Source organism: Neobacillus rhizophilus, assembly GCF_018343535.1.
In the GTDB taxonomy this organism is placed as follows: Bacteria; Bacillota; Bacilli; order Bacillales; family Cytobacillaceae; genus Neobacillus; species Neobacillus rhizophilus.
Genome location: NZ_JAGYPF010000002.1, coordinates 376,460 through 607,145, shown reverse-complemented (window position 1 = coordinate 607,145; position 230,686 = coordinate 376,460). Strand labels below are relative to the sequence as shown.

Genomic DNA, 230,686 nt, shown 5'->3' with positions numbered 1-230,686 from the left:
CGGCCGAGTCCCGACGACCCCATTGCCGTATTTTGGATGCAGCTCTGAAATAAAGACATGAACTAAATCCTCAATATCTTCCCTGCGTTCACGGAGTGGCGGTAAATAAATTTTTTGCTGCCCTAAGGTTTGGTACAGTTCCCGATCAAAAGTGCCGCTTTTGACCTTTTCTTCTAAATTACTCTCGGAAGACACCAGCCACTTTATCTTTGCAGATTTGTCATTCTTGATGATGTCAAATAACTCCTTTTGAATATCAGCGCTTAAATGATCAATGTTTTTTAAATAAATGACACCATTTGCATATTTTTGAAAAAAGTCTTCGACTATGAAATCCTTCAGCCGCCCTGTCCTTAATAATTCACCATGCAACACGATAAAGGGGTCATACAGGTTATTCCTTTTCGCATAAATCGCGTGGGCCGCTAATTCTTTTCCATTTCCCTTTTCTCCATAAATCCACACAGCTTTATCGTTTACACTGTATTGTTCAATCTGTTTTAACACCTTCTGAATCGGTTCACTTTTTCCAGAAACAGAGACATACGAAGCGGAAGTACGGAATTCGATGGCATTTTTCGCTTCTCTCTCCCCATCCTGAACAGCGGATTGGTTTGAAAGATTTTTTTCGAAAAATAGTGCAATCGCACCGTCTTGAGGACAAGCAGTGATGTTCCAGAATGACTGATTAATGTGAATAGTTCTTGTTTGCTTTTCCTTCGTTAAAGCCGTTTCTTGAATCAGCTTTTTTATATCGTTGGAATTTTCAACAATCATCCAATGAAATTCTTGATTGAAACGTTCATTCCGATAAACAAGTTTCTCTTCTATATTAAAAACACCGATTGGTTGTTCGTTACAATCGAGAATGGACTGAAATAGCGAAACATCCTGCTGCAGCTGCGAAAAGATACGATAGGATCTTTTCGCTTCCTCCAACGCATCCATAATTGCCTCCTTGCCAGAAGTGATTAGCACTCCCGTCAGCCCCAATTGCTTGGCAGTTTGGACCGTGACCACGTCACCAATGATTACTTCATAGCCATGTTTCTTTAAATTTGTTAATATTTCTTTAACCTCAGTATCTTTTGAAATTGTTAATGTTTTAATATCCAAATCAAGAATCTTACAGATTGTTGCAGCACCTTGAGTAATATTCGAAAATCCAACAATCGCCGATTTACGAGAAAATCCTTTTACAAGGGTGATGATGCGTAATACATCATAGCCGGTCACCTGAATGTCAATCACGGGTATCGAGACGGCCTCCTGAATCAAGGATGCTGTACCGCCGCGGCTGATAATGACGTGATAACCGTTATTTTCGGCTTCTTTTGCAACAGCCACACCTTCATACAGGTTCCCTATTTCGATATCGAGTTGAAAATCTTTTACTTCCTGCTGAATTTCTTTCATCATTTCGTATAGCCCCTCATACGGGACAATAACCAACGCTTTAATCATGTAACCCTCACCTACTAAATATCCTTTATTTTTTTGTTTCCATTAGGATTCAATTTTAGTAAAGCTTGGTGTTAGCACTTTATTCATGCTGCCGCTCATATAGCCTTGAAGATCAAGGGTGACATATTTATAGCCGAAGCGCTGCAGGTTTTCTTGAATCTCTTGATGGTTTGCTAACACTAACTGCATATCTTGAGGCTCTACCTCAATCCTGGCAATCTCTTCATGAGTCCGGACGCGCACCTGCCGAATCCCTAGTAATTTTAGATATGCCTCAGACTTTTCTACCTTTGTTAATTTTTCTTGCGTAATCCTTTCACCGTAAGCAATGCGGGAGGATAAACAGGCCAGCGATGGTTTTTCCCAGGTAGGCAGGTTTAATTGCTTGGATAGCTCGCGGATTTCTTCTTTAAAAAGGTTCGCCTCCTGAAGCGGCCCGCGGACGCCATGCTCTCTCGCCGCACGGACGCCGGGACGATGTTCGCTCATGTCGTCTGCAATCAAGCCATAGACCACGTTTTGGAATCCTTTCTCGCGCATGATGGGAACGATTTCTTCAAACAATCCGTTTTTGCAAAAATAGCAGCGGTTCCGGTCATTTTCCGCGTATCCCGGAATATTCAGTTCGGAGGTTTCAATCACTTGGTGTGTGGCCCCGATCAGCTTGGCAAGTTTCTTCGCTTCTTCTAATTCACTGGATGGGTATGTTTCAGAATCAGCCGTTACAGCCAATACGTTTTCCACTCCTAAAACATCAACCGCCACTTTTAATAATAACGTACTATCGACACCTCCAGAAAAAGCAACGACCACATTTCCCATCTCTTTTAAGATATCTTTCAAACGCTCGTATTTCTCGTTCATACAGATTTCCACCTATCTATATTTTTCATATATATTTTATTGATGCAAAACAAACCATTTTAAAAAACCTTTTCTTCTTTGCATTTTGCAACACATTTCAATTATAAGCGAATTTCTTTTAAAGTAAAAGAAATTACTAAAGCGATTTCATGAATTTATTTTTATAAAGAAAACTCGCCGATTGGCGAGTCCGATAGGACGAAGACAGAGGCGTAGTTGAATTTATGCGTTAAGAAATTATAAATTTTGAAAAAAATTTATAGTTTCCTATTAGCCAAAAAAAAGAACCATTTTATAGAATCTCTATAAAATGGCCCCCTTTTTGTTTTTTATAAGAACATATCTAATATTAAAGTAAATACTAATCCGCAAACACCAACGATAGTTGAAAGAATCGTATAGGTACCGAATGCTTCTTTCAAGGTCATGCCTAAAGATTCTTTAACCATCCAGAATCCCGCGTCGTTAACGTGTGATGCGATGGCACTACCTGCACCAGTTGCAAGTGCAACTAACTCCAAGTTAACATTCGGCATAGTTGCAAGTAACGGAAGAACCAAGCCAGGAGTTGTTAAGGTTGCAACAGTTCCTGATCCGAGACAGACACGAAGTAATGCTGCGACAATCCAAGCAAACAGAACCGGTGACATATGAGAACCTTCAAATAATTTAGCAACATAATCACCAACGCCGCCATCAACAATAACCTGCTTTAAGGCACCGCCGCCGCCGATAATTAATAGCAGCATACCTAATGCATTAACAGCTGAACCACAGGAATCCATCAACGTCTTCATTGGAATTTTTCTGCGTAATCCCATTGTGTAGATGGCGAATAAAACAGAAAGAATCATAGCCGTGTCAGAGTTCGTAATAAAGCGAATAACTGTGATGAACGCATTCTCTTTAAATCCTACCATATCGACAATGGCACCAATAGCCATTAAGATAACTGGAAATAATGCTGTAAATACGCTGATTCCAAATCCAGGTGTTTCTTCTAATTTAAATGATTTTGCAACACCAAAGGACGCACTGCCCTCTCTTGTGAATGCTGTTGGTACAATTTTTTGAGCAAGCTTAGGATACCAGATGCCTGCAATGATAACTGTTGGGATTGCAACAATGATTCCGTACAGTAACATTAAGCCAACATTTGCATGATATTCTGCTGCAACTGCGATTGGGCCTGGATGCGGCGGCAAGAAAGCATGCGCAGCGAGTGCAGCGGTTACCATTGGAAGACCTAATTTTACAATAGAAACTTTTAATTCTTTTGCGATAGAGTAGATAATTGGAATTAATAATACAATCGTAACTTCAAGGAATAATGCGATACCACAAATGAATGAAGCAATTAAAACTGCCCATTGGATTCTTTTTTCCCCGAATCTATTAATTAAGGTTGTAGCAATTCGATTAGCACCGCCTGAATCAGCGATTAATCGGCCAAGCATGGCACCAAGTCCAAAAATGATCCCGATATGGCCAAGTGTTCCGCCTAAACCCGTTTCAATTGATTTAACAACATCCTTCACTGGAATTCCCAATAGTAGGGCAACGATTAAGGAAACAATAATTAAGGATACAAATGTGTTCAATTTGAATCGCATAATTAAAAGAAGTAATAATAGTACCCCGATAGCAATTATGACTAAAGGCATAATGTCATCCCCCATGTAGTATTTTTTTGTATTTGTTAAATGCTGCAACCTATCGTTTTGCACATGATCCTTTAGATCTTTCATGCCTTCAAAGTTTCTGTACTTTCACCGAATTCTCTTATTACACATGCAAGTGCTTACAAATAAGAAGAAAAAATAAAGACTTGTTAGAATCGTTCTGTGAAAGTCTTTTTAAACTTTGGGACATTTTACCCAAATCATGGTAAATAGATAATATTTGCAACACATTTGCCCACTTTATGATTTCGATAATACCAAAAAATAAAAATCGTTGGTATTTGCATCACGTTGTGAACGTTATCATTTTATACTGTTTCGAATAATCTTGTCAATAGAATAAAATAGATTGATTTTGTTTATTTTTTCAACACTCACTACACAAGAATGGAAAAATACCACCTTTCACTTGCAACACTTTAATAAACCACGCATTCTCGGCCCTCGACAACAAGGTTTACATTCTATTTTTCCCATTCTGTTTTGATTATTCTCTCTTAAAAGAAAAATAGTTTTTCAAAAAAAAAAAAAAAAACGGATTAAGGGCTGACACCTTTATCCGTTTTTTGAATATTTTTTTTTAATCCTATCGCTTACTCTCCAATAATGACCCGAAGGACATTTGGACGGTCTTTGAAGGTTTTTGTACCGGCCCCATAGCCAATAGCTTTTACTTCAAATGATGGAATGGTGCAAAATTCTTCTGACAGTACGGCTGCAATCGCTGCACCTGTTGGGGTTGTGAGTTCGAATCTGACATCGCTTTGTTCGATTGGCACACCTTTTAAAATTTCTAATGTGGCTGGTGCAGGGACTGGATAAATACCATGGTCGATATGTATTCTTCCTGTACCGACAGGAATAGGTGAGGACTTTACTTTCTGTATATCTAGTTGATGAAGTAAAATTGCTGCACCAACAATATCAATGATGGAGTCGACGGCACCTACTTCATGAAAATGAACCTTTTCTAATGGCACACCATGAATATGCCCTTCTGCTTCACCAATTTTCCGAAAGATTTTTAACGAAGTTGCTTTTACTTCAGCTGCCAAATCAGATGATTCAATCATTTTTACAATATCACTGTATGAGCGGTGATGATGTCCATGGTCATGATGATGATCATGCTCGTGATGGTGGTCATGTTCATGATGATGGTCGTGGTGCTCATGATGATGGTCGTGCTCATGATGATCGTCATGCTCATGATGGTGATCATGCTCGTGATGATGGTCGGGCTCATGATGATGATCGTGTTCATGATGATGGTCATGCTCATGATGGTGATCATGTTCATGATGATGGTCGGGCTCATGATGATGATCATGTTCATGATGATGGTGATCATGCTCATGATGGTTATGCCCAGCTTGTGTTAACAACACATCAAACTTCGTACTAGTAATTCCGTTCTTCACGATTTTCTTCCAGTTTATATGATATTCATCTTCAAAATGAAGTTTTTTTAATTCTTTTTCTAAAATAGCTGGATCTGCACCTGCATCCAGGAGGGCGCCGATAAACATATCCCCGCTGACCCCTGAAAAACAGTCAATATAAAGTGTTCTCATCCCTTGTTTGCTCCTTTTTTCGCGATGTTATCAATCAGGACAGCGTTGTATGCTCCACCAAATCCATTGTCGATATTGACCACACTGATACCTGAGGCGCAAGAATTCAACATCGTCAGCAGTGCAGACAAACCATTGAAATTTGCACCATATCCAATGCTCGTTGGAACGGCAATGACCGGATGGGAGACAAGCCCGCCAACCACACTCGGCAGCGCCCCTTCCATGCCTGCAACAACGACGGAGACTGTCGCCTGTTGGATTTGTTCAATATTATCAAATAAGCGATGGATTCCTGCAACACCTACATCATAAAAGCGGCGGACGTTACTTCCCAGTGCTTCGGCCGTAACCGCGGCCTCTTCTGCCACTCTCAGATCGGACGTGCCTGCGCAAACAATAGCAATGTAGCCTTGATAATCATCCTCTTTAGTGGTGTTCTTTTTCCAAAAGAGAATTTGCGCTGTTTCATTATAAATAAATTCAGGATGTTCCCGAAGGATATAATCAGCCTTATCTTTTGAAATTCGTGTCACTAATACATCGTTATCTTTTGATCGGATTGCTTGGATAATGGAAAGGATCTGCTCTTGCGTCTTCCCTTCCCCATAAATCACTTCCGGGAACCCTTGACGATCCTTCCGGTGATGGTCGACCTTTGCAAACCCTAAATTCTCATAGGTGGCTAACTTTTCTTTCGCCTCAGCAACCGTTAATTTGCCACTTTGGACTTGCGACAATATCTCTTCTAACATAGTTTTCACACACCTTAAACAAACTTGTTCGAACCAAACCATATCATCTATTATTTTCCTCGGCTGGTCCAAACATACTTTGAAAGCCGCTACTTGCCGGCCCACCCAATTATAGAATATTCTTCTTTAAAAAGCACATGTGAGGCATAGGGACGGTTCTTGTGCCTCAATAAAAGGTTCGAGTGAGCCCTTTATAGGTATAAAGACCGAGGGAATTTAGAGGGATATTACTTTTGTCTTTCATTTCATAAAATACATATATGGGGGTTAGCAATATGTTCAAAAGACTAATTATCTTGGTTATTCTTTTATCAGTTTTATTGGCAATGGTTTTGCTGAAAAATAATACACCTTCTCCTGTGAACAATACGACAACGGAAAGCAGCGATTCCTCGGGGTTCACTACAATAGAATACGAAATTACCGATATTAAAGGTGAGCAATACTACGGTAAGGGTACCGACGGGACGAAAATCGAATTTTCTGCGGATAAAATCATCGAGGGTGAAAGGGTTCAAGTTCACGATACGGTCATTTGCTATTTTGATAAGCATAATTTCGGAAAAGGGTTAGTAAAAGTCGAAAAGAAATAAACAGCTGTAAACCCTAATGTAACAAAAAATGCACATGAGATTTGGGATGCAAACCGCATGTGCATTTTTTATTGGCACCATCAATAAAGACAACCTATTAGAAAGAGATTTCGTCCGTTTCCTTTGATAGATAGTCGGGCTTTTTTTTACTGTTTTTGCTGATGAAACGCAAGAACCGTCCCCGTGTTTCGTTTTTCACCCTTGGCAATGATGCGCAAGAACCGTCCCCGTGCACCACTTAGTAGATGGTACATGGTTGGGACGATGACGAGTGTGAGTAGGGTGGATGTTAGTAAGCCTGATATGACGACGATGGCGAGTGATTTGGAGATAAGTCCACCTTCGTTGGATAGGGCTAATGGCAATAGGGCGCCGATTGTCGCGAGTGCCGTCATCAGGATGGGACGTAGGCGTGTTTTTCCGGCCTCAAGCAGCGCGGCTTTTAACTCCATGCCCTTCTGTTCATTTTGCTTCACCCGGTCCATCAACACAATTGCATTGGTGACCACGATTCCGATTAACATTAAAAATCCAACTAAAGCCGGCATTCCTAGTGCCTGGTTCGTCAAATACAATCCCAGCAATCCACCGGAGAATAAAAATGGCAGCGACGAGAGAATCGCAACGGGCATTAACGTGTTGCCAAATGCAACAAGCATCACGATAAACACCAGTACAACAGCGACTGCCATGGCAATCATCATATTCGTAAAGCCTTCATTCATCGCCTGCGCCTGACCTTCTGAATGATAGGTGATCCCTGCCGGTAAATCCAACTCGGCCATCCGTTTATCGACCTCAGCCTGCACACCCGACGCATTATCAGTCGTGATACGGCCCGTCACCTGCACATATTGCTGCTGATTCAACCGGTATAACGCCGACGGACTTGGTGCCTTTTTCAATGTTGCCACTTCGGAAAGGGTGACCTGCTGTCCCATTGGATTCTCCATGCTTTGGCTCATAATCTTATCAATGGAGTCTAACGAATCCCCTGCTAATGACAAGTGAATGCTTGTGGTTTTCCCCTCCACCTGCATGTTAGCGACCGTGTCTCCGGAAATCAACTCTCTCACGTAGCCCGCCACCATAATTGGGTTTAACCCTTTTTCAGCAGCTTTTTTATCATCAATTTCCAGCTGCAGCTGTTCCTTCACTCCAGAAAGGTTGGATTCGACATTTTCCAGCCCATCGATACCTTTCAGTTTTTCTGTGATCATTTTTCCAGCCTTCTCTAAATCCTTGGCATTCCCGCCCTCGACCATTAACGCCAAACCGCTTGTTCCAACAAGGCCAACGGGACTAAGCGCTACTAGCATTTGAGGGTCCAGTTTTTCAACTTCATCCCTGACATTTTTCTCAAAATCAGTTGTTTGATTTTTTGTAGTGTTATCCTTCAGATCAATTGATAAGCGAATGTATTCACCATTTACAACAGTTTGGACATGTTTCACCTGTTTTTCCTGCTTAAGGATTTCTTCCATCTTCACAGCTATTTGGTTTGATTTTTCCAGCGAAATTCCAGCAGGTAAATCGCCTGTCAGACGGTACGATACCGCTTTTTCCTGCGGCAGGAAGTTCTTTGGAATCAGCGGAACCAAGACGAGTGACCCTGCAAACAGGACAACAGCCAGAATAATGGTGACTGCCCGTTTATTTAACACCCATGCAAGCGTATGTCGATAGGCTTTTTCAAAAATGGATTCCTTGACCTCTTTGTGTTTGATTCCAAGTAAAAATAATTTTGCCAACAGCGGCACGACGGTTAATGAAACAATCAGTGAGAACGCGAGTGCCACGATGACCGTAATACCGAACGGGGCAAAGAACCGGCCGATGATTCCAGGTACAAAGGAAAGCGGGCCAAAGACGGCAATCGTTGTCAGCGTTGAAGAAGTGATGGCTCCGCCCACTTCCTTTGCTGCTGTCAGCACCAGCTTTTCATTTCGGTTCGGGCTTGTTAATGTGCGGCGGTACACATTTTCGATGACCACAATCGAGTCGTCAATGACGCGGCCGACTGCCACGGCGATTCCCGCGAGTGTCATCATGTTTAGGCTATAATCAAAATATTTCAGCGTAATCATCGAGGCCAGGATGGACAGCGGGATGGAAAGCACGGCCACCAGCGTTGCCCTGATGTTACGCAGGAAAAGAAAAGTGACAATCACAGCGAACAATGTTCCCAGCAATACCTCACGAAGCATGCCATCGACGGATGTTTTCACTTCTTTTGACGTATCATATAATTTCGTTAAGGTGTAGCCAGCGGGAAGATCCAGTGCATCAAGCTTATCCTTTGCCTGTGAAACGACTTCAACAGTATTAGCGCCAGGCAGTGCCTTCATTTCCACAAGGACCGCTGGCTTTTCGTTGAGACGGGTATACACCATTTCTTGTTTGTTTGTGTAAGAAACGTCAGCAATGTCGGCCAGTTGCAGTTTTTCAATCGTGCCCGTTGGCCCTTGTGCTAAGACTTGAATTGATTTAACATCCTCAACCGAATCAAGCTTAAAATCGGCCTGCACGTTGAATGTTTTTTCATTGATATTGACCTGCCCAGCCGGGAATGAAAAATGGTGGGACTGCAGTGTTTGCTTGACCGTTTCATAGGTCACACTGTGCTGCTTCATTTTTTCCGGATCGAGCTTGATGGCGACTTCCTTTTCGGTTTCACCGGAAATATCGATTGAGCCTGCTCCGTCAATTCCGGTCAATGCCGGCTTGATCCGATCGTTGATATATTGCGTCAGGTCGGATTGATTGGCGGTTTCCGACGACAGCGCAAAGGTGAAGACCGGCATGGCGGAAGGACCATCCTTTAGAATTTCCGGTTTTTCTGCACCGGCAGGCAGCTTGATGGTTGAGGCTGCGGTCGTGACTTCCTTCTCCGCTTCATCCATATCCTTGCTCATCTCAAACTCCAGAACTCCGACAACCACATTACTGTGAGCTTCGATATATAAGTTATCAAGCTTCTTAATTCCCGACAGCGTTTCTTCCAGCGGCTTTCCTATATCCTCTAATCCTTGCTCCGGAGTAGCGCCGACATACGGAACCTGGACAATGATATATGGAATATCAACATTCGGCATCGACTCCATCTTCATCGTCTTGATGGAATAAATCCCCCCAGCAATCACCATCAACATGGCGATAAAAATAACCCCTGCATTCTTTAACGAAAACCTAATCCACGATTTCAAACTCCTCTTCCCCTTTATACTCAGATATATTTGGATGTATTTACCTTTTTTATTATAGGGTTTCCAACCCTCCATTAACCTCGGGCAGCTGCTGTAATTGTAACTAAGACCTCAGACCTAGAGGGAATGAGGCATGGGGACGGTTATTGTGTGTCAAAGTGGTGGACGAAAAAAAACTCCCCCAGCCCAAAGGCTGAAGGAGTTTAAGATGATTTTTTCAATTGCGGGATGTGCTAGGTGGGACGTGGGACGCGAGAACCGTCCTCATGCATCACTTAGCGCAGGACCATTGGGCCGACTAGGGCTTGTGGGTTTTCTCCTAGGGCTAGTTTGCTTATGTTTACGTAGCCTAATTGTTGGTGGCTTTTTAGGAGTTGTTTTAAGTCTAGGAATTTGTTGTCTGTTTTGAGTTTATCGATTTCCTTTTTGTAAACTGATAAGACGTAATCATCTTGGGACATTGGCTGGAATTGATTTGGATCTTCGTCCATGATTAATGAGCCCATATATTGATATCCATAATGGAATTGACGAGTCAGTTTAATGATATTAATAAATTTTTGATAAATCGATGCATTTAATTTTTCAATAGCTGTTTGTACATTTTTCAATTCGTTATAGCTAGAAACAATGACCATGCTATTTCTCCCCCTTGATTCGTATTAAATTAATCCCATGGCTTATCTACTGTCAATTTAGACACGAGTTCTTTGTTTTGCTGCCTTTTCAGCTTGCGGATTTGTTCGCGTTCTTTGCCTGTTTCAAACAGAAACTTCTCTTCCTCAGTCTCCGGAATCACCGCCGGCACTTCGATTGGCCGTTTATTTTCATCTAAAGGAACAAACGTAAAGAACGCCGTAGCCGCAATTCTACGGTTACCCGTTTCAAGGTCTTCGGCAACCACCTTGCAGAAAATCTCCATCGATCTTTTTCCTGTATAGCTGACAAAGGATTCGATGCAGACCGAATCACTGACGCGGATTGGTTCGATGAAATTGACGGAGTCAGTTGATGCCGTCACACATTCCTTGATCCGTGTATGCCTGCGGGCTGAAAGCACCGCACAGGCGTCCATTTTCTTCATTAGAACGCCGCCGAACAATGTATGATAGTTGTTTAAATCGTTAATAAGCACTTGGTCGGTTTGTACAACACGTGTTTCTTTCACTTTCTTTGCTTGCATTTCCATCACCCTATATATAAAAATGCCTTTCGAAGCGGTTGCCTCATTGTTGGCATTAAATTTTTTGACATGAAAATTATAATACGGCCACTGTGGTAATATACAATGCCGATAGAACATGGTGTTCATAACAAAATCGTATGAAGGCGCTTCCTGTCAGGTAGAACCAAAAAAAGCTTCCCCTTTTACAAGAGGAAGCTTTCTAATAATTGCCAGTGGAGGGATTTTCCTTCGACAGTTTTACCCTCGCAAAACGGATAAATTCTTTGGCAACCTTGGATAGGTGTTCATCCTTTTTCCAAATCAGCGCCAGATTCCATTCTATGGTCGGATTGGTGACGGGTATGGTTTTAAAATCATTTTTCAATTCCAAACAAGTGCTCTCCGGCAGTAACGTAATCCCGATATTATACGCAACCAATTCCTGAATAAAATCCAACTGTGAGGTTTCAGAAATAATCGTCGGTTGAAATCCCGCCTGCCTGCAGGCCGTAATGACGAGATTTCGCAGCTCAAAATCCTTGTTGAACATGATAAAGCTTTCTTCTTTAAGCTCGTGCAGTGACACTTCTTTTTTCCCTACCAGACGATGTGACGGAGGAACAACCAGTTTCAGTTTTTCTTTTACAAACATATATTTGTCTAGAAGGTCATTTTCCTCAGAAAGAACGACGACCCCAAAATCGAGTAAATCATTGATAATCTTCTCTTCAATTCGTTTCGACCCGTCCTCTTCCAACTGGAAGGTCACCTCGGGATATTCCCGATGGAACGATGCAATCAGCTGCGAGAAAAAAATCGAATTAGTGATTGTTGGAAGCCCGATGCGGACATGCCGTGTTTTTAACTTAAGCACAGTATCTAGCTCGTCGCTCAATAGTTGCAGCTGCTCCTCGACTTTTAATGCATGTTTAACGAGAACCCGCCCCGCATCCGTCAGCTCCAGCTTTTTCCTCGTCCGAATGAACAGCGGCGTCCCCAGTTCATCCTCCAACGACTTAATAATCCTGCTAAGGGCCGGCTGCGTAATAAACAAATTCTCCGCCGCCGTCGTAAAACTCCCCGTCCGTGTAACCTCAATAAAACACTCCAACTGTTTAAACTCCAAGCACATCAAACACCTTACATAAATTTAAAATATTATATAGTTTACCACAAATTGATGCATGGGGACGGTTCTTGTGTCTCAAAATGGCAGGTTCAAATGAAGCTGCCTAATGAAATCTAACCTATCTTTTACAGGTTTCCCGTTTTTCTATTCCGCCAATCGTTTGGTTGAATCCCTCAAAAACCCCGTTGAGATCACATTTTCCCTTGAATGCAATTGAAAAACTCGTCGAAAATTGCTTGGGAAATAGAGAATGCTTTTTCTTTAGACTTCCATAATGAAACATTTTTCACCAAAATCCTTCATGATTGTGATGTAGGGCTTTTCTTTAAAAACTGTCTAAAATTAATGTTGGAATTTGTATAGCAATTTTTCGAGTTTCCTTTGTGGAAAAAAGCAACCTGCCTGCGATGTAACCAAGCTGCTTTCAAGAGTGAGCCACGAGAACCGTCCCCATGACCTAATATAAAATTGCGGATGAGTACATAATAATAGTTGTGTGAGATCAGAAAAGTCTTCGGAACAGACCCAACCCAGGATTTCTTCTGTATATTCCACAAAAAAGGGATACTGATTTGCTTCAGTACCCCCTTTTTCTCATGCCTTATTTTGCGAATTTAAACAGACTAATTGGAAAGCGAGATGGAATGAATCGTGTCTAGTCAAGGAATGCAACGGGATCAAACGAGAGAACAAATTGAGAAACACGATAAAAGGAATGACATTGAATTAGGTAATGAATATCAAATCGGAAACACAAGTTCACAAAGCCAGAAAAAGAGCGGACGCCAAGCCAATAAAAAATAACATCATTTTTATGTAATAAACAAAGCAGCTTGCCCGTTACGGAGGCAAGCTGCTTTTGTAATTGAGGCATAAGAACCGACCATGTGCATCACCATGTATCATTGGGAAAACACTGAAAATGATGCATGAGAACCGTCCCCATGCATCACGTTCTATTTAATCGAAGGGCGTTTAGGACTACTGAGACGGAGCTGAAGGCCATGACGGCGCCGGCAAGCCATGGGGCTAGGAGGCCGAACATGGCGAATGGGATGCTGATGATGTTGTATAGGAAGGCCCAGAGGAAGTTTTGTTTGATGTTGGTCATGGTGGCTTTGCTGATTTGGATAGCCTCGACCACCTTGCTCAAATCTCCTTTGATGACGGTAATGTCGCCGGATTCGATGGCGAGGTCGGAGCCGGTCCCTATGGCGATGCCGACATCGGCAACAGTTAAGGCCGGGGCATCATTCATTCCATCCCCGACCATAACCACCTTCTTTCCTACCTTCTGCAGTGAGCGGATGATTTCCGCCTTTTCCTGCGGTGTGACGGTTGCTTTCACCTTTGATATTCCGGTCTTTTTCGCAATCGCCTTAGCGGTCTCAAGGTTGTCTCCTGTCAGCATGATGACTTCCAGTCCCATCCCTTTCAAGTCGGCAACCACAGCTTTGGAGGCAGGTTTTACCTCATCGGCAACGGCTATCATTCCGGCAAAGCGGTTCTGAATCGCAACCGCCATTACCGTCTTCCTTTCTTGTTCAAGCCTGGCAATCTCTCTGCCTGCTCTAACTGGGATGAAAAGTTTATTTTTCAAAAAATAACTTGGATTCGCAATCAACACTTCTTTTCCATCCACAAACGCCTTTATCCCATAGCCCGGGAAGGCTACTGCCCCGCTTGCCTTTGGAAAAATGGACCCTCTTTTCTTGGCTTCCCTTACCACGGCTTTTGCAATCGGGTGCCCCGAAGCCATTTCCACAGCGCCGACGATGGCAAAGAACTCCTCCTCGCTAAAATGCTCAACATACACATCCGTTACGTGCGGCTCTCCTTTCGTGAGCGTACCGGTTTTATCCAATATAACAGTGGTGCTCTTCCCTAGTAATTCAAGAAACTTTCCTTCTTTAAAAAGAATCCCCGACTGGGCGGCTCGTCCACTGCCGACCATGACAGAAGTAGGCGTCGCCAGTCCAAGTGCACAGGGGCAGGCGATAATTAACACGGCTATCATCTTCTCAAGCGCCTCGCTTAAAACCCCCGGCTGAAGCATCCAATACCACAGCACAAACGTAATTAACGCAATGATAATAATAATCGGAACGAAAATGCCGGTCACTTTATCGGCGATATGCTGAATTGGCGCCTTGGATCCTTGCGCCTCCTCGACAACCCGAATGATTTGCGACAACGTCGTCTCAGAATCCCGTTTTGTTACCTTTATTTTTAAAGTGCCGTTCTGATTGATGGTCCCGGCATAAACATCTTGGCCGTTGCTTTTTTCAACAGGGATGCTTTCGCCTGTTAACAAAGACTCGTCAACCATCGAGTTCCCTTCAATCACCTGCCCGTCAATCGGGATCTTTTCACCTGATTTCACGATAATCACATGCCCCGGAGACAACTGGTCCACAGGGGATAGAGATTCCTTTCCATTCAAAAACAACGTGGCGGTTTTCGTCTGCAATTGGTAAAGCTTCTTGATTGCCTGTGTGGTCCTCATTTTGGTTCTAGCTTCAAGAAATTTTCCTAATAAAATAAATGTAATGATAAAAGCACTTGTTTCATAATACAACACTGGATGTTCTGTAGCATTTAAATGCGTGAACGTTAAATAATGGCTGTAAAAAAAGGCGGCCGATGTACTTAACACCACTAAAACATCCATATTCGCACTGCCGCTTTTCAGCGCTTTCCATGCCCTTTCGTAAAATTTGAACCCGATGACAAATTGAATAGGAATAGTAAAAGCAAATTGGAAGAGGGGCTGAAGAAAAAGCTCTGGCACTTTGATAAAAGAAACCCATGTAAAGTGGGCAAACATCGCCCACGCTAAAGGGATCGTAAGCAAGGCCGAGACAAAAAAATGCCGCTTAAGAACCGTCATTTCTTTCCGTTTCTCGAGCTCGGACTGTAAATGATTCTGCCGGTCAATTTTTGCATCATAGCCAATTTTAATGATTCTATTAATAATTTCCTGAATGCTTGTCCGATTCTTGCTAAATATAACGCGCCCCTTTTCCGTTGTCAGATTGACTTGCACTTCCTCAACCCCGTCTATTTTGGAGACAACTTTTTCGATTCTGGCGGCGCAAGCGGCGCAATACATCCCACTAATCTCTATATGGGCTGTTTCCTTCATCCTCTATATTCACCACTTTCGGTTTCCTCAAATTAATATATTCTATTAAAAATAGGGACACTTTAGAATAAAGTAATGAAAAAGCCAAACTTTACTTTGAAGTTCGGCTTTTTTCATATTTCACCTAGGGTTTTGGACTCCTTCTTTGCTATCCGTGAGGTTACCATTAAACTCATTTTGTGAATTCCCAGCATCAGAAATCCTGCCATCGCTTGGTCATACTTTGTATTAAATAGAGGGGGGAGTATATGTAGGGAAGCGTCCTGAGAGGGCAGGCAAAGATGGGCTGTCAGCCTGGTAAGAAAAGGGTTGGTAATTCCATCTGTGACGGCGCTAAAAACAAATAATAAACATGCCGGCATTAAAAGCAAGCCACTAAGAACAGCAAATCGTTTCTTTTCCCCCTTACTGAGGCTTTGATTTGGGTCAGGCGACACAATCGGCCACCACATACCGAAGGACAACAGCAATAGGAACGATATATATCCATTGTGAATGAAGGGATTTTTTGAAAAAGTGTTTAAAACAACCGGCAAATGGTACATCAAAAATAATGCCGCAAAAACATATAACGCCAGCCTTGGGGAGAAAAACACTTTGCTCAATTTTGGGTATGGGCTATTTTTCAAAATCATTTGAAACAAGGGACCTGGAATCCCTCTTAACAGAATGGGCGGGGCAACAAAATATAAAATGCTCATTTGAATCATGTGCAAACTAAAGGAAAGATGACTGATGAGAGTTAACGGACTGCCGAGGACGAAATATAACAAACCCATACCAAGGAAAAAGAAGAGCGGTGGTCTATGATACAATTTGATGTCCGTAAACCGATGCAACAACAACGAATAAACAACAGAAATACCCGCTAGAATCACCAACAACGGAACATTCCACATTGATTGACCTTCAAGCAACAGCACCTCAATCAACAGAGTAATCCCTCCTCCTCCATGTATATATATATGATTCAATTGGCTTTGAATACTAAAAAAAGAGCACGACCAAAAAGTGCACGCTATTGGCGTGCACTTTTTTGATACAAAGGGACGGTTCTTTTGCCTCAAAATGGGCTAAAATGAGGCACAAGAACCGTCCCCATGATTACTTAATAGCGATTAAGGTCATTTGTTGGCCTCTTTTCGCTTCGAGGGTTAGGGTTGCTTGTTGTCCTTGGCGGTTAAATAATTCATTGATCATGTTACCTGATGCTTTTGCACTATAGGTGCGGCCATCAGGGGTGTTGAAACGAAAGTCTCCGTTTGGGTGTACCCCTCCGATTTGAGCGCTGACGCTTATTTGATTAGGTGCGGTGGCAGTTGTGTCAGGGATGTTGATGGTTTGGCCAATTTTCAACTTGACCGGGTCCACTGTTGGATTTAGTGCTTGAACGGATGCAACTGAGACCCCAAGTGCCTTACTGATTTTTGTAAAAGTATCCCCGCTCTTAATCACATACACAGATGAACTTGTCGTTGTGTTGTTGTTTTTACTAGGCTCATTATTTACATTTGCTGGTGCGTTATTAGATAAATAGGTGGCACTCACAAACGCGGTTTTGCCATTGTATTGAATTTGTGCCCAGCCATAAGAGGTTGAGATTACGGACACGCCTTCGTTAAATTTTAACGAACCGATTACAGCACTGCTCATTGATGCCCCTTCTCTAACTCTTAACGATGTGGCTGTCACATACATCGTTTTTGCTTGAGACGCAACGACTTGTTTTTGTGAAAGGTACGCAGCACTCACATAACAAACGCGTCCGTTAATCAGGATTGCCGCCCATCCGTTTTCGATGAATGCAACCTTGACCGTTTCCCCTCTTTTATAGGTTCCAAGAATGCTGCTTTCCGTGTTCGGCCGGGAACGGACATTCAGTGTTGTGGCGGTAACAGTCCTGTCTTCCACGATTGGCAATAGAATTTTCTTGCCTTCAATAGAAGAAATCCCATTGGCATCTAAAATTTCCTGAGCGGTGACGCCATGTTTTGCCGCTATCGTTTCAATGTTTTCTCCAGTTTTCACCTGATAGGTGTATTCTTGAATAAATGCCGCATTCGCCGCACTTGTATACAAGCCAAGAACAACGGTAAAAATGCCCGTCACGACGAGCCTTTTTACAACATTTCTTTGAATCCACTCGCTCACCTGTGACACATATGTATTCCAATTTGCCCTAATATCTTTTAAGAACCCTTTGACATCTAATACATTTCGAAGATCGAACTGTATGCTTTTATAATATTCTCGTTTTTCCATCCTTGAAGTGAAGGCAGGCACGTTTTGTGTTTTCTTGCTGTTTCCATGCGTTACTTTCCTGCTAAGTGCTATTTCCCCATTAAGAACAAATTCTTTTGTCAAAATCATCATATCTCCATTTCTCTCTCTAGATAGTAAAATCAACCGTTTTTGCCGGGGAATTTTCTCTATACCTTTTTTACTAAATGCACAACATTCAACGAACTCCCCCTCTATAGTAATCGTCATAAAGCATCATTTTCTGTCGCAAAACTGTCATAATTAGTCGTAAATAGATGATATTGGACTGATTGCCATGTTTTCTTAACAGATGGAGGCATGGGGACGGTTCTTGTGCATCAAAACGGGCTGAAAATGAGGCACGAGAACCGTCCCCATGTTTCATTTCGACAAATCTAGACAATTTCTTTAAAATCCTTTAATCTTGATTTAAGGGCAAAATCACTGAAAGGTGATGACGCAAAGCTATAGGGGCCTCTGTGATGGAGCAAGGCCAGCCAGCTGCCATCAATTCTAAAGGGGGAATTTTGATGTCAAAGAGTTACTGGCTTACGCCGGAGGAAGTACTGCGAAGGAAAAAGATGAAGAAAAACCTTGTATATACCTCTATTGTTTTCGCCACTATCATCCTTAGTGCATTACTAACGATAGTTTCGAATCAACTGTAGATACTCGATATCCGAAGCTAGGGCAGCATGTTATTGCTGCCCTTTTTTATTTGGAAAAATAGGTGGGGGACGGTTCCTTGTGCATTAATGAGGCACAAGAACCGTCCCCATGCCTCACTTCTGCCTTGTTTTAACCCAGTGAAGAATCGAAGTAATAACCGCTTCAAGTTCCTTGCCTCCTGGGGTTAATTCATATTCGACCTTCTTTTGCGAAGGGACAAGGACTTTTTTGCTGACCAATCCTTCTTTTTCAAGATCTCGCAGTCGTTCGGTTAAAAGCCTGTCAGAAATGCCAGGGATGTTCTCCACTAGTTCATGAAAGCGTTTAGGCCCTTTAAGTAATTGATAGATGATAATCCCCATCCACCGCTTTCCAATAAATTCAATTGTCCCATGGAAATCCTTACAGATTTTACTTATCTCATTTTCAGTACAGGTACAGTTTGATTTTTCCATTTTCTTACCTCATTTGCTTGTCACCAATATTTTCACATTATATCACAATAGTTTTCGCTTGACTCATTCACTTACTAATAGTAAGCTAAAACACGAACTTAAAAACTTACTTTTGGTAAGTTATTTTTCAAAAGGAGGCAACAAGAATGTCCACTTCAACTATGAATGCACAAAGTTTCAGCGATGTAATCAGAGAACGTCACTCTGTTCGAAAATATGATCCTACTTTTAAAATTGCCCGCGAGGAAATTGAGGAAATCTTAAATGAGGCTATCCTGGCTCCTTCTTCAAGCAATCTCCAGCCTTGGCGCTTTATCGTGATTGATGACCAAGAAAAAAAGAAAGAACTCCGTCAGATTGCAAACAATCAAGAGCAGGTCGAAACCTCTTCAGCCGTGATTGCGGTTTTGGGGGATAAAGAAATGTATCAAAACATCGAGAAAGTGTACAGAAGCAACTTCGAGGCCGGCTATATGGACGAAGCTAGCATGCACCGCCTAATCGCAGGTTCAAACAGCTTGTATCCTAACTTACCCGAAGAAGTCCGCAAAAATATCGCTGCCTTTGATACAGGCTTGGTATCGATGCAGCTGATGCTGGCCGCAAAAGCAAAAGGCTATGACACAGTCCCAATGGGCGGCTTCGACAAACAAAAATTCATGGACAAGTTCCAAGTATCCAACCGCTACATGCCAATGCTCTTGATCTCCCTAGGAAAAGCAGCAGCACCGGCATACAAAACCACGCGTATTCAATTGGAGGAAATCGTGGAATTTGTATAACGCAAAGCGAGGCATGGGGACGGTTCTCGTGCCTCATTCCTTTTTTCCTCTCCAAAAAGACCACTAGCATCCAAGGCCCTTAGCCCTCTGACATTGCTACCAATGGATAATCCCCCACGATGGTAACCGTTTCTAAAACCAAAATGGGGGATTTTCTTATTACAATTTCTTTTAAAATCAGTAGTCTAAATTACGAGCCTCGATTCTCCCCAAAATGATGCACCAGAACCGTCCCCGTGTCTCTATTTTCCAAAAAATGATGCATAAGAACCGTCCCCATGCCGCATTCCGAGTCTTGTTCGCTTCCTGCGCTTCTCTTTCTTGATGGGGGCTAGTTTTCTTTCTAGCCAGGCCATGATGAGGTCGGTGAGGACGGCCATTAGTGCGGTTGGGATGGCGCCTGCGAGGATGATGGGGGTTCCGTCTGTTACGTTGGTTCCGCGCAGGATGATGTCGCCCAATCCGCCTGCACCGATAAAGGTTCCGATGGTGGCAATCCCAATGCTGATGACCAATGCGGTCCTAAGCCCTGCCATGATTACCGACATCGCGAGCGGCAGTTCGACCATCAACAGGACCTGGAACTTGGTCATCCCCATAGCTTTTCCAGATTCCAATATTGCATGGTCCACATTACGTATTCCCGTATAGGTGTTTTTAATAATCGGCAATAACGAATAGAGAAATAAGGAAAAGACAACGGTGTTGGTTCCGAGTCCCATAACAAGCATAAGTACAGCGAGCATCGCCAAAGCCGGAATCGTTTGGATAATATTCGCAAGCGAGATTACCCACGTGCTTAGCTTAGTGTATCTTGCAATCAAGATGCCTGCTGGGATGGCGACAATCGCGGCAAATAAGACGCCGTAGGCAGACATAAGGAAATGCCGGTAAAATTGAACCCAGACATACGCCGCATTTTGGGAATAGTAATACAGAATATCATTGATGGTCTCCATGCTGTCACCTCCTATTTGTCATCTTCAAAGTAATCGTGTTCTTCTAAAAGTTGCTTTGCAATGATGGACGGTTCCTTCATTTTCCCGTCTGCTTCATAATTCAACTCCTGCATTTTTTCGGTATTTACTTTTCCGGAAAGCTTTTGCAGAATGCCCTTTAATTCCGGATGGGCCGTTAAGGCATCATTTCGGGCAACGACCGAGGTATCATAAGGAGGAAAGAAATGCTTATCATCCTCCAATACTTTTAAATCAAAGGCCTTGATACGCCCGTCCGTTGTATAAGCCAGAACGACATCCATTTTTCCATTCGCTGCCGCTTGATAGACTAAACCAATCTGCATCGGAAAGGTTTGTCCGAATTTAAATCCATATTCCTTGACGAAGCCTTCATAGCCGTCCCCTTTCCGCTTTAACCAGGAATTATCAAGGCCTAATTTTAAATCAGAAACCAATGGTTCTAAGTCGGAAACGGTTTTCAGGTTTTCTTTTTCCGCCAGTGTTCTTGTCACCGTAAACGCATAGGAATTGGCGAAGCCATACGAATCAAACCAGGTTTGATCAAATCGCTTTTGGAATTCGCTTTGGACAATGTTGAGCGCTTTCTTAGGGTCATTGACCGGTTCCATCCCCAATGCCCCCGCAAGGTCCGTTCCCGTATAACGAGTGGCGGAAATATCGATATCCCCATTCAGCATGGCCTGATGCTGAACAATCGACGATCCCAAATTATTCACCATTTCCACTTTGGCATCCGAGTAATGCTCAATCATCAGCCGAACTATGTTCCCCATAATCTGTGATTCTGATGTCCCCATGGTCCCTACCTTAATCGTGTTATCCGCGGCACCGCTCAAACCCGGAAGAGAGCAGCCGCCCATGAAAACGGTCAGCACCGACATGATCACGATTAGCAAATGTTTTCTTTTCAACATATGAGTACCCCCCTCCTAAGCAGCTTCCCGCATCTTTTTCATTCCTTTTGGGGTTACCCAGCCTTCGACTTTTCCTATAAGAAGATCCGTCAATAATGCTAACAACGTGACGGGAACTGCTCCGGCAATTATAAATTCAGGCTGATAAAGATTCAAACCGCTGAAAATGTAATCCCCGAGACCACCGCCGCCAATAAACGAAGCTAGGGTGGCCCAGCCAATCAAGTAAACGGTCGATAAGCGGATTCCCGCCATAATCACGGGAATGGCCAGCGGCACTTCTACGTCCCGGATCCGTTCCCATCCAGTCATACCCATCCCGCGTCCTGCTTCGAGCAGACTTTTTTGAACACCGCTCACTCCTGTATAGGTGTTCCTCAGGATAGGTAGGACCGAATAGAAAAATAAGGCAATGATAGCAGGTGTTTTCCCAACACCTAAAAGTGGAATAAAGAATGCGAGAACCGCAAAACTCGGGAAAGTTTGAATAACCCCTAATACTCCCATCACAATTCCGGCCCCTTTTGGGAAACGTGTTAACGCCACACCTGCGGGTACTGCGATGAGAATGCCTAACACGGCGGCAATCACCGAAATATATAAATGCTCCAACGTCTTAAACAGCATTTCACTCCCATATGTACTGAAAAATTGTAAGATGGTATCCAATTCTCTCCCTCCTAACCTATTTTTGTCATGTCATCTACACCCCAAATGGAATCATAGACAATATCTACTAAACTAGCTCTTGTGACAATCCCGGCCAGGCGATGCTTATCGTCAACCACCGGAACGTATTTCATACCGATTTTCAGGATTTTTCGGACCGTATCACGAACAAGCGTCTGTTTTTCGACGGTAAACAGCTCTGCTTCCACGATATCTCTTACCAGGCTTGCCTTTTTTCGCTTTTGGTCAATAATTTCAACATCAATAAATCCCTGCAAAACCTTCCTGTCATCGACCACAAGCAAGGAATCGACCCGATGCTGCTTCATTAATTGAATCGCTTCTGATAGTGTCCGGTCTCCCGTAATAGTGATGGGACTTGGGTTCATAATCTGTTCTACTGTTTGGATATTCGGCCTTGCCTGCACGAGACGGTCTTTGCCTATAAACTCCTCGACAAATTCATTGGCGGGATTGCGTAAAATTTCATCCGGTGTGTCACACTGAACAATTTTCCCATCACGCATGATGACAATCCGGTCCGCCAATTTCAGGGCCTCGTCCATATCATGGGTAACAAACACAATCGTTTTTTCCAACTTTTTTTGTAGCTTTTTGAATTCTTCCTGAAGGGAGTCCCTCGTGATCGGGTCTAATGCGCCAAACGGCTCATCCATTAAAATCAACGGCTGATCGGCTGCCAACGCCCGCAGAACTCCTATCCTCTGCTGCTGGCCTCCACTCAATTCATGCGGATATTTCTCTAAGTAGTCTGGGGTCAAATCAACAAGTGTTAATAATTCCTTGGCACGGACACGTCGTTTTTCTTCGGGGACCTTTAAAAGTTTTAAAACAAGGGAGATATTTTCCTGAATGGTCATATGAGGAAATAAACCAATCTGCTGAATGACATAGCCGATTTCCCGCCTGAGCTGGACCGGGTCGCGATCCATAATGTTGACATCATTAATATAAATGCTTCCCTCTGTGGGCTCGATTAAACGGTTAATCATTTTCATCGTCGTCGTTTTCCCGCACCCGCTTGGCCCGATAAAACAGATGAATTCTCCTTTTTCAATTTCAAGGGTCAAATCATCAACTGCCCGTTTCCCCCCTTTGTACATTTTTGAAACATGTTCAAATTTAAGCAAATCCGCGCACCTCCATTTTTTAAAATGAGAATAGTTTAAATTCTCTAAATTTAGTATATTGTAAAGTTTGTAAAATAAAAAGTTTATAAATTTTATATATTGCACGATATTTACGCAAATTATTTACTGTAGAAGACTTTTCCTGTCATTTTTCTAAAAATTCTTCCAATTCCTCCGTGTTTCTTGTTAATCCTCGTGTTCGAAATTTTTGCAAAATGTGATATAGTGGCAACGTACACGGGTAACTGGAAGGGTGAATTCTTTTGGATGAACAACCATTAGAGAGGATTAAACAGGTCGAAGAGCAATTTGTTGAGAAAATTGCCGATAATATGCATACATACGGAGTCTCCGCTACCGTCGGGAGAGTACTCGGTATTATCTATATGAATCGCCGGCCCATGACGCTTGATGAACTATCTCAGGAGACCGGGATGAGCAAAACCCGGATGAGTCAAGTCGTCCGCGAGATGGTCGATTTAAATATTGCGGAAAAGGTCTTTGAAAAAGGAATCCGCAAAGATTTATATAATGTAGAACAGGATTATTATCAAACCTTCGTGTCGTTGTTCACCTCCAACTGGCGAAAAACAATTCAGAAAAACAAAATGTTTGAAAAGAAGATGTCTGCTGAACTGAAGTTCATGCTTGAAAATGAAGCACTTGATGAAGAAATGGAACAAAAGATGAATATTCTCCTGAAAGAAACGAAGGAATGGCTTGATTATTATCAATGGTTAGCCCAGCTCGTTGAATTTTTCGACAGCGGAGAGATCTTTAAGCATGTCCCAAAGCCATAACATTTGTTAAGACCTGATTAGGGATAAAAAAGAAAATGGAAATCACCCCATTTTCTTTTTTTTATAAATTTTTAAGGAGGAAAATATATGCAGAAAAAAATCATCGTCACATGTGCGGTAACAGGTGCAGGAGATACAGCCAGGAAAAGCCCGCATGTTCCCGTCACCCCTGAGCAAATCGCCCAGTCTGCCATCGATGCAGCCAAAGCCGGCGCCACCATCGCCCATATCCATGTCCGTGACCCTAAGACCGGCGGTATCAGCCATGATCCCGCATTATTCCAAGAAGTGGTCGAACGCGTCCGTGAATCAGAGACAGACGTAATCCTCAACCTTACCTCCGGAGGGGGCGGGGACTGGATTCCCAGCGAGAATAATCCATCCCTTGGCGGACCTGGAACAGACATGCAGACACCGGAAGAACGCCATGAGCCGATTGGAAAGTTGCTGCCGGAGCTTTGCACATTAGATTGCGGAAGCATGAATTTTGGTGATCAGCTTTATATCAGCACAACCGATTGGCTCCGCAGGCAGGCCCGCCTTATTCAACAAAGCGGGGTCAAGCCTGAATTAGAATGCTTCGATACAGGACATCTGCGCTTCGCCAATCAATTGATTGATGAGGGACTGATTGATGGCGACCCGATGTTCCAATTCTGCCTTGGCATCCCATGGGGAGCGAATGCCGATGCGGAAACGATGATTTATATGCGTAATCAACTTCCGAAAAATGCCCACTGGTCCGCTTTTGGCATCGGCCGAATGCAACTGCCGATGGCCATCCAATCCATGCTGCTCGGCGGGCATATCCGAGTCGGACTGGAAGACAATCTTTATTTGGATAAAGGGATGCTGGCCACCAATGCCCAATTGGTTGACAGGGCCATCACCATCATGGCGGGACTCGGCGCCCAACCAATGACACCTGAGGAGGCACGAAAGCATTTAGGACTAAAAAATCCCCATCGAAAGGCCCTAATTTAATGGGCACCCGCTCTATTAAACAAGTCACTGTTGTCGGCACGGGAGTAATTGGGAACGGCTGGGCGGCCCGGTTCTTATCGCAGGGCTATGATGTCATCGCGACAGATCCAGCCCCAGGTGCAGAAGAGCGGATGCGTCTAAGTGTCCAGCGTGCCTGGCCGGCTTTGGAGAAGATGGGATTGGCTGCGGGGGCTTCGAAAGACCGGCTCCGCTTTGAACCAGATTTGGCAAAGGCGGTGGCGGTGGCCGATTTGATTCAAGAAAATGCACCGGAGCGGGAAGAACTAAAACGTCGGTTATTAGCCGAAATTGATCGGCATGCGAAACCCGATGCCATCATCGCCTCCAGTACATCTGGGCTTATGCCGAGCACCCTGCAGGCAGACTGCATCCGGCCTGAACGAGTTATCGTGGCCCATCCCTTCAATCCTGTCTATTTAATTCCTTTAGTGGAGGTAGTAGGCGGTGAGAAGACGGCACCAGAAGTGGTGGCAGTGGCGGAACAATTCTATCAATCTATTCAGATGAAGCCGCTCGTCGTTTCAGCAGAAATTGAGGGGCATGTGGCCGATCGGTTAATGGAGGCCATCTGGCGTGAAGCCCTGCACATCGTCAATGACGGGATTGCCACCACCGAAGAGGTCGATGCGGCTATCATCTATGGACCTGGATTAAGATGGGCCTTAATGGGTCCGTTCCTAACCTTGCACCTTGCCGGTGGAGAACAAGGAATGAGACACATGCTGGAGCAATTTGGCCCCGCTTTGAAATTGCCTTGGACCAAACTGGAAGCACCAGAACTGACGGAGGACCTGAGGAATCAAGTAATTGCTGGCTGCGAACGGCAGACAGCCGGCCATTCAATTGCCGGATTGGAAGTACGGCGTGACAGCTTTCTCATTGAGCTTCAGCGGCTGCTGGAGAAATATTGGCCTGGCGCTAATTTGAATGGGAATATTTAAGCCTGGTCGGGGCTCGACATATCTTTGGTGAATTCATTGAAATTTTGACAATAAACATATCAGGGGGAATAACATGGTGTCTCCATTTAAAAACCCTCTCATGGCCGAAACGGTCCATGAGGAGTGGATTGACTATAATGGCCATATGACCGATTCTGCATATGCCAAGGTATTTAGTATTGCAGTCGACCGGCTGATGGTAGGAATCGGGATTAGCGCGGACTTTCGGGAAACCGAACAATATTCTATTTACACACTAGAAACACATCTCTGTTATTTAAATGAAGCCCACAAAGGCCAAGAATTGCGGGTTAACATGCAGCTGCTTGACTATGATTCTAAAAGATTGCATGTATTTTTCACCATGGAAAATACGGATGGCGAGCGGCTTGCGACCAGTGAGCAAATGCTAATAGGCATCGACATGAAAACAGGACGCCCAGCCTCCTTCCCTCCCGCAATCCTAAATCAGATTGAAAAACTGGGGCGCCAGCACAAAAACCTGCCAACCCCCAACGAAGCCGGCAGAAAAATCGGGATCCGCAGGTGATGCATGGGGACGGTTCTCGTGCCTCACTGCGAGTGAGGTACAAGAACCGTCCCTCTGCCTCATTTGTATGTCGTAATGGGTATGTGAAAATATATGATTAAAAAAATGGTACATGCGAAACAGAGAAGCCAGGCTAAGATGGGCCTTGTGTGATGGAGGCGCAAACCAAAAAACATAAATATCCAGACCACTAAAGACCACCAGAAATTCCACCCATGATCATAGGTGATTAGGTTTGCAGCCTTAAAAAGGCTCTCCATTGCGATACCAAAAATGATCCAGATAGCTGCATAACCTATCTGTTTAAGCAGGCTTTTCTTAAAAGGGTATTTTGAAAGAAATATAAAGGCTATTTGGGGGAAAATCAGAAAAGCAATGATAAAATCAACAAGGGTATGGTTGGGAATAAAAAAAGATTCTTTATAAGTCCATAATGGGTATTCATACATAATAATGGAAATGAAAAAGTTCACGGTTACGAAAAAAAGAATGGTCGGATAGTACTCCTTCCGATTCCTCCAATCACCCCATCGCCAGGAACCAATCAAATAAAGAAATGGCAGCACAAACCTTAAATACGAAACCACAGTGTGTAGCATTACGTCCGCTCAAATCCTTTTCAAAAACACAATATTTTTAACCGCCACTTCTATTATTTGCTAAAAATCAAAAAATGAAACATGGGGACGGTTCTTGTGCATTATGATGCACAAGAACCGTCCCCGCGGCTCAAATTTAATTATCATCGTAAGCAATTAGCGCATTCACACTATGGGCCAGGGCAGAGCCTGCCTTTAAGGCGGTTGCGACAAAGATGGCTTCGACGAGTTCTTCCTTCGTAACATCCAATTGCTTGGCCTTTTTCGTATGAGTTTCAATACAGTAGGCGCAGCCTGTCACATGAGCGACAGCAACAGCAATTAATTCCTTTTCTTTACGGCTTAATAACCCTGCTTTCAGTGCTTGCGTATCAAACTTCACAAAGGCTTGAAAGGATTCTGGCCCTAATTCTTTGAATTCGCCAAATCGATTCATATTTGAGCGTTTGTAAAGCGCTTCTTCCCCATCCTCATCATAGGCATTCAATGCATTTAATCCATGTGCTAAGGCAGATCCTGCTTTCAAAGCAGTCGCGACCATAATCGCCTCCAGCATCTCTTCCTTCGAAGCCTCCAGTTTTTTTGCCATCGAAACATGACCATCAATGCAATAAGGGCAACCCGTAACATGTGCCACAGCAACCGCTATAAGTTCTTTTGTTTTTTGAGGAATCACACCTGGGGCTAAAGCCAATTGGTCAAACTTTACAAAAGCTTTAAACGTTTCGGGCGCTAGCTTTCCTAATTCCGGTAATCTACGAATATTTGACTTTTTATATAAACTTTCATCTATCAAATCTTTTACCTCCTTTTATTGGGTGCATGGGGACGGTTCTTATGCCTAATGAGGCATGAGAACCGTCCCCATGCATCACTTAGACTCCTATATTCTCCTTAGGGTTTTCGATTGTGTCTATGTGGCCGCCGAAGCCGAAGTGGCCGGGATCGTGGGTTATTTTTTTACCTACTATCATAACGTAAGCTGCAGCAGCTAATATATAGACAATCGTCCCGATAATGATCGGCATGGACAAAGATGACATTAGTAAATATCCTTGGAAAAATAATAGAGCAATTCCGATATAGACAACCGTATTTAAAACCATTGGCGGGAGTTTAAATGGTGCCGCCTGATACAGCTCAGGGTGTTTCTTTGGTAATTTGGTGGCAGCAAAAACCGGAATCATATTCGCCAGCAGGAATACGCCAGTGCCTAAGGCCGATATGATTCCTAAAGAAAGCCCTGTTACAATTGGAATTACTCCAATCACATAAAACAAGGTAAGTAACCAGTGCGGCGTTCCAAACTTTTTATTTACCTTCCCTAAGGATTTTGGCAGCCAGCCGTCTTCACAGGCAATCATAATCCCTTTAGTAACCCAGGAAAGAGTCGCATTTAATGTTGTTGCTAAGGCAAACATGGCTCCACCCACCATAAAGAAGATAAACAGCGGTTTTGGTAAAATCGTTTTTGCTACATCTGTTAAAGGCTTGTTCGCTACATCTGCAATCGGCAGCACCCCTGCAGCAATCGTCGCCATAAACGCATACAAGATCCCGACACCCAATGTGGTGGTAATAATCGTCAATGGGATATCTCTCCCAGGATTTTTCATTTCTCCACCTAGTTCGGCAATAACCTGAGCACCGCCGGTAGCAAAGGATAACAATCCTACAGCCATAAAAAATCCACCAAAGCCGCCGGTGAACATTTCACCTGAATTAAACACTGCGTAGTTCACCTCAGGCATTCCCCATACGACAAAAACAATCAAGGCAAGCAGTAAGACAAGAACCATTAATTTTTCAACAAGGGCTGCAAAATGTACGCCTACTAAATTCGCAATATAAAACACAGTCAGCAGCAAGAACGCGATCAGTTTTAGTGGTGCATTTGGCACCAGGCCTTGTACATATTCCGCAAAGGAAATCGCATACATGGCCAGGGTTAACTGTGCAAGAATAAATAACGTTAACCAAAAGAACCCGACCTTTGGGGACAATAGCCGGCTTGTATATCTGTACAATCCCCCTGTTGTCGGAATAGCTGAACCCATCGCAGCAATAGGAATAACCATAAATAAGGTAAAGATGGATGAAATGACAAAGGCCAACGAAACGCCGCTCCCAGTCATCCCAATGGCAATCCCGGTGAGGGCCATTACTCCAGCACCAATTATTTGTCCAATACTAATACTCATTACATCCCCAAGACCTAAAACCTTTTTTAAATTCGATTCTTGACTAGCCATTTCATTCACCTCTTATATGTTTTTTTGGGATTGTTGCTGCATCAGCGTGTGGTAACTGTATTATGGTTAGGAGACGCGAGGTCGGCAAATTCCCTTTCGATCCTTTCCAACGCTTCCTTAATAATTGGTCTTGGGGAAGATACGCAAATCCGCTGGAAGTCTTGTCCCTCTTCACCAAACATACTGCCATCTTCCAATAAGACATTGGCTTTGTTGTAAATGCGATCATGAACCTCATCTGGAGAAATTCCATAGGCGCTGAAGTCCATCCACATCACATACGTTCCTTCCGGAATGGATACCTTCACTTGCGGCATTTTTTCAGCAAAAAAGCCTTTAACGTATTCCATCGTTTCATCTAAATATTCTTTTAACTGTTCCAGCCATTCCTCGCCTTCATGGTAGACAGCGATTAAGGCTGATACGGTAAAAGGCGATGGTAATTGGAAACCCATTGCTCGACTGAAGATGTTCCTAAGCTCAGGGCTAGGAATGATGACATTGGTGCAATGGAGTCCGGCCACATTGAAGGTTTTGTTGATGGCCGTGCATGTAATAATATGCTGCGTGTTCGTTGCCGCTTTGGCGATTGGGATAAAGGTTTGATTACGGCGAATTAAGTCACCGTGAATTTCATCCGCAATGATAAGAACCTGATTTTTTTCACAAATATCTGCTAATCTTGTTAATTCTTCTGGTGTAAAAATTCTTCCGGTCGGATTATGCGGATTGCAGAGGATGAAAAGCTTCGTGTTTTCATTCTTTGCTTTCGCCTCAAAATCTTCAAAATCAATCGAATAGGAGCCATCCTGTTCGCGGATCAGGGCGTTATTGACGACTTGTCTTCCGTTTCCTTCAATCGCTGCTGTAAACGGAGGATAGACCGGTCTCTGAATAATGACCCCATCACCCTGCTCAGTAAAAGCTCGTACCGCCACATTCAAAGCATGGACCGTTCCCGGACTATAGACTATTTCTTCGGTTTGGATGTCCCAGTCATGTCTCTTTTTAAACCAATGCTGAATCGCCTCGAAGTACTCCTTTGGAAAAATGGAGTAACCAAATATCCGATGCTCGACTGTTTGATGCAAGGCATCGAGTAAAGGCTGAGGAACTGGAAAATCCATGTCCGCCGTAAATAAAGGCAAAGTTTCTTGATCATACCTCTGGGTAATTCCCAATTCCTTAATTAAATCGCCGCCGTCCCATTTCAAGGAATACGTATTTCTGCGGTCGACGATTTGGTCAAAATCGTACTTCACTTGAAATCAACTCCCCCTCTTTTGAATTAAAACGCTTACAAATATTTTTTGAAAAAGTCCTTTTAACGATAGTTTAGTACCTAAACCATCTAAATATAGTTTAGCAACTATACTATATTTAGTCAATAAAAATTCTGAAAATTAAAATAATTATATCGAAATATAATTGTTAAGTCTTTCTTCTCATTAATATTGAAGGCTATTCCATCTGATAAAAGTGACTGGAAAAATAAGTATTATGCTATAATAAAGATAAGAATCTATTAAATTTTTAAAAAGGAGCAGAAATGAAAAAGGAAGAGATTATTTATGAATTAATGGAATCTGTCTATGACCTTTCCAGACAAATTAGCTCCTACGAAAGTATACCTAGAAAGTACGGTACCGAAGATGAGCTTTATATGGTCGAAGCACATACAATCAATTTAATCGGAAACAAAACCCAAACGACTGCTTCAGAGCTTGCCAATCTCACAAAAAAAACAAAAGGCGCCATCTCACAAATGGTTAATAAACTAATCAAAAAAGGCCTAGTTTTAAAATCCAAAAACCCCATCGATAAACGAGAATACATCCTAGAACTAACAGAAAAAGGGAAGATGGTTTACGATTTCCATTACCAATTAGATAAACAGGAATATACCAAAATACTAAACAAACTACACCAATTTTCCGAAGAAGACCTATTAGTCTACATCAAAATATCATCCATTTTGTCTGAGAATACATCGAAGTGAGGCATGGGGACGGTTCTTGTGCCTCATTCTGTTTTCTCGCACAAAAAGGCCCAACTAGCGGACGATTGCTGGTTGGGCCTTTAGATTTTCTGCCGGCGGACTTTATTTATTTTTATTTTGGCTTATTCAAGTAGTTATTTAACCAATCATAAAAAGCCAAATGACATAGCTTAACCTTAACATGATGTTTTTAAGATAGGGGGGCTATGCATATGTACCATTATAAATATACGAAATTAGCGGAACAAAGGCAGTCATATAATAACCAAACTCAAATTTTTGCACCACCATTACACTTTCAGCAACAAATGCCTAAACCTAACCAAATAAATGGTCTTGGAAGTTCAGCAGGCTGGAGTGGTCCAGTCAATCCAGTAGGTTGGTGGAATCCGGTTGGTAATAACTCTGGACATCCAGTTAATTGGGCGGTGCATGTAAATCAGGCAGGTTTAAATGCTCATGGACAGCCAACCAGCTGGACGCCAGTGAATCAAACGGGTTTAAGCGCTCATGGACAGCCAGCCACTTGGGCGCCAGTGAATCAAACAGGTTTGAACACTCAAGGGCAAATGATGGGCTGGGGAGGTCCTGGACGTCTGCCAGACTGGGGTAATTATGGCTATCCAGCAGGCTGGGGTAATCCGAGAGTTCCGATGGGCTGGTGGAATAACGCGGGTCAAGGTCAACCGGGGATGTTCGGAGGTTTACTTAAGGTTGGAAAAGGAGCATTAGGCGGGCTGGGAATTCTCAGCAGTCTAATTAGTATCGGAAGGTTTTTATTTTAAAGTGAAAAATATGATTTAAAGTAACAGAAACATTAGTATTAAAGGCAAAAATGAAAGCCATTCGAATATGAATTGGCTTTCATTAATATTATGACCGAACCAAATTATTTAGCGGGATTATAACCTAAACTCCATCCCCTCTTCTGCAATATGAAAGCCATTCGCCTCAATTTGGCTCCGAATCTCCTGCTCCGAATCGATTGCAGGATTTGAATGATTTAAATGGGTGAAATAAATCTCAGTCGTTTTTGTTAAATCTTGCAGCAGGTCCATTGTTTCTGTCATGAGCGGATGGGGGATTTCGCGATAATCCCGCCCAATATTTTCAAGGTCTTTTTCAGAATGAAAGGTCCCATCGAGTAAACATATGTCTGCTTCCTCGCAAACGGAGTGAATATCATAGTCCCACTCGTGCCAGCGATCAATATCTGGAACGTAGAGGACTTTCTTATTTGGCCCCTTAATCCAAAAAGCAAATGTCTCCGAAAATTCATTTCGATGCGGTACTTCAACAGGTGTTACAGTAACACGAGGAGAAACCCGAATGTCCTGGCTATCCTGGATTTCTTGGACACTTATATTGCCAAGCTTGGTTAATTGGCTCCATGGAGCCTGTTCTTCTAATAAATACTTCATTTTTGACCCGGCCATTACCGGGATTCCCTTTGCGCCAATGGCTTCTCTTCCTAAAAATAATAGACCGGGGTAATGTCCCAAATGGGCATGAGTTAAAAAAATATGATCCATTAGCTTGGTTTGCAGGTTGTATTTCATTTGCAGCCTTGCCATTTGCTCCTTCAGATCAGGCGATGCATCAATCAAATGCCATGTTTGCTCATTGGGTTCTACAATCGCCAACGATGCGGCAAGGCGTCTAAACTGCGGGTTTCTGATTGCCTCTGAACAATTTTTACAAAAACAATTTGGATGGGGCAGCCCAGCATCTTGAGCAGTTCCTATTACGCTTAAGATGACCTCACTCATAGTGAAACACTCCTTTTGTGATTTGTTTCGCCTTCATAGTTTTTCTTTGTAATCGTCCAACCGGTAAATCCGAATAAAATATTCATGAGTGGGACAAGGAAGGCAAAGAACGCAAACGGAATAAATTCACCTGGACTAACACCGAGTATTCCCGCAGCAAATACAGCCGGTACCCCCCACGGAACAAGGTTGATTCCAACTGTTCCTGCGGCTTCTACACAGCGAGAAAGGTTCTTCGTATCAATCCCCATCTTTTTATAATTTTTGACAAATGTTCTTGCTGGTAAAATGATGGCTAAAAATTGTGCCCCGCTGGCAAATGCGACTATAAAGGTAGAAAGAATGGTGGTGCTGATTAAGGTGCCAGTAGAATGAACTTTTGACATCATCTTTTTAGTTAATACCTCGAACGAACCCGTCTCTTCTAAAATTCCCCCAAGTGCGGTTGCTAAAATTAACAAACCAATTGTCCCCAGCATCGACATAAGTCCTCCTCGATTTAACAAGGAATCTAATGCTTTTATTCCAGATTCTGCATGGAATCCGCTTGTCATGACTTGAATGACAGTAGTTACGGAAGACCCCTGAACGAAGATGGCGAGCACACCGCCTAAAATACCGACACCCATTAATGCCGGAATGGCAGGTATTTTTTTTACCATTAAAATAATGGTAAATACCGGCACCAATAATAGTAAGGGGTGTATGACAAAAACATCATCCAAACCTGTTTTCATTGCACCAATGACCTTTGTATCTGCCCCGCCATGGATCCCTGCTGACTGGCCCACTACCCAATACAATAGAATGGAAAGTAGAAAAGCTGGAATCGTATCCCAAAGCATGTGCTTGACATGACTAAACAAGTCGGTTTCAGCCATCGCTGGAGCAATGTTGGTGGTATCGGACAGGGGAGATAATTTATCTCCAAAATAGGCTCCTGAAATCACCGCTCCTGCTACAAGTCCTGGAGAGAAACCAAGGCCTTCTCCGATCGCCATGAAAGCAAGGCCAATTGTTGCAATAGAAGTAAACGAGCTTCCTAGTGTAATAGAGATAATTCCGGTAACCAGTGCCACAATCGGTACAAACATGGCAGGTTTAATAATGGACAATCCATAGTAAATCATCGTCGGAATGACGCCGCTCGCAATCCATGTGCCGACAATAATCCCGATAATAAGCAAAATAAATACGGCAGGCAACGCTCTTGAAACACCATTTACCATCATCTTTTGGACATCATCCCAACTCCACCCGGCCATAATGGAAACAATGGCTGCTGCGATCACTCCAATCATTAACGGAATATGCATCCCCGCTTTCCAAATGAAAATAGAAAGCGCAGCAGCGCCAATCAAGGCAATAATAGGAATGAGCGACTTCCCTGTAGACAGTTCTTTTTTCATGTACACCTTCTCCTTAGATAATTTAATAGAATTAAAAAAGCCCCATCCCTCAAAGGGAAGGAAGCTCCACGGTACCACCCTAGTTAGCAGATTAACCTTCTGCTCGCTTGTTTAGATAACGGCCGAAGCTGGCCCCTAGTTCCCTACCAAGCTCTGATTTCAAAGATGATATCAGTCGCTTTAACAATTAAACGCTTTTATGCTTTTATGCTTTTACGCAGTTAAGTATATGGATATATTAATAGAATGAATCATCATAGTCAATCTTTTTTAAATTGTGTAAGTGATGCATGGGGACGGTTCTCGTGCATCATTATAGGTATTTGCATGAAACAGAGGGACGGTTCTCATGCCTCATCTCAGGTTTTCGCACAAAAAAGCCCAACTAGCGGACGATTGCTAGTTGGGCTTTAGGCTGTGATATGACGGTTAAAGGTATTTTTTTCTATAAGAATTTAAGCAATCCCTCGCAGAAAATCTACCAATGCCTTTGTAAACTCTTTTGAGGTTTCGATATTGGAAAGGTGTGACCCTTCAAGTTCAACATAACGTGCACCCTCAATTTGGCCGGTTAAGTACTGACCGTCGCGTGGAGGAGTAGCCAAGTCATCTTTGCTCGAGATGACCAATGTCGGCACGGTAATATTTTCCACCGTGTCACGCTCGTCCATGTCCCTGACCGCGGCACAGGCCGCAGCATAGCCATCTGCAGCCGTTTCTAAAAACACCTTTTTGACTTGCTCCACTTCCTCCGGCCCTTGCTGCACGTAGGATTCTGTAAACCAACGCGCTATGACACCCTCAGAGATTGGCCCCATCCCGCTGTTTTGCACAGCAGAAATTCTGGTATCCCAAATTTCACGCGGCCCGATAAAGGCAGCCGTATTGCATAGTGCCAGTTTTCCAAGGCGCTCGGGAGCATTCAGCGCCAGCCACATGCCAGTCATGCCGCCCATCGAAACGCCGGCAAAGTGGGCAAGCTCAATCCCCAAACCGTCTAATAGGCCCACAACATCCTGGCCAAGCTGATCAATGGAATAGGGACCAGCAGGGACATCTGAAGCCCCATGACCCCGTGTGTCATAACGCAGCACACGGAAATATTTCGTTAACTCTTCTATTTGGGGATCCCACATGGTAAGGTCCGTTCCTAGCGAGTTGGATAGGACTACAACCGGAAGCTCCTCCGCCCCGTCAAAACGGTAATGCAGACGAACCCCGTTAACATCGATAAAATTCATGAAAAAACACCCCTGTAACTTATAATAGCCTTTTAAAAAGGGATGAAGCAGGAGAACCGTCCCCTTGCATCACCTACACATCACTCAACTTCTAAAAAATCGCTGCCTTCAAACCAGGCTGGGATGCCTGCAGTCAGTAGGGCGACTAGGGAGACATCGGCGATTTCGGCGTCGGTTGCTCCGAATTTTTTGGCTCCGTTGATATGGAGCTCGATCCCTTTTGGATACATTTCCGCGACGTTGATTCCGACTAAAACTAGTTCTTTCAATTTACGAGAGACGACATGGTCTCTTAGGACTGTTTTTCTTAAGTCAGCGTATCCTTCTAGACATGCCGGGTTATATTGATGTAAAACCTTCACCCAGCCAGGAAGCTCTCCGCCTGCTTCTTTTTCATAATATGCCAGGGCACTTACCTCTTCATCTTCCAAAAATGAGGAAGGAGAACCGTCCCCTTGCTTCACTCCTAATTCAGAAACTGCGTATTCTAGGGCTTTTACGCCGGTGAACCAGGCTGGGATGCCCCTGGAGATGATGCAGACGGATAGGATGTCTGCAAGTTCTTCGAGAGTCGCGCCTGAGTCGATGGCGCCCTTGGTGTGGTAGATCATGCTGCGTTCATAGCGCCGGGCCGCATTGATGCCGACTAAGATTAATTCTTTTTCTTTTTTGGAAAGGGCTCCGTCTACTAAAATTTCGCCCCGTAATTTTGTGTAATATTCAAGCGCCTTAGGAGCAAAATGATGCATTTTGGCTACCCATTCTGGAACCTGACCGTATACCTGTTCGAAAAATTCCAACCCATTAAATTCTGTTGACATGTCACCATCTCCAAACATTTATTTTTCTAAGGACCGTCCCCCATGCCTCAAAAAATGATGCATAAGAACCGTCCCCATGCCTCACCCTGAACCAAAAAGTGATGCACGAGAACCGTCCCTCTGCCTCAAAAAATGATGCATGAGAACCGTCCCCTTGCCTCACCTATGCCTCATACTGAACGAAAAACTGTGGCGATTCCTTGGCCGCCGGCGATGCATAGGGTGCCGAGGCCCCATTTTGCTTGTCTTTTGTTCATAGCGTGGATGAGCGATACGCAGATTCTGGCGCCGCTGTTGCCGATTGGGTGTCCAAGGGCGATGGCTCCGCCGTTGACGTTTACCTTTTCCATTGGCAGCTTCAATTCTTTCAAGCACGCTAGTGCCTGGGCTGCAAACGCTTCATTTAATTCTACCAAATCCAACTCGTCTTTGCTGATTCCAGCCATTTTTAACGCTCTTTCACTTGCTTCCACCGGGCCGATTCCCATCCGGTCAGGTTGTACGCCGGAAAGCCCGAGCGCCGTAATTTCCGCTAACGGCTCAAGATTATATTTTTCGACCATATCCCCGGATACCACTAGCAGCATTGAAGCTCCGTCATTCAATCCGGAGGCATTCCCGGCTGTCACCGTTCCGTCCTTTTTAAAGGCAGGCTTCAGTGCAGCCAATTTTTCCAAATTGGTTTTCCGAGGGTGCTCATCTACCGAAAAGACAATTGGCTCGCCCTTTTTTTGAAAAATCTTCACAGGAACAATTTCATCCTCAAAGGCGCCGCTTTCGATCGCTTCATGCGCCTTTACCTGGCTTTCATAGGCAAAAACATCCTGTTCCTCGCGGGAAATGGCGTAATCCTCAGCAAGATTCTCAGCCGTCATTCCCATCACGAGCCGGCCATATTTATCTTCTGGTTGTGAACCAGGCTGACTTTCTTTATTCGGGTCCAAAATTTCCGCGTTGCCGGACAAGAAGCCATAGCGGCCATTTCGGATGTAATAAGGGGCGGCACTCATGCTTTCGACACCGCCGACAATGTAGGCATGGCCGATGCCGGACCGGATTGCCATAAACGCATTATGGATGGCCTGCATGCCGGAACCGCAGGCGCGATGAACGGTGTAGCCTGGCAGTGATTCAGGCAGATCCGCCATCAGAAGCGCCTTCCTCGCAATATTGGATTGGTCCTGGCTTTGCTTTGCCTGGCCAATGATGACTTCATCAATTTCTTCAACTGGAATCAATTTTTTTGCCAGTAAATCCTCAAATAACGGTACCAGCAGCTCGTCAGGTTCTAGTCCCTTTAATGTGCCGCCGATTTTTCCAACCGCGGTCCGCTGAGCGCTGACCACAAATACTCGATTATCCATTCTTCCCATCTCCCTACCTTAAGACAATAATCTCTTCACTTATTTCAAAAGACGCCTCAGTCTTTTCCTTCACTTCATCCAAGCTCACACCCGGCATTAATTCCTTCAGCACGAGCTTTCCATCTTCAATCTTAAATACCGCTAATTCAGTAATGATGACATCAACTTTCCGAAGCGACGTGATCGGATAGGAACACTTCGCCACGATTTTGGACTCGCTGTTTTTTGAAGTATGATTGGTCGTAACAATCACCTTGCCGGCCCCGCTCAACAGATCCATCGCGCCGCCGACACCCATGATATTTTTTCCAGGAATCGCCCAGTTGGCAATGTAGCCTTCCTGATCGACCTGAAGCGCACCAAGGATGGCGACATTCACATGCCCGCCGCGTATCATGGCGAATGATTCGGCGCTATTAAAGTAAGACGCCCCAATACCTTCTGAAATAGGTAGCTTTCCGGCATTGACCAAGCTTGGATCAAGATCCTCTTCGCTCGTCAGCTCTTCCACCCCAAGCATTCCATTTTCAGTGTGGAAAAAGACCGAACCCGGCTCGACATATTTCGCGATAAGCGTTGGAATCCCGATTCCAAGGTTCACAACCGAGTTTGGCTTCAGTTCTGCTGCCGCGCGCTTAGCTATCAACTCTTGAATATCTTTGTTGGTCATTTGGAAACAACTCCTTCTTTGCTTAAAATCAATTGGCTTTGGACAATCGCATCTACGAATAAATGCGGGGTGACGATTTCTTCAGGTGAAAGCTCGCCCGCTTCGACAATCTCATCGACCTCGGCAATCACAAAATCCGCTGCCGTTGCCATTAACGGATTAAAATTCCGCGCTGTTTTGTAGTAAACCAAGTTTCCTAGAGTGTCAGCTTTTGCCGCCTTGACAAGAGCAACATTGGCTTTCAAAGGATTCTCAAGCACATAAAGCTCGCCGTTGATTTCCCGCGTTTCTTTCCCTTTTGCCAGCTCCGTTCCGGCGCTTGTTTTTGTAAAATAACCGCCAATCCCGGCACCGCCTGCACGAATCGATTCCGACATCGTTCCCTGCGGCATCAATTGAATCTCAAGCTTGCCTTGATTATAAAAATCACCGACCTCGCGATTGCTGGTAAAATAAGAGCCAATCGCTTTTTTGATTTTTCCCTGGCGCAATAATATCCCCAGGCCTTTGCCAGCCTCTCCAAGATTATTGCTGATGACAGTCAGCTGGTTGACATCGTGGCGTGTCAGTTCGTCAATCAATGTTAACGGCGCCCCGACAAGGCCGAACCCGCCTACCATTAGGGTGTGTCCCGATTGAATTTTTTGAATTGCCTCTTCTGGCTTCATTTGTTTTTGCATTTCGATCACCTCTTAAAATTGATCCGCCTAAACTATTCTGGCGTTCATTTCCGACATTTTTTTTCAAACAAAAAGCCCAGCCATCCCAAAAGAAGGCGCAACTCTAGTGCACTTCTTTTAGAAAGGCTGGGCTACCCTCATTATTGTGAAAACGGGGATGCCGTTCTCACCGTGAAGATCTCAACTTTCTATCATCGCAGTCAACTTGTGACCCGATTTCTTCTATTATATTATACTATTTTATTTTTACCCAAAGAATCCCCAAAGTAGAACAGCACCACAATAGATAATCCCAACCCAGAACATCATGACAACGGTGTAACCCATAACGTCTTTTAACTTAAGATTTGATAGAGCCAGCGCCGGCAAGATCCAAAACGGCTGGACTAAATCGTTCCAGGCATTTCCGAGCATAACGGACATGGACGTATGGGCGATGGATGCGTGCAATTCCTTCGCCGCATCGATCATGAATGGCCCTTGAACGACCCAGTGTCCGCCGGCAGATGGAGCAAAGAAGTTGATCACGAACGAGCTGACCAGTCCCCAGAATGGCAGTGTATGGGCTGAAGAGAATTGCACAAACCAGTGGGCAATGGTATCCACCAAACCAGACCCTGCCATAATCGCCATGATCCCGGCATAGAACGGATATTGCAGGATGATGCCGGAAATCGTCTTAATTCCGTCATTTAAACTAGAAACATAGTTTGCTGGAGTTCCTAAAAGGATAATGCCAAGGAAAAGAATAATAAAGTTGATCATGTTTAAATCTAATTTGCCACCCTTTGAAAAGAAGGACACGACATAAATGATACCGATAATTCCAATTGCCAGTGAAAGCAAACGGCTGTTGTTTAACTTGGTTGCAAACGTCACTTCTTCATTACCCAGGGCAGTTGCTGCTGCCACCTGTTCACGCGCTTCAATCTCAGGATTGATTTCAATGACATTTTCTTTCTTCTTCGGATGCAGCCAAGCGTTTAATAAAGGAAGAGTGATGATCACGATCAAGCTGGTAACTAGCATTGGTATTGAAAAAATGGTCTCCGATAGCGGCACGACGCCCATTGCTTTTTCCATCGGGTGGCCAGGTGTTGAAATCAACACTGGAATACTAGCAGAAAGACCTAATCCGTATAACGTAAATCCGCTGTACGCTGCTGCGATAATCAGCGGGTAGTGAACCCCTTTAACCTTTAAAGCGAGTTTCTTGGCGATGATTCCCCCAATTACCAAACCAAAGCCCCAGTTCAAGTAACTGCCGATTCCCCCAACCAATGTTGCAACGATAATGGCCATTCGAGGAGTATGAACGAGTGAAACAATTTTGTTTAAGAACCGGTCAATAATCGGCGCCTTTGCCAGCACATAGCCCATCGCCAGGATGACAGCCATCTGGGTCGTAAAAGATAACAGATTCCAGAAACCTGCTCCCCAGCTGGTTGTAGCAGCCACGAATCCCTGTCCTTCGACAAGAACGGCCAAGATCAGCGTCAAAATGGTCAATCCAATCGCAAACACGAATGGATCGGGAAGATACTTCCTCATCAGATTCGTGAAAAAACCAGTAATTTTCTCCATGCTTTCGCCCCCTTGTTGTTTTAGAAAAATAGTTTAAGGTTAACGCTTTCATTTCATTTGAAAAAAAATCCCCTTCGGTAAAGCTTCTATCATTATTGTAAAGGAACCGAAAAGGTTTCCTCATTAACAAATAATGGGTAACGTGTGTTCAGTGCTGCCGGGTCACCTCCATAAAGCCAATAAAAATACCCAGCTGTGCCAAAAGGAATAAGAAAACACAAGGGTTCCCTATTGTCTTTTGGAAAAGCTGGGTATTCTTAATTTAAGGTGGAATGGGTAATTCCAGCGTTAAGAAGACGCTTTTCGAAAGGTATTTATTTTATAAAAAAACTATAATATATCCTTCGTTTAGTTGTCAAATTATTTTTTATTTTCCAATTGATTTATTTTTTCAAAATACCTTTTATGAGCAGCTTTTAACGCGACAATCACGGAATTAACCGAAGGTGCAAAGTAATGCTCTTCAATCCGTTTGACAAGCTCGTCTACACCATTCGACAAATTGTAGCCGATCACAAGCCGCTTGATAAAGTCCTTGGCCAAATCGGTAATAAACGTAAACTCAACGTCCACAATGGAATGGTTGGTCGGATCAATTTCCAGAACAATTCCTGCATGCTTATAAATCTCGTACATCGCACTTCCTGTCGGCGCCTTCGCATAGGCAGTCACTAACACCGTATTCATCTCATGTTGTGAATTCAAGTTGGACCCTCCCTTAATTTTACTCTTATTATACCAAATGTGAGGCATGGGTGAGGCATAGGGACGGTTCTTATGCATCATTTTGAGCAAGGGAACGGTTCCTGTTCTTGCAAACGGAAGGAAATGAACTGAGGCACGAGAACCGTCCCCACGCCTCATTATGGTTTTAAGATCACTTTGACCCCTTGTTTTTGGATGCCGACTTCGAAGCCTTCAACGGCTTTTTCTAGCGGAAGGACATGGGAAACCAGCTTCAGATACGGGAATTTTCCGGATGCCGCCATGGCGATGGTTCGCTTCAAGGTTTGCTCGGTTACGCCGTATACCCCTTTGACCGTTACTTCGCCACGGACAATTTCATTTGATGGCAGCACAGTTTCCTTAGCGGAAATGCCAACCAACAACAGTTCGCCGCCTTTTGTGCACATTCTGACCCCAGACACCATTGATTGATGGAAGCCGCTTGTTTCAAACACATGGTCGACGCCCTGGCCATTTGTCAGCTCGGAGATGGCCTCAACATCGTTAACCTGGTCGGCATACACAATATCCGTTGCACCTAATTCGTTGGCCAGCTGCAGTCTTTCTTCATCGATAGACAAGCCTGTTACAATCAGCTTTTTCAAGCCGAGGCTGGATAAGGATGCGATTAGGGACAGACCGATAGGACCCGGTCCGATAACAACAGCCGTGTCACCCGGCAGAATGTCAGCGCGTTCAAGCGCACGAACGCCAATGCCAAGCGCCTCGAGCATGCCGGCCACCTCAATCGGCATTGTTTCCGGAATCGGCAGGACGTTTTTATAATGAATCGCTGCGTATTCGGCCATTCCGCCATTTTGCCGGAAACCATATTGCAGGGATTTCGCCGGCACCTTATCCATCGCGCCTTTGCCGTGATCACAAAGATTCGTTCTGCCCCGCTGGCAATTCGCACATTCGCCGCAGGCCACATATGGATTGATGATGACCCGGCTGTCCAACAGGTGCTCATGTTCGGGATTGTTCACGCCAACGACTCTTCCAGCAAATTCATGGCCGAGAATGACGGGCGTCGCCACCCACTCATAGGCGCGCATCCCCTCGTACATGTGCAGGTCACTCCCGCAAATGCTAACGGCCTCGACCTTTACTAGCACTTCGTTATCTTTCAGATTAGGAGTTTCAACGTCTTTTACTTCTACGCCGTGGTCTCTTGTGGCTTTGACAACTGCTTTCAATTTTTCTCACCCTTCCTGGATTTATTTTTCTAAAAAAATATTTACCACTCTTCCACCGCAATCGCCCTGATCGGAGAACCTGTTAACCCCTTTAAATTCAAAGGAGTTCCAATAAAATAGAAATGTTTTTTGGAAAGTTTTTCGAGATTGACGATATTTTCCATAATTAATATATTTCTGCTCAGCAGGGCCAGGTGGACATCCCTTTGCATATTTTCATTGATATCAGCATTTGGCAGGTCCAGGCCGATTGCTTTAATTTTATTTTCGACAACCCAATCCCCGACTGAAGGAGCAAGGGATTTGCACTCATGGAAGCCTTCGGCATTCCACTCCCCGTCCCAGCAGCGGAACAGAACAATGCTATTCTCTTTAATTTCAAGCTGGTCCCTCTCAACCACCGCTTCTACCATTTCCCGCGTTACCGGTTCTGCAGGATTTTTATCCGAACAATCAATTAAAACAGCGTCCCCCATCGTCGCATCAATCGGAATCTGCTCGATCGTTAAACCATCTTTGAAAAAATGATAGGGAGCATCCATGTGCGTCCCGCTATGGTCGGACATCATGAAAATCTTGCTAGCATAGCCTTCACAAGGCGCCGTATATCTTGGTTTGGAAAAATCGTGCGTGATATGGTCCATAAACACGACTTTAGGATGGGATGGAAAAGAAACTAAACCGTCATATAACAATACTGATAAATCTACTGTTTTCATCTTTATGCACCTCTGGTAGTTTTTTTAAAAAAAGGCTCTTTTCTAAAATATTGTTGCTATTAAGGGATCGCAAATAAAAGGGTTGAGTTCGCAAATAAAACTCGTAAAATCGCAAATAAAAAGTGATGGATTCGCAAATAAAACCTGTAAAGTCGCAAATAAATGTTGCTGAGTTCGCAAATAAAACTCGTATAATCGCAAATAAAGGTGCTGGATTCGCAAATAAAATCTGAAATCACCACGAAATAGGTGTAATTTTGCTCTTTTCTACGTCAATTCTATAGAAAGAAGCAACAATATTTGCGAAAGCGGCCTAAAATAATTAGGGCCGCTCTACTTCCGGATCCATTTCATCAACTGAAGCAGCTGGGCATTTTTCATCTGAAGGGCGGCCGCCTGGGAGTCCTTGTCCCAATCATAAAACCCTTTGCCTGTTTTTGTTCCGAGCTCGCCATTTTGGACTTTTTCCGAAAGCAGGCGGGAAGGTTCGGTCCTGTTTTCCAAATCCTTATAGAGGTAGGAAGCAATATGGTGGTGGACGTCCAAGCCGTTCAGGTCTCGCTGCTCGAGTGGACCGGTGAAGAGTAGCCGGACACCAAGACTCCAGCGGACAACCGTATCGATTTCCTCCGCAGTCGCAATCCCTTCCTCCAGCAGCGATATCGCCTCCCGCGCCATCGCATGCTGAATTCGGTTGCCGATGAAGCCCGGAATGTCTTTTTGGATTAAGACAGGTTCTTTATGGATTTTTTTGAAAAATTGCATGACTTCATCACAGACTTGATTCGAAGTCTCGTCCCCGCGAATGACTTCCACTAACGGAATAATCGCCGCCGGCATGAAAAAATGCGTGCCGATGAAGCGCTCACGGTGCATTAGCTGTACGCTGATTTGATTAATCGATAACCCCGAAGTGTTCGTTGCAAAAATTGTCGCTGGACCGCAAAACTCTTCCAGCGTTTGAAAGAGAGTTTGCTTTAACTCCAAGACTTCCGGAATGGCCTCAATCACCATCCAGGAGTTTTGCGCATCTTGAAGGCTGTCTGAAAGTGAGATCCGGCCGAGTGCCTCATTCATTTCATGTTCAGTGATAAACTCATATTCTCTTAAAATTTCATACTGACCCCTGATTTTCTCCTTCGCTTCGCCCAGGATTGTCTGATTCTGTTCTACCATGTGAACGTTTACATAATGTTGCGCAAGTAATTGAGCAATCCCCCTGCCCATCGTTCCCGCACCAACAACCGTAATTTTTCTATCTTCCATATGAGCGTGGGCCCTCCTTAAACTGAAAATAAAAAAACCCAGCCCCATAAAAAATAAGAATACTAACATCTTATCTTTCAATGGAAAGCTAGGTATCCTAAATTACATGAAACGGGTAATTTCACCATTAAGAAACTGCTTCTCATTAACTATTAAAACTGTTTATATTATTATGATATTTCTAAATTTAGTTTTCGTCAAGTGATGCATAGGGACGGTTCTCATGCCTCATTCTTTGAATGAGGCAGAAGAACCGTCCCTTTGTTTCATCCATTTTGAAAATGAAGCACTAGAACCGTCCCCATGCTTCACTTAATGATCGGCAGTACCACATGTGATGGGTAGGTTTCCTGGTGGTAGATGGTTTGGTTTGCCGTGTTAAAGTTGCTGCTGGTAATCATGGTGTGTCCGGTATTTAGGTTTGTGTCGAAGCGCGGGAAGTTGCTGGATGAGATTTCGATTCGGATTTGGTGGCCTGGGAGGAAGACATTGCTGGTTGGCCACAGTTCAATCTCGTATTGCATAATTTCATCCTTGATAGATTCATAGGATTCCTGAACCTGAATCTCCCCATTTCGATAGGATGCGCGAACAATCCCATCTGTTAAATTAAATGCCGTTCCATCCGGCAAGACATCGATTAACTTTGCCGTAAAGTCCGTATCGACGGCATCCGTTTTTGCCCACAAGATCACCTTAACAGGGCCGGTCACTTCAAGCGCTTCTGCCAGCGGCTCAGAGGTGTAAACAAGTACATCGCCTCTTTCCTCCAACTGCCGTTGATCCTTAGGACCCATCGTTTGGACACCTGCATACAGGGTGCCTCCACCATTGGTCGGGACCGGGTTTGAAGGATCATAAACAAACGTATCCTTCGGTTCGTCCTTCGTCGGCAATTCCACACTCAAGCGCCCATCGCCAAAACGGGAATTAGCCTTGCCGTCGCTATGCAAATAGTAGGGAACATACGTGGTCCTGGCCAACGGCCATTCCTGCTCGTCCCGCCACTCATTGACCCCCATCACAAACAGCTTGATCGGCGCTTCATCCTCTACAATCGTGTGTTCACCCTTTAACCAATAATCAAACCAGCGAATGTGCAGCCCCGTCAAATCTTCATGCCCGTCAATCCAGTCACCGGAAGCTTGAAGCCCGAAATTCCGTTCACCGATGACAGAACTGAAGACCCCATGCCCCCACGGCCCAATGATTAATTTATTCACCCCCCTGCCCTGTTTGTGCAGTTCCGAAAAGTTTTTTAAGGTAGACTGCAAAAGATTATCGTACCAACCGGCAATATGATAGGCAGGGACTTGTATCTGCTTATACTTGTTAAGAATACTCATCCGCTCGCCCATTTCCTCTGTTACGTTTCCTTCCAGAAGGTCAAAGAAATAGCCGGCCGCATCAAGCTCCTTCAGCGGCGGCCATTGCTGAATCGGCTTATACGAATACCACTCTTCAATCCGGTTATAGGTATCTGCCCATTTTTCCATCATCACTGCATACTCTGCTGAATCACCGTATTTCCTTCTCAGATACTCAGGGGCCACGGACTCTAGCGCCCATGTTTCCGATGAGGCAACGAGGAACTTTCCGCCCTTGTCCAGTGAATTATTCCGCCAGTCATTTAACGTCATCGCTGGAACAATCGCCTCCAAATGCGGCGGCTGTTCGGCGGCAGCCAGCAATTGCGTATAACCATAATACGACAGCCCAAACATGCCTACTTTTCCATTTGAATAGGGCAAAGCCGCGGCCCATTCAACGGTATCATAGCCATCTTCCGCTTCATATAAAAATGGATAAAATTCGCCTTCCGAGTTGAAGCGGCCCCTGACATCCTGGACAATCACGACATAGCCATGCTGCACCAGACGATGGGTATCCAGATAGCGATGGGAATAGAACGGCAAATCTTTATTGTAGGGAAGCCGTGTCAACAGCACCGGAAACTTCCCTTCCTGGCTTGGACGATAGATATCTGCATAAAGCGTACTCCCATCCCGCATTCTACAAGGTACATTTTTCTCTACTACAATCTGTTCGATCTTCATTTTTAAAAATTTCATCCTTTCCCCTTCAAAATCATAATCACCTGTCTTAAAAGCCTAAAACGATTTCCCAAGATCCCATCAAGAAAAAAATCCACCCGCATTTAATCGGGATGGACTTCTTCAAAAAGATGAGCCTAAGCAGCACGTTCGGCTATATTTTTCTTCAGACTGCCTTTTCGCTTTTTAATTGGCGACAGGTTTCTTTCCAGCCAGCCCATCACCACATCAGCAATCACAGCCATCAACGCGGTTGGGATGGCACCTGCGAGGATAATCGGTGTTCCGTCCGTTACATTCGTGCCACGCAGGATAATGTCGCCCAAGCCTCCCGCACCAATGAAGGTTCCGATTGTGGCAATCCCGATCGTGATGACCAATGCCGTCCTAAGCCCTGCCATAATCACGGACATTGCCAGCGGCAGCTCAACCATCCAGAGAACCTGAAACTTGGTCATCCCCATCGCTTTTCCCGATTCCAGCAAGGCATGGTCGACGTTCCGGATGCCGGTGTAGGTGTTTTTTATAATCGGCAATAACGAATAGAGGAATAAGGAAAATACGACCGTATTGGTTCCAAGTCCCATGACAAGCATGAGCACAGCCAGCATCGCCAAGGCTGGAATCGTTTGGATAATATTAGCAAGCGAAATCACCCACGTGCTTAGCTTATTGTAGCGGGCAATAAAGATGCCTACCGGGATCGCGACAATTGCGGCAAATAAAACGCCATAGGCAGACATGAGGAAATGCCGGTAAAACTCGACCCACACATACGCCGCATTTTGTGAATAGTAATACAAAATACTACTGATCGTCTCCATGGTCTCACCCCTCCCCTTCGAAATACTTGTGCTCTTCTAAAAATTCCTTTGCAATAACTGCCGGTTCTTTCATTTTTCCGTCAGCTTCATAATTAAGCTCCTGCATCTTTTCGGTACTAATTTTTCCAGCGAGCTTTTGCAGAATCTCCTTTAATTCCGGATGGGCCTTTAACACGTCGTTTCGTGCCACCGGTGATGTATCATAAGGAGGGAAGAAATGCTTATCATCCTCCAACACCTTTAAATCAAAGGCACTGATGCGCCCATCGGTCGTATAGGCGAGGACAACATCCATTTTCCCGTTCGCTGCCGCCTGATACACTAAGCCAATCTGCATCGGGAAGGTCTTGCCGAATTCAAATCCATACTCTTTTACAAAACCTTCATAGCCGTCCCCTTTCCGCTTTAACCAGGCATTGTCGACACCTAATTTCAAATCCGAAACAAACGGTTGTAACTCGGAAACGGTGTTCAGGTTTTCTTTTTCCGCCAGCGCTCTTGTCACTGTAAACGCATAGGAATTCGCAAAGCCGTACGAATCAAACCAAGTTTGGTCAAATCGCTTTTGGAATTCGCGTTTAACAGTAGTAAGCGCTTCCTTCGGGTTTTTGACCGGGTCCATGGCAAGCGCCCCCGCCAGGTCCGTTCCCGTATAGCGTGTTGCCGAAATATCAATATCGCCATTCAGCATGGCCTGATGCTGGACAATCGAAGACCCTAGATTATTGACCATTTCCACCTTAGCATCAGTATAATGTTCAATCATCAGCCGAACCATATTCCCCATAATCTGTGATTCCGATGTCCCCATCGTTCCTACCTTAATCGTGTTGTTGGCCGCCCCGCTCAAGCCGGGCAGTGCGCAGCCGCTCATCAAAACCGCCACCGTCATGACAATGGCAATCAGTAAATGATTTCGTTTCAACATATCCGTGCCTCCCTTCCTATGCAGCTTCTCTCATCTTTTTCATTCCTTTAGGCGTTACCCAGCCTTCGACTTTGCCTAAAAGAAGATCGGTCAATAAAGCCAACAAAGTAACAGGAACCGCACCGACAATAATGAATTCAGGCTGATACAGGTTCAGACCGCTGAAAATGTAATCGCCGAGGCCCCCGCCGCCAATAAACGAAGCTAAGGTCGCCCAGCCAATTAAATAAACCGTTGATAAGCGAATACCTGCCATAATGACGGGGATCGCCAGCGGCACCTCTACGTAGCGGATTCGTTCCCATCCAGTCATACCCATCCCGCGTCCTGCTTCAAGCAGACTCTTTTGCACGCCGTTCACTCCCGTATAGGTGTTTCTCAGGATAGGTAGGACTGAATAGAAAAATAAAGCAATGATAGCCGGTGTTTTTCCGACACCTAGAAGAGGAATGAAGAAAGCAAGAATGGCAAAGCTTGGAAAAGTTTGAATAATACCTAATATCCCCATCACCACTTCAGCCCCTTTTGGAAATCGCGTTAACGCTACTCCAAGAGGTACCGCGATGAGAATGCCGAGCAGTGCTGCAACCACCGAAATATATAAATGCTCCCACGTCTTATACAGCATTTCACCGCCGTATGTACTCAAAAATTGTAAAATGGTATCCATGTCATCTCCCTCCTAACCTATTTTTGTTAGTTCATCCACGCCCCAGATTGAATCATAGACAATGTCTACCAAACTAGCTCTCGTGACAATCCCAACAAGGCGATGTTTGTCATCGACAACCGGAACGTATTTCATGCCCATTTTTAAGATTTTTCGGACCGTATCACGAACAAGCGTCTCTTTGTCGACAGTGAATACCTCTGCTTCGACAACATCTCGTACCAGACTCGCCTTTTTCCGTTTTTGGTCAATAATTTCAACATCAATAACCCCTTGCAGAATCTTCATTTCATCCACGACAAGCAAGGAATCCACGCGATGCTGCTTCATTAATTGGATCGCTTCTGATAAAGAACGGTCGCCCGTAATCGTGATCGGATTTGGGCTCATAATTTGCTCGACCGTTTGGATATTCGGTCTTGCCTGGACAAGACGGTCTTTTCCAATAAACTCTTCAACAAATTCATTGGCTGGATTGCGCAGGATTTCATCTGGTGTATCACATTGGACGATCTGACCGTCCTTCATAATGACAATCCGGTCCGCCAATTTCAGCGCCTCATCCATGTCATGGGTCACAAACACAATCGTTTTTTCCAGCTTCCGTTGCAGCTTTTTGAATTCTTCCTGGAGGGATTCCCTCGTAATCGGGTCTAATGCGCCAAATGGTTCATCCATTAAAATCAGGGGCTGATCCGCTGCCAATGCGCGCAGTACACCAATCCGCTGCTGCTGGCCGCCGCTTAGTTCATGAGGGTAAAGTTCTAAATAGTCAGGTGTCATATCGACAAGTGAAAGTAATTCCCGGGCACGAGCGCGGCGTTTATTCTCTGGAACTTTTAATAATTTTAGGACGAGGGAGATATTTTCTTGAATGGTCATGTGAGGAAATAAGCCGATCTGCTGAATGACATACCCGATTTCTCGTCTAAGTGTCACCGGGTCGCTTTTCATAATGTCTACACCATTGATAGAAATGGCACCCTCTGTCGGTTCGATCAACCGGTTAATCATCTTCATGGTCGTCGTTTTCCCGCAGCCGCTTGGGCCGATAATACAGATGAATTCTCCCTTGGCAATTTCCAAGTTCAGATCATGAACCGCTCGTTTCCCCCCCTTATACACTTTTGAAACATGATCAAATTTAAGCAAAGTAAGCACCTCCATATTTTATGCAAAAATCTAAATTCTCTAAATTTAGTATAAAGTAAAGTTTGTAAAATAAAAAGTTTATAAATTTTATAAATTACATCAAATTTACAGACTATAAGTTTTTTAGGTTTGTTTTTCCAAGTATTTCTTAAAAATCCTCCTAATTCCTCCCTTTTACAACCTAATTCCCCTTTTCGTTTTTTTCAAAAAATGTGATATAGTGGCAACGTAATAGGGTAACTGGAAGGGTGAATTCCTTTGGATGAAGAACCATTAGAAAAAATTAATCATATCCAAGAGCAGTTTGTTGAAAAAATCGCCGATAATATGCAAACGTTCGGGGTCTCAGCTACTGTCGGGAGAGTGCTAGGCATCATTTATATGAACCGCAGGCCTATGACACTGGATGAACTATCTGAGGAAACGGGAATGAGCAAAACCCGGATGAGCCAAGTCGTCCGCGAAATGGTGGATTTGAATATTGCGGACAAGGTCTTTGAAAAAGGAGTCCGCAAAGACTTATACAATGTTGAGCAGGATTATTATCAAACCTTCGTTTCGTTGTTCACCTCCAACTGGCGAAAAGCAATCCAGAAAAACAAAATGTTTGAAAAAAAGATGTCTGCTGAACTGAAGTCCATTCTGGAACACGGAACAATCGATGAAGAGTTGGAACAAAAGATTAATGTTCTCCTCAAAGAAACAAAGGAATGGCTGGATTATTATTATTGGTTAGCCCGATTGGTAGAATTCTTTGACAGCGGAGAGATTTTTAAATATGTTCCAAAGCCATAAGACTAGTTCAAGAAGACTTGCCGAATAGCGAACCTCGAAGACAGAGGCATAGTCGCGTTTATACACTTCTATTAGCTAAAAAAAGAAAATGGAATCCAAGCCATTTTCTTTTTTTTATAAATTTTTGAGGAGGAAAATATATGCAGAAAAAGGTCATCGTCACTTGTGCGGTCACTGGCGCAGGAGATACAGTCAAGAAAAGCCCTTATGTTCCCGTTACCCCTAAGGAAATCGCCGAATCTGCCATTGAGGCAGCAAAGGCTGGCGCCACGATCGCCCATATTCATGTCCGCGACCCCAAAACCGGGGGAATCAGCCATGACCCGGCATTATTCCAAGAGGTGGTCGAACGGGTCCGTGAAGCAGAAACCGACGTCATTCTCAACCTCACTTCCGGAGGGGGCGGAGACTGGATTCCAAGCGAACAGAACCCGGCCCTCGGGGGACCTGGAACAGACATCCAGACCCCGGAAGAACGCCATGAGCCCATTGGTAAGTTGCTGCCGGAGCTTTGTACATTAGACTGCGGAAGCTTGAATTTCGGTGACCAGCTTTACATTAGCACCACCAATTGGCTCCGCAAACAAGCCCGCCTTATTCAGCAAAGCGGAGTCAAACCTGAATTGGAATGTTTCGATACCGGACACCTCCTGTTTGCCAAGCAATTAATTGAAGAAGGTCTGATTGACGGCGACCCGATGTTCCAATTCTGCCTGGGCATCCCATGGGGAGCAGCGGCCGATGCGGAAACGATGATTTATATGCGGGATAAACTTCCGAACAATGCCCACTGGTCTGCCTTTGGCATCGGCCGCATGCAAATGCCGATGGCGATCCAATCGATGCTCCTGGGCGGCAATGTCCGGGTCGGATTGGAAGACAATCTCTATTTGGATAAAGGAGTGCTGGGAACCAATGCCCAATTGATAGAAAGTGCCGTTACCATCATGGCAGGGCTTGGTGCCGAACCGATGTCACCTGAAGAGGCCCGAATCCATTTAGGCTTAAAAAATCCTCATAGAAAGGCTGGGATCTAGTGCACAATCATTCTATTAAACAAGTAACCGTCGTCGGCACAGGAGTAATCGGCAATGGCTGGATCGCTCGTTTTTTAGCGCAGGGCTATGATGTCATCGCGACAGATCCAGCCCCAGGTGCAGAGGAGCGGGTGCTTGCAAGTGTCGAGCGTGCCTGGCCTGCTTTGGAGAAACTGGGATTGGCTGCGGGAGCTTCGAAAGACCGGCTCCGCTTTGAACCGGACCTGGCAAAGGCGGTGGCTGACGCCGATTTGATTCAGGAGAACGCACCGGAGCGGGAAGAACTAAAACGGCGTTTGCTGGCGGAAATTGATTTGAATGCAAAACCGGATGCGATCATTGCCTCGAGTACATCAGGGCTTATGCCTAGCACCCTGCAGGCAGACTGCGCCCGGTCTGAACGGATCATCGTGGCCCATCCTTTCAATCCCGTCTATTTAATTCCATTGGTTGAACTGGTGGGCGGTAAGCGGACGGCACCAGAGGTCTTGGCGAAGGCGGAACAATTCTATCAATCTATTCGTATGAAGCCGCTGGTCATTTCCGCTGAAATCGAAGGTCATGTCGCCGACCGGTTAATGGAAGCGATTTGGCGTGAAGCTCTGCACCTTGTCAACGACGGAATTGCCACAACCGAGGAGGTCGATGCGGCCATCATCTACGGCCCTGGATTGCGGTGGTCCTTAATGGGTCCCTTCCTAACCCTGCATCTCGCCGGCGGTGAACAAGGAATGAGGCATATGCTGGAACAATTCGGCCCGGCCTTGAAACTGCCTTGGACCAAACTGGTCGCACCCGAACTGACGGAGGAGCTGAGCAATCAGGTGATTGACGGGTGCGAACGGCAGACCGCCGGCCATTCCATCGCTGGGCTCGAGGAACGGCGGGATCACTTTCTCATTGAGCTTCAGCAGCTGCTGGAAAAATATTGGCCGGGCGCTAATCTGAACGGGAAGCTATAAATTTTTAAAAAGTTAATCTGGAACTGGGGGATGTAGCCAAATGTCGCAAATCAAAAACCCTCTCTTACTTGAAACCGTCCATGAGGATTGGATTGATTATAACGGACATATGACGGATTCTGCCTATGCAAAGGTGTTTAGCATCGCAGTCGACCAGCTGATGATGGAGTTAGGGATTGATGCGGACTTCCGCGAAAAAGAACAATACACCATTTACACGTTAGAAACACATCTCTGCTATCTAAAAGAAGCCCACAAAGGCCAAGAACTGCGGATTGCCCTGCAGCTGCTAGATTATGATGCAAAACGGCTGCACGTATTTTTTACAATGGAAAACACCAACGGCGAACAGCTCGCCACAAGCGAACAAATGCTCATGGGCATCAGCACCAAAACAGGACGGTCAGCCCCCTTCCCTCCCAGCATCCTCGCTCAAATTGAACGAGTGGGAGAACTACATAAACATAGGTTGAGACCGAAGGAAGCTGGGAGAAGAATAGGGATATGAAGTAGGGGGGACGGGAGAGGTGTATCCGAATCGATTAATTAAATAGTAAGATCATTGTTTGAGGATTTGAACTCGATGTTTCACAAAACTGCACTAAGGCACAGCTAGCTATGATCCACTAGCTGTGCCTTTTTCCGTGCAAAACTTCCGATTGCCTTATAAAAACCTTCCCTATTCATCATTCCAAATGGAACCCTTTGCCTTCCATAAATTCCTTCATGTGTACTCGTCTCTTACCCTGCATGAAGTGGGCCATTGATTCAGTCCAGTTGGTATTTTTGTTATTAGTAGAACGCTGCTGATAGTAGTTACTCATGGTTTGATCATAATCATCGAGCAAACCTTCGTATTTTTCCTCGTCATAGACATTTTCATGGAGAATAGCGTCTAATGGCAGTCGTGGTTTTACCTCGTTCTTTTCGGCAGGGACTCCTAAGCATAATCCAAATAGCGGAAACACTTTGTCTGGAAGACCAACCAGCTCGCTGATCGGACCGGGATTATTCCGGACGCCGCCGATATAGCAGCCGCCGTAACCAAGTGACTCCGCAGCCGTGATAACATTCTGGGCAATGAGGGCGGTATCAACAGTGGCGACGATAAAATTTTCTAAATTATCATGTTCAATCACAATCCCGTGCTTACGGCCGGCAGCTTCCAAGCGCTTTAAATCCCCGCAAAATAATAAAAATTCGGAAGCGTCACTAATATGCTTATTTTTAGCAAGCTCGGCGATTTGATCCCTTTTGTCTTTGTCGGTGATGCGGATAATCGAATACGCTTGGACAAAATGCGAGGAAGCTGCACTCTGTCCAGCCTGAAGGATTTCCACCAAATGTTCTTTCGAAATCGGTTCTGCCGAATACTTCCGAACGGAAACATGACTTTGCATCACTTTCATTGTTTCAGATAATGTACTTGTATCTTTCATCTAGTTCTTCCTTTCTTGAGGCAGAGGGACGGTTCTCTTGCATCACTGTGATTGGGTGAGGCACAAGAACCGTCCCCATGCTCATCGTGCATCACTGTGATGAAATGAGGCACGAGAACCGTCCCCATGCTTCACCCTTCTTTGATCTGGTTGCGAAGGGTTCCGAGTTTGCTTACTTCCACCTCTACTACGTCGCCGGCTTTCATTAGGACTTGCGGGTTGCGTTTGAAGCCGACTCCGCCTGGTGTGCCTGTGACGATGACGTCTCCCGGCACTAGGGTAATGAAGGAGGAGACGTAGTGAATCAGTTCGGGTATGGAAAAAATCATTAAATCGGTTGTAGTATGCTGCAATGTTTCGCCATTTAAACGTGTTTCAAGCGTTAAAATCTCATTGTCTTCGATTTCATCGCGAGTGACCATCCATGGCCCAAAAGCTCCCGTTCCTTCAAAATTCTTTCCAGGGCCCCATTGGTGGGTATGGCGCTGCCAGTCGCGGATCGTGGCATCATTATAACAAGCATAGCCGGCTACATGTTCATACGCTTGCTCTTTCGGAATCCGTCTGCCTGGTTTTCCAATGATGACTGCCACTTCGCCTTCATAATCCAGTACATCCGATTCCTGTGGCAGCAAAATCGCTTCATTGTGGCCAATCTGCGAATCAGCCAGGCGGAAGAAAATCACCGGTTTTTCCGTTTTATCGCGATTTACTTCTCGTCGATGATCATCGTAGTTGACTCCGGCGCAAAAGATTTTATTAGGCTTCGGAATGACCGGCAAAAAAGTCACTTCTTCGAATGTATAGTCCACAGGCTCACTTTCGAACTCCGAGACCTGCGCTAGATCGGCGGCCAATAAAGACTTTAAGTCTGCAGCATCTACGCGCTTCGTTAAATCAACAATCCCGTTATCCTTCGCAATACCAAACTTGTTTTGGTTCTCAACTTGATAGCTTACTAATTTCATTACTAACACCATCCTAATCTATTAATCATGTATTTGTGAAACTAAACGATTATTAAATTCTACTTTTTGTAAAACAGAGTCGATAATGTCACGCTCTACTTTTGGATACCATTTGCAATTACGCGGCCACTCTCTTGGACGTAATGGCAGCTCACTATGATAGGGGCGCGGTTCAAAATACCCGAGTTCCGGAATATATTGGTCCATTTCTGTGTACAATTCGATTAAATTCAGCTCCGGGTCCTGATGATAGGATGCGAGATTGTGTCCGGCTGTATGTCTAAATGGTCCCCAGACAAGCGGAATATTTTTACTGGCTAGAAAATCGGCACTTAACGTATGGTGACTCGAATCTTTTAATTGAAAGGCAATATGGTGCATGATTTTATGGCCGAAGTTTGAAATGTTCAAAACATGGTGATCGGAATTACAGGTTAAAAAGGCTGCCCGGTTGCCGATTTTATCGGTTTCGAGAAACCCTAAGATTTCTCTATAAAAATCAACCGACTCCTGCTGCTTTTTTGAACCTAACGCAATATGGCCTAACTTAAAAGGAGAAATCGAATCACGCTTATACCCCGGTGCTGGCATGTCGATATGGTGGTATAAGTGGATCGTGTAGCCATCCGGATCGTTCAGCTCCAATAACTTCCGTATCCCCGGCTGATAATCAGATTTTAGCTCTGAATGAATTCCGGCCTGGGCAAGGAATTGTTGAATATTTTCCAAAGAATCAGTTTCTGCAATTTGAAAGCCAAGAGTTGATAATTCACTTTCGCGGCTGCTTCTTAACACAATATTATGATGGTCTAAGCTGCTGCTAAGATATTTCTCGCCTTGGTCGCCTTCTTCGACAAGCGTCAAACCGATAACGTTTTCATAATAGTCCGCCATCCTGGACAGGTTCGTACAGTTAAAATCGGCATACCCTAATTGAATCGTTTTAATCACACTATCCACTCCTATCCGCAATATTGCTTTTTTTAATGTTAGCTCATTACCTTAATCCCAAAGCTTTTTGCCAAATCCTCCAATAGATCCCCAGCCACTTCTGCTGCGCCTTTTGCATAGACATATCGGTCAGGACGAACAATGGCTGCGTCAACACTATTTTTGTCGAACCACTCTGAAAAATGCGGTATTTCCTCCAGGACTTCCTCAGCCTTGACCGGCTGTTGCGTAACGACCTGCAGGCAGACAAAAAAGTCAGTTAAGTGAAGAGCGGCTAATTTTTGCTTTAATTCCTCGATTTTATTCTCTAAAACATTTGCTGAAACAATCAGGGCAAACCTGCCGCCAATGACATTATCTGATTTAGCTTGAGTCCCATCAGCTAGTGTTACAGTCGTTTGCGGGAACAAGGTGGTTTCATCGCTTTTGATAGTAGGATGATGAAATCCTATACCAATCGGGGAAGCCGCCTTGACCAAGTTGCTTAATGCTTCTCTCACATTTGGAATGCTGTTTAAATAGTTAAATAGACGATCTCTGAAGTCCGCTATTTCTTGGTTGTTTGTTTGAATAATCTCCCCAAGCAGAACGGCATGGCGCATAATTTTTTCTACATGTGGCATTCTTTCTTTTTCATAGGAATCTAGGATGGATTCATTGACATCGTATTTGAGGATATGGGCAATTTTCCAGCAAATATTCACGGCATCGCGAATTCCCGATGAAAGCCCTTGGCCTAAAAATGGCGGCATTTGATGAGCGGAATCGCCGGCCAGGAAAATCCGTCCTTTTCTGCCCTGCTTCGCCAGCAAGGAGCGAAACACATAGATTATTTTTCTATCAACCGTGATGTCTTCCGTACTCATCCAATTAGACAGCAGTTCTTTGATCGATTCATCGGTTTTATACGTGCTCTGGGTTTCGTGTTCATGGAGGGCAATTTCCCACCTGTACATATCATTGCCCAGATAAATACAAGTAGCTGCCCGAGATGGGTGGCAATATTGCTGATTAATAGTCGGCAAATCTAGCTCCTTCGGTGCCTTAATGTCCACGATTAACCAAGGGTGGTTAAAATTCATATCTTCCCGTTCGATTCCGATACATTCTCTTACTTTACTCCGGGCCCCGTCTGCAGCGATTACATATTTTGCCTGAAACGATTTCTCCTCTTTTGCCGCCAAATCTTTTACTTTTACCGTTACAAGATCGTTTCGTTCTTCCACGTCCAGGACTTCATGATTACTATAAAACAGGATATTCTCATGCTTCTTCAGGCCGCTTCTCAATACTTCCTCAATCAATGGCTGTCTAATGACGAGCGAGGTAGGGTAGCCATTGGATGTATGGCTTGCGTTACGTTTGAAGCCGAACATGGGCGAATTCTGTTGATTTAAAAATTTGTACCCTTTTGAAACAGTGGATAATTTGAGGATGTCTTCCTCAAGGCCGGCAAATTGGATGATCCGGGCAATATCATCATCAATCACGGCTGCTCTCGGTAATGGATAAATATCTTTTAATTTGTCAAAGACAATTGTTTTCAGGCCATACCTCCCCAAGATATTGGCTGCCATGACTCCGGTAGGGCCGCCGCCCACGACAATCACATCTGCATATATCAAGTCATTCACCTCGTTGAAATAAATTTTTAACATAAGCAACTTCTTAATAGTCATAATTATCAAACAATGCATTTATAATCGTCAATACTTTTATCATAATTTGATAAATTTATATTTTATTTTTGAAAAATAATCAAAAATTATAGTGTAATTATTAAATTATAAAATTTTATAACTAACTATATATAGCAAAGCTGTATGAAGGAATCTATTTATTTTATTTATTTTCACAATTTAATAATACTAATTAAATTATTGTTATTTTTTTAAAAAATGAGTAAATAAATATTGAACTATGATAATAACTGTGTTTATAATGTAAATAAATTTTTAAAAAATTCCAACAATAGGAGGCGTGAAAAATTAAAGGAAGCGATTATTCGGGAATTGGACAAAAGCATTTACGAGGTTGAAAGTTTAAGATAGTCTGAACTAAATAGGGGGATTAGCTGATGAATGAATTGAAAGCGCATTCTGATTCGAAATTAAGTAGAAATGCTTGGCTGACTATTGGTTTTCTATTTACTGTTTCCATTATTAACGTTGCCGATAAAGCGATTATCGGTCTCGCCTCTGTACCGCTTATGAAGGAATTGAATTTGTCACCATCCCAATGGGGTATTGTCGGAAGCTCCTTTTTCTGGTTATTTTCTATATCGGCCTTACTGGTAGGGTTCTTATCGGATTATATTGGCACAAAACGAGTCATTACCGTGATTACTTCCGTATGGGCAATCGTGCAATTTGCCACCATCTTTACGATGAGCTTGCCGTATCTTGTCGTTACTAGGATGATTTTGGGAGCCGGGGAGGGACCTACCTATGGGTTAGCCATGACGATGGCCGCAAAATCTGTTCCGAAAGAAAGAGTCGGTGTAAGCCTAACATTAGTCTCCGTCGGCAATACCGTCGGCGCTGCGATTGCTGCCCCTGTGTTACTTTACTTCATTGTCAATCACGGCTGGCGCTCCGCATTCATCTTTTTAGGTGTCATCGGAGCGATTTGGACCTTATTATGGGTTCTTATTGTAAAAGAAAATAAAGAGGATATCGGTATTAAACCGAAAAAGATACAAAAAGAGGCCGGAGCGAAAGCAAGCTGGTCAGAGGTTTTGCCAAAGTTATTTTCCCGCAATTTTATTCTCATCTCACTGTGTGCCTTTGCTTCTTATTGGTTTTTCGCCATTGAACTTGCTTGGTTCCCTAACTATTTCGAAAAAGCTAGAGGAATCGATGGAACGATGCTGCAGCTGGCAATTATGATTCCTTGGGTGCTGACGACGATTTCACAGTTATTCTTTTCATCGGTTTCCGACCGCATTTATGCAAAAACACAAAATGTCGTCCGTTCTCGGGTATTTATTGTAGGGCCCATGATGCTTTTGGCGGCACTCTTTTACTACCTGGCAACGGTTGTCTCATCCAATACGCTTGCCGTTGCGATGTTATCATTAGCGGTCTCGCTTAGAAGTATTATTCTGGTGCTCGGACCAGCCATTTTAACAAGTGTTTTTCCAAAGAAGCATTATGGCAAGGCGCAGGGAAGCTATACCGCTATCTATTATTTAGCCGGGATTCTCGCTCCTTTCGTAACAGGTCTGATTATCCAAAATGCCGCCACCACCATCGCAGGATTCCATCAAGCCTTTCATTTAGGTGCCGGTATAATTTTTGTCACCGGCCTCCTGTTCTGGATTTGGGTTCGTCCGCAAGAGGCGGCGCAATCGATTACCAGTCAGAAGGTTGGATGATAGGCGGACAAGGATTGGCTTGTCGGAAAAGTTGTATCAATTAGAACCTTACGAACCCTTGATGGAGTGTTCCTCCTTCAGGGGTTCTTTTTTTAAAAAAAGAAAGTGGAGTGAGTTTTTTCATGGAAAAACGTTATAATCTAAATAAATAGAGGCTTTCAGAGAGTGAAAGAGGTGTCGGGCAAGAAAATGTCGAGTCTTACGAAAATGTTAGCGATTCTTGATTTATTTACCGAAGAAAAACCGATTTGGACAGCGGAGGAAATCACCAATGAATTTGATTTCTCGGTGCCGACCGGTTATCGATATGTGAAAGAATTAAGTACTGCAGGATTATTGGCAAGGGTGAAAGGCGGGTCGTATGTCATTGGTCCTAAGATTATTAAATTGGACCGGCAAGTTCGAATTTCCGACCCAATCATCAAGATTGGCCAGCCGATTATGGAAAACCTTGTAAATCTGACAGGCTGTGAGGTTTTATTGAGCAATGTTTTTAATGAAGAAATTTTGGTGGTACATACGGAAGCACCGGACAATAAACAAATGAATATCAGCTACTCGCGGGGGATTCCACACCCGTTATTCAAGAGTTCTACATCCAAAATTATCGTCGCAAACCTGCAAAGAAACGATCTGATCAAACTATTTGAATCACGTCGGGAAGAAGTTGCTGAGGCTGGGTTAGGAATGGATTGGGAAGAGTTTAAAAAAGCCATATCGAAAATTCGCCGTGATGGCTACTGCATCTCTCACGGCGAACTCGATGCCGGACTATCCGCCATCGCTGCCCCCATCTTCAGCAACAATCAAATAAAAGGAAGCCTAAGCCTGGTCCTCCCAACGGCCAGATTCTCCGTCTTCAACACGGACAAACTCACCGAAATCGTCAAAGAAGCAGCCAATCTAATCTCAAACCTAATATCAGAACCACTTTGACGGGTGATGCATGGGGACGGTTCTCGTGCATCACAATGGGCGAAGGAAAGGAAAATGAGGCAGGAGAACCGTCCCTCTGCCTCAACCGTGAAACCTCGCGCTAAATATGTTATATTTCCATGTATCGAGAAATTTTAGTAAAGGTGTTGAATACTTTGATTGAGTACACTGAGCTGCATCATGTTAGTCTGAATGTTACAGATTTAGGCAGTGCTAAGAAATTTTATAGTGAAATTCTATGTTTAAAAGAACTCCCTCGGCCTGCTTTTGATTTTGAAGGGGCTTGGTACGGTATAGGGAGTCAACAGCTGCACTTAATAGTTCTTCCCCACTCACAAACCATTCGGCACGACAAAAGCTTAAGCAGCAGGGAGGGACACTTTGCCCTTCGAGTCAAAAACTATGCAGAAACTTTAGCTTGGCTGAAAAAGAACGGAGTAAACGTCCTAGAAAAGCCAAACAGCGTCAGCGGCTTCGCCCAAATCTTCTGCGCCGATCCCGATGGAAATCTCATAGAATTAAACGTCGATCAGTCCGAGTTATGATGCACGGGTGATGCATGGGGACGGTTCTTGCGTTTCAACGTGAGTGAAGCGAAGAAGGATGCAACAAGAGAACCGTCCCTGCGTTCCAACTTTCTCGCCAAAAAAGAGGCAGGGAACCGCCCCTCTGCCTTAAGATCGATTTATAGTGTTAGGAGATACGCCTAAAATTCTCGCAGCCTGGCGTTGGGATACACCTCTAATATTTTTTACTTTTTGAAGGACTTCCTTTCTTTGCGCCTTTGGCAGTACCTTTACGCGAGTGATATCCCCAGGACCAATCAGTTTCTTAATTACGACCCTTGCCTCCTCGTCAGGCAGCCTTCTTCTTTTCTCTTCCAAGCATTCATCATTGTTAATTTTTTCGTTATATTCTTTGAATTTTTCCATCGCAAAGGTTTGATCAGGTGATATCTTTCCGAGAATAAAGTTTGCATCAAGCAGATTTCTTTTATCATGGGGTTTAAAAGCGTAGTACTCACGGCAGCTGCTCCATTTCCATTCATTTGGCCTGTCTACGATTCCAGCCTTTACGGGATTTTGATGAATGTACCTAGTAACTGTTAGTAAATACCGATTATCTTCGACATTTTCACTTTTGAATCGTCCCTGAAATAAATGCCCCGTCGTGTCGTACTTCCAGTTATAATACGAGGCATAGCTGACACCAATCCGCTTCATCGTATTAGATATATCTTCCTTACCCTCTCGTAAAAGGAGATGGACATGGTTGCCCATCAAACACCAGGCGTATATCTCCAATTCCGATTCCCTTTTATACTTTGCTAAAATATCAAGAAACCTATTACAATCCTCATCGTCATGGAAAATCTCCTGCCGATTCGCTCCCCTCCACATAATATGGTAAACACCGCTCATACTCTTCACCCTTGCACTTCGGGGCATCACAATCACCTAACCTTAAATTTAAATGGGGAAACAAGGTGAATCATGGGGACGGTTCTTATGTCTCAAAAAATGTACAACAAGTCGTAATAACTAAAAAGTTTTGTATACCAAGATGGTTATCATTAAGGGAATAGTCATATAGAAGTAGTTTAAAAGAGGGCTGATTAAGAAGCGCGAGAACCGTCCCTAGGTTCTGCTTGATTCCGGGGGTTTATCTGAGGTTACAGCTCTATCATATACTACTTTAAATAGTTTTTCATCCTTTTACCATTTAGGGAGAAACAAAAAATTAGATGTTTGAGAACCGTCCCCATGCATCAGCGGCGAAGCAAAAAATGATGCATGAGAAACGTCCCCATGCATCACTATATCAAACCACGTATACTGCGTTTTTGCCGGCGAGTTTGGCTTTGTACATGGCGGAGTCCGCGTTTTTTAGGATGGTGGCGGGGGTGTCGTCTGGCTGGCAGGCGGCGATACCGATGCTTGCGGAGATCCTGCAATCGTTGACGCTTACTTGGAGAAGGTGCAATAACCGGTTTGCCTGTGCTTGCGCTTGATGAATGTTCATCCCTTTAAGCAGCACTGTGAACTCGTCCCCGCCGAGACGGCTCACAAAAACATCCTCATCTTCTAATTCTTTTAGTTTTCGGGAAACCTCTATCAATACCTGATCCCCGGCCTCGTGGCCATACTGATCATTCACTCTTTTGAACCCATCCAAATCAATAAACATCAGACAAACCTGCTTCTTTTTCCTTAAGGAATGCTCTAATTTTCTCAAAAAATAATGTCGATTGGGGAGGCCTGTCAGAGAATCATATAAAGCCATTTGCATTAGTTTTTCATTTAACTCTTGTATTTTTAACTGTTTGTGTTGGAGCTTCTCTGTTAATACCCCTACCCCAATCGAGCAAGATAGCGTAATGACAGAGATGCCGATATGCAGTGCCGCGCTTTCATCGACCATATCTTCACTGTGGAACTTTTTTTCATAAAAAAACCAGCTTAAATGATAGGCATTAAGGATGATTCCAGTAAAAACGCCGCCATATAACCCTAGATAATAAGAAAAGATAAAGCATGGGAAAAGCAATGTAAACCACGCCATGTCGTCGATGTAAAACGTTTCGTAGTCATCTAAAAAGTCGGGTAAGAATGTAAAAAAAGCACATAGTAAAACAAGCGGCACAGGAATTTTCCTAATAACGCCCACATTCAAATTCATCAATCAGTTATCCTCCTTGGCAGCCCAGCCGAAAATAGCAAACATCCCCATAAACTTAAATCATATCAAGGAATTAATTTAGTAAAATTATAATTCAAATCCGCATATTTTAATAGATTACAAAAAATGGTGATGCATGGGGACGGTTCTTATGCCTCAAAATCGTTATCAAACTAAGAAATAACAGTACGAGAACCGTCTAATGTCCCACCTAAAATGATGCACGAGAACCGTCCCCATGCATCAAAAGACCTGTTTTTAGCCGATTTACAATATTCTCAAAGTCTATTAACGTCGGCTCAATATTTCTCCTGTATTTTTGTATATGAAATACATATTCTTACAGGAGATGATGGAAAAGATGAGAAAGAGTTTAGTAGCTGGATTAGCTTGTTTGTCTCTGGCGGTAACGGCCGCCGCCCCTTATGCGGCATTAGCCAAGCCGATTGAAATTTCTCCGACTGAAAATGGGCAATCGACCTTGCGCCCGCTTACTTCTGATGTGGCGGTGATCGCCCACCGCGGGGCCTCTGCATATGGACCGGAACATACTCTTGCAGCCTATAAGCAGGCAATGACGATGAAGGCAGATTATGTAGAATTCGATTTGCAAATGACGAAGGATGGTCAGCTGATCGCGATGCATGATGAAACGCTCGCGCGGACAACGAATGCCAAGGAACTGTATCCAGACCGAGCACCGTGGCGGGTAAAGGATTTTACCCTCGATGAAATTAAACGTCTAGATGCAGGTTCGTGGTTTAACAAAGCATACCCGGACAAGGCGAAACAAGCGTACATCGGGCAGCAGGTGCCAACCCTTGAAGAAGCCATCGAGTTTGTCAAACAGCACGGAAATGGCAAAGTCGGCCTCTATATGGAAACAAAAGCACCAAACGTTTACCCCGGAATGGAAGAGAAAGTCATTGATATTTTGAAAAAAACAAATGTCCTAGACAGCGAAATGCTTTTTCTAGAATCGTTCAGCGAGGACTCGCTTCGTAAGTTAAAAACACTCGCCCCTGCTGTAAAGCTGATTCAGCTGTATACAGGAAGTATGCTAGCTGGCAAGGATGTCCACCAAGAAATGAAGCGAATCTCTGATTATGCGGCAGGCGTCGGCCCTAGTAAGGAGCTTGTCGTTCCGAAGTTGATGGAGGCCGCCCATCAGAACAAGCTACTCGTTCATCCATGGACCGTAAATGCTGAAGACGATATGGTATCCCTCCTTTCCCTCGGTGTGGACGGTCAGTTTACCAATAATACCGACCTTCTTGTTAATCTAGTAGAAAAACCGTTTGTTTCACATGGGGTGGCGAGCGGGGATGTAACGGATTCCTCCGCGATTCTTTGGGCACGTACCAATGCAAAAGCAAATGTTCAATTTGAAATTTCCACGGACAGCACTTTTAAAAAAGATACCACTGTTAAAACAAGCCCTGCGGATGTGGAGCATGATTTTACGGTGAATGTAAAAATTGACGGGTTGAAGCCGGATACGACTTATTATTACCGTGCCCATGCGGTCTCCAGCAAATATAACGTGAACGGTTCCTTCAAAACCGCACCGGAAGAAAACAGCTTAAAACCGTTGACCATGGTTTGGGGAGGGGATACAGGCGGCCAGGGTGAAATCCCGCCATTTAAATCGTACAAAGCGATGTCCGCCTTAAATCCAGACTTCTTCCTGTTCAGCGGTGACACCATTTATGCCGATAATGCAACACCTGCTGTTCCGAACCCTCCTTCCGAAACCGTGCAGGATTTCTGGGCGAAGTATAAGGAGAACCGGACCGATGCCGGGCTGCACAGCCTTTTGCAAAAAACAGGAACCTTCGCTATTTGGGATGACCACGAGGTAACGAATGATTTTTCCGGACCGTCCCAGCCGCTGACACCAACCGGATTAAGCGCGTTTAAAGATTACTGGCCGATTTCAGGTGAACGCAGTGAAGCAGACAAGCTTTATCACAAGTATTCTTGGGGCAACACCATGGATATGATCATCCTTAATAACCGGGGATACCGCTCACCTAATAACCAGGCCGATGGTGCGGATAAAACCATGCTTGGGGATGAGCAGTTACAATGGCTCAAGCAGCAACTTCTTGAGTCGGATGCCAAAGTGAAACTAGTCGCAACTTCCGTGCCAATCTCGATCCCAACCGGAAAAGCAATGGCGCGTGACGGATGGGCGAACGGCGACAACGTCAACCCAAATGACCCGACCGGCTATGAGAACGAGTTCAAACAAATCTCTGATTTTATCATCGAAAAAGGAATCAAAAACGTCTTTTTTGTCACGACCGACGTCCATTTTGCGGAAGTCATCAAATATGACGCCAACCACGATGGAAAAGCAGATTATAACGAACTCATCAGCGGCCCAATCGGCGCGGTAAAAATCAATCCAGGCACATTGGACCCAACCTTCGGACCTGAAAAACTATACGCAGAAGGCAACTTCTTCAACTACGGCGTCTTCCGCGTCGACCCAGCAACACAACAAGCAACAGTAGAAATCCAAGACGAAAACGGCAAAACCCACTTCAGCCACACCTTCGAGCTGGAATGATGCATGGGGACGGTTCTCGTGCATCAAAATTTCGGTGATGCACGAGGACGGTTCTTGCGTTTCAAAGCAGTGGTCAGGCAATGCAACTACCAAAAAACAACGTACTAAAATGAGGCATGAGAACCGTCCCTCTGCCTCACTCACGGGGGATATGCGCATGGAAAAAGCTAAAAGGAATTTTGATTTTATGCTGTGGTTACTTCCAAGGACTCTCCAAATATTATTGAATGTGTCTCTTGTATTATTGGCTATCATTCTAGCAATATTATTGGTGAAGGAATTAATCATTTTTGGTCAAATGTTAATAGGAAATGGCAGCCATAACGACCAACAGTTTTTTGCCAATATCCTGCTATTCTTTTTATGCCCCATTCTTTGTATAATAGCGCGGAGTACGATAGTACATGGTCTGGTTAAAGGCTGGAAAGATCGAGTTAAATTGTATAAAGATGTTTGCATCGAGCAGTTCAGGATACTGACGGAAAAGACGATGGTCGCCATAGATCATGGCAGATAGGGCAAGGTTTAATTCACGCTGAAAAATTATGAATCGCCGCTGCGCCATTTGTTCATCAAATTCTCCTCCACTCACATACACATTTCCACTTAAAATAGGCACTCCCTTCTTCGTTGTTATCCATTCTGCCAATACCTCATCACGCTTGGAAACGTTAATACCTGTTAAATCGTAATGATAGCCAATGCTTAAAAACAAGTCACCGGTTGTATCAGAATGTGTCAACGTGTACTTTCGTCCATGAACCTGCATAGATGTCGAACAAGACAAGCAGCTAACATGCAGCTTAGAAGGACTAAAATCCGGACTCATAATCATACTCCCCATATAAGATTCAACTAACCCTCTATAGAGTATTTTGAAAAAAAGAAGACCGTGAAACTATTTTGGCAGTTCTTTTGTATAGAGTAATAGACTATGATGCACGGGGACGGTTCTTCTGCTTCAAAATAGGACAGAGAAACAAAGTCACTACACGATGGCACTTTGATAATCCTTTCATCCCTGCGAAGGTACCACCAATTCCACTTTCATTCTATCCGGGTCTTCAAAATACACCGCATAATGGTCTGTTCCGCCGGCAAAGGGATGCTTGTCCTCATATAAAATCCGTACATTTCTATCTTTCAATTTACTCGTCATTTCCTCAACCTGCTGGCGGGAGCTTGCATGAAAGGCCAGATGATTCAGACCCACACGGCATCGGTGATATGCTACATCTAAATATTTTTCCTCTGCCTGCACAAAAACAATATAAGTTTCACCCAATTTCCAGCTTTGGCCCCGATCCCATTTTTGATGCACTTGATATCCTAACTCCTCCAAAAACCATCCCCAGAAGTCCGCCGATATCTTTAAATTTGAAACATATAACTCGATATGATGAATTAATCCTTGCGACACTTACATTCCCTCCTAATTGGCTTATTTGCATCCATTTCCATCATAATCGAATTCCCTTGATAAAACTGCACTTATTACTAGTGCCGATTGGGTGAATTATATGGTACTAAATTGAGGCACGAGAACCGTCCCCATGCTTCACCATGCCTCTCCACCAACTTAGGACTATTTTACTGTATTATTATGAATACTCTAAAAACATATAGAATTATAGACGTTTTGATTTTATACTAAAAGGTAGTTTGTTAGTTAGTTTAATAAACAAATATTAATACCGCTTGGAGGTGGTTTCTCCCTTAATTGATTGCAGTACGTTTTGTAAGCGTTTTTACACAATAGAAAAAGGAGGGATTTTTATGAAAAAGAGCAAACAGGTTTCCACCCTTATGCTTTCTGCCATGTTATTGCTTGCGCCAATCGGCGGCGGCATTTCGGCAACAGCAGCGAGCACGGGCAGCGGTAGCCAACCGGCAGCAACCGCACTAGAAAACGCCAATGCTCACAAAGATTTAGGACAAATAAAAAAAGCCATCAAAGAGATTCCTACAGTAAAAGAAATTCCTTATGGAGAAGGAATGACCTTTCACAGCCAGCCGACTACCATCAGCCATCCATTCAGCTCCATGTACAGTTCAAGCGGTCATGTCGATATCTGGAACGACTACGGCTATGACGAAAAGGAATTTTTCATGTCGGGGAAAGCTAATGTTTACAGCATTGACAAGCAAGATGTTCCTTATATCCAATCGTCCGGAAACGATTATACAACAAGGCTTTTAGTAAGATTTCCAAAGGACCCATCCAAATTCTCTGGCCGCGTTTATGTTGATATTTTAAACGCGTCAAGCGGCGTCGACTTGGAAGATACCTGGGGCCGAAGCTATGATTGGTATATGAAAGAAGGCCATGCCTACATCGGGATTACTTCCAAAACAGACACCATCAATGCTTTAAAAAATTTCGACAGCAAGCGCTATGCGGACCTGAATTGGAAAGTAAACGGCCAGGATGAAAACGGTCTGATTTGGGACATGCTCTCGCAATTAGGCTCAAAGCTGCGCAGTGACAGCGCCGGCGACATTCTCGGCGGACTGAAACCGCAATATGTCTACTTATCAGGACAGAGTCAATCAGGATTTTATTTGAACACGTACATTACCTCATTTGATAAAATGCTTGAGAACTCCAATAATGGAAAACCATTATTTAACGGGTATATGAATATCGTTGGACCTGGAACAACCAATGTGAACTCCGGCGGACCTAAGCCAAGCGTTACTTATTCGGAAACCGCCGTTCCCTATATGGTGATTATGTCCGAATTTGAACATAATTTTGCCAACATGCCGGACTATACCTATGAAAGAAAGCATGACTCATCCACAACTAAAAACAAGTTTAGATTTTACGAGGTAGCCGGCGCCCCGCATACAGACCCGACGCTCGACGTCATTCCATTTAGCGATGAAATTAAGCTTGGAAACGGAAAAGGAAGGCCGCCAAAGGAATATGACCCGGGCCATTATGAAAGTGACTTGAATCTGCAAAGCTTTGTCAATGCGGTCCAAGAGAACATGCATAAGTGGGTAACTCAAGGAATTCCAGCCCCTTCTGCAGACGATAAATGGATTGATTTTTCGAAAAAAACAGAAGCTGGAAAAACCATTTACACAACGAAAGCCGATGAAAACGGCAATGCATTGGGTGGAATTCGCGATCCGCGCATCGAATACCCAATCGCCACTTATTATGCGAGCCGAAACGGCCTTCCTTTTGAAACGAACGGAAGCATGGTTTTCTTCACTGCCGACAAAATTGCAAAACTGTATCCTAATTTTGAAAAAGATTATAAGAAGCCATTTTTAGCACAGGCTAAGAAACTATTGGATCAAGGATATATTTTACAAGAAGGCTATGACAAGCTCGTAAACTATGTAAATGAAAAGAAAGGCTTCGGCGGGCCAGATGCGGATAAGATTAACGCGGTGGCTGACGCCAAGCCAACCAAGATTGTCGAAAAACCGTTTGACCCTGAAAAGGTTGGCTTCCATACAGAGGAACCAGATGTTGCGGCCCATCCGGAGCTGAGCCATCCTTATAACTCGATGCTAGATTCCGTTGGCGCAGTCGATATTTGGAAGGACTATCATTATACTGAAAAAGAATTCTTTCTTTCCGGTCAGGCTAATATTTATGAGCTTGGTAATGTCGAAGGTAACGACGTTCCGACTGTGAAGAGCGGTCCATATGATTACACGAACCGAATTATCGTGCGCATGCCGCAAGATATGAAGAATTTTTCCGGTGCCGTTTATATCGACATCCTGAACGCCTCCAATAATTCCGATATGGAAGACACTTGGAGAAGAAGCTGGGAATACTTCATGCAGAACGGCCATGGTTATATTGGAATAACTTCAAAGGACGTTAACGTGGCGGCCTTGAAAAAATTCGACCCAGCCCGTTATGCGGATATTGATTGGACAGCAGACAAGGAAGGTCAATATGAAAACGGCTTGTTCTGGGATATGCTGTCGCAGCTTGGGGTGGCCTTGAACGATGACGAGCAAAGCCGGCAAATCCTTGGCACGAAGCCAAATTTTGTGTTCCTTGGCGGGCAGAGCCAGTCCGGCATGTATGAGAATACGTATACTAACGTGTTCCAGCCGTATTTGTACAATGCCGAAAAGGGTCAGTACCTATTTGACGGCTATTATAATTTGGTTGGGGCGATTCCAGCCTCCATCCAGCCTTCGGGAGCGATCATGCCGTCGTTAACTGACAAGAATACACCAAAATCCATTTTTAAGGCAATGGGTGTTCCCACGGTGGTGGTGATGTCCCAGGCAGAATCGGGATTCAAAGAGGGTGCAGGCCTATTCCCTTCTTATAAAAATAAAAAAGATCAAAACAGTAAGTATGATATTTTTAGACAATACGAAGTAGCCAATGCACCTCACTCCGATGCGATCTCGCCGATCATTCAGAATAATGATGCGCTGGTAAAGGCCGGGGTAGCACCAAGAAAATATCCTGTAACCGATCTTCCAAATACAGTGAAGAGCAATTTACACATCGATATGTTTGCAAGCGGCGCGCTCGATAACCTTTATGATTTTGCTGTAGCCAAAAAAGCGAACCCTGATGCGGATCCGAAGAAATACTTCCCGACTGCTGAGGATAAATGGCTGAAGGTCGACCCAGCCACAGGGAAATTTGCCAGGGATGCTCACGGCAACGTCATCGGTGGGCTCCGCCATCCATTGTCCGACAACCCGCTCGCAACCTACATGGTAAGGAGCGACTTCATGACCCTGTTCAGTGCGGACAAGCTCGCATCCCTATACGGCTCAAAAGAAAACTGGGTTGAAAGAATGAACGCTTCTGTTGACCACCTACTGGCACAGGACCTCATCCCTCAAACAGTCGCCGACTCGTATAAAAAAGCGATGCATGGGGACGGTTCTTTTGCTTCAAAATGGTGATGTGATGCATGAGGTTGGTTCTTCTGCCTCAAAATGGTTTAATCTGCTGACGCAGAAAAGAGGCTATGGAAGATCAAAATAATTCCACGCATAAAGGCCCGACTAGCTCATACCCGCTAGTTGGGCCTTTTTATGCGTATGGCTTTTTATTGCGACATTGAAATGATGCACAGGAACCGACCCCACGCATCACTCCCACACTCATGAAATGATGCACGAGAACCGTCCCCATGCATCACCCAATCTGCTGTTCCATTTCTTTTAGGATGTTTTCTAGGGTTAAGACGATGCCTTTGTCGTCTTTGTAGCAGATGTGGTTTGGGCGGAAGTGGACGGGGGAGTCTAATCCGGCCGCTGCGGCGATGCGAAATAGTCCTTGTCGCAGTGTGACAAGGTAATTTACCACACGGTATTTCTTCTCATCTACTACGAGTGCATATTGCAAGTCAGGGTCTGTTGTCGCGACCCCCACTGGACAAGCGTTGGAATGACACTTTAGTGTTTGAATACAGCCGACAGTAATCATAAATCCGCGCGCAATGTTGACTAAGTCCGCCCCCATCGCCAAGGCAATGGCAATCCGGTCGGGCGTGAACAGTTTGCCCGAAGCGATAATTTTCACGCGGTTGCGCACCCCATATTTTTTCAAGGTTAAGTCCAATATTGGAAGTGCCGATTTAATCGGCAGGCCGACGCTATCAATTAGTTCCTGATAGGATGCGCCCGTTCCGCCCTCGCCGCCATCGACGGTAATGAAATCCGGACCTTTTCCGGATTCCTTCATATATCGGGCAAGTTCTTCCGCGCTATCGGTGCTGCCGATGACAATCTTCATACCAACCGGCTTCCCTGTATGCTCGCGAATTTTTTCAATAAAGTCACACATCGACGCGATATCGCCAAATTGTTTAAAGCGATTCGGGCTGTCTACCGATTTATAGGGCTCCACCTTGCGGATGGCGGCGATTTCCGGATTGACCTTTTCCGCGTCAATATGCCCGCCGCGGGTCTTTGCCCCTTGCGCCAGCTTGATTTCAAAGGCCTTCACCTGCGGAATCTCACTTTTCCGCTTTAATTCATCCCAATCCATATCCCCATTTTCGTCACGAACCCCAAACATGGCCGGGCCAATCTGCATAATGATGTCGGCGCCGCCTTCCAAATGATACGGAGACAAACCGCCTTCGCCGGTATTCATCCAAGTCCCCTTTGCCAGGGCCAAACCTTTGGATAATGCTGTAATGGCGTTTTTCCCCAACGCACCGTAGCTCATCGCCGACATGCCGATTAAACTTTTAACAACGAAAGGATGCCTGGTTTTTGGGCCAATCACGACCGCATCATCATCGTGAAGCAAGTTGGCCTGCGCATCGTCATCCTCCCATTTTTCCTCCCTGTCCGTAAAAAGCGGGTCATTCAGTAAAATATATTTTTTCGTATTAACCAGCGTTTTCTGATCCATTTTGATTTCTTCGTTTAGTTTTGGGAACATTGAATTCCGAACAAAAAATCCCTCTTCATCAAAATCGCGTTTCGACCCGAAACCGACGACATCCCGCTTATATTTCGCACTCCTGACAATATGCTCATAATCATCCCGCGAAAATGGCCTCCCTTCCGTATCGCTGTTAAACCAATACTGCCGCATTTCGGGACCAATTTTTTCAAAAAAATAACGAATCCGGCCCAACGCGGGGTAATTCCGCAAAATCGAATGCTGCTTCTGTTTCCGGTCGAAAATTAACAAATATCCAACAAAAACAACCACACCCAGCAGTACAAGTGCAATAAAGGCAAACTCAATAATCACTAATATATTGGCAAATTCCATCATTCTATGGCTCCTATCAAATCTAGAATTTAATATAGACTTAATATTAGCCAGTATTGGGAAACTTATGTAATTAAGGATGCATGGGGACGGTTCTTATGTTTCAAAAAATAGTGTACTCAGCTTTGAATCAAAGCTTTTAAAAGAAAAATAGTAGAAAAGCGAGCTGAAATGAAATGATGCACAAGAACCGTCCCCGCGCCTCACTCAACCGCCTCATTCACATACATGAGATGCCTAACAAACGCCTGATTGAGCTTTCTGAAATGCTCCATCCTCAGGTTGCCAAAGTATTTCCTTTCCCATTCCTTTACGGTTTCCTCGACGATTGCTCGGCCCTTTAGTTCTATATATTCGGAAATGCTTTTATTCTCAAGTTCTAATAATTTTAAAACATATAACTGCTGTAAAAAGAAATGATGGTATCGTGTTACCGCCTCGTTAATGTCTTGTTTTCGTTTCTCCACAGCCTTATCCTTAGTTAAGACGCCCACCAAAACAGTGGCAAGAGCAGCAAAAAGAGCAATAGGTGGAAAAACATTAAAAAGGGCATAGGTTAAAGTATGCCAGCCCATCGCAAGACCAACCGTGCCAAATACGGCTGAGCCGATCCCCATTGCCAATACTTTTTCCGCATCCCCGTACTGGAAATTGATTTTTAAATTAGCCTTGGTTGTTTGGGTAAGAGAAAACGCAGATATCCGTTTCATGTCCGGGACATTGTCTGCAATCCGCTGCATCCAAGCGTCCTTATACCTTTTAACAGCTGCTTCAAAAATAGCACTTACCTGATTGGTTACCTTCTGATTACTTAAATGCTTCTCAAGCACATTTTCCACAATCGATTTTGTATCGACTAAACGCTGGTCGGAAATGACTTCCTTACCTTGAAATTCCTTTGAAACCGAATTGATTTTATTAATCGCAAAATTATAAAGCTGGCCGCTTTTCTTTGTCGTGTCCCGCAGGCCGCTATACCAGGAACCATCTTGATCAATCTCTGCATACATTTCCCGCTTCTTTTCCTGAAAAAAACGGGTCATTTCCTGCTCGACTTCATTCATGAATTGGTTATAAATTTGCGGCATAAATTCAAGCAGGTTATTCTTCTTCATTGTTATTTCATCGGTTATATTTAAATACTGGCTGCTTTGAGCCTGAATATATATTTGCTCCTTGATTAATCCAATATGCAGCTGATCCGTTGTGTTGGCCTTTATAATGAGCTCATGACTTTCCTTCACAGCCGCTTTCAAGGCTTGTTCCATGTTCTCTCCCATTGCTGGGTCAACATTTTTTATTTCCGTTAAAACTGGGCGAAACGCCTCTAATTCTAAGATTTCCTTTTTATATAAAAAATCCAAAATAACCACCTACCCTATTGATAAAGATACCTTTCGAAGAATGGAAGCTGTAGGTTTAATGATTTCTTTGACCCTGGTAAACGTCTTTTCGGGATTTTCTAGAGCATAGTTGATGCTGATGGCCGCAGCAACGGATGCCAAACAGCCAATCCAAACGGGACCGCCAACTAGACTGCCTGCAAGCAGCGCCCCTCCTGAAACAATCGCTCCCTTTCCCCCTTTAACCAACGTTTCCTTTTTACTCTCGCTTTTTATAAGCGAATAGACCAGGCCTCCAGCAGCAACAGGAAAAAGAACCGGATTTCCACTAGCAATTGACGAAAGAATATAGGCTCCCGATAGTTTAGAAACTGCGGTTGGATCCTGTCTTTTTCCGACCAACAACGCCGATAAAAGGCCAATACTGCCGCCCAACAATTCCGGAGCATTAACTGTTAGGGCATCGGCAAGAAAGGGTTTGGAAATACCAACAGACTGGGCAATCCCAGCAAGATGGTCCCATTGGTCAGACGTTAAGGAGAAAAAGGGATTAATTCCGGAGACAGAAGCAATGTCCCTCAGTAAATGCTCCCCTGCCTGTAAAAATTCCGTAAGAAATGAATCATCCGCCTTTACATCCTTTACAGCACGAAAGGCTCCCCAAACAGAATGCTGTCCATCCAGCAGGTGGTGGTAGGCAGAACCCCCTATATGGGTAGAATTATAGACAGAGTCAATCGCTCTATCATATTCATCAAAATTATGGTTAAATTGTTGAGCCATCCATTGGGCAAGCGAATGACTGCCTGTAACCAGACCTGCATCTATCGCCATGGGAGTTCTTCCATCTCCCGATAAACCCATTTGGATATTTTGTAATCTCTTCTCGTGTTCCATCATAGCCCTCTTTTTCACTAGACTTTATATAGGAATATTATACCACCTGATTTCCAATAACCAAGAAATCGGAAATGATTGATTATCCCGAACTCAGTCTGCCAAAAATATTTATCATTAATTAATTACGGTTATTCTAGACAAGTTGTTTAAAAGAACTCAAAGATCGCTGAATAAGAGACAAATAGAGAGATTCCCTCATGCCTCTTTTATGTATAATAAAAATTAGATAATAAATTTTATGGAGTGTCAGGAATGAAGGCTGTTTTTTTTGATTTAGATGATACCTTATATGACCAATTGTGGCCGTTTCGGATGGCGTTTGATGGTGTTTTTCCGGGTGTTGATACTATTTCAGTAGTAGATTTATTTACGAAAAGTAGAGAGTATAGTGATAGAGTCTTTGCCATGACAGAGTCGGGGGAAATGCCCTTAAATCAAATGCATCGATATAGAATGGTACATGCCTTTCAAGATTTGGGCAGGAACATTTCGGATGTCGAGGCCGATGAATTTCAAAGGGTGTACAAGGAACACCAATATAAGATTTCTCTTATTCCAAAAATGAAAAGAATTCTACAGTATTTATATGAGAAAAATATACCCATGTATATTACGACAAATGGTCCCTCAGCCCATCAGCGTGCAAAAATCAAAGCCTTGGATATTGGGAACTGGATACCGGAAGCAAACATCTTTATCTCAAGCGAGATTCACCATGCTAAGCCTGACAAGGAATATTTCGATTATGTTACTGCCAAAACCAACTTTACAAATGCTCATTCTTATATGATTGGAGACTCATTTGAGAATGATATTTTAGGAGCAACCCGAGCTGGCTGGAATGCTATTTGGATTAATACAAAAAACAAAGAAAAGCCCCATCCTCATATCCAGCCCGAATACGAGGTAATTTCCTATAAACAACTTGAGGAACTCATCAAGCAATTATTTTAATAAGACAAAAATAGGGTTTGGCTTTTTAGCAGCCAAACCCCTTTTTTTGATGCACAAGAACCGTCCCCATGCCTCACTCAATCAATAGATCCCATGGTTTGAAATACTTCGTTTGTTTGTGGAGATACGTAAATGTTTCGGGATGGGAAAGCGACTTCTACTCCCTCTTGCTCCAATATCCCCATGATTTCTAAGTTGATTTCATGTTTAATCCTAACGTGTTCTGCCCAAACCGTTGTATTTGTAAAAAAATAGACAAGAACATCAAGACTGCTCTCATTATAATGATCAAACGCCACCATAATCGTATCCGGATGGATTTCTTCATGAGTCCCCAACAATTGTCGGATGCGACTTACAACTCTTTGAATATCCTCTTTGGTAGTTTTATAGTTAAGTCTTAAGTGAAAATCGATCTTTCTTTTTCCCATTCGGCTCCAGTTCGTAATCGCTTCGTTTGCGAGTGTTGCATTCGGAACAGTAACCAGAGCTTGGCTAAAGGTTCGAACCTTCGTGCTTCTGAAATTGATATCTTCGACAATCCCCTCAACACTCGGCGTCTTGATCCAATCTCCAATAGAAAATGGCTTTTCGGTTACAATCACGACCCCGCCAATGAGATTCCCTACGGCTTCCTTTGCTGCTAAAGCAAAGGCAAGTCCCCCTAAACCAAGGCCCGCAACCAATCCATTTACATCATAATTAAATTCCTGCCCGATAATACTGATACTAATGGCAATAATAATGACGCGAATGGTCCTTGAAATAAACGGAAGCAAAATTAAATCAATCTTATTGCTCATTTTTTCGTTAACACTGATTAAGATCCCTGAGGAAGGAGAGGACAAATTAAACAAGCCCCATGTTATTAAAACAATGATCATCGAACGCAAAAATTTGATAAACAACGCATTTTGCTGCTCCATAAAAGGAAAATAATCCATCGCTAGATACAAACCTACAATAATGAACGCCCAACCTAAAGGTCGTTCAAAACTTAAGCAGATTTGTGTTAAAAATTCAGTCGGTGTTTTGCGGGCCAATTTTACAATCAACTGAAACACATATTTAGTAAACAGGTTTCTAAAAAGAATAAATACAGCCAAAATCCCAATCGAGATCCCTAAGTTTTTTAACATCTCATAGTCTATGTCCGCCATTGAAAAAGCCATTACAAATGAATCCAAAGACATTTCTAAAATACCTTCCCTCTTTTTATGAGACTTCTATATAAATTCAAACCATCACAACGCAATATAATAAACTTTTTCACAAAATAATTGAATACAACAAAAGTCTCAGATTGAAACATGGGGACGGTTCTCGTGCCTCACCACCCCAAAAAAATGATGCACGAGAACGTCCCCATGCTTCACCACCAAAAAAAAAAATGATGCATGAGAACCGTCCCCATGCATCATTCAAATTTAAAAAACCACCGATGGAAACGTTGAGCTATGTATAGGGTGGCGTAGACTGAAATCCAGGAAACGTACCATTCCCAATGGATGTATTCAATAAGGTCGGTGAATTTTTCAAACAGGATTTCTGAAATGATTAAGACAGTTGTGATAATAGATGTGTAAAATATACGTTTCCAAATACTTTTATGGACCGGATAGTGCAAGACATAAAAAACACTAATGAGAGGATATACCCAAAACTCAAAGGTGAAACTTGTTCTGTTAACCGAAGCAAACTCCCGGACTGGGTATTCGATCCAATTTAATTCTGCCACGATAAGGCCTAAAGACCAAGTTATTAACTGCTGAAAAACAAAAATGACACTTGCTTCATTTAAACGTTTTTTAGGGATTAAGACCAATGAGAAGATGGTGATGGACCAGATTGCATAGAGGAATGTCACTTCCATTCTTCCGATCCTCCCACTCCATGATAAGCCTGTAGTTTTGTGGTTCCCATAAGCCATAAGACATATCTTCTGCAGGTCCAAAACTCAAATACAAAATTAAAAAAGAATCTAATTAGTTGCTGAGCATCGACTCGCATAATTCTGGTAAACGTCGCTAGTAAATACATATATAAAATAATGACCCCAGTGAACACAACGTAATGGAGAACCACTCTTAATTTCCCGCCCTGGTCAGGATACCATCGATGAAAGACAACGGCCATGGTCGGATAGAACATAAACTCCGAGGTAAAACTAATTTTGGTTGCTCTTTCAAATAGGCGAACTTCTGATGATAAGGCGCCAAAGGCTGTAAGAACAATGCCAAAAATCCGAGTTAATGACTGAAAAAAGAAAAAAACTGCCATATACTCCCGAATTCTTGACCTCGGCACGACTATAAGTAAAGTAATAATAGAAACAATCCAAATCATTGCGATAATAAAATAATCGAAGTTCATAAACTGCCTCCTTATGGAGATAGTATTAGGAGTTTATAGGATACTAATACTTTTGAGATTGTAAGAATTGTAAAAGACGGGAAAAACCAAGGGGACGGTTCTTCTGGCTTTTGCCAGCTTAACCGTCCCCTTACTTCGCAGACAAAATTGATGCACAAGAACCGTCCCCATGCCTCACCCATGCTTAAGCGCCTTCATGCTGTACATGTTCTTATCAGCTAATTTCAATAGGTCATCAAATGTTTTTCCTTCGCTGGGATATAGGGCTGCACCGATGGATACGCGGATTTCAACCTCAACAGGTGATACGTCTTTTAGATTTTTATGAATTTTGTCCATCATTTCAGCCAAATTTTCCTTTTTCTTGGTTCCTGGGGTAATGATTAAAAATTCATCTCCACCCCACCGTGCGAGGATATCCTTTTCCTTTACACTATTCTTTAATTGAGCAGCGATCGTCATTAAATATTGATCACCGGCTTTATGGCCATAAACATCATTTATCACTTTAAAATCATTCACATCCAGCAGTAAAAGAGCAAAGTTTTGGCCCTTCTGTGTAGAAATATACTTTTCAACAAATCTTCTATTGTAAAGTGTCGTAAGGATATCCTTTTCTGAATAATAGATGGCAATATCATATTGTTTCCCGAACCACCAAGCAAACGCAAGCATAATAGGCAATCCGATTATTTCAAACCAGCTTATATATCCATCCCTATAAAAATAATAGCTCATATATAAGGAATTAATGATTAAAACCATCAAGAACGTTACAACCCTGCCTTTTATTCCCATAAGACCATCATCCTTCTTATCATTTAAAAAATTCTTTACCCCTTCGGAAAGTTTCATATGGACTATTCTCACGGTTTTTAAAGTGTGCCGGTGAAACGGCCCTTTTGTTTTTTGGCCAATATGCTGCCGATAGGAAAATGGTCGTTTCTCTTCATTATGATGTCTTCTTTTTTCCTTTGGAATAGGCTTAGAAAAGCATCCGCAATTTCAGGGTCGAATTGCTTCCCTTTATTTTTTTCAATCTCTAGCAGCGCCAATTCCAACGGCACCTCTGGACTGTAGGCACGTTTTGAAATGATGGCATCAAAGGTGTCCGCAACCGCGACGACTCGAGCGGATAATGGGATCTCTTCCCCTTTTAATCCGCTTGGATAGCCCTTTCCATCGAATCTTTCATGATGGTATAAAACGATGTCTAAAATCCCCTTATCTTGAAACTCTTTCACGTGTTGAATCATTTCGCAGCCAATTACGGGGTGTTTTTTTATAAAAGAAAATTCCTTCTCCGTTAATTTTCCTGGCTTTAAAAGGATGGATTCAGGGACCCCGATTTTTCCAATATCGTGCAGCAATCCTCCTATTCTGACGGTTTCAATCATCTCATTTGGTAATTTCAATTGCTTAGCGATTTTTACGGCATAGTCCGATACATTGTGGGAATGTCCGGATGTATAGGTATCCCTTGAATCTAATGCATTGGATAAAGCAGAGATTAATTCTAAATGATCATCCTTTATCTTCTGGCTTTTTTTCATGAATCCAACCGAAATATACAGAATGATAAGATAAGTAACTTCTAGGATCATGAACCTTAGTAACGTGTTAGACTGCAGGTCAAGCTGGAACCTGCTATAAACCACCAACGTGGTTACGGTAACCAAGAATGAAGTGGACCGCCGATAATAGCCGATGCCAAAAAAAACGACAGCGAGGATAAAACCAATATATAAATTTTGCTCCCCCATTTTAAGGAAATGAAAAAAAATATTAATCCCCATAAGAATTATAAAACCATAACGAAAAACAACTGGATTATTTAATACATCATTCATTCTAAGCTTCAAACGATTCTCCCCCAAACACAAATCAATGGGCATATTTATCTAATGACAATTTTACTATATCTATCATAAAAAATAATTTTCCCCAGCCAGAATTCAAAATTTCGACAAAAAGCTGATGCATGGGGACGGTTCTCTTGCCTCACTTTATCCAAAATCATCTATGAATGATGCACGAGAACCGTCCCCATGCCCCATACCTAAAATTAACCCCCATAAAATGACAAAAAAACTAAACCCCGCCATGTAAGCGCTTGATGTATACTAGAAGGAGTGTATTTTAAAGTTTAGGAGAGTTTGCTATGTGGTTTGTTTTTGCTGTTTTGGCAGCTACTTGTTTTGGATTGAGGGGAATACTTTATCATTGGACCTCGCAGCGGCCGATTGATCGTAATCTTATGCTGTTAGGCGTTTATATTTCTGGAACCGTTATCACCCTTGCCAGTAATGTAGTCTTCCAGCAGCCGTGGACTATTGAAGCATTGTTAGGTTTCTTTTTGGGGCTATTTTCGTTTATCGCAAATGCCTCGATGTATAAGGGTTATGCCGTCGGCAAGGCCTCGATTATCGCATTATTTACAGGACTGCCGCCGCTGGTAGTCGTGATTCTTGCTTACATCCTTTGGCGCGAAGCACTTTCAACGTGGCAGTTTACCGCATTTTTCATCGTTTTGGTTGGTCTGCTTTTAATCAAATATTCACAGGATTTAAAGCTCAATCAATTAAAAGGGATTCAATGGGGAATCTTGACGATGCTGTTTTTCGGGTTTACCGACACGACCGTAAAACTAGCTACTTTGTCTGGCGCGTCAACGTTTCCTGCTTTAACGGTCATGTTTGCAACTGGTGCCGTCTTGTTCGGACTATCATGGGCACTGGGCAACGCCAAAGCAAACAAAGCCCGGCATGAAGCCGCAGCCGCTGTTGAAACAGGGTTAACGGAGCGTGCCGGCAGCTGGACCGTGAAAAAAACACTCGGTGTTGGAATGGGAGTGGGAATCACCAATGCAGCAGGTATGATTTTAATCTTCCCAGCCTTCCGCGATGGGATTACCGGAATTGTCTCTGCCATCGTCGCCATGAACGTGGTCTTTGTCATTCTTTACGCCCGCTTCTACCTCAAAGAAGCCTGGAACAGACGCGAAGTCACTGGCCTCATCCTGGCCTTTATCGGCATCCTGATATTGCGGGTCGCCTCGTAGGATGATGCATAGGGACGGTTCTCATGCCTCATTTTGTTGGTTCACAGGGACACGTTTGGTGCACAAGAACCGTCACCATGCATCAAAAAAGCGGCCAATTTCATTTAAACTGAAATTGGCCGCTTTATTTATTTTTGCTCATTTATTTGTCTCCATGTTTTATTGATTGATAATGTTTTCTTCTGTTTGTTCCGGAAAATAGTCGGAAATACGGGTAAACAGGTAAGTGAGATAAGATTGAAGTTCAAATCGGTCTTCTTTTAAAAAGTCGTCAAACGAAGTTTTACTTTTTTCCACGTCTCTTCCCCTTTCTTCGTCGTGATTTGGAATTCTAGACATACACCATATCTAAATAAAAATAATTTTACCTTAAGATTTTAATCCTCGGTTAAATGCCTAGCCTTACAGTATCAGCCCCGCCCTACGCACAATACCATGATGGCCACACGCGCCATCCACCTGTTCTCATTATAATTGAAAACGGTTTCATATTCAAAGATTATTATATTACAAGTTTTGACAAAGTGCTACAAACGAAGTGGCAACCACCCAACCAGCTGGAAATTGGCGGTTTTTTATAAATCAACCTGTATAATAATTAGTGATGCATGGGGACGGTTCTTCTGCATCATTCCCCATCCAAATTCAAAATAAAAATGATGCATGAGAACCGTCCCTACGCTTCATATTCTTTTATTTGTTCTTTCAAGGACAATATGTAGTTCATCATTGCGACTCTGACGATGGAAGGATAGTAACGGTTATAAAGCTCTTGTTCACATTCTTCTAAATCCATCTTTTTTACTTCGATAATCTTGTTTAATTCTTCTACTGTCATTAATAGCCACCCCTACCTTTTAAAATATCTCTATTTCTGCCAATCTAATAAACTTCCCCAAGATACTATATTTTAAGGATGGACACTTTTTTCATAGATTATACCCACGTGTCGCTTCTTACAAAATACTTATAATAAAATTAATATTCCTCTCCGGGTAACGCAGACGTATAATTAAAGATAAAGGCTTGTACTGCCGAGTCTGGGAAAGCTGAATCCGAAGGCCAGGGACGAAAATGATTGGCGAAAAACAAGCGAACCACCTTGCTAGTTTCCTTTAGCAAAAGAGGTTCGCTTTTTCGAGAAATCCATATAAAAGTATTCATCTAAAAATGAAGCATAAGAACCGTCCCCATGCCTCATTCTCCCTAATCTACCACTCCTTTTTCTAATATATCTACATGTGCTTTTAGATTTACTTTTATATGCGGGTATTGATTTAACCATTTTTGGTCTTGAAAGTTTCTTACCCTGCTTCTTACTTGTGTCCCTAGTCCTAATGGATCAATGTGCAATTTTTGAAACGAGCGAATCATTTCAGTTCCCTGTGTTTCTAATTGTTTCTCCATTAATTTCTTAATATGCTCGACTGCTTTTTTGTTGGTCTTTTTCCCCCTCGTTTCTCTAATAATTCCATTCACCTTTAGTTGGATCGTGATTTCCGGCTTATTTTTTTTGTTCTCTACATGGAAATTATGTTTTGTATGAATATTTTCGATGGCAATAAAATGATGTTTTCTTAATCTAAGCTTATAAGTCCCCTGCTTGACCTTCTGTAAAAGCGCCTTAAAAATAAATTGATGGTCTTGACGGAGGCTTTTCACATATCGGTCCCCCTTAAATAATGCAATCCCCTTTATATGAATATCTTTACCTTTTTGTCCGATTAAAGGTAAAAACGGATCGCTTAACTTGGAGTAGTAGGTGTTTAAAAACTGATGAAGATTATAAGTGGGCACCAAACCTACATCCATATTTTGTTCGATTAACATGGATAAATAAATACCCGTATCACGGTCACCATACCGTTTACTTAAAATCCTTTCTGCCTCTTCATCTGTAACCGCCAAAAATAATCTTTCACTGATAGAAGGATCCCTTTGTAAGGTATCAATGAGATCGCCAATTCCTTGTTTGGCAAGTTCTTTACTATATAGTGCCACTTCCAATTTGCCGTTCACCATTTGCCTAGAGGAAGCCATATTAATTTTCTTGAGGGTTTCCTTACTCAGTTCATCACTGGCAGTAAATGTTTCATTTCCAACGCTCTTATCAGGTTTATATATCGGGAGAACAGATGTTGCTTTAATGATATATTTGTTTACATAGTCGTATCCGACAGCTGATTCCATGTTAATATCATCTAAAATCAGTTTTGGAACACGGCCAAATCCAAAAGCACAAAAAAGAATGAGGATAACCGCCGCTGCCTTTGCCTTTTTCATCATATCTTTTTCCCCATCTTAAACCGAATGTGATAACAAACAAAAAGAACAGGCAGATAGCAAAACAATATATAAAATCCAATTTCTGACGTCCATTGATTGTATTGCTGAATCGTTTCTCTTTCTGTTAAAAAGCAGCTTATCGTAAAACAAATGAATAAAAGAACAACGAGAGCTTTCTTCTGTTTAACCTTAAACAACTTCTTAATTCCGCGGCTTGCTGACCAAAACATCAGACAAATAATTGGCATCATCACGACTGCCCACGTGGTAACGCCAATTATTTCGAAGCGCTCCACAAAGGGTAACTTTATAATCTTCCACATCATTAACGTTGGCCATATGACGATTTTTAGATACTCCTGATCAAAGAAGGCCAATGTTACAATCATGATGAGCAAATATAGGAGTGTAGTAAAAAGATTTCCATAATGCGCATATTTTTGCGAACTTGCCGGATTTTTAATAAACGGATAATAAAATAATAAATATTCAAACCCGGAAAAAGATAAGGATGCTCCCTTAATCGATTTCACCATATCATAAATGGAATGATCGAAGATGGGCAGCAGATTTCGAAAATTTGAAAATTCAATTGGTACAAAGAAGGTTAGAATCAAATAGGCAGGAAACACAACAGCTAAAAAACAAATACCAGTAACGGCGCGGAATCCGCTTGTAACAACATAATAGACAATAAGCAACAAGACTAAAGCGAACGGCCATGTTTTTAGTAAAGGAAACATCCACACTTGAACGATTTCAATATACGACCGAAGCACTGTGATTGCCATGGTGAGAACATAAAGAATAAAAAGAAGGCTAAATAAATTGCCGATCCATTTCCCGAATGTACGTTGGTGAATTGTAAATAAATCGCCCTTATCATTATTTAGCATTGTGTATATCATCCAAATCAAAATATGAATAATGAATCCAGTAATGATAATCGAAATCCAAGCATCATGACCTACAAATTCTGCGAGCTCCCGTTGAAAGCTTAAAACCCCTACCCCATATTGCGTCCCATGGACAAGGAAGGAAACAAGAAAGGGAGAGACAAGAAACTCAGGTTTAATTTCCGTTTTCATAACAGCCCTCCTTCGCTTAGGCTCCTACTCATCTATATCCTTCACCTCACTTGCTTTGTTCTTTAAAAATCGCTTCTGATCCTGAGGCTGTAAAAAATGCGGTCTGTTTGATTGTAAAGAAAATGGCAATCGTATGATGGCATCTTTTAAATCCTTCATTCTAGGAGGATAGATTGGTTCTAAATAAGGTCTGCCTAGCGATGTTAAACGCAATAAATGGTTCATTAAAAAGAGAAAAGCAATCGCAATCCCCAATAGCCCCCACAATTCCGCCATCAACAGAAAAGGAAATCGCAGCAATCGAATCGTATTACCCATTCTGTAAACCGGGGTCGTAAACGAGGCCAAAGCCGCAAGGGCGACAATAATCAGCAGTACATTACTCGTTAACCCGGCATCCACGGCTGCTGTTCCGATTACGATACCACCTACGATACCGATGGTTTGTCCAACCTTTGTAGGAAGTCTAGCTCCGGCTTCCCGAAGCAGTTCAATCGTTAACTCCAGGATGACGGCTTCCAAAAAGGGAGGTAATGGAATGGTTCTTCTTGATGAAACTAAGGTAACCATTAAATCTTTCGGTATTAATTGATAATGATAGGTTAAGACGGCCACATAAATCGGGGTAACCAAGATAGAAAACGATACAGCCAATACCCGGATTAGTCTGAATGCCGAAGCCATTTGCCAATTGATATAATAATCTTCAAATGCATTAAATAGCTCCATGATGGAAATCGGTCCAATTAAGGCATGGGAGGAGCCATCCACGATAATCACGACGCTTCCCTCCGCAAGAACACCAGCCACCCGGTCTGGCCGCTCAGTGTCAATTAATTGCGGAAACAGGGAGTTTCCATTATCTTCGATCAACTGAGAAATAAAAGAACTATCCAGTATTTGATAGAATTCCAAGTTTTCCAGACGCTGACAAACAGTATTAATGTTTTCCTCATTCGCGATCCCTTCAATATAGAGCACAGCCACTTTTGTTTTAGAAAGTGATCCAATTGTATACTCTCTAATCTGTAATTCTGAAATCGGCAATCTAGTGCGAACTAGATTTAAATTCGTTGTAATGGATTCCACAAATGCCTCTTTTGGTCCAACAACACTATACTCCTCTTCAGGAATGGTAACCTCACGAGATTTCTTCATTTCCGCCCGGACAAGGGCACAGGCCGCATCCTTTTCATGGAGTTGAATCAGAACAGACCCTCTTAATAGGGCATCTTCAATGATTTGCCGTTCACTTGTAATCAATACATCTTCAAAAGGAAGGATCTTCTTTACGTCTTTAATTGAAGTAAGGGCTGTCCGGTTTAAATAAGGAAGAATATCCCGATGCAGAATCTCCACGTCAATTAATGAACCAAAATAAGAAATCCAGTAAGGCTGGGGTGTCTGGGGGTTATGAAAATGAACAAAATCACCCGACTTTTTATATTGCAAAATCAGGTCAAAAAGTGTGTGTTCTTCACGTTTGGGAGGATTTTTACGAAACCACATTTTCACGGAGCACGGCCCCCTGCTGCTTATAGTAAAGTCGTCTATCTACAAATAATGATTTCCAAGTTAAATATTATTAGTTATGTTAAATATAACCAACACCATTTGATTGACGCTTGTCAAAGTTCGATTTTTCGATAAAGCTCGAGCTATGCCTGAAGTGTTCGGTCCATCTTACAAGAATTCATCATCAATGACATAGTTGATTTGCATTAGATATTTCTTTACTCTTTTTGTAGATTCTATTTGGCATATGGCTGGTAAACCAAGGAGGTCGTGATTGAAAATGCCTAGAAAAGATGCATGGGGACGGTTCTCATGCATCATTCTTTTCAAAATAAAACAATAATGATACACAAAAGAACCACACCCACGTCACATCCAATATTGATTCGTGTCATACATTCCTTTGATATGTTGGCCGTTTGAGGTGAGTTTTTTTCTGATTTCCATGTTTCTTTGATGGTCCCATCGCCAAGGTCTTCGTAGTTCGGCGATGATATAGAGATTGTGAGTTAGTGAGTTTTGGACAAAACGGATGAGGTCCTGGGGGGTATAGTTGTCATGGAGATTTTCGATTAGCAGAATTTCCTCTTCAATTATATCGATGCCGCTTAAAATCCATCGCCGGGCCTGGTCTCTATGCATTTCAAGTGAATCCGAATTGGCTGAATTGATAAAATATAAAACATCGCTCAAGTGGGAAAGTTGTTTTTTATGGATGGCAATCAAATAAACATGGAGACTTTTATATCTTTTGTTATCTAAACCTGAAAAAGCAAACTCCGACGCTTGGTGAATTTCTGATACTGCCTTCTGAAAATTCTTCAGGTCCCTGTCAGTCAAAAAAATTTTTTCAGAAGAAGGAATGCCCACAAGCTGAACAAGACGGTTGAGATACCATTCCGCATAAAAACTATAGCCACTATAGATCTCAAATTGCTTCCGCAGCCCCTCTCTCCGTCTTTTTTCCTCATTCACATTCGTCGTCACGAAGACGATAAAAATCGAGGTAAAGAAAAACGTCCGCAAATCCCATAGGGCATCGTACCAGGTTTTGTATTTTTCCATCATAAGACCAATTGGAATGATGACAAGGCTAAAGATCACGGCACATACGGAGACAATAATCAGGTTCCTTGACCTAAACAGCACCCTATTTAAGCCCCGCAAAATTCGCCTGCTCAACAACCATAACATTTGCCCCAAAATATAGAGACCATCCCGCAAATTAATCTGATAGGTCGACTTTTTATAGCGCACCCAAATATTCCACTTCCGTTTCAAATGGACAAACCCCTTCTATACGGATTTCTGTACCACTTATATGTATATTAGGGAAATGGCGGGAATATGACTGATGCATGGGGACGGTTCTTATGCATCATCTTTCTAAAGGCAAATAAAAAGTGAGGCATGAGAACCGTCCCCACGCCTCACTTTGCCCACCGCTTAGAAAGTCTTCCTAGTATGGTGATTCCAATTATGAATGGGGCTGTCCAAGAATGAATGATGCTAACTAGGTTTAAGCCCCAGATTCCCCATTGGTATAGTGTGTAAAGTGAATGAACGACATACCATGCTAGCAATACTGTTGAAGCCGCTAGGCACAGTGCAGGTAGTCTGTATAGAAGGAGCTTCTGTTTTTCTACAAAGTTTCCTTTTGTCATTTTCCTTTTCTTAATCCAATCCATCCCATTCTCTATTACCCATACAATCGACCAGCTTAATAGCGGCGCTTTAATGATGTATCCGTACGCCACTTGTGTAGCTGGGGCCGTTAATATATTACTGCCAAACGCTAAATTTAATAATACAGCTAAACCGAGCGCCACAAAGAACAGAATGCCCATTCCTGTAAGTATTACTGACACATATTTGATCGGCCAGAGGTCCTTCGAGAGGAGCGTGTATATAACAAATAACGTATAGAGTATGCCGAATATCCATTCTGCATGAAATAGTGCGGCCCCCAATGCTGTCATAACTACCCATATTCCGATTGTGGTTTCAGGATCGCTTACCTTGCCTCTTCGGGACCGCTTTCTGCGAGATCCTTTAGGGATAAAACTTTTCAGGCTGGGGATCCTGGTCCTAGTTTTCCTCTTTGAGCCCTTTGTACCGCTACCGGTATACACGCCGCCGTCATATCCATCATACCAATCTTCATCCATGTTGATTCCCTCCAATGATGTATTGTTTCTGTTGTGTAAGCTGGGAAGAAAGCTCCTAACTTTAGCCTGATCCATTTATATTCATTGAAACTAACAAAATGGTCTAAACATGAATAAGCTTTCTGTTTTAACCCATTCATAGCAAGGAACTATAATCTTAAACGAAAAATACCTCAAGAATACGAGACAACAGTCATCGTGCCGGACTATATTCCTATATTAGTATAATACAAAAAAATAAACAGTATGGATGCCAGGTTTTCCCTTAGCAAGACCCTAAGTCCTCATCCAATTCAAATTTATCCTGGTAATGAATATAAAAAGTACTGCGGTTATAATCCTCACACTAAATAATGTCTTTACGGAAACAGAATAGCAACATTTTTATAAATGATTGGCAGTTATATTGGGATAAAAGTAATTGAAACATTATAACGTTATATTGACTAAAATAAAAATCGGTGTTAATCTATTTTTGCAAGAGAGAAAAAATAAACGTAACCGGATAATATTAACCGTTTACATGAATTTAGGTTTTCCAAAAGGGATGATAACATGACAGCCAGATTCGTTTTGCGGAATGTAAAAACGACAGATGGAAATGCTGCAGATATTGTAGTGGAAAATAGAAAAATTGTAGACATTGCTCCTCCCGGTACTGGAACCGGAGAAAAAATATTCGATTTTGAAAACAACGTCTACGTCTCCAGCGGTTGGATTGACATGCATGTACACGCCTTTCCGGAATTTGATCCGTACGGAGATGATATTGACGAGATTGGCTATAAATTAGGCGTCACAACCATTATTGACGCCGGAAGTACCGGGGCCGACCGGATACATGACTTGGTCAACAATTCGAAAAGGTCAAAAACGAACCTCTTCGCTTTCTTGAACATTTCACGAATCGGCTTGAGGCAGATCGATGAGCTTTCCGACCTTGCTTTGTTAAATGAAGAAGCCTTATTAAAAGCAGTAACGGAATATAAGGATGTCATTGTGGGACTGAAAGCGAGAATCAGCAAAAGCGTGGTTGGCCCCAATGGTGTTGAACCTTTAAAAATAGCCCGGAAATTCTCAAAGGCTACCGACCTGCCGCTTATGGTCCATATCGGGTCAGGTCCTCCAGATATTAATGACGTCCTTGATTTACTCGAGGAAAATGACGTCATCACCCATTTCTTAAATGGGAAAGCCAATAATTTATTTGGCGAATCCGGAAAACCTCTTCCGAAGCTTCTTAAAGCAATCGAACGTGGGGTTCATCTGGATGTCGGCCATGGAAATGCCAGCTTCTCCTTCCGTACAGCGGAACAAGCCAAAGAGCATGGCATTCACTTCGATACGATCAGCACAGACATCTATCGAAAAAATCGCCTCCATGGTCCTGTCTATAATATGGCAAACGTCTTAACAAAGTTTTTATATTTGGGTTATTCCCTTAAAGAGGTCATCGATGCGGTGACAGTGAATGCTGCCAAATGGTTAAACAAACCGGCCCTTGGAAGAATTCAAACTGGAGACATCGCCAACCTTACCCTTTTTACTATTGAAAATGAACCCATCGCTTTACTGGATTCAGAGGGCGAAGAACGAATAGCCGAACAAAGAATTGTCGCAAAAGGAGTGGTCATAAATGGAGAATACATTGAATGCTAAATATGGTTTAAAAAGAGTCATTAATGCCAGCGGACGGATGAGTATATTAGGCGTTTCCGCTCCAACCGATACGGTAATGGAAGCAATGAAAATTGGCGGGCAAAATTATGTAGAGATTGCCGATTTAGTTGAAAAAGCCGGTGCGCATATTGCCAGGCTCCTTCAATCTGAAGCAGCGGTTGTCGTAAACTCTGCCTCAAGCGGCATTGCCCTCTCTGTCGCAGCGATTGTTACGGAAGGAAACCGCCGAAAAAGTGAACGGCTTCACCAGGAAGCGATTCAAAAAAATGAGATCATCATGCTGAAAGGCCATAATGTGCAATATGGTGCACCAGTAGAAACAATGGTTTATCTCGGCGGCGGGAAACTGGTTGAGGTTGGTTATGCCAATGAAGGGAAAGCGGAGCATATTACGGATGCAATCAATGAGAATACAGCAGCTATTTTATATGTAAAGTCCCACCATGCTGTTCAAAAAAATATGATATCCGTTGAGGAAGCCTGGGAAGTGGCCCAAGCCAATCACGTTCCACTAATTGTCGATGCCGCTGCTGAAGAAGATTTGAAAAAATATGTACAAGTTTCGGATTTAGCCATTTATAGCGGCTCTAAAGCAATTGAAGGGCCAACCTCCGGAATTGTGGCCGGAAAGAAAAAGTATATCGAATGGTTAAAAGTGCAGTTGCATTGCATCGGCAGAAGTATGAAGGTTGGGAAGGAAACCTCCTTTGGCCTGCTGCAGGCCTTGGATGAATATTTTGTTAAAAAGGACAATAGTGAACAGGAAAAAGCCAGTCTTGAAGTCCTTAAATCGCTAGATTCAATTGATGGTGTAAGAGTAACGATTGTCCAGGATGAAGCGGGACGAGCCATCTTTAGAGCGCGGATTCAAATTGATCCGGCAGCTTCCAAAACAACCGCGAAAGAAGTAAATGACAAACTAAGAAATGGTGAAATTGCCATTTACACAAGGGATTACGGAATCCGTCAAGGCTTCTTTGATATTGACCCAAGGCCGCTTCAAGGTGATGACATCTATGTGATTGAAGCAAGATTAAAGGCCATTTTGAGAGGAGAAGAATAATGAACATCGAAAAACGTTTTTTTCAAAATCGTGTGGCATTAAATGTTTTGGCTAATAGTGTGGAAAATGCAAAGGAAGTCTTTGAAGCTGCCGAAGGACATGTGTTGGTGGGTGTGCTTTCAAAGGATTACCCTACGGTTGAGGCTGCTGTTACAGCCATGAAGGAATATGGCGCAGCCATCGATGAGGCCGTTTCGATCGGGTTAGGTGCCGGGGATAATAGGCAGGCTGCTGTTGTCGCGGAAATTGCGAAATATTATCCTGGAAGCCATATCAATCAAGTTTTTCCTGCAGTAGGGGCAACACGGGCAAACCTGGGAGAGAAAAACAGCTGGATCAATTCACTTGTCTCTCCAACTGGCAAAGTCGGTTACGTCAATATTTCTACTGGCCCAATCAGTGCCGGCACCGAGGAAACAGCGATTGTCCCTATTAAAGCTGCCATCGCACTGGTTCGCGATATGGGCGGAAATGCATTGAAATACTTCCCGATGAAAGGGTTAAAGCATGAAGATGAGTTTCGTGCGGTAGCAAAGGCTTGCGGCGAAGAAGGCTTTGCATTAGAACCAACTGGCGGCATTGATTTGGATAATTTCGGGAAGATTTTAGAAATCGCCTTAGAAGCAAAAGTGCCTAAAATTATTCCTCATGTGTATTCATCCATTATTGATAAAGAGACTGGAAAAACAAACGAGGAAGATGTAAGAAAATTATTGGCAATGACCAAAGAGCTGGTTGGTCAATATGCCTAAAAAAATCGTCGCATTTGGTGAAGTGATGATGCGTTTGCAGGTGCCGGGCTATGAACTCCTGGCACAGGCGGACACATTAAAATACTCTTTTTCAGGCACGGGAGTAAACGTTGCTTCTGCCATGACAAAGCTGGGCCATGATGGCTATCTTGTGACCAAATTGCCAAACAACCCTTTAGGTGACGCAGCCATTTCATTCTTGCAGCGATTAGGAATTGGAAGAGATTTCATCTCTAGAGGCGGCAAATATCTCGGCATGTATTTTTTAGAAAATGGCTTTGGGCAGCGTGCGAGCCGTGTCACCTATACAAATCGGCTCGAAAGCAGCTTCAATAAGGCTGGCGTTTCTGACTATAATCTGGATTTGATTGCCGAACAAGGCGATATCATTCACTTTTGCGGCATTACCCTGGCGATGACAGATCAAGTCCGCGAGACCATGAAAATACTGGCCAAAAAGGTAAAAGAAAAAGGCGGCATCGTCTGCTTTGATTGCAATTACCGCCCTTCTTTATGGGATGGCGGCTATGAGCAAGCCAAGCCCCATTATGAGGATATGCTTGGTTTAGCCGATATCGTGATGATGAATGAAAAAGACGCGATGTATATCTTGGGAATGGAGACAAAAGAATCATCAAGAGAAGAACAGCTGAAGGATCTGATACCGAAAGTGGCAAAGCGATTTGGCATTCAAACAATAGCCGGAACGCATCGGGCGATTAACAGCGATAATACCCATTCACTCAAGGGGTATATGTATAAAAACGAATCCTTTGTATTTTCAAGAAACCTTTCTTTTTCTGTATATGATAGAATTGGTGCTGGCGATGCTTATACCAGCGGGATCCTGCATGGTGAATTGGCCGGTTTTCCAGCGGAGAAAACAGTCCAGTTTGCGGCAGCAGCCGGTATGCTTGCATGTACTATTGTCGGGGATACCCCGATGTCAACAGAAACGGAAATCCTGTCTGCCATGGCAGGAACAATTGAAGATATAAAGCGATAAGGCAGGAGATAGGGAATGAATGTGAATAGAAAAAAAGGACCATTGTATTTACAAATTAAAGAAATCTTGAAAGACCGTATTCTACATGGTGAATATGCTCTTAACACAAACATTCCCTCCGAGCCTCAATTGGAAGAAGAATTTAATGTCAGCAAAATTACCGTTCGGAATGCAATTAAAGAACTGGTTCAGGAAGGCTATCTTGAAAAAAGAAGCGGTAAAGGAACGAAAGTTATTGCCAATGTCACCAATGCCCGGCTTTCAAAAGGTAAGCGTTTTACGGAGATATTGGTTGAAGAAGGTCACCATATTACCAAAAAAATCTTAGGCGTTAAGAGGGTCGAATTGTCTTCTGAATCAGCTCTTCATTCTATATTTGGGGATCACTGCATTCAAGTTGAGCGGATTTACCTATTGGACAATGAACCGTATATTCACTTTACTCACTACATTTTGCTGGACTTAAGTGAAGAAGAGGTAAAAGATATTCGGATTAATTCATTGTACCGCTTTTTGGAGGAACATAATATTCGTCTTGAATCATTTCGGGATGAGTTTGCTGTAGCCATTGCACCTCCTCATATTTGCGAAACATTAAAACTGGAAAAAGACACAGCCTTATTAAAACGCATGAGACATTCCAGCGATGATGAAGGGAATGTCTTGGAATATAGTGAAGGGTACTATCATACAGCAAAACATAACTATATTGTTACCTATAACGATTCCATACAATAACTAAGATTATTGATAAAAAAGAAAGTGATTTCCCAGAGGAGAGGAAAATTATGAATTTATATTTACTAGGCATTACAGTGGTCGCCATCATCATTGTTATATTAGGCGTATCGTGGTGGAAATGGCATGCATTTATAAGCTTAACAGTAGCAAGCTTGTTTTTGGCTGTTTTTTCAGGGCTGCCAATGGATAAAATTGTTGGCGCTTACGAAACTGGAGTCGGGGCTGTTTTAGGCCACCTTGTTGGGATATTAGCGCTTGGTACCATCTTGGGCAAGATGATGTCTGATTCAGGAGCTGGGATGCAAGTAGCCGATTTCTTTATCAAAAAATTCGGCGAAAAGAAACTTCCATGGGCGATGCTATTATCTGGATTTATTATCGGGATTCCAGTCTTTTTTGAAGTCGGTTTGGTTATCTTGCTTCCTATCGTTATCTCCATTTGGAAATCAACGAAGAAAAACATTATATTGATCGGTATTCCTGTTCTTGCCGGATTATCGATTGTACATGGTTTAGTCCCGCCGCATCCAGGTGCGATGACAGCGATTGGCATTTACAATGCGAACATGGGACATGTTCTTCTCTATTCCTTAATCATTGCATTCCCAACCGCATTAATTGCCGGTCCGATTTTTGCAAAGTGGGTTCATAAACGGGTAGTTCCTGTTGGAGAACCCGAACTGATCCGCGTAGAGACAAAGTCAAATCAATTGCCTAGTACCGGGACTTCATTCTTTATTATCTTATTACCTGTTCTATTAATGGTTCTAACTGTCATTGCTCCATATCTATCATTGCCTGGAGCTTTTGAAAAATTCCTATTATTTATAGGAAGCCCTGTCATTGCTCTATTAATCTCTTGTTTTGCAGCTTACTTCTTCCTAGGTTACCGCCAAGGAATGGACAAAAACCTATTGAAAAAGTTAACTGAGGAGTGTTTATTGCCGCTAGCATCCATTATCATTATCATTGGTGCGGGCGGAGGCTTTAAGCAAATCCTGATTGAAAGCGGTGTCGGTAATGCCATTGCCAGCATGGCTGAACAAATATCCCTTTCACCAATCGTTCTTGCCTTCTTGGTAGCTGGACTCATCCGAATTGCAACTGGATCAGCTACGGTTGCATTGACAACAGCAGCAGGAATCGTGGCCCCAGTCGTGGCAAATATGCCAGGAGTGAATTTAGAATTACTAGTTATTGCGACAGGTGCCGGGTCCCTCATGTTCTCCCATGTCAATGACGCAGGCTTCTGGCTAGTCAAAGAATATATGGGCTTAACAGTTAAAGAAACGTTCAAAACCTGGACAGTAATGGAAACAATCCTATCATTTGTCGCATTTATCTTTGCTTTAATTTTGGATGTGTTTATCTAAAACTATAATCTTATGAATAGAGGCTGTCTCAAAAATAAAGGTCAAAGACCTTTTCTGAGACAGCCTCTGTTTATTAGGCAAAAAACGGAAACGTTTTTCCCCATATCCCACTGAGGCACGAGAACCGTCCCCATGCTTCAATAGCATTCAACCAGCAAGTCCACAAAACTATAATAATCGGCTGCGGTTAGGATTTGGGTGACGTTGCCTTCTTCGGTCAGGATGGTGGCGAGGGCGTCGAAAACTTCGTGAAAGAGCCTTCGATCGTCTTTGTTAACGGATAATAGTAAGACGAGGTTTACGGATAAATCTCCCCACTGGATTCCTTTTTCATTGATTAAAGCAAACATGCCTGTCTTTTTCGCATTCATCTTAATCGCATGCGGAATGGCAATCCGGCCAAAAGCCGTTGACGACATCGCCTCCCGTTCCACTACGCTAGAAACAAAAGTGAAATCAACATACTCCTTCTTCTCCATCATTTCGCACATTCTCGCTAAAGCTTCCTCTTTTGTCCCTATTGAATCAGTTATTTCAAAAAGCTGCTCGTCCATAATTGCCTTAATATTACGCTTAAATGAATCCTTCCGCTTCGTCTCTTTTAGCTCGTTAATTTTATTGCCAACCTTGTTCATATCGGCACTGGAGAAAAACGGATTAATAAGAACAAATGGTACCTTTGGTACAGAATTAAGCTGTACGGCCGAAATAATCAAATCGCTATTTAATGCTTGCAAGTCACTTTCATTTGTTACGACATGCTGGATAAGCAACTCTTCACCAAAATGTTTCTTCAATTTTTCCATCAGCTGCACGTTAAAATTATAGTAAAACGGGAAAAGGATGGAGCACGTAATTTTTGAATTGGCCTGCTTTTGCATCTCCAAGGCATATCCTAAATGAAAGGCAACGTAGGCAATCTCATCATCATTCATTGTATACCCCGTTTCTTCTTTGATTGTATGCGACACATGAACAGCACAATCATAAATCGATGGGGAATTCAATTTGATCGTTGAAGTCAAAGGATTTTTACTAGAAAAATTGTTCTGCAACCGTATCAACAGATTCTTTATATGAAGAGTGAAACGGATTAAAAAATCTGGATCATCAATGTCAATATAATAATTACTCCGCAGCTCTTCTAAAATCTTGCCTACTAAATTTAAACAACGAATTCCGGCTACATCCTGCAATTCCGATAGTTGCAGGTGCATAAAGTTGATGCTGGTGCCGCTACTAGAAATCAGCAGTGCCAGGTCGCGGATTTCACCTTCCGAATATTTGACGCCAAAGTGCCCTTCGAGACGTCCGGCTATCTCATTCGCAATAGTATGTTCCTTTTCCAGATTAGCTCCCCCATCCACCTGCTCCGTATAACTAAACCCATTTTTCATCCGGTCAATTGCTACCGCAATATGCAAGACGACATTTGTTAGTGCATAATCATTTGTAAAATATTGATGAGATGAAAAAACCTCCGCAATTACATCGCGAATATAGTCAATATCAAATCCCTCAAAGGAAGCTTTCAGCTTATCAATATCGAGAAAACTATCATTCGTCTCCCGATAGAGAATAGAGCTCATCAGTTTCCGTTTACTTTTTTCATTGCCAATAATTTGAATGATATCGCCTGAAATCTTTAATTCCAACTGATGATCGGCTAAGCGCTTTCTTACTTTACGCAAGTCGTTTTTCAACGTGATTTCACTGATATATAATTCATCGCTTAAATCATAAATATCAAGCGGCCCATCTGCGTTCACCAGGGATTTTAGGAGGTAATCGGCTCGTTCCTTCGGTGTTTGCGGGATGGTTCCGTTCGACGATGATAAAAATGGATTTAATTTTTCTAAATCAACCTTATAACCCTTTTTCGATGAAGTTATCAAACCTTCTTCCATCGAATTAATATCGGCAATATAGGTTTTCACGCTTCTTTTTGAAATGCCAATGGCTTTGGCAAGCTGGGCAGAAGAGGTCCAGTCATCCTGCATACTTAAATGCCTTAGTATGTTTCGATATTTGACATTCAAATCGATAACCCCCTTTGCAAAAATGTTTTGCACCACAAAATATATATTTTTGCACTATAGTATATAACTTTTTGCACCACTCTAGTGTAAACGCTTATTTGAGAGTTGTCGAGAATCATTCTATAGTTAAAGTGTAGAAATGATAGCGCTATCACAAAATGAAAACACTGGAGGGGCAATAATCATGAAAAAATTAAACGTATTATTAGTGTGTGGTTCTGGAGCAAGTTCTGGGTTTATGGCAGCCAACATTCGCAAAGCAGCGGCAAAACGGAATCTTGAAATCGATATCAAAGCCCGCGGTGAAGCAGAAATTGAAAACTACATTGACGAAATCGATGCCTTGATGGTTGGACCTCATCTTGCCTATATTTTGGATGAGATTGAAGAATATATCGGTGATGCCGATGTCAAAGTACTACTGATGAAACCTGACTACTATTCTACTCTAAACGGTGATGCAGCATTAGATGATTTATTGAAGGAATTCTAAAACCTAATAAGTCGAGGTGCATAAAACAATGCAAAAGATGATTAAATGGCTGGAAAATGATTTTTCGCCAAAAATGATGAAAATTAACAATAACGTTTGGGTCACAACGCTAAAAGACTCGATCATGCAATTACTGCCATTCATCCTATTAGGTTCTGTGTTTTGTTTGTTAACCATCCCTGGCGATGTGTTCCATATTAAACACTACCCGAATTTCTGGACACTGTTCGGTTGGACAATGGGTGTGTTATCCCTATTAATCTCCTTCTTAATTCCATTCAATTTAATGGAAAAGAAACGGCTGCGCAAACAACGTTTTATCGCCGGTTGTTCCGGTCTGATCACTTTTTTAATTATTATTACCCCACAAGTAACTGCTGATAAAGCGATTGGTTTTAGCCACGAATCATTGGGCGCAGGAGGTATGTTTGTTGCAATCGTTGCTGGCGTATTTACCGGCTGGGTAATGAGCCTATTCGGAAAGTTCTCGTTCTTTAAAGAAGAGTCGGTCATTCCTGACTTTGTCCGTGCCTGGTTCGACGCTATGCTGCCAATTGCCGTTGTGATTGTTGCAACATGGTTATTAGTAGATATCTCTGGTTTTGATTTATATAACACGATCCAGAAACTATTCAAACCGCTTGGAAACATCATGGAATCACCTTGGGGCTTCCCATTGATCAGTTTCATTACCTGTTTCTTGTATACATTGGGGATTTCCACTTGGGTGCTAACACCAATAACAAAGCCAATTTGGTTAGCTGCCATTACTGCAAATGCTACAGCTGGAGCTTCTTATCTAGTTACTTCGGAAACGATATTCTCAGCTTACCTGTGGATCGGGGGAATTGGTGCCACATTGCCATTAGTAATCATGATGGCTTTTTCAAAAAATGCAAAATTAAAAGCACTTGGACGAGCTAGTATTACCCCCGGGATTTTTAACATTAATGAACCGATTGTCTTTGGGGCGATTGCCTGGAATCCAATTATGATGCTGCCAATGTGGATTATCTCGATTGTACTGCCAATCATCATTTGGGTCGGAACAAAAGTCATTCCATTTGCACCAATCCCGAAAATTGTCTTTGATTTATGGTATGTTCCGTACCCAATTTCAACATGGATTACAACCGGTACAGTCAGCGGAATTATTTTAATGCTAATCTGTGCGACTGTTGCCACCCTTATTTGGTACCCATTCTTCAAAGTGTATGAAAAGCAAGAAATGGCGAATGAAACAAAAGAGGCTAACAACTCAGCCACTTTAAAAGCAGCGAAATAATGATGTTGAGGAGATTTTAAAAATGCTTGATGAAAAAACTGCACAAAATGCGATGCAAATAATTCTTCATGCCGGAGATGCCCGCGTTCATTGTATGAATGCCTTAAAGGCGATTGAAAATAGTAATTTCACAGAAGCAAAAGAAGAAATGAAGCGGGCAAATGATGAAATCGTCAAAGCTCACAGGATCCAAACAAATACTATTTCTGCGGAGACACAAGGTGAAGCCGGTGATTATTCTGTCCTCTTTGCCCATGCACAGGATACCTTAATGACAATTTATAGCGAAATAAATATCGCAAAACGCATGATCAAGATTTTTGAAACGTTTGACGCTCGTTTAGCAAAGTTGGAGCAGAAAGAAAAGGAGGATGGACATGAGTAAATTACCAACAGGTTTTCCAAAGGACTTTTTATGGGGAGGCGCCATTGCAGCCAACCAGGCTGAAGGCGCCTATGACGTGGATGGTAAAGGCTTAAGTGTCGCCGATATTAACGAATTCCGCGCCGATATTCCGATTGAGGAAAAATCAAACAGGGAACTCGATACAGCATACATTGAGGCCGCCTTAAACAGCACAGATCACATTTTCCCTAAACGCTGGGGAATCGACTTCTATCATACGTACAAAGAAGATTTGAAATTACTAGCAAGAATGGGCTTTAAAACATTCAGGACCTCTGTTGCCTGGACACGCATTTTTCCAAATGGGGACGAATTAGAACCCAATGAAGCAGGTTTAAAATATTATGATGATTTGTTTGATGAAATTATTAAAAATGGCATGGTACCGATGATTACCATTTCCCACTATGAAATGCCGTTACACTTAACAACTGCTTACAAAGGCTGGTATTCTCGGGAATTGATCGAATTCTTCACCCGTTTCTGCAAAGTGTTGTTCGACCGTTACCACAGCAAGGTGAAATATTGGATCATCATTAATCAAATTAACTTAATTGGTCATGAATCTTTTAACCATTTGGGAATTGCCGAGGATAAGGTGGATAATCTATTTGAGGCAAAATATCAAGGGGTTCATAATGAAATGGTTGCTTGCGGGCACGCGACAAAATACGCGCATGAGAACTATCCAGATTTACAAATCGGCATGATGTTATGCGGCGGCCCTACCTACTCGGCAACTGCCAAACCGGAAGATGTATTTGCTACACTCCGTCATAATCAAATGGAATATTTCTTCTCTGATGTACTGCTTCGTGGATATTATCCTGGTTATGCCTTCAGATTTTTTGAAGATAACGGAGTCAAGATTGAATTTGGCGAAGGTGATGAAGAAGCTCTCAAAAATACGGCTGACTTTATGTCCTTCTCCTACTACTATACTCGTGTTTGTGATGCGGAAAGTTTCGCTAATGGCAATGAAGACCATCGTAACCCGCTATTGGAAGCAAACCCTTGGGGCTGGTCGATTGACCCGGTTGGATTAAGAACCTTCCTCAATCTGTTCTACGACCGCTATCAATGTCCAATTTATATCACTGAAAATGGCGTTGGCTACTATGATGAATTGGTAGATGGCAAGATTCACGATCCGTACCGGATTGACTACCTCCGTGCCCACATCGAACAGATGAAGGAAGCCATCAAAGACGGTGTTGACCTGCGCGGCTACTACGCCTGGGGCCCAATAGATATTATCAGCTGCTCATCATCCGAAATGTCAAAACGCTACGGCTTCATCTACGTCGACCAAGACGACTACGGCAAAGGCAGCCAGCAGCGCATCCTGAAAGACAGCTATCACTGGTACAAAAAAGTCATCGAAACAAACGGCGAAGAACTAGATTAGTAGTTTTTGAGGCACGGGGACGGTTCCCATGCCTCATTCTTTCTAGTGTCAAATAAAATTGAGGCAAAAGAACCGTTCCGATGCATCAATAATTTGAAGCAAGAGAACCGTCCCTCTGCATCATTTTTGATAGATTTTCATTTTCGATTGTTAATTCTGTGACTTTTACATTTGAAGGCATTAGCGGATGGTTTCGGATGACGTCAGCGCTGTTTTGTTTATTGTTAGCTGAGGCTTCGTTGCCCTCGATCCATTCTCTTATGCCGCCTTTTGGGTGTTCTGGCATGGAGTTTTTAAACAGGTAATCTAGTGTTTGAATTTTCTCTTGTAATTCTTTATTATTATATATTTTCTTTAGAGTCTCTCTAGCATTCTTTCGATTAGCTGTTGGAACGGCAACGCATATTTCTTCCACATTTTCACGATATACAGCAATGATGATGTCCCGCATGAGATCGCTGAAGGGTGCAATGGCGGGTCCATAAGATTGCAAGACTAAAATATTGTCCGGATGAAGACCACTCATCTTTTCTATGATACTTTCCGGACTTTGCTCCATTCCAATTACAAACAGCACTTTTTTATTATCGTCAATTTTCATTACGTTCACCCCATTTTTGAATTGAATACAGACGAAATCCGTAATTACGATAGTTCTTTCTCCAAATTTCCCGAAAGTTTAAATACCATGACCCTTTCACCGCTTTGGGTGCTGATGTCGGTATGGAAACTGATGAGTTCCTGGCCTGTTATCGAAAAAATAATTTGCTTTAACTCCTCTTGCCCTGATTCCACCAAGCCGTTTCGGGTTGTTTTTATGGATAACAATCCTTCTTTATCTTTGCATAAGGCATATTCAGCGGGGGTTAAGATGCCGTTCAATACAACAATCACCATATCCCGTAAAATATCAGTCTTTACAGAAAGGGAACCCCGTCCAAGGTAACTTTTCTCCCATTGCGTTAATGCTTTACTAATTTCAGCTTCAATAGCGCCTTTTGATTTCTCCATATCGACTTTTATCCCTTCTCTACCATAAATGGCTATATTACTTTATAACCAAAGCTGTCTAAAAATATTTTACACCGAAGCGGCGTTAAGACCAGCTTTTCCAGTTCCCTTCCGGATCAATCGACGCTAGCCGGAGCCAGCCGTTCTGGACTTTTTGAAAAAAGGCCCTGTCTTGGTTCAACAATCGTTCCACATATTCCTTTGGTGCCTGGATTACTACCAGCAGCCTTATTGGTGCATGATAGACTGTTTCGTCCGATTGCATCACGGACTGCCATGGGAGTCCGGATAATAAATCGCTGGCGTTCCCCTGCATCACGCCGATTCCGGATGTCACGGTTTGGGTGGCTTTATTTCCACTGCCATAATAATGAGGCGCAACGGCCGATGCGTAATATTGCAGGTTAATCATTTGGCAAACCGTTCCCGGCCCGGCAATGATACCGGCAAGCAGCGAACCGTTTTTATCCTTTTTCCAGTTATAGTTATGAAGAAATACTCTTCCCTCGAGATTGCACGCCTCGGTCAAGCTTCTCTCCCCGATCACAAACGCGGCATTGCCTGCCAGTCCCCATTCCGGACGGATCTCACTCCAATCCTCTGCAAGACGCTCTACTTCAGCTTTCGGATTTTTCAAATTGCCTTTTAGACTCGGCAATTCCCGGATTCGCTCAAGGGTAGCCTGCTCACTCACCTTTGGCAGTGCGGCCTGGATTTGTGTATACGCTACTTCAGCTTTATCCGAAAGTTTCGGAAGATAAACCCAATGCAATTCATCAAGTGTTGTAATATGCTCGGCCGCCGCAAAAACGGTCTCTTCCGGAATAGAAATCCCCCTTTCTTTGAGGGCCTGCCGTACATGGGGAAGATTACACAACGTCGCCAGCACCTTCGCATTAAAAGCGCTAGAAGCCCCGCCGCATGCCCCGCAATCGAGCGAAGACGCATATGGATTATTGGTGCTGTGACTTCCGTGTCCGCAAATCACCACGAGTGGAGCGAAATAATCGGTGAGCCCGATCGTTTTTAACGCCTGCTCCACATAATGCACTTTCTCTTCCTCTGAAAAACCGACCGGGAGCTTCGCTTCAGCAGGGTCCTCTTTACGGTCAAGCGTCAGCTTCACATCCGGTTTCCTGAACCAGGTATCAAGCAATTTCTTGAACGCGCGTCCAGCCCTTCTTGGTAAAAAAGTTCGGCCCAACGTCTGCATACTAAGCCACGGACCGCTTACCTCCGGCAGTAACATACTTGCAAGCAGGTTGTGCTTCATGGTTTTAAAGGTACCTTGCAGTGAATTAACTGCCTGTAGCCGCTCATGAAATGGTTGATACTGCGATTCGGGCAAGTATTCTTTTACCTTAAATTGCGGTTTATTCAACACCGGCAAGGAAGGATGGCTATGATGGCTATGCAGCTTGAAGGTTTCAATCGGCAAGCCGAAAAATCCGGCTGCCCCAAAGGTTTCGAAGACTTCTGTCTGTTCGAGTTTGCGACGGAAAGGCTCTGACCTTACGTCAATGCAAAAAACAAACTGCGCCAATGAAGGCAATTTAGGCTCAGTGCCCGCCTGCTGTTTCGAGGCGATTTTTTCCATCAATTGCTGTTCATATGTTTTTTCCCAAGCTTCCATCCATAGTTTATTGCGGACAATTCTATCAAACTGCCAGGCAAGGTTCAAACGAGCTTTTTGCTCCGCGGCAGGCAGTTGCGACCATGCCTTGATCGGGAAGTTCCCCCAATGAAACCAGGCAGCAATTAGAGATTCTAGGAGCACGTCCTCTTTCGTTCCTTGGGTAGGCAAAGGAAGATACGGCTTCATCAATAGCAGCTCCATGGAAATTCTTACTGCTAAATAGTCAGTTAGCAAGGAGCTTTCATTACTATGTTGCTGCGAGCGCCAAAGCATCATTCCCGCCCAGCCTGGCAGGGCCAGCAAATGAGCTTCTAGATATTCTCTAGTCTCTGAAGGGTGGATACCTAAATGGGACAAGGCCTCATTTAAAGCCATGTCTGCTTCTTTCGGCAAATTTTTGATCTGTCTGCGTTCCTCTAGCGATAAGGCTGGGTCTAAGGATGCCATTCGCCGCCATGCCTGGTAGAAGCCTTCCTCGCGATTTGGCATCGACCAGACAGCCTGGGACTCATCCAAAAACAACTTGCACCACTTAATCAGATGGCGGTTGAGATCTCTTAACACGGACCCGTTGCCAATCTTCTCGAAACGCTGACTAAGTGTTTTCACGGATTGTCTTGCCTTCAATTGGTACTTAAAGCCACTAAGTTTTTTGGCCAATCGTTTCACTTCGGGATGTGCCGTCAAATCAGAAGATGGCGTATCCTTTGTTAGTGCAACGCGGCAAAACTGCTCTGCAGCTGCCCGCGGGAGTTCGAAAGAGTGCCTATCAAGCCATTGCTGCAGCCCTTTTTCTAAAAAATTCACATCTATTTCTCCTTGATCCCGTGCCGATTTTAATACAGAATCATGGGGAAATAGCTCGATATCACAAATATCTTTGAAACGACGTGCTGTCTGTTCAAAGGATTGCCGTTCTAAGCCGGCCCAGGGGCTGCGTGCCGCAAACTTGCTGATCGGACCAAGCGGTGCGATGACTTCGCTAGCTGATTTCACCAATTCATGAATATCAAGACTAAGATCTTCCTGTATCTCTTCCCAATGTAACGGTTTAGCTAATGTCGTTGCCATCTGAATGACCTCCTATAAGACAAGTATTTTGGATGACTTTCTACTAAATCTTTGTGAGGCTCACCCAAATGGACAAGCCAAAGGTAAATAACCGTAAATGCCGTTGAGGAGCGATTGTTCGTCAGCCATAACCCAAAGGCACTGCCGCCGAGTAAGATAATCAGGGCCAAAATGACCGTTGGTGTGGGTGGCTGCATACCTGACATAACCGTTTCATGTAACAGACTGTCCAAGAGCGTATGGATGAATTTAAACATGATGACCGCTCCGGCAAGGAACGCTAGCCCTGCCACTCGGCCAATCCGGCCTGATCCAAAGGCAACAAGTCCGACCCAAGCAAAGATCACCGACCAGCCTAAAATGAGGGTGCTGATGATGTGATAACCCTCTCCACCGGAATTCAGCCAATAGCCAATCGAAAAAATGAGACCAAAAATCACTCCGGTGATCGTCCACAAAACGGGAAACGACCGGCCTTTGAAGGAATGAGTCTCCCGGTGCTGAATGGCCGATCCGGCCTGCAAAAAAAGGCTCGCTTTGAATAATCCATGTAAGACAGCATGAATAATGGCTGCCAAATAGGCGCCTAATGCACACTGGATGAGCATGAATCCCATTTGGGCAATGGTTGAGCCTACTAACTGGCGTTTATAGTCAACATGGACTAGCATGATTCCAGTCCCAAGCAGGACGGAAACACCGGACAAAACGAGCAGAATCAGCTGTGCTGAATCGCCGCCGTTAAAGAGCGGTGCAAAACGGGTAAACATCAGACCGCCGGCATTGACGATGCCAGCATGCATGACAGCCGAAACAGGCGTCGGAGCCACGACCGAGTCTAGCAGCCAGCGTTGGAAAGGAAACTGTGCCGATGGAATGATCATCGCCACAATCAATAGGAGGCTGATGCAGGTCCTCTCCCACGATGCAAGTTGGGCAAGGTTACTTTTTTCAAGAATAGCCGAAAGCTGCCAGTGTCCTGTCGTTTGTGTAATCCAGATAACAGCCACGAGCAGGATCAGCCAGCTGAGTAAAAATATCCGACCTGAGGAGGCAGCTGCTTTTCTGGCCACCTGCCACTCCTTATTTAATCTAATCAGCAGGGTCAAGCCCAAAAGGGTCACTCCCCAGCAGACCAACAGAATACGAAGATCATTGCTGAGCCAGACAAGGGTATCAGCAAACGTAGTGAGTGTCAGCAGCGTAAAATATTTTCGGTAAGAGTGATCGCCGAACAAGTACCGAACCGAATAGCGCTGCACAACGACACCAATGGTCAGGACAAAAAGGGCGAGGAGTAATGAGAGCGAATCGAAACGCCAAGGTCCATACATTACACTTCCATCGTGTTTGCTAGAGAAAAGCCCACACAAAGCAACGATTGGCGGCAACGAAATGATGCCTATATGATATCGAACAAAATGTACGGGGACCTTTTCCCATAGCAGGAAAAAGGCGCTTACCAAGGAAACTGCTAAAATGATAAAAAATGCAGTCGGTAATGAAATTAGCTCCAAATAATTGGACATCCTCGCTCTCTCCCTCTTAGATTTTGATAATATGAATCTTCTAGTTTTTTAAAAACAAAAAAACCGGCAAACTTTAAGCTTAATGGTCATACTACAACCATTAAACTTTGAAGATTGCCGGTTTACCTTTAACTTCCCAATCGGGCTTTTAAATAGTCTACCTTTATCATATGTAATTCATTAAAAGCTTGAATTCCTTTTCAATACGATTCCTTTTTCATAAAAGCCAATAGATCATTATTAACCATATGCTAAAGTTCTATATTAAAAGAAATCACCTAAACACTATAATCACGTACTAAATATTACTATTTGTTAAAGATTCTGTCAAGTGAAGCATGGGGACGGTTCTCGTGCCTCACTTTGTGAGGCAGAAGAACCGTCCCCATGCTTCACTAAAATCTGCTCGTTTTCGGGTCGCCGAGGTATGTTTTTAGTGTTTCTATGAATGTTTGCAATGCTTTTGTTTGGTAGGTGGCATGGGTTAGGATGGAGAAGTTGCGTTTAAACGGGAGGCCCATTACGTGAATGATGCCGATGTAGCCGTTTGTGAGCTCCTTCTTAATCGCCCAGCTTGACAACAAACTGATGCCAAGACCAGCTTCAACCGATTCCTTGATGAGCTGGGTACTGCCGAATTCCATGACTTTTTTCGGGGTGAACTTGTACCGCCGAAATAGATTTTCCGCAGCCTCTCTGGTCCCAGAGCCCTCTTCCCTGAGAATCCACGTTTCTTCCTCCAAGTCAGCTAGCCTTATTTCCCCTTTTTCGCCTAAAAGAGAGTGACGAGGCGAAGCAACAACAACCATTCGATCTTTAGAAACCACTTTCGAATTAAGGACATTTTCTTCATAAAATCCTTCAATGATGCCAATGTCCAATTGATGTTTTTTCACCAGTTCAATGATTTCCTTGGTATTTTGAATCCGAATCGACGGGTGAATATCAGGGTATTGCTCCTTCATTTTGGCAATAATATGCGGCAGGATATACTCGCCAAACGTGTAGCTTGCCCCAATCGCAATCGGGCCGCTCGCCTTATTGGTCAGGTCGTCGACCAAGGACTGCATTTTAGTATAAAGGGCGATGATTTCTTTCGCATGGTGATAAACGATCTCACCGGCCTGATTGAGGCGGACATACTTATTACTTCTTTCCAAAAGCCTTGTGCCGATCGATTGTTCTAGCGTTCTAATATACTGGCTTACCGCCGGCTGGGTCATATGCAGCTCCTCCGCTGCTTTTGAAAAATTCTCCTTTTCCACCACTTTAATAAACACCTCTAAATGCTGGTCCATCCTCTGCCCCCCTCTTTTCATGTATATACTTTTACTTATCATCCCTATTATATATCATTATTTTTCTTATACACCAATCGCGAGTATGCTTAAGTTACAAAATCAAATCATTTGAGGTGATTGAAATGGGAAGTCAAACTGCAAGAATTTTACCTCAAGACGGACAGAACGAACAACCTCTTAAAAAGCCTGAAACAAAACCTTCCGCTTATTTATGGCTGGGGGGAATTGCTTTTACCATTGTCATTGCAGTGTTCGGTTTTGCGTTAGCAAAAGTCCCAGGGTTCGATCGTGTCGGACCACTTGCCTGTGCGATTGTGATTGCGGTAATGTACCGGCAATTTTTCGGTTATCCGGAAAAAATCCGTGCAGGAATTCAATTTTCCTCCAAGCGCTTTTTACGGTTTGCGATTATATTATACGGGCTCAAGTTAAACATAGATGTGGTGATTCATCAAGGGCTGGGGCTGATTGCCCGTGATATCGGTGTCATTGCTTTTGCGATACTGTTAACTGTATGGCTCGGAAAATTGCTGAAAGCAGAATCCTCCCTCGTGCTCCTGCTTGGTGTGGGAACCGGTGTATGCGGGGCTGCCGCGATTGCCGCCGTTTCACCCATTCTCAAGGCAAAGGACGAAGATACAGCCATCGGGGTCGGAATTATTGCCTTGGTGGGGACGATTTTTTCGATAACCTATACGATTCTAAGACCGTTTCTCCCGTTATCGGCCATTGATTATGGCATCTGGAGCGGAATCAGCCTTCACGAAATTGCTCATGTTGCCTTAGCCGGGGCACCTGCAGGTCCAGACGGCCTGGCCATTGCTCTTCTGGCCAAACTAGGCCGGGTACTCCTGCTAGTTCCATTGTGCTTTATTCTTATGTATTGGATGAAAAGACGCAGTTCAGGAAGTGCTGGAGATACCAAAATTGAGTTCCCTTGGTTTCTCATCGGCTTTATCTTGATGAGCTTGTTCGGAAGCTATATCCTTGGCCATTCCATCCCTGTTTCAAAAGCTGCCATGGACGGAATTTCAACCGCCACTACCTTTATCTTAACATCCGCCATGGTCGGTCTCGGTCTAAACGTCAGCCTCCGCGACCTCCGGACCAAAGCAGCACGGCCGCTAATCGCCATGCTGATCACATCCATCATCCTTTCCGTGGTTTCTTACTTTATTGCGTGATGCATGGGGTCGGTTCTCTTGCCTCACTTTGTGAGGCAGAAGAACCGTCCCCATGTTCCAAAGTGAAAATGCCAGGCACCTTCCCCTTTTCTGGTCGGCGCCTGGCACTTTTTTCGTCGATTGCAGTCGACATTTGCAAATGTAGGAAATCATCATTTATTTCGGCAACTATTTAGATTTCAAAAGATTATCCTTCAAAAATTGATGCACGAGAACCGTCCCCATGCATCTTCCCATGCATCTTAAATTTCTTTCGAACCGTTTTAACCCCTTATTCGTTTCCTTAATTGATAACTAAAAAAAATGGAGGAATGAGGATGAAAAAAAATTTGTTACTGGGTGCAATCTTTTTACTTCTGTTCACGGCCGCTGGATTTTCGGTTTACGCAAACATAGAAGATTCATCTAAGTCTCAACTGCCTGCCAATTCGGCAAAGAACGATGGAGTGATCCGAGTGTATGGCCCAGGCGGACCACTGGGACCGATGAAGGAAGCAGCAGAAAAATTCACAGCGGAAACAGGAATAAAAGTTTTCGTAACGGCTGGACCTGAATCAAACTGGATTAACCAGGCCAAACAAGATGCTGATATCGTTTATGGAGGATCGGAGTACATGGTTCGCAGCTTCATGCTAAGCAATCCTGAGATGATCAATGAAAAATCACTTACAGAATTATATCCCCGAGCAGCAGGGATTTTAGTACGAAAAGGGAATCCCAAGAACATCCAATCACTTGAAGATTTAACAAAAAGGGGCGTGAAAATTATCGATGTCAATGGTGCCGGGCAGCTCGGATTATGGGAGGATTTAGCTGGAAGAAAGGGCCTAATCGGAGGGATTAGCCAAAATATTGACATCTCCGTAAAATCCAGTGCCGAAGCAATTGAAATATGGAAATCAAATTCAAAACACGACGCGTGGATTACATATGAATCCTGGCACCATAGGCTTACGGACGTCACCGATTTAGTGGAGCTCCCGGAAGCAGAAAAGCTTTACAGAGGAACCCCGATTACTCTAACAACCCGTACGGATAACAAAAAAGAAGCCCAACAATTCATTGACTATCTAAAAACCGATGCATCCCATCAGGTCTTTCAAAAGTGGGGATGGAAATAACGTTCTCAAGGCACCCTCCAATCTTCTGGTCGGTGCCAGGCACTATTTTTTTCTATAAAAATTCGAACCGTTTTTTGTGTTTCTTCGTTACCTTTATTGAACAGAACATATAAGGAGGAGTTCATGATGAAAAAGTGGAGTTGGCTATTTATATTCCTTTTAGCAGGAGTACTTCTTGTTGGCTGCGGTGCAAAAGAAAATGCAAAGGACAAGGATACAAGTAATCAAGCAAAAGAGACAGCCACAGAGGTTAACAATGCTGCCGAAAAAACTGCTGACAAATCGGATACAGCCCTGCAGCTGAAGGAAAACGAAAAAGTCGGTAACTATCTTGCAGATGCGGACGGGATGACACTTTACTATTTTGCCAAAGATAAGCGAAACACATCAAACTGCAGCGGAGAATGTCTCCAGAACTGGCCTGCCTTCTATTCTGAAAACCTTGACGTTCCGGAAGGACTTAACAAACAAGACTTCAGCACCATTACCCGAGCAGACACAGGTGAGAAACAGACAACCTACAAAGGCTTTCCGCTTTACTACTTTGTTAATGACAAAGCAGCTGGTGATGTAAATGGACAGGGCGTTAAGGATGTTTGGTTTATTGTTAACAGCGAGACAACGTTTCCCCAATAATACAACTTTTCGAAGAATTGCCGCCGGGCAGTTCTTTTTTCTCATTCTGAAAAGGTTTCCCCTTCCGCTTTCACAATGATTTATACTATTAAAAACGCTGCAATGTAAAGGGAGAGAATTTGGCAATGAAATCGAAGACAGACGAAGAACTGATTGGACTAATTGTCCAAAAGCATCGTCCGGCACTTGAAGAGCTATATGACCGTTATGCAAAGCTTATCTATAGCTTCTCCTATAAAATAGCAAAGGGCGATACAGATAAAACGAAAGAGATAGTCCAACATGTATTTCTCCGGCTTTGGACAACAAAAAGCACCTATAATCCAGCAAAAGGACAGTTGGCGAACTGGCTTCTTACCATTACCCGAAATATTGCGATTGATCTCATTCGTAAAGAGCAAAAGCATAATGGAACCATCCCGTTAGAACTGGATGACATGCTGCATATTCAAGGGCAGCAGTCGGAGGATGTTCTGCAGCAAGTTTCAAGAAATCTATTAAAACAGCAAATTCAGGAAGCCAAACGCCATCTCTCTGAACCACAGCAACGCCTCATCAACCTTCTATACTGGGAAGGTTACTCTTTAAGCGAAATTGCAGAAATAGAAAAAAAGCCGCTTGGTACCATTAAAAGCAGGCTGCATCAAACCTTAAAAAAACTTCGGAATTATTTCAATGAGGAAACAGGAGGGGTTAGGCATGGAAAATAAATGCGAAAACCTGTCTTTATATATGATTAATGAATTGACTGCACTTGAAAAAGAAGAATTCGAGCGCCATTTGAAAACTTGTACCCACTGTCAGCACGAATTAGAATCGCTGCAAGGATTATGGCAGACCCTTTCTTATGAAGTAGAAGAGGTGGACGTTCCAGAAACACTGAAAGCAGACGTCATGAACTTTATTTTTGAAGAGAATGAAGCTCCGCAGCAGGAACAGAAAGTAAAACCAACGAAGAAAGGCTTTATCGATCTAATTAAACTCAATTTCAAAAAGCATTTCTCGCCATTATCCACTGCTGTTGCTGTCGTTCTAGTCATCGGCTTAGTCGGACTATTTTGGAATAACCTTCAATTAAAGGAGACGATTACAGTCTTAGAAACAAAAGAAGCGGACCCATCCCAAATTGTATCGACCCATATCCTCAAAGGGCAGGGGTTAGCCGCTTCGGCAAACGGCAATGCTTACCTTATTCAAGAAGGCAGCACCACCAATCTTGTCATCGAATTAAACAATATGCCGCGTACCAAAGATGAGGAAGTATATCAAGTATGGCTGTTAAAAAACGGCACTCGGCAAAATGCGGGGACTTTGAAGCCTGATCAAAACGGCAACGGTCTAATCACCTACCGCCTCCCCCAATCCCTATCGTTTGATGCTATTGGAATCACTTTAGAGCTGAACCCAAACAACACCCAACCGCAGGGCCAAAAAGTGATGGGAACGTCTTAGAGGAGTGGTGAATGGGTGTGATATGGGAATAGTTCATAGGGGTCACTCGAAAGCTTTGCTCGTAAAAAGGCACCGCTAGTGAATTTACGCTAGTTGTGCCTTTTTATGCGAAACCCATGAAAAAAACCAACTCTCCTGTTTTAGAAAGTTAAGCCCCTGTCACTGCTACTTAACCAAGCACGTCTCCCCTTTTTCATCAAACGCAGCTTTAAAATCAAATGCAAATGGTGTGGGTCCATGCTGAATATAATGGTTGTATCTTTTGAATGCCTCTTTCCATGAGACGTCCCTTGCCTTCTCCGTCCACCACACTACATAGGAAAGGTGTTTCTCCGGATAAGGCTCCACCCATTTGCTTCGATCTCGTAACGCTTGCCGATGATGACCTGAATAGGTAAAACGATATAAGCCTTGAAGGCTTTTCCATACCGTCAAAGTCAGAACAGGGTATCCATTCCCCTTATTGGCTTCTTCAGGTAAAGGGACTCCCTCAGGTGAAAATACCTCTACAAGTTGTCCAGTTTTAGCTGCCTGATGAATGATTTCATCTCCCACTTCAAAAAATTCACGCGAGGCCGGGTGGTGATAGGGATGATTGAGCCTGCCGACAGTATAGATTGCAACGAATGCCATACAAAGTCCTCCATCTAAAGGTTTTACCTATTTATATTCAAGTAAGACGGGAACTTATACCCATGCTTCCGCATGAGACCAACCCTCTCATTCATATATTTTAATGAGAAGGAGAGGAGGATCGCTTTGAAATACGGGAAATTTATCGTCAGTGGCGTGATTTTAGTCTTGGTTATCGTGGTTTTTATTTTTTCTGGTACGAAGGTGGAGTCAGGTCATCGAGGGGTTCTGTTGCAATTAGGGGCAGTGAAGCCAACGATCTTGACGGAAGGCTTTCATTTTAAAATTCCGTTCATTCAAAGTGTGGAACAGGTTGAGGTCCGGGTCCAAAAAGAAGAAAGCTCACAAAGTGCCGCTTCTAAGGATTTACAAATGGTCACGGCTAAGGTGGCCGTCAACTATTCAGTCGACCCCGGGAAGGTCAATAAGCTCTACCAGGAAATCGGCCCTGATTTTCGCGCTCGCATCGTGGACCCAGCCATCGCCGAATCATTAAAGGCGATTACCGCTCAATATACAGCAGAAGAGCTGATTTCAAAACGCCCAGACGTATCGGCTAAAGTGAAAGAAATGCTGTCCAAGAAATTAACCAAGTATTATATGCTCCTAGAAGATATCAATATTAAAGAATTTGCGTTTAGCGAAGAATTCAATAAAGCGATTGAATTGAAGCAAACAGCCGAACAAAATGCGTTAAAGGCCCAAAGGGATTTAGATCGAATCAAAATCGAAGCAGAACAGCAGATTACCCAAGCCAAAGCCGAAGCAGAGTCATTAAAACTGAAAAAAGAAGAAGTCACCCCCGAGCTAATCCAACTAAAACAAATCGAAGTCCAAGAAAAAGCCCTGGAAAAATGGGACGGACGCCTCCCAAGCGTAACCGGTGGGGCCACGCCGTTCATTGATTTGAGCGGGGTAAAATGATGCACGGGGACGGTTCTCTTGCCTCACTTTGTGAGGCAGAAGAACCGTCCCCATGCTCCACATTGTTCGATGTATTTCAGCAAATCTTTGCCCTAGTGCAACCCAATCAATCTTTTAATTAAACTGGATCAACCCCCTGCCACTGGTGGTTTTTTTCTTTCACAATGACGAAAATGACTGTCGGTCAGACAAACGTTTATGTAAATCCGCCTAAAACGCTGGTATGTCAACGTTTCTGCCCCTATCATTGTGAGAATTTTGATGAATGCTGCTGGATTAAGAATGATTATTTCTGGCAGCTGGTACACAAACTCAAAAATCTGCCAATTTCCAACAGAAATCACTACTTTATGTGAATTGGAGGAAAAGAATGTTTATACCCAATCCCGCTAATACAGCAATTGTCATAACGGACCCACAGAATGACTTTCTGTCCCCCGGAGGTAAAGGATACCATTTAACAAAAAAAATTATTGAACAATACAACACACTAGGTAACCTTGAAATTCTAATAAGTACAGCGATGAGTAAAGGTTATCAACTTTTTATATCTCCCCATTATATATATCCCCATGATTATAGTTGGCAATTGACTGGGGCTGAACAAGAAATGTTATTAAAGCTTAGAATATATCAAAAACAAAATGACTACACTTCTGTAGGAGCCGACTGGGTTCCTTCACTTAAGCCATACATTTTATCTAACCAAACTGTCATTGCGACCACCCATAAGATTGCCAGTCCCCAGACAAATGATCTTGTTTACCAATTACGTCAGCATAGGAAAGAAAAGGTGATTTTGGCAGGTGTCTTATCAAACATTTGTGTAGAATCACATATGAGAGACTTAATCGAGAATGGATTCCAAACAGCTGTTGTTTATGATGCTACTGCCACCATAAGCGAGAAAGATTTTCAAGCAGCTGTTACAAATTATCAGGCATTCAGCAGTGCTACATGGTCAACTCAACAGGCAATCTCTCAATTATAAGAAAAAAACATAGTCCCAAGTGTTGACTTAAAAGAGTTGCTATTGAAAGCAACTCTTTTTGTTATTTCTAAGGTTCTTCCAATCTCCCTGTTTGCTTTAGTACAGTATTTAATAAAAACTATTCCTAAGTATTCTAATTTGTTTTGTGTAACTATTCCAATTATGTAAAAGGCTTACTCAAAGAGTAAGCTTAACCTCGATACACACTATCACATGTTCCAGCTTTTGGTTCGTAATAACAATGATTTTTAAATTGACCAGATTGAGGTTGGTCGTACCATGTTGGAGGACATGGGGCATGCGGATTAAAGTACCAAAGGGCGTATTTTCCAGGGTGTTGTCTCCAATAATCCAAATTTTGTTTGGCTAATCTTTTTTCAGAAGTTCTTGCCCTTTGATAAAATACGTTCCCTTTTTGAACAGCTTCAAAGGAAAAATTTCCTCCTTGTACTTGAAAAATAACTGAGTTAATTGATCTTAACCCTTTAAAGTCTAAGCAATCTGCTACAAGACGATTCACAATGACATTTCCAACATATAACATTCCCAGTTTTCCTTCACCTTCAGCTTCTGCCCTCATCATCCTCGCCATTAAACTAACGTCTGAACTTCGGTAATTTGCTCTTGGCATTTTTCCACCTCCAAAATATAGTATGAAAAACAGCCTATATTGTTGTCATTGTGTATCTAATAAGAACAAAAACAAGACAGTAAAATCAATCCCTTTTTTCTGTTAAACACTCTTCTTCGGGCTTAATATCAACCTGTTTCCACTCTTCATTGCCTACCTTTCGAAATTGAGCAATTTCTACGTCAGTTCCATTCGTTAATGCGAAAAAAACCAAGTAATAATCTGCTCCATCCTTGCCTTTAAAATATATATTTTTTACATATCCATTTGTTACAGTTGGGTATCTTTTCTGAACTAACTTGCACCAGCCACCATATTTCACCTCCACAACTGATTCCGCGTCATGACTCCATCCATGATAAGGGGCGCACAAAAAGTCCTCCTCCATCTTGCTCATATCTGAAATTCGATAACCTTCTTTTTCATGAACAAGCTGAATAAATCCATAATAATAGCCAAAATACTCTCTTTTTTTGCCCTCAAATCCCTCAATCGTTTCGATTTCATAAAAAAACCTTATTCCATATTTTATATCTGGCACACTAAAAAGCTTGATCAAACTCGTATGCCCTACACCAGCAAATGAATGAAAATAGTCTTCATAACTTAGTTTTCTTTGGTACTGCTCGGACAAGAAATTGTATGCAAGTGGAAAAGGTGTACGGGCATGACCAACCGTACCGCAACTTCTTCCTGCCATATTTTCTGCTTCACGCAAAATGCTAAAATAATTGAGAACAGTGTCTTCGGGGGTTTTGGTCCATTCAGTTGGGAGTTGGAATTGGTCGTGGTTTTTTTCAATATATGGATCGAGGAACGATGAAGTTTCAAATCTTAAATTTAAAGCTGGCCAGCATGATGGACGAAAATATTTTTGATGATAAGTAGTTTTGTCTAATTGATTCCGTTGTAACACATTCATCACCCCAGTTTTCAGTTTATGGGTGAATGCCGGATCTGTGAAAAATAGTACTTTAGGGACAAATCACGCCTGAGTAAACGCAACTTTATCGAGTTGTTTTTTAAAATAAAAAATACAGCAAAAAATGTTAAGAACGAATATTTGTTTGCTGTTATAGTGAATGCAGGGCAGGTGATGGGAATGGATTATGTGGTTTGTATACAACGAACGCTTGACTACATTGAAGAAAGCCTAAATGAACAACTGACTCTAGAAAAATTAGCGGAAATTGCTTGCTTTTCTCCTTTTCATTATCATCGCGTCTTTCAGGCAATTGTAGGAGAATCTGTTATGGAATATGTTAGAAAAAGAAGGCTGACATTTGCGGCGGAACGTTTATTCTATACAGATGAAAAGGTGATTAATATCGCAATCGATGCTGGTTTTCAATACCAAGAATCTTTCAACAGAGCGTTTAAAAATTTCTATGGCGTTTCACCCAAGCAATATCGTAACGCTAAGAGAATATCCGGACCGTTACACGGCAAGGCCTGCCTCAACATAAAACTCTTTCCAGGAGGTCATAAAATGGAACCAAAACTAGTCACTAAACCAGCTTTTCACATCATTGGTTACGAACTAAAAACAAAGAATGAAGACGGCCAGAACAATAAAGACATTCCTGAATTTTGGCAGCAGTACATGCGAAACCAATTAGGCGCAAACATTCCAGATCCGATACACGAAAATGTGGAACTTGGCATATGCACCGACTTTAACCCGGAAACCGGTGAGTTCGTGTACCTAATTGGAATGGAAGTAAAGGAGGGAACGCAAGCACCAGCAGGAATGGTGTACAGAAATTTCCCTGAGCTGGAATATGCGGTTTTCACAACGCCCAAGGCAAATGAAGAATCGTTTACCACCTCCATTCAATCAACCTGGAATTATATTTTCACAGAATGGTTCCCACAATCAGAATATGAACACTCCGGATCCATCGAATTCGAACTCTATGACGAAAGATGCTACGGTACCGAGAACAAACAAATGGACATCTACATTCCTGTAAAAAAACGGAGATGATGCATGGGGACGGTTCTCTTGCCTCACTTTGTGAGGCAGAAGAACCGTCCCCATGCCCTACATTGTTCGATCTATTCCAACAAATTGTTGCCCGTGTGCAACCCAATCAAACGTTTAAGTAAATCGATTCAATCCCATGCTACTGGCGGATTTCCCACTCCATCATTACGAAAATGCTTGTCGGTCAGACAAACGTTTGAGTAAAATGCCCCAAAAAGTTGATAAATCAACATTCTGCTCCCTATTTCCGTGGAAATTTTGATGAATGCTGCCGGATTACGACGAAGTATTTCTGGCAAGTGATATACAAACTCAGAATTCCGCTAATTTCCACCAAAATCCACTACTGCTTTCCCTACTTAAACGTTTGGATAAAAGCTAAGAAACTATTGATTTAATCGACTTTCCACTCTTTTTCCGCCAAAAATTCTGTCATTTATCCAAACGTTTGATTAATATCAACCTGAGCCCTTCCCGTAACTGGGTTTATAATTATTTTGCAAGCAGAAGAATGTCGAAATCATAAAATAAGATTACAAAAATCCGCTGCTAACACCTAACATATTTACGTTTAAACCCAAGCTTCCCTCGATCTATCTCCTTTTGAATATTTTCCGAAGCATTCAAGATGCTGCTTTTTTTCTTGTCCCGCTTGATTTCGACTAGGCCTACCGCCTTTGCGGTTTCAACCGCTTTTTCATGGAGCGGCACATAGGAAATAGCGACGGTGTTGATAAAATTATTCATCGCCGATTTTGCTCGATCCGGAGCATCGTGAATCGTCTTTTCCACCTGGTCAAGCATACCGGTAAGCTTGCTTGCGCTAAACTCGGTGTCCTTACGATTACCCAATAGCCAGCAGTAACAGCTCCAGCCTGCCGACATTCTTAGCTCTTCACCACTTGCAATCCATTTATCGGCAACAGCTTGCGCAATATCTGCTTCTGCCAAAGTGACCGCCACCACATAATCGGACAGCATATAAAAATATGCCCCATCCATCCAACGGTCAAAATCCTCCTCCCTCATGGCCTTTGGATCCGCAATGATGCCGGCAAAATACATGGCATCGTAGTTCCCAGTGGCGTAAAGCTGCTCGGCCAAAGGCTGATCTATCTTGATTTTCTTCGCAAGCGGCTTCATGGCGCCTGTGGCCACGCCAAAAACCGGCTCGTGTGCCCCATTGCCTATGTACATCTTTTTCAATCGCTCCTTGCCGAGCGCTTCCAGCTCCTGCATAACCGTTTCGAAATCCATTGATTCTGCACTTCCTTCCTTTAAAAGCATACCCTCTTCATTGTAACCAAATAGCTTCTATTCTTAATAATCATTTTACCTGAAAACATTCCAAGAATCTTGAAAAAAGGGAGTAAGTTCAAGATAAAAAGCCAGTTATAGGGTATTTCTAGAGGGCGGTAAAAAGAGGGTGGAAAGTATATTGGATGTTTTGGAAAGTAAAAGTGGGAAATCGGTAAGTATTCTTCCAAAAAGTGAAAGTAAAATCAGCAAATTGGAAAGTAACCAGTCCAATCCGGAAAGTATATCCAAATAAGTGGTAATTAATTTGAAAAAGGTCATTAAATAGTTACCTGTGCCTCTCTCTTTACCTCTATTTTTTGAAAAATAGGGCCATAATAGGTACCATTCTTAGCCTTAAAAAGGCTCTGGAAAGTAAAATAGTAATTCGGAAAGTATAAGTCGATAATCGGAAAGTATTCTTCCAAAACCGAAAGTGAAAGTAAAATCATCAAAATGGTAAGTAACCACAACAATCCGGAAAGTATATCCAAATAAATGGAAATCACCTCAAAAAAATACCTAGGATAGGCTCTCCGCCTTGCTGTTTGGCTATAGATTCCACATCGACGGTTCTCTTGTCCCCAAAATGAGGCAAAAGAACCGTCCCTCTGCCTCACCTTATTTTTCAACTGTCTTCGCAATCACAGCGCCAAATATGAGTGCCCAAACAGGCGCGCTGATGTGGAGGAAGGAGACTTGCGACAGAGCGATGAGAAACGCAGCTAATGCACTTAAGCGGTGGCGGTTTCCGGAAAACCCCTGCTGCAAACTGGAATGCAGTACCCCAATTAACGCAAAGCCGGCCAGCAGCGATACAAATGCCTGCGGCAAGGATTGGATGAAAGGGACGATTTTCCAAGCAAAAATACCAAATAACATCACGAAAATCCCTGACAAAACCGACCCGGCATATCGCTTTGATTTTTCGCCGGAATCAGGTCCAGCACATATCGCTGTCATCATGCCGGCGATGTTCGCGCAATGGCCGCCAAAAAACCCCGTGATGCTTGAAAACACACCGCTAATGGTGACAATTTTACGGATGGGCGGGTCATAGTCCTCGCTTTCCAGGGCGCCTATTCCCGGTGCCGCATCATTGCTAAGGACTAACATCGCAAGCGGGAGGGCCAAGGTCAATACCCCCATCCAGGAGAATTCCGGAGCATGCAAGGACGGTAAGGAAAAAGGGATTCCCTTCGAACCCAAGTTGAGATCCTGTGTTAAAAAAAGGGCCACAAACGCCGCTGCGACTGCTGCCATGACTGCAGGAATCCGCTTGCTGTATTTGGTACATACAAAAAAGCTGACCAAGGCCGCCACCCCGACCACAGGCATTTCTTGAATGGCCGGGATCAGTTTCACCACATATCCAGTCACCAATCCTGCCAGCATCGCCGATATCACTTCCTTCGGCACCCATTTGATAATTTTTGTAAAAAGTCCTGACACGCCAACGATCAAGATCGTAAGGCCCGACAACACATATCCGCCGATAAGTTCCGGAAATGTAAAATGAGCCGTAACCGTTGCGAGGAAAGCCACTCCCGTGATGGAATGGCCGCCGGTGATTGGCTTTCGAAAAAGAAGAGCCATCAAAACGCCAACTACACCGGGGAAAAAATTGGCGGCAAACATCCAGGTAATCGTTTGCTCATTCGTAAAGTGGCCGGCCGATGCAGCCTGCAAAATAATTAACGCCGGTCCCGTCATAAGCAATGTGCTGGAAATCAGACCTGACGATAGATTTTGACTATTAATATCGTGGAGAAAAGATTTCCTTTTCCTAGTAGACTGTAAAGGAACATTTTCATCTAATTTTCCTGGTAAACCCATCTGCTCTCCCACTTACCCTCTCTTTTTAGTGATGCATGGGGACGGTTCTCTTGCCTCATTGTGAGGCAGAAGAACCGTCCCCATGGCTTATAATAATCTGAATATTACATCAACACCAACCGATATTCAACTAAAGGGGTGCTATTATTAAGACAATCTTTTTCATTCCCCCTTTTTTATTATCTAGCTAAATGCCCGTGAGGATTGTTTTCGAAAAGCCTGGGGGCCATTTTTTGAAAAAGGATCACAGACTTGGGGGAAACTTGGGAAGCATCTTTTGTTTCATTACAAGATAAATGAACGCTCCCCCTCTTCACAAATCTAGTAAAATAAAAAGAGGATGAAACAAAATATTTCACCCTCTTTTTACATTTTAAATTATTCCGCATCCATAAACGGATAAGCCACTACTACAGTTGGTGCAAAGTTTTCTTTGATCACGCGAGGACTTGTCCAACGAATCATGTTAAATACAGAACCTGTTTTGTCATTTGTACCAGAACCACGAGAACCGCCAAACCTTGATGAAATCGGCATGCTGCCGCTCGATATGCAGGTAAAATTATTAAGAGTTCTTCAAGAAAGGGAAGTTTGTCGCATCGGCGGAAATAAGCCTATAAAAGTGAATATCCGCATTGTTGCCGCCACAAACAGTGATCTAGAGGACATGGTGAAACAAGGTACCTTCCGTGAGGACCTTTACTATCGTTTAAATGTAGTTACCCTAACCATACCTCCGCTCCGGGAAAGAAAAGAGGATCTCCCTCTATTAGTGAAAAACTTTGTTCAAGAATATGTGACAAAATATCAAAAAGAGATGCCTTCTCTTGCTGACAGTGCGATGGAAATGTTTATGAACTACTCGTGGCCCGGAAATGTGAGAGAACTGAAAAACGTCGTAGAAAGAATAGTCATTTTTACGGATAAAACGACTATTTATGCGGAAGATATCATCACTATCTTCCCTGCCTCAGTAAATAAAAAAGAAGACAAGGAAGGGTTGGCAAAGGAAAAGGCACTGTTAGAGAAGGAAAGAATTGAGGAAGTGCTGAAAGAAACCTATGGCAATAAAAGTGCAGCGGCCAAAATATTGGGGATATCGAGGGTAAGCCTATATAGTAAAATCAAACAATACAAGATAAAAGAAAGAATCAAATAATTTCAGGTTAGAGTTCTGCTGAATGATATCATCAGTGGAAGCTAACCTTTTTTTTGAAAAGGAACCTTGGTTTATCCCTGAATTTGTGCTTCTCTGATACCTTGACTCTGCTTTCTTTGGTAGTTTGCGACTAGGACACAAGGATTGAGGCTTTTTTAATGGCGAATGATCTAAAAGCAGTTTGGAAAAACACAGCCCTTTCGGGATGCAGTCGGACTGTAAAAGTGAAAGAAAGCCAACCAAATGTACGATGAAGCACGAGAACCGTCCGAAGCCACTGAAAAATGATCCTAATAAGCTGGAGCGTTACTTTTCTTGAACTCACGGGTAAAATGCACCGCTTATTTTTACCAGTGCTCATCTTTTCTTGGGCTCACGGGCAAAATAGACTGCTTATTTTTACCAATGCTCATCTTTTCTTGGGCTCACGGGCAAAATAGACCGCTTATTTTTACCGGTACTCATCTTTTCTTGGGCTCACGGGCAGAATAGACCACTTATTTTTACCGGTGCTCATCTTTTCTTGGGCTCACGGGCAAAATAGACCACTTATTTTTACCGGTGCTCATCTTTTCTTGGGCTCACTGGCAGAATAGACCACTTATTTTTACCGGTACTCATCTTTTCTTGGGCTCACGGGCAGAATAGACCACTTATTTTTACCGGTGCTCATCTTTTCTTGGGCTCACGGGCAAAATAGACCGCTTATTTTTACCGGTGCTCATCTTTTCTTGGGCTCACGGGCAAAATAGACCACTTATTTTTACCGGTACTCATCTTTTCTTGGGCTCACGGGCAAAATAGACCGCTTATTTTTACCGGTACTCATCTTTTCTTGGGCTCACGGGCAGAATAGAAGGCTTATTAAAGACATTTTTGCCTTCCCCTAGACAGTTGGTCTTTAAGAAGGCACGGTAAGGAGTGTTTTTCAGTGGTCTCGAACCGTCCCAGTCATTACATGATAGTTCGATGAATTTCAACAACAAAAAATAGGGCTGTGCTCTTCGCACAACCCTTACACTTTAACGCTTTAACCGAGTGGGGGTCTGACCCCCTAATTATTCTTCCTCTCATTTCCAGGTCTATCTACCGGTGCCCCCGTCTTAAATCTCCAGACATCCGACACGGCTGTACCACCAAATTTATCGGTCACCTTCGTATACCAGCTGCTGAAGCTATTTCCAGGAAGCTTCTTCCACTCCACACTAGCAGCCGATCCGCTTTGGATGTTCTCACTTGTGCCGATTTGTTCATCTGTATAAACATTAACACCAATATAATCAGTGGCCACTTGTTTAGCGGTAGGTCTTACTTGGTAATCAATGTCAAATTCGTCTTTGCCTGGTTCGTCAAAGAAGTTTTCGTCATCCTTGTATGGCGAATACGTATTGACATGAATTTTTTGATTATCAAGGTCAAATTGAAGGAAACGCATATATCCGCTGCCGCCTTCTAATCCAGACTGATAATCGGACAACATTTCAACTACCGTTCTGCCATCATCCGTATGCTTTACATTATAGGCAACTCCATGATAGTGGCCGCAAAGGACCATAGATACATTCTTATTTGGAGCGACGATGTCAGTCCAAATCTTCTGGCCGTCCCCTCCATAGGCACCGCTTGGCGTAATGTAAGAATGAGTGGCGATAATGGCTTGACGATCAGGATATTTTTGCAGAACCTCATTCGCCCACTTAATGGTTTCCCCTTGAACATCCCAGCCTAAATACATAACGATGAAATCCTGGCCATTTTGAGAAACAAGATCATAATGGTCACGGTTGTTGTGGTTGTCACCGCCATACGTTGGCTGCTTCTCAAATCGATCTCTGCCGAAATACTTGTAATACTCGGAGTAATCCGCTTCAGAGAAGTTAACGTCATGGTTTCCGGCAACTACCCCGTAGTTCATACCCGCATCATCAAGCAGTTTCATACTTTCATCGGCAACAGCCCATTCGTCCGGACGGTACCAATCGTCTACAATATCCCCTGTATGAATCGAATAGATGATTTTCTTTTCATCCTTTTGATCTACCAGATATTTCATCATGGTTCGATAAATGTCTGGATAGGCGTCTGCATAATATTGGGTATCACTCACCCATGCAAAGGTGAAATCTACATCTTCTGGTGATGGGAATAAATCTTGAATTAACACATGCACCACATTATCGCGCACCATGTCCCCTGCATTTACTTTCGCTCTTAATTCAAAGTCCTCATTGCCAATTCCAGATGTAGCCCTTTCCCATTTTTCTGTCTTATAATTCCATGTATACATCGTTACTTGGCGGCCTTCATGGGAATGACCATTCCATACGACCTCGACTTCATCATTTGGCGAGAGTTCTTTATCGATTGTAAAATCGAATCGGTGATATGGAAATTCACCATTTGTATCGTTCACGAAATACTGGCCATCTTTCTCTTTTACCTTTGCAATGGCCTCTTTAGGGAAAGCTTCCTCTCCGGAAGGAACTAATTCTAATGGCGGCTCGCGGTCAGTCTTGTTGGAATAAGCAGAGATTTGTGAATCCCCAGCAAAGTCATATTTATATGCTTTGTAAAAACCAACATCCAGTGCATCACCATCTGGGTCAGTCACTTTGACACTAAGATCCGCTTTGCCATTTACCTTCGAATCACCTGAAGGCTTTGCTTCGCTTGGCTGATCCGGATTATGGTTAATCATCGTAAAGGACACTTTTTTCGTTGTTACATTTCCTGCTTTATCTGTTACACTCACTTCTAACGTATGTGTACCAGCTTCCAAAATGGGAGAGAAAGGAAGCTCTACCGTTTTTCCATCCAATAAGGCAGTGATGGTCTCTACTCCGGAACCTGCATCTGTTGCTACCACACTTAAGCTCACTTGCTCTTTATAGGATTTTCCGTCTTCAATAGAAAGAGTTTCGATAGTAGGTGCCGTGTTATCTACCACCACTTTTTTCGAAATCGATTCACCATTTGCACTGGTAAGCTGCAGCTGATGCTCTCCATCTGCTAACGTTGTCGTATCCATTTTTTTTGCAACAGCCGGGAAGGCAGCAGCAGGAATATCAATCGTATAGTGGATCTGCGGCAATGCATCCTTAATGGTGATTCTTGCCTTCGGATCCGCAACCGGTGTTAACTTCCCGGTATCCGATTGAATTTGAGCAGTAATCGCTGGTTTCTCTCCATTCCAAAGAAGGATTTCTACATTTTGCAAATGGTAATCATCGTTATTTCCTTCCAACCCTTTAGGATCCTTTCCATTCCCTGAGGTCAAGGTTATTTTGTTCACACCCGGTTTTATCATTTCCTTTGGTAATGGCAGTATTGCAGATTTATAATTGGTCACACCCGGCATAATCGAGGCAAGTTCATCATTAACAAATAGCCCGTTATTGAAGGAGGCTTGCATATCTTGTGCTTCAAATGAAATATAAGCATCTTCAGGCATAGACGGCTGCGTTTCAAGGACTTGACCATCTATCGACATACTTAACTGATGATCAGCTGTCTTGCTGCGCCCCTCCAAAAGCTCAGTTCCACGCAGGTATTCACCATCCTTAATGTTTAACACCAATGGCTCCGTCTGACCAGCAAAGGTACGTTTATAAGGCTTACCGCCATGATCCAGAGTAGATACAGCATTGAACCCATCCGTCGCCGTGAAATAGTATTCAATAGATTCTGCATTCATAATTTGGTAACGCGGAATGAGTTCAGAAATATACTTTCCATCATCCGAACGGAGCATATTCACACGTGTATACTCGCTTGCACCGTTACGTTTAAGATACAAGTTTACTTGCTTAATAGATTGGTTATCGGTTACATTCGTTTCCAATGTAAAATCCTTTATCTCCTGAGCAGCTGTTGAAGGCTGATGGGATATGACTGGACTCACTTCGTCTGCGGCCACTTCCACCGGCACATCCGGCACTTGGGCATTTACCAGAACACCTGGTGTTGGCTGTTGACCAGAGCCTCTTAAGAACATCCGGTTACTTCCATCCTTTGGGTACTCATAGACAACACTTTTTCCATCAATGGCATCGTCCTGTGTTACACTGAACCATGCTTGTGAAATGATCCCCTTATCTGCATGTGAAACAGGATAAGCGGCATCGGCAGCAATCAGTATTCTGCCCTCTTCGGCATCCGGCAGGCCAAGGCCACTCCAATAAACAGGCAGTACCTTGCTGTCAGCAATTTTTGTACCATAGTGAGCTTTGAATTGGGCAATACCTTCATTCTTACTGTCATAGGATTGAAGCCAGACAACGGCTGTTTCCTGAGCTGGTAAGATAAAATCAGTTGGAATATCGATCAGCGTTGAAGCACCGCCTCGATTTTCAAAAAGAAGTTTATAATCTTCTAGATTGATCTCTTTGTTTGTATTATTGTAAACCTCTACATACTCGTACTTCTCCGTACCAACATTCGCAGGAACAATCTCGGTAATCAACAGACTGGATTCAACCTGCTTGTCCGACTTAAAAAGCTGAATCTCGAACAATTTTCCTTCTGTATCCAATGTAGTTCCCACATTCAAACCATCTGTCGCTTCAATATAGTATTGGAGCTTTGATGTCCCTTCCAGCGCCTCTTTAGGAATGACGGCATGATATTGGCCATCCGTACCGGAAGTCATCGGAGTTGATTTGAAGGTTTCGTCTTCTTTTTTCTTATAAAATAAAGTTGCACCCTTTACATTTTGGTCATCTGTCACATAGGCAGTAATAGGTAAATCCTGCACCTTAGTAGAACCCGTTGGAATCATATGTTGAATGATTGGCTTTAAAAAGTCCTCAGGAAGCTGTACTTTCTTATCCGGCATTTGCTCAGGCAAAACCGTACCTGGTGTTGGCGAGACTTTACTAGCAATCTTCGTCATGAGTGGATCACCAGATGGTTCGGCTTTATAAATAGCACTTTTGCCATTTTGATCATCCGATTTATCAGTAGAACTTCCTTGCATATTATAAGTAACCTTCGAAACAATTTCTCCTGTTTTGGTCATTAAGGTAAAATGGTGTCCACCGGTATTAACAAATCCATAAAAAGGTTCTAAAATAGCAATCTGATTCTCGGAAATGATTCCACGATAGTTCGCGATAAAATCTTGAATCGTCGCATCTTGGTTCGTTTTTTGGTTCCAAAGGACAATCGTTTCACCCGGTTGCAGAATGCGATCACCTGGAATCTCAAACTCATTAAGTGAAGGATTCGCCCAATTTCCATATCTAAGCTTATATTGATTTAGAGGAATAGGGCGATTGGAGTTATTATAAAGTTCAATGTATTCGTAGGACTCGCCCATTGTTGAACTATAATCCAAGGAGTTAAACAAGACTTCAGTGATTTGCAAATAAGGCCCTTCGCCTCCTACTTCTTCACCAATTTGAACCGTATATAATTCACTTGGTTCAGCAGGATTCCGGGTAACATTCACCCCATCCGATGCCTCAATATAATACTGAAGGCTAGCAGCCCCCTCTAGGGCAGATTGCGGAATATTGACCGTAAAGTCTGTAAATCCATTCCCATCAACGATCCCAGCCGTCATGGCCATCTTTTTAAAATCTGTATCCTTATTCGTTTTGTAAAAAACATTTGCTTCCGTGATGGCTCCATCGTCGGCAATTTTTGCTGTGATGCTGATATCTTCCGGTTGTTCCAAGTTCGTCACTGCCGTATGATTGATTTGTGGGGCAGAATTTGATTGTACCTCTTGTTCTGCTGGCTTTTGGTCAGTTGGTGCACCGCCTTCTCCTGGCACGGTTTCAGTTGGTGCTCCACTTTCTCCTGGTACCGGTTCAGTTGCTGCCCCTGTTCCTTCCTGTTCTGTTGACGCCTTACTTTCTCCTGGCGCTTGATCCGTCGGTGTCCCAGTTTCTCCCGGTCCCTGGTTGAGTTCTGGAATCACCCGATTAGTTTCGATTGCTAATGCTTGTGGTGAGAACAAACTTACAGACATCGCCATGATGGATAGCGATGAAAGCAAACGGTTTCGCTGCTTTCTCATCTTCTTCATCTTTTTCTTCAAGGCCTCTCCCCTCTTTCCCTTACGTTTTTAAAAAATCTATGAATCTTTTCTATAAAAGTCAGATTACGATAAATTCCCCTCCTTTTCTTCTAAAAAACCAATAAGGTGACATTTTTGACACCCCAATAAAATATATCAATTGAAGATTAAGAAAATTGTATGAAAAGTGTAATAATTCTTTAATTAATTGTAATTTTGTTGTAAAACTAGTAAAATTTATCCAGTACTTTTCAATTAGTTTTGTCGAATAATGTCTAAGCATGTTATATCCGCAACTCACAACAATCGGAAACCTCAATGATGAACAATCTACATTCACTGCTAATAGAAAGCAAAATACCACCCAAGTCTTCTGATGTTGCTTGAAGGCGGGTGGTAGATTCGTTTTATATAATAAATGAGAGTGGTTTATCATAAATGACATTCTGGTTTCTCTATCAATAGTCTAAAACAATGTTCGCTCAATCAACCAATACAGACCGATTATGGCAATACCTCCTGACACACAAAAGGCGGCCTGACGATACCATTTCCGCCGGCTGACAAGGATTAAAAGCGGCAGCAGAACCGCTGCGACAATGATCTGGCCGATTTCAACCCCCAGGTTAAAGGAGAATAAGGATAAAATATAATGATCACCCAGTGCGCCTTGAAGAATCTGGGCAAAGCCGAATCCATGAATAAGTCCAAAACCAAGAGCTAAAAGCCAGCGCCACTTAAGCTTCTTGATCCAAATATTTTCAATCGCAATGTAAACGATACTTAGTGCGATTAATGGTTCAATGAAGCTTGCCGGTATCCTGAGAACATCCAGCGCTGCAATCGCAAGGGTAATACTGTGACCAATCGTAAATGCCGTTAGGATTTTGATATAGTTCTTCAATGGTTGTTGTAATATAACAAGAGCGGCTACAAACAATAAATGATCATACCCTGTCCAAATATGTTCGACTCCTAGCTTGACATATTCCCACATCGTATTCAGCCAGCTTGGAATGGTGATTTCCGTTGTAATGGTCCCTGAAGATACACTTGCAACATGACCGGATACAGTACGGTCATCTTTGTTAAAAACCTTCTCCACTTCCGTATCGCCTATATGTATAGTCGCAAAGTTTTGATGAAGAGCGTCAAACTGATCAAAAAAGAACTTGTAATCTATTTCGTATGTATCAACGGGCTCCGAAAATACATAATTCATATCAATGAGAACAGTTGGGCCATCTTTTCGCTCGGCCATGGATATCCCCTTAATACTAGGTTCTGCAGTTTCTCCATTGTTAGTTACAGTTAAGAATTCATGGATGAAAGGCTTGAGGTCCTCCTCCGTCCAGCTTACCTCCGGTCTAGAAGCTTCGTTTTGTGATGGTTCACCAATAACAAAAACTCTTTTCGATTGCGCATCTACCCATTGAGCTACTTCACTTGGATCAAGGTATAATTGGTATTCGATGGTCTTGTCATGTATTTCAATATCGGAAAAGCCAACCGTATTCATGTGCGCTTCTACCCCTCGGGGATTACCGCAAAACAGAATCACAGAAAGAATCATTAATGATAATAGGCTAATGATTTTTCTGCCTTTTAGCATAACCAAAACTATCACCCTCCTAAACATGTCAGAATATATACTATCAATTAATTATTAAGTTGATGTATGTGCCATGTTAAGAAAGTTTTAAAAATTAAGATATTAGGAATTAGTATATTATACTATGGCCCTGAGATGGCAGAGGTGCCACTGAATTTGACTCGAGCGGCTCTGATAAGATGTATAGGGACGGTTCTTTTGTTTCAGTTGATGGTGAAATTACATTGGTATCCTCCATTTGCCTCGGGTTATGATGCACGAGAACCGTCCCCATGCATCACTCATGGTTTCACAAAAATTACATATATTGTCCAGAAATCCCTATTTGAATTGGTTAAAATGAGAATATAATCCTGTTCATGATAGAGATTTATTTTTTTAATTTCTATATAAAATTTTTAAATAACAAATATAAAAAATGCTAATACGGATGGAGCGAGCATATGAATTTAAATAAACTTGATGCTTTTGTTTTAGTTGTAGAGAAAGGAAGCTTTTCCGAGGCGGCAGCGGCTCTTAATAGTTCCCAGCCTGCGATTAGCCTTAAAATTAAAAGCTTGGAAGATGAACTTGGACTCCCCCTGCTTGACAGGGGGATGTCGGGGATTCAGCCAACGGCTGCAGGCACCCTGGTTTACCAGGCAGCGAAGGAATTGCGACGAAGATGGCAGAAACTTGAGGATGATCTGCATGGACTTCAAGAGACCCTAACCGGAAACCTGACAATTGGCGCCAGCACGATTCCAGGTACATACCTAGTTCCCAGTTTGGTAAAGGCTTTTCGTGATCATTTTCCAAACGTCGAGGTATCCATCGATATCAATGATTCTGAAGACTCCCTTAAGAAGCTGCTCGACCAGCAAGTGGATATCGCCATCGTGGGGATGAAGCCTGCTTCTCCCAAATTAAGCTCCCGCCAGCTTACAAATGACTCGCTCGTGTTAATCACGCCGAATCATCACCCGCTCATCCATACGGCGGAGGCGGATTTCAGCCAGCTGCACCACTATGAATTTGTCGTCAGAGAAAGCGGTTCGGGCACCAGAAAGAGAATGGAAGAATTTCTCGCCGGGCATGGGCTGGAATTAACTGATTTAAAAATTGGGTTATCCATTGGAAGCACAGAGGGGGTGATTGCCGCTGTCGAAGCCGGGCTTGGAATCAGCTTTATTTCAAAACTGGCTGCGCTTCCTGCAGTAAAGGCTGGCCGCGTCCAAATGGTAGAAAATATCGATCCAATTCAGCGCAGCTTTTATTTTACCACCCTCAAGGAAGCAGAAAATCGACCGTTAATCAAAGAGTTTGCCAATTTATTATTTAAATAGTTTTTTAAAAGGGAGAAGAAGCTATGAAAACCAGTAAAACGATGATTTTAACCTATTCGGCGATGGGGATTGCCTTAAATGTGATTTTAGGTACCGTCGTTTCATCTTTAAAAATTCCGCTTTTATTCCTGGATACAATCGGCACTGTGCTAATTGCCGTTTTATTCGGACCTTGGTGGGGAGCGCTGGCAGGCGCCTTAACAAATGTGGTGCTCGGCGTGACAACCGGGGGTTCCGCTATTTTCTTCGGCCTTGTGAATGTAGCGATCGCATTAGTGGTAGGATATATAGCAAAAAGGTTTGATTTCACCAAATGGTACGTTGCACTTATAACAGGACTGATTTTATCGGTCGTGGCCCCATTAATCGGCACGCCAATTGCTGTTGCCCTTTTCGGCGGTTTGAATGGCAGCGGGATGGACGTAGTGGTGCTCTGGCTCCGGGCTGCCGGTGATAGTGTATTTGCTTCCACGTTTATTTCCAGAATTACCGGCAACTTTGTCGATAAAATTATTACCTGCCTGCTCGTTATGTTCATGGTCACAAAGCTTCCATATTTTGCAAAACTGGTAAAGAAGGAGAACCGAAATGCAGCGTAGCAAACAGATACTCATTGTTTCCCATTGTATTTTAAACCAGAATACCGTCATTCCAGATGAGGCCAGAGCAGCGGGAGCGGTTATTTCAGCAGTAGAATGGGCCATGAAACAAGGCTATGGATTGCTGCAGCTTCCCTGTCCGGAATTTACTTTTCTAGGACTGGACCGGCCGTCGATGACATACGAGCAATATAATACACCGGAATACCGAAAGCATTGCCGTGAAATCCTGAAGCCTGTTTTGTCTCAAGCCGAGGATTACATAAAAAACGGCTATGAAATTGCAGGAATTCTTGGCATCCAAAGCAGCCCTTCCTGTGACCCCACGCGCGGCATCTTTATGGAAGAATTAACCGAAATGTTTGCGGAAAAGGGCATCAAACTAAAGAAACTTTGGTATTTGCCCAATACCAGCGAACCTGTTTTTGACAGCGAAAAACATTTTGTAGAGTGACGCTCCTCATCTTAACGGCCCGCTTTGTCGAAAAGCGGGCTTTTTCATTTCGATGATGCACGAGAGAACGCATAGATCTCTCTTTCTAAATGAAATTGATTCACTTCAACTAAATCTTTCTTTAACCCATCAAAAAAGCCCATAACCATTCTCCTTCATTTTTTTACTACCTGCTTTTTTTGATTTGCTAAAAAAATAACTTTCAGGAATAAAAACCCAAAAATTATATTAAAACATCTATTTAATACCATTATAGGTCTTTTAAAGTAATAGTATATTAGGTATTTTTGTTTAAAATACTTAGCATGAATGTATAGAAGTTATAAAGGATTTCACCTTGCCAACAGCCGAAATTTCTAGAACTTCAGGAAATTTCAGAATTCGAAAGCAGATATGATGCACGAGAACCGTCCCCATGCTTCTCTAGAACTTCAGGAAATTTCAGAATTCGAAAGCAGACATGATGCACGAGAACCGTCCCCATGCTTCAACATTTATTGTTGAAATTTATAAAAAATTGTTGTAATTTGCTGGGTGAATATTTTACTATAATAATTGAAAATATTACCTCAATTTCATAGATTGTGTAATTAATTGATATAAAAAATTGAATATAGGTGGGCAAGTAGAGATGGTTTATGATGGGATTTTGTTGTCTTTGATTGTTGGGTTTATCCGGAAAGGGAATCTGAGGGGGCTGGCTCAGTTAAAGCTTAAGTGGGGTTGGATTTTTCCTTTATTGTTGATTGTTCAAATCATTACCTTTGTCTATCAGAATGATATCAAATTTCTTGGAAAAGCCAGTGAATCTATCTATATGGTCGTTTATATCATTGGTTTGCTATTTTTATACTTAAACCGAAACCACAAAGGGTTTATGATTATTTTTATCGGTGTTTTTTTAAACTTTTTGGTGATGGTGGTAAATGGGGGAAGAATGCCGGTCTCAGAAGAAGCGGCGGCTGTGTTGGATCCCATGTATATCCAAGCCCTTAAGGACGGTCTATACGCGAAGCATATTCTATTAACAGACTCTACTATACTTGGGTTTTTAGGCGATATCATACCATTAGGTCCACCCTATCCTCGTACACAGGTCATTAGCATTGGCGATGTAGTGATGAATATTGGCGCGTTTCTCTTTATCCAATATTTAATGCTCCAGCCAAATAAAAAAAATAGAGAAATCACCTCCCATTCTTTGAAAGGAGGTGAAACACGATGAAAAAAGCTCAAGGTCTTAAAATCACAGGTTTACTTTATAATGCAATCATTATTGCTTCCGTTATTATTGCATTAACATCTGGATTCAAATTTGGTGAATAATTATTACCGAAGGGAAGTTATGCAGCATAACTTCTCTTTTTAAAAATTTATCGATATGAGAAGTGAAAAATAATGCGACTGTTTAAAACTCCAGCTAATCGATACATTTCCCTAGTTTCCATAGCCAGCATCATCGTATTTTTAGTATCAATTGACTTCAGAAACTACAGCAGTCATGACTGGACTGCCATTTATGCATTAGTTGGCGCCATCCTGCTGCTTAATCATTATAATATTCTTCTTCCGCCAAAGGGTAATGCCCTTTCGATGGATTCTTCCGTATTTTTGGCAAGCCTGTTTTTATTTGGCTTAAATATAACCCTATATGTTTTATTAATCTATTCGGTTATTTTTATGTTCACACTAAGAAAAATGGTTTGGTGGAAACATGTTTATAATTTTTCGATTTACACTGTAATGATTATAACTGCTCATTATGTCTTTCTTTACTTGGGTGGAACAACAGATTCGATTCAACCGAGTAATTTAATTCCTTATGCTGTTTCTTTAAGTGTCTATTTTGCAGTAAATATCCTTTTACTAGGAATCTATTTTTTATTAGTCGCAGATGAAAATCTAATGAACGTGTTAACAGGAATGCTTAAAGAGGCGATTGCCCCTTATGTTAGTACTCTTATGCTTTCGCTAGTTTTGGCTACTTTAATGAGTTCCAATCCTATCTTTGGCCTGTTTCTATTTACTTGTATTACCGTTTTACTATCGGTAGCATTTCAACAGCATTTTAAATTATTTAAAAAGATCTCTGAAAAAGCGAATAGAGATTACTTAACCGGTCTAAATAATCACGGATATTTCAAAGAACTACTGGAAAAAGAAGTCAAGATTGCCAAGGATACGGAGCAGCCTTTAAGTGTCGCGCTGCTTGACCTTGATGATTTTAAAAAATATAACGATATTTTTGGGCACATCCAAGGAGACCAGCTGCTGAAGGAGTTTGGTGCTCTTTTAGAAAAAGAAGCAAAATCGAACAGCTATACGGTTGCTCGCTATGGCGGAGAAGAATTCTCCCTTCTCATGCCGAGGACAAGTCTTCATCGGGCCCATTCTTTTATCAATGAACTTAGAAAGAAAACCAATGATACCCATTTTAAAGGGGTTGAAAAACTGGCCTATGGCTGTCTATCCTTTTCAGCCGGAATCGCGGAATGCTCGAAGGAAACCTATAGTATTTCGCAGCTGTTAAATCAAGCGGACCAAGCCATGTATTCCGCAAAGAACCAAGGGAAAAACCTGGTCCAGCTCTTTAATGAGAACTCCGAATATACGGTGCAGCACTCCCTTTCGATCGAAAAGGACCTCGAAGAAGCGGAGCAGCAGCTGAAAATTTTCCTTTCGAAGGATGTCTATACCTATCGTCACAGTAAACGGGTGTACCAGTATGCCGTTGATTTTTCCCGCAAGTTAAACTTATCCGATAGTGAACGAAAGAACCTGATCCTTGGCGCTCTCGTTCATGATATTGGCAAGCTCGAGATTCCACGGGATATTTTAAATAAAAAAGGAAAGCTTGAGCCCCATGAATGGGAAATGATGAAAAAGCATGTAACCTGGGGCAAGGAAATTATCTCGACCAATAAGAAGCTGGAAGATTTAATTCCTTTAGTCGAACTCCATCATGAACGATATGATGGGAATGGCTATCCTTATGGCCTAAAAGGAGTATCTATACCGAAATTAGCCAGGATTCTATGCATTATTGATTCCTTCGACGCCATGACAACCGAACGGCCCTACCAAAAAACAAAAACATTTAAGGAAGGCATCGCGGAATTAAGAGCATGCTCCGGAAAGCAATTCGACCCTCAATTTGTCGAACCGTTTATAGAAATCATCGAGCAGCGTGAACATGTTGAAGAAGTCTATGAGGATGGAAATGTGGCGGTTAATTCTTAGGGCTCAAACAGAGGGAAGTTCCTTGAGGTCAGCTAAAAGTAAATTGTGATTAATTTTTTAAAAATGGAAGGCAGCATTGTCTTTCATTTTTTTATTTACTTTATCAGTTATCTGTTTATTTTTGCTAAATTAAATTCAGAAATAGTTCCATCCTTAGGAACTTCATTCTTTTTGAAAAAGATACCGATTTTCTTTTTATCCAAAGAAAATCGGTAATGGAAATGTTTTTCCCTTTTATGCTTGCCTGCTTTCCAGCCTGCGCGCAATTAATGATAGACAATAGTTAACTATAAAGTACATGAGCGCGACTACGATAAAAACAGGAATAATGTAGTTAACGTTTTGTGCGTAAATGATTTGAGCATTATGCATAAGCTCCGGTAAGGCAACTATGACGCAGAGTGAAGTGTCCTTCAATAGAGAGATAAATTGGCTGACAATCGGAGGAACCATTCTCCTTAACGCTTGCGGCATAACAATAGTCCGTAATGTTTGGATGTACGTTAATCCTGATGAACGGGCCGCTTCTATTTGACCTTTATCGACGGAATTCAAACCGCCCCTGACAATCTCCGCAAGCATGGCAGATTCAAACACAGTCAATGCCGAGATTGCCGCTACCGTAACGCTAAGCTTGATTCCCACTTCCGGGAGAGCGAAAAAGGTAAAGAAAATGATAAGCAAAAGCGGCATATTCCTAATTGTTTCAACAAGCACAGCCACAACCTTAGAGACAACCGGAATTTTGGCATACCGCAATGTTCCTAATAGAATTCCAATAATAAAACTTAGCACAATCGAAATAAAAGCAACGTATAACGTCAGCCAAAAACCATCGGCGAGGAATTTTAAATGATCAGCTGAAAGAGCTCCTGTGATATCCATAATTCCCCTCCTTAATGATTTCTAGCCAGGCGTTTTTCCAAATAACCAACGCCGAGACTTAATGGTATGGTTAACACAAGATAGAACAGCGCAACAAAAATGTACACATCAAATGTAACGAATGTATGGGAGGAAACAATATCCCCAAAGTACATTAAATCAAGTCCTGCAATGATTCCTAAAATAGATGAATTTTTTACAAGATTAATAAACTGATTGCCAATTGGAGGAATGACGATTTTGATCGCTTGGGGCAAAATAATCGTCCTCATCGCCTGCACATAGGTGAGACCGGATGATCTTGCTGCCTCCATTTGCCCTTTCGGAACAGATTGTATGCCAGCTCGAATCGCTTCGGCTATAAACGATGCCGTATAAATGGAAAGGGCGATCGTCCCTGCCACAAATCCAGAAAGCGTTACGCCAACTGCAGGAAGACCGACATAAAAGAAGAAGGCGATGATAAGAAGCGGTATATTTCTAATAAACTCAACATACACAGTGCCTATCCAATTTAAAGGCTTAATTGGAGCAATTCTCATAACGGCTACAATCACACCTATAATAAAACTACCGACCAGGCCAATGATACTTGCAAATATCGTGTTCTTAAATCCTTCTAAATATGTATCCAGGTTATTTATTAATATTGAAAAATCAATCATATTGGATCTCCCCCTTTTTCTTGGAAGTAATATCAGGATGAGCACGTTGGCTCATCCTGATATCAATAGATACTTAGTTGGATTTGATCCACTTATTTTTAATTTCGTCATACTTCCCGCTGTCTTTCATCTTCTTTAAAGCGCTATTGATTGCATCGACTAATTCTTTATTTCCTTTTTTAACAGCAATTCCGTAAGGCTCATCGGTAAAAGTACCGCCGACTAACTCATAGTTTGAATCCTGGTCTACCATTCCATAAAGAATCGAATCATCCGTTGTCAGCGCATCCCCTTGTCCGGACTTCAACGCTGTAAAAGCTTCCGTATAGTTTTCAAATTCCAATACAGTTGTCTCTGGAGCCTTTTCACGAATATTTACAGCGGATGTTGAACCTTTAACCGCCAAAACCTTCGTGCCCTTTTTTAAATCTTCCAGCCCTTTGATTGGGCTTCCTTTTTTGACAAGCAGGGATTGGCCGGCTTGAAAGTAGACATCTGAGAAATCAACCTCTTTTTTACGTTCCTCTGAAATGGTCATGGTTGCTACGATCATATCAATATCGCCATTATTTAGCATCGGGATACGGGTTTTAGATGTAACCTCTTTAAACTCAATCTTTTTCTCATCACCAAGGATGTCTTTTGCCAACTCTTTTGAAATATCAATATCAAAACCTTCTACTTCGCCGGAACTTGGGTTCTTCAGTCCAAATAATCTTGTATCATATTTTACACCGACTACAATTTTGTCTTTCTCCTTAATTTGCTCTAAAGCATTTTTTGCTGCAGTGCCTGACGTTTCTTTATCGCTCTTGCCGCATGCTGAAAGGAGCATGGAAGCCGATAATAAAAGAATTCCAGTAATCTTACTTGCTTTACTTTTAAACATATAAATCCCCCTAAAGTTTAATGATTTAAGACACGGCTGAGAAATAGACGCGCTCTTTCTTCTTTCGGATTTGCGTAAAAATCAGCCGGTTTTCCCTGTTCCAAAATTTGCCCGTGGTCCATAAATATAATGCGGTCAGCAACTTCTTTTGCAAATCCCATTTCATGGGTAACGACTACCATCGTCATCCCTTCTTTTGCTAACGCTTTCATAACATCCAGCACTTCACCAATCATCTCTGGATCTAGAGCAGAAGTAGGCTCATCAAACAACATAATTTCAGGCTTCATGGCAAGTCCTCTTGCAATTGCAACCCTTTGCTGCTGCCCCCCTGATAACTGTGATGGATAGGAGTTCACTTTATCTGGTATACCAACTTTTTCAAGATAATATCTTGCTGTTTTTTCAGCTTCCTCTTTTGATTGGTTTAAAGCCATCGTCGGGGCAAGTGTGATGTTTTGAAGAACAGTTTTATGCGGATATAAATTAAAATGCTGAAATACCATCCCGATATTTCGCCTTAACTCATTGATGTTTGTTTTTTTGTCATTTACTTTTACACCGTTAACAATTAATTCTCCATCACTGATTGTTTCTAGCCGATTAATACAGCGAAGCATCGTACTTTTCCCAGACCCGGAAGGTCCAATGACAACGACCACTTCCCCCTTATTAATTTCTAGATTAATATTTTGGAGAACATGAAAGTCTCCATAATACTTATTTACAGAATCAAACCGAATCATTTCAAACCTCCTCTCAGTTGTACGTTTTTATATGTATGGGACCTGTCAAATTGTTAGAAGAAGCAAAATTTCAACTCTTTGGAACAGTCTAACAATTTATGTCCATATTCTATTCTACAATTCGTTTCCAATTTAGTAAATATCAACTAATAAACTTGTGAATATTCCTTTAAAAAACTAGATCCTGCAAACGCATATTTTACTTATTAAAAAGAATCCAATTTGACCCTTTTTGCTAGTTAATATTAGGTTTGTTAATTTCTAGTAAGAAGGAAACTGGTTATTTTTTAGCCCTTTGGTGATAATATGTGTTCTCCTTTTTGTTTTTATTATGATTTGGCATTTACACCCTTCCATCAATTGACAAATCTGTTTATACTGTATATAATCATTATGAACAGTATGATTAATAAAAATTGCAGGTGTTCAAATGAATATCATCATTTCTAATAGTAACGATCAGCCCATTTATAACCAAATCAAAGAACAGATCAAGGAGCAGATTTTGCGGGGAGAACTGGCGGAGAAAACAACCCTCCCTTCTATCCGCAAACTAGCAAAGGATCTACAGATCAGTGTGATTACAACAAAAAGGGCATACGATGAATTGGAAAAGGAAGGGTTTATTGAAACCTTTCCTGGAAAAGGTTCCTTTGTTGCATCCCAAAATCACGAGCTGCTAAAGGAAAAACAACTAAAGCTAATTGAAGAGAAGCTAAGTGAAATCATCGAGCATAGCAAGGCTTTTAATATTAATGTGGATGAATTAATGCAAATGCTTAAACTGCTATACGAGGAGTGACTAACCAATGGAAAATATTATGGAAGTAAACGGCGTCTCCAAGGGACTTAAAGATTTTCAACTGAGCAATCTTTCATTCGATTTCAAAAAAGGCTATATTATGGGATTGATTGGACCAAACGGAGCCGGAAAGAGCACGTTGATTCGCTGCTTGATGGACTTAGCCAAGATCGACTCGGGTGAAATTAAATTGTTTGGAATGACTCACCAGGAAAACACGAAAGATATTAAGCAACGGATCGGCTTTGTATACGATGAAAGTCATTTTTATGAAGAGTTTTCGCTGGAGAAAAACAAGCGGATTATTGCACCTTTTTACAAGCACTGGGATGACGAAACATTTTATAGCTATACAAAAAAATTCCATCTTCCACTAAAGATGAAACTTAAACACTTATCTAAAGGGATGAAAATGAAGTTTGCGATTGCGGTTGCGCTAGCTCATCATCCTGAACTGATTATTTTGGATGAACCAACGGCAGGGCTTGACCCCGTTTTCAGAAGAGAATTGCTTGATATTCTGCTAGAAATCATCCAAGACGACAAGAAATCGGTCTTTTTTTCTACCCATATTACCACCGATTTAGAGCAGGTCGCTGATTTCATCACGTTTATGAATAATGGAGAAATCATTTTCAGTAAGGAAAAGGATGCTATTTTTGAAGATTACAAGATTGTGAAAGGGCCGAGTGAGCTTGCCGGGGAGATCCAAAGCCTCAATCCGGTAGGTATGAGAAAAACAGATGTAAGTATTGAGGCCCTCATTACCGATGTACACAATGTCGCCCCCCTTCTTCCCCAAGGTGTTCAACTTGAACGGCCGACGCTCGAAGATATCATGTATTACACGGTAAAGGGGATTACGTCATGAAACAGTTACTTTTAAAAGATTTATATACGCAAAGATTATTTGGTTTTCTTTTTCCATTGATATTTATCATGCCTTTCTATTCGATATCTTTAAATGGCGCTAACTATATCGTTGTTTATGTTACGTATGTTGCCATTTGGCTCTCTATTTATTCCAACTTCGGTACGGCTGCATCAAACAGACTGGGGCTAAAGCTGCTGTCGAGCCTGCCGGTCACAAGAAAAAAACTAGTACAAGGAAAATACTGCGCCGCATTCATGTGGTGGGGGATCAGCCTAATCAGTTACGGAACGATTGCTTCACTTATTTTAATATCGACGAATAATATTCTCGGTTGGGGAACCATTCTCAGTTTGGTCTTATCGCTTTGTCTAGCATTCATCATCATTTCTGTTTTCTATCCTCTATATTTTTTATTTAACTATCAAGTGGCGGCAGGAATCACGATGGTTATTCCTGCGCTGGCCTTTTTTGGAATGACTTTCTCGACAGTTATGTATGATGAAAATAGTCTGCCTTTACAGTGGGAGCTGTTTCTGATCGAGAACCTCTTATTCTACTTTTTATTTATTCTTGTAAGCATGCTGATTACATTCGCTTCTTATAGATTGTCAGTAGCTATTTTTGAGAAAAAAGATTTGTAAAGGGGACTGGATATGCTTAATGTAATAAGGCTGAACATAAGAAGTATCAAAATTTGGGAAGTGATCATGTTCATCCCAGCAGTATTTGTACTTGCGTTCCTAGCCAGCCCGAATTTCATGCATCCTTATTATATGTGGATTTTTTATTTAACATTTGGGCTATCTAGCATTTCCCTTAATCCAAAAAAACACGAAAAAGTCCAACGGACCATTTTTAGCTTACCCATTACAAAAAAAGAATATATTGGGGCAATCTATCTTCTTGTGGTTATTTGGTTTTTCCTCGCGACAATCGTTACAACATTCATTGCCTTTATGATTGATCGAGAAATGGAATTTTTTACATTCGAATTATGGATCACCATGTTTTTTCTGTTCCTATTTTTTAGCTCGATTTATTTGCCGTTTGGAATGTTTTTCAAACGAGCAGGAATGATTATTCCTATAGCCTTGATCACTTTCATCATCACCATTCGGGAGACATCGGGGGTCTCTGAGATCCATTTTCATCCAATCTTATTCATTTCGATTATCATATTCGGTTTATCGTACTATCTTTCAACAATGATCATCAAGGGGAAAGATATATCGTAAAATGGAATATATAATAAATGAAAACTCGCCGATTGGCGAGTCCGATAGGACGAAGACAGAGGCGTAGTTGAATTTATACTTTCCTATTAGCTAAAAAAGAGAAGTGCTGCTAACACTTCTCACTAAAACCTCTACCGTCAGGGTGGTGGTTGTTACAATATATTTATTTCTGAGAACCACCTTTTGCTTCCTACGCGGGGCGGTTTTCTTGTTTTCTAGAACGTTACTCCGAAAGAAATAAGCTCTAGTTTCACGCAGAATAATTTTTGGCACTATTTTCAATTTGTTCTACAGAGTTGTTATTTTGATATGGGTCATACATTTTTTCTCGGATAAATAAAGCTGGAATAATCCCTGCTATTGCATAAGCTATTCCAAGTGTGGCTAAACCAAATCCAATTGATTGAGCTTGTGAAATAATACCTATGCTGACAGGCGCGATCGCGGCACCAAACCGCCCAATGTTATACGCTCCTCCACTAGCCGTTCCACGAATGTGTGTAGGGAAACTTTCACTCATGTACGTACCATTCACCCCATAGGGTGTTCCATAAAGGAATCCAAAAATGGTAAGTAATATAATGATATTGCCTGGTGTATGATACATGATAAGGAATGGCAAGAAAATCGCAGTAGATAACCCGCCAATTGCATATACAGCACGACGACCTATTAAATCTGCTAACCAGCCGGCAAGAATCTTGCCAAAAATTAATGCCGTATAGGTTCCAACAAGATATCCTGTCATCTTTTTAAAATCGAAACCTAAATCCTCTACAAGATACGTTGGAAGCCATGTTCCTACACCATAAAAACCAAACTGTAAAAAGGTTGAAGTAAAAATCCAGAAGATAAAAATAGATCTTACTTTTGGTTCTTTAAAGATGGCTACCCATTCGTTTTTCTTAATCTTTTTAGGTTGTTGCTTTGCTTCAACCCATCCTTGGGGTTCAGGAATCTTCCGTCTTATATAAATTGCCAAAACAACTGGTATTATCGATATGAAGAAAAGCGGCCTCCAACCGTAAATTGGCAAGATCGCATTTGCTAACAGGGCTGCCACTAAATATCCCACTGAATAAGCTGCTTGTAATGATCCTAATATCGTCGTTCTTTTTTTTGTTGGTACATATTCGGCCATTAGCATCATAACTATAGAATATTCTGCCCCTATTCCAATGGCAGAGATAAAACGAATGGCTAGGAATTGCTCGTAAGTTTGAGCAAGCCCTAGGAATGCCGTACCAACAGAGAAAAGCACCATCATATAGACCGCCATTTTCACCCGGCCAAATCGGTCAGATAACCAGCCGCCTACAATTCCTCCAACTGCCATGCCAATTAAGGATAATGTACTGATAAACCCTGCAGCTGCTTTTGTAATTTGAAATTCTTCCATTAAACTTGGAAGAGTTAATGAGAGCATTTGTATATCCATTCCATCTACGATGAGGCCTAGAAAACAAGCGATAAATACAATAATCCAAGGTCGACTTACTTGTGTTTTTTCCATAGATACACTCCTTTTTTCAAATAATTTAATTTAAAGCGGTTACATTACTGAAATAAAAATGGCTATCCTAAACATTACTATTAAAAACTTAATAGTAGTTGTTTAAGATAGCCAGATAGTTCACTAGTTTATATTAAAAAAGGTTATTTTTTTAATAGCTAATGAATAGGCAATAATGATTTTAATAATTCTATTTTACACCAATTTTCTAATAATTCAATACATAATTTAAAAGCTTTGAATATCCCAGAAGATATAGTTAATTTTGTAAATAATTATCGTGATATTTTTGGCGGGCAACTTTTAGCGCAACAATCAAAGCTCCTTGAGATTGAATTAAAAAATCCTGCTCGATCTCCTTAAGCAAGGAACTAATATCCTTGCTAAAATCAGTTCCAATGACAATACGCTTTAAATAGTCTTTTGCCAAATCCGTAATAAAGGTAGCATCTGCATTCACGATAATATGATTTTGTTTATGAATCTCAAGCATAATTCCGATCTGCTTATTATTCTCATACATGGGTGTATTTTGCGGTGCTTTTGCATAAGCAGAAATAAATACTGTTGGCATTCCCATTACTCAACATCCTTTCAAGAGTAAGATAGTATAAACCAAGGACAATCATTGGAAAATCAGCTTAAACTATAGGAATAATCCCTTGCGTAATGCCTCACTTTATCTAAATCGATTTCCATCCCAAACCCTGGTCCGTCTGGTATAATCACTTCAAAGTTTTCAAATTGGAGATCGTTTACGGTAATGCGATCCTTGAACAACAATGGACCAAAGATTTCTGTACCGAATTCAAATTCTGAAATCGTTGCATAAACTGCTGCACAGGCAGCAGACCCAAGACTGGATTCAATCATGGTACCGCCATACAAGCCAAATCCTGAGCCTTCCGCAATGGCCGCCACCTTTTTAGTTTCCATTAACCCGCCATGCTTGCACGGTTTAAGAGCGATGCAATTCCCATAGCGATGCTTGGTAATTTGAAATACATCATGAACTGAATTGGCTGATTCATCTGCCATGATTGGAACTTTAAACCGCTCGGTTAACCGAGCCATGCCCTCGTAATTCCAAGTTGGCAGCGGCTGTTCCACCATGGAAACTCCACCATCCTGCAATGCCTCAATACAGTAATTTGCGATTGTTTCATCCCAAGCCTGGTTGACGTCCACAGTCACACGGGCCTGATCACCTACCGCCGCAATGATTTTCAAAACATGTTCCACATTTTTATATGGATCGCCTTTACCAATTTTTAATTTAAAAATTTTGTGGCGTTTTTGCTGTAATAATTCTTTTGCTTCTTCAATATCTCTTCCTGTGTCCCCGCTGGCTAACGTCCATGCCAGTGGCAGGGAATCATGGATTTTTCCACCTAACAGCTCATAAGCCGGAATGTTTTTACTTTTTGCTGCCAAATCGATCATCGCCTCTTCAACCACTGCTTTTGCAAAATGGTTCCCTCTAACTGCCTTCGAAACCTCAAACATGATTTTAGAAAAATCATTCGGATTCCTGCCAAGTAAATGTGGAGTGATATATTGATCAATATTAGCCTTGATTGCTTCCGGTGTCCCTTCCCCATAAGAAGCACCGCCAATTGTCGCTACCTCTGCCCATCCTTCCAGACCACCTTCATTCGTAATCCGGGCCACAACAATCGATTGTGCTGTAATCGTATGCATTGATAACTGATGCGGTCTAACTGTTGGTATATCTAATATATAAATATCAACTGAACGTATCTTCATTTATTCATCTCCTATTTGTTCAATAAAATCTGCTCTTTTTTGGGGCGACCTCTTCCATTGAGACTCCTGGTATTAGCTCAATCAGTCTCAACTCGCCAATCTGAATCTCATTGCCGTTAATAGTTTTCTTATATAGTTCTATATGTTTAGCACCTCTTTTTTAAATTGCTAGTTTTGAATACGCGAGCTTGAGGGTAAGACCCTTAGACAAACATAACGCATAAAAATAAAAAGGCCTTTTAAAGATGGCGGCTCCCATTTGCGAACAAATGAAATCCCTCATCTTTAAAAGGCCGTTACGTTTACTAAGTTTAATTAAAAATGGTAAATTTTTAATCATTAATAAACAGGCTAGTTATTGTATGCGTTTTCTATATTATGAAATATTTTTTTAATAATTTCAACAGTTTTATTTTTTATGAAAGTAAAATCATAAAAAAGGAAAGTAACCACACCAAATCGGGAAGTATATCCAAATAAATGGTAATCTCCCCAAAAAGATCATTATGTTTTCTCTTATTTTCACTGACAATTCAACTAGCGAAGCATATACCGGTTCTTAAGACTGAAATTCCCATAAACTTTAGCCCACATTCGTTTAAATCATCGTTTGGTTAAAAACAGCAAAAACATGGAGCTAATCATATTATTACTCCCAACCAGGTGAAAAAAATGTTGAGATGTGTCTTTATTTCTGAACCGCCACCAACTTTTCCCGGGAAACTGACAATTTTCATCAAACAAAACAGCAAATCAATTACACTAACATTTAATTATAATTGCCTAAAAGCTTGGTATTAGTAGGGAAATTCAGCATCCACTCCTAAAATATTTGTCACATAAATAAACATTTGATTAAAAAAGGATAACCACTTTCTCAGCCCAATGGATCGAAATGATGCACGAGAACCGTCCCCATGCATCATTATTTTTTGAAACTATTCTATAAGATTTCCGTATAATTATATGAAAATACTACCAAATAAATAATGAAGGGATATTCAAGTGCAGAAGTACACCTATTCACCTCCCAAAATCAAAGATTCCACTAAATTGGTTGATGTACTCAACCAACACGGGAATGTGGTATGTAGATTTAAAAGAACCTACAAAAGTAACTTAACGAGAATTGTATCCTATATATGGAATATTGATTGGCATGTTCAAATTGATGTTTATTCCAACGATAGAGATCTAGTTTATCAGTGCAAAAAGACAACAAAGTGGGTTGGGCATCCATATTATCAAGTTTTCAACTGTAAAACCAACGAGGTGTTCCAAATCACCTATAAAACTTGGCAAAAAATTGCACCTGAATTCCTCATTATAAGTCAATCACATGAATTTACTATGAAAAAAGAAGTAATGGATTGGGTAAGATTCTATCATCAAGGTAAAGAAGTGGCGAGATGGAAAATGAAAACAACCGAAATGTTTAAAACATATTTAGAAATTGAAGAAGACTGCCCCATTCAAGATCCCGAGTTTTTTGTCTGTTTACTTCAAAATATTTTCTTTATTGGTGATTAGAAGGGAGAGTTTAAGGCTGTATTTATTTAAAAATAGGTATTTTATAGGTATGTTATCGATTGTCATTACACTTTTACTAGTAGCCTCTTTTTTTATTATTAGCTCTAGTTATTTTAATACCAAAGAAATAAGTACACTAAGTTCTCAATGCAATGAAAACGATGGAGAAATCATACTAGAAATACATAATCATCTTACAAGCGAATATTCTTTTGAGTGTAAATAAAGAAGAAATCCTTTGACCAAATGGTAGACATTCAAAAACATGATAAACTGGCCGGAAACAGCATGGACAAATGAAGATAAAGGAAACAATGACAAAGATTAATACTATTTATTATGCAATAGTCGCTCCAGAAGAAAAACAAAGAGTTCAAAGCGTAATAAAATCACAATTGGGTTAGCCAATGCTAACTAAGGCTAAAAAAAGGGTACTGACCCCATAGCAAAAAACTTCTTCCCTCTTAATTTGGAATACTTTTGTATATAATGGTTATATAAAAAAGAGAGAAGTGTTGGTGCACTTCTCTCCTTGCAACTGCTACCGTCTGGGTGGTGGTTGTCTATGTTTTAATTTTTTCGCGAACCACCCTTATGCTTCTACGGCGCGGGGTGGTTTTCTTGTATTCTAAGACGTTTTTCCGAAAAAAACGCGCCGTAATTTCCCGTCCGATTCCCTTCAGAAGTTCTCGAATGAATTCAAGAACTGTTTCCAAGATTATCACCTCCCTTCCCCCAATGAATGAGGAAAAGAAGATTGACAACCAAGCCACCCTAACAATATTCAGTTGCAGTTCCATTTTATCTTTTCCTACCAGGCTAAAATCCTATCAATCTTCGGCAAAATTCGAGTAGTGACTATGGCACCTTTCCTATACAAAAGAACAGTCTCTCTGTATAACTCTCTAACAAAGGATTTGGAAAGTAAATTAGGAATTTTGGATAGTAAAAGTAGAAAATCGGAAAGTATTTGTCCAAAAAGTGAAAGTAAAATCATCAAAGAGGAAAGTAACCACAACAAATCGGAAAGTATATCCAATTAAATGGTAATTATCCCAAAAAAATCATTATGTTTTCTTTTATTTTTACTGATAGTTCGAAAGAATGTTAGCCATTCCACCGTTTGAGTCCCAAAATGACTTAAGCCAACTACCTTTCCTACCGGGCAGTTGGCTTTTCAATTAAAAAAGAACTTTGATTATGAACGGGCTTCTCCCTTCTTGGTGGAGTAACCACTTTCTCAGCCCTATGGCTAGAAATGATGCACGAGAACCGTCCCCATGCTTCACCCTACGCGGTTACGTCTCTTTTCGTAAATACCCCAAAGGCCAGGAGTTGAAAGATGAAGAAGTAAATTAGCAGCATGATGATGGAAAAACCTACTGTCATGCCTTCGACTAATGGGACGCCGTCGAAATATTGGGTTAGGTTTGTATTCGCAAATAAACTGTATTTCGCCCATTCATACCGCGATGCGATTAACGTGGTGATCTGTCCTCCCATTAATAATAGGAAAATGGATAAGCCGACCGCCAACGAACTGTTTCGAAATACAGCGGAAATCATAAAGGCCATTGTCGTAATCATGATCACATCAATGGATGACAAGAAATATGTCTTGATTAAATAAAGGAGCATATTTTGCTCAACAACATGTCCATTGGAGTAGGCAAGATGCACAGAACCGCCATCCCCTGTTCCAAATACAGCAAATCCGAAAATCGCGGCACCGCCAAACAAAATCGCCAACATCAGCAGGCCAAATAAGATTACCGTAAAATATTTAGATAGGAGGATTTTGTATCGTTTGATCGGCCGAATTAAGAGCAGCTTGACCGTTCCCCAACTAAATTCACTGGCGACAATCCCTGCTGCAACAATGATCGTGAATAAACCGGCAAACGATATGAGCGAAGTGCTGTCCTTAATAAATGTCCACCCTGTGTTCTCTGTAGCGGGTGGTATTTTATGATCCAAACGGTATTGATTAATGGCAATTTGCCTTTCTAAATTTTTCTTATACGTAACGGCCGTTGGCGGCAGCTCGCTCATTTGCTTTTGATCCTGTGTAATTTGCTGCTGCACTTGCTGTTCCCATTGAGGTTGATTCTGTTGATTGCGGTCGCCATAGATTTTGGTTAAAGTCCCTGAAGCGATGATGCCGAGAACCAGCAGTCCAATCATCACATAGGTGACGGGACGTTTAAATATTTTGATCCATTCATTAACAATGAGACTATGCATGAACCTTCTCTCCCTGGGTTATGACTTCTAAGAAACGATCCTCTAACGATTTGGCGATTGGCTTCACTTCAAAAATACGAATTCCCTTTTCAACAAACCATTGAATCATTTCCGGGACTTCTTCTTTTTCCATCTCCATTACAATTCCATTTTCAACCTTTTCATAGGATAGATTGAACTTTTTTAGAGCGGAGATATTTTTTATAGCCACTTCGAAGAAATATTTCTGTTTACTTTCCTGCTTGAAATCGTGAACCTTTTGAATGTCAACGAGCTTTCCGTTTTGAATGATTGCGATTCGGTCACACATCATTTCCATTTCCGCCAATAGATGGCTGGATACGATGACGGACATCCCTTTTTCCTTCGTCAATTTCTTCAAATGATCGCGAATCTCTCTGATTCCCGCTGGGTCGAGACCGTTGGTTGGTTCATCGAGAATCATCACCTTTGGATCATGAAGCAGCTTTGGGCCAATCCCAATCTCTGCCGCATTCCCAGCGAATAGGTTTTGACTTTATCATGAATGCGATCTTTCAACCCAACAAACTCCACGACTTCATCAATTTTTTGCTTGGAAATGCCCTTGAACATCCGGGCATATTGCATCAAATTCTGATACCCGGTTAAAAATTTGTATAACTCAGGGTTCTCTACAATCCCGCCAATATTTTTTAGGGCATCCTCAAATTCTTTTTCAACATTCTTACCGCAAATCAAAATTTCACCGGACGTAATCCCCATCAGGCCGACCATCATGCGGATTGTCGTCGTTTTTCCTGCCCCATTTGGGCCTAAGAAGCCGAATACTTCTCCCTCTTCAATCGTGAAGCTTAAATCATCGATGATCGTTTTCCCTTTAATCACTTTGGTTACATGTTTCAATTCCACAACAGGACTACTCATGATCGCGCCCCTCCCTTTCCGCCATTGTCGATTTAAACCACTCGAGCACGGATAACCCGGCTTCTTCCCTAAGGTCTTCGACATTTTCCTGCTCAATGATTTTCCCGTTTAAAATGATAATGGCCTCATCTAAAAGCGGTTCAATCTCATCGATTTCGTGTGTGGCAATAATCACGGTCTGCTCGTCAAAATTAATGTAGGATACCAGACTTTTCACAATCGAATCGCGCACCATCGGATCAAGTCCGGAAAATGGTTCATCCAGCAGCAAGACCGGTGCCTTCCTTGCTAAGGCCAGAACCAATTTCAATCTGCCGCGATTTCCCTTGGACAATCGTTTTATTTTTTTCGCAGAATCCAGCTTCATATCCTGCATCAGCTGCTCTGCCTTGTTCCTATCAAAATCAGTAAATTGTGAGGCATAAAAATCAATCATATTTCCCACTGTAAAAGAAGGATAAAACATATCCAGTTCCGTTAAATAGGCAACGTCTTTGCTAATTCTCCGCGTCACTTCTTCGCCATTCACTTCCACCTGGCCGAGGTCCGGATAGACAAGTCCAGCAATCATTTTTAATGTCGTCGACTTCCCGCTGCCATTTGGCCCGAGCAGCCCATAAATCTTTCCGGTCTCAAATGTAAGGGAAACATTTTTTAAAGAAATATCTTTCCCATATCGTTTCGAAATGTTCTTTAGTTGAATGGTCACCTCTGCTCCCCCCTAAAGTATTGCTGCAAGCCCCGGATCATTTCCTCTTGGGTAAAACCAAGCTCTTTCATGTTTTCGACAAATACACCGATGATATCCGTTTGCAGCCGTATCTTTAATGCTTGGAGGACCTGTTCATTTTCTGTGACAAAGGTCCCCTGCCCCCGCTTTGTTTCCACGATCCCCATCCTCTCCATCTCGCTATAGGTTCTTTGAATGGTGTTTGGGTTAACACCTGATTGAATCGCCATTTCTCGAACAGAAGGCAATTTATCTCCTGCTTTCATTTCGCCTCTTACCATTTGGGACGACAGGTGATCGGCTATTTGGATATAGATTGGTTTCGATGCCTGGAAGTCTTTTGTCATCGCCATTACACCTCAACTTTTCTGTCGAGTAACCAACATGAAATGAGGAATAACCCGCATGCAAGGATGATATAGAGCAGAAGTCCGAGCACTGGCAGATCTGTCATATTTAAAAAGATTTCCCAATTATCCCCTTCTTTATGGTTAAAATTCGGCCCCGCCAATACTGGGATTTTCCATTTGAAGATGACGTCTCTGAGAATTTCAATTTTCGCCAAAAACGTGGAGATTAAATTGTAAAGAAAAAATAGGAACAGAATGACGAGCCAGCGCCAATTTTTGACCGCTGGAAATTTCCCTAAAGAGTGATAGATGGTCCAATAAAACACGGCCCAGCAAGACACATATAGCCCGACCAATAGCAGTCCGATATTGAAGATGATCGCACCGGCAAACAGGTCGCTCGCTTCAATGTGAATTTGATTTTTATAAAATTGGTAAATAACTAAACCGACTGCCGTTAAATACAATTGGGCGATCAGCTGATAGACAAAGCTGACAGCGATTTTTGATAAAATCAGCGCCTTGCTGCTTTGCGGATTATAGAGCCATAATTGTGTCTTCCCTTCCAGCCTCAGCATCGACAATAACATGCACGGCAGGAGAAAGGTGTTAAAAACAAGCAACAGGATGACAGCCACAGGAAGAAAGGAAAGCGGCGCATGAAAATAACTCTCAATTGCCAGCGGTATAATCAAAAACACAGAAATAAAAATGAGCCAAAAAAGAAACCAAAGCTTCGAAATCGCAAAGTCCTTTTTCAACAACCCTTGAAAAGCAGACATCTGCTGATAGCCTCCTTATAACTTTGTATTGGTGTTCTATTTGAATAGTACACTAATACAAAGTTACACGTCAATCGTTTTTTTACAATTATTTCTAGAGCTTCCAGATGGACCACCAGAACTGTCCCCCTGGCGCATGTCAAGGGTTTGGCAGATATCTAGTTAATTTCGACGGAAAGTTACAGAAATTCGGCGGATAGCCCCAAGAATCGGCGGATATAATGCTGATTCCGGCGGAATAATAACAAATTTCGGCGGAAACTCAGTCCCAGAACCCATCTAGCCAGAATAAATTCTACAGAAAATATAATTTTCCGGGAAATTTGGACAAATTTCCAGTTAGGCCACGGTTCTTAACCCGACAAAAAAAGCCGGACCCCCGCAATTTCTGGGTCCAGCCAACATTTTCATATCCTTAGGGAGCTAGGAGAACCGTCCCCTTAGCACCTATTTATTGTTTTTCTTTATCTTTTCGTTAATATAGAGTTTGCCGTCGGCGGTTTTTCGAGATTCGTTGCCGTACGTATCGACGGCTTTGACTTCGACGACGGCTCCGGCGGCTTTCATGTCTTTGGTGGCGGTGTAGTAGCCGGCGTAATTACCTGGTGACACCTCCATCATAGGAAGTTCAGTCGCGTTGGAAGCCTGGAGCTGGCTGGTCAGTTGTGTCAACGGCATTTGAATCGTGAAGGATGCCTTTATGCCCGGCTCGCTTGTGAACTCAATCTTCACGCTTTCGCCTTTCTTCAATTCCTTATCTGCATCTGGCTTCAGATTTTGAATCTGCGGCGCCGTGTAGTCCACATCGACACTCACCGACTTTTCTGTCGTGTTGCCTGCTTTATCCTTGGCCACTACAGAAATCTGATTAACGCCTTCCTCCAGCATGATGCGTGCGGAATACTTGCCATCCTGGACCTTCGCCGTTGCTCCGTTCACCAGCACTAAATACAGGTTGTCATCTACGACAGTGCCGCTCACGGTAACGGTTTCGGTATTCAGCTTGCTTCCATCAGCCGGGGCGCCAATCGTCAATTCCGGCGGGGCGGCGTCATAAATGATGTTGACCGGTGCCGAAGCATCCGTCATTCCCTGCTCAGTGGACGCCTTGGCGGTCAATTGGTTCTCACCAGCAGCCAACTTCACATCGACCGCGTATGTGCCATTATCCTGGGCATCAACGACAGCCACCTCTGTTCCTTTGTTAAAAATATGAACCTTCGTCGTCGGTGCTACTTCGCCTGTTACCGTAACCGTTTCACTATTGGTGAACGTTCCATCAACCGGCGCGGTAATCGTTGGAGCTGTAACTTCATAATCGACAACAGCGCGAATCATATAGTTTCCTTCAGCTTCAGGGGACGGTGCCCAGCCGCCGCTGACCAGCTGCCAGCTGCGCTTGGCATTTTTTCCATTCTCGTCTGTCGCCAAACCAGGGGACTTCGTATTGATATCAGCTTGGATATAAACCAAATAGAAATCGCCCTCCACGAGAATGCCGTGGCTGCTTAAATCGACATGCGTCCACTGGCCATTGCGTAGTGCCGTCGCATCAAACGGTCCAGCCAGCTTCTTGCCAGGCGCACCATCAGGGCCTGATGCATCGTAAACGGCAACCTTAAAGGCTGTGCCGCCCGGAACCGGCCATTCGGATGTCCAGAAGCGGAATAATCCTCCGGTCACCAATGCTTTTTTGTGGCCCTCTGCCAGCGACATTTTCACGGCCCAGCCATTGCCGGCATCGTAAAACGCGCGGGCATTTTCCGCCGTGCCGTCATCATAGCCGATTTCACCGCGGAAACCGATGAATGGCTTAAGCGCAATGTTCTGCTCAAAGTTTCCTTTCAGTTGAATCGTTGTCTCCTGGCTATAATAATGCGGGGCAACGATTTTCAGCTTGTAACCGCCTTCATAAGCCGTAATTGAAAAATGTCCATTTGCATCGGTTTGCACTGGGGCAATTTTTGCGTCTTCCACTAGATATACCGTTGCACCGGCAACTGGCTGCCCAGTTGTTTGATTGGTGATTGTACCGGAAACGGTGCCCTTTGCCAATTCCTGAAGCGTAAAGTTGGCAGTTGCGGTACTGTCATTGTCAATCGTGACAGACTTGGTCTGAGTCGCAAACCCATAAGCCTCGGCCTTAACGGTATAGGTTCCGGATGCATGAGTCATCTCGAAGCTGCCGTTTGCCGGGTTGGTCGTCACGGAACGGCCCGACTCGAGGACGGTCACCTGTGCCTGCATCGGCAGTGCCATAGGGGCGGCTGTCATGTCGGACGCGGCTGCCTTTTCTGCTTCAGGCATCACGACGGTAATCTTGTCAGGATCGACTTGCTCTTTTTTCGCAGAATCTGCTTCTGCAGCACCCTCTTGTTTCGCGGAATCTCCCTCAGCTGTTTTTGCCGAATCCGCCGCCACAGCTGCCTCACCAGTGTCACCGGCAGTATCGGCCACAGGGTCTTCTTTTTCCAAAGAAGCAGGGGCAGCCAGCGCTGTATTGGTCAGCTTGACATCATCGATATACCAGCCTTGCTTCACCACGCTGCCATCAGTGGTGAGGTTGAACGCAATGTAGATGCGTTGACCGGCGTACTCGCTGAGGTTGACCTCGCCGTCAATCCAGCCATTCGACAGGTTGTTGACGCGGAGCTTTTGCACCCAGTTGACGCCGTCTGTCGATACAAACACATGGCCGTAATCATAGTTGCGCTCGAGTTCATACCATTGCTTGAATTGCAGGTAGCTGTTTCCTTCCGGCAAATCGATCGGCGGCATCTGCAGGTTCGCATTGGCGCGGCTGTCGTAATTGCCGGTCAGGTTGGTCGCATAGACTTTTTCGCCGGAAAAAGCAGCCCCCGGTCCGTTCGTTGGGACGCCCCACTGCCAAGAATTCATGGCGCCATAGGAAGTCCAGCCAACCGGATTGCTTTCAAAATCGGCTACATAGCCGACGGTGATTCCAGGAACAACTGTAACGCTGTGCTCGCTGACGGTTTCATTTCCGCCAAAGTCGACCGCTTTCCATTTGTAGACAAGGTTCCCGACTGCAACGTCGGCCCCAGGGATGGTCACGCGGTAGGTGCCATTTTTGTAATCACCTGCCGTACGCTCTACAGCGGCATTAGCCCAAGTGCCATCTTGTTTTTGATATTGGAAGGATACATCTGTTACACTGATATTGTCGGCAGCCGAAGCTTCTAACGTTAGCGGCATTCCTGCGAAAACCGTGGCAGGTTGGGAATGCGTTAACACCGGTGCTTCACTGTCGTCCCCATCTTTTGTTACCTGTCCCTTCAATTTCCCCAATCCGGAGACCACTGAAGAAACCGCATCATACACATTCAATAACCCCGACCCATAGCCGTTATTTGGCGACGTTGGATATGTGCCGTCCGTTAACGGAATCGCGGTCGTCTGTAAAATTTGCTCCAAATCAGCGACGGTTAAGCTGGCATTGGCCTGCTTCAGCAAGGCAACAGCTGCCGAGACGTGCGGTCCTGCCATTGATGTGCCATTCCAGCCGCCTTCATAGCCGCTGCCCGGAACAGATGAACGAATGTTCACACCCGGTGCGGATATTTCAGGTTTGATTTCCCCGTATGGAGATGGTCCAAGTAAGGAGAAGCTTCCGAGTTTGTTGTTGATATCGGTGGCCCCTGTTGCGAACGACTCCGGATAGTTGGCCGGATTCGCCACAGAACCTGGTCCGCCCGGATTGCTCAGCGTCGTATTTCCTGCTGAGAATTCTGGAAAAATTTCAGCTGCTACCCAAGCCTGCACCATCGGACGGTACCACTCGTCAAGGCCCGGGCCCCCGCCCCAAGAGTTATTGATGACATCCGGCGCTTTGTCAGGGTCGCCGCCAGGAGCCATCATCCACTGGCCTGCTTCCAATAAATCAGCATCTGTCCCGCCCGCGGCTGTGAATGCTTTTACCGCAATCCACTTCGCGCCTGGCGCAACGCCAATAACATTCTGCCCGCTTGGATCGGCTCCGACCATGGTTCCCATAGTATGGGTGCCGTGCCCTTGATCGTCATATGGTGTTGCTTGGCCTCTTACCGCGTCAAGCCAGCTGTAAGTGTGATCTGCTTGGCCTGTGGCAGAGTTGTAGCCGCGGTATTTTTCCTTTAATGCCGGGTGGTCCCACTGAACGCCGGTATCGATTGAACCGATGACCGTGCCGCTCCCGTCAATCCCCATTGCCCATACTCTTGGGGCGCCGACCCGGTCAATATTCCATTCGATTCCGGTTGTCGCGGCTTGTGGTTCCTGAACGGCTGTTCCGGCCGCGGATGATTTTTCCGGAACGAACAATTGTCTCGTTTCGTTTGGCAGGATTTTTTCAACCTCCATGAAGGCGGCTGCTTTTTCCATGACTTCCTGTGTGGCTGTGACGGCAATCGCATTGACCACGAAGAAGGATTGGACATCCTTGGCGTTGCCGGCTTTGACCTGCTCTTCCAGGTAGGCGATCAAGTCAGCCTGCGATTCCTGTGCTGTTGCTTTCAGCTCAGAAACAATTGTGTTCCGTTTCAACGATTTCGTCTTAGCCGGTGTGGCCTTCTGGAGTTTTGCCTGTTTCTCCGTATCCTTGGCCACCTTTGCGGTATCCACTTGCTCTTTCATTTTGATCAAGAAGGTAACTTTGTCTTCTGCTTCGAATTGCTTTGCTAAGGATTTACTTACTTTTTGCTGCGGTGTTGGCAGTGCATCCTTTGCGGATGTGCTGGCACCTTTCGTCGCTGCCACAGCATTCATGTTCGGCTGGAGCAGCATCGGCAGCATTAGGATTGCGGTTAATAGAATTGAGAAAATGCGTGTTTTCCTTCTTTTCATCCACTTACCTCCTAAGTATTTTCCTTCTTAAAGTAACTTGCCGCCCTCCTTTCTTCGCACACTCTTTGTCATTACTTCGGTGCTACCTTAAAAATAAGCGTTTACAGCTCGTTTTGTTGTCGAATGTTGGTAGGTTAATTGGTTGAATTTGGAAATTGATAGTTTGGTTGTTATTGGGAAAATTAGCAAATGAGTCTAAAATCATGTCAACCCAAGTTTTATAAATAGAATAATAGGTATTCTGACACACATCTCCTCAACCCCCTCAAAAAGTACCCCTAAAAATCATTCCATTTACCTAGCTTAATAGATACAAAAACAACCACCGCACCTGTCAACTTGCCCAATACTTAGTGAATTTTTCCCATTATGAAGCATGGGGACGGTTATAAGAATAGGGAATTGATAAGGAATGGGAGGGATTCTACAGTATGTACAGGAGGTGCATTTATGCGCTTTTGATGTAAGTATGGGGAAAAGATATTTAACTCAAATTTTACGGCGGCACAGTAGAAAAAGCCATGCCATATGAATTTACTTCACAAAAAAAAGAGCCCGAAGGCCCAAACACACACTCTTTAATCATATGCTTAAAAGAATCCGCGTCTTCGTTCGAATTCAAACCGTCTTCTTCTTTCAATCTCGATTTCAATCCGTCTTCTTCTCTCAATCTCGATTTCAATTTCAATTCGTCTTCTTCTCTCTATTTCGATTTCAATTTCAATCGGGACAAACCGTCTTCTTCCAAATCCAAAAAATCCAAATGTCATTAAATCCCCCTCCTTTCATTAGAGGTTTAAATTCAACAAGGCAAATTAATTCTGTTTTTTTAATATTTGTAAATCATAGGGGAATTTTACAAAAGACAGGTTGTCCCAACCTGTCCTTCTACTGAAAATCAGTAACATGACCCTTCTACGACTTAGTAACCATAACCAGTTGAAAAACTAGTTCCTACAATGATCAGTAATACGAAAAGCACAACGATTAATGCAACCATGTGTCCAAGTCCACCGGACATGTAAATCACCTCGATTCTATATAATTTGACTATTAAAATCCAGAATGGACATTTTTACCAAATAGCAGTAGTTGTTAGTACGATAATTAATAAAACGAACAATACAACGATTAACGCGAAGTTAGTACCCATCCCATATCCTCCGCCGCTATATCCATACATAAATTATCACCTCCTTTTATTTTTCTGAGATATTAATTGAATCCCACTATTAAGATATTTTTTTGTAAAAAAAATGATTGGACGAGTTCATAATTTTAAGAAAAATCGGCTATTTCATTATAAAACTCTCTTAAATGACCATTTAGTATTGGGAATTTTGAAGGCTTCTAAATTGTTTATTAAGTGTACGGATGAAATGCAAAGAAGCGTATCTAATAAAAAATACGCTTCTTTGGATTGGAGGTGTACTATATGGAGGCGGATATGGCGCGAGAGATTCCTGTCCCTCGTATTATAAAATATGCAAAAAAAAATACAGAAGATTGGACAAGCGTTGATAATAGATAAAATTATTTTGAAAAAATTATTAATTAGTCACCGTTGCTGCTTTGATTGTCGCATTCATTGTTAAAGCTGGCGAGAAATTCCTCGAAAGATCGATGATCCTTATCCGCGGTATTCATTTGCTATTCATTCTCATCGTCTTTCTAGGGGTGCTTACTCAGCAAATATTGGGCAATTTCTCTGGAGATATGCAGGAGATTACTGTCCTATATTAAACCGAAACATGGCTGGATCAGATTCAATACTGAATTTCGAACTTTCTCTCTTTAAGAGAGGAGGCGATATTTACTATATCGAATGAAACACAGGGACGGTTCTTCTGCCTCACAAGGTGAAGCAGAAGAACCGTCCCCTTGCATCATATGAGCAAATGAAGTGGTGAAAGTCACATCGCCCTTTGGAAATCCTAAAATGACGAAAGCCAACTACCTTTTCAGAGTGGCAGTTGGCTTTTCAATTTTAAAAGAACCTTGATTAGGAACGGAACTCTCGCTGTCCCCCGTTTCGTGGAATAGCAACTTTCTCAGCCCAATGGATAGAAATGACACACGAGAACCGTCCCCATGCATCATTCTAATGGAACCATCCCAACGGAACCATAACAAGAGATGGAAATAGTGTTAATAGGATAAGTATAATGATTTCCGCTATTAAAAATGGCCATACGCCTTTCATGATATCATCCATACCAATTTTCCCTACTCCTGCTGCAACATTAAGAACGGTTCCAACTGGAGGAGTTAAAAGACCAATACAATTATTTAATACGAATAATAGGCCAAAGAATACCGGGTCAATTCCTGCTTGTTTGACCACAGGCATAAGTACCGGCGTTAGAATTAAGATAGTTGGTGTAACATCCATTGCTGTTCCAACAATAAGGACAATTAAATTGATGATGATGAGCAGCAAAAGTTGATTGTCCATAAACGGCTCCAGCAACGTGATAAGTTGACCTGGAATATTGGCCACGGTGATTAACCAACTGGATACCATTGCTGCCGCAGCCAAAAGCATGACAATACTAGTTGTTTTAGCCGCAACGACTAGTACCTCATAAAGTTTCTTTAACTTTAATTCCCGATAGATGACCAATCCTACAAACAAAGCATAAAAAGCAGCAACAGCAGCCGCTTCGGTCGGTGTGAAAATACCACCCCGTAATCCACCGATAATAATGAGAGGCATGAGCAATGCCCAAAAGGCAGAACGAGTTGCAGCCCATTTCTCTTTAGCCGTCTTACGCGGCTGGGCAACTGTTTTATCTTTTCTGACAATAATTGTCCAAGTGATGGTTAAAGATACTGCAAGTAACAGACCCGGTACGATGCCCGCCATAAATAACTTCGAAATTGAAACACCCGCTGTCACTCCAAATACAATCATCGGAATACTAGGAGGAATGATAGGCGCAATGATTCCACCTGCTGCAATAAGTCCTGCTGAACGGTTCCGATTGTACCCTGCACTTACCATCATCGGAATAAGAATGGCACCGAGTGCTGCTGTATCCGATACAGCTGACCCAGATAATCCAGCAAATAAAACACTCGCAATAATGGCTACATATCCCAGTCCTCCACGAATATGACCCACATACGCCATGGCAAAGCTAATAATCCGTTTTGAAATTCCCCCTGCATTCATTAACTCTCCAGCAAGGATAAAGAAGGGAATTGCCATAAGTGGAAAATTATCGGCACCATCAATTAAGTTGGCAGCTAAAATTTGTGTATCAAAATTACCCATAAATAACATGAGAATAATACCGCTAAGTAAAAGTGCGAAAGCAATTGGAATGCCAAATGCCATAACAGCTAGAAGTGACCCTACAAAAACTGCCAATGTCATGACATCTTCTCCCCTTTTCCATCATTAGTATGTTCGAGCTCCATTTGTTCGACAAGTTCCTCCGAGTCCGTTGTCATGACAAATTCACTTTCACTCATTTTGTTAAATAAAACACGGAATAGTCTTAGAATAATAATAAGCCCCATACCGACACTCATAACCATACCAATCATATAAATATAGGCATACGACATACCGGTAGCAGGTGCCGATTGGTCGACATTCATCATTGTAAGCTTCCAACTACCATCGAAAACGAGGATCAGTGTAACCATCATTAGTAAATTGCTGATCACGTAAACGATCTTTTTCCCTTTTAAAGGTAATTTCTTTACGATCGAATCGACTCCTAAATGCTCATTATCTTTCAATGCAAGAATGGCACCTAGGAAAATTAACCAGATAAATAAAAAACGCGATACTTCTTCTGACCAGGTAATTCCTGAATTAAAGGCGTAGCGCAATACAACGTTTCCAAATACAAAGATCGCCATTAGCGAGAGAAACAGCGCAATGATGAATTTCAAAAAGGAGTAAACCTTTTGGATCAATACTTCCACTAAACACATCCCCTTACAAAACGAATAGAGCGTTCCAAAAAGCAGAGCAGGGTTCCTAAAGAACCCTTACTCTTTAACCATGATTATTTTCCCTGTTGTTTAATTTTCTCTACCATTTCTTTTGCCCACGGAAATTCTTTATAGTAGGATTCATACATTGGCTGAACGGCTTTTTCCATCTCACTCATAAACTTTTCATCTGGAGTAACAAATTTCATCCCTTTTCCTTGCAAGAATTTCTTATCAGATTCATAGCTTTCCTCTGATAACTTCCACTCATAATCAGCATATTCTTTTGCTGCCTCTTCTACAGCCTTCTTTTGATTAGGAGATAACTTCTTCCAAAAAGCCTGATTGACAATAAGGACATTTGGCGTAAATCCGTGGCGCGATTCCAAGATGTGCGATTGGACCTCATAAAAACCAGAGGATTTGACTACGCCAATTGGATTATCTTGACCGTCTACAACTTTTTGTTCCATCGCTGTAAATACTTCTGAAAGGGGCATTGGTGAGACATTTGCTCCTAATGCTTGTCCCAATTCCACGAAAACAGGTGTATTAGGCATACGCAGTCTAAGTCCTTTAAAATCTTTCATACTGGCAACCTCTCTATTAGAGGAAACCATTCTAAATCCGTTTGCACTCCATGCTAGTGCATGAACGCCATGGACTTTTTCCAACTCATCCGTCATTTCTTTTCCAATAGGGCCATTTAATACTTCCTTTGCATGTTTGAAATCTCTTAACAAGAAAGGTCTTTCTACAACACCCATTTTAGGAACATCGGCCTGCATAATCATACCAGGTATGCCCATCTCAATCGTTCCATTTCGTACACCTGTATAAAACTCTTTTTCCCCGCCTAGTTTATTATTTTCGTAGATTTCTACCTTTAACGATCCACCTGACTTTTCTTCCACAAGCGGTTTAAATTTTTCCTGCAACGCAACATTTTGAGGATGATCGATTGCGTAATAATTGGCTACCTTGATCGTATAGGATTTGTCTTTACTGCCTTCGCTCTCCTTATTGCTGTCCTTATTCCCCGATGCTTGATCAGTTTTACCTCCACAAGCAGCTAAAACAGTTGTGATCATAAGAATGACGGCTAAAATCATACTCCACTTTTTCATTACCTTATCTCCCCTTTATCTTAATTTTTATATTTAGCTTAATAATTAGAATGTAATCATTGCCTTTATGGTGTTTGACTCTGGTTTAGAAAGAGATTCAAATTCATCCATTATTTCCTCAAACGAAGTTTTTGAGGTGATAAAGGCATTGGTATCAACCTGCCCTTGTTTAATGGTTTGAATCACATACTCAAAATCTTGTTTTGTCGCATTCCGGCTTGAAAGAAGCGTTAATTCCTTCCTATGAAACTCTGGATCCGGGAAAGAAATATCTGCCTGAACAAGTCCAACATAGACAATTCTGCCTCCATTAGCAGCATAATTGTATGCGTTATTCATTGAATTTACATTGCCAGTAACATCAAAGACAACGTTTACAAAATCACCATTTGTAATCTTCTTGATTTCTTCAATGGCATCAGTTGAAGCAACATCGATCACATAATCAACATCAGCCCATTTTTTGCAAAAATCTAACCGCTTTTCATTCACGTCCAGAGCAATCACCTTTGCTCCAGCTAATTTGGCAAATTTCATAACCCCTAAACCAATCGGGCCAGCACCGATGACAGCCACAAATTCAGAGTGGTTAATATCTGCGCGTCTAACTGCATGTGCACCAATGCTAAAGCATTCAACTGTAGCCGCTTGTTCTAATGTGATATCATTCGTTTTCATTAAATGCGAAACGGGAATCGTCATATATTCCTGCATACCACCATCCGTATGTACCCCCAGAACCTCTAACTTTGTACAACAATTAGGTTTTCCATTACGGCATGCAATACATGTTCCGCATTCAAGATACGGAATGATCGTTACTTGGTCACCAATGACATAATTCTTTTGGCTGGTCTTTATATCGACAATTTCCCCTGCCAATTCATGACCTAAAACCCTTGGGTAACTAAAATACGGCTGACGCCCCCGATAGGCATGAAAGTCCGTTCCACAAATGCCAACACGACGAATACGAATTAATGCCTCACCGTCTTTTATAGATGGCTTTGTAACATCATTCATAACAAACTGATTAGGTTTTTCACAAACAAGACTTTTCATGTTGTCTTCCTCTCTTTTCCGTTCGTAATCTAAATGAAAAAATAACTCTAATTACAGACAATGAACCAGCCCCCCGATGGCAACGTTTACAATTAATCCATAACATAATTCGTTCATTTACTAGCATCTCAATTTCCTTGTGAAGTGTAACATGTTACACTTCACAGATTTAGAATACATTCCTTCTAATTAATCGTCAACACTTTTTTGAATTAACTGATAAATAAAAGTGAAAGCGGCTCTTAAAAATCCTTATTTTTCACTAATCAGTCTTGAATAGTAAAAGGTCTTCTACTAAAAAGAATTGACGATTTGCAGCTCATTCATTATAATTTTTACAGTATAGTAATTTTACTAATTTTTACTTTTATTCATTTCTGTGATATGTTACGTATTACAATGCAAAAATCAAGGTAGGTGAATAGAGATTGTCCGGTGAAATCGAGACTTCACTTTTAACAAACCAGGTCTATAAGGTGCTTAGGGGAAAAATTATCGATGGAAAATACAAACCAGGCGATAAACTAGATATTTATAAGCTTGCAGACGAATTCGAGGTAAGTCGTTCTCCAGTGAAAAGCGCTATTGATCAGCTTGTTCATGAGGGTCTGCTAGAGATCGTCCCCCGTAAAGGGACCTATGTCACACAATTACAATTTACTAATTTTATTGAAGTCCTTGATGCGCGCTTAATGATAGAAATGTGGGCTGCACAAAGAATTATCAACACAATCTCAGAAACTCAACTCCAAGAATGGGCAACTATAGTAGACGAAATGGATTCGTTAATAGAGGTAAACCCATTCCCATTTGATTTGTATATTGAATTAGATGTTAAGTTTCATAAAGCTTTAGTCGAATGGGCAAACAATAAAAAAATCAAGGATATTTATAGTTCTTTAAATACACATGTTGCCTTGTCTCGCATTGTGCATCCAACCTCACTTAAAAGTACGATTAAAAGACATAGTCACCATCATCGTTTAGTTGAAGCCATGAGGGAACGAAATCTTCCTACTTTTCTAGGAGTATTAAAGCTTCATATCGAAAGTCTAAAAAAAGAGTCCGAATCATGCTGGGACGATGTTGTAAAATAAATTTCATAGGGACGGTTCTTTAAGGAGACAACCGAAGGTATTGCGCGTGAAAAGGCCCGACTAGCGAATAGGAGTTAGTCGGGCCTTTTGCTATTTTATGTAAGTGAGTGGGAGTCAGACCCATAGCCCGGGTTCGGCTTCCCCTTCCCTTTATGGGGTACCTCACCAACGCCTTTTTACTGCGGCTCAGGCACCCAGACCCTTCTGATTAGGATTGATATCCCCTCATGATTGTACTTCATTTTTACTGTTCATGAGTCCAAGAGACAGCTTCTCCTGTGGATGGGCAGCTTGGGAATTTTTCTCCTTGGTTAAGTACTATATGTTCGCCATCTGCATCTACATAATGCCCTGATTCCATTACTGTTTCACCAGTTCTATGAGTATGGCTTTCGTGCGTCCAGGTTGTAGATTTCCCTGTTGATGGGCATTCAGGAAATGTTTCGCCTTGACGAAGTTCTTTCTTCTCTCCATCTGCATCTATATATTGCCCAGATTCCATTACTGTTTCTCCTGTATGATGATGGTCTGTGAAGTGACTCAAAAATAACTCCTCCTTTGAATTAGTTAACCACCATATTCTCCCACAGACCCATTATTTTATTCTGTTATTTGTCCTCTCACTTATTTTCGCCACACCTAGTGATTTGAAGGAAAAAGCCGTAAAACGAAATGACACACAAGAACCGCCCCTCCGTATAACTCTACGGAGCGTTTGTTGATTCGAAACTTTTAAAGTTCTATCATGGCAGTAGAGCAGGAGGAGAAATTGATGGATAATCGTAAAATTGGAGAGTTAATTTTAAATTTGCGGAAGGAAAAGGGACTAACACAGAAACAATTAGCCGATCAAATGAATATTTCTGATCGAACGATTTCAAAATGGGAGCGTGGGTATGGCTGTCCAGACATCACGCTATTGCCAAGTTTATCAACTCTCCTCGGAGTAAATATCGAAAATATCTTAGATGGCGCATTATCGTCGAATGAATTTGTAGGGGGAAATATGAAAAAGTCTCATTATTTTGTCTGCCCGTCCTGTCTTAATATAGGATTGGGGACCGGAAATATGACCGTATCTTGCTGCGGAAGAAAGCTGGAACCATTAGAAGCGAAGAAAGCAACAGACGAAGAAAAGCTATTTGTTTCTGAAATCGATCATGAATGGTTTATTTCAAGCGACCATCCTATGACAAAAGAACATTTTATTTCATTTATTGCTTTTGCAACAGGTGACCAGGTACAGATTATGAAACAATACCCCGAGTGGAGTCTACAAACACGTATCCCGAAACGCAAACACGGCAAACTGTTATGGTATGATACTCAACTCGGTCTATTTTATCAGCTTGTCTAGTTTTACTACCCTATTTTTTAACTTTCCCTCACTCTTTGAAGGTGAGGGATTCTTTATCGGATGGCCCCTTCTTTTCAAAGAAGGGTATAGAAGGGAAAATTCTACTCTAAAAAGGGTTTGGAAAGTAAATCGCTAATTTTGGAAAGTAAAAGTAGAAAATCGGAAAGTATTTGCCAAAAAGTGAAAGTAAAATCATCAAAGTGGAAAGTAACAACACCAAATCGGAAAGTATATCCAAATAAATGGAAAACGACCCAAATAGGTCAATATGTTTTCTCTTATTTTCACTGATCATTCACAGAGTAAATAGTATACCACTTTCGTAAGACCGCAATTTCCATTATTTTGTTACGATTTTAGTGCTAAAACAGGTACGAAAACACAACTTTAATGAAATTGAATGCGCTATTTGGTGCAAAATGCATACATTTACAAAAATAAATCACTTAATTACTTAATTCACTATATTTTTGATAACATTCACCAGAAGCATTGTAACGCCCAAATAAAGGGAGATGTTGATTGTTTAACTTTAGTCCACATCCGGAGCATTCAACTAGATTTTCATTTGCATGTTCCAACACATTTTTCATCCCCAATCTAAGGTTACCCCCAGTTATTTAAAGATATATAGTATCCCTTTTTCTTTTGAAAAAGGAACCTTGGATTGCCCCTGAACCGGTGTTTGTCTGATACCTTGACTCCCCCTTTCTTGGTCAAGTTCTCCAATAGTTTGACAAATAAAAAAGCAAAGGTAAAAAAACTTTACCCTTGCGTAGAACATCTAACAATTACAGATCATTAAAACATTGCCATCTAAGTCCTTGAAATTAAAATAGGCAAAGTCACCTATGCGCTCTATTTCTTTAACGACTATTATCCCTTTATTTTTAATAAACTGGTAAGCTTCATCAATATCTTGGACGAAGAAATTAAATAGAACGTGGTTTGAAGGCTTCAATTTAAAGCCTGGGTCAAATGTGTGATCATCTAAAGTAAGGCCGGTTTCTGAAGTTACAGGGACATTGTAGACAGGAGAATTAACTTCTTCCTTATTAAACGGTAACCCAAGTAAATCACTGTACCATTCTGCAGATTTTTTTAAATCACTAACATGAATAAATACATTATTTACCTTACAAGCAATTGGAGAAACCGTTGAATTCATATTCTTTCCACCTTTTTACTTTTTGTATATTAGTAATTCAACAAATAGTAAACAATACCTCTTAAAAATTCTAAATTAAATAAGGCTGTTGATTTTCTTCAACAGCCCTAGTCACTAACAATATTATTCTACTTTAATGCGTTTAAGCCAATATTTGCAAGCAACTCATGCCCGGCAAGAGACGGGTGGATGTCTCCTGGTAAAAGGTAAAACGGACTCAATCCTATAACGTAGGCATTGGCAATGGCTAAATTCGGATAGTTTAACCCCTCTAATGCATGATTGATAGTCTGAATAAGAGGATTACCTAACAAATTAATTGGGTGTGATTCACCAAGGAATAGAAACGGATTATAAAAATTATATAGCACTATTTTAGCATGAGGGTTTAGCGCATTAATTTTTCCAACAATTAAACTAATATTTAGTTGAAGAATTTGGGCAGATGGACCAAGGCTATTAATTAATCTTATTATGGCCTCATTATCCAGATTTCCTCCGCTCGCCACATAAGCGTCTTTAATTGACTTTAACAAATCGTTACTGCCAATATTCAACGTAATATAATCTGCCTTACTTACCGCTTGAATGAACTTTTGATCATGATTTAGCGCATTCAACAAGTCTGATGTCTTCCATCCTGGGACAGCTAGGTTGCGGACGCGGAGGTCGGCTGCTTCTCCAATTAAATACGGAAAGGCATCTCTTGATGGTTCATCCATACTATCGGTAAGCCCATACCCAAATGGGATAGAATCACCCAATGCAACCAATGATTTTTTTGCATTTTCACTCTTGGCAAATCCTGAAGTTGTAAAAAATAAACTGACAACTAAAAGCAACGGCAACAGCTTCAAAATTCTTTTCAACTTTTTTCCTCCCTCATTCCTTATTATGTAGCCATTATTCATTATAATTAGGCCCAAAGAAGGAGTTTGTCGAAACTAATAGATAGAATAGTATTTAATTTCTATTATAAACTGACAAATTAACCATCAGATGCTCCATTATGAGCCATATCCAAAAAGTCTGAACACCAGCAATATCCGAGCGGTGACAGCTGCACCCGAACTTTTTATAAGATTTCTAATGCGTTTTATCACAAATGTCGAATTATTAGGTATATAATACTAAAGGGCTTTTGAGAGTGTACGCCCATCAATATCTACATAATGCGGAAAAGGAACTGTCAAATAAAAGATACGAAAACTAGTGATTTTTATTTTAAAAAGATATAAGAAAAAGTGGGAGGACATAAGATGAAAAAAATATGCGCATTACTGATGGCAGGCCTTCTATTAACTGGTTGTTCAGCAGCTTCGACTGGTTCATCATCTGATTCCGAAGCGAACTCGGACACTGTAACGGAAAGCGACATTAGTTCTGAGGAAAATGGTATTGCTCGGTATATTAATAGCTATATAGAGGGTTACATTGAAAATGTTCAGAGTAAGATGCCTTCTCCTGATGATTTAATGTTAATGGATTCTGGAAAAAAAGAATCTGTTGTTTTTGAAAGTTTGCTTTACTTGCATAAAGATATCGCACAAGGTTTAGAAGTGCCTAAATACTATGAACCAGAGAAATACACAAAAATTATCGAGTTATATCACCTTTCGATAGAAAAATATCTAGAGTATCTCCATGCCTACCAACAAGGAACCGGTTTATTAGACGAACCCTATGAACTAGGCTCACAATATGCAAAAGAGGCACAGGCGATCATTGATGATATCAGTAATAAGGAACCATCAACTAAATTGGTTGGTACCAAAAAGAAAGACGTTTCTTATAAAGTTGGCGATTTGTACTTATTGAAATATGATATATCAGGTACGAAAACATTAAAGGATTATCAAAAATTAAATAAAATGATAGATCCTGTACCTGTACGAACAGAGACGGGGCTAATCTTCGCAGGGGATGTCGAAACGAAAAATGGTGAAATGAAAGAAGTAGACGTTGATACGATCTTTCTTCCAAAGGACAGCTTGATTCATATAAAAGAAATGGATAAAGAATCAAATGACCTTGCCTTGGTAAAAATAATTGAGGGCGAGAATAAAGGTCAAGAATTATGGATCGATACGTCCATTTTAGATATATCTGAAAAACAGTAGAGTCAGGTTTCTTAATATTTCTTTTCTTAAATAAGGGATTGTAATCCAGCCCTGTCTGAGCGGATGAAGGCGTGAGAAACATTCATGAATAAAGCCAACCACCCTGTTTTAAGGATCGTTGGCTTTTATTCTTTGAGAGTATGTTCATCTTGGGGAGATTACCACAATAACTAAATGGATCCAGCCATAACCGATCACTGTTTGCGCCTCTTAGCCAATGTTAGAAATGACACACGAGAACCGTCCCCATGCATCACATTACTCGTCTGAACCAACAAATTTCCACTGACCATTTTCTAAAACAAAAACCCAGTTGGTGTTTATCGTTTTGGTCTGTCCGTTTTGAGTAATTTTCATACGAATGGGTTTTTTTAATACTTTAAAAGAACCGTCCTCTTTAACAGATTCTTTCCCATTATCTTTAATATCCTCTACTGTCAATCCTTCTGGTTTACTTTGCAGGAACTGTTCCAACGTGAGATTTTTAGTGACAGTACTACTCAGAGATTGATAGATAACAGTATAATCATTTTTTTCATAAGCCTCTTTTACGCTATCCACAAACTCAGCAGCTGAATCATCCGTTTTTGTTTTCTGAACATTTGCCGAAACGGATTTTTGGCTAGCCGTTTCGCCGTGATCGGATGACAGAAAATATACTGTGGCTCCTAATGCTATTAACACAACAGCAGAAATAGCAGCCACCCACCATTTTTTCATCGCTTATTTCTCCTCTCGATTCTAGTTGCTACTTTATCCTTTGTCATTGAACCATGATGTTAATTTTATATTCAAGATCCCATTCATCCAGAGGTAAAATGCTGATATAAGAAGGGCCTGATTTAGTCGCTTTTATGATAAAAACATCTTCACCAGGTTGTACTAATTCCATGACATCCCCGCCGAATAACGTCCTTTCAAAATATTCATTTCTATCAAGTTGGTCAGTTCGTGTAACTTTAATAGTATCTCCCACCTTTAACGTAAGGGTCCCGCCGTTTGGAGTACTTGCAGTCCCTTTTCCATTTGTGGTGATTTGATAGTTCACGGCATACTCCGTTGGTGAATTGGTTGGTTGGCTCTGGCTGTTGCTGGCCGCTGATGGTTCTATTTCAGGCGGGACAGGTGCGTAATCTGAGCTTTCTGCATAAATCATCACGTGGTCAAAATCCACATAGTTATCGACAATATACACCTTTTTACCCTTATAGGATGTCTCTTTGACCAGTTTGGCATCATGCCCATGTTTTTTCGCATACGTCTTGATTTCCGACCACGTTAGGTTTAACGGCTCATTTTTGTAATCGACGAATTTCCACGTATCCAATACCCATTTCCCGTTCTTTCTTACTGCTGTGTAATAGACCGTATCCATCGTTGCCATGATTTCATTCTTGAATTCAATAGAGGAAGCAACAATCTTAGAAGGAGTACGCTCATGGATTGTAAACCGAACATCAAAATCATCAATAGGGAAATAGGCATAATCGCCGCCGCCTTTGAAATAATTGGATGAAATTTTTTCCAATTCACTGTCAGTAAAGTTTTGAGTAGCATAGTTTAATAGCTGAGGCCTTATCATCGAAAAATTAGACATATTCTGCACATTTTCCCATTCATGTTTTTTTACATGGTCCTGATAGGTCTGTACGATGCCGTTTTTAAGGTTTTGAATGATGTTTCTTGTTTCCGCAGCCGTTGGAGTCTCATTTTCAGCTTCTGTTTTGAATACATTCATCATGGTTTCGTACAAGTTACCCCTTGTATTGGTTTCATCACCGACAGAAATTGTATCAATCTTTCCCCAATCTGACGCAAGGATTGCAGTATGATGGTAGCCGCTATCCGAAATATTGGAAACAAATTCCTTTGATTTATTACTTATGCTTAATAAAAACGTAGCAAGTGAAACATTGAAACGCAAATCTTCATGATTGGCCCACTCATTTCCTTTTTTAAACTTAAACTTCGTTCCACCTAAATCACCTGTATCGGTCGGTGTATCTGTACCTGGAAAAATGACCCCATCCCCAATAGGGACATCTGCTCCATCGGAAATATTCCACAATCCCCCTGGAAGAACATTAATGGGATATTGTAAATGAATATCTCCATAAAAATTGTAATAAGGGATGGATTCAGGCGGATTCGTTTTGTTCGTGGTTTGGAACCATTCGCTTTTTGGGGCAAGGTCCCTTATAGCTGGAGCATTTAAATCTATAGGAGAATGATCTGCTATCGATTTCACAGCAAACTCCGCTACCTTACCCCCAACTTTTCCGTATTGTTTTTCAAAAGTCATTTCGAAACTTTGTCCAAACGCCTTTGCACCTGTCCCAATTCCGCCCCCAATAGGAGCCAGCCAGGATCCCTGCTGAACCCCGTGTAAAAAGGTGACAAATTTAATATACTTGGCATCTTCTTTTCCATACCTGGCCAATTCCCCACGGATGATGGAGGCTCCCATGCTATATCCGAAAAGAACCACTTTTTTGCCGTATTGGTCGTAACACTTTTTGATTTCCTTATGCAGTTCCTCTGCGTTTGTGGAAATATGAGGCAGGCTATTTCCACCTAATGAAACGTCGCTATACTTTTCATTTTCATCGTGATATGCAAAGTAAGACTCATTTGAGTCGCTCAATCCAACCACATGGTAGTTTCCTGTTTGTTCTAGCTCCTTTAAAAAAGCATGGACTGATGGGGCTTCTGAACTTAATTTAGTAGAGTCCATTCTAATCCCGTGAACAAAAATAATCGGCGTGGGCCCATCGGATGAAGATACGGTAGATTTGGAAGGCTGAGGACAAATGTTTGCCTCGTGCGCCGCTACAGGAGAACCGTTGAAAAAAAACAAGGTAATCATTAATGTAGCTATTATAAGTAGTGTCAAGATTTTCTTCTTTTTCGAAAGCACAATCAATTTTTATATCCCCTCTTAAATGTATTTTACACGTCTATGAGACTATAGATTCTAAATCACCTACTAATGGACTGATTGACAATCTCATCGACAAAAAAGAGCTTGGCTTATAGCCATAACTCTTAGACCTTTCTACTTTAAACTTTAGCTTGCTGGGCGTTTAAAACGAAAATCAATTTGTTTTTAATTTTATTTGCATCTTCCCTAATGTGAGGTAATTCATTTTTTAATTCGGAGATTTCCTTAGCAATCGTTTGAGAATTAACTTTATTAGAACGGATATATTGTTTGACTCTTTCTTCGTTCCTACTTTTTTCTTCTAACGCCCTTGATAATACAGGAATACTAGTAAAGATACCAACGAGCACAAATACTCCAACAAAACCAGCAAAAAGAGGCATTACTGTAAATAAGAAAACCGAAACGATAGTTGATATTATTAACCCCCAAATATTCCCATTAGTGAAAAGTGTTTTCCAAAACTCACCATTAATTTGTTTATACTCATTTTTTAATCTTTCTTGGTTCGTTTCATTGCTATTCAATTGTTTTGATTTTGATTCTATTTTTGCTTCTACATCATTTATTATTTTAGCAAGTTGTTCACCAAGTAAAGTTTCAAACTTGTTAATTAATCTTGAAGCCGAGGTGATATATTCATCAGCTTTCCGATAACTTTCATATGTATCTTTTTCAAGTAACTTAGAAATCTTAGAGAGTAGTTGATGTATTTCTTCTCTCTTTTCATCCACTAAATTAGAAAAGTCGGAAAAGTATTTTCCTTTATCTGTAAGACTTAAAATTTCTTTAGAATCAGGAATAGATAAGAGCTTAATAGAATCAAATTTTTTCAGCACGTCGTCTTTTAAATATTCCTTTAAGGAAATAAGAAAATTATCTACTTCATCCTTATAAGAAAGAAAGTCTTTTTCAATGGCTGCTAGAGCGAAAAGCTTTGGATCTCTTTCAATAGAACGCTTTAATAGTTGAATGCCATCTGTTAAGTTACGTGTTTTCATCTCATAACGTGCATGATCAAATAAGTATCCCGGCTTTTCAGTTGAACGGATTGCTAATTTGATTGATCGTAGTGCTTCCTGATATTTCCCCATATTGTAATAGATCATGGAAATTAATTGATGGGAATACCCTAAAAAGTCATACTCCTCGCCATCAGGAGCATGAAGAACACTTTCATTCGCATAATCCAATGCTTTTTCAAAGTTATTCATTTTTATATATGCCAGTGAAATACCAATATAAGATCGGTAATGTAATGGATTAAGGGCTATTGCTTTTTGGAAATATTCAATAGAACGTTCTATAGCACCTCTTTCTACTAACCGCATAGCAAACCCGAAGTTTTCCATTGCTTCCGTTTTGTTCGGTGCTTTTAACGTTTCTTCTATATTTTGTAATATTTCATTTCTTTTCTTATTTTGAGATACTAATTCTAACCGTAATTGATGAATTTCATTAGATAGAGATTGTAAGTTATGAGATAAGTCTAAATTATGGAGTTCTTCTTCCATCCTGAACTTTCCTAAAGAATCATTAAATTCAGATACATAGTTTGAAATACTCCTTATATCACTTTCCAAAACATTATTAAGTGTGTTCATGGTGGCCTCCTGTAGAACAAGCGTTACTTTTTTACTAATTATAGATTAGATTAGTTGTTTTGTCATAGTGAAAATTTATTCTTATCGAGATATCACCAATACTTTTCCGATGAAAGTGACAAACAGGGATGATGCAGAGGGACGGTTCTAGTGTCTCAAATGGCTTAGGCTATAAACGAAGCTGCAAATGTAAATAGGAGGTTATCAGTATTTGAAAATGAGGCAAAAGAACCGTCCCCATGCCTCAGTTTGGAAAGTAAAAGTGAAATTGCCGATGAGGCACAAGAACCACCTCTATGTGTCTCTTGGAAATAAGTTAATAGTTACAATAGATATATTGTGTGAGAGAATGGAAGACTAATGTTATTTCACAAAAGGAGGTTTTCATAAATGAAAACTCAAAAAAGGAAGAAAAAGTGGGTTAAAATTACGCTCATCACTCTTCTTGTGTTGTTCCTATCATTCGGAATTTATAGTTATTCAGTATATAAATCGTTTAAAAACGCAGTTGATACCATGCACCAGCCAATCGAACGAAAACAATCAGATAAACGACAAGAGCCAGTTGAAGTAAAGAAGGATCCATTTACTGTCTTAATGCTGGGTGTGGATGAACGGCAAGGTGACAAAGGTCGTTCTGACTCCATGATCGTATTGGCTGTAAACCCACAAAAACAGTCGGTAAAAATGTTAAGCATACCGCGTGACACACGCACTGAAATAGTCGGCAAGGGAAAAGAGGACAAGATCAATCATGCTTATGCATTCGGCGGAGTACCGATGGCAATGGATACGGTTGAAAACTTTCTCGATATCCCGATTGATTATTATATCCAGATTAATATGGAAGGCTTTAAAGACATTGTTGATGCGGTTGGCGGGGTGACGGTTCAGAATGACCTGGACTTTACTGTCGGCCAATACCATTTCGCAAAAGGAAATATCACTCTGAATGGGGATGAAGCGTTAAGTTATTCGAGGATGAGACACGAGGACCCTAGAGGGGACTTTGGACGACAAGAAAGGCAGCGTCAAATCATTCAGGCAGTTATAAAAGAAGGTGCCAGCCTTTCTACCTTAACAAACTTCTCTGATATCTTTTCCGCACTTGGTAAAAATGTCAAAACAAACTTAACCTTTGACCAAATGGCAGCCATTCAAAAAAATGATAAAACGGCCGGAAACAGCATTGAACAAATCGAGATAAAAGAAACAGGCACAAAGATTAACAAAATTTATTATGGATTAGTCGCTCCAGAAGAGAAACAAAGGGTGCAAAGCGAATTAAAATCACAATTGGAGTTAAGCAATTCTAACTAAACTAATGTAATTAATGCTCGAATTAAGGTGATCCTCCCAATCCAGCACTCACCTAACAATAAAAACCAACAACCTTTGAAAGGTTGTTGGTTTTTTTTGAATCAATATACCAATCTCTACTAAAAAGAACAGTTGCCTTATTATGGTTAGCAAGTTGCAATATCACTCTATGCCGTATACTGATCCTCCTGATTATACGCCGAAGGCGCTGCCGGGACCCCTCTATTGAGTTCGATTTTATTTACGATCAAGAAGGTTAATAAGCTGGCTACGCTTCCGGCAATGACAGCCATGATACCGAATGGTTCTTTTGCTAGCTGCCATCCGAGCCCGATAACGGTACCTGCTATAATAGAGTACAAACCGGCTTTTGGTGTAACTTTATCCCATACCAATCCTAGTAGATATGCTGCAAAAGGACCGGTTGAACGAAGAGTAAAGGCAAAAACAAGCAACGGAATGATTTGTTGGCTGAATAAAGAAATGCCAACCGCCACTAAACCTGAGATAACAACAAGCATTTTACTTAATTTAAGCTCTTTATGAGATTCTACGGCTTTCTTCGTAACAATTGGATAAATATCTTTTACGAATACACTTGCTACAGCAAGTAAATTTCCAGAGGCACTAGACAATGTTGCAGAAATAACACCTGACAGGAGAAGCCCTGAAATAAGCGGCGGCAATAATTCAACAGAAACGGTGGCCAATGCATCATTGGCATTAATTGTTGGAAACACAGCTAACGCAATTAAACCAAGAACAGCTGGAATGAAGGCATATAATGTCATTAAGATGCCGCATAATAGTGAACCTGTTACGGCTACTTTTTGATTTTTTGCGGAATAATAGCGCTGTACCGCTTCCTGTCCGGTTGAAAAGGTCATAAAGTACATGATGGTTAACCCGATGATGGTTCCCCATCCAATCTTGGTAAAGCCTAACTGTTCCTTCGGCAGATTGGACATAACCGCGTCTACACCTCCCGCACTGTGAAAGGCGAAGGGAACGGCAATCGCAAACCCAAAAACAATAAGGAAAAATTGCACAAAATCCGTAAGTGTAACACTCCACATTCCACCTAGATAGGTGTAGAACACAACCCCTAATCCTGCAATCAGAATTGCCCATGTTACACTAAAACCTGTTAATATATGGACAATTGATGCCGTTGCTGTAATTTGAACTGCAGCCAAGGCAGTTGAAGCTACAAAAGACAAGAAACTAGAAATAGCATAACTGCTTGTACCATATCTCCGGCCAATAATTTCCGGAACAGTTGTCGCCATTGCCTTCCGCATATAAGGGGCCACGAAAGATACTAGTAATATACCAATCCCAGCTGATACTACATACCAGCCGGCAGACAGCCCCCAATCACCATAAGCTTTAGAGGCGACACCAACAGAACTTCCTCCGCCAATCTCAGTTGCGGCCAATGTCCCTGCAAGCATAATTGGACCTAATCGACGGCCAGCAAGGTGATAATCGTTACTATCCTTGACCTTTGTTTTTGCATATAATCCAATTCCAATCATGGCTGCCATATAAACGATAACAATTGTCCAAATAATTCCCATAAATCATCCTCCTTAAAAATAGCTTGCATGACAATCTATATTTCAACTCTGTTCTTAACGGGACAATAACTCTTTTTCATTAACTCCTTGAACCCCTGGATAATGACGGCGAATCACCTTTCCCACAGCTTTCCGATAAGCCTGCTCACCTTGAATGACAACATCACCGTTGACGATGACTGTATCAATTCCAAGATTGAACTGGCGCGGTTTTTCAAATGTGGCTTGGTCGATAATTTCGTCTGGGTTAAAGATGACAATATCAGCGGCCAATCCCTCCCGTAAGATTCCGCGGTCCTGCAAACCTATGATTCTCGCAGGCTGAGATGTCATACGGCGAATCATATCTTCTAACGGGAGAACCTTTTCTTCCCTTACATATTTTCCAAGAATCCGAGGAAACGAACCGTAGGCACGTGGATGTGGTTCACCGCCTAATAAGCCGTCACTTCCAATCGTCCCAGCCGGGTGTGCAAGGATCGCCTTAACGGATTCCTCATTCATGACAAAATCAATCATCCCAACGCCATTTTTCTCATGGAGAATCAAATCCAGAGCTACTTCGGCACAATTTTCCCGGCCATCTAATTCAGCAATTTGTTCAATCGTCTTACCTACACAATACTGTTTCTCAGCAGATTCTACGGATGTAACAATAATTCCATCCCAACCTGCCCACTTCGACATGCTATCCCAGCCCTTAAAGCCTGTTGCCATCTCCTCGATCATTTTCTTCCGAAGCCCTTCATCGGCGAGGCGTTCGAGCAGCTGATCGGTGCCGCCAGCATGGACCCAAGGCGGCAGAATGGCACTCAGCATCGTACTTCCGGCCGTGTACGGGTATTGGTCAAAGGTTACTTCTAACCCTTCTTCCCGAGCTTGGTCAATCTTTTTTAATACATCCGGTGTCTTATGCCAGTTATCCTTACCGCAATTCTTTAAGTGTGAAAAATGAAGGTGAGCTCCGCACCGCTTCATCATGTCAATCAATTCCTGCATGGATTCCAGAATTTCGTCACCTTCACTTCTCTGGTGGATGACAAGCGGCACCCCGTATTCCGCAATCACTTGGCATAATGCCTCTAATTCCTTCATTTCGGCAAAACAGCATGGCGGGTATATTAATCCGGTCGATAAGCCAACTGCTCCTTCATCTAAAGAACGGCGGAGAACGTCTTGCATTTGTTTAATCTCGTCATCTGTAGCTGGACGATTGTCCAGTCCCATAACCTCCATACGGATATTCCCGTGCGGGGCAAGCACCGCCAAATTATAGCTTGGATTGTTCCTCTCAATCTTATCCAAATATTCAGAAACCGTTGTCCAGTCCCATTCAATTGGCGGATTACCATCTAATCCAGCCAAATTTTTTCTCCATGGCGAAACATATTCCTTCGGCAGCGGGGCTGCGGCAATTCCGTCCTGCCCTAGCAGGTCTGTTGTAATTCCCTGGCGAACCTTTGCCTCAATCAAAGGCTCATCAAGAATAACAAGATCGGAATGAGTATGCATATCAATAAATCCAGGACTTACAACCTGATTCTTCGCATCAATTTCTTCCTTAGCCTGGCAATTTGTTAATTTTCCAATCTTGACGATTTTTCCGTTCTCAATTGCCAAGTCCCCGTAGTACCATGGAGAACCCGTTCCATCAATAATTTTCCCGTTGCGAATAATTAAATCATACATGTTTTACAGTCTCCTTTTCCTTGGTATGAATGGATGTTAACGCTCTCATAATGGCCGAGTAGCCTGCTGTAGCTTTTACCAATTGAACTATCTCGATATATTCATCATCAACGTGAGCCTGTGATTCTAAAGACGGACCAAAACCGATTGTTGGAATATTTACTTCACCTGCAAAGTGGCTTCCATTTGTACAGAAGGAATAATGAGACAGCTCAGGTATAAGTCCAATCGCAGCTAATTCTTTTAATGGAAGCTGGACAAAATCTTCGTCATCATCATATAACCATCCTGGAAAAAATCGCTCATCACTAATTAAAGCCCCTGTATAACAGCGTTCCTCGCCGAAAGCGTACTTTAAGCTTGCTTTAAACTGCGGATCCTCCAACTGAAGCTTGTCAATGAGGTTCTGGATTGGCGCCAAAACGGATTCCTTTGTTTCCCCCACCAGCAGCCGGCGGTCAAATGTCACTGTACATAAGGATGGAACGACAGATGCCCCAGGATAAGGAGAGGATTTGATATCCGTTAATTCAAGTATTCCCTTTCCTAATACCTCATGTTCATTCACTGGCAGGTTCCGAATCTCAGAAAGGAGCTTCATCATATGATAAACCGCATTAATTCCTTTTTCCGGATTAGAGGAATGGGCAGGTTTTCCAACGGTTTCGACGACGATTTCCGCACGGCCCCTTTGTCCCCGATTTAGTTTTAAATTCGTAGCCTCTCCAATGACGACATAATCTGGGTTTACAATTTCACTAACCCGTCTTGTCGCTACTCCCTCAAAGCACTCCTCATGGACGCTGCATGAAACAACGACCTTACCAGGAAAAGCTTTCTTTGTATCTTCAGCAAAATTGATTGCTGCAGCAATCATGGCACTGACAGCCCCCTTCATATCGGAGGTTCCTCTGCCATAAATTTTTCCATCTCTTATTTCGCCTGAAAAAGGGTCGACTGTCCACTGCTCAGTATGTACTGGTACAGTATCAATATGGCCATCCAATAATACGGTCGGTCCCTCCATATTGCCGTTTATTACGAGCATGACATTCCCGTACTCATCCACAATACATTCATCAAAGCAATGCTGTTCAGCATATGCCTTAATCTCTTTTGCCACCAAATCCTCTTTGCCGGAATAACTTTTTAATCTCACTAATGATTGACAAAGCTTAATCACACTTTCTTTCCGTTTTTCTGTTAACACCTTTACTCCCCCTATAAAAAAATTGTATTCCTTTTCCAGATTGGCTCTTAGGCAAGGCACTGCACCGCGTCATCCCAACATTGAATATAGCCGTTCCAAAAGCCTTGGCCCGAGCCACCTATTTTAAATCGGACAGCGCCCTTCCCAAACAACTTTTTTATAATGGTCCGGGTCAGTATCCCCTTCTGTGCTAATCAGCAAGATTCTAGAATTTGAGTCTAGTAATATCTCATCATTTACAGATTGGTCTGCTTCCAGTTTCCGTAAATAGTAGACAAGCCCGAGGGTCACCGCGCCTGATTCACCAGAAATAACCCGAGGGTCATCCTTCAGCGGATTTCCGTAGAGCCGCATCCCCAATGCGGAAATATTATCGTTACAGGAAAAGGCTGCCTTGGCGTATTGACCCAATACCCGAAACGCCCTTGTATTAGGTTCCCCGCAGGCCAAGCCGGCCATGATGGTGTCCATTTCGCCGCCGACAACCTCTCGCTTCCCTTCTTTATTGGCAAAGGACCTGTAGTAACAATCAGCTTTTTCCGGTTCCACTACGATAATCACCGGCGGATTATCTCGATAATGCTGAACCATATAAGCAGCGATCCCAGCGGCAAAAGATCCAACTCCGGCCTGCAAGAAAATATGTGTAGGTGGTTCTCCTCCGGCGCTGCCCATTTGATCGACCACTTCTTTAGCCATCGAGGCATATCCCTGCATGATCCAAAGCGGAATTTCATCATAACCTTCCCAAGCGGTATCTTGAACCATCACCCAGCCATTTTTAATTGCAAGGTTGGCACACATTCGAACGGCATCGTCATAATTTAACTCCGTAATATCCGCCTCTGCTCCTTCATTCCGAATCGCATTCAGACGAATCAATGACGAACCCTTTGGCATATAAATGATCGATTTATGACCCAGCTCTCTTGCCGCCCAGGCAACCCCGCGGCCATGGTTCCCATCCGTCGCAGAAATAAAGGTGACTTCCCCAAGCTTTTCTTTTACCCGAGGGGACTGCAGTTCTTTAAATGAAAGGTTCTCAATGTTTTCGCCAAGTTGATTGGCCAGGTACTTTGCCACCGCATAAATACCGCCCATTACTTTAAAGGCATTAAGGCCAAAACGGTACGATTCATCCTTCACTAGGATTTCGGAAATATTTAGGTAGCCTGCTAGATTTTTTAATGAATGCAAGGGTGTTTCTGTATAGGATTCATGGGATTTTTGAAACTGGTGGATCTTTTCAACCTCTTTATCTTGAAAAAAGGATAATTCATCTTCGTTATAGACAGGATCATAAAATGTATTGGAAACCCATTTTATCCCCTTTCTCATGGTACTCTGCACTAACAACCCCTCCTTTTCTATTTTGTTACTGCAATGACTTCGATTTCCACCTTTGCCCCTTTAGGGATGGCAGAAACCTCGAAACAGCTTCTTGCGGGCTTATGTTCTGAAAAATATGATCCATACACTTCATTTACACTTTGAAATGAATCAATAGAATCAAGGAAGATCGTCGCTTTCACAATATCCTCTAAACCCAGATTTAACTCTGACAGCAATCCTGAAATATTTTTCAAGATTTGCTCAGTCTGTTCGGATGCGGAATCCCCTACTATATTCCCAGTTTCACAATCTAGCGGCAGCATGCCAGATAGAAAAACAAAACCATTGGCAATGATTGCTTGAGAATAGGGGCCTACCGCTGCTGGTGCTTTATTTGTTTTAACTTGTTGCAGCATATATTTGCTCCTCCTTTAGAGTTTTTCTATCCTTATACATTGCAAGTCGCGTGCCAAAATGAAAACCCCTGCAGTAAGCGCTTTTATAAAAATGAAAATCTTAAAAAAGTACCAAAATGATACTCAAAGTAAAAAATTCGTATCAAAATTCCTAGTAATACAATAAAGTCTCATTTTGATATCAAATATCAATTTGATACTTTTTTATTTTTCGAAACAGCGTAGCTCGTCCAATTCCTAATAATTGGCTTGCATCCTCCACGTTTAGCTGATGATTGTGAACGTATTGAAGAGCTTTTTTAATTAAATCCTTTTCCATTTCAACTAAGGAGAAAGATGTAGAGGTAAGAGGAATCTTCTGTTTTTCCATTTCTAGCTTTCGTTGAATTAATTCACCTGCTGCCTCCATGGTAATCCACCCATTGGTAATAAAATTAAATAGGTATTCAATAAAATTTTTCAATTCCCGGACATTACCCTTCCATGGATAATTTAACATGACACTTATGACATTCTTTCCAAAGCCTAGTACATTCGCATGAAATTGTTCATTGAACAAGGAAATAAAGTAGTCACTCAGAGCAATGATGTCCTCCTTCCTGCTTCTAAGCGGCGGAATCACGATAGGAATGACATTGAGCCGGAAATACAAATCCTCCCTAAACAGCCCATTGTTCACCATTTCCTGCAAGTCTTTGTTCGTTGCCGCGATCACCCGCACATCAACTGGGATAGTATGGGTACTGCCAAGACGTTCTATTTCCTTCTGCTGGAGAACACGCAACAGCTTCACTTGTAACAGCGGAGGCATCTCCCCTATTTCATCTAAAAAAATCGTCCCTTGATGGGCTAATTCAAATTTACCCGGCTTCCCTTTTTGATTGGCACCAGTAAACGCTCCTCTCTCATAACCAAACAACTCACTCTCTAATAAGTGCTCGGGAATAGCACCACAATTGACAGTAATAAAGGCATGCTCCTTCCTCATACTCGCATGGTGAATGGCTCTGGCGAATTCCTCCTTCCCCGTACCGCTTTCCCCTTGAATCAAGACGGTGGAGTCAGATTGGGATACCTTAAAGGCGTATTTTTTTACCTCTGTGATTTGTGTGCTGATACCAATAATTTGGTCAAACGGTTTCTTTTGGTCCTCCGCTGCCATTTCTGCAAGATTTCGTATCTCTTTGACATCCTGAATACTAATCAAATACTCCGTCTGATACGATGCTGGCGAAGATAGTTTTTGTTTGGTCAAAAGCAAAGATTTCTCTCCCCTGCTGGTTACAAGCGTAATGGTTCGACTAAAAACCCCTGACTCCCAAGCAAAATCACGAATTAAGTTTTGTACATGGAGAGGAACTGCCTTGTTTTCTGCTCCCAATAGCATTTCAGCTTTTAGGTTCATTTCATTCAGCTTTCCTTTTTCGTCAATCACAATCATTCCTACATGGACAAGATTCATCAACTTTTCCATTTTTTCCGAGTTGCTTGTAAGCTGTTGAATCAAATGGTATAAATGCAATTTACTTGATAAAAGGTCTGCCATTTTTCCTAAAAAAGTCAATATTCCATCCGTGTTCTCAAACAAACGCTGGCGCTGCTCTTCGTTAAAAGCCAATAGTCCAATCACACCAATCGCCCGGTTATCATATGTAATTGGCGTGCAAATCTCCCCGGTCTCTGAGCAATTTTGGAAAAGTTGGCATCTCTGACAAACCTCTGCATACCCCGGATTTGTGATAATGACTGGCTGCCCGGTACGAATGGCAGATTTATAGACGAGATCCCCCTCCATTTTGTGAAGGACACTTACCCTTTGCTCCCCTGTACCTGCAACTCTAATAAAATGATGATTGGCAATTTCAACCTCTATCTTTAAAACAGCCGCTATCGCATCTGCAATACTTTGGACAACAGGCTGAATATTCATTAAATCCATTCTTTCACCCCTACTGTCAGCTAGTTTAGTATCATTGTGATACTATACTATATTTGTAATTTTAAGACTATTTAAATTCAAATTATTTGTCAAAGAAATGCCGCAATCACTTTTTTACAACCACACCTACTCACAAAATTTCAAAGCGCACATTTACTTTGCTAGAGCAACCCGCTTACACCATAAAAACCGACAATCTTAATCATTTCAATCTCAATTCACCTACACAAACATTTATTCCTCAAATTATAAATTTTTTAAAATTAACCCTCCCCCTGTCCTTTTCCCCAAAAAAACCATAAATAAAGAGCGAAAGGAGGTGAGAAACAATGGCACAAGCATTGTTAGAAGGCTCAAAACTTCGATTGGCATTCCAGGTGGATCTGGACGAGAAGGGAAATCCTGTTCTAAAAACCAAAACATTCAGCAACATCAAAAAGGAATCGACGGTTGACCAGTTATTCCAAGTAGCAACCGCCATCTCTGCTTTATGCAACGATTCGTTAAACAAGGTCGAGCGCAGCGACAGCACAGAACTCACTGCGTAAGATTGATGCAGAGGGACGGTTCTAGTGTTTCAAATAGCTAAGGCTATACAACAACGAAACTGCAAACTTAAAAAGGAGGTAATCTGTTAAAAATGAGGCAAAAGAACCGTCCCCATGCCTCAAAGAAAGGAGGTGAACAAGAATGGCAAAGACATTGGAGTTAATGTTTGGTACGGAGTTTGGCAAGACTGCCCGGATTGCGGTGGATAATCCGAAGGAACCGGTTGATGAGGCTGCTGTCAAACAATCGATGGAGCAGATCATTGCTGCGGATGTATTTACATCTGCCAGCGGCAGATATGTTGCCGCAAAGGGTGCAAGAGTGATCGACCGCAATGTGGTTGAGTATGAAATTGTTTAATAGTTAGGTAGTGAATTTGCGGGGCAATCTAGTTAAATCAATACGTTTAAGTGGGAGGCCGGATTCCAATGCGAAACCGGCCTCTTTTAAAATGGCTCTTTTCTAAAAAATTGTTGCTATAAGGATCCGCAAATAAACATGGCAAGATCGCAAATAAAAGGGTTGATTTCGCAAATAAAACTTGGAAAATCGCAAATAAAAGTACTGTATTCACAAATAAAACCTAAAATCACCCTAAAAAAGTGTAATATTACCCTTTGTTACGTCAATTCTATAGAAAGAAGCAACAATAATTACGAAAACAGCCTTTAAAATATAAATCGGAAAGGAGAATTTGCAGTGGAACAAATCATCTCATTTATCAATGAGGTTGGCTTCCCTATCGTTGTGACACTCTATCTGCTATATCGAATAGAATCCAAGCTTGATTTAGTCGTCCAGTCGATCCAGAGCCTGCCTGAGCGCATGAAGGGGTGAAAGTAATACCGCCCTTAGGAAATCCTAAAATGACTGAAGCCACCTACCTTTTCTATGGGGAAGTTGGCTTTTTATACACAAATATTTCTTAAAAACTTGCATATTTTAGATCTTTAAACTTATCCTTTATTATTCTGTTAAGGCACTCTTTATTTGAAGAATAAAAGATTAAAATATATTCCTAATATCTTCCCAACCATACACTAGTTCGGAAAGTTTCCTGCCAGCGATTTCAACTTCAATTTTATCAATTTTTTTACCGCCAAGTGCCTCGTAAAATAGACGAGAACTATTATCTTTCAGTACAAGAACTAGCATAGAATGGATTCCCAACGCTTTAATTTCATCTATTATTGGTTTAACAAGAGCTGATCCAATACCTTTGCCCTGGTATTCTTTTAAAATATATATTGCATATAGCTCTCCATCAAATCCACTGTATTTACCGCTTCTTTCTTTACCACCAGTCGAAAAACCCACAATTTCACCTTCATCATTTTCAGCTACATATACACCGCCGTTAGGAATGTTATCTACCCATAACTGTTCTCGACTTTCAAATATTAAATTATTTAGATATTCGTCTGGAACTTGTTGTTTTCCAACTGTCAACGTGTACTTTAGCTATTCCTTTCGCATCGGCTAAAACTGCTTTTCTAATTTTAATAAGCCCATCCACTTGTCACATCCCCTTTATATAATAAATTGTACCATTTATTGTATCTTCCTTTTTTCAACTAAAATGCCCAGTGGGTTAATGAAAAAAAGCATGGTTTTCAAGCGAAAGTCCTTATTTTCGATATCTGAGGATCATTATCATGTAATTAAACAATGTGGCAGATGTTCATATAATGACAGAAATGGAGTAAGAGGTGGGGAAATTGAAATTTAAGATCATACCATCAAAGCTAGCGGAAGCAAACGAATTGTTAAAGATCCAAAAAGAAGTGTTTCATTCAGATTTAATCAAATATAAGGATTATCATACAAGTCCTGCAACGGAATCATTGGATTACTTTTGTTTTAGAATGCAAAATTCTTTGCACTATTCTATTTTGGTTGGTGGGAGGCTTGCTGGCGGAATTTGTCTTGTAAAGCAAACAAAAGATCATCATTATTTGTATCGTATTTTCCTTGGCTCTGAATTTCAAAATAAAGGATTGGGATCGGAAATTTTACAGGAGTTGGAAAGGAAATTCCCTAAAGTAAAAAAATGGTCACTTGATACCCCTAAGGACAACCTTAGAAATCGCCATTTTTATGAAAAATTTGGCTATAAAAAAATAGGGGAGCAACAAATTAACGAATACTTAACTCTAATTAATTATGAAAAGATTCTTTAACCTTTTTTATGCTCCTTTTATTAAGGTTGATATTCTCAAAAATAAAGTCCCAACTGCCCCGTTAGAGGGTAAAAAGGGATTGCTGCGATCCCATCTTCAACATAAGCTACCCATTAGTGATACAATTACAACCTCTCTGGCAAGTGATATTTATACATTTCTAATGCATTTGTATTATCTTCTAAAACAGCCACAATTTTGGGATGTGGTTTTGCATAGATAACTGGATAATCCTTTTCATCAAGTTCTTCATTAATGGGAAAAGCTAATTTTTCTTCTTCAATTGAAAATTGGGCATCAATTCCCTCTTTATTTCCACGAGCGTCAACCCTAATCCATTTATTAAGTGATTTAAGGAAGATAGCATTCAAAGCGTGAATACAATACCCTTTTTCTGGAGTATCAAATAACATCAATCTTTGATAACAAAAACCTGTTGGTATTCCCTGCGAACGCAATAAAGAAGCTAATAGGTGTGATTTTGCATAGCAAATTCCCTCTTTAAAGTCTAATACTTCTGCAGCATTACAAGTAACTCGGTTCGATTGAATATCCCAAGAATGAGAAATTCCATCACGAACAAATTCAAAAGTTATTCTTGCTTTTTCAATTTCCGTTTGAGATGGATTAAAAAGTTCATCTGCTTTCTTTTTTATAATTGGATTAGAATAATTAACTTCTGTTAATTCGATTAAATAGTCATCTATTTTTTCCGACTCACAAAACAAATTCACAAACCCTTCTCCTCTCAATAAAGTGAATAAATATGTATATATAAACATTATTATACAATTTATTTTCCTATTATTGTAAAGAAAAAAATCAGCCAGCACATACTAATCTTTCTAATGATTGTATGTGCTGACTGAATGATAAGCCCGTTCACTGTTGTTATTAAGAATTGTGGTGAGTGAATTTACTTAAGAGCGTTAAGTGCAATCTTTGCCGCTTCTGCGATCAGCGCATTGTCAAAGGTGGCATTCTGTGTATCGCGGCTGGATAGAACTGCGATGACAATAGGAGCTCTATTTGGCGGCCAAACGATCGCGATGTCATTCCGCGTTCCATAGCTTCCTGCCCCGCTCTTATCAGCGACTTCCCATCCTGTTGGTGCACCAGCCCGAATCAAGGCATCTCCAGTGGCATTTCCTCGCATCCAATCTGTCAGGAGCGTACGTTTTTCAGCGGGGAGCACGTCGCCGACTGCGAAAGCCTGAAGGCTGGTTGCAAGTGCTTTTGGCGTGCTGGTGTCACGTCTGTCTCCAGGAACGGCTGAGTTCAAATCCGTCTCGTAGCGATCAGCTTGGGTTACGTGATCGCCAATCTGCCTCAATGCTGCTTCAAACCCCTCAGGGCCTCCCAGTTTCTCTAATAAAAGGTTCCCTGCAGTGTTGTCACTATATCGAACAGCAGCCTCAATAACTTCCCGAAGAGTCATCCCGATATCGACGTGAAGGCTTGTGACGGGTGAATACGTAACGATGTCCTCGCTATTGTATGTAACTAACTCGTCAAGCTGATCAATGGAGGAATGCTGCAGCAATGCACCTGCGGCTAGAGCTTTGTAAGTAGATGCGAAAGCGAACCGCTCTTGAGGCCGATAGGAGACCTTCCGATTTGTACCTGTATCGATCGCGTAGACTCCAAGACGAGCATCATATTTGTCCTCAAGTTTTGCAAACTCACGGTGTATTTGGGGTGCTGGTGTTTTTCTCACTACCTTTTCGGTCTTGTCAGAAGGATTATCGGTAGTCATCGACCAGCCGGCAAGCGGTACAATGGCAACTGCCAGCACAAGCAGGGTAACTATAAAACTTTTTATGTTGAAAATATCATCTGTTTTCCTCAAAATCATTACCTCTTTCTATTAATATTAGAAGTTCTGAAAATAGAATAAGCGGCTTATTGCACCTTTTCAGCTCCTTAAAAAACTGCCCCGAAATACTGGGTAGGAAAAGTATACCTCCTTTCTACAATTTGATTACATGCGTAAGATTAGGCTACGCATGGTAATACTACAAATGTAGTATTTATTACACACTTAATACTACGCTTGTAATAAAATGATGTCAATCATTTTGCAGTTGGCTGTCCTTTTTCCTTAAGGTCAAAATATGCCCGAAAAACCCGCTGGCTGATGATATTCGCTGCACTGTGCGGCTGAGCATAACCATCGCGATAGGCATTTGGCACAATTACGGCAATGGCAATCTCGGGATCATCAAATGGGGCATAACCAGCAAAAGATAGATTCCAAGTCTTCACCCCATTTTTATAGGATTCCGAGGTCCCGGTTTTACCCGCGGCATTGTACGGTTCGTCTTTAAAATATCCTCTCGCTGTTCCTTGAGAACCATGGGTGACCAGCCAAAAACCCTGTTGAACCCGCTTAAGCATCTCCTGACTCATATCCACCTGGTTCAGCACCACTGGTTCGATTTCATCGATTACATTGCCTGGTTCATCGCCATCCACATTGGGTTCGCGAATCTCCTTCACCAATTGGGGCTTCATCCGGTATCCTCCATTGGCAATTGTTGTTATATACTGGGCAATTTGCAGCGGTGTATAGGTATCTAATTGTCCGATGGCAATTTGAAAGTAGGTGCTTGGATTGGTTCCTTTAATTCCCGCCGTTTCATTATCAAAACCAATACCGGTCGGGATGCCCAAACCAAATTGATTAAAATAATAGCGGATCGTTTCAATTTTTTTCGGATCGATATTTAATGTGCCATTGGGGACATACTTGCCGCCCATCATTTCAATTGCAGTTTTCCACATATACACGTTGGAGGAACGCTCCAATGCCTCTAAATCGTTAATTCTGTTCATAACTTGGTAAGAGGAGAAGGTTCCCGATCCCTTAAATCGCATGACTTCATCCAGCTCCGTTTCCCCGAAATCCCTGACACCCGTTTGGTATCCGGTTAATACGGTCGCCCCTTTTACAACGGACCCCTGTTCAAACGCATAAGTGAAGGTTCCTGGGGTAAAATCGGTAAACTGCCCGGACTTCCTGTCATACACTTTTCCTGACATCGCCAGAATCCGGCCTGTTTTTGGTTCCATGGCCACGACAAAGGCAGTGTCAAGGGTATCCGTATGGGGCTTTTGGATGGCATTGACCAACTCTTCCTGCATAATTTTTTCCACCTGGGCCTGAAACTCCATATCAATGGTCAGTACAAGATCCTTGCCGCTCTTCCCTTCCGAAACCGTCTCTGTACTCACCACATTTCCATTTTTGTCGGTCACCGTTTTCACTTTTTCCTTTTGGCCCTGCAGGACGCTGTCATAGAGTTCTTCAATATAACTTTTCCCGACGCGGTCATTCAGTTTGTACCCTTTAGAAGTATAGTAATCTACCTTGTCCGCCGGAAGGCCTTCATCTGCACTCGTTACTTCTCCGAGCATATTCCAAAATGTTTCCCCGTAGGTTCGGCCTCTCTTCCAATCAGTCGTGACATCAACACCAGGCAGGTTATCCAGATTTTCATTAACCTTTGCAAATTCTTCCTCTGTTACATTTTCATTTTTGACTATCGTCGGAGTTAAAGCGGTGGCGGACGAAAGTTTCCGGTAGATAGCCGCCAGGTTTTTGTCCATTCCCTTGAGATCGCTTTCTGTAATGCGGTTCAATTTTAATTGATATAAATCCTTATCATTCAGCTTTTCCTGTTTGTATAATTTCTCCTCCTTCTTTGTGATTAAATCCGTGCCATTGTTATGTTCTAGCAGCCAGATATCTTTCAAATCCCGATCGGTCACTTTATTGATCTCTTTATCCGTCATGACCAGGAAGGTATTTAACTTTTTGGCCAGTTTAAGCAATTCTCCCGGCTGCGGATTTTTCGGCGGTGTATAGATAATCGCCTTTTCCGGAATATTGTAGACTACTAACCTATCGTTCGTGTCGTATATTTTTCCGCGTGGAACAGAATAGCTGACAGGCGTCACATCCGTCTTCTCAGCTTGAGCCGCAAAGGCTTCTCCTTTAAAAATTTGAATAAACCCCAGGCGCAGAATTAAGATGGAAAAAAGGACAAAGACCACTAAAAAAAGACTAGTCAATCTCCATCGAGTTTTACTTTTTACGATATTTTCTTTTTGCTTCAAAACTTATCAGCCCTTTCCTATTGGGAAATTTGTGTAAAAGGTGAACTCTTAATACTACATTTGTAGTATTTGGAGCAAAAAACACCCAAAAAGAAAGATACATCCTTTCTGGGGTTATTTTTTAATAAATCTGTTTATCATGCAGGATCTGCTTGGCAATCTCCGCTGCCTTACTTCCCTGGGCCAGGCCATCCTTATTTTGAATATTAATGGCAAAATAAAAACGATCCTCACCTTTATCGACAAAGCCGATAAACCAGCCATTTACATTCTTTCCATTAACCCTACCGGTTCCCGTTTTACCGTATAACCGCCCATTTCTTTGCTCATCTATAAAAAGTGCCTTTTGTACCGCTTTGATATTTTCCGCTTTAAAACCCCATTGATTTTCATCTAATTGGGATAACAATTGGACTTGTTCAATGGGTGATATTTTTAGAGAAGATTCCATCCAGTAACTGTCCAAATTCCCTGAAAGATCCTCATTCCCGTATTTTATCTTGTGAAAATAATCTTGCAGCGGCTTTCTGCCTACCTCCCGATCGGTATTCTGGAAATACCAATTCACCGAACGGCTTAAGGCAGTCGCCAAGTTTTGATTTTGATTCCATTCTGCAAAGGGATAAATTTTCCCATCCCAAACCTGGTTATTGTTATTCGGGGAAATCACATTGGATTCCAATGCAAATAAGGCCGAATATATTTTATAGGTACTATCAGGAGAAACCCTCTGTTCACTCATCTCGCGATTATAGATTTGATATTGATTTTTAGAAGAGTCATATAAAACAAAGCTTCCCTTGTAGCCCTTAAAATAGGCGCTTAGATCTTCATAGACCGCATTCTTCCCGCTAAACTGATACACATCATTTGGGCTGGCAATAACGTTGGTGAAGGGAGCAAGGAATAGCACCACCATTGCTAAAACAGCAAATATGACCTTGCTTTTCCATTTCAATAACAGAGAATCTTTAGAGTAGCTAGCAATGCACTGGATTCTTTGTTTGATTTGTTTTTTTGTCCCGCCTATACCCGGAGCAATCTGTTCAAAGGGACGACCCTGCTTTTTATCTGCAAAACGAATGATCGTATACCCGTATTCGATATATCCGCTTTCATCCAAAAGATTTAACACGGATGCATCACAGGCCAATTCCCGATCATTTCGGATCCTTTTTGAAGCATACCAGACGACCGGGTTAAACCAATACATAATCTGAACCAGCCACATGACGTAATTAACGAACAAATCTTTGCTTTTATGGTGGTGCAGCTCGTGCAAAAGCACATATTTTAATTCATTTAACGAGAATTCTTCTCGCGTTTTGCTTGGTAAAAAAATATAGGGTTGAAAAATCCCGAACGTGATTGGCGAGGAAATCAGAGAGGTCTCCCGCAGTCTTACGTTTCTTTTTACCCCAACCATCTTTTTGCAAGCTTCTAATAATTGATTTAGCTTTTGGTCATCAATAGCCGCAGCCGACTTTTTGATTTGATAGATTTGATAAGTTGAATAAACAGCAGCCCCTGCAAAAAGAACCACTCCAATGACCCAAACTATAAAAAGTGTATGGTACACGAAATCGGGAGCTGATTTGTTTACCGAGACCGTGAAATCATGTAATAAATCGCTGTTTGGCGCCTGAGAGGCAGCCACTCCATTCATCCCTTCACTCTTCAATGGCGCTTCTCTATTAATAGGAAGTAAGCTTTTTAAATAGCGAACTCCTTCTCCAAAGCGAAAATAATTCCAAGGTAAAAAGGCAGCAAGGAAAGGAATGCAAAGAAAATACCAAACATGGTAATGTGCTTTCACTGTCATATGCTGGTTTAATAGCTTTTTGATTAACAGAATAGTAAAAATAAGGAGGGATACCACGATGGTACTGACGAAAATTCGCAGCAGCAGTGTATCCATTATTTCTCCCCTTCTTTCTTTTCCCTCATGGACAATATTTTCTTTAATTCCGATATTTCTTCGTTCGATAACTGATCATTTTCAATAAAATTTAAGACCATTGAATGTAAAGTACCGCCGAAAAACTGCTGCAGAAAGGATTTACTTTTTTGCTCAACATATTGGTCCTTTTCAACTAGTGAAGAATATATAAACACTCGGCCATCTTTCCTTGCATGCAAAGCCTTTTTCTTAACTAGGCGCGCCAGCATGGTGTGTATGGTATTGGGCTTCCAATCACTCTTATTCGATAATTTCTCCACTACCTCAGGAGTCGAAATCGGCTCATAGTTCCATATAACCTTCATCACTTCATATTCTGCTTCTGATATTTGTGGAATCTCCTTCATGATACCTCTCCTACTTTTACAACTGTAGTATTTATTATAGCAGGAAGGTCCAAGTATATAAAGTATTTTGGGGACCTAGCCTGTGGTAAATAATCCCCTGTGTGTTGAGGATTTATTTTTGATCCTATTTTTACGATATGATTTGGACTTTAATAATTCTATCGTATTTTTACCATTAGCAATGACTTTGCCATCATCCACTAACATGTCAATGGGGAACATCGTGTTTTCTTTGGAATAACACCACTACATTTGTTTTACATACAATAAAGCAAAATTGTAATTCTGGGGTTGTTAATAATGGATAATCCAAAGTTTTGGAGTCATAGTGGAAAAGACTTGAATGATGATTATAGAAAAAAAATACTGCAACTGGAAAAAGAGGTTTCGTTTGGTCTTTGGGTTCAAGTGCTTGGACAGATTATCGAACTTAAAGGTTTATCAGAGCTTTATTATTTAGAGAAAGATTCCAATAAAATAGGTGAACAACAAATACTAACCGGTGTTTGGACTAGGACCATTGGACAAATACTTGAGGCCATATCCGTTTCAAAACAAATAGGTGAAACAGATTTAGAAAAACTTATCCAAGACCAAAAGGTCGCAATCACAGGAGACTTGCTAGTGTCAATCGGTTCAGCGATTGAAGTAATCGGAGGAATTAATGTACTTGAAGAGGAAACAGTCTCCCCTCCAGGAATTGTTCCATAGCATAATCGCCTATGGCATGTCCACAAGTGCCAATCAATTATGTTGACCAATTTTAAGAGTGGTATCCTTTCTATTAAAATAATTTGAGTAAGATTTAATCAATGATCTACCACAAATCTGGCCATGAATTGAAAAAAAAAGAGCGCATCCATGCTCTGGATAGCGCCCTTTATGTAATAACAAAAAGTCCTTTATTACCAATTTCAATTGAAGATTATTAACTCAATAACTAGTTAAAAACACTTTCCCTTTGGTCATTTTAGAAGATTCAACAGCTACAATAGCCCTTTTTATATTTAATAAATCATACTGAGAATCTACCGTCATCAAACGTAATTTTGTATCACTTATTAGATTTATTATGTGGTTAAAGGTTTCTTGCCATTTATCTGCTGAAACATTTTTATTCCAATTCCGTAAATGAAACATATTCGCGTTCACTTTAGCTTTTTTGATAATTTCTGCCCAATTAACTTGGATCCCTGATAAAAGACCGATGGTTAAAAAATTTCCGTTAGGCTGTACACAATTAGCCAATTCGTTTCCATCCGAACCCCCAACAGAGTCAATCGCTGCCTCAGCACCCATTCCATTAGTTAATTCCATAACCACTTCATTTAAGCAATTTTTAGATGTATCAATTACATACGAAGCACCCAGTTCAAGTAATTCCTCTGTATACTTATTATTTCTAGTAACTGCAATTAGTCGAAAACCTAAAACTTTCGATAATTGAGCAAAAATATGCCCAATAGCAGAACCGCATGCGTTAACCAATAAAACATCATTTGGTTTTAATTTTAAAACTTCCGTACAGACTACCCATGCTGTAATTGGATTGATATACATCTGTGCTGCCGTAAAATCATCAATCAAATCAGGGATAGGAACTGCAAATTCTGATGATGTCTTAACGTATTCTTGCCATGTCCCCTCCCCACGCAAAGGTAAAACACGTTGCCCAATAAAATGATGGGAAACTAACGGACCGACATCTTCTACTATTCCAACTCCTTCATATCCCGGAATAGTTGGTAAAGAAATCCGATGTGAATATGCCCCTCTAATCGGTATTAAGTCAGATGGATTGATAGGGCGCGCCAACATTCGGACAAGGACTTCATGATCTTTTGGTGGTTGAATGCTTTTAGACTCAACTCTTAACACATCTATAGGACTACCGAACTCATAAAATTTAATACATTTTACATCCAAAATGAAAGGTCCCCTTTATTAAAAATTAGTTTTATATAAACTAAATTCTCTTACACACAGGTTTTAAAAATATTTAGCATCTCTTTCAAGTAGTTGTTAATTTAGCATAGATGATAAAAAACAGGGTCATTTCTCCCATGATTACAATGTTTGAAACTTCCACTATCAAATTACTAATAAAAAGGGTTGCTAAAATCCCTAAAAATAACGCTAAATGATAATATTTCAAACGGTCTTGTTTAAACCTGTATTGATGAAAAACAATAGTAGTTGTAATAAAGTAGAGTAGTACGGAACCGAATATAAAATATAAGTTAAATGAATAACGAACCTCATTTAGAAACAGAAGCTTGATGGAAGCAGCAATCATGCTCAAAGACATTAATATGAAAAGATGACCATAAATAATGGTTTGTCCGGGTGTTTGGATCGATTTGTCAACTTTCTTTTCCACATTTTCGAAATACTGCCACCACATCGAAATAATTAGGATAAATGATATTATCGAAAATAAGATTGAATCCCAATCCCCTTTTTGTGGCTGTAGCACATAGAGGGTGCTGATGACGGATTCTCCGAAAAGGATTAATGTCAATGAAGCAAAACGTTCTAATAAATGAACAGTATTGGACGAAGCTTTCACCAAATACTTACGTCCGAAAAATGGCACAATAATATCAACAAAAATTCCTGCATACAATACGCTATATCGAATCCATGAATCAAATAAGATAGAAAAACATGATATGATGATTCCAATCCAAAAACGCGTTCCTAAATATTGCGCTACCTTTTTCCTATCCCCTTCTTCTAAACTTCGAACAACCAGATACTGGATCGCTGTAAGTGCTCTTATTCCAATATAGCCAATAAGAAACGGAAGATAATATTGATCAAAGTCAACCGATAAGCTGGATGTCATAATAAGGACAAACAACATCTGAAGAATCGTAAAGATCCGTTGATGTAAAAAGTCTTGTCCAAACCGATTAATAAACAACGTTTGTCCTACCCAAGACCACCAGATAGGGATAAATATTAAAACAAACTTCAAAAAATATTCTGGATAAATTTCTCCTTTTTCAACATGAAGTAATACATGAGTCGCAGTCGAAACAGCTGCCGCAAATAACAAATCATAAAAGAGTTCTATCCATGTAACTTTCTTATCTTCCATTATCATCATTCCTTCGAACCCTAATAGCTTATAGTTTAATAAAGTGATTTTTTTATAAAGAAATTCTTCCGTTTAAAAAAGTACTTATTTCGCAAATACATGAAAAAATTGACTCCAATCAAAAAGGACTTACTGATGAAAAAACTATACGATATCTTCAGAGTTATTTACAACAATTTATTTATTGGATCGATCACACTCCTAATTTAGATTAAAAAGGATAAAAAACAACATCAAAAATAACTTTGAGAATGTTTTTCTTAAAAATACTCTTCCGATTAATAGCATGGAACAATAAGCGGATGATACTAAATATTACGGTGTTTAAGATTCTAACTTGTTTCTTGCTTCAGAAGATTCATAGCTTGTAAGGAGACACTAGGAGATCAGCTGATGTTTGTTAATCCAAAAGAGAGACAAGCAGGAATATAATGATTGCATAATGCACTTCTACAGTTCCAAAAATAAACCATTTTGCGACAATAGCCATTTACATGATTCATGAGACTTAACAAGGAGCAGAGTTTTTAGAAGACATTTTTATTAGGGAGGAAATGTAAAATGTTTGACATTAAAAAAGAGAACAATACTTTTTATGTAGGAGAACCGAATAACAAGGATGCAGAAATAAGTTATGTCCCAACTGGAAAAGATAAAATTATCGTGGATCATACCTTTGTGTCAGACAGTCTTCGAGGTCAAGGAGTAGGAGAAGCATTAGTAAAGAAAATAGTCGAGTTTGCACGAGAAGAAGGGAAAATGGTTATCCCCTTATGTCCTTTCGCAAAGAATCAAATTGAACGAAATGAAGAATATCACGATATTTTAATAAAATAGTAAGATTCCTCCACAAATCTGGCCTTGAAATGAAAAAAAGAGCGCATGCTTGTTCTAGGATAGCGCCCTTTAACGGAATAACAAAAGTCACCTATTACCAATTTAAATTGAAGATTTTTAACTCAATAGCTAGTTAAAAACACTTCCCCTTTGGTAATTTTGGAAGATTCAACAACTTCAATAGCCCTTTTTACATTTAGGCAGCCTCAACATGAGACTACCTTAATGTTTTATCTACTATTTAAATGGTCTTTTTACCGATTAAAATCTCCAAGTCAACAGTTATTTGAGCAGAATCCTTATTTAAAATAGATTTTACTCGTTCCTTTGTTGCTGTCCAAGTTAAAGGAGTCATCTGAACCAACCACTCAATTAAAGGTTTGTTAAGGCTCCTCGTATAACTTAACCTTACAGAATCTACAAACTGAAAACTTTCATTAAATCTTTCCACAATCTCTACATTAGAATAATTTTGTTCTCCAGGTTTAGGAAAAAGGTGTTCCCTTAACTCTTTTAAATAACCACTTTGAGGCACAATTTTAATGACTAAACCATCTGATTTTAACAATCTATTAAATTCAGTATAATTTGAAGGAGATAAGATATTAAGAATAACATCGAACTGTTTATTCTTAAATGGTGTATTTGCAAGGTCAGCCACAGCCCAAATTTTATTAGAATAGTTCTTAGAGGCCACCACGATCCCTTCTTTAGAAATATCTATTCCTATTCCTACTACACTTTTGAAAAAGTCAGATCTAACCATATCGCAAATAGCAGAAAGATGTGAACCCTCGCCACACCCCGTATCAAGTATAGATATTGTTTCATTTGTCTTAACAACATGTTCATTTATAATTTTTGCAATTTTATTGCTTAATGGTTTATAAAAGGCACCTTCGGTAATAAGTTTCCTTCGTGCTTCAAAAAGTTCCTTGCCGTATTTCGTTTTCACCGAGCGAGAAGTAAAGTTGATATAACCTTGCTTGGCAAAATCAAACGTATGATGGTTTGCACAGATTAAACTTTTTGACTCCAAAACCTTCATAGACGAATGGCAAATAGGGCAAGCAAAAATAGCTTCATAATGGCTTGCATAATTAGCACTCTTTATTCTTTTATTTTCTTGTAACAAGGAAGTCACCTCATTCATTCGTTTTTTAGATAAATGAAAAAGGCATAGACAAATAAACCCTCGTCATATTTTTCAAAAAAATATGAGTTGGATTTTTTAAGCAGTCTATACCTTTTTTTATCTATAACGAATGAATTGAATAATCATGGTAATAACTCCTTGTTTATCTAGTTAGGGGTTAAACCCCTAACTAATCATAACAAGGCTTTATAAAATTTGTAAATAAATATCCAGCTCTTTTAGAGACTTTTTATTCTCTAACCTGCTTTGTTAGCGGAAGAAGAAAAGCTGACATTTGAAGCACTTTTAAAAATCACTAAGTTGTTACAGTTACGTCCTTACATCTGAAAATAGACTATTTCTCTGACGCTAAAACGGCTTATGCACATGTGTTTATAAAAAAGAATGAATTAAAAATAGAATTGCAAAAGCAACACCAGACCGTAAATGCCACTTCCGGTCCATCCTTTGATATCGAAATAGTCCTGATATAGGAACGGGAAGCAGGACGATCAAGGAAAGCAATCCACTTATATTATTAAAATCAAATTTGAAGCCGTGCATAAAGACAGCTACTGTATGCAAGATAATAAAAGCGATGGCGAGAATTGCAACTGGAGTATGCCATCTTCGGGCAAAGCGCAGTACAGTGGACAACCTTTTTTTTACATTGGCTTGACCTTTTAAATAATCAAGCTTAATAACACGAAGAAGCACATAATAAGCAAGTACAAAAAATAAGGCAATTCTTGCATTGGAGCCAAAATCTTTAAATGTATGTTCGAACTGCTTGCTGTGCAGAGTGGTTAAGGAAAGCTGTGATAGTCCCTTAAGTTCCCAAAGCATGATCGAAGCAGCGATAATAATCGCCACGATTACCCATATGCGTTCCTTTTTAGGAATCCATCCTTGTTTTTGGACCTTGATTGCCCGCGTATTCATTGGTTTGTCCTCCTATTAATTAGAGTAGTGTATGCATTTCTTCTGCATTTTTAAATCCAAAAGCAACTTTTAGATTCTTAATTTTGGTCATTGTCACCGAATCCTATTTTTTCGGAAAACAAACCACCTAAAGTTAAAATAACCTTCAATTTTATTTAAATACAATGTAGCACGATAAATGAATATATTTTCTAAATTAATGAATTTTTAATTATAAATTAATAGAAAAGTAGATTAATTATTTGCATACTAAACTAAAGTTTTTATTATATTTGACGAAAAAAATATTCCCCATTTTATATGCGAATTTTTTACAAGCGACAGTAAATACTATAAAAAATTTTTTCCTTTAATAGGAGTTATGAAACAATAAAAAGTTAGTTGGAGGTGAAAAAATGGATCAACACCTGCATCACGTAGAAGAACATTTTTCTGGGTCTGACTTCATTCGGGATGTTGTAATTGGTATGTCAGACGGATTAACCGTACCATTTGCATTAGCTGCTGGTTTGTCTGGTGCTGTTGATACAACAACATTGATTCTCACGGCAGGGAGTGCTGAAATTGCAGCAGGGTCAATTGCAATGGGACTTGGTGGATACTTGGCAGGAAAAACAGATGCGGAACATTACGAATCTGAACTTGCTCGCGAAAAGCGCGAAGTAATAGAGCTTCCGGAAAGCGAAGAAGAAGAGGTATCTGAAATTTTCAGGGAATATGGACTTGAAGAAGAGCAAATCAAATCTATTACCGAAACCATGAAAAAGAACCCTGAAAAATGGGTGGATTTTATGATGAGATTCGAATTAGGGCTGGAGAAACCAGAGCCTACAAGAGCCAGGAACAGTGCGATTACCATTGCAGTTTCTTATATTGTCGGAGGATTAATCCCTTTGTTCCCTTATTTTATCTTAAAACATCCTGCAACAGCATTAATGGTTTCTGTAGTGGTCACACTTATCGCCTTGATGATTTTTGGATACGTAAAAGGAAGGTTCACGGGAACTTCACCTTTTAAGAGTGCTGTTCAAACCACGATTACTGGGGGACTTGCAGCAGCAGTTGCGTTTGGTCTGGCGAGAATTCTCACTTGAAGGTAGAATTCCGTAAGTGATAAGCAATAAATACATGCATCCCCTGCCTAATGGTGGGGTCAATTTGTGAAAAAATACCCTTAAATAAACCTGCTTCGTTTACTTTAAGTACGAAACTTCACAAACTTTCAACAAAAAAGGCAATGTCAAGTAAACATCGCCCAAAATACTTCTAGATTAAATTAATCTTCTGTTCCTAAAACATCTGTATTTGGGGGCTCATAACCCATCTGACGGAGCATGGCTGCTATTTGTCCCTTGTGATGAAACTCGTGAGTAATGGTGTGCATAAGCAATTTTCGAGGAGTAATAGATAATAGTTCAGGTGTTTCTCTCCAAGGAATCTCTCTCTCAATTAGCACGTCTAATTCATGCCCTTGTAGTTTTAATAATTCATTTACGATTGAATCTACTTGTTCAAATCGTGCTTTTATTTCCTCTAAACTGAGATTATGTAATTGTTCTCTTGGAGTAAGAGGTTTTTTTGTCTTCAATAAAACAAATGAGCCAAGCCATGCAACATAGCAATCTGCTATATGAACCAATGTGTCTCTTACACTTTGCCAACCGAAACCATTTGTATGAGTAAAATGATCAGGATCTATATTCCCACAAAAATCTAACAGAGTTCCTCTAGTTTGCCGAACCCATCCATATTCGTGTTGAAGCATCAAAACACCCACCTTTAACAGATATAACTACTTATTCTATTCATGTATAGAAAAATCCTTTCCCTTCTATCACCAAACAGCTTTTCGTAAAACCACATACAAGTTCAACTTTTGGATATCCTAACAAAATAGGAGCAGCTAGCCTAGATTGGAAAAGGATGATCATGATGTCAATAAAGGTTCAAAGAATTTTAAATATTGCTACGGTCTTAATTGCATTGTCAACATTACCTCTTATGGGGTTACAAAATATAAAACGATTTTTACCTGTTTCAATCCTTATCGGTATTATAGAAGTGATTAATGCACTAATTGGGAAAAAACGTAGATGGTGGGTCTTTTATAATAAACCAAATTCATACTTATTTAATGAATTCCCATTTAATATTGGTTTGTTTTTGGTAACTTCGCTTTGGTTAATGAAGTGGTCATATGGAAAATTCATAAAGTTTATCTTACTTAATGCAATCGGTAATGCCTTTTTTGCTTATCCATTCGCCAAATTTGCGAGAAAAATTAAGTATTTCACATTGGTTCGTCTTAATCATTTACAATTTTTCTTCTATTTCTTTTCTAAGGTATTTCTGTTTTATGGATTCCAATACCTGTTTGAAAAGTACAAAAAGCCAAATTAAACTAAGGAAAAGCATTCTTGAATGATCCTGCCCTTTACATTAAGTACATTTGTCCATAAACAAGATTAATTTCACTAAAGTATAAATACGCACTATGCTGGTTAAACACGTTCAAGCTTTTTAAATGGTCTAGGAGGTAATACAGCGCGGATGGTATCACCTGGTTTCACTTCTCCACTCTGCAATATAACTCCCATTATTCCTGCTTTTCTTATTAGATTTCCGTCTGAATCCTTATCCAAAACAGCCTTTAAAAGACCCTGTTTAAAATGATCAATTTGAGCACAAGGATTGCGTAAGCCTGTTACTTTAATAATTGCAGACTCACCTATAAATAATATCGTGTCAGCAGGTAATTCAAGAAGATTTATTCCGACAGTTGTTATATTTTCACCCATTTTTCCAGGATTAATATGAAAACGGTCTGCTAACTCTTCGAATAACTCATTTTGAATTAAATGCACTTGTCTTAGGTTCGGTTGGTTTGGATTTTGTGCCACTCTCGATCGATGTTTAACCGTTGAACCAAAGTGTGCATCGCCTTTGACCCCAAAACCCTTCACTAATTTTATTATCTCTTGATTTTCTTTACTAAACGTATGCTTCTTACTCATACTAACCGCTATGACTGTTCCTAAAATTGAACTCTCTTTTTTTTCATCTAACATTCAATCCTCACAGCCTTCCTTTTTCAAACTCCCTGTTTGTTCATATTCGATAAAGGGTTAATTTTTCCTTCTTCTACTAACTTGCATCGTTAGAATAAGAAAAGACCCAACTAGTATGCAGCTCGTAACAAAAAAGGTTACTCCTTATAGGAGTAACCTGGCCGTAAGTACACAAGAAAAGACCGCAATTTAGCGGAACAAGACAAGGGGTTGCAGCATCGACCCTTTGTTTAACTCTAAGCACCTGTTTGTTTAGGTATATTTTTTCACAATCGTGTCGAGCGCATCGGACCAGCCGTCGTACACGTACTGATCACCGGGGTGACCGGCCAATCCGCGCAGGTGGAAAATCATCTCGGTACGGTCGCCGTGTGCGGTGAGGGTTAGAGTCACGACAGGGGAGTTCTCGATAGGAGCATCGGGGTAACCCCAGGTGAAGACGAGCCGTTCGAAAGGTACGACCTCTAGAAACACACCTCCGGTGGGATACTCCTCGCCGGTCTCGCTGTTGACCATCGTGTAGCGGTAGCGTCCGCCTTCGCGAACGTCGAAGGAGATAGTCTCCAGGGGTGTCGAAGGCAACCAGTTGGCGAGTTCCTTCTCCTCAGTCCAGGCGCGCCACACGAGCTCGCGGCGGGCATTCAGGGTGCGGGTAATGGTAAACACCTGTTCAGATGTGGGCATGTTCAATATTCCTCCTTTGTAATCATGTTAAATATCAATAACCATGTTTTACCATAGGTACGAAAATCTTGTTCAACTGAACTGGTTTAAAACCTTACTAACGCTGAAAACAGCGTTACAATAAATCTACTTCAGCGACTCCACTAGCTCGCTCAAACGGTCCCAAGTTTCGGTGATGCCCTGTATCATACCCATGTCCATGACGGTCTTGAGCGCCTCTTCGGAAACATATTCAGCACGGTTTATCAGCTTTGTCTTTCCACCCAAATCGATGAATTCCAATGTGATCTCGGTCGACGGCATGGATTCATTCACATTGCCTTCGGCATCCGAAAAGTAATCGGTGTAGACGATTTTCTCCGGCTCGATAATCTCCTTATAAACCCCTTTACCCCAAGATTCCATACCAAAAAATTGACCCTGATTCTGATCGACACACTTCATACAATAATGCCAAATGCCTCCCGGATGGAAATCTACGGTACAGACTGGAATCTCCCAGCCCCTCGGCCCCCACCAGCGTTTCAGATGCTCCGGCTCTTTAAACATCCTGAATACAAGATCTCGTGGCGCATCGAAAATGCGCTCCAGTACCAATACCCGATCATTCTCTACTCTCGATACCATTGTGTTGTTTGCCATTGTATTTCCTCCTTGTTAAAATGTTTTATATTTTTCAAATGGATTAACGCATTGCTTTCAACTGTGCTTCAAGTCGGTTGAGTCCATGCTTTCCTGATTAGTTCACAGGATGCATTAAAAATATTTTTACAATTATTTCCTTCCCTTTAACTTCCACGGCCGTCTGCTTTTTTGTATTCATTTTTAAAACATCCATTAATTTTAGGTTTTATTTTTCTTCTTTTTCTTGCATTTCCTTTAAATAATCGTCCAAGCTATCAAATCTTTCTTCCCAAATTCGGCGATAAGACTCAAGCCACGCATTTAATTGGATAAATGGCTCAGGTCGTAATTGGTAGATGCGCCGATTTGCATCAGCGTGTACTTTAACAATTCCGGCATCACTAAGAACACGAAGGTGTTTAGAAACTTGTGGCTGACGGATTTGTAAGCGTTCGGAAATTTCCCCCACTGTAAGGGGACCTTCTCGCAAAAGCTCTACAATCTGTAAACGATTGGGTTCGGAAAGAGCGTTCAGTGTTGTAGTATCCATTGATAGAACCCACCCCTATCCATAAAACAGCTAAATTTAATATTCATTTAACCCTTTTTAATTTAATTATAAAAAGTACTCTGTCTCAATATCCCCACCCAACTGCACACAATTCTCCAAGTACGGAGTTCTAACTCTGAATAATATTCCTTAAACAGAATATAACACAATAAGAATATTCCTGTAAAGGAATATTGTGATTATTTTTTATTAAATTAAAATCTTTTGTTTCCTTTTATAAGGATAACCTATCAGGTTGACAATTTATCTTACTGGAGAAATGTACTGGGACATCAAATCGTTTGGAATAAAAAAGAATCCATATTAATCACTCTTGATTAAAATGGATTCTTTTTGAAAAATAGATGACTGTATTCGGTTAAAAATCGCGGGACATTTCCCCCCCTAACTTTCAGTGCATTTTTATTTATATTAGGTAAGCATTAACATCCATTAGCAAAATTTTAGGTATTTCCCGGGAATTTGTTGAAATTTGAAGAATAATGACTCCGACTATTCGAACAAAGGAATATCTGTTTTGATCTGCTTGTGATATCGTCTAGGGGCTTGTCTATATCGGGTATCGCTATAGATTTCGAATTGAAAAAGATACGGGGATTGCCGTTTTTTAAATCGCGTGGACATTAGCTCTAAGATTTGGCCATACTTTCGAACAGCTAATGTTGCATCCATACTCCTTTTTTAACTTGCTTGGTGAAGAAACCTTGTTTATTCCATGTATATCATGTCGCATATCGGACCGCCTATATTATTAAATTATGAGGGTTCTAAATTTAATTGTGCCTATATCGCACAGCGATACGGAAAAAAAAAGAGCCGATTAAGCAAAAAAACTTAAATAGGCACCTTATTTTCGGATTATGAAAAAAAGCCTCTCCAATATCCCTTTAGGTTTTTGTATCGCTTCCTCTAAACGTTTATTAAAATCATTTTGTGAATGCCATTCTTTTTTTTGTTCGTCACGCATATTTTGAATTTCTACTTGTAAGAATTCGTTCATTTGTTTTTCTTGTTGCAGTAATGTTTCATAATGGGTCATTTGTTGTTCAGTTAATTTTTCAATTTTAGCATTAGTTTTTTGCGCCGAATTTGAAATATTAGAACTTATACTATGATGATCTTGTTGCAGCCGAGAAACCGCAGTTCTAAGCTGTGACATATCGTTTGTCAGTTGGACATTCATTTCACGTGTGGCTGCGAGTTCATTGACTAAAAACCTTAATACCTCTTTTAATTGATTGGGGTCTTGGGGTAAATTTTCAAATGTATCGGATGTCGCTATCTCTGTTTCATTGAATCCTTCTAATCTTTCTTTTTGTTGATATACAAGGTCTTTAGCTGTATCGTCTAGCGGCTTGTCTGTATCGCGTAACGATATAAGCGCTTCTAGATCGGATTGAACAAAGATACGCCGATCGCCATCTTTTAAAAACTCATATCCATTTCGCTCTAAGATTTGGCCATATTTTCGAACAGTGGGTGTTGCAATCCCCACTTCTTCTGCCACTTCCTTGGAAGAGAAAGCTCGCTCATTCGGTTGTATATCACGTCTCATATCGGACCTCCTATTCTAATACATTATGAAAGTTTTTTGGATTTATTTCAAGCTATATCGCCAAGCGATACAAATACAAAAACCTCCTATCTGGAGGAATTCTATTAAGGATGACGCTGTTTTTGCTTTAGGTTTTCAACCGCTACAACACCCTTTTTATCCAGAATGCCTTTTTGGCCTGCTCCGTATCGCTTAACGCTATATGTGCTTCGAGATCGGATTGATCAAAGGAATGCAAATGGCCTTTTAAAAACTCATATCCATTTGGCTCTAAGATTTGGCTATATTTTCTAACAGAGGGTGTTGCAATCCCCCCTTCCTTCTGCCACTTCCTTGAAAGAGAGAGCTTTTTGTATATCATAACGTATATACAACTCATTTTCTAATAGATATGAAGGTTTTTTGGATGCTTTTTCAAGTCATATCGCCCGGCGATACTAAACACAAAAAAAAGCACCTTTCATCCGTATGGTTATGAAAATCAGATTTCCACCATCTAGTTCCTTGTTAAACAACAAAATATCCAAATCATGTAACTAAAGAATCATTATTAGGTATAGTTCGACAAACTTGGACAAATTTCCTGCAAGAACCGATATTGATTTTATATAGGCTAAATCGGCATTTGTTCGGTTCGAAACGTCATTTAATCATCCTCGGAAACAGGATGGAGATGATCCAAGTAATTGAAATCGATTTGAATAAAAAAGAATCCATTTTAATCAATCTTGATTAAAATGGATTCTTTCATACGGTTCTTAACAAGCAAACCGACTTTCCCCCACGTCTAAAGCATGTTCTCCTCTATGGTAAATGCCGCAGTTTGTCGGGATTGCCAACTATATAGATGGTCTGAATCCGATTACCATTAAAGGCGAAGGTATAGACATACTTAAGGTTATTATCCGTTGTTAGAGTCAGTCCTGGACTCCCATTGAAGGTGGCAAAGGAGAAGGTAAACCTATCTGCATACATTTTCATCAGGTTTTGCAGCAATCGGATGACTCCTTCAGCGCCGAAAATAGGCACCCTTGCTGTTGGTACCTTTCCGCCGCCATCCGAGTACATTGCGATATCTTCGCTGACAAGCTCCAATATTTGCGTAATGTCTCCATTTAAGAAGCTGTGGACAAACTCTTTTATTTTTGATTCCATAATCGTCACGGATGGCTGCTGGTCAGGGGTAAAATCCATACTTTTCTTTGCGCGGTGGAAAATTTGCCGACAGTTCGCACTGCTTTTGTCGAGAATTTCTGCGATTTCATCATAGGAGTAATGAAAAGCCTCGCGAAGTAAAAAGACGGCCCGCTCGTTGGCATTGAGCTGCTGCAGCAATAGCAAATAGGCTGTGGAGATAGACTCTTGTTGTAAAAAGGCCTGTGAAGGGTCGTTTGCCGGATTCTCTTTTTCAAGCAACGGTTCCGGCAGCCAGGGTCCAACATATACCTCGCGTGTCTTTGCGGATGACCGGATTAAATCAAGACACCGATTGGTGACAATCTTGCAAAGATAGGCTTTTTTGTTTTCAATCGTTTCGCGGTTAGGGAGCTGGTTAAAGGCAATAAATGCTTCTTGCACGATATCCTCCGAATCCATCACGCTGCCCAACATGCGATAGGCTAAAGAGAAAAGCAGAGGCTGATAGGCTTGATACAGTGTTTCTACACACATAATTCGGTATCCTTTCTGACGTTCGATAGCTGTGAAACAGCACGTTTCGCACTGGCCACACATGCGTCTACGAGCAGTTCCCCATGCGATGCCCAATCACCGGCGACATAAAGCCCTTCAATTTCAGGTACTGTGGGACCTGGATTTTCGATTCGATTCAGATGAGGAAAATCATGAACCACCGTCATTTTGGGCAGATACTGCCGGGCAACCACGTGATTTCGCCAACCAGGCTGAGCGAGATCTAACACCTGTTCTAACTCTCTTTCATCCTGCTCCGGGTCCGTTTGCGGGCCCAGATATTTGAAAAGCGAAACTACTTGTATTTCATCGTCACTTAGGATGGCCGGGCGTGGTTTTCCGGCACGTGAATGATTGGAATATAAAATGGGTTGATCTACGCCGTAGATAAATTGGTGTTTAGGATTGGGCAGCTGGCGTAAGCCAACATCTAGGCAGGCGCCGGTAACAGCGATTGCTTGCTTTTTCCACGTATCGAGTGCCGTATGTTCTGCATGAGGGACCAGGTTGTAAGAAATAGCTGGGGGTGTAGTCAAGATAACATTCGTTGCATCTATTTTACTGCCATCGGCACATAAAATCGAGCGGACTTTTTGCTCATGATGTTCGATTAAAGCCGCTTTGCAATTGGTGACTACTTTTACTTCCAGCTGGACAGCATGCTCATAAAGCTCATCTACGAGCGACCCCCAACCTTTATCCAGATAGAAAACACCAAGCAATGCATGTTGCATATGCTTTAAAGCTGGTCCGGCCGGGTGTAAATCAAGTGCAGCAGTATAAGTCGTTGTTCGAAGCAGTGAATAGAACAGATTGCGCAGCATCGGGTCCTGTATTTCAGTTTCAATCCAATCTCGGATGCTAATTTGACCCAAGACTCTTGTATCCATTTTCCCAAATTTTATAAACCATTTTGCAAATTCGAGCTTTCCTCCCCAGCTTAGAAGCGGACTTTGAAGGAGGGATGAAATATTCGTTGGCATGGTTAATAATTGATTTTTCCATAATCCATATGCATCAACAGAAGGTGAGCTTCCCTCTAATTTCAATCCGAGTTCGCGAAATGTTTTATACGCTTCCCCATTATACAAGGCATGACCGCCTAAATTAAAATAGACACCCTGCTTTTTATTGGTAATGGCCCTTCCTCCCAACCGTTTGCTTTGTTCCAGAACGATCGTTTTCTTTCCTGCCTTTGCGGCATAAATCGCGGCAGTTAAGCCCGCAATTCCCCCGCCTACTATTGCAACATCATATTTTGTCAATGTAATCACCCTTTTCGATTGTTTACAAACATAACGGGTGAGCGGATGATTTTGTGACAAAAAGAAGGAAAACTTTTTTGAAGTTTATTGTCTCCTTGGAAAATGAGAAGGGATATGCTCCGAAGTTTATGAAGTACCACAAAAATAAGCGTTAATTCTTAATAAAAGCTAAATACCCTGATTCTTTTATTATCAAGGTAAAAGCTGGACATATTATCGGTAGGAGATGATATGGTGGCTGACAAAGAAAAATACCAAACGCATTGAAAGGTTCTAATATGCTTTTTATTTCACTACAGAACCCATTCTGGCCTTGATTCGTGTTAGTATTTGAACGACAAAAATTTATACAATTCCTAACAATCTTGGCTGCAAAAGGATTCCTTTCCAGAAAGAAATGTACTGAAGTAGACCTCCCAGTACATGAAATAGTGATTTCAACTCATAATGATAGTAGGGAGGTATAAACAGATGAATTTCAGTTGGTTACTTGGGCTAATCATGTTGTCTCAACAAGTGACGATGCCAGGAAATTTAGTGATCACTCACAACGGCCATCCGATCTCAGTTGCTAACCTTACTAATTTGTCGATGCACTTGCCATTCTTACCTATTATCGATAATGATAAGTTTCAAAAATTCATGGACGAAATCGATCAGCAGGTTACAAAAAACCCTAAAAATGCAATGATAGATATTAATGGGAATATTATTCCAGAACAAGTCGGTTACCATTTAAACCGCGAAGTTTTCACAGAAAAAATTATCACTTATTATTTTAACAATACTTCATCTGAATTCGAGGTCCCTTTACAAACCACTTTTCCAATGGTCGACAGTGAATTGCTTGAAAATATTAGAGCAAAAAAAATTGGAGAATATGTTACATTCTTCAGCTCCAATAACAAAGAAAGAAACAATAATATTTATCTTGCTGCAAATGCCATTAATAATTATGTACTTTTTCCAGGTGAAACATTTTCCTTTAATAAAGTGGTTGGTGAAAGATCCGCAGGAAAAGGATATCTGCCTGCCACTGTCATTGTGAAAGGGGAATATGCAGAAGACTTAGGCGGTGGAATTTGTCAAGTATCCTCTACCCTTTTTAATGCAGTGGATAATGCAGGTTTAAAAGTCGTTAAGCGTTATTCGCATAGTAAAGAGGTTTCATACGTTCCGCCAGAGCGGGATGCCACCGTCAGTTGGAACGGGCCTGATTTCATCTTTAAAAATGAATACAATCAACCTATACTCATTCATACAAATGCGTCAAAACATAAATTACAAATTGAAATCTATTCTTCTGATGTCATCACATATACGCCAAAGGAGGTTCCATACCTTCCTGCTCGGCAACATCCCCCAAAGTAAAGAGATACTTTGGGGATTTTTAGTTTTCATCAAAAGGATAGTGTTACTCACAAATCTCCCTTAAAACAACTAAAAAAAACGACCGCCACTTAAGCACTTTGGGTATAGTACCCAATCCCTAACAATATTGACTTGGTAAAAGCATATATAGGCTGGATAGGTAATATTATTTACATAGTATCCCAAATTTGAAATTCTTTTGAGTCTAATCATAAATGGTGTATTGGAGGGTTGACCATGTTTCTTCACATCGTTCAGCCGGGTGATTCTTTATTCTCAATAAGCATAAGGTACGATGCTTCTGTTGATCAGATCCGTAGTACCAACGGTTTAGGGGAAACGAATATCGTTCAAGGCCAAGCACTTCTTATACCGCTTTATATATATACTGTTCAGCCGGGCGACTCACTAACTAGTATTGCAGGAAAAGCATTTGTTACCTTAGAGCAATTAAGAGCAGCCAATCCCTCAATAACCCCCAATTTATTACAACCAGGGATGAAATTAACGATTCCCAGAACGAATTACTTGGCATCTATAATCGGTTATTATGCTGTTAGATCCCCGGAATTGGATCGGAATTTAATCAGGGATTTTGCCCCTTATAGTACAGCTATTTCGATTTTTGAATACCACATTGCTGGTAACGGGGATATTGCTAACACCCTAGATGACTTGACTGCAATTCAAACACTTTGGAGTTTAAGGGTAAGACCCATTGCAACGATTACCAATTTGACACCCGGGGGTTTTAGTCCCGAACTGGTTCATCAAGCAATAAATAATCCTACCGCAAGGACGAATTTAGTTAATAATATAACTAATTTAGTAACGAATAGGGGGTATGGCGGGGTTAATATTGACTTTGAACGCGTTTTGGCTGTGGATAGAGATCTGTATACAGGCTTTTTAAGTGAATTACGGGATCGTTTAAAGCCATTAGGACGCACTCTAACCGTTGCTGTTCCTGCAAAGACAAGTGAAGAAATTCCTTGGCTAAAGGGGTATGATTTCGGAGGAATAGGATCAGTAGTGGACTTTATGTTTATCATGGCATATGATTTTCACCATGCAGGAAGTGAACCAGGACCTGTAGCTTCTATTCCAGATGTACGAAGAACAATTGAATTTGCTATAAGTAATGTTCCCCGCAGGAAAATTATTATTGGCGTTCCTTTATACGGGTATGATTGGGTTATTCCGTACCGTCCTGGAAGTGTTGCTCCAGCCATTTCAAATCAAGATGCTGTGGAAACGGCCATGAGGTTCCAATCACCGATACAGTATTCAACTGAATGGGAGTCTCCTTCTTTTCGCTATAGAGATCAAGGGGGAGTCACACATGAAGTTTGGTTTGAAGACGTAAGAAGTATGGCAGCTAAAATGATGTTAGTTCGAGACTATGGTTTACAAGGGATAGGCGCATGGCAATTAACACTGGGATTTACACCAGGACCTTGGCTTATAAGAAAGTTTTTCACCATAAGGAAGGTATAATATTTAAGTTAATGATTGTCTTGTTTAATTCTTGCCCCCGATCGTTTAAGCTCCTCTCTTCCCAACCACCTCCATGAACACCTGTCTCGAAAATAATGGTAAAATAAGTTAGAGGTGATTTTATGAAAAAAATGCCGAAACATAAATTTCATTTTATTGTTTCATTGATTTTTCTTGTTATCGGTATGATCCTTATACAAATACTCCCTAACGCCATTCCTACTCTCATTATTTTCGGCTATTTCTTTCTTTTTTACTTAGGAACGGGTATTTCTGATTTCATTAAGCAAAGTAAGAATACAAACTCACCTGTTAATTAAAAAGAAGACAGATAACCGTAACGGGTTTACTTTAGAGGTGCAAACATTGAAAAACACTTATGAGAACGCACTTGAATTCACGATATAATTCACAGTGCGTTCTTTACTTTTCAAATTTTAATTGTGTATTTTGTCTTAATTTACATAGTAAATCACAGGGTATGAAATAATTATTGAAGGGTGTGTGAATGATTGGTGATTTATTATGTAAAATAAGCGGAGATTTTTCGGTTAGACTGCAGATATATCTCGATTCGGGGCATATAAGCGGAGATTTTCCGATTAAGCAAAGCAAAATTAATCATTTTCACGTTTTTCGAGTCAATAGTCGGAATCTTTCCGTCTATTTAAGCTATTTTCAGAGCTATTTCCTAATTAAGAGAAATTTCTCCGCTTATTTATCAAACTCGCTTTATCGTTTAATGAACTTGTACAACTTACGGATGCTTTAGTGAAAAAAAATTCAAAAAAGGCTTTGAGATATTTGCATCTCTTAGCCTTTTTGAATGTGAAATATACTGTGAAGGTTATGTGATTTGCTATTTGATTTGGAAAAATATTTCTCCATTATAACGTAGGATTTCCCCTCTTTTATAAAGCTAGTGTTGGTTTCTTGTAAACCAAACTTTTTATAAAAATTCACCTTATTTTTTCTGGCATTACACCAAATTTTCTTCACGCCATTTTTCTGTGCTTCCTTTATAATAGTCTAACAATGTACTTCCGTACCCCTTACCTTGTTCTTGCTGAAGAGTGGCAAATTTGCGGAACTGACATTCTCCATTGTTTATAAAAAGTGAGATGACAGAAATCAAAATCAATCCTTTAAAAAGACCATAATGAATCCCTACATCATCATCTTCTAATTTTATATAGTCAAAGGGCTTATCTAGCCACATCACTTTATGCCTTAATTCCCAAACATCTTCCTTATCTACTTTTCTAATCGTAATTTCCATAGTCCTCTCCTTTGTTTAACACTATTAATTAAGGAATCCTTAGCCAATGTTAAAAATGAAGCACGAGAACCGTCCCATGCATCACCCGGTCAGAATCGCGAATACTAAAAGTAGTCCATAATAGGCTGTATAACTTTTATAAAATAGTATATGTTCAATTGCAAATTTAAGTTGCGAATTATTAGGAGAGAATCGTTATGTCATGGAAGTTATTCTTTTCATACGAATTCATGAACGATGTTGGAATTTCAGTAGGGATCTTTGTGCTGTTCTTACTTTTTCGGAAGTTATTTGCCAAGTATGTCATTGCTCTTATACTAAAATGGCTTCGAAAAGAAAATCATCCTTTTTTCTCTCACATGTTTTCATCATTCGAAAAGCCAATTCAGTGGCTGTTTATTCTATTAGGAATTTATATATCCGCTTGGTATTTCCCTTATTTCAATCATTCAAATGTTTTATTTGTGAAATTAGTAAAATCCGCGATTATCTTTCTTGTAGGTTGGGGATTGTTTAACTTATCATCTTCATCTAAGTTTCTTTTTACAAAGCTTAACAAAAGATTCAATTTTGAAATTGATGAAATACTGATTCCTTTCTTGTCTAAAGTTTTGCGATTTATCATCGTAGTTGTCACCTTTAGTGGGATTGCAGAACAATTTAATTATAATGTTGTTGGTTTGGTGGGTGGGTTAGGATTAGGCGGACTTGCCATTGCCCTAGCAGCTAAGGATGCAGTAGGTAATTTATTTGGAGGAGTCATCATCATTACAGAAAAACCCTTTACCATTGGAGATTGGATTTTGACACCTACCGTAGAAGGTACAGTTGAGACGATTACTTTTAGAAGTACAAGGATCCGAACATTTGCACAAGCACTCGTCACAGTACCAAATGCAAAATTAGCAAACGAAGCAATAACGAACTGGAGTAAAATGGGAAAAAGGCGGTTTGTGTCCACTATAAGTGTAACGTATGAAACACCCAAAGAAAAGTTAGAAGGTGTAATTAAAAAGATCGAGGATATGCTAAAAACTCACTCTGGAATCCACCAAGACACAATCGTTACTAAGTTTGATAAATATGGAGTAGATGGGTTAGATATTTACATTTATTTTTTCACAGAAACAACAGCTTGGTTAGAATTCTTAAAAATAAAAGAAGAAATCAACTACAATATAATGGATATCCTTACTAATGAAGGGGTTTCCCTTGCCATACCTAATAGAAAGTTATATGTAGATTCAAAATCTGATGTCAATGGTAAAGTTAGATGGGAGTTTTTAAAGTAAAGTACCTAAATTTACACTGGATTCATGATCTTTATCACGTTTTAACAAGCTGAAGAGAGTGTCCCAAAAGTAAAACTTTTAGGAGCACCCTCTATTTGTTTATGGCAAAACGGTTGGAAATTCCTTGTTGTTTGGTCTTCTGACGTTACCCATTATGGTAGTAATAAGATTTTACCCGTACTTTTTCGGCTCTCTAGAAATCGGTGAGCTTCTTGTCCATCTCTTAACGCAAAAGTTGTCGGCTCCGATACTTTTACTTTTCCTTCTTCTATCCATCTAAACAGCTCTTTTGATCGTGTCACTCTTTCTTCCCTAGAAGTGAGAACATTCCAAAGATCTCCCCCTGTTAGAGTTTTTGAGGTATCCATCAACAAGCGGGGATCAACTGGAGCCGGATCTCCCCCTGCCATCCCATAAAATACAACTGTACCACCGATGCGCGTAACAGCAAAACTGTCCATGAGTGTAGAGCCTATTGATTCATAAACAACATCCACCCCTTTGCCGTTCGTTTCTTCCAGAACTTTCTGCTTCCAGTCATCCCTGTACTGGAGAACCAAATCCGCTCCCACTTTTTTTGCAGCTTCAACTTTTTCCTTCGAAGATGTTAAGCCTATTACCTTACCACCAAGGAGCTTTATAATTTGAACAAGAAGCTGCCCTACACCTCCGGCTGCTGCGTGTACTAAGACAACATCATTATTTTTTACAGCATAGCTGTCCCTTGTAAGATAATGTGCAGTTAGCCCTTGAAGGAGTATAGAAGCAGCCTCCTTAAATGAAATTGATTCTGGCAGAGGGATCAATTTTTCATATGGAACAGCTACTAGCTCTGCATTGGCAAATGGAACATCAGCAAATGCAATACGGTCTCCTGTGCTTATGCCTTGCACTTCTGCTCCTACTTTTTCTACAATTCCGGCACCTTCATAACCTAAAATATATGGAGGCTCCCCGGCAAGATGATAATTTCCTTTCCTTCTATAAATGTCTGCAAAGTTTAGGCCAATTGCTTTCATTCTTACAAGAATTTCATCCGGACCAATGACAGGATCCATTACTTCGCCATATTCCAGGACTTCCGGACCACCAAATGTTTTAAAAACAAGTGCTTTCATATATAAATACCTCATCTCTAGGGTTAATTATTAAATGCAATACTAACGTGGGACAATATGAATTGCGAACCAGTTCAATTTTACAACCACTTTCTTTTATTGTAAGCATAAATAGGTCTGTATATCTACTATCCTCCTCTTCCTCCATTTGGAATACCCTTGATTTAGTACGCAAAAAGGAATACCCCCCACTTAACTCTCGTGGTTCATGATTTTTTCTTCAAATCCAGGATATACAATGAACGTATGCATGCCATGTGTCGCGTGAGGTCCCATATGACAGTGAAGCGGCCATGCACCAGGATTATCTGCCACAAACTCAAGGTCATAACGTTCACCTGGGGCTATACTGATAGTATCTTTTACCTGCGGATTTGGATTGATTCGCCCATCAGTTGCTACCACTTTAAAGTGATGTCCATGCGTATGGATGGAATGAACATCAGAACCGGCATTAATTAAACGAATCAAGTATTTTCCATCCTTCTTTACTTTCAACGGCGGAATATCGGTCCGGTTCAACGTGGCAATGGTAGAAGTAGGTTCCAGAATGCCCCGCAACAAATTCATATGTATAGGTTTCACCATCCTCTACCTCCTTTTGGCTGACTCCTGGTGTCCCATCACCTTTGAAACTGTTGTCGATCCCATGAAAATGAATGGTATGTGGTTCCTTTTGCTAGAATAGACAACATCATTATTAATTTGAGTATGTAATTGTTTAATCGTTAGGTAACGAATTGTAGGGGGAATCTATTCAAAATCAAAATGTTTAAGGAGAAGGCCGGATTCTTTAGCGAAACCGGCCTTTTTTATAATATGAGGTAGAAAGGAGAGAATTTGCCGTGGAACAAATCATCTCATTTATCAATGAGGTAGATTCCCTATCGTTGCGACCCTCTATCTGCTTTATCGAATAGAATCCAAGCTAGATTTAGTCCCCACACCTCACCGGGTAGTACAAACACCTTCACCAATCCCTCTCATCACCCGCCGCCCCTCTTTAAAGGTGGCAATTTCTTTTACCCCTTTTTCCAAAAGGGTTTGTGTATTCTGTTCAATAAAAGACCCAATATCATCAGGAAAATGAGAATCGGATGAAGTGGTAAAACACACACCCGCATTGATTAAGATGTCCAGGAACGCTGGGCTTGGACACATTTCTTTTACAGGGTAACGGTAATAAAGCCCGGCATTTATTTCGGTTGCCGTGTCGGTTTCGACAAGAGCTTTCGCTATTCTTTCATAGTGAGGGACGAGAAAGGCTTCGTCTGGTCGGTAATTAAATACCTTTAGATTATCCAGATGAGCTACAAACTGAAAGATGTTGCTGCGAATCGCCTTTTCGACCTCAGCAAAAAAGTCCTTATATAAATCGACTAAATTATAATGATGAAACCGATTTTGGGTGTCCGGATTGTCAAATCCCCAACCGTACATATAATGAACAGAGCCAATCACAAAATCCCACTCATATTTCTCAATGAGCCCCTTTAATTCCGCTTCGCTTCCGGAAAAGTAGTCTGCTTCCAGCCCCAACCGTAATGTGACGCCTTGTTGCGCCCAGCGCGGCTTCGCTTCATGAATAGATCGTACAAAATCCCCCATTGACTCCGTCATGACCTGGTTCAGCCAAACCTGCTGTTTGGTTCCGACATCGGAATCACTCAGGTCAAGATTCTTTTCAAAATAAGCCCGTGATTCCTTAAAACGGTATAGATGGTCGACTATGCCTACCTCCTTCAGGCCTTTTCGCTTGGCTTCAAGCAAATAGAGATCTAGCCAGGAAGCATCGTATGCGCCTCGTTCCAGCCGTGCTGCCAGCCGCTCCATGCTTTTTTTCAGCCAGCCCCTGGTATGCGGCTTTTCTTCCAGGGGACTGAAATGGTTTAACGCCTGATTGGTACGGTCTAGCCAGCTTAGTGAATAAGGGCCTTCTTCAAGATGTAAATGATAATCAACCTTCATGTTTGTCGCCCGCCTTTGACTGTAATCCATTGAAGCATCGTATCCATGCCCGTTTCTTTCCATGAGTTTGGCATGTCTTGATCACAAATCACATGATCAATTTTCGTTATCGGACAAATTTTATAGAACGATTCATGGTTAACCTTAGAGGAGTCAGATAGCAGAAACACTTGGTTTGCCCTTTCTACCATCGCAGTGGATACTAAACATTCCTCAAAATCATAATCACTGATATCCGTTAAGGTAATGCCTCCACAGGATAAGAAGACTTTGTCAAAACGAAAGGATTCCAGTGTTTTGCAAGTCATGGCACCGACAATCGATTTTTGTTCAGGAATCGTAACGCCGCCAAGTACGATGACTTTCCCTTCAAATTCTTTATTTTCCAAACTGCAGTTAAGTTCTTCTGCACAAGCGAGGGAATTAGTCACGATCGTCACTCCCTGAACACTCGAAATCGCACTTGCGAGATGAACGGTCGTCGTTCCAACATCAATCATGACGGTATCTCCGTCTTTGATAAACTCAGCCGCTTTTCTCCCGATAGCTTTTTTATCAGAGATCCTGACATTCATTTTTTGGGAAAAATGCGGTTCGCTTTTCGTTTGCTGATACTTAATCGCCCCGCCGTAGACACGCGTCAATTTTTTTTCTTTTTCGAGGATGTCCAAATCCCGCCTGATCGTTTCAGGCGTTACCTCAAGCTCACCAGCAAGAGAAGTGACCAATATTTTCTTCTGTTTTTCGAGTTGCTGTAAAATGTATTCATGACGTTCTGTAACCAGTATATTCATGACAGTGGAATCACATCCTTTTTATGAAGATAAAGAGTTTTCCGAGCTCCTTCCTGCACATCTTCATCTGATTGATGCAGGTGTTCTGCTGTCACCACGATTCCATTTGAACTGAACTCATAACGAGTGATATTTCCGAGCATCATGACCTTATTGACTCGGCCGGAAAACGTATAGCTATCCTCCATGTACTGGGCACTGAATGCCTCTGGTCTGATCGCGTAAAGTCGATTTGAAAATTCCCTTTCCGAGGTGGCAATCGATAACTCCGAGCCTTCGAGAACATTATAATTGCCGATAAATCTTGCGACAAATTCACTGCCCGGCTTGGTATAAATCTCATGAGGCGTACCGGATTGGGCAATCCTGCCTTCATTTAAAATATAAATCCGGTCACTCACAGCCATGGCTTCCTCCTGGTCATGAGTCACGAGGACAGTAGTAATATTCAATTCCTGCTGGATGGTGCGCAGCTGCTTCTGAAGATTTTTCCTGATCTGTGCATCCAGGGCACTTAAGGGCTCATCGAGCAGTAATACCTTAGGCTCAGTGACAATGGATCTTGCCAAGGCGACACGCTGCTGCTGGCCTCCTGACAATTCCCTTGGATAGGCATTTTCCTTCCCTGCCAAGCCTACCAGAGCCACCATCCGCGCGACCTTTTGTTTAATAGTTTCGCTAGGAATCTTTTGCATTTTCAAGCCAAAAGCAATATTTTCAGAGACTGTCATATTCGGGAATAGTGCGTATGATTGAAAAACCATCCCGATTTGCCGGTCTTTTGCCTTGACATTCGTGACATCACAGCCATCAATCTTGATGACGCCCTGTTCTGGGCTGGTTAATCCCGCAAGGATTCGCAGCAAGGTACTTTTTCCACAACCGCTTGGTCCCAGCAGGGTAACAAATTCGCCTTGCTTAAATGATAGATTCAGATCATGCAGGACGGTTTGTCCTTTAAAGGCCTTACTAATATTTTCAATGGTGACATAGCTCATTTTATAAAGTCTCCTTTCTTGACCGTGTTACTTTGACAATGATAGAAGATAGAATGGAGATTAAGATAAAATAGCAAATGACAATGGCACTTGCGATATGCCCGCTCACATTCAATTTTTTATACAAGTAGACTTGAACGGTTTCGAAGCTCCCGCCTATTAATAGATTCACTAACACAAATTCCCCGAATAAGATTGAAAATGACAGCAGCGACGAAACCAGTACGCCCGGCATAATATTCGGTAAAATGACTTTTAAAAAGGCGGTAAATCGGCTAGCCCCTAATATTTCAGCCGCCTCCATAAGCGAAACGGCCTGAATGTTCCGCAGGCTATTTCGGGTCCCCTGGTACATGTAAGGGAGGATTCCAACAAAATAGGCGCCCACGGTGACAACAACCATTGGCATGCCACTGTTCGAATAAGCCCTGATTAACCCTACCGCAATAATCACACCCGGCATGGCATACGTTAACACAATCAGGGCCTGGATAAATTTCTCCAGCCTTGGTGCGTAGACCACAATCGAGAAGATCGCTGGAACCATGATGAGCAGGGAAAGAATGGTTGCCCCGACTGAAAGGATGAGAGACCGTCCCATTGCTTTTAAAAATAACGAATCACTAAAAAGCTCCCCGTACCAGTGAAATGTTAAGCCCTCGGGCAAAATCGTTTTATGCCATTGAGTGGAGAAGGAATAAATGAGCGTCCCAAGCAGCGGTACAAGCAAGTATAAAAGGACTGCTCCGATCGTAAGATAATGAAAAAATGGGCGGTTCTTGTTCACGATAAATCCCTCCGAACCTTGCGTGTTAACCACTCATTGAGAAGCATCGCCACCACAAGGGTTAATCCTAATAATCCCGCAATCGCACTGCCAAGCTCAGGCTTGGCAAAAATATCGCCAGTCGTCAATGCGCCAATTCGGATCGTAACCAGATTATAGGTGCTTCCCGTTAACGCATAAGCGGATGCATATGCTCCCATCGCATTGGCGAAAAGAATACTAAATGTACCGGCAATGCTTGGAAGAATAATTGGGATACCAATCCGCAGCCAAAACTGCGTGGAGCTTGCCCCGAGCAGAGAAGCGGCTTCTTTCCAGTGCTTATTTATCCCCTGGTAGACCGGGTAAAGAAGCATAACGGCCAATGGCAGCTGAAAATAAAGATAAATAAGAACAAGGCCAGACCAGGAATAGACATTAAACGAGCTTAGCGTTTCCCAGCCGAAATGCTTAAACAGCAAGGTGAATAAGCCACTATTTCCTAACAGAACAATAAAGGCAAAAGCTAACGGAATGCCTGCAAAATTGGATGTTAGATTAGCAAAAATCAACACTCGATTTTGAATACGACTAGAAAAATGCGTGATGGAATAGGTGGCAAAAATGGCTAAGAGCGTTGCTATGAAACTGGATAAAAGCGAAATCAAAATACTATTCTTAAACGCTTGGCGGTAATACTCATTCTGAAAAATTTCCTGATATTGCTTGAATGAAAAACCAGTGCCCCCATCCGCTTGAAAACTTCCATATATCATAAAAAATAAAGGAATGAACAGGAACAGAAGAATCAAGAAAAGAAAGGGGATGAGACTAGCGACAAGCATTCCATTTATTTTTTTCAATGAAAAAACTCCTTTATAGACAGTGGTTACTCTGATAAAACCCTTTAAGGAAAAAGGTGCCTCCTGAAAGAAGACACCTATTTTAATTTCGGAAAGGACAGCTTTTGCATGGCTGACGATGGCTGGATTTTTAATAACTCGCAAGCCAAAGGCGCAATTTGAAGCTGGGGAATGACCTCTTCATAAATGCCATGCTTCATCTTATCCGTGATGATAAATAATGGCACATCTCGGTCAGCTGCTGTCGTACCGCCGTGCTGGCCGTCATGATTCATGCCATGATCGGCGGTCACAATAATCTGGTAACCTGCCTCCATCCATTTGGGAAGAATATTCGCCAATAGTATATCAACAGCAATCACACGATTCCGATACTCTTTGGAATCAGCTGTAAATAAATGGCCATCATTATCAATATTCATGGAGTGGACATACAGGAAATCCGGTTCATACTGATCCATAAAAAAATTAGCATCAGAAAATAGATGGGAATCAGGATAATGGTCCTCCCAGTAGAAAATACCATGTTGAATGGCTTTTTCAGTATTCAATTGAATTCGGTCTGTCATCGGATGAAAGGGCGCCGAATTATACAATTCACTTACCCAGTAGTAAGAGGCGGTCGCATTTTTTAAACCAGCCTTGTTTGTTAAATGAAACAAGCTTTCTTCATGAGACAACCGAACCGTTTGATTGGATGTAATCCCATTTTTATAAACCGGCGTACCTGTTAAGAGCACCTCATATAGCGGCCGGGAAAGGCTCGGCAGCTCAGATTTGACCTTAAATCTCGATGCTTTTCCCATTTCGATCAAATGGTGCAGATAGCCCATTTGGGAAATCGCGGTGTCATAACGCAGACCATCGAGCATAATAAAAGCTAGCTTATTTGACATTCATTAACACCTTCTCTTGCCATAATGAAAGCAACTGCTGCATGCCTTGTTCCCATGCTTTTGGATCTGATACGGGTTTCGCATTTTTGTACATGTCATTTGGCAGCAATTTTGCTTTCGCATCTTCAGGCAATTTTACATTTTCACGGATCGGACGAGCATAACCGCGTGCCAGGTTTGCTTGTCCTTCATCAGAAAAAATATACTCACGGGCAAGCTTGGCGGCATTTGGGTTTTTGGCATATTTGTTAATAACCGATGCATATCCAGAAATAACGGATGCCTCCTGAGGGATGACAACATCAAAGCGGTTCTTGTCAATCTGGTCCCTATACCCAAGACCATTGAAGTCCCAAACGATAGCTACATCTACTTCACCCTTTTCTAATGCCGTTAAGTTGACATTATTCGTTTGAAGACGACCTTGTTTAGCCAGCTTGGCAAAGAAATCGATACCAGGTTTAATATTCTTCTCATCCCCGCCGTTTGCATAGGCCGCGGCCAACACACCGTATTGAGCCTGACTCGCTTTTAACACGTCTCCAATCGCAATCTTGTAATCGCCGGTTTCAAGATCCTTCCATGTTTTCGGAGGATTTTTCACATTCGTTTTATCGGTCAAAAAGGCAATTGTTCCGGTATAACCAATCATCCAGTCCCCGTTATCATCCTTCGCCCATTTCGGAACATCGTCCCAATGTGAAGTTTTAAACGGAAGCGTTAATCCCTTTTGTTCCGCTAACGGCCCGAAGGATGCGCCAACATCGCCAATATCTGCCGTGGTATTTTCTTTCTCCGATTCAAATTTTGCCAGCTCTTCCGCACTGGACATATCAGTATCCATATGTTTAATACCATATTTGGAATCAAGATCCTGCCAGGTCCCCTTCCAGTTTGCCCATGTGTCCGGCATTCCGACAGAGTTTACTTGACCCTCTTGTTTAGCATTCTTGATCACGTCTTCAACGGAAACTTGATTTGAAGCTTGGACATTCTTTGTGTCCTCATTTTTATTTGAACAACCTGTAAATATCGAAACAGATAAAACTCCTACTGCAGCCATCGTTAAAACAGAACCTTTTCTCATCGAAACAACCCTCCAGAGTTTGTTTTTTGTTTGTTTGCATTTGCTTTACACTTTTCATCATACAAATCAAAGGTAAAACACGTATTAAACAAATGTAATGATTTCATAAAGGTTCTTTAATAGAATGTAAATTCATGCTTGTTATGAACCGAGCCAGAAATAAACGACAAAAAGAAGTTGATTTTTTTACAACCAACTTCTTTTTACCTATTATAGATAAAACTCTCCTACCGAATCGTTAACGTACGATCGGATTCACGTCCAAAACCATCTACTGATTCGCAGGATAAACGGGCATATGGGAGAACACAACAACTTTTTCTTGTGATTGAGCCGCTTTTTGGAGCACACCGCGCAGCCATGTCAGCTGTTCTTTCCTAACTCCGCCATTCCAGGTTTGGGCGTTGATTGCGCTCGTTTCTTTTAACGAATTATACATCATCACTTGGACCTGTTGATAGCCGCGGCGTCGAAAGCCGCCACGACAAGCATCCGATTCTCTCCGACCTCCGTGAAAGCGGGCAAATCGAGCAGGATGCCGACCTCATCGCCTTCCTTTATCGCGATGATTACTACACCAAAGACTCACCACAACGAAACAAAATTGAAGTCATTCTCGCCAAGCACCGTAACGGCCCCACCGGCACCATAGAACTCGGCTTCCAAAGGGAATATGGACTGTTCACCCATTTGGAAAACTGAGGCATGGGGACGGTTCTTTTGTTTCACTTACAAGAAAAATGATGCACGAGAACCGTCCCCATGCACCATTATTCGCGACCATAATTGTTCGAGGTAATTCAACAAATTTGAGCTCTTTTGCAACCTAAACAAACGTTTATGTAAACCGATTGAAAGTCTTGCCACTGGTGGACTTTTTCTTTTACTATCACGAAAATGCTTGTCGATCAGACAAACGTTTAATTAGATTGCCCCTAGATATTGATATATCAACGTTTCTGCTCCAATTTTCGGGAGAAATTTAATGCATGTTGTCAGATTACGGCTGTTCATATCTGGCCGGTGTATCACAACCTTGGAAATCTGCTAATTTTCACTAAAAATCTACTACTGCTTTCTCACTCAAACGTTTGGTTAAAAGCTAAAAAACTATTGATTTCATAGACTTTTACTTCTAATTCTGGCAAAAATTTTGTCATTTAACTAAACGTTTGTTTAGTATCTACGTGAACCTTTCCGGCAATTGGATTTATCTTGATTTTGACAGCAGAAGTATGTCGAAATCTAATTCGGGTAGTACCTGTCAAAGCAGTCTAATTGGTTACTATTTAATTCACCATGTGAGTGGGGGCTACCCCCCGAATCGTTGTATTTATGGAAAATACAACGCTAATTCAAAATTAATGTATCATATAGTAATTTTGCTTTTTCTGAGAATAAATGAGGAATTTGCTCTTTCAACAAGTCTTTAGGATGAATAAGCATGGCATTTCCTTTATGTGTTAATGCGTATAAAATTAATTCTCCCGCTTTATCCATTTTCCCATTAGGATTATTTGAGATCTTAACAGATAATGATGCATGATTTACACAAGCACCATCATGACCAAGGTTAACTTCACAAACTGCTAAATTCATCAATAAATCTGAAAGTACCTCAAAATATGAAAACCAATATTGGTTATTGCTAAATAACCTATTTTTGTAACATTCACGGAAAAATTCTATCATTTGAAAAAATAATGGCTCCAACCCTTTTTTGGCTAAATCATAATCACCTTGATTGGTCATATGTAGACAAATGATATTGATCTTTTGTGAAATGTCTGTATAATCCAATAAACCATTCGATGTATATCTAATCGTTAGTATTTGTTCAGATACTTCCATGTATTTTACTGAGATTTTAGTAGCGTTTTTTGCGCATGGATGGCTTTGAATATATGTAAGATTTTTCAAGTATCTATACACTTCACTCCACATGGAGTATGGGACTTTACTTTTATGTACAACCATATCTAGATGGTCACTAAAATCTATTGCACCCCAAGAATTTGTGAATACCATTTCTATTCCCTTTTTTATATCATAACGGGTAGATGGATCATATTTCATTAGTAATAAAGAAGCTACAAATTCAATTGCTCCATTTTCACCAAATCCTGCTTCATTTTGATATTTATTGCTTAAATCCTTATAGTTGGTATCAAGAATATATGTAGTTTCCTGAAAAGATAATAATTTGACGTAATTGATAAAATCTAGTTGAGCACCAGAATTTTCTCGGTCTCTTTTAAAATCTTCTCCACTTACCTTCTTATCCGTACGCTGAGCAAGCTTTTCTTCGCCAATACTTTTGGATTGTGTAATATTATTTTTAAAATTAGAAGACTGGTCATCTTTACTCGGAGGAACATAGACAACATATGGTTTGGGTTTTCGTATATATCTTTGCTCACCATTTATTGATTTGAAGAATCTTATGATAGGATTTCTGAATATATAAATAATTATAGAAAGAATCACTAAATATATTACTCCGCTTGTAAATACTGCTATAACACCCCTAAAAATTAATTCTAAAATAAATAGAATTAATTTAAGAACAATGTAAAGTACGGCAATACCTCCGACCACTAAACCAATACTTTTAAAATATTTATTCATTCCACACCTCTTTATGTAATATGAATGTTTCTTGTTTATAAGGAGAAAAGGGCAAGACATTTTCAAATGGCACTAAAATCTATCTTCTAATAGTAACGGATGATTGTAGTGAGTTGTTTAATTCGGAGGCATCACGCAAGGTTTCAGTGGATCGTATTCCAGGAAGAGGTATATATTTTAGCAGCAGAGAAATATCGAATCATATTAACTGGTAGAATCCACATCGTGCATGAAAAGGAAAAGACCACCCTCACAAAACTCTATCAATCTTCCAAAATATTCGGGTTATATCAGGCATGGGTAATAAGTACCGAATCCCTATTTATGTTAAGATATATTTACATATAATGGAGGATTTTGCAGATGAAGCGAGCATTAGTGGAATTACAGAACGATTCAAGGTTTTTGGTGTATTTAAACAATTTTCATAAGGAGTATTTTCAGGATTTAAGTGCAGGCGACTATGTTGGAAACGATTTATTGTTTTTACTCGTTACCAGCCAGGCCGTTAAGAATAACGATATGGCGGTAAAACTAGTAGAAGCCTCCTCTTATAAGGACTATGTTGTTGGAGAATTCCTAAGAGAATACTTCAATCTTAAAACAAATAATCATTTTGAAATTTTAAAATCGTTTAATTCTAAAATGAAAGAATCTGCGGTTATTTCCCTCTTGGGTGCATTGTTTGACATCAGCGGTTTATGCTTGATGATTAGGATGGATGACGCCAGATCATTATCCAAAATACGAAACCAACGGGCGATCTTGAGAAAGCAGTATCGGGAAGAAGCAAAATCGAATATAAAAAAGCTCAAACAACACCGTCGGCAACCCAACACCTGGAAAAAGCTATCTCTCATCCAATTTTTCACTTTCAAGAAACCAATGCAATCCAAAAAGACATTAACTAACGAAACATATTCTAAAACACCTGCAACAGCAACCACCAAGACAAAAGCAAAAAACAACTTTGCGCTTAACTTAAAGAGATTCAAGTTTACTGGTCAGGTAACCTACTTAAGAAAATATAGTGATGATATGATGGAGATGAAGGTAGAGTTTATAAAGGGAGAATTAAAGCTTAACGATCGAGCCGCTATTCGATATAAAGTAAATGGAAAAGCTCTGGATTACGTATGGATTAAAGACATAAAGGAATGGAATAACGGCTACAAACCAGTCACAGCTGCCAAAAAGGCAGGCATTTATTATATCTATTTTTATTCATCAGGTGGAAGCAGTTCCTTAGTTTACGAAGATATGAAACAATTGTTATTAGTTAGAGAATAATAGATAGGAGCAATTGAGGTGGCTTTTTTTCGAACAGTTGGTAAGGTAGAAGATCTCGATACAAGAAACGACCATTTAAATGGAGACCTTCATCCTGAAACAGGAGTACCCTTTATCGAGAAAACCGTAGAATTACCAAGTGGTGAATACGTTACAGGTACCATCCCTGTATCTGAAAGTGGAAGAGCTTTACCTACAATCAGACTACCTGGATGGTACCTGTCACCCATTGTTTTAAATTATTTGCCTAATACGAATTGATTGAATTGTTCTACTGTCTCAAAGTAATATTTTGATTCCAATTTCATTAGTTCCTTGATTTCGGGAATATTGTGAGACCATCCAGCAGCCGCAAAATCTACATCACAACTCCTTGCCATCTCCATTCCAGGCTTTAAGTCATCCACCATTAGTGCTTCAGTTTCTTGAAGATTAAAGCGTTTCAAAATTTCCTTTATTGGATAAGGATGTGGTTTTCTCTGATGTTCAGGAAGCTCCCACCCAAAGACTGCATCTGGCAAAAATCCACAATGGATAGAATAATCTCTTTCAATTCGATTTCTCTCAGAATGGGAAACAACCGTCACAATTCCACCTTGTCTTTTGAACTCTTGGATTGTTTCAGTAAACATCTCATAAAAGTCTGGTACAGTTGATTCAGTATATTTTTTCCATACCTCTTGCTGATGTTGCTGCTCTGCGTTTGTAAATTTTATAATATCTTTACATAAAGAAGAAAAGCCTGGATTAAAGCAGGATCTAACAAACTCTTCAAGGGTAATAGGTTCATCATTTGGTCGTAAATTTTTAAGAGCTTCTACAAAGGATGGATAATGTATATCTGGAGTGCTTTTTACCGCTGTATCATCGTGGTCTAAGATTAAACATTTGTATTTTAAAGTCATGTAATATCCTCCACTATAAACCTCTAATAATTGGCCTGAAGTTCCTTTTTATTGTTTTTTATTTACTTCTTGCTAACTGCATGCGTTTGTTAAAGATCGTTGGGTAACTGGGTGTGAACGGCTGTTTAGGTGTTCCTCTAAGAAAGAGGATCAGTTCTGTCTGGTCCTGGTGGGACTCGGTCTCCGCAATAAACCGATTAAAAAATAGGATAGCCAGCACCATTCCATTGCCAATCATCATTCCGCTGATGGGAATGACATATTGGGCGCGTATGGGGTGTTATATTGACCTCGAGTAAGATGCTTTGCGTTAACACTTTGATAAAAATTTAGTGGGGGTCTGACCCCATAGCAAATAGACTCACTTTCCATAATGAATATTTTTCTATATAATAGACATATAATTAAAAAAGAGAAGTGCTGGTAACACTTCTCCCTGCAACTGCTACCGTCAGGGTGGTGGTTGTCAGTGTCTATTATTTGTGCGAACCACCCTTTTGCTTGCGACGGCGTGAGGGTGGTGTCTTGTTTTCTAGGACGTTATTACGAAAGAAATGTGCCGTTAATTCCCGCACAATTCCCTTCAGAATTTCACGAATGAATTCAAGAACGGTTTCCATGATTATCACCTCCCTTCCCCAATAAATGCAGGAACAGAAGATCGACAACCAAGCCACCCTAACAATATTCAGTTGCAACTCTATTTTAACACTCTACTCACACATATAAATCTATCAATTTTCGACAAAATTCGGGCAGTGACAGTGGCACCATGTGTTCACACAGGGACGGTTCTTCCTCCTCACAAAGTGAGGCAGCAGAACCGTCCCCGTGCATCATTCATCCCATTTTTATTTACCTCTCACTATCTGCATGCGTTTGTTAAATATCGTTGGGTAAGATAAGAACCCAAGCATGATACTTGTGATGGATGCTGTCGTTAAAAGCAGGAACAGCACGAGCAACTGGAATTGAACTGCCTGAACAGGGCTCGCACCTGCAATAATTTGGCCGCTCATCATTCCAGGAAGCTGAACCAGCCCATCGTTTTTTGACTCTCAATGGTCGGAATCATACTTGCTTTGATGGAGGTCATCAACTGGGTGTGGACGGCCTGTTTAGGTGTTCCTCCAAGAGATAGGATCAGTTCTGTCTGGTCCTGATGGGACTCGGTCTCCGCAATAAACCGATTAAGAAACAGGATGGCCAGCACCATTCCATTGCCAATCATTATAAGGGGAGCGTCATCCATTCCGGTGTTGTTACATGTGGCGCATTTTCATAAACAATCTTACGTTCTTTCCCGACTTCAGCGACAAGACCGCCTTCGAATTGTTTTAAATATTGCAAGCCCCCGTGGACTAGTTTTGTTGAACGACTTGATGTGCCAGTAGCAAAAAATCTTGCATCTCCCACTAACCCTGTTTTTAAGTCGCGTTTTGTAGCATCCAAGGAAATTCTCGCTCCAGTAATACCTCCACCGATTACAAGTAAATCGTAAAATTTCATTTTGAAATTTTGTTACAGTTTGTGCACATTTATGCTTGATGTAGTTGACGTCGTATCTACTTCCTTCTAGTATTATCATTTCTTAAAACAAAATAGAAAAAAACCACAAATAATCCATGTTTTATCTAACATTTGTATTTGTGGTTCTCCGATCCCAACCAAAAATATTAACTTGTTAAATCAAATTTACATACTTTAGTTAATTTTCAACATGGGAAAATTCATGCATTTATTTCCACCTACTATTACAAAAGGGAATTAACAACCTTCTCTGCAAATCCCATGAAATCGGACAGCTCTAGTACAGTGCCATCATCCAGAACAGCTTTTCCACTAAATTTTCCGAAAACCTGATGCTGATTTGACCGATATTTGTCCCTTGGAGTATCAGAATGACGATCCAGTACCGGTATAAAATCCATCTCAAATCTTCCATCGGAGGATGAGATAGTCCATGGCTCTGTGTATGAGCTCTCAGGAATATGAAATTCTACCTGATCAAGTTTGTGCGCCTTTCCATCATAGATAAGTAGATTCTCAGATGCGGCGGAAGTATTTCCAAATCCGTAGCCAATATTGAAACCAAAATCCACACCATTTATACAGCCACTTCCACTGCCCCAGTACCAAGTACTAGTTTCAGGCCATACTCCTCTTCCCCAATCCAGAACTGCAAAAGAATCATCTGATGATAAATGATACTCTTTATCACCTATTTTTACTGTACCTTCTGGATGCAAACAATTAATTTTTTGATTGTAATAAAACATGGTTGGATCTTCATCAAACGGAACGACAATCACCATAGACTCTGTTTCTGGAATAGTGAGAGTGATATTCCCTTCTATATCTAATCCATCCTTAAAATTTTCAAATTTAACCTCAATACAATGGGTTTCCGGTGAACGAATATAACGGCACCGTGCATTTTCACTTTCAAATTCAACATTACCTTGACTGTCTAAGGGCATCTCATATTTTTCTTCTACCATTGGGAAGAAAGAATTTTTTATATAATATTTCTTGTTTTTAAAGTCCATAAATTTTACTGATAGCGCCCTTAGCGTTCCTATATTGGCAATGGAAAAGCTGAATCCATAGCTTTTATTTCCCACATAGTAATAATCCCATTCCTTGATATTATCGATAGGGGCATTGATATTTTCCCTATTGTATTCCAATATAAGATCATGAGCCCAGCCGGACTCAATGACATGTCCCTTCTCATCAAGGAGAGGATGTTTGAAAGTAAGCTCATTTTGCATTTGTCAAGCCCCCTTTATCTTCTCCCACCAATAAACTCGTTATCTAAAAAAGGATTATCGGCAGGAATATCCACTTCAATAATATTGCAGCCGCCTTCCACATAAAAATCCACGGTTTCCAGTGTTTTTTAAATGGAAGGATAGCTGTTCGACAATTAGCAAATTGCTTTTGTTATGATTGACTACCTACTTTTACACCAAAATAGATTTGTTCAATAATCTCCTTAAATTCCTCAACAGTTGGAATCAAAGGATTCGTTTTCGTGCACCCATCTTTACTTGCTAATTCGGCAAGCTCTGGAATGGCAGCAGTAAAATAATCATCTTGATGAATCACTGGTTTAAGATTCCGAGGGATATCAAGTTTTTCATTTAATACCCGAACAGCGTCTGCTAAATTTTCAGCTCCAACTTTTGCAGCAAAACTCTTATAAATACTTTTAGCCTTAATATCCTGTGAATTGAATTCTATTACAAACGGGAGGATAATGGCATTTGCCAAACCATGCGGAACACCAAATTTCCCTCCAACGGCATGTGCGATACTGTGAACAATCCCTAACGAGACATTCGTAAAAGCCATACCAGCAAAACAAGAGGCAAGAAGTAATTTCTCACGTGCTTCTAAATTACTTCCCTCGCGGTATGCCTGTGGTAAATACTCAAATACATCCAGTGCTGCTTTTTCTGCCAACGCATCCGCTACGATATGAGCCCGACTGGATACAAGCGCCTCCAAAGCATGGGTTAATACGTCCATTCCCGTAGCTGCAGTAAAGGCCGGAGGAACAGATGCGGTAATCCCTGGCTCTAAAATCGCGATATCCGGTATCAGGTCCATACCGCGTATGCCGTGTTTAATATGTGTTTCTGTATCCGTAATGACAAAAGAACGGGTAACCTCACTGCCAGATCCACTAGTTGTTGGGATACAACACATTTTCGCTTTTTTACGTAAAGGCGGGATTTGATTAGGCGGACAAATATCTGCCAGCGTTTTATATTCTGGATATTCGTAAAATATCCACATTGCCTTGGCTGCATCCATAACAGAACCGCCGCCAACCGCAATAATCCAGTCAGGTTGAAACGCCAACAATTTTTGAGCCCCTTTTTGCACCGTATAGAAGGATGGGTCAGGCTCTACACCGGTAAAATAATCAAAACTAAAATTTGCTTCCTTTAAATAAGCCTCAATCTTAGGTAAATAGCCGGTCTTCTTAATCGATTCGCCACCAATGACAATCAGTGCTCTTTTCTGACTTCCTTGTAACTGCGTCAAATATTCTAATGAATTTTCCCCAAAAACAAGGTATTCTCCTGCTAATTTCATCGGTAACATATGTAATAACAGTCCTCCCTATTAAATGCTTTCTACTAAACTCTTCACTTTTTCCAAACTAACAGCTGATAACGGATCGCTGGATACTTTTAAACTAGATCCAACAATGGCACCGTCGACTAGCCAACAGAACAGTCCCTCTGGTTCTTTTTTAAACCCCAACTGGTTCAACCGCTCCACTAAGCTCCACATTCAACTCCCTCGTGTACTCTTCAACCTGTTTATCACTATATCCTAAGTTATCAGCCATAACAGAAATGACACCTTGTTTCCATTGCTCCACCCAGTTAGTGTTGAAGAGCACAGCTCCTGTTCGACGGATGAAGAAATCGATAGGCTTAACCACCATTTCCTCCTCAATCCCATATATAAGGGCAGCGTATACATCTGCTGGAAGACCATACTGTTCACCACCCCTAATATACTCGATCACATGATCATAAACCGACGTAACATTCGTACCATATCGGCAAGTCAGCGTTTCAGCTGCCTTTCTAGTTAAACCAAGCCGTTCTCCCCGCTCTATCATGAGACGTACAAACTCTGGGAACTTCGCCGCTCCTCCCACATCACCACCAGAAATCGGTAACGTCAGTGTTGAGCATGGAGCGAATGGTCCATGTCCAGCGGATCTTAGTTCCCTATCGAGAAGATCCGTTACCGTCTCGGCCATCTTTCGATACCCAGTCAGTTTTCCACCTGCTATTGTAATCATACCGGAGGCCGAGCAGATTATTTCGTCCTTCCGTGAAACTTCCGATGGCGCTTTGTTCTCCTCGTAAATTAGCGGCCGCAGCCCTGCCCAACTTGATTCCACGTCACTAACCGTCAGCTTTAATTCTGGAAACATATAATTGCTTACATCCACTAAATATTTCTCGTCTTGGATTGTCATTCGTGGATTGGCTATGTCACCAGTGTAATCGGTGTCTGTTGTACCAACATACGTTTTACCATCCCGTGGAATGGCGAACACCATCCGCCCATCCGAGGTATCGAAATATACCGATTGCCGTAACGGAAACCTATTTCCGTCAAATACAAGATGGACGCCCTTAGTAAGTCGTAACTTTTTACCCTGCAATGATTGATCGAGTTTACGCAGATTATCTACCCATGGCCCAGTTGCATTCACTATCTTTCGCGCCTTAATCGTATAAAGCTCTCCATCCATCGCATCTCTTACCTTCACACCTACAAGCTTACCAGCTTCATAAATAAATTCCTCAGCCTTCGCATAGTTTACTGCATTAACCCCTGTTTCAGCCGCTTTCTTTAACACCTCGATCGTCAGTCGGGCATCATCCGTCCGATATTCCACATAATATCCGCCTCCCTTCAGACCATGCCTTTTCAATAGCGGCTCTTTTTCGAGAGTTTCCTCAAGACTAAGCATCTTTCGCCGTTCATCGCGTTTAACTCCAGCAAGTCGATCGTATACCCTTAATCCAAATGACGTCGTGGCCACACCGAACGTCCCATCTTTATAGAGCGGCAGTAACATCCATTCCGGAACCGTTACATGCGGACCATTCTCGTAGACCACTGCCCGCTCTTTCCCAACCTTAGCAACCATCCGCACCTCGAACTGCTTTAAGTACCGCAGTCCTCCGTGGACAAGCTTTGTTGATCGGCTTGATGTGCCCGCCGCATAATCCTGCATTTCAATTAACGCCGTTTTCATCCCACGAGTTTGGGCATCCAGCGCTATTCCCGCTCCTGTAATTCCTCCACCAATAACGAGTACATCATAATCCTCAACAGTCATTCTTTTTAGATGATCTTTACGACTTAAAGC

Annotated in this window: 210 protein-coding genes, 7 pseudogenes and 1 riboswitch (2 of these 218 cut by a window edge); of the genes and pseudogenes, 69 read left to right on the top strand and 148 right to left on the bottom strand. The window is 41.5% G+C overall.

What is annotated here, in order from left to right; translation table 11 throughout:
- The 5 genes from KHA99_RS10800 to larB form a co-directional block, all read right to left on the bottom strand.
- Window positions 1–1,464 carry the 5' portion of a PrpR N-terminal domain-containing protein gene (locus tag KHA99_RS10800; RefSeq protein WP_213117452.1) on the bottom strand. The gene continues 312 nt to the left of window position 1, outside the view, so 1,464 of the gene's 1,776 nt are visible here — the first part of the coding sequence; its start codon is at window positions 1,462–1,464; its stop codon lies off the left edge, out of view.
- Between the two features lie 42 nt (window positions 1,465–1,506).
- Window positions 1,507–2,328, bottom strand: coding sequence for an ATP-dependent sacrificial sulfur transferase LarE (larE, locus tag KHA99_RS10795; RefSeq protein WP_213117451.1), 822 nt, complete (start codon window positions 2,326–2,328; stop codon window positions 1,507–1,509).
- A 329-nt stretch (window positions 2,329–2,657) separates the two neighbouring features.
- A complete protein-coding gene (locus KHA99_RS10790; RefSeq protein WP_213117450.1) occupies window positions 2,658–3,992 on the bottom strand; it encodes a gluconate:H+ symporter in 1,335 nt (444 codons plus the stop codon).
- Window positions 3,993–4,603: 611 nt separating this feature from the next.
- A complete protein-coding gene (gene larC / locus KHA99_RS10785) occupies window positions 4,604–5,584 on the bottom strand; it encodes a nickel pincer cofactor biosynthesis protein LarC (RefSeq protein WP_213117449.1) in 981 nt (326 codons plus the stop codon).
- Complete coding sequence (gene larB / locus KHA99_RS10780; RefSeq protein ID WP_213117448.1) at window positions 5,581–6,339, bottom strand: nickel pincer cofactor biosynthesis protein LarB; 759 nt, start codon at window positions 6,337–6,339, stop codon at window positions 5,581–5,583. Before larB ends, larC begins: the two co-directional genes overlap by 4 nt.
- Window positions 6,340–6,614: 275 nt before the next feature.
- Here larB and KHA99_RS10775 point away from each other — a divergent pair, with 275 nt between their 5' ends.
- A complete protein-coding gene (locus tag KHA99_RS10775; RefSeq protein ID WP_213117447.1) occupies window positions 6,615–6,932 on the top strand; it encodes a hypothetical protein in 318 nt (105 codons plus the stop codon).
- A 146-nt stretch (window positions 6,933–7,078) separates the two neighbouring features.
- On the opposite strand, the gene KHA99_RS10770 is transcribed toward KHA99_RS10775, so the two are convergent.
- The 4 genes from KHA99_RS10770 to KHA99_RS10755 form a co-directional block, all read right to left on the bottom strand.
- On the bottom strand, window positions 7,079–10,138 hold the full coding sequence (locus KHA99_RS10770; protein ID WP_213117446.1) for an efflux RND transporter permease subunit: 3,060 nt from the start codon (window positions 10,136–10,138) through the stop codon (window positions 7,079–7,081).
- 275 nt (window positions 10,139–10,413) lie between these two features.
- Window positions 10,414–10,776, bottom strand: coding sequence for a hypothetical protein (locus tag KHA99_RS10765; RefSeq protein ID WP_213117445.1), 363 nt, complete (start codon window positions 10,774–10,776; stop codon window positions 10,414–10,416).
- Between the two features lie 29 nt (window positions 10,777–10,805).
- Window positions 10,806–11,321 (bottom strand): acyl-CoA thioesterase, encoded by a 516-nt coding sequence (locus KHA99_RS10760; protein WP_213117444.1) that lies wholly within the window; start codon window positions 11,319–11,321, stop codon window positions 10,806–10,808.
- Between the two features lie 202 nt (window positions 11,322–11,523).
- The gene (locus tag KHA99_RS10755; RefSeq protein ID WP_213117443.1) at window positions 11,524–12,429 is read right to left on the bottom strand and encodes a LysR family transcriptional regulator; all 906 of its coding nucleotides are present in this window, start codon (window positions 12,427–12,429) and stop codon (window positions 11,524–11,526) included.
- Window positions 12,430–13,083: 654 nt separating this feature from the next.
- Here KHA99_RS10755 and KHA99_RS10750 point away from each other — a divergent pair.
- Window positions 13,084–13,236: a hypothetical protein gene (locus KHA99_RS10750; RefSeq protein WP_213117442.1), complete on the top strand. Its 153-nt coding sequence runs from the start codon at window positions 13,084–13,086 to the stop codon at window positions 13,234–13,236.
- A 145-nt stretch (window positions 13,237–13,381) separates the two neighbouring features.
- Here KHA99_RS10750 and KHA99_RS10745 read toward each other — a convergent pair whose 3' ends face one another.
- From KHA99_RS10745 to KHA99_RS10730, 4 genes are all read right to left on the bottom strand, one after another.
- A complete protein-coding gene (locus tag KHA99_RS10745) occupies window positions 13,382–15,577 on the bottom strand; it encodes a heavy metal translocating P-type ATPase (protein WP_213117441.1) in 2,196 nt (731 codons plus the stop codon).
- Window positions 15,578–15,690: 113 nt separating this feature from the next.
- The gene (locus tag KHA99_RS10740) at window positions 15,691–16,500 is read right to left on the bottom strand and encodes a cytochrome c oxidase assembly protein (protein ID WP_284037996.1); all 810 of its coding nucleotides are present in this window, start codon (window positions 16,498–16,500) and stop codon (window positions 15,691–15,693) included.
- A gap of 181 nt (window positions 16,501–16,681) precedes the next feature.
- A complete protein-coding gene (locus KHA99_RS10735) occupies window positions 16,682–17,950 on the bottom strand; it encodes an SH3 domain-containing protein (RefSeq protein WP_213117440.1) in 1,269 nt (422 codons plus the stop codon).
- A gap of 85 nt (window positions 17,951–18,035) precedes the next feature.
- A complete protein-coding gene (locus tag KHA99_RS10730) occupies window positions 18,036–18,242 on the bottom strand; it encodes a hypothetical protein (protein ID WP_213117439.1) in 207 nt (68 codons plus the stop codon).
- A gap of 21 nt (window positions 18,243–18,263) precedes the next feature.
- Window positions 18,264–18,348: riboswitch (cyclic di-GMP riboswitch) on the top strand.
- Window positions 18,349–18,369: 21 nt separating this feature from the next.
- Here KHA99_RS10730 and KHA99_RS10725 point away from each other — a divergent pair.
- Window positions 18,370–18,507 (top strand): hypothetical protein, encoded by a 138-nt coding sequence (locus KHA99_RS10725; protein WP_213117438.1) that lies wholly within the window; start codon window positions 18,370–18,372, stop codon window positions 18,505–18,507.
- A 114-nt stretch (window positions 18,508–18,621) separates the two neighbouring features.
- On the opposite strand, the gene KHA99_RS10720 is transcribed toward KHA99_RS10725, so the two are convergent.
- On the bottom strand, window positions 18,622–18,963 hold the full coding sequence (locus KHA99_RS10720) for a winged helix-turn-helix transcriptional regulator (RefSeq protein WP_213117437.1): 342 nt from the start codon (window positions 18,961–18,963) through the stop codon (window positions 18,622–18,624).
- A 146-nt stretch (window positions 18,964–19,109) separates the two neighbouring features.
- Here KHA99_RS10720 and KHA99_RS10715 point away from each other — a divergent pair, with 146 nt between their 5' ends.
- Window positions 19,110–19,745 carry a nitroreductase family protein gene (locus KHA99_RS10715; RefSeq protein WP_249366590.1) on the top strand — a complete coding sequence of 212 codons (636 nt, stop codon included), beginning with the start codon at window positions 19,110–19,112 and terminating at the stop codon, window positions 19,743–19,745.
- A gap of 242 nt (window positions 19,746–19,987) precedes the next feature.
- On the opposite strand, the gene KHA99_RS10710 is transcribed toward KHA99_RS10715, so the two are convergent.
- From KHA99_RS10710 to KHA99_RS10695, 4 genes are read right to left on the bottom strand one after another with little or no spacing between them, the layout of a single operon-like run.
- Window positions 19,988–20,704, bottom strand: coding sequence for an ABC transporter permease (locus KHA99_RS10710; RefSeq protein WP_213117436.1), 717 nt, complete (start codon window positions 20,702–20,704; stop codon window positions 19,988–19,990).
- Between the two features lie 11 nt (window positions 20,705–20,715).
- Window positions 20,716–21,639, bottom strand: coding sequence for an osmoprotectant ABC transporter substrate-binding protein (locus tag KHA99_RS10705; protein ID WP_213117435.1), 924 nt, complete (start codon window positions 21,637–21,639; stop codon window positions 20,716–20,718).
- A 15-nt stretch (window positions 21,640–21,654) separates the two neighbouring features.
- The gene (locus KHA99_RS10700) at window positions 21,655–22,266 is read right to left on the bottom strand and encodes an ABC transporter permease (RefSeq protein ID WP_372447597.1); all 612 of its coding nucleotides are present in this window, start codon (window positions 22,264–22,266) and stop codon (window positions 21,655–21,657) included.
- Between the two features lie 53 nt (window positions 22,267–22,319).
- The gene (locus tag KHA99_RS10695; RefSeq protein WP_213117433.1) at window positions 22,320–23,459 is read right to left on the bottom strand and encodes a betaine/proline/choline family ABC transporter ATP-binding protein; all 1,140 of its coding nucleotides are present in this window, start codon (window positions 23,457–23,459) and stop codon (window positions 22,320–22,322) included.
- Window positions 23,460–23,722: 263 nt separating this feature from the next.
- On the opposite strand from KHA99_RS10695, the gene KHA99_RS10690 reads away from it, so the two are divergent.
- The 4 genes from KHA99_RS10690 to KHA99_RS10675 all read left to right on the top strand — a co-directional run bounded on the left by KHA99_RS10690 (window position 23,723) and on the right by KHA99_RS10675 (window position 26,755).
- A complete protein-coding gene (locus tag KHA99_RS10690; protein WP_213117432.1) occupies window positions 23,723–24,259 on the top strand; it encodes a GbsR/MarR family transcriptional regulator in 537 nt (178 codons plus the stop codon).
- Between the two features lie 87 nt (window positions 24,260–24,346).
- A complete protein-coding gene (locus KHA99_RS10685; protein ID WP_213117431.1) occupies window positions 24,347–25,243 on the top strand; it encodes a beta-keto acid cleavage family enzyme in 897 nt (298 codons plus the stop codon).
- Complete coding sequence (locus KHA99_RS10680; RefSeq protein ID WP_213117430.1) at window positions 25,243–26,205, top strand: L-carnitine dehydrogenase; 963 nt, start codon at window positions 25,243–25,245, stop codon at window positions 26,203–26,205. Before KHA99_RS10685 ends, KHA99_RS10680 begins: the two co-directional genes overlap by 1 nt.
- 73 nt (window positions 26,206–26,278) lie before the next feature.
- On the top strand, window positions 26,279–26,755 hold the full coding sequence (locus tag KHA99_RS10675) for a thioesterase family protein (protein WP_213117429.1): 477 nt from the start codon (window positions 26,279–26,281) through the stop codon (window positions 26,753–26,755).
- Window positions 26,756–26,814: 59 nt separating this feature from the next.
- Here KHA99_RS10675 and KHA99_RS31490 read toward each other — a convergent pair whose 3' ends face one another.
- The 4 genes from KHA99_RS31490 to KHA99_RS10660 all read right to left on the bottom strand — a co-directional run bounded on the left by KHA99_RS31490 (window position 26,815) and on the right by KHA99_RS10660 (window position 30,868).
- Window positions 26,815–27,354 (bottom strand): CBO0543 family protein, encoded by a 540-nt coding sequence (locus KHA99_RS31490; protein WP_372447583.1) that lies wholly within the window; start codon window positions 27,352–27,354, stop codon window positions 26,815–26,817.
- 136 nt (window positions 27,355–27,490) lie between these two features.
- Window positions 27,491–28,150 carry a carboxymuconolactone decarboxylase family protein gene (locus KHA99_RS10670; RefSeq protein WP_213117428.1) on the bottom strand — a complete coding sequence of 220 codons (660 nt, stop codon included), beginning with the start codon at window positions 28,148–28,150 and terminating at the stop codon, window positions 27,491–27,493.
- 79 nt (window positions 28,151–28,229) lie between these two features.
- A complete protein-coding gene (locus KHA99_RS10665; RefSeq protein ID WP_213117427.1) occupies window positions 28,230–29,606 on the bottom strand; it encodes an APC family permease in 1,377 nt (458 codons plus the stop codon).
- 41 nt (window positions 29,607–29,647) lie between these two features.
- Entirely contained in the window at window positions 29,648–30,868 is a 1,221-nt protein-coding gene (locus KHA99_RS10660) for a MalY/PatB family protein (protein WP_213117426.1), read from the bottom strand.
- Window positions 30,869–31,155: 287 nt separating this feature from the next.
- Between KHA99_RS10660 and KHA99_RS10655 the strand changes: the two genes are divergently transcribed.
- Window positions 31,156–31,605 carry a MarR family winged helix-turn-helix transcriptional regulator gene (locus KHA99_RS10655; RefSeq protein ID WP_213117425.1) on the top strand — a complete coding sequence of 150 codons (450 nt, stop codon included), beginning with the start codon at window positions 31,156–31,158 and terminating at the stop codon, window positions 31,603–31,605.
- A 212-nt stretch (window positions 31,606–31,817) separates the two neighbouring features.
- Window positions 31,818–32,390, top strand: coding sequence for a hypothetical protein (locus KHA99_RS10650; protein ID WP_213117424.1), 573 nt, complete (start codon window positions 31,818–31,820; stop codon window positions 32,388–32,390).
- A 117-nt stretch (window positions 32,391–32,507) separates the two neighbouring features.
- Here KHA99_RS10650 and KHA99_RS10645 read toward each other — a convergent pair whose 3' ends face one another.
- From KHA99_RS10645 to KHA99_RS10565, 17 genes are all read right to left on the bottom strand, one after another.
- Window positions 32,508–33,374 carry an MBL fold metallo-hydrolase gene (locus KHA99_RS10645; protein WP_213117423.1) on the bottom strand — a complete coding sequence of 289 codons (867 nt, stop codon included), beginning with the start codon at window positions 33,372–33,374 and terminating at the stop codon, window positions 32,508–32,510.
- Window positions 33,371–34,783, bottom strand: a complete 1,413-nt coding sequence (nhaC, locus tag KHA99_RS10640; RefSeq protein ID WP_213117422.1) for a Na+/H+ antiporter NhaC — start codon at window positions 34,781–34,783, stop codon at window positions 33,371–33,373. The genes KHA99_RS10645 and nhaC overlap by 4 nt, the downstream gene beginning before the upstream one ends.
- Window positions 34,784–35,238: 455 nt before the next feature.
- Window positions 35,239–36,024 carry a 3-oxoadipate enol-lactonase gene (gene pcaD / locus KHA99_RS10635; protein ID WP_213117421.1) on the bottom strand — a complete coding sequence of 262 codons (786 nt, stop codon included), beginning with the start codon at window positions 36,022–36,024 and terminating at the stop codon, window positions 35,239–35,241.
- Window positions 36,025–36,104: 80 nt separating this feature from the next.
- Window positions 36,105–36,845 (bottom strand): carboxymuconolactone decarboxylase family protein, encoded by a 741-nt coding sequence (locus KHA99_RS10630; RefSeq protein WP_213117420.1) that lies wholly within the window; start codon window positions 36,843–36,845, stop codon window positions 36,105–36,107.
- Window positions 36,846–37,015: 170 nt separating this feature from the next.
- Window positions 37,016–38,209 carry a thiolase family protein gene (locus KHA99_RS10625; protein ID WP_213117419.1) on the bottom strand — a complete coding sequence of 398 codons (1,194 nt, stop codon included), beginning with the start codon at window positions 38,207–38,209 and terminating at the stop codon, window positions 37,016–37,018.
- 13 nt (window positions 38,210–38,222) lie between these two features.
- Entirely contained in the window at window positions 38,223–38,879 is a 657-nt protein-coding gene (locus KHA99_RS10620) for a 3-oxoacid CoA-transferase subunit B (RefSeq protein WP_213117418.1), read from the bottom strand.
- Entirely contained in the window at window positions 38,876–39,559 is a 684-nt protein-coding gene (locus KHA99_RS10615; protein WP_213117417.1) for a CoA transferase subunit A, read from the bottom strand. The genes KHA99_RS10620 and KHA99_RS10615 overlap by 4 nt, the downstream gene beginning before the upstream one ends.
- 246 nt (window positions 39,560–39,805) lie before the next feature.
- Window positions 39,806–41,143 (bottom strand): short-chain fatty acid transporter, encoded by a 1,338-nt coding sequence (locus KHA99_RS10610; RefSeq protein WP_213117416.1) that lies wholly within the window; start codon window positions 41,141–41,143, stop codon window positions 39,806–39,808.
- 360 nt (window positions 41,144–41,503) lie between these two features.
- Window positions 41,504–41,848: a DUF3870 domain-containing protein gene (locus KHA99_RS10605; RefSeq protein WP_249366589.1), complete on the bottom strand. Its 345-nt coding sequence runs from the start codon at window positions 41,846–41,848 to the stop codon at window positions 41,504–41,506.
- A gap of 158 nt (window positions 41,849–42,006) precedes the next feature.
- Complete coding sequence (locus KHA99_RS10600) at window positions 42,007–43,068, bottom strand: zinc-dependent alcohol dehydrogenase (protein ID WP_213117415.1); 1,062 nt, start codon at window positions 43,066–43,068, stop codon at window positions 42,007–42,009.
- A 41-nt stretch (window positions 43,069–43,109) separates the two neighbouring features.
- Complete coding sequence (locus KHA99_RS10595) at window positions 43,110–43,787, bottom strand: cyclase family protein (RefSeq protein ID WP_213117414.1); 678 nt, start codon at window positions 43,785–43,787, stop codon at window positions 43,110–43,112.
- A 333-nt stretch (window positions 43,788–44,120) separates the two neighbouring features.
- Entirely contained in the window at window positions 44,121–45,053 is a 933-nt protein-coding gene (locus tag KHA99_RS10590) for a 3-hydroxyacyl-CoA dehydrogenase NAD-binding domain-containing protein (protein ID WP_213117413.1), read from the bottom strand.
- Between the two features lie 308 nt (window positions 45,054–45,361).
- Entirely contained in the window at window positions 45,362–47,110 is a 1,749-nt protein-coding gene (locus KHA99_RS10585; RefSeq protein ID WP_213117979.1) for a CocE/NonD family hydrolase, read from the bottom strand.
- Window positions 47,111–47,244: 134 nt separating this feature from the next.
- Window positions 47,245–47,931 carry an ABC transporter permease gene (locus KHA99_RS10580; RefSeq protein ID WP_213117412.1) on the bottom strand — a complete coding sequence of 229 codons (687 nt, stop codon included), beginning with the start codon at window positions 47,929–47,931 and terminating at the stop codon, window positions 47,245–47,247.
- A gap of 4 nt (window positions 47,932–47,935) precedes the next feature.
- Window positions 47,936–48,859, bottom strand: coding sequence for an osmoprotectant ABC transporter substrate-binding protein (locus KHA99_RS10575; protein WP_213117411.1), 924 nt, complete (start codon window positions 48,857–48,859; stop codon window positions 47,936–47,938).
- Window positions 48,860–48,875: 16 nt separating this feature from the next.
- Complete coding sequence (locus tag KHA99_RS10570) at window positions 48,876–49,529, bottom strand: ABC transporter permease (protein ID WP_213117410.1); 654 nt, start codon at window positions 49,527–49,529, stop codon at window positions 48,876–48,878.
- A 12-nt stretch (window positions 49,530–49,541) separates the two neighbouring features.
- Window positions 49,542–50,681, bottom strand: coding sequence for a betaine/proline/choline family ABC transporter ATP-binding protein (locus KHA99_RS10565; RefSeq protein ID WP_213117409.1), 1,140 nt, complete (start codon window positions 50,679–50,681; stop codon window positions 49,542–49,544).
- A gap of 258 nt (window positions 50,682–50,939) precedes the next feature.
- Between KHA99_RS10565 and KHA99_RS10560 the strand changes: the two genes are divergently transcribed.
- From KHA99_RS10560 to KHA99_RS10545, 4 genes are all read left to right on the top strand, one after another.
- Window positions 50,940–51,476 (top strand): GbsR/MarR family transcriptional regulator, encoded by a 537-nt coding sequence (locus KHA99_RS10560; protein WP_213117408.1) that lies wholly within the window; start codon window positions 50,940–50,942, stop codon window positions 51,474–51,476.
- A gap of 140 nt (window positions 51,477–51,616) precedes the next feature.
- Window positions 51,617–52,513, top strand: a complete 897-nt coding sequence (locus KHA99_RS10555) for a beta-keto acid cleavage family enzyme (protein ID WP_213117407.1) — start codon at window positions 51,617–51,619, stop codon at window positions 52,511–52,513.
- Entirely contained in the window at window positions 52,513–53,475 is a 963-nt protein-coding gene (locus KHA99_RS10550) for an L-carnitine dehydrogenase (protein WP_213117406.1), read from the top strand. The genes KHA99_RS10555 and KHA99_RS10550 overlap by 1 nt, the downstream gene beginning before the upstream one ends.
- A 40-nt stretch (window positions 53,476–53,515) precedes the next feature.
- Window positions 53,516–53,983, top strand: coding sequence for a thioesterase family protein (locus KHA99_RS10545; RefSeq protein ID WP_213117405.1), 468 nt, complete (start codon window positions 53,516–53,518; stop codon window positions 53,981–53,983).
- Window positions 53,984–54,161: 178 nt separating this feature from the next.
- Here the strand turns inward: KHA99_RS10545 and nfsA are convergent, their stop codons facing one another.
- The 4 genes from nfsA to KHA99_RS10525 form a co-directional block, all read right to left on the bottom strand.
- Window positions 54,162–54,914 (bottom strand): oxygen-insensitive NADPH nitroreductase, encoded by a 753-nt coding sequence (gene nfsA, locus KHA99_RS10540; RefSeq protein ID WP_213117404.1) that lies wholly within the window; start codon window positions 54,912–54,914, stop codon window positions 54,162–54,164.
- Window positions 54,915–55,045: 131 nt separating this feature from the next.
- Window positions 55,046–55,882, bottom strand: coding sequence for a fumarylacetoacetate hydrolase family protein (locus KHA99_RS10535; RefSeq protein WP_213117403.1), 837 nt, complete (start codon window positions 55,880–55,882; stop codon window positions 55,046–55,048).
- A 21-nt stretch (window positions 55,883–55,903) separates the two neighbouring features.
- Complete coding sequence (locus KHA99_RS10530; protein WP_213117402.1) at window positions 55,904–56,833, bottom strand: VOC family protein; 930 nt, start codon at window positions 56,831–56,833, stop codon at window positions 55,904–55,906.
- 38 nt (window positions 56,834–56,871) lie between these two features.
- Window positions 56,872–58,491 (bottom strand): bifunctional 3-(3-hydroxy-phenyl)propionate/3-hydroxycinnamic acid hydroxylase, encoded by a 1,620-nt coding sequence (locus tag KHA99_RS10525; RefSeq protein ID WP_213117401.1) that lies wholly within the window; start codon window positions 58,489–58,491, stop codon window positions 56,872–56,874.
- Window positions 58,492–58,910: 419 nt separating this feature from the next.
- On the opposite strand from KHA99_RS10525, the gene KHA99_RS10520 reads away from it, so the two are divergent.
- From KHA99_RS10520 to KHA99_RS10510, 3 genes are all read left to right on the top strand, one after another.
- Window positions 58,911–60,209 (top strand): MFS transporter, encoded by a 1,299-nt coding sequence (locus tag KHA99_RS10520; RefSeq protein ID WP_213117400.1) that lies wholly within the window; start codon window positions 58,911–58,913, stop codon window positions 60,207–60,209.
- A 165-nt stretch (window positions 60,210–60,374) separates the two neighbouring features.
- On the top strand, window positions 60,375–61,145 hold the full coding sequence (locus tag KHA99_RS31350) for an IclR family transcriptional regulator (RefSeq protein ID WP_213117399.1): 771 nt from the start codon (window positions 60,375–60,377) through the stop codon (window positions 61,143–61,145).
- Between the two features lie 155 nt (window positions 61,146–61,300).
- Entirely contained in the window at window positions 61,301–61,690 is a 390-nt protein-coding gene (locus tag KHA99_RS10510) for a VOC family protein (RefSeq protein ID WP_213117398.1), read from the top strand.
- 129 nt (window positions 61,691–61,819) lie between these two features.
- Here KHA99_RS10510 and KHA99_RS10505 read toward each other — a convergent pair whose 3' ends face one another.
- Both KHA99_RS10505 and KHA99_RS10500 read right to left on the bottom strand, forming a co-directional pair.
- Window positions 61,820–62,593: an REP-associated tyrosine transposase gene (locus tag KHA99_RS10505; protein ID WP_213117397.1), complete on the bottom strand. Its 774-nt coding sequence runs from the start codon at window positions 62,591–62,593 to the stop codon at window positions 61,820–61,822.
- Window positions 62,594–62,966: 373 nt separating this feature from the next.
- Window positions 62,967–63,824: a GGDEF domain-containing protein gene (locus KHA99_RS10500; RefSeq protein ID WP_213117396.1), complete on the bottom strand. Its 858-nt coding sequence runs from the start codon at window positions 63,822–63,824 to the stop codon at window positions 62,967–62,969.
- 361 nt (window positions 63,825–64,185) lie between these two features.
- On the opposite strand from KHA99_RS10500, the gene KHA99_RS10495 reads away from it, so the two are divergent.
- Entirely contained in the window at window positions 64,186–66,399 is a 2,214-nt protein-coding gene (locus KHA99_RS10495; protein WP_213117395.1) for a glycerophosphodiester phosphodiesterase family protein, read from the top strand.
- A gap of 361 nt (window positions 66,400–66,760) precedes the next feature.
- On the opposite strand, the gene KHA99_RS10490 is transcribed toward KHA99_RS10495, so the two are convergent.
- Both KHA99_RS10490 and KHA99_RS10485 read right to left on the bottom strand, forming a co-directional pair.
- Window positions 66,761–67,228 (bottom strand): staygreen family protein, encoded by a 468-nt coding sequence (locus KHA99_RS10490; protein WP_249366587.1) that lies wholly within the window; start codon window positions 67,226–67,228, stop codon window positions 66,761–66,763.
- A 186-nt stretch (window positions 67,229–67,414) separates the two neighbouring features.
- Entirely contained in the window at window positions 67,415–67,819 is a 405-nt protein-coding gene (locus KHA99_RS10485) for a VOC family protein (protein ID WP_213117393.1), read from the bottom strand.
- Window positions 67,820–68,175: 356 nt separating this feature from the next.
- Here KHA99_RS10485 and KHA99_RS10480 point away from each other — a divergent pair, with 356 nt between their 5' ends.
- Window positions 68,176–71,304 carry an alpha/beta hydrolase domain-containing protein gene (locus tag KHA99_RS10480; RefSeq protein WP_213117392.1) on the top strand — a complete coding sequence of 1,043 codons (3,129 nt, stop codon included), beginning with the start codon at window positions 68,176–68,178 and terminating at the stop codon, window positions 71,302–71,304.
- Between the two features lie 235 nt (window positions 71,305–71,539).
- On the opposite strand, the gene KHA99_RS10475 is transcribed toward KHA99_RS10480, so the two are convergent.
- From KHA99_RS10475 to KHA99_RS10465, 3 genes are all read right to left on the bottom strand, one after another.
- Entirely contained in the window at window positions 71,540–73,135 is a 1,596-nt protein-coding gene (locus tag KHA99_RS10475; protein WP_213117391.1) for an FMN-binding glutamate synthase family protein, read from the bottom strand.
- 203 nt (window positions 73,136–73,338) lie between these two features.
- A complete protein-coding gene (locus KHA99_RS10470) occupies window positions 73,339–74,499 on the bottom strand; it encodes a hypothetical protein (RefSeq protein WP_213117390.1) in 1,161 nt (386 codons plus the stop codon).
- Between the two features lie 9 nt (window positions 74,500–74,508).
- A complete protein-coding gene (locus KHA99_RS10465) occupies window positions 74,509–75,375 on the bottom strand; it encodes a hypothetical protein (RefSeq protein ID WP_213117389.1) in 867 nt (288 codons plus the stop codon).
- Window positions 75,376–75,630: 255 nt separating this feature from the next.
- Between KHA99_RS10465 and KHA99_RS10460 the strand changes: the two genes are divergently transcribed.
- Entirely contained in the window at window positions 75,631–76,332 is a 702-nt protein-coding gene (locus KHA99_RS10460) for an HAD family hydrolase (protein ID WP_213117388.1), read from the top strand.
- A gap of 77 nt (window positions 76,333–76,409) precedes the next feature.
- Here KHA99_RS10460 and KHA99_RS10455 read toward each other — a convergent pair whose 3' ends face one another.
- The 5 genes from KHA99_RS10455 to KHA99_RS10435 form a co-directional block, all read right to left on the bottom strand.
- Window positions 76,410–77,525: a mechanosensitive ion channel family protein gene (locus tag KHA99_RS10455; protein WP_249366586.1), complete on the bottom strand. Its 1,116-nt coding sequence runs from the start codon at window positions 77,523–77,525 to the stop codon at window positions 76,410–76,412.
- Window positions 77,526–77,749: 224 nt separating this feature from the next.
- Complete coding sequence (locus tag KHA99_RS10450; RefSeq protein ID WP_213117387.1) at window positions 77,750–78,205, bottom strand: CBO0543 family protein; 456 nt, start codon at window positions 78,203–78,205, stop codon at window positions 77,750–77,752.
- Entirely contained in the window at window positions 78,196–78,705 is a 510-nt protein-coding gene (locus tag KHA99_RS10445; protein ID WP_213117386.1) for a CBO0543 family protein, read from the bottom strand. The genes KHA99_RS10450 and KHA99_RS10445 overlap by 10 nt, the downstream gene beginning before the upstream one ends.
- Window positions 78,706–78,879: 174 nt before the next feature.
- Window positions 78,880–79,560: a GGDEF domain-containing protein gene (locus tag KHA99_RS10440; protein WP_213117385.1), complete on the bottom strand. Its 681-nt coding sequence runs from the start codon at window positions 79,558–79,560 to the stop codon at window positions 78,880–78,882.
- A gap of 20 nt (window positions 79,561–79,580) precedes the next feature.
- A complete protein-coding gene (locus tag KHA99_RS10435; protein ID WP_249366585.1) occupies window positions 79,581–80,567 on the bottom strand; it encodes an HD-GYP domain-containing protein in 987 nt (328 codons plus the stop codon).
- 299 nt (window positions 80,568–80,866) lie between these two features.
- Between KHA99_RS10435 and KHA99_RS10430 the strand changes: the two genes are divergently transcribed.
- Window positions 80,867–81,766, top strand: coding sequence for an EamA family transporter (locus KHA99_RS10430; RefSeq protein WP_213117384.1), 900 nt, complete (start codon window positions 80,867–80,869; stop codon window positions 81,764–81,766).
- 159 nt (window positions 81,767–81,925) lie between these two features.
- Here the strand turns inward: KHA99_RS10430 and KHA99_RS10425 are convergent, their stop codons facing one another.
- The 7 genes from KHA99_RS10425 to KHA99_RS10395 form a co-directional block, all read right to left on the bottom strand.
- Window positions 81,926–82,063 (bottom strand): hypothetical protein, encoded by a 138-nt coding sequence (locus tag KHA99_RS10425; RefSeq protein ID WP_249366584.1) that lies wholly within the window; start codon window positions 82,061–82,063, stop codon window positions 81,926–81,928.
- 379 nt (window positions 82,064–82,442) lie between these two features.
- Entirely contained in the window at window positions 82,443–82,604 is a 162-nt protein-coding gene (locus KHA99_RS10420) for a hypothetical protein (RefSeq protein WP_213117382.1), read from the bottom strand.
- 368 nt (window positions 82,605–82,972) lie between these two features.
- Window positions 82,973–84,052, bottom strand: coding sequence for a Ger(x)C family spore germination protein (locus KHA99_RS10415; RefSeq protein WP_213117381.1), 1,080 nt, complete (start codon window positions 84,050–84,052; stop codon window positions 82,973–82,975).
- A complete protein-coding gene (locus tag KHA99_RS10410; protein ID WP_213117380.1) occupies window positions 84,049–85,140 on the bottom strand; it encodes a GerAB/ArcD/ProY family transporter in 1,092 nt (363 codons plus the stop codon). The genes KHA99_RS10415 and KHA99_RS10410 overlap by 4 nt, the downstream gene beginning before the upstream one ends.
- A 24-nt stretch (window positions 85,141–85,164) precedes the next feature.
- On the bottom strand, window positions 85,165–86,649 hold the full coding sequence (locus KHA99_RS10405) for a spore germination protein (RefSeq protein ID WP_213117976.1): 1,485 nt from the start codon (window positions 86,647–86,649) through the stop codon (window positions 85,165–85,167).
- Between the two features lie 375 nt (window positions 86,650–87,024).
- Window positions 87,025–87,936 (bottom strand): hypothetical protein, encoded by a 912-nt coding sequence (locus KHA99_RS10400; RefSeq protein ID WP_213117379.1) that lies wholly within the window; start codon window positions 87,934–87,936, stop codon window positions 87,025–87,027.
- A gap of 149 nt (window positions 87,937–88,085) precedes the next feature.
- Entirely contained in the window at window positions 88,086–88,823 is a 738-nt protein-coding gene (locus tag KHA99_RS10395; RefSeq protein WP_213117378.1) for a hypothetical protein, read from the bottom strand.
- Between the two features lie 555 nt (window positions 88,824–89,378).
- On the opposite strand from KHA99_RS10395, the gene KHA99_RS10390 reads away from it, so the two are divergent.
- The 6 genes from KHA99_RS10390 to KHA99_RS10365 are packed head-to-tail and all read left to right on the top strand — an operon-like array spanning window position 89,379 to window position 95,438.
- A complete protein-coding gene (locus KHA99_RS10390) occupies window positions 89,379–90,482 on the top strand; it encodes an amidohydrolase/deacetylase family metallohydrolase (protein ID WP_213117377.1) in 1,104 nt (367 codons plus the stop codon).
- Window positions 90,460–91,566, top strand: coding sequence for a DgaE family pyridoxal phosphate-dependent ammonia lyase (locus tag KHA99_RS10385; RefSeq protein WP_213117376.1), 1,107 nt, complete (start codon window positions 90,460–90,462; stop codon window positions 91,564–91,566). The genes KHA99_RS10390 and KHA99_RS10385 overlap by 23 nt, the downstream gene beginning before the upstream one ends.
- Window positions 91,563–92,318, top strand: a complete 756-nt coding sequence (gene dagF / locus KHA99_RS10380; protein ID WP_213117975.1) for a 2-dehydro-3-deoxy-phosphogluconate aldolase — start codon at window positions 91,563–91,565, stop codon at window positions 92,316–92,318. Before KHA99_RS10385 ends, dagF begins: the two co-directional genes overlap by 4 nt.
- Entirely contained in the window at window positions 92,311–93,324 is a 1,014-nt protein-coding gene (locus KHA99_RS10375; protein ID WP_213117375.1) for a sugar kinase, read from the top strand. The genes dagF and KHA99_RS10375 overlap by 8 nt, the downstream gene beginning before the upstream one ends.
- A gap of 15 nt (window positions 93,325–93,339) precedes the next feature.
- Complete coding sequence (locus KHA99_RS10370) at window positions 93,340–94,062, top strand: GntR family transcriptional regulator (protein WP_213117374.1); 723 nt, start codon at window positions 93,340–93,342, stop codon at window positions 94,060–94,062.
- 50 nt (window positions 94,063–94,112) lie between these two features.
- Complete coding sequence (locus tag KHA99_RS10365; protein WP_213117373.1) at window positions 94,113–95,438, top strand: GntT/GntP/DsdX family permease; 1,326 nt, start codon at window positions 94,113–94,115, stop codon at window positions 95,436–95,438.
- A gap of 137 nt (window positions 95,439–95,575) precedes the next feature.
- Here KHA99_RS10365 and KHA99_RS10360 read toward each other — a convergent pair whose 3' ends face one another.
- The gene (locus tag KHA99_RS10360) at window positions 95,576–97,477 is read right to left on the bottom strand and encodes a BglG family transcription antiterminator (RefSeq protein WP_213117372.1); all 1,902 of its coding nucleotides are present in this window, start codon (window positions 97,475–97,477) and stop codon (window positions 95,576–95,578) included.
- A gap of 184 nt (window positions 97,478–97,661) precedes the next feature.
- Between KHA99_RS10360 and KHA99_RS10355 the strand changes: the two genes are divergently transcribed.
- From KHA99_RS10355 to KHA99_RS10340, 4 genes are read left to right on the top strand one after another with little or no spacing between them, the layout of a single operon-like run.
- Window positions 97,662–97,970, top strand: a complete 309-nt coding sequence (locus KHA99_RS10355; protein ID WP_213117371.1) for a PTS sugar transporter subunit IIB — start codon at window positions 97,662–97,664, stop codon at window positions 97,968–97,970.
- A gap of 28 nt (window positions 97,971–97,998) precedes the next feature.
- Window positions 97,999–99,255 (top strand): PTS sugar transporter subunit IIC, encoded by a 1,257-nt coding sequence (locus KHA99_RS10350; RefSeq protein WP_213117370.1) that lies wholly within the window; start codon window positions 97,999–98,001, stop codon window positions 99,253–99,255.
- A gap of 22 nt (window positions 99,256–99,277) precedes the next feature.
- Entirely contained in the window at window positions 99,278–99,640 is a 363-nt protein-coding gene (locus KHA99_RS10345; protein ID WP_213117369.1) for a PTS sugar transporter subunit IIA, read from the top strand.
- Window positions 99,633–101,069: a glycoside hydrolase family 1 protein gene (locus KHA99_RS10340; RefSeq protein WP_213117368.1), complete on the top strand. Its 1,437-nt coding sequence runs from the start codon at window positions 99,633–99,635 to the stop codon at window positions 101,067–101,069. The genes KHA99_RS10345 and KHA99_RS10340 overlap by 8 nt, the downstream gene beginning before the upstream one ends.
- An 85-nt stretch (window positions 101,070–101,154) precedes the next feature.
- Here the strand turns inward: KHA99_RS10340 and KHA99_RS10335 are convergent, their stop codons facing one another.
- The 5 genes from KHA99_RS10335 to KHA99_RS10315 form a co-directional block, all read right to left on the bottom strand.
- A complete protein-coding gene (locus tag KHA99_RS10335; protein WP_213117367.1) occupies window positions 101,155–101,670 on the bottom strand; it encodes a carbonic anhydrase in 516 nt (171 codons plus the stop codon).
- A 44-nt stretch (window positions 101,671–101,714) separates the two neighbouring features.
- The gene (locus tag KHA99_RS10330) at window positions 101,715–102,080 is read right to left on the bottom strand and encodes a Na-translocating system protein MpsC family protein (protein WP_213117366.1); all 366 of its coding nucleotides are present in this window, start codon (window positions 102,078–102,080) and stop codon (window positions 101,715–101,717) included.
- An 85-nt stretch (window positions 102,081–102,165) separates the two neighbouring features.
- The gene (locus tag KHA99_RS10325) at window positions 102,166–104,787 is read right to left on the bottom strand and encodes a DUF2309 domain-containing protein (protein WP_213117365.1); all 2,622 of its coding nucleotides are present in this window, start codon (window positions 104,785–104,787) and stop codon (window positions 102,166–102,168) included.
- Entirely contained in the window at window positions 104,772–106,316 is a 1,545-nt protein-coding gene (locus KHA99_RS10320) for an NADH dehydrogenase subunit 5 (RefSeq protein ID WP_213117364.1), read from the bottom strand. Before KHA99_RS10320 ends, KHA99_RS10325 begins: the two co-directional genes overlap by 16 nt.
- Window positions 106,317–106,711: 395 nt before the next feature.
- The gene (locus tag KHA99_RS10315; protein ID WP_213117363.1) at window positions 106,712–107,614 is read right to left on the bottom strand and encodes a LysR family transcriptional regulator; all 903 of its coding nucleotides are present in this window, start codon (window positions 107,612–107,614) and stop codon (window positions 106,712–106,714) included.
- A 125-nt stretch (window positions 107,615–107,739) separates the two neighbouring features.
- Between KHA99_RS10315 and KHA99_RS10310 the strand changes: the two genes are divergently transcribed.
- From KHA99_RS10310 to KHA99_RS10290, 5 genes are all read left to right on the top strand, one after another.
- Window positions 107,740–108,801 (top strand): YeiH family protein, encoded by a 1,062-nt coding sequence (locus KHA99_RS10310; RefSeq protein ID WP_213117362.1) that lies wholly within the window; start codon window positions 107,740–107,742, stop codon window positions 108,799–108,801.
- A gap of 317 nt (window positions 108,802–109,118) precedes the next feature.
- Complete coding sequence (locus tag KHA99_RS10305; protein ID WP_213117361.1) at window positions 109,119–109,922, top strand: extracellular solute-binding protein; 804 nt, start codon at window positions 109,119–109,121, stop codon at window positions 109,920–109,922.
- Between the two features lie 126 nt (window positions 109,923–110,048).
- Window positions 110,049–110,558, top strand: a complete 510-nt coding sequence (locus KHA99_RS10300) for a COG4315 family predicted lipoprotein (RefSeq protein WP_213117360.1) — start codon at window positions 110,049–110,051, stop codon at window positions 110,556–110,558.
- Window positions 110,559–110,683: 125 nt separating this feature from the next.
- Entirely contained in the window at window positions 110,684–111,268 is a 585-nt protein-coding gene (locus KHA99_RS10295) for an RNA polymerase sigma factor (RefSeq protein WP_213117359.1), read from the top strand.
- Window positions 111,258–112,010, top strand: a complete 753-nt coding sequence (locus KHA99_RS10290; RefSeq protein WP_213117358.1) for an anti-sigma factor — start codon at window positions 111,258–111,260, stop codon at window positions 112,008–112,010. Before KHA99_RS10295 ends, KHA99_RS10290 begins: the two co-directional genes overlap by 11 nt.
- Before the next feature lie 165 nt (window positions 112,011–112,175).
- Here the strand turns inward: KHA99_RS10290 and KHA99_RS10285 are convergent, their stop codons facing one another.
- Entirely contained in the window at window positions 112,176–112,643 is a 468-nt protein-coding gene (locus KHA99_RS10285) for a DUF3291 domain-containing protein (protein ID WP_213117357.1), read from the bottom strand.
- A 126-nt stretch (window positions 112,644–112,769) separates the two neighbouring features.
- Here KHA99_RS10285 and KHA99_RS10280 point away from each other — a divergent pair, with 126 nt between their 5' ends.
- Both KHA99_RS10280 and KHA99_RS10275 read left to right on the top strand, forming a co-directional pair.
- On the top strand, window positions 112,770–113,567 hold the full coding sequence (locus KHA99_RS10280; protein ID WP_249366582.1) for a prohibitin family protein: 798 nt from the start codon (window positions 112,770–112,772) through the stop codon (window positions 113,565–113,567).
- 370 nt (window positions 113,568–113,937) lie between these two features.
- Window positions 113,938–114,558 carry a cysteine hydrolase family protein gene (locus KHA99_RS10275; RefSeq protein ID WP_213117355.1) on the top strand — a complete coding sequence of 207 codons (621 nt, stop codon included), beginning with the start codon at window positions 113,938–113,940 and terminating at the stop codon, window positions 114,556–114,558.
- A gap of 190 nt (window positions 114,559–114,748) precedes the next feature.
- On the opposite strand, the gene KHA99_RS10270 is transcribed toward KHA99_RS10275, so the two are convergent.
- Together KHA99_RS10270 and KHA99_RS10265 are read right to left on the bottom strand one after the other, a co-directional pair.
- Window positions 114,749–115,189 carry a cell wall hydrolase gene (locus KHA99_RS10270; RefSeq protein ID WP_213117354.1) on the bottom strand — a complete coding sequence of 147 codons (441 nt, stop codon included), beginning with the start codon at window positions 115,187–115,189 and terminating at the stop codon, window positions 114,749–114,751.
- Window positions 115,190–115,274: 85 nt separating this feature from the next.
- A complete protein-coding gene (locus KHA99_RS10265; protein WP_213117353.1) occupies window positions 115,275–116,105 on the bottom strand; it encodes a hypothetical protein in 831 nt (276 codons plus the stop codon).
- 186 nt (window positions 116,106–116,291) lie between these two features.
- On the opposite strand from KHA99_RS10265, the gene KHA99_RS10260 reads away from it, so the two are divergent.
- Window positions 116,292–117,176, top strand: coding sequence for an AraC family transcriptional regulator (locus KHA99_RS10260; protein ID WP_213117352.1), 885 nt, complete (start codon window positions 116,292–116,294; stop codon window positions 117,174–117,176).
- Window positions 117,177–117,725: 549 nt separating this feature from the next.
- Here KHA99_RS10260 and KHA99_RS10255 read toward each other — a convergent pair.
- Together KHA99_RS10255 and KHA99_RS10250 are read right to left on the bottom strand one after the other, a co-directional pair.
- Window positions 117,726–118,433, bottom strand: a complete 708-nt coding sequence (locus KHA99_RS10255) for a DNA alkylation repair protein (RefSeq protein WP_213117974.1) — start codon at window positions 118,431–118,433, stop codon at window positions 117,726–117,728.
- A 660-nt stretch (window positions 118,434–119,093) separates the two neighbouring features.
- Complete coding sequence (locus KHA99_RS10250) at window positions 119,094–120,308, bottom strand: benzoate/H(+) symporter BenE family transporter (RefSeq protein ID WP_213117351.1); 1,215 nt, start codon at window positions 120,306–120,308, stop codon at window positions 119,094–119,096.
- Window positions 120,309–120,771: 463 nt separating this feature from the next.
- Between KHA99_RS10250 and KHA99_RS10245 the strand changes: the two genes are divergently transcribed.
- Complete coding sequence (locus tag KHA99_RS10245; RefSeq protein WP_213117350.1) at window positions 120,772–121,467, top strand: sigma 54-interacting transcriptional regulator; 696 nt, start codon at window positions 120,772–120,774, stop codon at window positions 121,465–121,467.
- A 1,054-nt stretch (window positions 121,468–122,521) separates the two neighbouring features.
- Here KHA99_RS10245 and KHA99_RS10240 read toward each other — a convergent pair.
- Complete coding sequence (locus KHA99_RS10240; protein ID WP_213117349.1) at window positions 122,522–127,510, bottom strand: lamin tail domain-containing protein; 4,989 nt, start codon at window positions 127,508–127,510, stop codon at window positions 122,522–122,524.
- Window positions 127,511–127,955: 445 nt separating this feature from the next.
- Window positions 127,956–129,101, bottom strand: a complete 1,146-nt coding sequence (locus KHA99_RS10235; protein ID WP_249366643.1) for a HupE/UreJ family protein — start codon at window positions 129,099–129,101, stop codon at window positions 127,956–127,958.
- Window positions 129,102–129,544: 443 nt separating this feature from the next.
- On the opposite strand from KHA99_RS10235, the gene KHA99_RS10230 reads away from it, so the two are divergent.
- From KHA99_RS10230 to KHA99_RS10210, 5 genes are all read left to right on the top strand, one after another.
- Complete coding sequence (locus KHA99_RS10230; protein ID WP_213117347.1) at window positions 129,545–130,426, top strand: selenium metabolism-associated LysR family transcriptional regulator; 882 nt, start codon at window positions 129,545–129,547, stop codon at window positions 130,424–130,426.
- Between the two features lie 23 nt (window positions 130,427–130,449).
- Complete coding sequence (locus KHA99_RS10225) at window positions 130,450–131,025, top strand: CD3073 family putative ECF transporter S component (RefSeq protein WP_213117346.1); 576 nt, start codon at window positions 130,450–130,452, stop codon at window positions 131,023–131,025.
- Window positions 131,015–131,479: a CD3072 family TudS-related putative desulfidase gene (locus KHA99_RS10220; RefSeq protein ID WP_213117345.1), complete on the top strand. Its 465-nt coding sequence runs from the start codon at window positions 131,015–131,017 to the stop codon at window positions 131,477–131,479. Before KHA99_RS10225 ends, KHA99_RS10220 begins: the two co-directional genes overlap by 11 nt.
- 631 nt (window positions 131,480–132,110) lie before the next feature.
- Window positions 132,111–132,704 carry a DUF5317 domain-containing protein gene (locus KHA99_RS10215; protein WP_213117344.1) on the top strand — a complete coding sequence of 198 codons (594 nt, stop codon included), beginning with the start codon at window positions 132,111–132,113 and terminating at the stop codon, window positions 132,702–132,704.
- A gap of 173 nt (window positions 132,705–132,877) precedes the next feature.
- Window positions 132,878–134,719, top strand: a complete 1,842-nt coding sequence (locus KHA99_RS10210) for a bifunctional diguanylate cyclase/phosphohydrolase (protein ID WP_213117343.1) — start codon at window positions 132,878–132,880, stop codon at window positions 134,717–134,719.
- A gap of 234 nt (window positions 134,720–134,953) precedes the next feature.
- On the opposite strand, the gene KHA99_RS10205 is transcribed toward KHA99_RS10210, so the two are convergent.
- The 4 genes from KHA99_RS10205 to KHA99_RS10190 all read right to left on the bottom strand — a co-directional run bounded on the left by KHA99_RS10205 (window position 134,954) and on the right by KHA99_RS10190 (window position 137,904).
- The gene (locus KHA99_RS10205; RefSeq protein ID WP_213117342.1) at window positions 134,954–135,604 is read right to left on the bottom strand and encodes an amino acid ABC transporter permease; all 651 of its coding nucleotides are present in this window, start codon (window positions 135,602–135,604) and stop codon (window positions 134,954–134,956) included.
- Between the two features lie 11 nt (window positions 135,605–135,615).
- The gene (locus tag KHA99_RS10200) at window positions 135,616–136,269 is read right to left on the bottom strand and encodes an amino acid ABC transporter permease (RefSeq protein ID WP_213117341.1); all 654 of its coding nucleotides are present in this window, start codon (window positions 136,267–136,269) and stop codon (window positions 135,616–135,618) included.
- Window positions 136,270–136,342: 73 nt separating this feature from the next.
- A complete protein-coding gene (locus KHA99_RS10195) occupies window positions 136,343–137,158 on the bottom strand; it encodes a transporter substrate-binding domain-containing protein (protein ID WP_213117340.1) in 816 nt (271 codons plus the stop codon).
- A gap of 17 nt (window positions 137,159–137,175) precedes the next feature.
- Entirely contained in the window at window positions 137,176–137,904 is a 729-nt protein-coding gene (locus KHA99_RS10190) for an amino acid ABC transporter ATP-binding protein (RefSeq protein WP_213117339.1), read from the bottom strand.
- A gap of 430 nt (window positions 137,905–138,334) precedes the next feature.
- Between KHA99_RS10190 and KHA99_RS10185 the strand changes: the two genes are divergently transcribed.
- From KHA99_RS10185 to KHA99_RS10170, 4 genes are read left to right on the top strand one after another with little or no spacing between them, the layout of a single operon-like run.
- Window positions 138,335–138,706, top strand: coding sequence for a GntR family transcriptional regulator (locus KHA99_RS10185; protein ID WP_213117338.1), 372 nt, complete (start codon window positions 138,335–138,337; stop codon window positions 138,704–138,706).
- Window positions 138,707–138,713: 7 nt separating this feature from the next.
- A complete protein-coding gene (locus tag KHA99_RS10180; RefSeq protein ID WP_213117337.1) occupies window positions 138,714–139,577 on the top strand; it encodes an ABC transporter ATP-binding protein in 864 nt (287 codons plus the stop codon).
- Window positions 139,574–140,221: an ABC-2 transporter permease gene (locus KHA99_RS10175; protein WP_213117336.1), complete on the top strand. Its 648-nt coding sequence runs from the start codon at window positions 139,574–139,576 to the stop codon at window positions 140,219–140,221. The genes KHA99_RS10180 and KHA99_RS10175 overlap by 4 nt, the downstream gene beginning before the upstream one ends.
- 12 nt (window positions 140,222–140,233) lie before the next feature.
- Window positions 140,234–140,815: an ABC-2 transporter permease gene (locus tag KHA99_RS10170; RefSeq protein WP_213117335.1), complete on the top strand. Its 582-nt coding sequence runs from the start codon at window positions 140,234–140,236 to the stop codon at window positions 140,813–140,815.
- Between the two features lie 250 nt (window positions 140,816–141,065).
- Here KHA99_RS10170 and KHA99_RS10165 read toward each other — a convergent pair whose 3' ends face one another.
- The 3 genes from KHA99_RS10165 to KHA99_RS10155 form a co-directional block, all read right to left on the bottom strand.
- Window positions 141,066–142,328 carry an MFS transporter gene (locus tag KHA99_RS10165; RefSeq protein ID WP_213117334.1) on the bottom strand — a complete coding sequence of 421 codons (1,263 nt, stop codon included), beginning with the start codon at window positions 142,326–142,328 and terminating at the stop codon, window positions 141,066–141,068.
- A 259-nt stretch (window positions 142,329–142,587) separates the two neighbouring features.
- Complete coding sequence (locus KHA99_RS10160; RefSeq protein ID WP_213117333.1) at window positions 142,588–142,908, bottom strand: DUF3870 domain-containing protein; 321 nt, start codon at window positions 142,906–142,908, stop codon at window positions 142,588–142,590.
- Window positions 142,909–142,964: 56 nt separating this feature from the next.
- Window positions 142,965–144,095, bottom strand: coding sequence for a muconate cycloisomerase family protein (locus KHA99_RS10155; RefSeq protein ID WP_213117332.1), 1,131 nt, complete (start codon window positions 144,093–144,095; stop codon window positions 142,965–142,967).
- Between the two features lie 1,005 nt (window positions 144,096–145,100).
- Between KHA99_RS10155 and KHA99_RS10150 the strand changes: the two genes are divergently transcribed.
- The gene (locus tag KHA99_RS10150) at window positions 145,101–145,625 is read left to right on the top strand and encodes a tubby C-terminal domain-like protein (RefSeq protein ID WP_213117331.1); all 525 of its coding nucleotides are present in this window, start codon (window positions 145,101–145,103) and stop codon (window positions 145,623–145,625) included.
- Between the two features lie 563 nt (window positions 145,626–146,188).
- Here KHA99_RS10150 and KHA99_RS10145 read toward each other — a convergent pair.
- From KHA99_RS10145 to KHA99_RS10080, 14 genes and pseudogenes are all read right to left on the bottom strand, one after another.
- On the bottom strand, window positions 146,189–146,341 hold the full coding sequence (locus KHA99_RS10145) for a hypothetical protein (RefSeq protein WP_213117330.1): 153 nt from the start codon (window positions 146,339–146,341) through the stop codon (window positions 146,189–146,191).
- 574 nt (window positions 146,342–146,915) lie between these two features.
- Entirely contained in the window at window positions 146,916–147,869 is a 954-nt protein-coding gene (locus KHA99_RS10140; protein WP_213117329.1) for an ABC transporter permease, read from the bottom strand.
- A pseudogene (locus KHA99_RS10135) lies at window positions 147,862–148,775 on the bottom strand (ABC transporter ATP-binding protein). Before KHA99_RS10135 ends, KHA99_RS10140 begins: the two are co-directional and overlap by 8 nt.
- Window positions 148,768–149,484 carry an ABC transporter ATP-binding protein gene (locus KHA99_RS10130; RefSeq protein WP_213117328.1) on the bottom strand — a complete coding sequence of 239 codons (717 nt, stop codon included), beginning with the start codon at window positions 149,482–149,484 and terminating at the stop codon, window positions 148,768–148,770. Before KHA99_RS10130 ends, KHA99_RS10135 begins: the two are co-directional and overlap by 8 nt.
- On the bottom strand, window positions 149,481–149,852 hold the full coding sequence (locus KHA99_RS10125; RefSeq protein ID WP_213117327.1) for a GntR family transcriptional regulator: 372 nt from the start codon (window positions 149,850–149,852) through the stop codon (window positions 149,481–149,483). Before KHA99_RS10125 ends, KHA99_RS10130 begins: the two co-directional genes overlap by 4 nt.
- A gap of 5 nt (window positions 149,853–149,857) precedes the next feature.
- On the bottom strand, window positions 149,858–150,637 hold the full coding sequence (locus KHA99_RS10120) for a hypothetical protein (RefSeq protein WP_213117326.1): 780 nt from the start codon (window positions 150,635–150,637) through the stop codon (window positions 149,858–149,860).
- Between the two features lie 447 nt (window positions 150,638–151,084).
- Window positions 151,085–155,479, bottom strand: a complete 4,395-nt coding sequence (locus tag KHA99_RS10115) for a S8 family serine peptidase (RefSeq protein WP_213117325.1) — start codon at window positions 155,477–155,479, stop codon at window positions 151,085–151,087.
- 590 nt (window positions 155,480–156,069) lie between these two features.
- The gene (locus KHA99_RS10110; RefSeq protein WP_213117324.1) at window positions 156,070–156,249 is read right to left on the bottom strand and encodes a hypothetical protein; all 180 of its coding nucleotides are present in this window, start codon (window positions 156,247–156,249) and stop codon (window positions 156,070–156,072) included.
- A 152-nt stretch (window positions 156,250–156,401) separates the two neighbouring features.
- Entirely contained in the window at window positions 156,402–156,500 is a 99-nt protein-coding gene (locus KHA99_RS10105; protein ID WP_213117323.1) for a YjcZ family sporulation protein, read from the bottom strand.
- Window positions 156,501–156,554: 54 nt separating this feature from the next.
- Window positions 156,555–156,662: a YjcZ family sporulation protein gene (locus tag KHA99_RS10100; RefSeq protein WP_213117322.1), complete on the bottom strand. Its 108-nt coding sequence runs from the start codon at window positions 156,660–156,662 to the stop codon at window positions 156,555–156,557.
- Window positions 156,663–157,580: 918 nt separating this feature from the next.
- The gene (locus KHA99_RS10095) at window positions 157,581–158,858 is read right to left on the bottom strand and encodes a TRAP transporter large permease subunit (RefSeq protein WP_213117321.1); all 1,278 of its coding nucleotides are present in this window, start codon (window positions 158,856–158,858) and stop codon (window positions 157,581–157,583) included.
- The gene (locus tag KHA99_RS10090; protein ID WP_213117320.1) at window positions 158,855–159,427 is read right to left on the bottom strand and encodes a TRAP transporter small permease; all 573 of its coding nucleotides are present in this window, start codon (window positions 159,425–159,427) and stop codon (window positions 158,855–158,857) included. Before KHA99_RS10090 ends, KHA99_RS10095 begins: the two co-directional genes overlap by 4 nt.
- Window positions 159,428–159,501: 74 nt before the next feature.
- Window positions 159,502–160,554, bottom strand: a complete 1,053-nt coding sequence (locus KHA99_RS10085) for a TRAP transporter substrate-binding protein (RefSeq protein WP_213117319.1) — start codon at window positions 160,552–160,554, stop codon at window positions 159,502–159,504.
- Between the two features lie 45 nt (window positions 160,555–160,599).
- Window positions 160,600–161,616, bottom strand: a complete 1,017-nt coding sequence (locus tag KHA99_RS10080) for a zinc-binding alcohol dehydrogenase family protein (protein WP_213117318.1) — start codon at window positions 161,614–161,616, stop codon at window positions 160,600–160,602.
- A 428-nt stretch (window positions 161,617–162,044) separates the two neighbouring features.
- Between KHA99_RS10080 and KHA99_RS10075 the strand changes: the two genes are divergently transcribed.
- Window positions 162,045–162,713: a GntR family transcriptional regulator gene (locus KHA99_RS10075; protein WP_213117317.1), complete on the top strand. Its 669-nt coding sequence runs from the start codon at window positions 162,045–162,047 to the stop codon at window positions 162,711–162,713.
- Between the two features lie 244 nt (window positions 162,714–162,957).
- Here the strand turns inward: KHA99_RS10075 and KHA99_RS10070 are convergent, their stop codons facing one another.
- Window positions 162,958–163,257, bottom strand: coding sequence for a hypothetical protein (locus KHA99_RS10070; protein ID WP_213117316.1), 300 nt, complete (start codon window positions 163,255–163,257; stop codon window positions 162,958–162,960).
- Between the two features lie 228 nt (window positions 163,258–163,485).
- Here KHA99_RS10070 and KHA99_RS10065 point away from each other — a divergent pair, with 228 nt between their 5' ends.
- Entirely contained in the window at window positions 163,486–164,070 is a 585-nt protein-coding gene (locus KHA99_RS10065; RefSeq protein ID WP_213117315.1) for a helix-turn-helix domain-containing protein, read from the top strand.
- A 784-nt stretch (window positions 164,071–164,854) separates the two neighbouring features.
- On the opposite strand, the gene KHA99_RS10060 is transcribed toward KHA99_RS10065, so the two are convergent.
- Entirely contained in the window at window positions 164,855–165,238 is a 384-nt protein-coding gene (locus KHA99_RS10060; RefSeq protein WP_213117314.1) for a VOC family protein, read from the bottom strand.
- Between the two features lie 128 nt (window positions 165,239–165,366).
- Entirely contained in the window at window positions 165,367–166,107 is a 741-nt protein-coding gene (locus KHA99_RS10055) for an SGNH/GDSL hydrolase family protein (protein ID WP_213117313.1), read from the bottom strand.
- A 390-nt stretch (window positions 166,108–166,497) separates the two neighbouring features.
- On the opposite strand from KHA99_RS10055, the gene KHA99_RS10050 reads away from it, so the two are divergent.
- Window positions 166,498–167,358 (top strand): hypothetical protein, encoded by an 861-nt coding sequence (locus KHA99_RS10050; RefSeq protein WP_213117312.1) that lies wholly within the window; start codon window positions 166,498–166,500, stop codon window positions 167,356–167,358.
- 258 nt (window positions 167,359–167,616) lie between these two features.
- Here the strand turns inward: KHA99_RS10050 and KHA99_RS10045 are convergent, their stop codons facing one another.
- From KHA99_RS10045 to KHA99_RS10035, 3 genes are all read right to left on the bottom strand, one after another.
- Entirely contained in the window at window positions 167,617–168,078 is a 462-nt protein-coding gene (locus KHA99_RS10045) for a hypothetical protein (protein WP_213117311.1), read from the bottom strand.
- A 43-nt stretch (window positions 168,079–168,121) separates the two neighbouring features.
- The gene (locus KHA99_RS10040) at window positions 168,122–170,281 is read right to left on the bottom strand and encodes an esterase/lipase family protein (protein ID WP_213117310.1); all 2,160 of its coding nucleotides are present in this window, start codon (window positions 170,279–170,281) and stop codon (window positions 168,122–168,124) included.
- 137 nt (window positions 170,282–170,418) lie between these two features.
- Window positions 170,419–171,903 carry a tetratricopeptide repeat protein gene (locus tag KHA99_RS10035; protein ID WP_213117309.1) on the bottom strand — a complete coding sequence of 495 codons (1,485 nt, stop codon included), beginning with the start codon at window positions 171,901–171,903 and terminating at the stop codon, window positions 170,419–170,421.
- A 390-nt stretch (window positions 171,904–172,293) separates the two neighbouring features.
- Here KHA99_RS10035 and tagU point away from each other — a divergent pair, with 390 nt between their 5' ends.
- On the top strand, window positions 172,294–173,223 hold the full coding sequence (gene tagU, locus KHA99_RS10030) for a polyisoprenyl-teichoic acid--peptidoglycan teichoic acid transferase TagU (RefSeq protein ID WP_213117308.1): 930 nt from the start codon (window positions 172,294–172,296) through the stop codon (window positions 173,221–173,223).
- Between the two features lie 167 nt (window positions 173,224–173,390).
- On the opposite strand, the gene KHA99_RS10025 is transcribed toward tagU, so the two are convergent.
- From KHA99_RS10025 to KHA99_RS10000, 6 genes are all read right to left on the bottom strand, one after another.
- Window positions 173,391–174,803 carry a sodium:solute symporter family transporter gene (locus KHA99_RS10025; RefSeq protein ID WP_213117307.1) on the bottom strand — a complete coding sequence of 471 codons (1,413 nt, stop codon included), beginning with the start codon at window positions 174,801–174,803 and terminating at the stop codon, window positions 173,391–173,393.
- A 54-nt stretch (window positions 174,804–174,857) separates the two neighbouring features.
- Window positions 174,858–176,492: an N-acyl-D-amino-acid deacylase family protein gene (locus KHA99_RS10020; RefSeq protein ID WP_213117306.1), complete on the bottom strand. Its 1,635-nt coding sequence runs from the start codon at window positions 176,490–176,492 to the stop codon at window positions 174,858–174,860.
- Entirely contained in the window at window positions 176,485–177,702 is a 1,218-nt protein-coding gene (locus KHA99_RS10015) for a YgeY family selenium metabolism-linked hydrolase (RefSeq protein WP_213117305.1), read from the bottom strand. The genes KHA99_RS10020 and KHA99_RS10015 overlap by 8 nt, the downstream gene beginning before the upstream one ends.
- A gap of 123 nt (window positions 177,703–177,825) precedes the next feature.
- Entirely contained in the window at window positions 177,826–179,052 is a 1,227-nt protein-coding gene (dpaL, locus tag KHA99_RS10010; RefSeq protein ID WP_284036585.1) for a diaminopropionate ammonia-lyase, read from the bottom strand.
- A gap of 17 nt (window positions 179,053–179,069) precedes the next feature.
- Window positions 179,070–179,450, bottom strand: a complete 381-nt coding sequence (locus tag KHA99_RS10005; protein ID WP_372447581.1) for a RidA family protein — start codon at window positions 179,448–179,450, stop codon at window positions 179,070–179,072.
- A 181-nt stretch (window positions 179,451–179,631) separates the two neighbouring features.
- Window positions 179,632–181,389, bottom strand: coding sequence for a sigma 54-interacting transcriptional regulator (locus KHA99_RS10000; RefSeq protein WP_213117304.1), 1,758 nt, complete (start codon window positions 181,387–181,389; stop codon window positions 179,632–179,634).
- A gap of 329 nt (window positions 181,390–181,718) precedes the next feature.
- On the opposite strand from KHA99_RS10000, the gene KHA99_RS09995 reads away from it, so the two are divergent.
- The 3 genes from KHA99_RS09995 (at window position 181,719) to KHA99_RS09985 (ending at window position 182,775) form a co-directional block, all read left to right on the top strand.
- On the top strand, window positions 181,719–181,937 hold the full coding sequence (locus KHA99_RS09995; protein ID WP_213117303.1) for a DUF1659 domain-containing protein: 219 nt from the start codon (window positions 181,719–181,721) through the stop codon (window positions 181,935–181,937).
- A gap of 142 nt (window positions 181,938–182,079) precedes the next feature.
- On the top strand, window positions 182,080–182,298 hold the full coding sequence (locus KHA99_RS09990; RefSeq protein ID WP_213117302.1) for a DUF2922 domain-containing protein: 219 nt from the start codon (window positions 182,080–182,082) through the stop codon (window positions 182,296–182,298).
- A gap of 339 nt (window positions 182,299–182,637) precedes the next feature.
- Window positions 182,638–182,775: a YvrJ family protein gene (locus tag KHA99_RS09985; protein WP_213117301.1), complete on the top strand. Its 138-nt coding sequence runs from the start codon at window positions 182,638–182,640 to the stop codon at window positions 182,773–182,775.
- Between the two features lie 168 nt (window positions 182,776–182,943).
- Here KHA99_RS09985 and KHA99_RS09980 read toward each other — a convergent pair.
- Window positions 182,944–183,442, bottom strand: a pseudogene (locus KHA99_RS09980) (GNAT family N-acetyltransferase).
- Between the two features lie 214 nt (window positions 183,443–183,656).
- Here KHA99_RS09980 and KHA99_RS09975 point away from each other — a divergent pair.
- Window positions 183,657–184,118 (top strand): GNAT family N-acetyltransferase, encoded by a 462-nt coding sequence (locus KHA99_RS09975; protein WP_213117300.1) that lies wholly within the window; start codon window positions 183,657–183,659, stop codon window positions 184,116–184,118.
- 125 nt (window positions 184,119–184,243) lie between these two features.
- Here KHA99_RS09975 and KHA99_RS09970 read toward each other — a convergent pair whose 3' ends face one another.
- From KHA99_RS09970 to KHA99_RS09950, 5 genes are all read right to left on the bottom strand, one after another.
- A complete protein-coding gene (locus KHA99_RS09970; RefSeq protein ID WP_284036588.1) occupies window positions 184,244–184,852 on the bottom strand; it encodes a transglutaminase-like domain-containing protein in 609 nt (202 codons plus the stop codon).
- A 182-nt stretch (window positions 184,853–185,034) separates the two neighbouring features.
- Window positions 185,035–185,973 carry a class A beta-lactamase gene (bla, locus tag KHA99_RS09965; protein WP_213117299.1) on the bottom strand — a complete coding sequence of 313 codons (939 nt, stop codon included), beginning with the start codon at window positions 185,971–185,973 and terminating at the stop codon, window positions 185,035–185,037.
- Between the two features lie 218 nt (window positions 185,974–186,191).
- On the bottom strand, window positions 186,192–188,237 hold the full coding sequence (locus KHA99_RS09960) for a peptidoglycan D,D-transpeptidase FtsI family protein (protein WP_213117298.1): 2,046 nt from the start codon (window positions 188,235–188,237) through the stop codon (window positions 186,192–186,194).
- 121 nt (window positions 188,238–188,358) lie between these two features.
- Window positions 188,359–190,155, bottom strand: a complete 1,797-nt coding sequence (locus KHA99_RS09955; protein WP_213117297.1) for a BlaR1 family beta-lactam sensor/signal transducer — start codon at window positions 190,153–190,155, stop codon at window positions 188,359–188,361.
- On the bottom strand, window positions 190,155–190,544 hold the full coding sequence (locus KHA99_RS09950) for a BlaI/MecI/CopY family transcriptional regulator (RefSeq protein WP_213117296.1): 390 nt from the start codon (window positions 190,542–190,544) through the stop codon (window positions 190,155–190,157). Before KHA99_RS09950 ends, KHA99_RS09955 begins: the two co-directional genes overlap by 1 nt.
- A gap of 300 nt (window positions 190,545–190,844) precedes the next feature.
- Between KHA99_RS09950 and KHA99_RS09945 the strand changes: the two genes are divergently transcribed.
- On the top strand, window positions 190,845–191,255 hold the full coding sequence (locus KHA99_RS09945; RefSeq protein ID WP_213117295.1) for a hypothetical protein: 411 nt from the start codon (window positions 190,845–190,847) through the stop codon (window positions 191,253–191,255).
- A gap of 222 nt (window positions 191,256–191,477) precedes the next feature.
- Here the strand turns inward: KHA99_RS09945 and KHA99_RS09940 are convergent, their stop codons facing one another.
- Window positions 191,478–192,470, bottom strand: coding sequence for a zinc-dependent alcohol dehydrogenase family protein (locus tag KHA99_RS09940; protein WP_213117294.1), 993 nt, complete (start codon window positions 192,468–192,470; stop codon window positions 191,478–191,480).
- Between the two features lie 85 nt (window positions 192,471–192,555).
- On the bottom strand, window positions 192,556–193,647 hold the full coding sequence (locus KHA99_RS09935) for a low temperature requirement protein A (protein WP_213117293.1): 1,092 nt from the start codon (window positions 193,645–193,647) through the stop codon (window positions 192,556–192,558).
- Window positions 193,648–193,709: 62 nt separating this feature from the next.
- Here KHA99_RS09935 and KHA99_RS31345 point away from each other — a divergent pair.
- Window positions 193,710–193,862, top strand: a pseudogene (locus tag KHA99_RS31345) (NADPH-dependent FMN reductase); the annotation flags it as partial.
- Window positions 193,863–194,208: 346 nt separating this feature from the next.
- Entirely contained in the window at window positions 194,209–194,484 is a 276-nt protein-coding gene (locus KHA99_RS09930) for a GNAT family N-acetyltransferase (RefSeq protein WP_213117292.1), read from the top strand.
- Window positions 194,485–194,725: 241 nt separating this feature from the next.
- Here the strand turns inward: KHA99_RS09930 and KHA99_RS09925 are convergent, their stop codons facing one another.
- Together KHA99_RS09925 and KHA99_RS09920 are read right to left on the bottom strand one after the other, a co-directional pair.
- On the bottom strand, window positions 194,726–195,619 hold the full coding sequence (locus KHA99_RS09925) for a putative RNA methyltransferase (protein ID WP_249366580.1): 894 nt from the start codon (window positions 195,617–195,619) through the stop codon (window positions 194,726–194,728).
- Window positions 195,620–196,012: 393 nt separating this feature from the next.
- Window positions 196,013–196,561, bottom strand: a complete 549-nt coding sequence (locus KHA99_RS09920; RefSeq protein WP_213117290.1) for a hypothetical protein — start codon at window positions 196,559–196,561, stop codon at window positions 196,013–196,015.
- 395 nt (window positions 196,562–196,956) lie between these two features.
- Here KHA99_RS09920 and KHA99_RS09915 point away from each other — a divergent pair, with 395 nt between their 5' ends.
- Complete coding sequence (locus KHA99_RS09915) at window positions 196,957–197,655, top strand: VIT1/CCC1 transporter family protein (protein ID WP_213117289.1); 699 nt, start codon at window positions 196,957–196,959, stop codon at window positions 197,653–197,655.
- 182 nt (window positions 197,656–197,837) lie between these two features.
- On the opposite strand, the gene KHA99_RS09910 is transcribed toward KHA99_RS09915, so the two are convergent.
- Window positions 197,838–198,326, bottom strand: coding sequence for a DinB family protein (locus tag KHA99_RS09910; protein WP_213117288.1), 489 nt, complete (start codon window positions 198,324–198,326; stop codon window positions 197,838–197,840).
- 167 nt (window positions 198,327–198,493) lie between these two features.
- Between KHA99_RS09910 and KHA99_RS09905 the strand changes: the two genes are divergently transcribed.
- Window positions 198,494–198,961 (top strand): hypothetical protein, encoded by a 468-nt coding sequence (locus tag KHA99_RS09905; protein WP_213117287.1) that lies wholly within the window; start codon window positions 198,494–198,496, stop codon window positions 198,959–198,961.
- Between the two features lie 101 nt (window positions 198,962–199,062).
- On the opposite strand, the gene KHA99_RS09900 is transcribed toward KHA99_RS09905, so the two are convergent.
- From KHA99_RS09900 to KHA99_RS09870, 7 genes are all read right to left on the bottom strand, one after another.
- Window positions 199,063–199,629, bottom strand: a complete 567-nt coding sequence (locus tag KHA99_RS09900) for an MOSC domain-containing protein (RefSeq protein WP_213117286.1) — start codon at window positions 199,627–199,629, stop codon at window positions 199,063–199,065.
- 252 nt (window positions 199,630–199,881) lie between these two features.
- The gene (locus tag KHA99_RS09895; protein WP_213117285.1) at window positions 199,882–200,313 is read right to left on the bottom strand and encodes an SRPBCC family protein; all 432 of its coding nucleotides are present in this window, start codon (window positions 200,311–200,313) and stop codon (window positions 199,882–199,884) included.
- 126 nt (window positions 200,314–200,439) lie between these two features.
- Entirely contained in the window at window positions 200,440–200,955 is a 516-nt protein-coding gene (locus KHA99_RS09890) for an SRPBCC domain-containing protein (protein ID WP_213117284.1), read from the bottom strand.
- 208 nt (window positions 200,956–201,163) lie between these two features.
- Window positions 201,164–201,487, bottom strand: a complete 324-nt coding sequence (locus KHA99_RS09885) for an ArsR/SmtB family transcription factor (protein ID WP_213117283.1) — start codon at window positions 201,485–201,487, stop codon at window positions 201,164–201,166.
- 868 nt (window positions 201,488–202,355) lie between these two features.
- Entirely contained in the window at window positions 202,356–203,063 is a 708-nt protein-coding gene (locus KHA99_RS09880; RefSeq protein ID WP_213117282.1) for a hypothetical protein, read from the bottom strand.
- A gap of 804 nt (window positions 203,064–203,867) precedes the next feature.
- A complete protein-coding gene (locus KHA99_RS09875) occupies window positions 203,868–204,734 on the bottom strand; it encodes an RNA polymerase sigma-70 factor (RefSeq protein ID WP_213117281.1) in 867 nt (288 codons plus the stop codon).
- Window positions 204,725–206,029, bottom strand: coding sequence for a phytoene desaturase family protein (locus tag KHA99_RS09870; RefSeq protein ID WP_307852060.1), 1,305 nt, complete (start codon window positions 206,027–206,029; stop codon window positions 204,725–204,727). Before KHA99_RS09870 ends, KHA99_RS09875 begins: the two co-directional genes overlap by 10 nt.
- A 462-nt stretch (window positions 206,030–206,491) precedes the next feature.
- Here KHA99_RS09870 and KHA99_RS09865 point away from each other — a divergent pair, with 462 nt between their 5' ends.
- The gene (locus tag KHA99_RS09865) at window positions 206,492–207,391 is read left to right on the top strand and encodes a VanW family protein (RefSeq protein WP_213117280.1); all 900 of its coding nucleotides are present in this window, start codon (window positions 206,492–206,494) and stop codon (window positions 207,389–207,391) included.
- A gap of 237 nt (window positions 207,392–207,628) precedes the next feature.
- Window positions 207,629–208,888 (top strand): glycoside hydrolase family 18 protein, encoded by a 1,260-nt coding sequence (locus KHA99_RS09860; protein ID WP_213117279.1) that lies wholly within the window; start codon window positions 207,629–207,631, stop codon window positions 208,886–208,888.
- Window positions 208,889–209,701: 813 nt separating this feature from the next.
- Here KHA99_RS09860 and KHA99_RS31340 read toward each other — a convergent pair.
- Window positions 209,702–209,851 carry a hypothetical protein gene (locus KHA99_RS31340; RefSeq protein ID WP_307852059.1) on the bottom strand — a complete coding sequence of 50 codons (150 nt, stop codon included), beginning with the start codon at window positions 209,849–209,851 and terminating at the stop codon, window positions 209,702–209,704.
- Window positions 209,852–209,867: 16 nt separating this feature from the next.
- Window positions 209,868–210,167, bottom strand: a complete 300-nt coding sequence (locus KHA99_RS31335) for a hypothetical protein (RefSeq protein ID WP_307852033.1) — start codon at window positions 210,165–210,167, stop codon at window positions 209,868–209,870.
- Window positions 210,168–210,364: 197 nt separating this feature from the next.
- Between KHA99_RS31335 and KHA99_RS09850 the strand changes: the two genes are divergently transcribed.
- Window positions 210,365–211,459, top strand: a complete 1,095-nt coding sequence (locus KHA99_RS09850; protein WP_213117278.1) for a mechanosensitive ion channel family protein — start codon at window positions 210,365–210,367, stop codon at window positions 211,457–211,459.
- A gap of 152 nt (window positions 211,460–211,611) precedes the next feature.
- On the opposite strand, the gene KHA99_RS09845 is transcribed toward KHA99_RS09850, so the two are convergent.
- The 10 genes from KHA99_RS09845 to KHA99_RS09805 form a co-directional block, all read right to left on the bottom strand.
- Window positions 211,612–212,592 (bottom strand): quinone oxidoreductase family protein, encoded by a 981-nt coding sequence (locus KHA99_RS09845; RefSeq protein WP_213117277.1) that lies wholly within the window; start codon window positions 212,590–212,592, stop codon window positions 211,612–211,614.
- Between the two features lie 177 nt (window positions 212,593–212,769).
- Entirely contained in the window at window positions 212,770–213,099 is a 330-nt protein-coding gene (locus tag KHA99_RS30755) for a multicopper oxidase domain-containing protein (RefSeq protein ID WP_443677936.1), read from the bottom strand.
- On the bottom strand, window positions 213,032–213,223 hold the full coding sequence (locus tag KHA99_RS31650) for a multicopper oxidase domain-containing protein (RefSeq protein ID WP_307852058.1): 192 nt from the start codon (window positions 213,221–213,223) through the stop codon (window positions 213,032–213,034). Before KHA99_RS31650 ends, KHA99_RS30755 begins: the two co-directional genes overlap by 68 nt.
- 302 nt (window positions 213,224–213,525) lie before the next feature.
- Complete coding sequence (locus KHA99_RS09835) at window positions 213,526–214,545, bottom strand: histidinol phosphate phosphatase domain-containing protein (RefSeq protein WP_213117276.1); 1,020 nt, start codon at window positions 214,543–214,545, stop codon at window positions 213,526–213,528.
- On the bottom strand, window positions 214,542–215,339 hold the full coding sequence (locus KHA99_RS09830) for a DeoR/GlpR family DNA-binding transcription regulator (protein WP_213117275.1): 798 nt from the start codon (window positions 215,337–215,339) through the stop codon (window positions 214,542–214,544). Before KHA99_RS09830 ends, KHA99_RS09835 begins: the two co-directional genes overlap by 4 nt.
- Entirely contained in the window at window positions 215,336–216,337 is a 1,002-nt protein-coding gene (locus tag KHA99_RS09825; RefSeq protein WP_213117274.1) for an ABC transporter ATP-binding protein, read from the bottom strand. Before KHA99_RS09825 ends, KHA99_RS09830 begins: the two co-directional genes overlap by 4 nt.
- A gap of 1 nt (window position 216,338) precedes the next feature.
- Window positions 216,339–217,124, bottom strand: coding sequence for an ABC transporter permease (locus KHA99_RS09820; RefSeq protein ID WP_213117273.1), 786 nt, complete (start codon window positions 217,122–217,124; stop codon window positions 216,339–216,341).
- Complete coding sequence (locus KHA99_RS09815; RefSeq protein ID WP_213117969.1) at window positions 217,121–217,948, bottom strand: ABC transporter permease; 828 nt, start codon at window positions 217,946–217,948, stop codon at window positions 217,121–217,123. The genes KHA99_RS09820 and KHA99_RS09815 overlap by 4 nt, the downstream gene beginning before the upstream one ends.
- 95 nt (window positions 217,949–218,043) lie before the next feature.
- The gene (locus KHA99_RS09810; protein ID WP_213117272.1) at window positions 218,044–218,862 is read right to left on the bottom strand and encodes an alkaline phosphatase family protein; all 819 of its coding nucleotides are present in this window, start codon (window positions 218,860–218,862) and stop codon (window positions 218,044–218,046) included.
- The gene (locus KHA99_RS09805; protein ID WP_213117271.1) at window positions 218,852–219,949 is read right to left on the bottom strand and encodes an ABC transporter substrate-binding protein; all 1,098 of its coding nucleotides are present in this window, start codon (window positions 219,947–219,949) and stop codon (window positions 218,852–218,854) included. The genes KHA99_RS09810 and KHA99_RS09805 overlap by 11 nt, the downstream gene beginning before the upstream one ends.
- Before the next feature lie 459 nt (window positions 219,950–220,408).
- On the opposite strand from KHA99_RS09805, the pseudogene KHA99_RS09800 reads away from it, so the two are divergent.
- Window positions 220,409–220,651: pseudogene (locus tag KHA99_RS09800) on the top strand (DnaB-like helicase C-terminal domain-containing protein); the annotation flags it as partial.
- Window positions 220,652–221,299: 648 nt separating this feature from the next.
- Here the strand turns inward: KHA99_RS09800 and KHA99_RS09795 are convergent.
- A complete protein-coding gene (locus KHA99_RS09795; protein ID WP_213117269.1) occupies window positions 221,300–222,577 on the bottom strand; it encodes a hypothetical protein in 1,278 nt (425 codons plus the stop codon).
- A gap of 363 nt (window positions 222,578–222,940) precedes the next feature.
- Between KHA99_RS09795 and KHA99_RS09790 the strand changes: the two genes are divergently transcribed.
- On the top strand, window positions 222,941–223,867 hold the full coding sequence (locus KHA99_RS09790) for a hypothetical protein (protein ID WP_213117268.1): 927 nt from the start codon (window positions 222,941–222,943) through the stop codon (window positions 223,865–223,867).
- 18 nt (window positions 223,868–223,885) lie between these two features.
- On the top strand, window positions 223,886–224,128 hold the full coding sequence (locus KHA99_RS09785; RefSeq protein ID WP_213117267.1) for a hypothetical protein: 243 nt from the start codon (window positions 223,886–223,888) through the stop codon (window positions 224,126–224,128).
- On the opposite strand, the gene KHA99_RS09780 is transcribed toward KHA99_RS09785, so the two are convergent.
- The 9 genes and pseudogenes from KHA99_RS09780 to KHA99_RS09740 form a co-directional block, all read right to left on the bottom strand.
- On the bottom strand, window positions 224,107–224,772 hold the full coding sequence (locus KHA99_RS09780) for an HAD family hydrolase (RefSeq protein ID WP_213117266.1): 666 nt from the start codon (window positions 224,770–224,772) through the stop codon (window positions 224,107–224,109). The genes KHA99_RS09785 and KHA99_RS09780 overlap by 22 nt on opposite strands.
- 121 nt (window positions 224,773–224,893) lie before the next feature.
- A pseudogene (locus KHA99_RS09775) lies at window positions 224,894–225,101 on the bottom strand (ABC transporter permease); the annotation flags it as partial.
- A gap of 147 nt (window positions 225,102–225,248) precedes the next feature.
- Window positions 225,249–225,392 (bottom strand): hypothetical protein, encoded by a 144-nt coding sequence (locus KHA99_RS09770; RefSeq protein ID WP_213117265.1) that lies wholly within the window; start codon window positions 225,390–225,392, stop codon window positions 225,249–225,251.
- Window positions 225,393–225,623: 231 nt separating this feature from the next.
- Window positions 225,624–226,006, bottom strand: a pseudogene (locus tag KHA99_RS09765) (ABC transporter permease); the annotation flags it as partial.
- A pseudogene (locus KHA99_RS09760) lies at window positions 226,006–226,281 on the bottom strand (FAD-dependent oxidoreductase); the annotation flags it as partial. The pseudogenes KHA99_RS09760 and KHA99_RS09765, both read right to left, overlap by 1 nt.
- 245 nt (window positions 226,282–226,526) lie before the next feature.
- Window positions 226,527–227,546, bottom strand: a complete 1,020-nt coding sequence (locus KHA99_RS09755; protein ID WP_213117263.1) for a DUF2804 domain-containing protein — start codon at window positions 227,544–227,546, stop codon at window positions 226,527–226,529.
- Window positions 227,547–227,718: 172 nt separating this feature from the next.
- Window positions 227,719–228,888, bottom strand: a complete 1,170-nt coding sequence (locus KHA99_RS09750; RefSeq protein WP_213117262.1) for an iron-containing alcohol dehydrogenase — start codon at window positions 228,886–228,888, stop codon at window positions 227,719–227,721.
- Window positions 228,889–228,909: 21 nt separating this feature from the next.
- Entirely contained in the window at window positions 228,910–229,080 is a 171-nt protein-coding gene (locus tag KHA99_RS09745) for a hypothetical protein (protein WP_213117261.1), read from the bottom strand.
- A protein-coding gene (locus KHA99_RS09740; RefSeq protein WP_213117260.1) for a glycerol-3-phosphate dehydrogenase/oxidase crosses the window boundary here: on the bottom strand, window positions 229,040–230,686 show its 3' portion. 18 nt of this gene lie beyond the right edge of the window; only the last 1,647 of its 1,665 coding nucleotides appear in the window; the start codon falls outside the window, past its right edge; the stop codon is at window positions 229,040–229,042. The genes KHA99_RS09745 and KHA99_RS09740 overlap by 41 nt, the downstream gene beginning before the upstream one ends.

What these genes read in the sequence shown, in the direction of transcription:
- KHA99_RS10100 (WP_213117322.1), bottom strand. Translation starts at nt 156,662, where the DNA reads ATGTATGGATATAGCGGCGGAGGATATGGGATGGGTACTAACTTCGCG.
- bla (WP_213117299.1), bottom strand. Translation starts at nt 185,973, where the DNA reads ATGATTTTGAGGAAAACAGATGATATTTTCAACATAAAAAGTTTTATA.
- KHA99_RS09850 (WP_213117278.1), top strand. Translation starts at nt 210,365, where the DNA reads ATGTCATGGAAGTTATTCTTTTCATACGAATTCATGAACGATGTTGGA.
- larC (WP_213117449.1), bottom strand. Translation starts at nt 5,584, where the DNA reads ATGAGAACACTTTATATTGACTGTTTTTCAGGGGTCAGCGGGGATATG.
- larE (WP_213117451.1), bottom strand. Translation starts at nt 2,328, where the DNA reads ATGAACGAGAAATACGAGCGTTTGAAAGATATCTTAAAAGAGATGGGA.
- KHA99_RS09750 (WP_213117262.1), bottom strand. Translation starts at nt 228,888, where the DNA reads ATGTTACCGATGAAATTAGCAGGAGAATACCTTGTTTTTGGGGAAAAT.
- KHA99_RS10370 (WP_213117374.1), top strand. Translation starts at nt 93,340, where the DNA reads ATGAATGTGAATAGAAAAAAAGGACCATTGTATTTACAAATTAAAGAA.
- KHA99_RS10735 (WP_213117440.1), bottom strand. Translation starts at nt 17,950, where the DNA reads ATGATGATTTTGACAAAAGAATTTGTTCTTAATGGGGAAATAGCACTT.
- KHA99_RS10440 (WP_213117385.1), bottom strand. Translation starts at nt 79,560, where the DNA reads ATGAAACTTTCCGAAGGGGTAAAGAATTTTTTAAATGATAAGAAGGAT.
- KHA99_RS09920 (WP_213117290.1), bottom strand. Translation starts at nt 196,561, where the DNA reads ATGAATACGCGGGCAATCAAGGTCCAAAAACAAGGATGGATTCCTAAA.
- KHA99_RS10580 (WP_213117412.1), bottom strand. Translation starts at nt 47,931, where the DNA reads ATGGAGACGATCAGTAGTATTTTGTATTACTATTCACAAAATGCGGCG.
- KHA99_RS10035 (WP_213117309.1), bottom strand. Translation starts at nt 171,903, where the DNA reads ATGAACACACTTAATAATGTTTTGGAAAGTGATATAAGGAGTATTTCA.
- KHA99_RS10585 (WP_213117979.1), bottom strand. Translation starts at nt 47,110, where the DNA reads ATGAAGATCGAACAGATTGTAGTAGAGAAAAATGTACCTTGTAGAATG.
- KHA99_RS10570 (WP_213117410.1), bottom strand. Translation starts at nt 49,529, where the DNA reads ATGGATACCATTTTACAATTTTTGAGTACATACGGCGGTGAAATGCTG.
- KHA99_RS09915 (WP_213117289.1), top strand. Translation starts at nt 196,957, where the DNA reads ATGGATCAACACCTGCATCACGTAGAAGAACATTTTTCTGGGTCTGAC.
- KHA99_RS10765 (WP_213117445.1), bottom strand. Translation starts at nt 10,776, where the DNA reads ATGGTCATTGTTTCTAGCTATAACGAATTGAAAAATGTACAAACAGCT.
- KHA99_RS10375 (WP_213117375.1), top strand. Translation starts at nt 92,311, where the DNA reads ATGCCTAAAAAAATCGTCGCATTTGGTGAAGTGATGATGCGTTTGCAG.
- KHA99_RS10110 (WP_213117324.1), bottom strand. Translation starts at nt 156,249, where the DNA reads ATGACATTTGGATTTTTTGGATTTGGAAGAAGACGGTTTGTCCCGATT.
- KHA99_RS10775 (WP_213117447.1), top strand. Translation starts at nt 6,615, where the DNA reads ATGTTCAAAAGACTAATTATCTTGGTTATTCTTTTATCAGTTTTATTG.
- KHA99_RS09790 (WP_213117268.1), top strand. Translation starts at nt 222,941, where the DNA reads ATGAAGCGAGCATTAGTGGAATTACAGAACGATTCAAGGTTTTTGGTG.
- KHA99_RS10415 (WP_213117381.1), bottom strand. Translation starts at nt 84,052, where the DNA reads ATGATGAAAAAGGCAAAGGCAGCGGCGGTTATCCTCATTCTTTTTTGT.
- KHA99_RS10205 (WP_213117342.1), bottom strand. Translation starts at nt 135,604, where the DNA reads ATGGATATCACAGGAGCTCTTTCAGCTGATCATTTAAAATTCCTCGCC.
- KHA99_RS10285 (WP_213117357.1), bottom strand. Translation starts at nt 112,643, where the DNA reads ATGGCATTCGTTGCAATCTATACTGTCGGCAGGCTCAATCATCCCTAT.
- KHA99_RS10555 (WP_213117407.1), top strand. Translation starts at nt 51,617, where the DNA reads ATGCAGAAAAAGGTCATCGTCACTTGTGCGGTCACTGGCGCAGGAGAT.
- KHA99_RS09990 (WP_213117302.1), top strand. Translation starts at nt 182,080, where the DNA reads ATGGCAAAGACATTGGAGTTAATGTTTGGTACGGAGTTTGGCAAGACT.
- KHA99_RS09755 (WP_213117263.1), bottom strand. Translation starts at nt 227,546, where the DNA reads ATGCAAAATGAGCTTACTTTCAAACATCCTCTCCTTGATGAGAAGGGA.
- KHA99_RS10215 (WP_213117344.1), top strand. Translation starts at nt 132,111, where the DNA reads ATGGTTTATGATGGGATTTTGTTGTCTTTGATTGTTGGGTTTATCCGG.
- KHA99_RS10045 (WP_213117311.1), bottom strand. Translation starts at nt 168,078, where the DNA reads ATGAAAAAATGGTGGGTGGCTGCTATTTCTGCTGTTGTGTTAATAGCA.
- KHA99_RS10105 (WP_213117323.1), bottom strand. Translation starts at nt 156,500, where the DNA reads ATGTCCGGTGGACTTGGACACATGGTTGCATTAATCGTTGTGCTTTTC.
- KHA99_RS09830 (WP_213117275.1), bottom strand. Translation starts at nt 215,339, where the DNA reads ATGAATATACTGGTTACAGAACGTCATGAATACATTTTACAGCAACTC.
- KHA99_RS10720 (WP_213117437.1), bottom strand. Translation starts at nt 18,963, where the DNA reads ATGGAAAAATCAAACTGTACCTGTACTGAAAATGAGATAAGTAAAATC.
- KHA99_RS10745 (WP_213117441.1), bottom strand. Translation starts at nt 15,577, where the DNA reads ATGAAGGAAACAGCCCATATAGAGATTAGTGGGATGTATTGCGCCGCT.
- KHA99_RS10445 (WP_213117386.1), bottom strand. Translation starts at nt 78,705, where the DNA reads ATGAACTTCGATTATTTTATTATCGCAATGATTTGGATTGTTTCTATT.
- KHA99_RS10495 (WP_213117395.1), top strand. Translation starts at nt 64,186, where the DNA reads ATGAGAAAGAGTTTAGTAGCTGGATTAGCTTGTTTGTCTCTGGCGGTA.
- KHA99_RS10595 (WP_213117414.1), bottom strand. Translation starts at nt 43,787, where the DNA reads ATGAAAACAGTAGATTTATCAGTATTGTTATATGACGGTTTAGTTTCT.
- KHA99_RS10520 (WP_213117400.1), top strand. Translation starts at nt 58,911, where the DNA reads ATGAATGAATTGAAAGCGCATTCTGATTCGAAATTAAGTAGAAATGCT.
- KHA99_RS10430 (WP_213117384.1), top strand. Translation starts at nt 80,867, where the DNA reads ATGTGGTTTGTTTTTGCTGTTTTGGCAGCTACTTGTTTTGGATTGAGG.
- KHA99_RS10065 (WP_213117315.1), top strand. Translation starts at nt 163,486, where the DNA reads ATGGATAATCGTAAAATTGGAGAGTTAATTTTAAATTTGCGGAAGGAA.
- KHA99_RS10790 (WP_213117450.1), bottom strand. Translation starts at nt 3,992, where the DNA reads ATGCCTTTAGTCATAATTGCTATCGGGGTACTATTATTACTTCTTTTA.
- KHA99_RS09945 (WP_213117295.1), top strand. Translation starts at nt 190,845, where the DNA reads ATGGATAATCCAAAGTTTTGGAGTCATAGTGGAAAAGACTTGAATGAT.
- KHA99_RS10200 (WP_213117341.1), bottom strand. Translation starts at nt 136,269, where the DNA reads ATGATTGATTTTTCAATATTAATAAATAACCTGGATACATATTTAGAA.
- KHA99_RS10345 (WP_213117369.1), top strand. Translation starts at nt 99,278, where the DNA reads ATGCTTGATGAAAAAACTGCACAAAATGCGATGCAAATAATTCTTCAT.
- KHA99_RS10165 (WP_213117334.1), bottom strand. Translation starts at nt 142,328, where the DNA reads ATGGAAAAAACACAAGTAAGTCGACCTTGGATTATTGTATTTATCGCT.
- KHA99_RS10685 (WP_213117431.1), top strand. Translation starts at nt 24,347, where the DNA reads ATGCAGAAAAAAATCATCGTCACATGTGCGGTAACAGGTGCAGGAGAT.
- KHA99_RS10610 (WP_213117416.1), bottom strand. Translation starts at nt 41,143, where the DNA reads ATGGAGAAAATTACTGGTTTTTTCACGAATCTGATGAGGAAGTATCTT.
- KHA99_RS10090 (WP_213117320.1), bottom strand. Translation starts at nt 159,427, where the DNA reads ATGTGTTTAGTGGAAGTATTGATCCAAAAGGTTTACTCCTTTTTGAAA.
- KHA99_RS10190 (WP_213117339.1), bottom strand. Translation starts at nt 137,904, where the DNA reads ATGATTCGGTTTGATTCTGTAAATAAGTATTATGGAGACTTTCATGTT.
- tagU (WP_213117308.1), top strand. Translation starts at nt 172,294, where the DNA reads ATGAAAACTCAAAAAAGGAAGAAAAAGTGGGTTAAAATTACGCTCATC.
- KHA99_RS09950 (WP_213117296.1), bottom strand. Translation starts at nt 190,544, where the DNA reads ATGAAGGAGATTCCACAAATATCAGAAGCAGAATATGAAGTGATGAAG.
- KHA99_RS10295 (WP_213117359.1), top strand. Translation starts at nt 110,684, where the DNA reads ATGAAATCGAAGACAGACGAAGAACTGATTGGACTAATTGTCCAAAAG.
- KHA99_RS10255 (WP_213117974.1), bottom strand. Translation starts at nt 118,433, where the DNA reads ATGGATTTCGAAACGGTTATGCAGGAGCTGGAAGCGCTCGGCAAGGAG.
- KHA99_RS10455 (WP_249366586.1), bottom strand. Translation starts at nt 77,525, where the DNA reads ATGTCTTTGGATTCATTTGTAATGGCTTTTTCAATGGCGGACATAGAC.
- KHA99_RS10020 (WP_213117306.1), bottom strand. Translation starts at nt 176,492, where the DNA reads ATGTATGATTTAATTATTCGCAACGGGAAAATTATTGATGGAACGGGT.
- KHA99_RS10195 (WP_213117340.1), bottom strand. Translation starts at nt 137,158, where the DNA reads ATGTTTAAAAGTAAAGCAAGTAAGATTACTGGAATTCTTTTATTATCG.
- KHA99_RS09810 (WP_213117272.1), bottom strand. Translation starts at nt 218,862, where the DNA reads ATGTCAAATAAGCTAGCTTTTATTATGCTCGATGGTCTGCGTTATGAC.
- KHA99_RS10665 (WP_213117427.1), bottom strand. Translation starts at nt 29,606, where the DNA reads ATGGCTAGTCAAGAATCGAATTTAAAAAAGGTTTTAGGTCTTGGGGAT.
- KHA99_RS10410 (WP_213117380.1), bottom strand. Translation starts at nt 85,140, where the DNA reads ATGAAAACGGAAATTAAACCTGAGTTTCTTGTCTCTCCCTTTCTTGTT.
- KHA99_RS10300 (WP_213117360.1), top strand. Translation starts at nt 110,049, where the DNA reads ATGAAAAAGTGGAGTTGGCTATTTATATTCCTTTTAGCAGGAGTACTT.
- KHA99_RS10475 (WP_213117391.1), bottom strand. Translation starts at nt 73,135, where the DNA reads ATGGAATTTGCCAATATATTAGTGATTATTGAGTTTGCCTTTATTGCA.
- KHA99_RS10260 (WP_213117352.1), top strand. Translation starts at nt 116,292, where the DNA reads ATGGATTATGTGGTTTGTATACAACGAACGCTTGACTACATTGAAGAA.
- KHA99_RS10545 (WP_213117405.1), top strand. Translation starts at nt 53,516, where the DNA reads ATGTCGCAAATCAAAAACCCTCTCTTACTTGAAACCGTCCATGAGGAT.
- KHA99_RS09895 (WP_213117285.1), bottom strand. Translation starts at nt 200,313, where the DNA reads ATGCCCACATCTGAACAGGTGTTTACCATTACCCGCACCCTGAATGCC.
- KHA99_RS09885 (WP_213117283.1), bottom strand. Translation starts at nt 201,487, where the DNA reads ATGGATACTACAACACTGAACGCTCTTTCCGAACCCAATCGTTTACAG.
- KHA99_RS10120 (WP_213117326.1), bottom strand. Translation starts at nt 150,637, where the DNA reads ATGTCTGCTTTTCAAGGGTTGTTGAAAAAGGACTTTGCGATTTCGAAG.
- KHA99_RS10480 (WP_213117392.1), top strand. Translation starts at nt 68,176, where the DNA reads ATGAAAAAGAGCAAACAGGTTTCCACCCTTATGCTTTCTGCCATGTTA.
- KHA99_RS09825 (WP_213117274.1), bottom strand. Translation starts at nt 216,337, where the DNA reads ATGAGCTATGTCACCATTGAAAATATTAGTAAGGCCTTTAAAGGACAA.
- KHA99_RS10675 (WP_213117429.1), top strand. Translation starts at nt 26,279, where the DNA reads ATGGTGTCTCCATTTAAAAACCCTCTCATGGCCGAAACGGTCCATGAG.
- KHA99_RS09900 (WP_213117286.1), bottom strand. Translation starts at nt 199,629, where the DNA reads ATGTTAGATGAAAAAAAAGAGAGTTCAATTTTAGGAACAGTCATAGCG.
- KHA99_RS10465 (WP_213117389.1), bottom strand. Translation starts at nt 75,375, where the DNA reads ATGGAACACGAGAAGAGATTACAAAATATCCAAATGGGTTTATCGGGA.
- KHA99_RS09935 (WP_213117293.1), bottom strand. Translation starts at nt 193,647, where the DNA reads ATGGAAGATAAGAAAGTTACATGGATAGAACTCTTTTATGATTTGTTA.
- KHA99_RS10650 (WP_213117424.1), top strand. Translation starts at nt 31,818, where the DNA reads ATGTACCATTATAAATATACGAAATTAGCGGAACAAAGGCAGTCATAT.
- KHA99_RS10525 (WP_213117401.1), bottom strand. Translation starts at nt 58,491, where the DNA reads ATGTTAAAAATTTATTTCAACGAGGTGAATGACTTGATATATGCAGAT.
- KHA99_RS10620 (WP_213117418.1), bottom strand. Translation starts at nt 38,879, where the DNA reads ATGACCAACAAAGATATTCAAGAGTTGATAGCTAAGCGCGCGGCAGCA.
- KHA99_RS09805 (WP_213117271.1), bottom strand. Translation starts at nt 219,949, where the DNA reads ATGAGAAAAGGTTCTGTTTTAACGATGGCTGCAGTAGGAGTTTTATCT.
- KHA99_RS09835 (WP_213117276.1), bottom strand. Translation starts at nt 214,545, where the DNA reads ATGAAGGTTGATTATCATTTACATCTTGAAGAAGGCCCTTATTCACTA.
- KHA99_RS10050 (WP_213117312.1), top strand. Translation starts at nt 166,498, where the DNA reads ATGAAAAAAATATGCGCATTACTGATGGCAGGCCTTCTATTAACTGGT.
- KHA99_RS10630 (WP_213117420.1), bottom strand. Translation starts at nt 36,845, where the DNA reads ATGTCAACAGAATTTAATGGGTTGGAATTTTTCGAACAGGTATACGGT.
- KHA99_RS09780 (WP_213117266.1), bottom strand. Translation starts at nt 224,772, where the DNA reads ATGACTTTAAAATACAAATGTTTAATCTTAGACCACGATGATACAGCG.
- KHA99_RS10325 (WP_213117365.1), bottom strand. Translation starts at nt 104,787, where the DNA reads ATGGCAACGACATTAGCTAAACCGTTACATTGGGAAGAGATACAGGAA.
- KHA99_RS10225 (WP_213117346.1), top strand. Translation starts at nt 130,450, where the DNA reads ATGAAAACCAGTAAAACGATGATTTTAACCTATTCGGCGATGGGGATT.
- KHA99_RS09770 (WP_213117265.1), bottom strand. Translation starts at nt 225,392, where the DNA reads ATGGAAACCGTTCTTGAATTCATTCGTGAAATTCTGAAGGGAATTGTG.
- KHA99_RS10175 (WP_213117336.1), top strand. Translation starts at nt 139,574, where the DNA reads ATGAAACAGTTACTTTTAAAAGATTTATATACGCAAAGATTATTTGGT.
- KHA99_RS10160 (WP_213117333.1), bottom strand. Translation starts at nt 142,908, where the DNA reads ATGGGAATGCCAACAGTATTTATTTCTGCTTATGCAAAAGCACCGCAA.
- KHA99_RS09995 (WP_213117303.1), top strand. Translation starts at nt 181,719, where the DNA reads ATGGCACAAGCATTGTTAGAAGGCTCAAAACTTCGATTGGCATTCCAG.
- KHA99_RS10615 (WP_213117417.1), bottom strand. Translation starts at nt 39,559, where the DNA reads ATGCAAAAACAAATGAAGCCAGAAGAGGCAATTCAAAAAATTCAATCG.
- KHA99_RS09910 (WP_213117288.1), bottom strand. Translation starts at nt 198,326, where the DNA reads ATGCTTCAACACGAATATGGATGGGTTCGGCAAACTAGAGGAACTCTG.
- KHA99_RS10395 (WP_213117378.1), bottom strand. Translation starts at nt 88,823, where the DNA reads ATGGATGAAGATTGGTATGATGGATATGACGGCGGCGTGTATACCGGT.
- KHA99_RS10625 (WP_213117419.1), bottom strand. Translation starts at nt 38,209, where the DNA reads ATGGATAATCGAGTATTTGTGGTCAGCGCTCAGCGGACCGCGGTTGGA.
- KHA99_RS10405 (WP_213117976.1), bottom strand. Translation starts at nt 86,649, where the DNA reads ATGTGGTTTCGTAAAAATCCTCCCAAACGTGAAGAACACACACTTTTT.
- KHA99_RS10125 (WP_213117327.1), bottom strand. Translation starts at nt 149,852, where the DNA reads ATGACAAAAGACTTCCAGGCATCGAAACCAATCTATATCCAAATAGCC.
- pcaD (WP_213117421.1), bottom strand. Translation starts at nt 36,024, where the DNA reads ATGAATTTTATCGATGTTAACGGGGTTCGTCTGCATTACCGTTTTGAC.
- larB (WP_213117448.1), bottom strand. Translation starts at nt 6,339, where the DNA reads ATGTTAGAAGAGATATTGTCGCAAGTCCAAAGTGGCAAATTAACGGTT.
- KHA99_RS10760 (WP_213117444.1), bottom strand. Translation starts at nt 11,321, where the DNA reads ATGCAAGCAAAGAAAGTGAAAGAAACACGTGTTGTACAAACCGACCAA.
- KHA99_RS10365 (WP_213117373.1), top strand. Translation starts at nt 94,113, where the DNA reads ATGAATTTATATTTACTAGGCATTACAGTGGTCGCCATCATCATTGTT.
- KHA99_RS10000 (WP_213117304.1), bottom strand. Translation starts at nt 181,389, where the DNA reads ATGGATTTAATGAATATTCAGCCTGTTGTCCAAAGTATTGCAGATGCG.
- KHA99_RS10335 (WP_213117367.1), bottom strand. Translation starts at nt 101,670, where the DNA reads ATGAAAATTGACGATAATAAAAAAGTGCTGTTTGTAATTGGAATGGAG.
- KHA99_RS10095 (WP_213117321.1), bottom strand. Translation starts at nt 158,858, where the DNA reads ATGACATTGGCAGTTTTTGTAGGGTCACTTCTAGCTGTTATGGCATTT.
- KHA99_RS10700 (WP_372447597.1), bottom strand. Translation starts at nt 22,266, where the DNA reads ATGCTGTTTAAGACGTTGGAGCATTTATATATTTCGGTGATTGCCGCC.
- KHA99_RS10085 (WP_213117319.1), bottom strand. Translation starts at nt 160,554, where the DNA reads ATGAAAAAGTGGAGTATGATTTTAGCCGTCATTCTTATGATCACAACT.
- KHA99_RS10535 (WP_213117403.1), bottom strand. Translation starts at nt 55,882, where the DNA reads ATGAAATTAGTAAGCTATCAAGTTGAGAACCAAAACAAGTTTGGTATT.
- KHA99_RS10500 (WP_213117396.1), bottom strand. Translation starts at nt 63,824, where the DNA reads ATGAATTTGAATGTGGGCGTTATTAGGAAAATTCCTGTGCCGCTTGTT.
- KHA99_RS09860 (WP_213117279.1), top strand. Translation starts at nt 207,629, where the DNA reads ATGTTTCTTCACATCGTTCAGCCGGGTGATTCTTTATTCTCAATAAGC.
- KHA99_RS10140 (WP_213117329.1), bottom strand. Translation starts at nt 147,869, where the DNA reads ATGCATAGTCTCATTGTTAATGAATGGATCAAAATATTTAAACGTCCC.
- KHA99_RS10305 (WP_213117361.1), top strand. Translation starts at nt 109,119, where the DNA reads ATGAAAAAAAATTTGTTACTGGGTGCAATCTTTTTACTTCTGTTCACG.
- KHA99_RS10310 (WP_213117362.1), top strand. Translation starts at nt 107,740, where the DNA reads ATGGGAAGTCAAACTGCAAGAATTTTACCTCAAGACGGACAGAACGAA.
- KHA99_RS10385 (WP_213117376.1), top strand. Translation starts at nt 90,460, where the DNA reads ATGGAGAATACATTGAATGCTAAATATGGTTTAAAAAGAGTCATTAAT.
- KHA99_RS10330 (WP_213117366.1), bottom strand. Translation starts at nt 102,080, where the DNA reads ATGGAGAAATCAAAAGGCGCTATTGAAGCTGAAATTAGTAAAGCATTA.
- KHA99_RS10245 (WP_213117350.1), top strand. Translation starts at nt 120,772, where the DNA reads ATGTTAAATACAGAACCTGTTTTGTCATTTGTACCAGAACCACGAGAA.
- KHA99_RS10705 (WP_213117435.1), bottom strand. Translation starts at nt 21,639, where the DNA reads ATGTTGAAAAGAAAACATTTGCTAATCGTGATCATGTCGGTGCTGACC.
- KHA99_RS10390 (WP_213117377.1), top strand. Translation starts at nt 89,379, where the DNA reads ATGACAGCCAGATTCGTTTTGCGGAATGTAAAAACGACAGATGGAAAT.
- KHA99_RS10355 (WP_213117371.1), top strand. Translation starts at nt 97,662, where the DNA reads ATGAAAAAATTAAACGTATTATTAGTGTGTGGTTCTGGAGCAAGTTCT.
- KHA99_RS09930 (WP_213117292.1), top strand. Translation starts at nt 194,209, where the DNA reads ATGTTTGACATTAAAAAAGAGAACAATACTTTTTATGTAGGAGAACCG.
- KHA99_RS10220 (WP_213117345.1), top strand. Translation starts at nt 131,015, where the DNA reads ATGCAGCGTAGCAAACAGATACTCATTGTTTCCCATTGTATTTTAAAC.
- KHA99_RS10645 (WP_213117423.1), bottom strand. Translation starts at nt 33,374, where the DNA reads ATGAGTGAGGTCATCTTAAGCGTAATAGGAACTGCTCAAGATGCTGGG.
- KHA99_RS10575 (WP_213117411.1), bottom strand. Translation starts at nt 48,859, where the DNA reads ATGTTGAAACGAAATCATTTACTGATTGCCATTGTCATGACGGTGGCG.
- KHA99_RS10210 (WP_213117343.1), top strand. Translation starts at nt 132,878, where the DNA reads ATGCGACTGTTTAAAACTCCAGCTAATCGATACATTTCCCTAGTTTCC.
- KHA99_RS09955 (WP_213117297.1), bottom strand. Translation starts at nt 190,155, where the DNA reads ATGGATACACTGCTGCTGCGAATTTTCGTCAGTACCATCGTGGTATCC.
- KHA99_RS10080 (WP_213117318.1), bottom strand. Translation starts at nt 161,616, where the DNA reads ATGAAAAGTCTTGTTTGTGAAAAACCTAATCAGTTTGTTATGAATGAT.
- KHA99_RS10490 (WP_249366587.1), bottom strand. Translation starts at nt 67,228, where the DNA reads ATGAGTCCGGATTTTAGTCCTTCTAAGCTGCATGTTAGCTGCTTGTCT.
- KHA99_RS10060 (WP_213117314.1), bottom strand. Translation starts at nt 165,238, where the DNA reads ATGAATTCAACGGTTTCTCCAATTGCTTGTAAGGTAAATAATGTATTT.
- KHA99_RS09865 (WP_213117280.1), top strand. Translation starts at nt 206,492, where the DNA reads ATGAATTTCAGTTGGTTACTTGGGCTAATCATGTTGTCTCAACAAGTG.
- KHA99_RS10185 (WP_213117338.1), top strand. Translation starts at nt 138,335, where the DNA reads ATGAATATCATCATTTCTAATAGTAACGATCAGCCCATTTATAACCAA.
- KHA99_RS10340 (WP_213117368.1), top strand. Translation starts at nt 99,633, where the DNA reads ATGAGTAAATTACCAACAGGTTTTCCAAAGGACTTTTTATGGGGAGGC.
- KHA99_RS10715 (WP_249366590.1), top strand. Translation starts at nt 19,110, where the DNA reads ATGTCCACTTCAACTATGAATGCACAAAGTTTCAGCGATGTAATCAGA.
- KHA99_RS31490 (WP_372447583.1), bottom strand. Translation starts at nt 27,354, where the DNA reads ATGCTACACACTGTGGTTTCGTATTTAAGGTTTGTGCTGCCATTTCTT.
- KHA99_RS10230 (WP_213117347.1), top strand. Translation starts at nt 129,545, where the DNA reads ATGAATTTAAATAAACTTGATGCTTTTGTTTTAGTTGTAGAGAAAGGA.
- nhaC (WP_213117422.1), bottom strand. Translation starts at nt 34,783, where the DNA reads ATGAAAAAAGAACTGTCTACAGGGAAGTCGCTCATTCCTATTATTGCC.
- KHA99_RS10460 (WP_213117388.1), top strand. Translation starts at nt 75,631, where the DNA reads ATGAAGGCTGTTTTTTTTGATTTAGATGATACCTTATATGACCAATTG.
- KHA99_RS10115 (WP_213117325.1), bottom strand. Translation starts at nt 155,479, where the DNA reads ATGAAAAGAAGGAAAACACGCATTTTCTCAATTCTATTAACCGCAATC.
- KHA99_RS09815 (WP_213117969.1), bottom strand. Translation starts at nt 217,948, where the DNA reads ATGCTTGTCGCTAGTCTCATCCCCTTTCTTTTCTTGATTCTTCTGTTC.
- KHA99_RS09795 (WP_213117269.1), bottom strand. Translation starts at nt 222,577, where the DNA reads ATGAATAAATATTTTAAAAGTATTGGTTTAGTGGTCGGAGGTATTGCC.
- KHA99_RS10270 (WP_213117354.1), bottom strand. Translation starts at nt 115,189, where the DNA reads ATGCCAAGAGCAAATTACCGAAGTTCAGACGTTAGTTTAATGGCGAGG.
- KHA99_RS31335 (WP_307852033.1), bottom strand. Translation starts at nt 210,167, where the DNA reads ATGGAAATTACGATTAGAAAAGTAGATAAGGAAGATGTTTGGGAATTA.
- KHA99_RS10420 (WP_213117382.1), bottom strand. Translation starts at nt 82,604, where the DNA reads ATGACAGTAGAAGAATTAAACAAGATTATCGAAGTAAAAAAGATGGAT.
- KHA99_RS10170 (WP_213117335.1), top strand. Translation starts at nt 140,234, where the DNA reads ATGCTTAATGTAATAAGGCTGAACATAAGAAGTATCAAAATTTGGGAA.
- KHA99_RS10315 (WP_213117363.1), bottom strand. Translation starts at nt 107,614, where the DNA reads ATGGACCAGCATTTAGAGGTGTTTATTAAAGTGGTGGAAAAGGAGAAT.
- KHA99_RS10275 (WP_213117355.1), top strand. Translation starts at nt 113,938, where the DNA reads ATGTTTATACCCAATCCCGCTAATACAGCAATTGTCATAACGGACCCA.
- KHA99_RS09745 (WP_213117261.1), bottom strand. Translation starts at nt 229,080, where the DNA reads ATGTGGAGCTTAGTGGAGCGGTTGAACCAGTTGGGGTTTAAAAAAGAA.
- KHA99_RS09905 (WP_213117287.1), top strand. Translation starts at nt 198,494, where the DNA reads ATGTCAATAAAGGTTCAAAGAATTTTAAATATTGCTACGGTCTTAATT.
- KHA99_RS09880 (WP_213117282.1), bottom strand. Translation starts at nt 203,063, where the DNA reads ATGAGACGTGATATACAACCGAATGAGCGAGCTTTCTCTTCCAAGGAA.
- KHA99_RS09875 (WP_213117281.1), bottom strand. Translation starts at nt 204,734, where the DNA reads ATGTGTGTAGAAACACTGTATCAAGCCTATCAGCCTCTGCTTTTCTCT.
- KHA99_RS10725 (WP_213117438.1), top strand. Translation starts at nt 18,370, where the DNA reads ATGTCAAAGAGTTACTGGCTTACGCCGGAGGAAGTACTGCGAAGGAAA.
- KHA99_RS10250 (WP_213117351.1), bottom strand. Translation starts at nt 120,308, where the DNA reads ATGGGTTTACCAGGAAAATTAGATGAAAATGTTCCTTTACAGTCTACT.
- KHA99_RS10290 (WP_213117358.1), top strand. Translation starts at nt 111,258, where the DNA reads ATGGAAAATAAATGCGAAAACCTGTCTTTATATATGATTAATGAATTG.
- KHA99_RS10590 (WP_213117413.1), bottom strand. Translation starts at nt 45,053, where the DNA reads ATGGAAGATAGAAAAATTACGGTTGTTGGTGCGGGAACGATGGGCAGG.
- KHA99_RS10350 (WP_213117370.1), top strand. Translation starts at nt 97,999, where the DNA reads ATGCAAAAGATGATTAAATGGCTGGAAAATGATTTTTCGCCAAAAATG.
- KHA99_RS10005 (WP_372447581.1), bottom strand. Translation starts at nt 179,450, where the DNA reads ATGCTGCAACAAGTTAAAACAAATAAAGCACCAGCAGCGGTAGGCCCC.
- KHA99_RS10235 (WP_249366643.1), bottom strand. Translation starts at nt 129,101, where the DNA reads ATGCTAAAAGGCAGAAAAATCATTAGCCTATTATCATTAATGATTCTT.
- KHA99_RS09890 (WP_213117284.1), bottom strand. Translation starts at nt 200,955, where the DNA reads ATGGCAAACAACACAATGGTATCGAGAGTAGAGAATGATCGGGTATTG.
- KHA99_RS10025 (WP_213117307.1), bottom strand. Translation starts at nt 174,803, where the DNA reads ATGGGAATTATTTGGACAATTGTTATCGTTTATATGGCAGCCATGATT.
- KHA99_RS10180 (WP_213117337.1), top strand. Translation starts at nt 138,714, where the DNA reads ATGGAAAATATTATGGAAGTAAACGGCGTCTCCAAGGGACTTAAAGAT.
- KHA99_RS09845 (WP_213117277.1), bottom strand. Translation starts at nt 212,592, where the DNA reads ATGAGGTATTTATATATGAAAGCACTTGTTTTTAAAACATTTGGTGGT.
- KHA99_RS10155 (WP_213117332.1), bottom strand. Translation starts at nt 144,095, where the DNA reads ATGAAGATACGTTCAGTTGATATTTATATATTAGATATACCAACAGTT.
- KHA99_RS10680 (WP_213117430.1), top strand. Translation starts at nt 25,243, where the DNA reads ATGGGCACCCGCTCTATTAAACAAGTCACTGTTGTCGGCACGGGAGTA.
- KHA99_RS10320 (WP_213117364.1), bottom strand. Translation starts at nt 106,316, where the DNA reads ATGTCCAATTATTTGGAGCTAATTTCATTACCGACTGCATTTTTTATC.
- KHA99_RS10505 (WP_213117397.1), bottom strand. Translation starts at nt 62,593, where the DNA reads ATGCCCCGAAGTGCAAGGGTGAAGAGTATGAGCGGTGTTTACCATATT.
- KHA99_RS10450 (WP_213117387.1), bottom strand. Translation starts at nt 78,205, where the DNA reads ATGGAAGTGACATTCCTCTATGCAATCTGGTCCATCACCATCTTCTCA.
- KHA99_RS10710 (WP_213117436.1), bottom strand. Translation starts at nt 20,704, where the DNA reads ATGGAGACCATCAATGATATTCTGTATTACTATTCCCAAAATGCGGCG.
- KHA99_RS10655 (WP_213117425.1), top strand. Translation starts at nt 31,156, where the DNA reads ATGAAAAAGGAAGAGATTATTTATGAATTAATGGAATCTGTCTATGAC.
- nfsA (WP_213117404.1), bottom strand. Translation starts at nt 54,914, where the DNA reads ATGAAAGATACAAGTACATTATCTGAAACAATGAAAGTGATGCAAAGT.